At 69.4% G+C, this 201,101-nt stretch carries 164 protein-coding genes, 4 tRNA genes, 1 other RNA gene and 4 pseudogenes (1 of these 173 running past the window's edge); 99 read left to right on the forward strand and 74 right to left on the reverse strand.

The genetic code is table 11. The annotated features are described in order from the left end of the window. The 12 genes from AC06E6_RS06135 to AC06E6_RS06190 all read left to right on the forward strand — a co-directional run. On the forward strand, positions 1 to 620 hold the 3' portion of the coding sequence (locus AC06E6_RS06135) for an FMN-binding negative transcriptional regulator (protein WP_240211959.1). The gene continues 91 nt to the left of window position 1, outside the view; only the last 620 of its 711 coding nucleotides appear in the window; its start codon lies off the left edge, out of view; it ends in the stop codon at positions 618 to 620. Positions 621 to 687: 67 nt separating this feature from the next. Then, positions 688 to 1,350, forward strand: a complete 663-nt coding sequence (gene can / locus AC06E6_RS06140; protein ID WP_104939048.1) for a carbonate dehydratase — start codon at positions 688 to 690, stop codon at positions 1,348 to 1,350. 16 nt (positions 1,351 to 1,366) lie between these two features. Beyond that, on the forward strand, positions 1,367 to 1,885 hold the full coding sequence (locus AC06E6_RS06145) for a 3-hydroxyanthranilate 3,4-dioxygenase (protein ID WP_161614065.1): 519 nt from the start codon (positions 1,367 to 1,369) through the stop codon (positions 1,883 to 1,885). Between the two features lie 115 nt (positions 1,886 to 2,000). Then, on the forward strand, positions 2,001 to 3,275 hold the full coding sequence (kynU, locus tag AC06E6_RS06150) for a kynureninase (protein WP_104939050.1): 1,275 nt from the start codon (positions 2,001 to 2,003) through the stop codon (positions 3,273 to 3,275). Between the two features lie 18 nt (positions 3,276 to 3,293). Then, complete coding sequence (locus AC06E6_RS06155) at positions 3,294 to 4,667, forward strand: FAD-dependent oxidoreductase (protein ID WP_313231148.1); 1,374 nt, start codon at positions 3,294 to 3,296, stop codon at positions 4,665 to 4,667. Between the two features lie 85 nt (positions 4,668 to 4,752). Further along, positions 4,753 to 6,195, forward strand: a complete 1,443-nt coding sequence (sbcB, locus tag AC06E6_RS06160) for an exodeoxyribonuclease I (protein WP_240211957.1) — start codon at positions 4,753 to 4,755, stop codon at positions 6,193 to 6,195. Next, positions 6,192 to 6,878, forward strand: coding sequence for a DUF2461 domain-containing protein (locus tag AC06E6_RS06165; RefSeq protein WP_104939053.1), 687 nt, complete (start codon positions 6,192 to 6,194; stop codon positions 6,876 to 6,878). Before sbcB ends, AC06E6_RS06165 begins: the two co-directional genes overlap by 4 nt. Before the next feature lie 74 nt (positions 6,879 to 6,952). Further along, positions 6,953 to 7,423 carry an SRPBCC family protein gene (locus AC06E6_RS06170; protein WP_240211956.1) on the forward strand — a complete coding sequence of 157 codons (471 nt, stop codon included), beginning with the start codon at positions 6,953 to 6,955 and terminating at the stop codon, positions 7,421 to 7,423. A gap of 16 nt (positions 7,424 to 7,439) precedes the next feature. After that, a complete protein-coding gene (locus AC06E6_RS06175) occupies positions 7,440 to 7,991 on the forward strand; it encodes a DUF2939 domain-containing protein (RefSeq protein ID WP_240211955.1) in 552 nt (183 codons plus the stop codon). Between the two features lie 454 nt (positions 7,992 to 8,445). Then, complete coding sequence (locus AC06E6_RS06180) at positions 8,446 to 8,733, forward strand: YkgJ family cysteine cluster protein (protein ID WP_313231584.1); 288 nt, start codon at positions 8,446 to 8,448, stop codon at positions 8,731 to 8,733. Positions 8,734 to 8,742: 9 nt separating this feature from the next. Beyond that, positions 8,743 to 8,988 carry a hypothetical protein gene (locus AC06E6_RS06185; protein ID WP_161614060.1) on the forward strand — a complete coding sequence of 82 codons (246 nt, stop codon included), beginning with the start codon at positions 8,743 to 8,745 and terminating at the stop codon, positions 8,986 to 8,988. 30 nt (positions 8,989 to 9,018) lie between these two features. Continuing rightward, positions 9,019 to 9,162 carry a hypothetical protein gene (locus AC06E6_RS06190; RefSeq protein WP_199776709.1) on the forward strand — a complete coding sequence of 48 codons (144 nt, stop codon included), beginning with the start codon at positions 9,019 to 9,021 and terminating at the stop codon, positions 9,160 to 9,162. A 302-nt stretch (positions 9,163 to 9,464) separates the two neighbouring features. On the opposite strand, the gene AC06E6_RS06195 is transcribed toward AC06E6_RS06190, so the two are convergent. From AC06E6_RS06195 to AC06E6_RS06215, 5 genes are all read right to left on the reverse strand, one after another. Continuing rightward, entirely contained in the window at positions 9,465 to 9,677 is a 213-nt protein-coding gene (locus tag AC06E6_RS06195) for a cold-shock protein (RefSeq protein ID WP_054666511.1), read from the reverse strand. Positions 9,678 to 9,947: 270 nt separating this feature from the next. Further along, positions 9,948 to 10,628 (reverse strand): spermine/spermidine synthase domain-containing protein, encoded by a 681-nt coding sequence (locus AC06E6_RS06200; protein WP_240211953.1) that lies wholly within the window; start codon positions 10,626 to 10,628, stop codon positions 9,948 to 9,950. 41 nt (positions 10,629 to 10,669) lie between these two features. After that, entirely contained in the window at positions 10,670 to 11,626 is a 957-nt protein-coding gene (locus tag AC06E6_RS06205; RefSeq protein ID WP_104939057.1) for a 5'-nucleotidase, read from the reverse strand. Between the two features lie 50 nt (positions 11,627 to 11,676). Then, positions 11,677 to 12,447 (reverse strand): NAD kinase, encoded by a 771-nt coding sequence (locus tag AC06E6_RS06210; protein ID WP_161614058.1) that lies wholly within the window; start codon positions 12,445 to 12,447, stop codon positions 11,677 to 11,679. Between the two features lie 323 nt (positions 12,448 to 12,770). Then, complete coding sequence (locus AC06E6_RS06215; protein ID WP_478060605.1) at positions 12,771 to 17,750, reverse strand: NAD-glutamate dehydrogenase; 4,980 nt, start codon at positions 17,748 to 17,750, stop codon at positions 12,771 to 12,773. A gap of 236 nt (positions 17,751 to 17,986) precedes the next feature. On the opposite strand from AC06E6_RS06215, the gene AC06E6_RS06220 reads away from it, so the two are divergent. From AC06E6_RS06220 to AC06E6_RS06230, 3 genes and pseudogenes are all read left to right on the forward strand, one after another. Next, entirely contained in the window at positions 17,987 to 18,625 is a 639-nt protein-coding gene (locus tag AC06E6_RS06220; protein ID WP_312347228.1) for a TetR/AcrR family transcriptional regulator, read from the forward strand. 22 nt (positions 18,626 to 18,647) lie between these two features. Next, positions 18,648 to 19,823: pseudogene (locus AC06E6_RS06225) on the forward strand (efflux RND transporter periplasmic adaptor subunit); the annotation flags it as partial. Between the two features lie 24 nt (positions 19,824 to 19,847). Then, positions 19,848 to 23,015, forward strand: coding sequence for a multidrug efflux RND transporter permease subunit (locus AC06E6_RS06230; protein WP_312347226.1), 3,168 nt, complete (start codon positions 19,848 to 19,850; stop codon positions 23,013 to 23,015). A 121-nt stretch (positions 23,016 to 23,136) separates the two neighbouring features. On the opposite strand, the gene AC06E6_RS06235 is transcribed toward AC06E6_RS06230, so the two are convergent. Further along, the gene (locus tag AC06E6_RS06235; RefSeq protein ID WP_104939062.1) at positions 23,137 to 24,285 is read right to left on the reverse strand and encodes an acyl-CoA dehydrogenase family protein; all 1,149 of its coding nucleotides are present in this window, start codon (positions 24,283 to 24,285) and stop codon (positions 23,137 to 23,139) included. Between the two features lie 206 nt (positions 24,286 to 24,491). Here AC06E6_RS06235 and AC06E6_RS06240 point away from each other — a divergent pair, with 206 nt between their 5' ends. The 4 genes from AC06E6_RS06240 (at position 24,492) to AC06E6_RS06255 (ending at position 30,711) form a co-directional block, all read left to right on the forward strand. After that, a complete protein-coding gene (locus AC06E6_RS06240) occupies positions 24,492 to 25,421 on the forward strand; it encodes an ArsR/SmtB family transcription factor (RefSeq protein WP_161614050.1) in 930 nt (309 codons plus the stop codon). Positions 25,422 to 25,467: 46 nt separating this feature from the next. Continuing rightward, on the forward strand, positions 25,468 to 26,601 hold the full coding sequence (locus AC06E6_RS06245) for a homocysteine S-methyltransferase family protein (protein WP_240211950.1): 1,134 nt from the start codon (positions 25,468 to 25,470) through the stop codon (positions 26,599 to 26,601). After that, positions 26,598 to 29,279 (forward strand): methionine synthase, encoded by a 2,682-nt coding sequence (gene metH, locus AC06E6_RS06250; RefSeq protein WP_478060608.1) that lies wholly within the window; start codon positions 26,598 to 26,600, stop codon positions 29,277 to 29,279. The genes AC06E6_RS06245 and metH overlap by 4 nt, the downstream gene beginning before the upstream one ends. Before the next feature lie 262 nt (positions 29,280 to 29,541). Beyond that, the gene (locus AC06E6_RS06255) at positions 29,542 to 30,711 is read left to right on the forward strand and encodes an amidohydrolase family protein (RefSeq protein ID WP_240211948.1); all 1,170 of its coding nucleotides are present in this window, start codon (positions 29,542 to 29,544) and stop codon (positions 30,709 to 30,711) included. Positions 30,712 to 30,824: 113 nt separating this feature from the next. On the opposite strand, the gene AC06E6_RS06260 is transcribed toward AC06E6_RS06255, so the two are convergent. Continuing rightward, positions 30,825 to 31,706 (reverse strand): LysR substrate-binding domain-containing protein, encoded by an 882-nt coding sequence (locus AC06E6_RS06260; RefSeq protein WP_104939066.1) that lies wholly within the window; start codon positions 31,704 to 31,706, stop codon positions 30,825 to 30,827. A 229-nt stretch (positions 31,707 to 31,935) separates the two neighbouring features. Between AC06E6_RS06260 and AC06E6_RS06265 the strand changes: the two genes are divergently transcribed. Further along, complete coding sequence (locus AC06E6_RS06265; RefSeq protein ID WP_313231166.1) at positions 31,936 to 33,387, forward strand: amidohydrolase family protein; 1,452 nt, start codon at positions 31,936 to 31,938, stop codon at positions 33,385 to 33,387. A 150-nt stretch (positions 33,388 to 33,537) separates the two neighbouring features. Beyond that, positions 33,538 to 34,761, forward strand: a complete 1,224-nt coding sequence (locus AC06E6_RS06270) for an MFS transporter (RefSeq protein ID WP_478060611.1) — start codon at positions 33,538 to 33,540, stop codon at positions 34,759 to 34,761. 26 nt (positions 34,762 to 34,787) lie between these two features. Here AC06E6_RS06270 and AC06E6_RS06275 read toward each other — a convergent pair whose 3' ends face one another. The 5 genes from AC06E6_RS06275 to AC06E6_RS06295 all read right to left on the reverse strand — a co-directional run bounded on the left by AC06E6_RS06275 (position 34,788) and on the right by AC06E6_RS06295 (position 38,685). Next, the gene (locus tag AC06E6_RS06275) at positions 34,788 to 35,432 is read right to left on the reverse strand and encodes a DUF2058 domain-containing protein (protein WP_478060613.1); all 645 of its coding nucleotides are present in this window, start codon (positions 35,430 to 35,432) and stop codon (positions 34,788 to 34,790) included. A gap of 17 nt (positions 35,433 to 35,449) precedes the next feature. After that, positions 35,450 to 35,692, reverse strand: a complete 243-nt coding sequence (locus AC06E6_RS06280) for a SlyX family protein (RefSeq protein ID WP_104939070.1) — start codon at positions 35,690 to 35,692, stop codon at positions 35,450 to 35,452. After that, entirely contained in the window at positions 35,685 to 37,034 is a 1,350-nt protein-coding gene (locus tag AC06E6_RS06285) for a UDP-glucose dehydrogenase family protein (RefSeq protein WP_478060616.1), read from the reverse strand. The genes AC06E6_RS06280 and AC06E6_RS06285 overlap by 8 nt, the downstream gene beginning before the upstream one ends. A 21-nt stretch (positions 37,035 to 37,055) precedes the next feature. Continuing rightward, positions 37,056 to 38,015 carry an FKBP-type peptidyl-prolyl cis-trans isomerase N-terminal domain-containing protein gene (locus AC06E6_RS06290; protein ID WP_293758548.1) on the reverse strand — a complete coding sequence of 320 codons (960 nt, stop codon included), beginning with the start codon at positions 38,013 to 38,015 and terminating at the stop codon, positions 37,056 to 37,058. Positions 38,016 to 38,115: 100 nt separating this feature from the next. After that, on the reverse strand, positions 38,116 to 38,685 hold the full coding sequence (locus tag AC06E6_RS06295) for a glutathione peroxidase (protein WP_478060618.1): 570 nt from the start codon (positions 38,683 to 38,685) through the stop codon (positions 38,116 to 38,118). Between the two features lie 132 nt (positions 38,686 to 38,817). Here AC06E6_RS06295 and AC06E6_RS06300 point away from each other — a divergent pair, with 132 nt between their 5' ends. From AC06E6_RS06300 to AC06E6_RS06330, 7 genes are read left to right on the forward strand one after another with little or no spacing between them, the layout of a single operon-like run. Further along, positions 38,818 to 39,060 carry a hypothetical protein gene (locus AC06E6_RS06300; RefSeq protein ID WP_104939074.1) on the forward strand — a complete coding sequence of 81 codons (243 nt, stop codon included), beginning with the start codon at positions 38,818 to 38,820 and terminating at the stop codon, positions 39,058 to 39,060. 2 nt (positions 39,061 to 39,062) lie between these two features. Next, positions 39,063 to 39,425, forward strand: coding sequence for a GntR family transcriptional regulator (locus tag AC06E6_RS06305; RefSeq protein ID WP_054666580.1), 363 nt, complete (start codon positions 39,063 to 39,065; stop codon positions 39,423 to 39,425). After that, on the forward strand, positions 39,422 to 40,294 hold the full coding sequence (locus AC06E6_RS06310) for an ABC transporter ATP-binding protein (protein ID WP_478060621.1): 873 nt from the start codon (positions 39,422 to 39,424) through the stop codon (positions 40,292 to 40,294). The genes AC06E6_RS06305 and AC06E6_RS06310 overlap by 4 nt, the downstream gene beginning before the upstream one ends. Next, positions 40,291 to 41,304 carry a hypothetical protein gene (locus tag AC06E6_RS06315; RefSeq protein WP_161614040.1) on the forward strand — a complete coding sequence of 338 codons (1,014 nt, stop codon included), beginning with the start codon at positions 40,291 to 40,293 and terminating at the stop codon, positions 41,302 to 41,304. Before AC06E6_RS06310 ends, AC06E6_RS06315 begins: the two co-directional genes overlap by 4 nt. A gap of 51 nt (positions 41,305 to 41,355) precedes the next feature. After that, a complete protein-coding gene (locus tag AC06E6_RS06320) occupies positions 41,356 to 42,195 on the forward strand; it encodes a DUF4097 family beta strand repeat-containing protein (protein WP_478060623.1) in 840 nt (279 codons plus the stop codon). Between the two features lie 33 nt (positions 42,196 to 42,228). Continuing rightward, positions 42,229 to 42,816 carry a DUF2884 family protein gene (locus AC06E6_RS06325; RefSeq protein ID WP_161614038.1) on the forward strand — a complete coding sequence of 196 codons (588 nt, stop codon included), beginning with the start codon at positions 42,229 to 42,231 and terminating at the stop codon, positions 42,814 to 42,816. 60 nt (positions 42,817 to 42,876) lie between these two features. Next, positions 42,877 to 43,311 (forward strand): hypothetical protein, encoded by a 435-nt coding sequence (locus AC06E6_RS06330; protein WP_104939078.1) that lies wholly within the window; start codon positions 42,877 to 42,879, stop codon positions 43,309 to 43,311. 308 nt (positions 43,312 to 43,619) lie between these two features. On the opposite strand, the gene AC06E6_RS06335 is transcribed toward AC06E6_RS06330, so the two are convergent. Next, the gene (locus tag AC06E6_RS06335; protein WP_104939079.1) at positions 43,620 to 45,017 is read right to left on the reverse strand and encodes a class II fumarate hydratase; all 1,398 of its coding nucleotides are present in this window, start codon (positions 45,015 to 45,017) and stop codon (positions 43,620 to 43,622) included. Positions 45,018 to 45,160: 143 nt separating this feature from the next. Between AC06E6_RS06335 and purB the strand changes: the two genes are divergently transcribed. From purB to AC06E6_RS06385, 10 genes are all read left to right on the forward strand, one after another. After that, the gene (purB, locus tag AC06E6_RS06340; protein WP_478060625.1) at positions 45,161 to 46,543 is read left to right on the forward strand and encodes an adenylosuccinate lyase; all 1,383 of its coding nucleotides are present in this window, start codon (positions 45,161 to 45,163) and stop codon (positions 46,541 to 46,543) included. 290 nt (positions 46,544 to 46,833) lie between these two features. Beyond that, entirely contained in the window at positions 46,834 to 48,822 is a 1,989-nt protein-coding gene (locus tag AC06E6_RS06345) for a methyl-accepting chemotaxis protein (RefSeq protein ID WP_478060627.1), read from the forward strand. Positions 48,823 to 48,982: 160 nt separating this feature from the next. Continuing rightward, positions 48,983 to 49,270 (forward strand): hypothetical protein, encoded by a 288-nt coding sequence (locus AC06E6_RS06350; protein WP_161615480.1) that lies wholly within the window; start codon positions 48,983 to 48,985, stop codon positions 49,268 to 49,270. 141 nt (positions 49,271 to 49,411) lie between these two features. Continuing rightward, positions 49,412 to 51,667 (forward strand): putative bifunctional diguanylate cyclase/phosphodiesterase, encoded by a 2,256-nt coding sequence (locus tag AC06E6_RS06355; protein WP_478060628.1) that lies wholly within the window; start codon positions 49,412 to 49,414, stop codon positions 51,665 to 51,667. A gap of 58 nt (positions 51,668 to 51,725) precedes the next feature. Then, a complete protein-coding gene (locus AC06E6_RS06360) occupies positions 51,726 to 53,156 on the forward strand; it encodes a ribosomal protein uL16 3-hydroxylase (protein ID WP_478060630.1) in 1,431 nt (476 codons plus the stop codon). Next, positions 53,153 to 54,058 carry a GNAT family N-acetyltransferase gene (locus tag AC06E6_RS06365; protein WP_478060632.1) on the forward strand — a complete coding sequence of 302 codons (906 nt, stop codon included), beginning with the start codon at positions 53,153 to 53,155 and terminating at the stop codon, positions 54,056 to 54,058. The genes AC06E6_RS06360 and AC06E6_RS06365 overlap by 4 nt, the downstream gene beginning before the upstream one ends. A gap of 179 nt (positions 54,059 to 54,237) precedes the next feature. Next, positions 54,238 to 57,069 carry a 2-oxoglutarate dehydrogenase E1 component gene (locus AC06E6_RS06370; protein WP_478060634.1) on the forward strand — a complete coding sequence of 944 codons (2,832 nt, stop codon included), beginning with the start codon at positions 54,238 to 54,240 and terminating at the stop codon, positions 57,067 to 57,069. A 42-nt stretch (positions 57,070 to 57,111) separates the two neighbouring features. After that, positions 57,112 to 58,305, forward strand: coding sequence for a dihydrolipoyllysine-residue succinyltransferase (gene sucB / locus AC06E6_RS06375; RefSeq protein WP_104939086.1), 1,194 nt, complete (start codon positions 57,112 to 57,114; stop codon positions 58,303 to 58,305). Between the two features lie 129 nt (positions 58,306 to 58,434). Further along, entirely contained in the window at positions 58,435 to 59,871 is a 1,437-nt protein-coding gene (gene lpdA / locus AC06E6_RS06380; protein ID WP_240211931.1) for a dihydrolipoyl dehydrogenase, read from the forward strand. 113 nt (positions 59,872 to 59,984) lie between these two features. Beyond that, positions 59,985 to 60,578, forward strand: a complete 594-nt coding sequence (locus AC06E6_RS06385; protein WP_478060637.1) for an LOG family protein — start codon at positions 59,985 to 59,987, stop codon at positions 60,576 to 60,578. Between the two features lie 636 nt (positions 60,579 to 61,214). On the opposite strand, the gene AC06E6_RS06390 is transcribed toward AC06E6_RS06385, so the two are convergent. Further along, entirely contained in the window at positions 61,215 to 64,118 is a 2,904-nt protein-coding gene (locus tag AC06E6_RS06390) for a putative bifunctional diguanylate cyclase/phosphodiesterase (RefSeq protein WP_478060639.1), read from the reverse strand. A 205-nt stretch (positions 64,119 to 64,323) separates the two neighbouring features. Here AC06E6_RS06390 and AC06E6_RS06395 point away from each other — a divergent pair, with 205 nt between their 5' ends. From AC06E6_RS06395 to AC06E6_RS06415, 5 genes are all read left to right on the forward strand, one after another. Next, a complete protein-coding gene (locus tag AC06E6_RS06395; protein ID WP_233996379.1) occupies positions 64,324 to 64,842 on the forward strand; it encodes an RNA polymerase sigma factor in 519 nt (172 codons plus the stop codon). Then, the gene (locus AC06E6_RS06400) at positions 64,839 to 65,759 is read left to right on the forward strand and encodes a hypothetical protein (RefSeq protein WP_478060640.1); all 921 of its coding nucleotides are present in this window, start codon (positions 64,839 to 64,841) and stop codon (positions 65,757 to 65,759) included. Before AC06E6_RS06395 ends, AC06E6_RS06400 begins: the two co-directional genes overlap by 4 nt. Positions 65,760 to 65,839: 80 nt before the next feature. Beyond that, positions 65,840 to 66,430, forward strand: a complete 591-nt coding sequence (locus AC06E6_RS06405; protein WP_240211927.1) for an IMPACT family protein — start codon at positions 65,840 to 65,842, stop codon at positions 66,428 to 66,430. A 37-nt stretch (positions 66,431 to 66,467) separates the two neighbouring features. Continuing rightward, on the forward strand, positions 66,468 to 68,237 hold the full coding sequence (locus AC06E6_RS06410; RefSeq protein ID WP_240211926.1) for an ABC transporter transmembrane domain-containing protein: 1,770 nt from the start codon (positions 66,468 to 66,470) through the stop codon (positions 68,235 to 68,237). Positions 68,238 to 68,311: 74 nt separating this feature from the next. Then, the gene (locus AC06E6_RS06415; protein ID WP_104939092.1) at positions 68,312 to 68,503 is read left to right on the forward strand and encodes a hypothetical protein; all 192 of its coding nucleotides are present in this window, start codon (positions 68,312 to 68,314) and stop codon (positions 68,501 to 68,503) included. Between the two features lie 394 nt (positions 68,504 to 68,897). On the opposite strand, the gene AC06E6_RS06420 is transcribed toward AC06E6_RS06415, so the two are convergent. The 5 genes from AC06E6_RS06420 to grpE form a co-directional block, all read right to left on the reverse strand. Then, positions 68,898 to 70,019, reverse strand: a complete 1,122-nt coding sequence (locus AC06E6_RS06420; RefSeq protein WP_240211925.1) for a prephenate dehydrogenase — start codon at positions 70,017 to 70,019, stop codon at positions 68,898 to 68,900. Next, complete coding sequence (pdxY, locus tag AC06E6_RS06425) at positions 70,016 to 70,924, reverse strand: pyridoxal kinase (RefSeq protein ID WP_240211924.1); 909 nt, start codon at positions 70,922 to 70,924, stop codon at positions 70,016 to 70,018. Before pdxY ends, AC06E6_RS06420 begins: the two co-directional genes overlap by 4 nt. Positions 70,925 to 71,048: 124 nt before the next feature. Next, complete coding sequence (dnaJ, locus tag AC06E6_RS06430) at positions 71,049 to 72,179, reverse strand: molecular chaperone DnaJ (RefSeq protein ID WP_104939095.1); 1,131 nt, start codon at positions 72,177 to 72,179, stop codon at positions 71,049 to 71,051. Between the two features lie 133 nt (positions 72,180 to 72,312). Beyond that, entirely contained in the window at positions 72,313 to 74,235 is a 1,923-nt protein-coding gene (gene dnaK / locus AC06E6_RS06435) for a molecular chaperone DnaK (protein ID WP_240211923.1), read from the reverse strand. 141 nt (positions 74,236 to 74,376) lie between these two features. Beyond that, positions 74,377 to 74,892 (reverse strand): nucleotide exchange factor GrpE, encoded by a 516-nt coding sequence (gene grpE, locus AC06E6_RS06440; protein ID WP_240211922.1) that lies wholly within the window; start codon positions 74,890 to 74,892, stop codon positions 74,377 to 74,379. A gap of 186 nt (positions 74,893 to 75,078) precedes the next feature. Between grpE and recN the strand changes: the two genes are divergently transcribed. Continuing rightward, positions 75,079 to 76,752 carry a DNA repair protein RecN gene (recN, locus tag AC06E6_RS06445; RefSeq protein ID WP_240211921.1) on the forward strand — a complete coding sequence of 558 codons (1,674 nt, stop codon included), beginning with the start codon at positions 75,079 to 75,081 and terminating at the stop codon, positions 76,750 to 76,752. 264 nt (positions 76,753 to 77,016) lie between these two features. On the opposite strand, the gene fur is transcribed toward recN, so the two are convergent. Next, a complete protein-coding gene (gene fur / locus AC06E6_RS06450; RefSeq protein WP_054668708.1) occupies positions 77,017 to 77,424 on the reverse strand; it encodes a ferric iron uptake transcriptional regulator in 408 nt (135 codons plus the stop codon). Positions 77,425 to 77,528: 104 nt separating this feature from the next. Between fur and AC06E6_RS06455 the strand changes: the two genes are divergently transcribed. Beyond that, positions 77,529 to 77,924, forward strand: coding sequence for an outer membrane protein assembly factor BamE (locus AC06E6_RS06455; protein ID WP_104939099.1), 396 nt, complete (start codon positions 77,529 to 77,531; stop codon positions 77,922 to 77,924). A 21-nt stretch (positions 77,925 to 77,945) separates the two neighbouring features. Here AC06E6_RS06455 and AC06E6_RS06460 read toward each other — a convergent pair whose 3' ends face one another. Both AC06E6_RS06460 and AC06E6_RS06465 read right to left on the reverse strand, forming a co-directional pair. Continuing rightward, entirely contained in the window at positions 77,946 to 78,203 is a 258-nt protein-coding gene (locus AC06E6_RS06460) for an RnfH family protein (protein ID WP_161613653.1), read from the reverse strand. Positions 78,204 to 78,206: 3 nt separating this feature from the next. Next, positions 78,207 to 78,635, reverse strand: a complete 429-nt coding sequence (locus tag AC06E6_RS06465) for a type II toxin-antitoxin system RatA family toxin (RefSeq protein WP_161613652.1) — start codon at positions 78,633 to 78,635, stop codon at positions 78,207 to 78,209. A gap of 52 nt (positions 78,636 to 78,687) precedes the next feature. Here AC06E6_RS06465 and smpB point away from each other — a divergent pair, with 52 nt between their 5' ends. Then, a complete protein-coding gene (gene smpB / locus AC06E6_RS06470; protein ID WP_054666626.1) occupies positions 78,688 to 79,191 on the forward strand; it encodes an SsrA-binding protein SmpB in 504 nt (167 codons plus the stop codon). Between the two features lie 649 nt (positions 79,192 to 79,840). Here smpB and ssrA read toward each other — a convergent pair. The 10 genes from ssrA to AC06E6_RS06520 form a co-directional block, all read right to left on the reverse strand. After that, positions 79,841 to 80,194: a transfer-messenger RNA gene (ssrA, locus tag AC06E6_RS06475) on the reverse strand. A 226-nt stretch (positions 80,195 to 80,420) separates the two neighbouring features. Continuing rightward, positions 80,421 to 80,513, reverse strand: a tRNA-Ser gene (locus tag AC06E6_RS06480). A 74-nt stretch (positions 80,514 to 80,587) separates the two neighbouring features. Continuing rightward, entirely contained in the window at positions 80,588 to 80,791 is a 204-nt protein-coding gene (csrA, locus tag AC06E6_RS06485) for a carbon storage regulator CsrA (RefSeq protein WP_054668711.1), read from the reverse strand. A 139-nt stretch (positions 80,792 to 80,930) separates the two neighbouring features. After that, a complete protein-coding gene (gene alaS / locus AC06E6_RS06490; RefSeq protein WP_240211858.1) occupies positions 80,931 to 83,582 on the reverse strand; it encodes an alanine--tRNA ligase in 2,652 nt (883 codons plus the stop codon). A gap of 98 nt (positions 83,583 to 83,680) precedes the next feature. After that, positions 83,681 to 84,172, reverse strand: coding sequence for a recombination regulator RecX (gene recX, locus AC06E6_RS06495; RefSeq protein WP_240211857.1), 492 nt, complete (start codon positions 84,170 to 84,172; stop codon positions 83,681 to 83,683). A gap of 144 nt (positions 84,173 to 84,316) precedes the next feature. Beyond that, positions 84,317 to 85,351, reverse strand: coding sequence for a recombinase RecA (gene recA, locus AC06E6_RS06500; protein WP_104939106.1), 1,035 nt, complete (start codon positions 85,349 to 85,351; stop codon positions 84,317 to 84,319). Between the two features lie 181 nt (positions 85,352 to 85,532). After that, the gene (lexA, locus tag AC06E6_RS06505; protein WP_161613625.1) at positions 85,533 to 86,183 is read right to left on the reverse strand and encodes a transcriptional repressor LexA; all 651 of its coding nucleotides are present in this window, start codon (positions 86,181 to 86,183) and stop codon (positions 85,533 to 85,535) included. Between the two features lie 98 nt (positions 86,184 to 86,281). Then, the gene (ubiB, locus tag AC06E6_RS06510) at positions 86,282 to 87,961 is read right to left on the reverse strand and encodes a 2-polyprenylphenol 6-hydroxylase (protein WP_240211856.1); all 1,680 of its coding nucleotides are present in this window, start codon (positions 87,959 to 87,961) and stop codon (positions 86,282 to 86,284) included. Positions 87,962 to 87,998: 37 nt separating this feature from the next. Then, positions 87,999 to 88,496 (reverse strand): CinA family protein, encoded by a 498-nt coding sequence (locus AC06E6_RS06515; RefSeq protein WP_161613623.1) that lies wholly within the window; start codon positions 88,494 to 88,496, stop codon positions 87,999 to 88,001. A gap of 79 nt (positions 88,497 to 88,575) precedes the next feature. Continuing rightward, the gene (locus AC06E6_RS06520) at positions 88,576 to 90,156 is read right to left on the reverse strand and encodes a transglycosylase SLT domain-containing protein (RefSeq protein ID WP_240211855.1); all 1,581 of its coding nucleotides are present in this window, start codon (positions 90,154 to 90,156) and stop codon (positions 88,576 to 88,578) included. A 122-nt stretch (positions 90,157 to 90,278) separates the two neighbouring features. Between AC06E6_RS06520 and AC06E6_RS06525 the strand changes: the two genes are divergently transcribed. After that, positions 90,279 to 91,784, forward strand: a complete 1,506-nt coding sequence (locus AC06E6_RS06525; protein WP_240211854.1) for a helicase HerA-like domain-containing protein — start codon at positions 90,279 to 90,281, stop codon at positions 91,782 to 91,784. A 228-nt stretch (positions 91,785 to 92,012) separates the two neighbouring features. Then, complete coding sequence (gene greB, locus AC06E6_RS06530) at positions 92,013 to 92,519, forward strand: transcription elongation factor GreB (protein ID WP_104939111.1); 507 nt, start codon at positions 92,013 to 92,015, stop codon at positions 92,517 to 92,519. 136 nt (positions 92,520 to 92,655) lie between these two features. On the opposite strand, the gene AC06E6_RS06535 is transcribed toward greB, so the two are convergent. Both AC06E6_RS06535 and rimO read right to left on the reverse strand, forming a co-directional pair. Beyond that, on the reverse strand, positions 92,656 to 93,360 hold the full coding sequence (locus AC06E6_RS06535; protein WP_478060649.1) for a DUF3025 domain-containing protein: 705 nt from the start codon (positions 93,358 to 93,360) through the stop codon (positions 92,656 to 92,658). A 149-nt stretch (positions 93,361 to 93,509) separates the two neighbouring features. Next, positions 93,510 to 94,871: a 30S ribosomal protein S12 methylthiotransferase RimO gene (gene rimO, locus AC06E6_RS06540; protein ID WP_240211852.1), complete on the reverse strand. Its 1,362-nt coding sequence runs from the start codon at positions 94,869 to 94,871 to the stop codon at positions 93,510 to 93,512. Positions 94,872 to 95,015: 144 nt separating this feature from the next. On the opposite strand from rimO, the gene AC06E6_RS06545 reads away from it, so the two are divergent. The 3 genes from AC06E6_RS06545 to AC06E6_RS06555 are packed head-to-tail and all read left to right on the forward strand — an operon-like array spanning position 95,016 to position 96,292. Beyond that, complete coding sequence (locus AC06E6_RS06545; RefSeq protein WP_240211851.1) at positions 95,016 to 95,675, forward strand: dienelactone hydrolase family protein; 660 nt, start codon at positions 95,016 to 95,018, stop codon at positions 95,673 to 95,675. After that, on the forward strand, positions 95,672 to 96,094 hold the full coding sequence (locus AC06E6_RS06550; protein WP_104939115.1) for an HIT domain-containing protein: 423 nt from the start codon (positions 95,672 to 95,674) through the stop codon (positions 96,092 to 96,094). Before AC06E6_RS06545 ends, AC06E6_RS06550 begins: the two co-directional genes overlap by 4 nt. A 30-nt stretch (positions 96,095 to 96,124) precedes the next feature. Further along, a complete protein-coding gene (locus AC06E6_RS06555; protein WP_162838910.1) occupies positions 96,125 to 96,292 on the forward strand; it encodes a LiaI-LiaF-like domain-containing protein in 168 nt (55 codons plus the stop codon). A gap of 70 nt (positions 96,293 to 96,362) precedes the next feature. Here AC06E6_RS06555 and dcd read toward each other — a convergent pair whose 3' ends face one another. Together dcd and apbC are read right to left on the reverse strand one after the other, a co-directional pair. Then, entirely contained in the window at positions 96,363 to 96,935 is a 573-nt protein-coding gene (gene dcd / locus AC06E6_RS06560) for a dCTP deaminase (RefSeq protein ID WP_054666666.1), read from the reverse strand. Positions 96,936 to 97,043: 108 nt separating this feature from the next. Beyond that, positions 97,044 to 97,895, reverse strand: coding sequence for an iron-sulfur cluster carrier protein ApbC (apbC, locus tag AC06E6_RS06565; protein ID WP_240211850.1), 852 nt, complete (start codon positions 97,893 to 97,895; stop codon positions 97,044 to 97,046). Between the two features lie 386 nt (positions 97,896 to 98,281). On the opposite strand from apbC, the gene AC06E6_RS06570 reads away from it, so the two are divergent. Continuing rightward, the gene (locus tag AC06E6_RS06570; protein WP_478060719.1) at positions 98,282 to 101,002 is read left to right on the forward strand and encodes a TonB-dependent receptor domain-containing protein; all 2,721 of its coding nucleotides are present in this window, start codon (positions 98,282 to 98,284) and stop codon (positions 101,000 to 101,002) included. Between the two features lie 326 nt (positions 101,003 to 101,328). Here the strand turns inward: AC06E6_RS06570 and AC06E6_RS06575 are convergent, their stop codons facing one another. Next, positions 101,329 to 102,900, reverse strand: coding sequence for a tetratricopeptide repeat-containing sulfotransferase family protein (locus AC06E6_RS06575; RefSeq protein WP_240211849.1), 1,572 nt, complete (start codon positions 102,898 to 102,900; stop codon positions 101,329 to 101,331). Positions 102,901 to 102,954: 54 nt separating this feature from the next. Then, the gene (locus tag AC06E6_RS06580; protein ID WP_240211848.1) at positions 102,955 to 104,556 is read right to left on the reverse strand and encodes a phytoene desaturase family protein; all 1,602 of its coding nucleotides are present in this window, start codon (positions 104,554 to 104,556) and stop codon (positions 102,955 to 102,957) included. Between the two features lie 153 nt (positions 104,557 to 104,709). Here AC06E6_RS06580 and AC06E6_RS06585 point away from each other — a divergent pair, with 153 nt between their 5' ends. Both AC06E6_RS06585 and AC06E6_RS06590 read left to right on the forward strand, forming a co-directional pair. Beyond that, entirely contained in the window at positions 104,710 to 106,806 is a 2,097-nt protein-coding gene (locus tag AC06E6_RS06585; RefSeq protein ID WP_240212074.1) for a M13 family metallopeptidase, read from the forward strand. Between the two features lie 210 nt (positions 106,807 to 107,016). Continuing rightward, a complete protein-coding gene (locus AC06E6_RS06590; RefSeq protein WP_240211847.1) occupies positions 107,017 to 109,026 on the forward strand; it encodes a M13 family metallopeptidase in 2,010 nt (669 codons plus the stop codon). Positions 109,027 to 109,185: 159 nt separating this feature from the next. Here AC06E6_RS06590 and AC06E6_RS06595 read toward each other — a convergent pair whose 3' ends face one another. From AC06E6_RS06595 to AC06E6_RS06620, 6 genes are all read right to left on the reverse strand, one after another. Further along, on the reverse strand, positions 109,186 to 109,854 hold the full coding sequence (locus AC06E6_RS06595; RefSeq protein WP_161613609.1) for a rhomboid family intramembrane serine protease: 669 nt from the start codon (positions 109,852 to 109,854) through the stop codon (positions 109,186 to 109,188). Between the two features lie 612 nt (positions 109,855 to 110,466). Then, entirely contained in the window at positions 110,467 to 110,910 is a 444-nt protein-coding gene (locus AC06E6_RS06600) for an MGMT family protein (RefSeq protein ID WP_478060654.1), read from the reverse strand. After that, positions 110,808 to 111,776: a DMT family transporter gene (locus AC06E6_RS06605; RefSeq protein ID WP_478060656.1), complete on the reverse strand. Its 969-nt coding sequence runs from the start codon at positions 111,774 to 111,776 to the stop codon at positions 110,808 to 110,810. Before AC06E6_RS06605 ends, AC06E6_RS06600 begins: the two co-directional genes overlap by 103 nt. 54 nt (positions 111,777 to 111,830) lie before the next feature. Then, positions 111,831 to 113,183, reverse strand: a complete 1,353-nt coding sequence (gorA, locus tag AC06E6_RS06610; protein ID WP_478060658.1) for a glutathione-disulfide reductase — start codon at positions 113,181 to 113,183, stop codon at positions 111,831 to 111,833. 251 nt (positions 113,184 to 113,434) lie between these two features. After that, on the reverse strand, positions 113,435 to 114,655 hold the full coding sequence (locus AC06E6_RS06615; protein ID WP_478060660.1) for a DUF418 domain-containing protein: 1,221 nt from the start codon (positions 114,653 to 114,655) through the stop codon (positions 113,435 to 113,437). A gap of 126 nt (positions 114,656 to 114,781) precedes the next feature. After that, entirely contained in the window at positions 114,782 to 115,264 is a 483-nt protein-coding gene (locus tag AC06E6_RS06620) for an FKBP-type peptidyl-prolyl cis-trans isomerase (protein WP_240211843.1), read from the reverse strand. Positions 115,265 to 115,309: 45 nt separating this feature from the next. Between AC06E6_RS06620 and AC06E6_RS06625 the strand changes: the two are divergent. Next, positions 115,310 to 115,908 (forward strand): annotated as a pseudogene (locus AC06E6_RS06625) (C40 family peptidase). A 105-nt stretch (positions 115,909 to 116,013) separates the two neighbouring features. Further along, positions 116,014 to 116,760: a C40 family peptidase gene (locus tag AC06E6_RS06630; RefSeq protein WP_478060662.1), complete on the forward strand. Its 747-nt coding sequence runs from the start codon at positions 116,014 to 116,016 to the stop codon at positions 116,758 to 116,760. Between the two features lie 131 nt (positions 116,761 to 116,891). On the opposite strand, the gene AC06E6_RS06635 is transcribed toward AC06E6_RS06630, so the two are convergent. The 3 genes from AC06E6_RS06635 to AC06E6_RS06645 all read right to left on the reverse strand — a co-directional run bounded on the left by AC06E6_RS06635 (position 116,892) and on the right by AC06E6_RS06645 (position 121,108). Continuing rightward, positions 116,892 to 118,313 (reverse strand): M16 family metallopeptidase, encoded by a 1,422-nt coding sequence (locus tag AC06E6_RS06635; RefSeq protein ID WP_240211840.1) that lies wholly within the window; start codon positions 118,311 to 118,313, stop codon positions 116,892 to 116,894. Between the two features lie 10 nt (positions 118,314 to 118,323). After that, the gene (locus AC06E6_RS06640; protein WP_240211839.1) at positions 118,324 to 119,691 is read right to left on the reverse strand and encodes a M16 family metallopeptidase; all 1,368 of its coding nucleotides are present in this window, start codon (positions 119,689 to 119,691) and stop codon (positions 118,324 to 118,326) included. A gap of 106 nt (positions 119,692 to 119,797) precedes the next feature. Continuing rightward, positions 119,798 to 121,108 (reverse strand): dicarboxylate/amino acid:cation symporter, encoded by a 1,311-nt coding sequence (locus tag AC06E6_RS06645; RefSeq protein ID WP_240211838.1) that lies wholly within the window; start codon positions 121,106 to 121,108, stop codon positions 119,798 to 119,800. 147 nt (positions 121,109 to 121,255) lie between these two features. Between AC06E6_RS06645 and AC06E6_RS06650 the strand changes: the two genes are divergently transcribed. The 4 genes from AC06E6_RS06650 to AC06E6_RS06665 all read left to right on the forward strand — a co-directional run bounded on the left by AC06E6_RS06650 (position 121,256) and on the right by AC06E6_RS06665 (position 126,035). After that, on the forward strand, positions 121,256 to 122,953 hold the full coding sequence (locus AC06E6_RS06650) for an alkaline phosphatase (protein WP_161613598.1): 1,698 nt from the start codon (positions 121,256 to 121,258) through the stop codon (positions 122,951 to 122,953). A gap of 623 nt (positions 122,954 to 123,576) precedes the next feature. Next, entirely contained in the window at positions 123,577 to 124,875 is a 1,299-nt protein-coding gene (gene tilS / locus AC06E6_RS06655) for a tRNA lysidine(34) synthetase TilS (protein ID WP_240211837.1), read from the forward strand. Between the two features lie 31 nt (positions 124,876 to 124,906). After that, entirely contained in the window at positions 124,907 to 125,167 is a 261-nt protein-coding gene (locus AC06E6_RS06660) for an exodeoxyribonuclease VII small subunit (protein ID WP_104939130.1), read from the forward strand. Then, positions 125,157 to 126,035, forward strand: a complete 879-nt coding sequence (locus tag AC06E6_RS06665) for a polyprenyl synthetase family protein (protein ID WP_240211836.1) — start codon at positions 125,157 to 125,159, stop codon at positions 126,033 to 126,035. The genes AC06E6_RS06660 and AC06E6_RS06665 overlap by 11 nt, the downstream gene beginning before the upstream one ends. Positions 126,036 to 126,138: 103 nt before the next feature. Here the strand turns inward: AC06E6_RS06665 and AC06E6_RS06670 are convergent, their stop codons facing one another. Beyond that, positions 126,139 to 126,498 carry a DUF4870 domain-containing protein gene (locus AC06E6_RS06670; protein ID WP_104939132.1) on the reverse strand — a complete coding sequence of 120 codons (360 nt, stop codon included), beginning with the start codon at positions 126,496 to 126,498 and terminating at the stop codon, positions 126,139 to 126,141. A 95-nt stretch (positions 126,499 to 126,593) separates the two neighbouring features. Then, entirely contained in the window at positions 126,594 to 127,961 is a 1,368-nt protein-coding gene (gene pmbA, locus AC06E6_RS06675; RefSeq protein ID WP_240211835.1) for a metalloprotease PmbA, read from the reverse strand. 195 nt (positions 127,962 to 128,156) lie between these two features. On the opposite strand from pmbA, the gene yjgA reads away from it, so the two are divergent. Next, positions 128,157 to 128,741 carry a ribosome biogenesis factor YjgA gene (gene yjgA, locus AC06E6_RS06680; RefSeq protein ID WP_104939134.1) on the forward strand — a complete coding sequence of 195 codons (585 nt, stop codon included), beginning with the start codon at positions 128,157 to 128,159 and terminating at the stop codon, positions 128,739 to 128,741. Position 128,742: 1 nt separating this feature from the next. Then, positions 128,743 to 129,477, forward strand: a complete 735-nt coding sequence (locus tag AC06E6_RS06685; RefSeq protein WP_240211834.1) for a hypothetical protein — start codon at positions 128,743 to 128,745, stop codon at positions 129,475 to 129,477. A gap of 28 nt (positions 129,478 to 129,505) precedes the next feature. Here AC06E6_RS06685 and tldD read toward each other — a convergent pair whose 3' ends face one another. The 4 genes from tldD to AC06E6_RS06705 form a co-directional block, all read right to left on the reverse strand. Further along, entirely contained in the window at positions 129,506 to 130,966 is a 1,461-nt protein-coding gene (gene tldD, locus AC06E6_RS06690; RefSeq protein ID WP_161613593.1) for a metalloprotease TldD, read from the reverse strand. 52 nt (positions 130,967 to 131,018) lie between these two features. After that, a complete protein-coding gene (locus AC06E6_RS06695) occupies positions 131,019 to 134,846 on the reverse strand; it encodes a YhdP family protein (RefSeq protein ID WP_478060681.1) in 3,828 nt (1,275 codons plus the stop codon). A 130-nt stretch (positions 134,847 to 134,976) separates the two neighbouring features. Further along, positions 134,977 to 136,467 (reverse strand): ribonuclease G, encoded by a 1,491-nt coding sequence (gene rng / locus AC06E6_RS06700; RefSeq protein WP_161613591.1) that lies wholly within the window; start codon positions 136,465 to 136,467, stop codon positions 134,977 to 134,979. A 4-nt stretch (positions 136,468 to 136,471) separates the two neighbouring features. Then, positions 136,472 to 137,047, reverse strand: coding sequence for a Maf family nucleotide pyrophosphatase (locus tag AC06E6_RS06705; protein ID WP_240211832.1), 576 nt, complete (start codon positions 137,045 to 137,047; stop codon positions 136,472 to 136,474). Between the two features lie 208 nt (positions 137,048 to 137,255). Between AC06E6_RS06705 and AC06E6_RS06710 the strand changes: the two genes are divergently transcribed. The 4 genes from AC06E6_RS06710 (at position 137,256) to AC06E6_RS06725 (ending at position 142,711) form a co-directional block, all read left to right on the forward strand. Beyond that, positions 137,256 to 137,990 carry an SIMPL domain-containing protein gene (locus AC06E6_RS06710; protein WP_478060683.1) on the forward strand — a complete coding sequence of 245 codons (735 nt, stop codon included), beginning with the start codon at positions 137,256 to 137,258 and terminating at the stop codon, positions 137,988 to 137,990. 200 nt (positions 137,991 to 138,190) lie between these two features. Then, positions 138,191 to 138,853: an energy transducer TonB gene (locus AC06E6_RS06715; RefSeq protein ID WP_240211831.1), complete on the forward strand. Its 663-nt coding sequence runs from the start codon at positions 138,191 to 138,193 to the stop codon at positions 138,851 to 138,853. A gap of 183 nt (positions 138,854 to 139,036) precedes the next feature. Then, entirely contained in the window at positions 139,037 to 141,868 is a 2,832-nt protein-coding gene (locus tag AC06E6_RS06720; protein WP_478060685.1) for a TonB-dependent receptor, read from the forward strand. A gap of 162 nt (positions 141,869 to 142,030) precedes the next feature. Further along, positions 142,031 to 142,711 carry a hypothetical protein gene (locus AC06E6_RS06725; RefSeq protein ID WP_478060722.1) on the forward strand — a complete coding sequence of 227 codons (681 nt, stop codon included), beginning with the start codon at positions 142,031 to 142,033 and terminating at the stop codon, positions 142,709 to 142,711. 397 nt (positions 142,712 to 143,108) lie between these two features. On the opposite strand, the pseudogene AC06E6_RS06730 reads toward AC06E6_RS06725, so the two are convergent. Then, positions 143,109 to 143,267: pseudogene (locus AC06E6_RS06730) on the reverse strand (DNA-processing protein DprA); the annotation flags it as partial. Between the two features lie 157 nt (positions 143,268 to 143,424). Between AC06E6_RS06730 and AC06E6_RS06735 the strand changes: the two are divergent. The 3 genes and pseudogenes from AC06E6_RS06735 to AC06E6_RS06745 all read left to right on the forward strand — a co-directional run. Then, entirely contained in the window at positions 143,425 to 143,766 is a 342-nt protein-coding gene (locus AC06E6_RS06735) for a PadR family transcriptional regulator (protein ID WP_161613584.1), read from the forward strand. Beyond that, positions 143,763 to 144,221, forward strand: a complete 459-nt coding sequence (locus AC06E6_RS06740; protein ID WP_478060688.1) for a hypothetical protein — start codon at positions 143,763 to 143,765, stop codon at positions 144,219 to 144,221. Before AC06E6_RS06735 ends, AC06E6_RS06740 begins: the two co-directional genes overlap by 4 nt. A 245-nt stretch (positions 144,222 to 144,466) precedes the next feature. Then, positions 144,467 to 144,928, forward strand: a pseudogene (locus AC06E6_RS06745) (alpha/beta fold hydrolase); the annotation flags it as partial. A 265-nt stretch (positions 144,929 to 145,193) separates the two neighbouring features. Here the strand turns inward: AC06E6_RS06745 and AC06E6_RS06750 are convergent. The 7 genes from AC06E6_RS06750 to leuS form a co-directional block, all read right to left on the reverse strand. Then, positions 145,194 to 145,270 (reverse strand) — tRNA-Asn (locus AC06E6_RS06750). Positions 145,271 to 145,294: 24 nt separating this feature from the next. Continuing rightward, positions 145,295 to 145,765 (reverse strand): 23S rRNA (pseudouridine(1915)-N(3))-methyltransferase RlmH, encoded by a 471-nt coding sequence (gene rlmH / locus AC06E6_RS06755; RefSeq protein WP_104939140.1) that lies wholly within the window; start codon positions 145,763 to 145,765, stop codon positions 145,295 to 145,297. A 75-nt stretch (positions 145,766 to 145,840) separates the two neighbouring features. Beyond that, complete coding sequence (gene rsfS / locus AC06E6_RS06760) at positions 145,841 to 146,254, reverse strand: ribosome silencing factor (protein WP_161613581.1); 414 nt, start codon at positions 146,252 to 146,254, stop codon at positions 145,841 to 145,843. A 59-nt stretch (positions 146,255 to 146,313) separates the two neighbouring features. After that, a complete protein-coding gene (gene nadD / locus AC06E6_RS06765) occupies positions 146,314 to 147,009 on the reverse strand; it encodes a nicotinate-nucleotide adenylyltransferase (RefSeq protein WP_478060689.1) in 696 nt (231 codons plus the stop codon). A gap of 11 nt (positions 147,010 to 147,020) precedes the next feature. After that, positions 147,021 to 148,064 (reverse strand): DNA polymerase III subunit delta, encoded by a 1,044-nt coding sequence (gene holA, locus AC06E6_RS06770; RefSeq protein WP_478060691.1) that lies wholly within the window; start codon positions 148,062 to 148,064, stop codon positions 147,021 to 147,023. Between the two features lie 42 nt (positions 148,065 to 148,106). Then, positions 148,107 to 148,652, reverse strand: coding sequence for an LPS-assembly lipoprotein LptE (locus tag AC06E6_RS06775; RefSeq protein WP_161613579.1), 546 nt, complete (start codon positions 148,650 to 148,652; stop codon positions 148,107 to 148,109). Between the two features lie 343 nt (positions 148,653 to 148,995). Beyond that, positions 148,996 to 151,638 carry a leucine--tRNA ligase gene (gene leuS, locus AC06E6_RS06780; RefSeq protein ID WP_161613578.1) on the reverse strand — a complete coding sequence of 881 codons (2,643 nt, stop codon included), beginning with the start codon at positions 151,636 to 151,638 and terminating at the stop codon, positions 148,996 to 148,998. A 218-nt stretch (positions 151,639 to 151,856) separates the two neighbouring features. Here leuS and AC06E6_RS06785 point away from each other — a divergent pair, with 218 nt between their 5' ends. Then, positions 151,857 to 153,140 carry a metal-dependent hydrolase family protein gene (locus tag AC06E6_RS06785; RefSeq protein ID WP_240211825.1) on the forward strand — a complete coding sequence of 428 codons (1,284 nt, stop codon included), beginning with the start codon at positions 151,857 to 151,859 and terminating at the stop codon, positions 153,138 to 153,140. Between the two features lie 41 nt (positions 153,141 to 153,181). Here the strand turns inward: AC06E6_RS06785 and AC06E6_RS06790 are convergent, their stop codons facing one another. From AC06E6_RS06790 to AC06E6_RS06800, 3 genes are all read right to left on the reverse strand, one after another. Further along, the gene (locus AC06E6_RS06790; protein WP_345778720.1) at positions 153,182 to 153,778 is read right to left on the reverse strand and encodes a DUF998 domain-containing protein; all 597 of its coding nucleotides are present in this window, start codon (positions 153,776 to 153,778) and stop codon (positions 153,182 to 153,184) included. 99 nt (positions 153,779 to 153,877) lie between these two features. Continuing rightward, entirely contained in the window at positions 153,878 to 154,090 is a 213-nt protein-coding gene (locus AC06E6_RS06795; RefSeq protein ID WP_161613575.1) for a helix-turn-helix transcriptional regulator, read from the reverse strand. Then, on the reverse strand, positions 154,087 to 154,518 hold the full coding sequence (locus tag AC06E6_RS06800; protein WP_240211823.1) for a hypothetical protein: 432 nt from the start codon (positions 154,516 to 154,518) through the stop codon (positions 154,087 to 154,089). Before AC06E6_RS06800 ends, AC06E6_RS06795 begins: the two co-directional genes overlap by 4 nt. A gap of 165 nt (positions 154,519 to 154,683) precedes the next feature. Between AC06E6_RS06800 and trxA the strand changes: the two genes are divergently transcribed. The 4 genes from trxA (at position 154,684) to AC06E6_RS06820 (ending at position 159,500) form a co-directional block, all read left to right on the forward strand. After that, positions 154,684 to 155,541 (forward strand): thioredoxin, encoded by an 858-nt coding sequence (gene trxA / locus AC06E6_RS06805; RefSeq protein WP_240211822.1) that lies wholly within the window; start codon positions 154,684 to 154,686, stop codon positions 155,539 to 155,541. Positions 155,542 to 155,563: 22 nt separating this feature from the next. Continuing rightward, a complete protein-coding gene (locus AC06E6_RS06810; protein WP_478060695.1) occupies positions 155,564 to 157,348 on the forward strand; it encodes a FecR family protein in 1,785 nt (594 codons plus the stop codon). Then, a complete protein-coding gene (locus tag AC06E6_RS06815) occupies positions 157,345 to 158,970 on the forward strand; it encodes a CHASE2 domain-containing protein (protein ID WP_240211820.1) in 1,626 nt (541 codons plus the stop codon). The genes AC06E6_RS06810 and AC06E6_RS06815 overlap by 4 nt, the downstream gene beginning before the upstream one ends. Positions 158,971 to 159,038: 68 nt before the next feature. Next, positions 159,039 to 159,500: a DUF4442 domain-containing protein gene (locus AC06E6_RS06820; protein WP_240211819.1), complete on the forward strand. Its 462-nt coding sequence runs from the start codon at positions 159,039 to 159,041 to the stop codon at positions 159,498 to 159,500. A 69-nt stretch (positions 159,501 to 159,569) separates the two neighbouring features. On the opposite strand, the gene AC06E6_RS06825 is transcribed toward AC06E6_RS06820, so the two are convergent. After that, positions 159,570 to 160,955, reverse strand: a complete 1,386-nt coding sequence (locus AC06E6_RS06825) for a hypothetical protein (protein ID WP_240211818.1) — start codon at positions 160,953 to 160,955, stop codon at positions 159,570 to 159,572. Between the two features lie 118 nt (positions 160,956 to 161,073). Here AC06E6_RS06825 and AC06E6_RS06830 point away from each other — a divergent pair, with 118 nt between their 5' ends. The 10 genes from AC06E6_RS06830 (at position 161,074) to rnfB (ending at position 173,902) form a co-directional block, all read left to right on the forward strand. Continuing rightward, positions 161,074 to 161,751, forward strand: a complete 678-nt coding sequence (locus tag AC06E6_RS06830; protein WP_161613568.1) for a DUF502 domain-containing protein — start codon at positions 161,074 to 161,076, stop codon at positions 161,749 to 161,751. Positions 161,752 to 161,891: 140 nt separating this feature from the next. Then, positions 161,892 to 163,802 (forward strand): DUF885 domain-containing protein, encoded by a 1,911-nt coding sequence (locus tag AC06E6_RS06835; protein ID WP_240211817.1) that lies wholly within the window; start codon positions 161,892 to 161,894, stop codon positions 163,800 to 163,802. Positions 163,803 to 163,831: 29 nt separating this feature from the next. Continuing rightward, positions 163,832 to 164,890: a serine hydrolase domain-containing protein gene (locus AC06E6_RS06840; RefSeq protein ID WP_240211816.1), complete on the forward strand. Its 1,059-nt coding sequence runs from the start codon at positions 163,832 to 163,834 to the stop codon at positions 164,888 to 164,890. After that, a complete protein-coding gene (gloA2, locus tag AC06E6_RS06845; RefSeq protein ID WP_478060699.1) occupies positions 164,887 to 165,276 on the forward strand; it encodes an SMU1112c/YaeR family gloxylase I-like metalloprotein in 390 nt (129 codons plus the stop codon). The genes AC06E6_RS06840 and gloA2 overlap by 4 nt, the downstream gene beginning before the upstream one ends. Positions 165,277 to 165,466: 190 nt before the next feature. Beyond that, positions 165,467 to 166,360, forward strand: coding sequence for an ABC transporter ATP-binding protein (locus AC06E6_RS06850; protein ID WP_478060700.1), 894 nt, complete (start codon positions 165,467 to 165,469; stop codon positions 166,358 to 166,360). An 11-nt stretch (positions 166,361 to 166,371) separates the two neighbouring features. Beyond that, on the forward strand, positions 166,372 to 169,950 hold the full coding sequence (locus AC06E6_RS06855) for an ABC transporter permease/M1 family aminopeptidase (protein ID WP_240211815.1): 3,579 nt from the start codon (positions 166,372 to 166,374) through the stop codon (positions 169,948 to 169,950). 121 nt (positions 169,951 to 170,071) lie between these two features. Next, a complete protein-coding gene (locus tag AC06E6_RS06860; protein WP_104939157.1) occupies positions 170,072 to 170,518 on the forward strand; it encodes a DUF2147 domain-containing protein in 447 nt (148 codons plus the stop codon). A 147-nt stretch (positions 170,519 to 170,665) separates the two neighbouring features. Beyond that, positions 170,666 to 172,759 carry a methionine--tRNA ligase gene (gene metG / locus AC06E6_RS06865; RefSeq protein WP_240211814.1) on the forward strand — a complete coding sequence of 698 codons (2,094 nt, stop codon included), beginning with the start codon at positions 170,666 to 170,668 and terminating at the stop codon, positions 172,757 to 172,759. 130 nt (positions 172,760 to 172,889) lie between these two features. After that, positions 172,890 to 173,480 carry an HAD family hydrolase gene (locus AC06E6_RS06870; protein WP_104939159.1) on the forward strand — a complete coding sequence of 197 codons (591 nt, stop codon included), beginning with the start codon at positions 172,890 to 172,892 and terminating at the stop codon, positions 173,478 to 173,480. 5 nt (positions 173,481 to 173,485) lie between these two features. Further along, positions 173,486 to 173,902 carry an Rnf electron transport complex subunit RnfB gene (gene rnfB / locus AC06E6_RS06875; protein ID WP_240211813.1) on the forward strand — a complete coding sequence of 139 codons (417 nt, stop codon included), beginning with the start codon at positions 173,486 to 173,488 and terminating at the stop codon, positions 173,900 to 173,902. Between the two features lie 63 nt (positions 173,903 to 173,965). Here rnfB and AC06E6_RS06880 read toward each other — a convergent pair whose 3' ends face one another. From AC06E6_RS06880 to AC06E6_RS06895, 4 genes are all read right to left on the reverse strand, one after another. Next, the gene (locus AC06E6_RS06880; protein WP_240211812.1) at positions 173,966 to 175,261 is read right to left on the reverse strand and encodes an aminotransferase class V-fold PLP-dependent enzyme; all 1,296 of its coding nucleotides are present in this window, start codon (positions 175,259 to 175,261) and stop codon (positions 173,966 to 173,968) included. A gap of 2 nt (positions 175,262 to 175,263) precedes the next feature. Further along, on the reverse strand, positions 175,264 to 177,639 hold the full coding sequence (locus tag AC06E6_RS06885) for a TonB-dependent receptor plug domain-containing protein (RefSeq protein ID WP_275692475.1): 2,376 nt from the start codon (positions 177,637 to 177,639) through the stop codon (positions 175,264 to 175,266). A 177-nt stretch (positions 177,640 to 177,816) separates the two neighbouring features. Beyond that, positions 177,817 to 180,000: a bifunctional 23S rRNA (guanine(2069)-N(7))-methyltransferase RlmK/23S rRNA (guanine(2445)-N(2))-methyltransferase RlmL gene (gene rlmKL, locus AC06E6_RS06890; RefSeq protein WP_478060705.1), complete on the reverse strand. Its 2,184-nt coding sequence runs from the start codon at positions 179,998 to 180,000 to the stop codon at positions 177,817 to 177,819. Positions 180,001 to 180,140: 140 nt separating this feature from the next. Continuing rightward, a complete protein-coding gene (locus tag AC06E6_RS06895) occupies positions 180,141 to 180,668 on the reverse strand; it encodes an alpha/beta hydrolase (protein WP_240211809.1) in 528 nt (175 codons plus the stop codon). Positions 180,669 to 180,727: 59 nt separating this feature from the next. Between AC06E6_RS06895 and AC06E6_RS06900 the strand changes: the two genes are divergently transcribed. Then, positions 180,728 to 181,288: an N-acetylmuramoyl-L-alanine amidase gene (locus AC06E6_RS06900; RefSeq protein WP_104940223.1), complete on the forward strand. Its 561-nt coding sequence runs from the start codon at positions 180,728 to 180,730 to the stop codon at positions 181,286 to 181,288. A 268-nt stretch (positions 181,289 to 181,556) separates the two neighbouring features. On the opposite strand, the gene AC06E6_RS06905 is transcribed toward AC06E6_RS06900, so the two are convergent. From AC06E6_RS06905 to AC06E6_RS06915, 3 genes are all read right to left on the reverse strand, one after another. Next, positions 181,557 to 182,459, reverse strand: a complete 903-nt coding sequence (locus AC06E6_RS06905; protein ID WP_161613556.1) for a sulfurtransferase — start codon at positions 182,457 to 182,459, stop codon at positions 181,557 to 181,559. Next, on the reverse strand, positions 182,456 to 183,259 hold the full coding sequence (locus AC06E6_RS06910; RefSeq protein WP_161613555.1) for a CoA pyrophosphatase: 804 nt from the start codon (positions 183,257 to 183,259) through the stop codon (positions 182,456 to 182,458). The genes AC06E6_RS06905 and AC06E6_RS06910 overlap by 4 nt, the downstream gene beginning before the upstream one ends. A 195-nt stretch (positions 183,260 to 183,454) precedes the next feature. Then, positions 183,455 to 184,153 carry an FKBP-type peptidyl-prolyl cis-trans isomerase N-terminal domain-containing protein gene (locus AC06E6_RS06915; protein WP_104939166.1) on the reverse strand — a complete coding sequence of 233 codons (699 nt, stop codon included), beginning with the start codon at positions 184,151 to 184,153 and terminating at the stop codon, positions 183,455 to 183,457. Between the two features lie 165 nt (positions 184,154 to 184,318). Here AC06E6_RS06915 and AC06E6_RS06920 point away from each other — a divergent pair, with 165 nt between their 5' ends. The 10 genes from AC06E6_RS06920 (at position 184,319) to phoU (ending at position 194,417) form a co-directional block, all read left to right on the forward strand. Next, the gene (locus AC06E6_RS06920; protein WP_104939167.1) at positions 184,319 to 185,101 is read left to right on the forward strand and encodes an enoyl-CoA hydratase/isomerase family protein; all 783 of its coding nucleotides are present in this window, start codon (positions 184,319 to 184,321) and stop codon (positions 185,099 to 185,101) included. Continuing rightward, positions 185,098 to 185,463: a hypothetical protein gene (locus AC06E6_RS06925; protein WP_409476806.1), complete on the forward strand. Its 366-nt coding sequence runs from the start codon at positions 185,098 to 185,100 to the stop codon at positions 185,461 to 185,463. Before AC06E6_RS06920 ends, AC06E6_RS06925 begins: the two co-directional genes overlap by 4 nt. Positions 185,464 to 185,600: 137 nt before the next feature. Beyond that, positions 185,601 to 186,236, forward strand: a complete 636-nt coding sequence (gene nth, locus AC06E6_RS06930; protein WP_478060708.1) for an endonuclease III — start codon at positions 185,601 to 185,603, stop codon at positions 186,234 to 186,236. 379 nt (positions 186,237 to 186,615) lie between these two features. After that, positions 186,616 to 187,827 carry an OprO/OprP family phosphate-selective porin gene (locus tag AC06E6_RS06935; protein ID WP_104939170.1) on the forward strand — a complete coding sequence of 404 codons (1,212 nt, stop codon included), beginning with the start codon at positions 186,616 to 186,618 and terminating at the stop codon, positions 187,825 to 187,827. Positions 187,828 to 188,330: 503 nt separating this feature from the next. Continuing rightward, positions 188,331 to 189,350 carry a phosphate ABC transporter substrate-binding protein PstS gene (gene pstS, locus AC06E6_RS06940; RefSeq protein WP_104939171.1) on the forward strand — a complete coding sequence of 340 codons (1,020 nt, stop codon included), beginning with the start codon at positions 188,331 to 188,333 and terminating at the stop codon, positions 189,348 to 189,350. 294 nt (positions 189,351 to 189,644) lie between these two features. After that, on the forward strand, positions 189,645 to 190,730 hold the full coding sequence (gene pstS / locus AC06E6_RS06945; protein WP_478060711.1) for a phosphate ABC transporter substrate-binding protein PstS: 1,086 nt from the start codon (positions 189,645 to 189,647) through the stop codon (positions 190,728 to 190,730). A gap of 89 nt (positions 190,731 to 190,819) precedes the next feature. Next, entirely contained in the window at positions 190,820 to 191,788 is a 969-nt protein-coding gene (pstC, locus tag AC06E6_RS06950; protein ID WP_104939173.1) for a phosphate ABC transporter permease subunit PstC, read from the forward strand. Beyond that, positions 191,788 to 192,648 carry a phosphate ABC transporter permease PstA gene (pstA, locus tag AC06E6_RS06955; RefSeq protein WP_240211802.1) on the forward strand — a complete coding sequence of 287 codons (861 nt, stop codon included), beginning with the start codon at positions 191,788 to 191,790 and terminating at the stop codon, positions 192,646 to 192,648. The genes pstC and pstA overlap by 1 nt, the downstream gene beginning before the upstream one ends. A 34-nt stretch (positions 192,649 to 192,682) precedes the next feature. After that, positions 192,683 to 193,513 (forward strand): phosphate ABC transporter ATP-binding protein PstB, encoded by an 831-nt coding sequence (pstB, locus tag AC06E6_RS06960; RefSeq protein ID WP_161614639.1) that lies wholly within the window; start codon positions 192,683 to 192,685, stop codon positions 193,511 to 193,513. A 193-nt stretch (positions 193,514 to 193,706) separates the two neighbouring features. Next, positions 193,707 to 194,417: a phosphate signaling complex protein PhoU gene (gene phoU / locus AC06E6_RS06965; RefSeq protein ID WP_104939175.1), complete on the forward strand. Its 711-nt coding sequence runs from the start codon at positions 193,707 to 193,709 to the stop codon at positions 194,415 to 194,417. A gap of 51 nt (positions 194,418 to 194,468) precedes the next feature. Here the strand turns inward: phoU and rlmB are convergent, their stop codons facing one another. Then, positions 194,469 to 195,215 carry a 23S rRNA (guanosine(2251)-2'-O)-methyltransferase RlmB gene (gene rlmB, locus AC06E6_RS06970; protein WP_161614640.1) on the reverse strand — a complete coding sequence of 249 codons (747 nt, stop codon included), beginning with the start codon at positions 195,213 to 195,215 and terminating at the stop codon, positions 194,469 to 194,471. A 240-nt stretch (positions 195,216 to 195,455) separates the two neighbouring features. Here rlmB and AC06E6_RS06975 point away from each other — a divergent pair, with 240 nt between their 5' ends. After that, entirely contained in the window at positions 195,456 to 195,932 is a 477-nt protein-coding gene (locus tag AC06E6_RS06975; RefSeq protein ID WP_240211801.1) for an RcnB family protein, read from the forward strand. Positions 195,933 to 195,995: 63 nt separating this feature from the next. Here AC06E6_RS06975 and rnr read toward each other — a convergent pair whose 3' ends face one another. Then, the gene (gene rnr / locus AC06E6_RS06980; RefSeq protein WP_240211800.1) at positions 195,996 to 198,449 is read right to left on the reverse strand and encodes a ribonuclease R; all 2,454 of its coding nucleotides are present in this window, start codon (positions 198,447 to 198,449) and stop codon (positions 195,996 to 195,998) included. A 114-nt stretch (positions 198,450 to 198,563) separates the two neighbouring features. On the opposite strand from rnr, the gene AC06E6_RS06985 reads away from it, so the two are divergent. From AC06E6_RS06985 to AC06E6_RS06995, 3 genes are all read left to right on the forward strand, one after another. Beyond that, positions 198,564 to 198,648: transfer RNA gene (locus AC06E6_RS06985), tRNA-Leu, on the forward strand. 270 nt (positions 198,649 to 198,918) lie between these two features. Further along, positions 198,919 to 199,003 (forward strand) — tRNA-Leu (locus AC06E6_RS06990). Positions 199,004 to 199,122: 119 nt separating this feature from the next. Further along, on the forward strand, positions 199,123 to 201,096 hold the full coding sequence (locus AC06E6_RS06995; RefSeq protein ID WP_478060713.1) for a DUF6538 domain-containing protein: 1,974 nt from the start codon (positions 199,123 to 199,125) through the stop codon (positions 201,094 to 201,096). Positions 201,097 to 201,101: the final 5 nt, after the last annotated feature.

A 201,101-nucleotide genomic window follows, 5' to 3' on the forward strand; every position in this document is an offset into this window, starting at 1 on the left:
GCGCCGACGGCCTGCCCGAACTGACCCGATTGCCGGTACTGTACCGGCGCGACGGCGAACGCATCGAACTGCTAGGCCACTGGGCCCGGGCGAACCCGCAGGCGCGCCATGCCGGCGCGGCCAAGGTGCTGGTCGATGGCCCGCACGGCTACGTGTCGGCGAGCTGGTATCCGGACAACGCCGTCGGGAACGGCGCTGGACAGCCGCAGGCTGGCCCGGAGGGCGCATCCCTTGGACGGGGTGCGCACCAGGAAGCGGCCGCGCGCGTGCCGACCTGGAACTACGCCAGCGCCGAACTGCGCGGACGCCTGCAACCCTTCGACGGCGAGGACGCGCTGGCCGCACTGGTCGGCGCGCTCAGCGCGCGCTTCGAGGCCGGCGTCGGCCAGGAGTGGCGCTTCGCACCGGAGCGCGACGAACAGCGCCGCCAGCTGCGCGGCATCGTCGGCTTCCGCTTCCAGGTCGAGCAGGTCCAGATCAAGCTGAAACTGAGCCAGAACCAACCGGACGCCAACCAGCAGGCGGTGATCTCCGCGCTGGAACGGCTGCCAGGCCCCGCTTCCCGGGAGCTGGCGCAGTGGATGCGCCGCTACCGCGAACAGGCCGCCGCGGGCCACTGAACGCCCCGTTTCCCGACGACGCGGCCACCGCCGCGCCTTCCACCCCTCAACGTCAGGAACACCCGAAATGAAAGACATCCGCAAGCTGCTGCAGAACAACCGCGAATGGGCCGACCGCATCGCCCGCGAGGATCCCGATTTCTTCCAGCAGCTGTCCAAGCAGCAGCACCCCGAATACCTGTGGATCGGCTGCTCCGACTCGCGCGTGCCGGCCAACCAGATCATCGGCATGGCGCCGGGCGAGGTATTCGTGCACCGCAACGTGGCCAACGTGGTGGCGCACAGCGACCTGAACTGCCTGAGCGTGGTCCAGTACGCGGTGGACCAGCTGAAGGTGAAGCACATCCTGATCGTCGGCCACTACGGCTGCGGCGGCGTGCATGCCTGCCTGCACAACACCCGCGTCGGCTTGGCCGACAACTGGCTGCGCCATGTCGGTGACGTGGTGCAGAAGCACGCGGCGATCCTGGACGCGATCGAGGACGACGAGCTCAGGCATGCGCGCCTGTGCGAGCTGAACGTGATCGAGCAGGTCGCCAACCTGTGCCGCTCGACCATCGTCCAGGATGCCTGGGCCCGCGGCCAGAAGCTGATGGTGCACGGCTGGGTCTACAGCCTGAAGGACGGACGCGTCAGCGAGATGGGCATCGACGTGGGCGCGGCCGAAGACCTCAAGCAGGCCTACGAAAACGCCCTGGCCTTCGTACCGCGCCAGGGCCGGCGCGACTGAGCCACAGGAACCGACCATGCTCGCCGCGCCGATCAACCTGCACGCCTGGATCGAGGACAACCGCCACCTGCTCAAGCCACCGGTGGGCAACCGGATGATCGACAACGGCGACTTCATCGTCATGGTGGTCGGCGGCCCCAACGCGCGCACCGACTTTCACTACGACGAAGGCCCGGAGTGGTTCTACCAGCTCGAGGGCGAGATGGTGCTGAAGGTGCAGGAAGACGGCCGGGTGCGCGACATCCCGATCCGTGCCGGCGAGATCTTCCTGCTGCCGCCACGGGTGCCGCATTCGCCGCGGCGCCCGCCCGGCGGCATCGGCCTGGTGGTCGAGCGCAAGCGCCTGCCGCACGAGCTCGACGGCGTGGCCTGGCACTGCGAGCACTGCAACCACAAGCTGTACGAGGAGTTCTTCCACCTGGGCAACATCGAAACCGACCTGCCCAAGGTGTTCGACCGCTTCCACTCCTCGCTGGCGCATCGCACCTGCGCGGCCTGCGGCACGGTGCATCCGCTGCCGGCCGCGCAGGACTGAGCCGCGCCCGGCAGCCACCACGACCAGGCGCGGGCGCCTGGCCGCGGCCCCGGTGGCAACCGCGTGCCGCGAGCGGGCGGTACACTGCGGGCACGTTTTCAATGCACGCGCCCCGATGAACGAACGCCTGTCCCCGGCCCATGCCACTGCGCTCGATGCCGCCGATCCGCTGCGCCACCTGCGTGGCCAGTTCCTGTTCCCGCAGCACCAGGGCGCCGACCAGGCCTACTTCGTCGGCAATTCGCTCGGCCTGCAGCCGCGCGGCGCACAGGCGATGGTGCAGGAGGTCATGGACCTGTGGGCGCGCATCGCCGTCGAGGGCCACTTCACCGGCCCGACCCACTGGATGAACTACCACCGCCTGGTGCGCGACCAGCTGGCCCGCGTGGTCGGCGCGCAGCCGCTGGAAGTGGTGGCCATGAACACGCTGAGCGTGAACCTGCACCTGATGATGGTCAGCTTCTACCGGCCTACCCGCGAGCGCCCGGCGATCCTGATGGAAGCCGGCGCGTTCCCCACCGACCGCCACGCGGTCGAGGCGCAGATCCGCTTCCACGGTTTCGACCCGGCCACCGACCTGATCGAAGTCCGCCCGGACGAAGCCGATGGCACGCTGTCGATGGCCGCGATCGAGCAGGCGATGGCCGAGCATGGCCGGCGCGTGGCGCTGGTGCTGTGGCCCGGCGTGCAGTACCGCACCGGGCAGGCATTCGACCTGGAGGCGATTACCCGGCTGGCACGCGCGCATGGCGCCAACATCGGCTTCGACCTCGCGCACTCGGTCGGCAACGTGCCGCTGGCGCTGCATGAGGTCGCCCCCGATTTCGCGGTGTGGTGCCACTACAAGTACCTCAATGGCGGCCCGGGCGCGGTCGCCGGCTGCTTCGTGCATGAACGCCACGCCCACGACACCACGCTGCCGCGCTTCGCCGGCTGGTGGGGCCACGAGCAGGCCACGCGCTTCCGCATGGCGCCGGAGTTCGTGCCCGAAGCCGGTGCCGAAGGCTGGCAGCTGAGCAACCCGCCGGTGCTCGGCCTGGCGCCGCTGCGCGCGTCGCTGGAGCTGTTCGACCAGGCCGGCATGCAGGCGCTGCGGGCCAAGTCGCTGCGCCTGACCGGCTACCTGGAGACCCTGGTCCGCGCGCGCCTGCCCAACGTGCTGCAGATCATCACCCCCGCCGAGCCGGCGCGGCGCGGCTGCCAGCTGTCGCTGCGCGTGGCCGGCGGGCGCGAACAGGGACGCTCGCTGTTCGAATACCTGCAGTCGGTCGGCGTGCTCGGCGACTGGCGCGAACCCGACGTGATCCGCATTTCCCCGACCCCGATGTACAACCGCTACCGCGACGTGCTGCGCTTCGTCGAGGAAGTGGAGGCATGGGCCGGCCCCTGATTCCCCGGAAACAATGACTTGAACGCTTCCCCCCCGCGTCACCTGACCCTGATCGGCGCCGGCCTGGCCGGCTCCCTGCTGGCGATCCTGCTCTCGCGCCGCGGCTGGCGCGTCACCGTCTACGAACGCCGCGGCGATCCGCGGGTGGCCGACTATGAAAGTGGCCGGTCGATCAACCTGGCGCTGGCCGAGCGCGGGCGCAACGCGCTGCGCCGCGCCGGCGTGGAGGACGCGGTGATGGCGCGCACGGTGATGATGCGCGGGCGCATGGTGCATCCGCGCGACGGCGCCCCGCCGCAACTGCAGCGCTACGGCCGCGACGACAGCGAAGTGATCTGGTCGGTGCACCGCAAGGACCTCAACGTCACCCTACTGCAGCTGGCCGAGGACGCCGGCGCACGCTTCCATTTCCACCATCGCCTGCACACGGTGGACTTCGATGCCGGCTATGCGCGCTTCATCGACGACCGCGACGACAGCCCGCACGACATCCACTTCGACACTCCGCTGGTCGGTGCCGACGGCGCCGGTTCGGCGCTGCGCGCGGCGATGAACCGCAAGTCGCCGCTGGGCGAACGCACCGAGTTCCTGGACCACTCCTACAAGGAGCTGGAGATCCCGCCCGGGGCCGATGGCAGCTTCCAGATCGAGGCCAACGCCCTGCACATCTGGCCGCGCGGCCGCTACATGTGCATTGCCCTGCCCAACGACGAAGGCACCTTCACCGTCACCCTGTTCCTGCCCAATGAAGGCGACCCCGGGTTTTCCAGCGTGCGCAGCGGCGCCGAGGCCGAGGCGCTGTTCGCGCGCGAGTTCGCCGATGCGCTGCCGCTGATCCCGCACCTGCGCCGCGACTGGGAGCAGCACCCACCGGGCCTGCTCGGCACCCTGTACCTGGAACGCTGGCACCTCGGCGGCAAGGCGGTGCTGCTGGGCGACGCCGCGCACGCGATGGTGCCGTTCCACGGCCAGGGCATGAACTGCGCCTTCGAGGACTGCGTGGCGCTGGCCGAGCTGCTGGAAACGCACCCGGACAGCGCCCGGGCGTTCGCCGCGTTCGAGGCCGAGCGCAAGCCCAACGCCGCGGCGATCCAGCAGATGGCGCTGGACAACTACCTGGAGATGCGCGACCGCGTCGCCGATCCGGCTTTCCTGCTGCAGCGCGAGCTGGAACAGGAACTGCAGCGGCGCTGGCCCACGCGCTTCGTGCCGCATTACACCATGGTGACCTTCCTGCACACGCCCTACGCGCTGGCGCTGGAACGCACCCGGCTGCAGCAGCGGATCCTGGCCGAGGCCACCGCCGGCCATGCCAGCCTGGCCGGCATCGACTGGTCCGCGCTGGAAAAGACCATCCACGCGCAGTTGCCGGTGCTGGAGGGCGCGCACTGATGATCCCTGCCCCGCAGCGCCGCATTCGCCAGGGGACGCCACCGCCGCCACGCCCGGCGGGCGCGGCAGCCCGACGGTAAGCCCCATGCCCGAGACCTTCCTGTTCTACGACCTCGAAACCTTCGGCCAGGACCCGCGCCGCACCCGCATCGCGCAGTTCGCCGCGGTGCGTACCGACGCGCAGCTGCAGGTGGTGGAGGAACCGGCGAGCTTCTTCGTCAGGCCGGCCGACGACCTGCTGCCCTCGCCGGTCGCCACCCTGATCACCGGCATCACCCCGCAGCGTGCATTGGCCGAGGGCGTGAGCGAGGCCGAGGCATTCGCGCGCATCAACGAACTGATGGCGCGCCCGCAGACCTGCACGCTGGGCTACAACACCCTGCGCTTCGACGACGAGTTCGTCCGCCACGGCCTGTTCCGCAACTTCTTCGACCCCTATGAGCGCGAGTGGCGCGGCGGCAATTCGCGCTGGGACCTGCTGGACATGCTGCGGCTGGTACACGCGCTGCGCCCCGACGGCATCCACTGGCCACGGCGCGAGGACGGCGCCACCTCGTTCAAGCTGGAACATCTGGCGCTGGCCAACGGCGTGCGCCAGGGCGATGCGCACGAGGCGCTGTCCGACGTGTACGCCACCATCGGCATGGCCCGCGCGTTCCGCCGCGCGCAGCCGCGCATGTGGGACTACGCGCTGAAGCTGCGCGACAAGCGCTTCGTCGCCGGCCTGCTGGACGTGGTGGCGATGCAGCCGGCGCTGCACATCTCGATGCGCTACCCCGCCAGCCGCCTGTGCGCGGCGCCGGTGCTGCCGCTGGCCACCCACCCGCACATCGGCAACCGGGTGATCGTGTTCGACCTGGACGCCGATCCGCAGATGCTGCTCGACCTGTCGGTGGAGGAGATCACGCAGCGGCTGTACACCCGCACCGCCGACCTGCCCGAGGGCCAGCAGCGCATTCCGCTCAAGGAAGTGCACCTGAACAAGGTGCCGGCACTGGTGGCCTGGAACCACCTGCGCGCGCCCGATTTCGAGCGGCTGGGCATCGACCCGGCGGCGACCGAGGTGCGCGCCGCGCAGCTGCGCGCGCATGGCCCGGCGCTGGCCGAGAAGGTGCGCCGGGTATTCGCCCGCGAGCGCCCGGCCGAGGGCCCGCCCGATCCCGATGGCGCGCTGTACGACGGCTTCCTGGCCGAGGGTGACCGCGCGCAGCTGGCGCGCGTGCGCGCCTGCCCGCCCGAGGCGCTGGCGCAGATGGCCGCCAGCTTCCGCGACCCGCGCCTGCCGGAGCTGTTGTTCCGCTATCGCGCGCGCAACCACCCGCAGACCCTGGACCCCGGCGAGCGCACGCGCTGGAACCGCTATCGCCGCCAGCGCCTGCTGGACAGCCCCGGGCTCGGCGAACAGACCCTGCCCGATTACTTCGCGCAGGTGCTTACCCTGCGCACCGAACACCACGACAACCCCGCCGCGCTGGCCCTGCTCGATGCACTGGACCAGTGGGGCCAGAACCTGCAGCAATCGCTATGAGCCGATACTTCAGCGACGCCAGTTTCACCTTCCTGCGCGGGCTCGCCCGCCACAACGAGAAGCCGTGGTTCGCCGAGCACAAGCACGAGTACGAGGAGCACGTGCGGCAGCCGTTCCTGCGCCTGATCGCCGACCTGCAGCCGGACCTGGCGCAGGTCAGCACGCATTTCCGCGCCGACCCGCGCACCGTCGGCGGCTCGCTGTTCCGCATCTACCGCGACTCGCGCTTCTCCAGCGACAAGACGCCGTACAAGACCTGGCAGGGGGCGCGCCTGTTCCACGAGCGCCGCAAGCAGGTGCCGGCGCCGTCGTATTACATCCACCTGGCACCGGGCGAGAGCTTCGTGGGTGCCGGCATCTGGCACCCGGAGCCGGATACGCAGCGCCGCATCCGCCAGTTCATCTTCGACAACCCCGGCAGCTGGAGCGCCGCCGCGCACGCGCCGGCCACGCGCCGCCGCTATGCATTCGAGACCAGCGAGAAACTGGTGCGCGCGCCGCGTGGCTTTCCCGCCGATTTCGCGTTCATCGACGACCTCAAGCACCGCAACTGGGTGCTGTGGCGCCCGCTGGACGACACGGTGATGACCGGCCCGCGCCTGCGCCAGACCCTCGCCGCCGACCTCGCCGCGCTGGGGCCGTTCGTCGACTACCTGTGCGCGGCGCTGGACCTGGAGTTCTGACCGCGCACCGGGATTCACGCCACGCCGGTGGATTTGCGGCACCCTAGCGGGCAACGCCCGACGGAGCCGCCGCCATGGCCGCCATCCATCACCAGCTCTGGATCGACGCACCACTGGCCACCGTGCATGCCGGCCTGGCCACCGCACGCGGACTGGGGTACTGGTGGGTCGCCCATACCGCCAGCGTGATCGACGGCGATGCCGTGCTCAGCCACAACCCCGGGCCGGCGCATGGCGTGGTCGCCATGAAGGTGCTGGAAACCTCGGCGCACTGCGTGCGCTGGGAGGTGATCAGCCGGCACCCGGCACAGAGCCCCGCCTCGGCCTGGACCGGCACCGAGATCCGCTTCGAGCTGTCGCGCCGCGCCAGCCCCGGCGCGTGGCGCGGCCTGCCGCATGAGGGCGAACCGATGACCGTACTCGAGTTCCGCCATCTGGGCTGGGATCCGGACAGCGAGTTCCTGGGCTTCTGCAGCCAGGCCTGGGCCGAGACCCTGGTGCTGCTGCGGCGCTGGGCCGAGTCCCACCCCGACCTGCCGGCCTGAGCCACGGAGCCCGCTGATGAAGAAGTGGCTGCTGGCAACCCTCGCCCTGCTGCTGGTGCTGCTCGCCGGCTACGTGGCCGCCGGGCCCTGGCTGGCGATCCATGGCATCTCCGAGGCGATCGCACAGCGCGACGCCGCGCGGCTTGCCCGTCATGTCGATTTCCCCGCGCTGCGGATCAACCTCAAGGCGCAACTCGACGACCAGCTGGTGCGGCGCGCCGGCAGCGACATGCAGTCCAGCCTGCTCGGCGCCATGGCGCTGGGCGTCGCCGGTCGCCTGAGCGGCGCCGCGGTGGACGTGATGGTCACCCCCGCCGGGGTTGCCGCCCTGCTGCAGGGACACGGGGTGTGGAAGCGCGCCACCGGCGACACCGCCGACGGCGACACCTGGGGCCCACCGGCGCCGGCGCGTCCGCTGCAGGGCGCACGCGGGCATTACGAATCGCTGTCGCGCTTCACCGCCACCCGGCAGCTGGAGGGCGGCGGCCGCGTGGTCTTCGTGCTGTCCCGCCAGGGGCTGCGCTGGCGCCTGACCGACATCACCCTGCCGCTGGACGCACCTGGCTGAGGACGCTGCCACCGACCCGACAGGTGCCGGCCGGACGTCGCCTCCAGGGCCCCGCAACGGCATCACGGCAGGCCGATATCCGCAGCGCACGGCGTCGGCCGCACTCGCCACCAGAGCGGTGCCTGCCGGAAACGGCATACTCCGTGAAGCCGGCCGGGTCGCCAGGTGATAGCATGGCCATGCAGGCACTGCCTGCCCCGCGCGTTCCGCGCAGCCGCCCAGGCAGTTGCCCGCTCCGCTCCCTTTCCTGCGTCATCCGCCCGGTACCGCCGGACGGCCGCTCAACGGGAGTCTCCATGACCACGCATTCCACTTTCCACACACCGGCACCCGGCCGGCCCGGCAGCGGCGTCGCCGCCGATCCGCGCGGGCAGGCGCCGGCATTGCCCGCGGCGCCTGCCGGCCCCGACGGAGACCGGGTCTGAAGCCCTCAGCCGGTCAAGCGGCTGCCGCGATCCACTGCACGTCCTGCGATGCGGTGTGCTGCCGACAGACCGTGGTACTGGGCGGCGAGGACGACGTGCCGGCCCACCTGACCACCCGGGTCCACGGCCTGCGGGTCATGGCCCGCGACCCCGAAGGCTGGTGCGTGGCGGTGGACGGGCAGCGGATGAACTGCCGGATCCATGCAAGCCGGCCGGCGGTCTGCAGAACCTTCGTCATGGGCGGCGCCTGCTGCCGCTCGCTGCGCGCGGCCTACGCGCACGGCGGAAGCCGCACCATCGAATCCACACTGGCCTGAGGAAAGCTCATGAGCACGCCCCGCAAATCCAGCTCCACCGCGCCGAGGAAAACGACGTCGGCCTTCGCCGGCCCAGCCTCGTCGGGGCCATTGACCCGCGAACGCATCGCCGAGGACCTGGCCGCGTTCGACCGTGCCGGCGGAAAGATAGAAACGCTCGGCAACACCCCGTTGCGCGGCAAGCCAGAAAGCCCGAAGCCGTCCGGCCGCGGCGCCAAGCCAGCGGTTGCCACCCCCGCGCCGGAAAAGGCCTGACCTCCCCTCCCCCAACGGAAGACGACGACCGTGGCCAAGATCAACTACTCATACGAGAAACGCCAGCGCGAGCTGGCCAAGAAAAAGCAGAAAGACGAGAAGCTCGCCAGGAAGCGCGCGTCCAACGCAAACCAGGCGACCGATACGCCCGACCCGCCGACGTCCGCGTCCTGATCGCCCTGGCCACGCCCGTGCAGCGGGCGTGCAGCCGCAACCGCGCATGGCGCCCGGCAGGGAAGCGCCAGATGCCCTGAAACCGCAACGCAGCGGCCGCGCCCCTGCATTGCCACCGCTGCCCGTGCCCGCGCGACCTGCGCCTGCCTGCGGGTCGCCCCGCAGACCATGCACGGCACCCTCGCCCACGCGCCTGCCTTGCGCGAAAGCGCCGGGGCTGCGCGGTATCCGTGGCGCACCGGGGCCCAACGAAAAAGCCCGGCGCGAGGCCGGGCTTCCTGATCAGGGCGATCGCCGATCGGTCAGACCACGCGGACCTGGTCGGCCTGCATGCCCTTCTGGCCCTTCACCGCCACGTAGGTGACCTTCTGGCCTTCCTGCAGCGACTTGAAGCCGGACGATTCGATCGAACGGAAGTGGACGAACAGGTCTTCACCGCCGCCGTCCTGGGTGATGAAGCCAAAACCCTTGGCGTCGTTGAACCACTTCACGGTACCGGTCTGGGACTGGGACATTTCAATACTCCTTGTTGCGGATGGGCGCCGCGGACTGCGGCAGGACGCTGATTCCAAGGAGAATTGAGAAGCGGGTGCAACAATGTAGAAGGCAACCTCTACAGCATCGGGCCACGATTCAAGGTGACCCTTGTCATTCAGCACGGCCACGGTAGAGGCTTGGCGCGCGTAAAGCAAATCCGGCGCCGGCCGCGGTTCAGGCTGCGGCCTGTGGCCGGCGCTGCATGGCCACAGCCGCCGGCACCGGGCAAGGCGCCGGAGACACACGACTCAGTGCTGCGCGACCCGCCCCCATGCCTGCGCAAGGCGCTGGAAACCGGCGTGCAACTGTCGGCGTGCGCCCCACGGCAACGCCGACAGTGCGACGCCCACCGGCGCCGGATGCGGCGCGCCGTTCCAGGCGATCGCGACCTTGTTGCTCATGCCCGGCTCGTCCAGCTTCAGCACGCGGCCGTCGAAACTGCGCCGCAGCCGCGTCAGGTGACCGCGGGTATCGGTGTCGTACAGATTGCTGGCCATGACCCCGTCCGCCCCCAGCGCCGCGTGGCAATCGTCGTAGAACGCCTGGGTGGACAGCGCCGCGGGAATGCCCTGCGCGTCGTAGGCATCGAGCAGCAGCAGGTCGAAGCGGCCGCGATGGCGGCGCAGCCAGCGCGCGCCATCGATGCACTCCACCCGCAGCCGCGCATCGTCGGCCGGAATGCGGAACGCATCGCGCAGGGCGATCACCGTGGCGTCGCTCTCGGCCACCTCGATGCATGCCTGCGGCAAATAGCGGTGGCAGAACTTGGCCTGCGCGCCGCCACCGAGCCCGATGATGCCGATATGCCGCGGCGCCGGGTGCAGCCACAGCGCGGCGAGCATGCTGCGGGTGTAACCCACCTGCAGGCGCTGCGGGAACCAGCGCGACATCCGGGTCTGGGTGACATCGCCCCGGAACTGCAGTTCCACGTGCCGCCAGGTCCGCCGGACGTAAGCGCCTCCGCCGCCGCTCATCCGCCGCGGTCGGCGTTGGCGATGCCGTGCGGCACGTGGCCGGCGGCGACGCTGTGGTGCTGGCGCGCGCTGTCGATGTTGTGCTGCGAGTCGTCGAAGAAGATGTCGGCGCCGAATGCTTCCAGGAACGGCCCCTTGTGGCGGCCACCGAGGAACAACGCCTCGTCCAGGCGCACGCCCCACTCGCGCAGGGTACGGATCACCCGCTCATGCGCCGGCGCCGAGCGCGCGGTGACCAGCGCGGTGCGGATCGGCGCCTCCTCGCCGGCCGGGAACGCGGCCTGCAACGCGTGCAGGGCCGACAGGAAACTGCGGAACGGCCCGCCGCTGAGCGGTGCATGCGCGTGCTCGCGCTCGTGCCGGCCGAAGGCTTCCACCCCGTGCTCGCGGGAAATGCGCTCGCCCTCGTCACCGAAGATCACCGCGTCGCCATCGAAGGCAATGCGCAGCTGCGTCGGCGGCCGCCCGGTATCGGTGGCCGCCGCGGCCGCCGAGACCTCGCCGGGGCCGCGCGGCAGGATGGTGGCGGCGGCGATGCCATGCACCAGCGCACGCCGCACCGATTCCGGGTTGGCCGACAGGAACAGGTCGGTACCGAACGGCTTGACGTACGGCCAGGTCGGCTCGCCGGCGGTGAAGGTCGCGCGCACGATGCCCAGCCCGTAGTGCTGGATGGAATTGAAGATGCGCAGGCCGGTGTCGGCCGAGTTGCGCGAGAGCAGGATCACCTCCACCCGCGGCGTCTCCAGCGGCGCGCCCTCGTTCAGCGCCAGCAGCTTGCGCACCACCGGGAAGGCCACGCCCGGCTTGAGCACGTCGTCCTCGTGCTCGCGCTGGTAAGCGGCGTAGGCCTCCACGCCCTCGCGCTCGAACAGCGCATGCCCTTCCTCCAGGTCGAACAGCGCCCGCGAGGTCACCGCCACCGTCAACAGCCTGGGAGTGTTGTCACCCATGTTCCTGATCCATTGCCTTGCCGTTTCCGGCGTTGTTGCCGCGCACCCGCTCAGAACATGAACTGCTCGCTGAGGATGCGTTCTTCCAGATTGTGCTCGGGGTCGAACAGCAGCGTCACCTGGCGTTCGCGCGACTCGCGGATGGTGACCTCCACCACGTCGCGGGTCTCGTGCGAATCGGCGGTGACGCTGACCGGCCGCTTGTAGGGGTCGAGTACGCGGAAGCGCACTTCGGTCTCGGCCTTGAGGATGGCCCCGCGCCAGCGCCGCGGCCGGTACGGCGCCAGCGGCGTCAACGCGATGGTGTTCGAACCCAGCGGCAGGATCGGCCCGTGCGCCGAGTAATTGTAGGCGGTGCTGCCGGCCGGCGTGGAGACCAGCACGCCGTCGCAGATCAGCTCCTCCACGCGCTGCTGGCCGTTGAGGTCGATGCCGATGTGCGCCGCCTGCCGCGTCTGCCGTAGCATCGACACGTCGTTGTAGGCGAGCGAACCGACCGTGGTGCCGGACTCGGTGCGCGCGATCATCTCCAGCGGACGCAGGTGCGCCGGCTCCGCCTGCGACAGGCGGTGCAGCAGGTCGTCGTCGCGATGGTGGTTCATCAGGAAGCCGACCGTGCCCAGCTTCATGCCGAACACCGGCTTGCCCATGCTGCCGAAGCGGTGCAGCGTCTGCAGCATGAAGCCGTCGCCGCCCAGCGGGCAGAGCACGTCGGCCGCCTCCGGGGCGTGGTCGCCGTAACGCGCGGCCAAGCGTTCACGGGCCTGCTGCGCGGCGTCGGTGGTGCTGGCGAGAAAGGCGATGCGGGGGGACATGGCCATCGTCGGTTGCGGTGGGGATTACCGAGGATAACCCGCAATCGCCAACCCTGCCTTTGCCGGCAGCCGGGAGCCGGAAAGCACCGCGGCCAGGGCCGCTCCTGCCGCAACAGCCGTTGCTTCTGCAGGAGCGACCCTGGCCGCGATGTTCATATCCGGCAGGGGCCGACCAACGGTCGGCACCCCTCTGTCAACGCTCTGGCGCAAAGCCCCCTTTGTCAAGGAGGCACGGCGACAGCCGCGGGGACAGGCAGACCCAGAGCGGTGCCAAAAGTTCGCGCCGCGGACTTCTGGGTCGGGCCGGTAAAACCGGCCCGACCACGGGGTCAGACCCCGTGCGCCGCCAGCTGGCCCAGGCGCTGCACCGCGACCGACACGGTCGGGTAGTCCAGCGTCTTCTGCTCGGCCAGTTCGGCCAGCATCGCCAGGGTGAAGCGCAGGCTGCTGTCGTCGCGGCCCAGCCACGCGGCGACCTTGGCCTCGGCGCTGCCGCCCTTCATCGACAGCACCTGGCCGGCCAGGTTGCGCTGGTGCGCAGCCAGTTCGTCGCGCAGCACGCCACGGGCGACCGCGTGCCAGCGGCCATTGACCTCCAGCGCGTCGATCTGCTCGAACAGCCACGGCATCTGCAGGGCTTCGCCCAGGCGGAAGTGGACCTTGGACACGTCCACCGGCTTGAGCTTGCGGGTGCGGGCCAGTTCGATGATGTCGAACGCCGGCTCCAGGAACTGCAGCTCGGACAGCTGCTGCGCCAGCGCCGCCGGCAGGCCCTTCTCCTTCCACTGCCTGACGCTGGCCTCGTAGGCCGGGCGCTGCGAATCCGGCAGCACGCCCGAGGCGATGCGGATGTCGTTGAACGGCCCCTGGTAGCGCTCGACCGCGGCGGTGATGCCCGGCATCGCGCCCGGACGGTTCAGCAGCCAGCGCACGAACGAACGCTGCAGCTTCCAGATCACTTCCAGGGCATCGACCTGCACGGCCTCGGGCAGGGTGCCGTCGAGCGCGTCGATCTGGGTCCACAGCGCGCGCGCGTCCAGCGTCTCGCGGCTGATGGTGTAGGCCTTGGCGACCTCGGCCACGCTGCGGCCGGTGTCTTCCTGCATGCGCATCAGGAAGGTGGCGCCCATGCGGTTGATGGTCTGGTTGGTCACCGCGGTGGCGATGATCTCGCGCTTCAGGCGGTGGCCGTTCATCGCGTCGGCGTACTTCTTCTGCAGCGGCTGCGGGAAGTAGCGCAGCAGCTCCTTGGACAGGTACGGGTCCTCCGGGATGTCCGATTCCAGCAGTTGCTGGAAGGCGACGATCTTGGAGTAGGACAGCAGCACCGCCAGCTCCGGACGGGTCAGGCCCTGGCCACGCACCTTGCGCGCGGACAGTTCGGCATCGGACGGCAGGAACTCGATCTGGCGATCGAGCAGGCCCTGCTGCTCCAGCGTGCGGATGAAGTGCTGCTTGGAACCCAGGCGCTTGACGCTCATCCGCTCCATCAGGCTGATGGCCTGGTTCTGGCGGTAGTTGTCCATCAGCACCAGCCCGGCGACTTCGTCGGTCATCGACGCCAGCAGCTTGTTGCGCTGTTCGACGGTGAGCTTCTTGGCGCGCACCACGTCGTTGAGCAGGATCTTGATGTTGACCTCGTGGTCGGAGGTATCAACGCCGGCGGAGTTGTCGATGAAGTCGGTGTTGAGCAGCACGCCGTTGTGCGCGGCCTCGATGCGGCCGAGCTGGGTCATGCCCAGGTTGCCGCCCTCGCCCACGATCTTGCAGCGCAGCTCGCCACCGTTGACGCGCAGACCGTTGTTGGCGCGGTCGCCGACATCGGCGTTGCTCTCGCTGGCCGACTTCACGTAGGTGCCGATGCCGCCGTTCCACACCAGGTCCACCGGCGCCTTGAGCGCGGCGTTGATCAGCTCGGTCGGGGTCATCGACTTGATGCCGGCGTCGATGCCCAGCGCCTCGCGCACCTGCGGGGTGATCTCGATCGACTTGAGCGAGCGCGGATACACGCCGCCGCCCTTGCTGATCAGCTTGGCGTCATAGTCCGCCCAGCTCGAACGCGGCACCTTGAACATGCGCGCGCGCTCCTTGAAGGAGGTCGCGGCCACCGGGTTCGGGTCGAGGAAGATGTGGCGGTGGTCGAACGCGCACACCAGGCGGATGTGCTCGGACAGCAGCATGCCGTTGCCGAACACGTCGCCGGACATGTCGCCGATGCCGACCACGGTGAAGTCCTGCTTCTGGCAATCGCGGCCCAGCGCGCGGAAGTGGCGCTTGACCGACTCCCACGCACCACGCGCGGTGATGCCCATGCCCTTGTGGTCGTAACCCACCGAGCCACCCGAGGCGAAGGCGTCGTCCAGCCAGAAGCCATGCGCGCGGGCGATGCCGTTGGCGGTGTCGGAGAACGTCGCGGTGCCCTTGTCGGCGGCGACCACCAGGTACGGGTCGTCCTGGTCGTGGCGCACCACGCCCTGCGGCGGCACGATCTTGTTGCCGACGATGTTGTCGGTGATGTCCAGCAGGCCGTTGATGAAGCGCTTGTAGCAGGCCACGCCCTCGGCGAACCAGGCGTCACGGTCCAGCGCCGGGTCCGGCAGCTGCTTGGCGTAGAAACCGCCCTTGGAGCCGACCGGCACGATCACCGTGTTCTTCACCATCTGCGCCTTGACCAGGCCCAGCACCTCGGTGCGGAAATCCTCGCGGCGGTCGGACCAGCGCAGGCCGCCACGGGCCACCGGGCCGAAGCGCAGGTGGGTGCCCTCCACGCGCGGGCCGCACACGAAGATCTCGCGGTACGGGCGCGGCTTGGGCAGGTCCGGCACCTTGGCGGCGTCGAACTTGAAGCTGATGTAGTCGGCCGGGCCGCCGTCGGCACGCAGGCCGTCCTTGCGCGGCATGTAGTAGCTGGTGCGCAGCGTGGCCTGGATCACGCCGATGAAGCTGCGCAGGATGCGGTCTTCGTCCAGGCTGGACACGCCGTCCAGCAGCTTGACTAGGGTGTCGTGCACCAGCGCCATGCGCGCATCGCGGTTGCCGCCACGCGCCTTGACCACGCCCTCGAGCAGCTTGATGGTGGCGGCATCGCCGCCGGCCAGCGCCTTGAACTGCGCCAGCTGCGCGTCGGCGGTGGCCTTGTCGGCGGCCGGCGCCGGGTCGAAGCGGGCTTCGAACAGCTCCACGATCAGCCGCGCCAGCAGCGGGTAGCGGTTGAAGGTGCCTTCGACGTAGGCCTGCGAGAACGGCACGCCGATCTGCAGCAGGTACTTGCAGTAGCCGCGCAGCATCGACACCTGGCGCCAGTCCAGGCCGGTGGCCAGCACCAGGCGGTTGAAGCCGTCGTTCTCGGCCTCGCCGTGCCACACCCGGGCAAAGGCCTCGGCGAAGGCGGCGCTGGCGGCGGCCGCGTCGATCGCGCCGACGGTCGATTCGACCTCGAAGTCCTGCACGTAGACCGGCGCGTCGTCCACCATCAGCCGGTACGGGCGCTCGGCGATCACGCGCAGGCCCATGTTCTCCATCATCGGCAGCACGTCGGACAGCGGGATGTCCTTGAGCTGGCGGTACAGCTTCATGCGCAGGCCGTCGCCGCCGTCACGGTGGATGGCCTGCAGGCTCAGGCGCAGGTCGTCCGGGCCGGTGAGCGCATCGAGCTGGGCCACGTCGGCGGCGGCGATCTCGGCGCTGGAGTCCTCGATGTAGCCGGCCGGCAGCGCCTTGCCGATGCGCGAGGCGATGCGCAGGCCCTCGCCTTCGCCGTGGCGCGCGACCAGCGCCTCGCGCAGGTCGTCCTGCCAGTTGCGCAGCACGTGGGCCAGGCGCTTCTCCAGGCCCTCGGTGTCCAGATCCAGGCTCTGCCCGGCCTTGGGGCGCACGATCAGGTGCACCTGGGCCAGCGGCGAATCGCCCAGCACCACGCTCGAATCCACGTACTCACCCTGCAGCGCCTCGCGCAGCAGGCCCTCGATGCGCAGGCGCACGTCAGTATTGAAGCGTTCGCGCGGCAGGAACACCAGTGCGGAAATGAAACGACTGAACTTGTCGCGGCGCAGGAACAGGCGGCTGCGCACGCGCTCCTGCAGCCCCAGCACGCCCATCGCGGTACGGAACAGTTCGTCCTCGCTGGACTGGAACAGCTCCTCGCGCGGCAGCGACTCGAGGATGTGGCGCAGCGCCTTGCCACTGTGGCTGGACGGGCTCAGGCCCGAACGCTTCATCACGTTCTCATAGCGCTGGCGCACCAGCGGGATTTCCCACGGACGGCGGTTGTAGGCGCTGGAGGTGAACAGGCCGAGGAAGCGCTGTTCGCCGACGATGCGGCCCTTGGCGTCGAATTCCAGCACGCCGATGTAGTCCATGTAGCCGCCGCGGTGGATCCGCGAGCGGGCGTTGGTCTTGGTCAGGATCAGCGCGTCGGTCAGGCCGCTGGTGGTGTTCAGGCCCTGCGCGGCCAGCCCCTTGACCGGGCGCGCCACCGAGGTGTCCTTGCCGCGCATCAGGCCCAGGCCGGTGCCGTTCTGGGCGGCCAGCACGTCCTCGCGGCCCTGCTTCTCCACCTTGTACTCACGGTAGCCGAAGAAAGTGAAATGGTTGTCCGCGGCCCAGCGCAGGAACTCCTGCGCCTCGTGGCGCGACTCATCGCTCACCGGCAGGGTGCGCTGGCCCAGGTCTTCGGCCAGGGCCAGCGCCTTGTCGCGCATCGGCTCCCAGTCCTTGACGATGGCACGCACGTCCTCCAGCGCTTCGCCCACGCGCTTGGCCACCGCGTCCATGGCCTCGGCCGGCTGGCGGTCGATCTCCAGCAGCATCACCGACTCCAGCGGGCCGTCGCCGACGCTGGTCAGCTTGCCGGACTTGTCGCGGCCCAGCGCGATCACCGGGTGGCCCAGCACGTGCACGCCGACGCCCATGTCGGCCAGCGCCAGCGAAACGGTGTCCACCAGGAACGGCATGTCGTCATTGACGATCTGCAGCACGGTGTGGGCGGTTTCCCAGCCATCGGTCTTCAGGCCCGGATTGAACACGCGGACGTTGGCCTTGCCCGGCTTGCGCACGCGGGCGAACTCCAGCATGCCGGCGGCCAGCGCCGCCCAGTCCTCGGCACGGTGCGCGCCGAACTCATCCGCTTCCATGCGCTTGTAGAAGGCCGAAGCGAAGGCGACCGCCTGGGCCTGGGCCGCGGCGGGGTAACGCTTGCGCAAGGCCGCAAAAACCGGCTCCAGGGACAGGCCGGCCTCGGAAACACTCTCCTTGGCAGCCGGTTGGGATTTCGTTTTTGCGGACTTGGCAGCGTTGTTTTGCGATTTCATGGTTGAGCTTTCAGTGGGCTCCTGGGGAGGCGCGATTGTAGCCCCCGCCATTCAAAGAGCATTGTTGCAGGGCCGCAATCGGCCCCTTCGAATACCCCAAAGAACAAGCGCAAGTCACTGAATTCAAACAATAAAAATGCAACAAAAGCATTTCCCCGCGCGAACCACGGCCGAGCTGGAAAAGCGCATTTCCGCGCTGCTTTACCAATTGTAAACTGGACGGTATAGTCCAAATCGTGCATCCCACCCGTTCCCGATCCAGGCCCGCCGAAGCGCGCGACCAGCGTGTGTTCGACGCCGTGCGCGAGCTGCTGGCGACCCAGGGCATGCACCTGAGCATGGACGCGGTGGCCGCCTACGTCGGCTGTTCCAAGCAGACCCTGTACAGCCGCTATGGCAGCAAGCGCGAGCTGCTCAGCCTGGCGATGCGCCGCCACGCCAGCGTCGCCGCCGCGCCGTTGGCCGCCGGCGACGAACGCCCGCTGCGCGACGTACTGCTGGATTTCGCCGTGCACTACCTGGAGCACCGCAACCAGCCACGCGTGCGCCAGGCCGCGCAGGTGATCGCCAGCAGTACCCTGGAATTCCGCGACGAGGCCCGCGCGCTCTACCATGACAGCGCCGACGTGGTGCGCGACCAGTTGGCTGAATGGATGCGAACCGAGATGGCGCGCGGCCGGATCATCCATGACGATGCGCATTTCATGGCTGAAATGTTAATAAGCATGATCGCTGGTCAGGATTTCGAACGACAACGGTTCCACGCTCCCCACCGCGACGCCCCCGAGTTGCGCCGCCGGTGGGCCGAATTCGCCGTCGATGCCTTCCTGCGCGCCTTCCCGGCGCCGCCGGCCGGCATCCCCGGCACCCGCTGAAAACAACCTCCGGAGTTTCCCGATGACCTCCCCGCTGCGCATCCTCGCCCTGACCGGTGCCCTGGCCCTGGGCCTGACCGCCTGCAAGAAGCCACAGGAACAGGCCGCCCCGCCGCCGCCGGATGTCGGGGTCATCGAAGCCAAGCCACAGACACTTCCGCTGCAGCGCGAACTGGTCGGCCGGCTGTCGCCGTTCCGCTCGGCCGACGTGCGCGCACGGGTGTCCGGGGTACTGCTCAAGCGCGCCTACGAAGAAGGCAGCGCGGTGAAGGAAGGCCAGCTGCTGTTCCAGATCGACCCGGCGCCGCTGCGCGCCACGCTGGCCTCAGCCGAAGCCGCGCTGGCGGCGGCCCGCGCCAGCCACGCCAACGCCCGGACCACCGCCGAACGCGCGCGCTCGCTGGCGCCGCAGAACTACGTATCCAAGTCCGACCTGGACAACGCCGAGGCCGCCGAGCGCACCACCGCGGCGGCCGTGCAGCAGGCGCAGGCCGCCGTGGCCAGCGCCCGCATCAGCCTGGGCTACGCCAATGTCACCGCGCCGATCGCCGGCGTGGCCGGCAAGCAGCAGGTGACCGAAGGCGCGCTGGTCGGCCAGGGCGAGGCGACGCTGCTGACCACGGTCGACCAGATCGACCCGCTGTACGTCAATTTCTCGATGACCGCCGACGAACTGAGCGCGCTGCGCGCCGCCCAGGACAAGGGCGCGGTGGCCCTGGCTGGCGACGGCAAGACCACGGTGCAGGTGAACCTGCCCGACGGCACCCCGTACGCCCACCAGGGCACGCTGGACTTCTCGGCGACCACGGTCGACCCGGCTACCGGCGCGGTCTCGCTGCGGGCGCAGCTGCCCAACCCCGAGCGCAGCCTGCTGCCGGGTTCGTTCGTGAGCTTCAAGGCCAACCTGGGCGAGCGCAACAACGCCTTCCTGATCCCGCAGCAGGCGGTGCTGCGCGACACCCGCGGCGGGTACGTGCTGGTGGTGGGCAAGGACGGCAACGTGGCACGCAAGGACGTGGCGCTGGACGGCCAGCAGAACGGCAGCTGGCTGGTCTCCTCCGGCCTGGCCGCCGGCGACAGGGTGATCGTCTCCGGCGTGCAGAAGGTCAAGGAGGGCGCGCCGGCCAAGCCCTCGCCGTGGCAGCCGGGCCCGGCCCAGCCCGCCGCCAAGCCCGCAGCCGCCGCGCCGGCGCCGGCCAAGTAAGGGAAACGGGAACCCGCCATGCCTAAATTCTTCATCGAACACCCGGTATTCGCCTGGGTGGTGGCCATCCTGATCTCGCTGGGTGGCGTGATCTCGATCCTCAACCTGGGCGTGGAGTCCTACCCCAGCGTCGCCCCGCCGCAGGTCACCGTGAGCGCCACCTACCCGGGCGCCAGCGCCGCCACCGCGGAGAAATCGGTCACCCAGGTGATCGAGCAGCAGCTGACCGGCATCGACAACCTGGTCTACTTCAGCTCGTCCTCGTCCTCGACCGGGCGCGTGTCCATCACCCTGACCTTCGACAGCGGCACCGACCCGGACATCGCCCAGGTGCAGGTGCAGAACAAGGTCGCCCTGGCGACCCCGCGCCTGCCATCGGAAGTCACCAAGCAGGGCGTGGTGGTGGCCAAGGCCAACGCCGGCTTCCTGATGGCCATCGGCGTGCGTTCGGACGATGGCTCGGTGGACCGCGACGCGCTCAACGACATCGTCGGCTCGCGCGTGCTGGACCAGATCTCGCGCGTGCCGGGCGTCGGCAGCACCCAGCAGTTCGGCTCCGAGTACGCCATGCGCATCTGGCTCAACCCGGAGAAGCTGCAGGGCTACCACCTGTCGGCCACCGACGTGTACAACGCCATCGGCACCCAGAACCTGCAGTTCGCCGCCGGTTCAGTGGGCGGCGACCCGGCGCCGAACGGCCAGGCGTTCACCGCCACCGTCGCCGCCGAGGGCCGCTACAGCACGCCGGAGGAATTCGAGAACACCATCCTGCGGGCGAACGCCGACGGCAGCGTGGTGCGGCTCAAGGACGTGGCCAGCGTCGCCTTCGGCGCCTCCAACTACGGCTTCGACACCCGCTACAACGGCAAGCCGGTGGCGGCGTTCGCCATCCAGCTGCTGCCCGGCGCCAACGCCCTGGACGTGTCCAAGGCGGTACGCGCCAAGATGGACGACCTGGCCCCCAGCTTCCCGCCCGGGGTGAGCTGGTTCACCCCGTTCGACAGCACCACCTTCGTCAACATCTCGATCAAGGAAGTGGTGCACACGCTGGTGGAAGCCGTCGTGCTGGTGTTCCTGGTGATGCTGATCTTCCTGCAGAACTTCCGCGCGACGATCATCCCCACCCTGGTCATCCCGGTGGCCCTGCTCGGCACCTTCATGGGCATGCTGGCGATCGGCTTCACCATCAACCAGCTGACCCTGTTCGCGATGGTGCTGGCGATCGGCATCGTGGTCGACGACGCGATCGTGGTGATCGAGAACGTCGAACGCATCATGAGCGAGGACAAGCTCGACCCCAAGCCGGCCACGCAGAAGGCCATGGGCCAGATCACCGGCGCGGTGGTGGCGATCACCGTGGTGCTGGCGGCGGTGTTCATCCCCAGCGCCATGCAGCCCGGTGCCTCGGGCGAGATCTACAAGCAGTTCGCGCTGACCATCGCCATGTCGATGGGCTTCTCGGCGCTGCTGGCGCTGAGCTTCACCCCGGCCCTGTGCGCGGCGTTCCTGAAGCCGACCCACAATGAACGGCCGAACTGGATCTACCGCACCTTCAACACCTATTACGGCAAGCTGGAAAAAAGCTACGTCGGCAGCGTCGGCAGCGTCATCCGCCACAGCCCGCGCTGGCTGATGGTGTTCGCGCTGCTGCTGGTGCTGTGCGGTTTCCTGTTCACCCGCCTGCCCGGCAGTTTCCTGCCGGAAGAGGACCAGGGCTATGCGCTGGCCATCGTGCAGCTGCCGCCGGGCGCGACCAAGAGCCGTACCACGGTGGTGTTCGACCAGCTGTACGGGATGATGAAGGACGACCCGTCGTTCGAGGGCATGATGCAGGTCACCGGCTTCAGCTTCGTCGGTTCCGGCGAGAACGTCGGCATGGCCTTCATCCGCCTCAAGGACTGGGACGCACGCGAGGAGACCGCGCCGGAGTTCATCCAGAAGATGAACGGCAAGGCGTTCGTCGGCATCAAGGACGCGCAGGTGTTCTTCGTCAACCTGCCCACGGTGCAGGGCCTGGGCCAGTTCGGCGGCTTCGACATGTGGCTGCAGGACCGCGCCGGCGCCGGCCAAGATGCCCTGATGGAGGCGCGCAACACCCTCATCGGCGCGGCATCGGCCGACAAGTCACTGGTCGGCGTGCGTCCCAACACCCTCGAGAATTCGCCGCAGCTGCAGCTGAAGGTGGACCGCGTGCAGGCCCAGGCCATGGGCGTGTCGGTCAATGATGTCTACACCGCGATCCAGATGATGCTGGCACCGGTGTACGTCAACGACTTCTTCTATGGCGGCCGCATCAAGCGCGTGAACATGCAGGCCGATGCCGCCTACCGCACCGGCCCCGAATCGCTGCGCAGCTACTACGTGCCCAGCTCGCTGAGCAAGGACGCCGACGGCCAGCGCTCGATGATCCCGCTCAGCACCGTGGTCAAGTCCGAGTGGATCTACGCACCGCCGGCGCTGAGCCGCTACAACGGCTATTCGGCGGTGAACATCGTCGGCTCGCCGGCCCCGGGTGGCAGCTCCGGCCAGGCGATGGCGACCATGGAAAACCTGGTGCGCAACGACCTGCCCAACGGTTTCGGCTACGACTGGAGCGGCATGTCCTACCAGGAAATCCTGGCCGGCAACGCCGCGGCGCTGCTGATGGTGCTGTCGGTGGTGGTGGTGTTCCTGTGCCTGGCCGCGCTGTACGAAAGCTGGTCGATCCCGGTCTCGGTGCTGCTGGTGGTGCCGGTCGGCATCCTCGGCGCGGTGGTGTTCTCGCTGCTGCGCGGCCTGCCCAACGACCTGTACTTCAAGATCGGCATGGTGACGGTGATCGGCCTGGCCGCGAAGAACGCGATCCTGATCGTGGAGTTCGCGGTGGAACAGCGCGCCGCCGGCAAGACGTTGCGCGAGGCCGCGATCGAAGCGGCGCACCTGCGCTTCCGGCCGATCCTGATGACCTCGTTCGCGTTCATCCTGGGCGTGCTGCCGATGGCCATCTCCACCGGCGCCGGCGCCAACGCCCGCCACTCGCTGGGCACCGGCGTCATCGGCGGCATGTTGTTCGCCACCGTCATCGGCGTGCTGCTGATCCCGCTGTTCTTCGTCACCGTGCGCCGCGTGCTGGGCGACAAGCTGGACGAGCCCTCCAGGCAGTTCATCGAGCAGCACAAGGTGCGTACGGTGCAGCAGGATCGTTGATAAGGACGTCGATCCTGAAACTACGAAGAAGCCCCGGCATTGCCGGGGCTTCTCTTTTTCTCAAACGGCGGCTGGACCACCTGCTCCGGCTACACCAGGCCCGCCCGGCGTCCGCTGCCGCTCAGCGCACGCCGGTTTCGTTGCGGGCGATGACCAGGCGCTGGATCTCGCTGGTGCCTTCGTAGATCTCGGTGATCTTGGCGTCGCGGAAGTAGCGCTCCAGCGGCATTTCCTTGGAATAGCCCATGCCGCCGTGGATCTGCACGGCCTGGTGGGCGATCCACATCGCCGCTTCCGAGGCGGTGAGCTTGGCGACCGCGGCTTCGGTGGAGAAGCGCTTGCCCTGGGCCTTGGTCCAGGCCGCGCGCAGGGTCAGCAGCAGCGCCGCGTCCAGCTTGCACTTCATGTCGGCGATCTTGGCCTGGATCATCTGGAAGCTGCCGATCGGCGCGCCGAAGGACTTGCGTTCGCGCACGTAGGCCAGCGACGCCTCGTAAGCGGCGCGGGCGATGCCCACCGCCTGCGCGGCGATGCCGATGCGGCCGGAATCGAGCAGGCTCATGGCGATCTTGAAGCCCTGCCCCTCGGCGCCGATCACATCCTCGGCGCGCGCCACGTAGTCCTGGAACTCGATCTCGCAGGTCGCCGACGCACGCACGCCGAGCTTGGGCTCGGTCTTGCCGCGACCGAAGCCCGGGCGGGTGGTGTCGATCATGAAGGCGGTGATGCCGCGCGCGCCCTGCGACGGGTCGGTCATCGCGAACAGTACGATGTAGCGCGCCACCGGGCCGGAGGTGATCCAGCTCTTCTGGCCGTTGATCACGTAGGAACCGTCGGCCTGCTTCACCGCGCGGCAGCGCATGGCGGTGGCGTCGGAGCCGGACTGCGATTCGGTCAGGGCGAAGGCGCCGATCTCGCGGCCCTCGGCGATCGCGCGCACGTACAGCTGCTTCTGTTCCTCGCTGCCGTGGCTGAGCACGGCGTTGCAGAACAGCGAGTTGTTGACTGACATGATGGTGGCGTGCGCGGCATCGGCGGCGGACACCTCGATGATCGCCAGCACGCTGGACACCGGGTCCATGCCCGCACCGCCGTACTCGACCGGCACTTCGATGCCCATCAGGCCGTTCTCGCCGAGCAGGCGGATGTTCTCCAGCGGGTATTCGCCGGTGGCATCGTGGTGCTCGGCGCTGGGCGCGATCTTCTCTTGGGCGATGCGGCGGGCGACGTCCTGCAGCATCAGTTGTTCGTCGGAAAAGCTGAAATCCACTACACCCCTCCCAGGGCATTACGAAGTTGCGATTGTAACTGTTGCCATGACCGGCAAAGAGGGGGCTGGCCGCGGCAGACGGCGCTGGGTGAACAGCGCCATTCACGTCGACCTGCGCGCCCGTTCGCTTGGCCCACGCGGGCCGCGCCTTGACCCTGCCGCGCCGCAGCAGCAAAATATCTCTCTATCTCGATAGGTAGATATTTATGGATCTGGAAGACTGGTCGACCCGCCTGAAGGTGTTCGCCGACGCCACCCGCGTGCGCCTGCTGACGCTGCTGGAACAGGAAGAGCTGACCGTGGCCGAGCTGTCGGCCATCACCACGCTGGCGCAGCCGCGTGTGTCCACCCACCTGGCCCGACTGAAGGAAGCCGGGCTGGTCCGCGACCGCCGCGCGGGGGTATCGGCCTACTACCGCTTCGACGACGCCGCGCTGGATCCGGCGCAGCGCGCATTGTGGCATGCGCTGAGCAACGGCAGCGACGACCCGCTGCTGCGCCAGGACGCCGAGCGGGTGCCCTCGGTGCTGGCGATGCGCGCGGCCGACCAGAACTGGGCCGACAGCGTGGCCGGCGACATGGAACGCCACTACTCGCCCGGACGCACCTGGGAGGCGCTGGCACGCAGCGCGCTGCCGCTGCTGGAAACCGGCGACGTGCTCGACATCGCCTCCGGCGACGGCGTGCTGGCCGAACTGCTGGCCCCGCATGCGCAGCGCTACGTCTGCATCGACACCAGCGCGCGCGTGGTCGCCGCGGCCAGCGAACGCCTGCGCAAGCTGCCCAACGTGGAAGTGCGCGAGGGCGACATGCACCAGCTGCCGTTCGACGATGGCAGCTTCGACCTGGTGGTGCTGATGCACGCCCTCACCTATGCCAGCCACCCGGCCAAGGCCGTGGCCGAAGGCGCGCGGGTGCTGCGCCCGGGCGGGCGGCTGATGCTGTGCAGCCTGGCCCGCCATGAGCACAAGGTGGCGGTGGAAGCCTACGGCCACGTCAACCTGGGCTTCACCGGCAAGGAGCTGCGCAGGTTCGTCGAGAAGGCCGGGCTGGAGGTATCCAGCCTGGAGACCGTCACCCGCGAGAAGCGCCCGCCGCATTTCGAGGTGATCTCGCTGATCGCCCACCGCCCCTGAGCCGGCATACCCGCCCTCGCCCCCGATTCCAGCCTACGGTCCGCCCATGCACGCCCTCCCCTGGCTCCATCCCGAACGCGTCGCCCTGCTGCTGCAGGCCCTCGCGCAGCGCATCCTGGTCATCGACGGCGCCATGGGCACGATGATCCAGCGCCATGGGCTGGAAGAGGCCGACTACCGCGGGCAGCGCTTCGCCGGCGGTTTCGATTCGCGCCACGACGCCCAGCCACCGGCCGCGCCCGGCACTGCCACGGCAGCGCCGCAGGCGCACGTCCATGGTGCCGGCTGCGGCCATGACCTGAAGGGCAACAACGACCTGCTGCTGCTGACCCGGCCGGACATCATCGCCGGCATCCACAGCGCCTACCTGGAGGCCGGCGCCGACCTGGTCGAGACCAATACCTTCAACGCCACCTCGATCAGCCAGGCCGACTACCACCTGCAGCACCTGGTGTACGAACTGAACAAGGCCGGCGCGCAGGTGGCACGGCAATGCTGCGACGCGATCGAGGCGAAGACCCCGGACAAGCCGCGCTTCGTGATCGGCGTGCTCGGCCCGACCAGCCGCACCGCCTCGATCAGCCCCGACGTCAACGACCCGGGCTTCCGCAACACCAGTTTCGACGAACTGCGCGCGACGTATCGCGAGGCCATCGACGGCCTGATCGACGGCGGCGCCGACACGCTGATGGTGGAAACCATTTTCGACACGCTCAACGCCAAGGCCGCATTGTTCGCCATCGAGGAAGCCTTCGATGCGCGCGGCGGGCGCCTGCCGGTGATGATCTCCGGCACCATCACCGACGCCTCCGGCCGCACCCTGTCCGGGCAGACCGCCGAGGCTTTCCATGCGTCGGTCGCGCACGGCCAACCGCTGTCGATCGGCTTCAACTGCGCGCTGGGCGCCAGCGACATGCGGCCGCACGTGGAAACCCTGGCGCAGGTGTCTGATGGCTACGTCAGCGCCCACCCCAACGCCGGCCTGCCCAACGCCTTCGGCGAGTACGACGAGACCCCGGAGGAAATGGCCGCCACGCTGAAGGAGTTCGCCACCTCCGGGCTGCTGAACCTGGTCGGCGGCTGCTGCGGCACCACCCCGGCGCACATCAAGGCGATCGCCGAGGCCGTGGCCGGGGTGCCGCCGCGGGCGCTGCCGCAGGCCCGGGAGCTGGCCGCATGAACACCCCGTCGTATACCCGCCTGTCCGGCCTGGAGCCGCTGGTCATCACCCCGGACCTGCTGTTCGTCAACGTCGGCGAGCGCACCAACGTCACCGGCAGCGCGCAGTTCCGCAAGCTGATCAAGGAGGAGCGCTACGAGGAAGCGGTGGAGGTGGCGCGTCAGCAGGTCGCCAGCGGCGCGCAGATCCTGGACGTCAACATGGACGAGGGCCTGATCGACTCCGAGAAGGCGATGACCCGCTTCCTCAACCTGATCATGTCCGAGCCGGATATCGCCCGCATCCCGGTGATGGTCGATTCGTCGAAGTGGAGCGTGATCGAGGCCGGGCTGAAATGCCTGCAGGGCAAGAGCGTGGTCAACTCGATCTCGCTCAAGGAGGGCGAAGCGGCGTTCGTCGAGCACGCCAGGCTGGTGCGCCGCTATGGCGCCGCCGCGGTGGTGATGGCCTTCGACGAGGACGGCCAGGCCGACACCTGCGCGCGCAAGGTGGAGATCTGCACCCGCGCCTACCGCATCCTGGTCGAGCAGGTCGGCTTCCCGCCGCAGGACATCATCTTCGATCCGAACATCTTCGCCGTCGCCACCGGCATCGAGGAGCACGACAACTACGCGGTGGACTTCATCGAGGCCACCCGCATCATCAAGCGCACGCTGCCGCATTGCCACGTGTCCGGCGGCGTGTCCAACGTCTCGTTCTCCTTCCGCGGCAACGAGACCGTGCGCCAGGCGATCCATGCGGTGTTCCTGTACCACGCCATCCGCGCCGGCATGGACATGGGCATCGTCAACGCCGGCGCGCTGCCGATCTACGACGACCTGGAACCGGAACTGCGCGAGCGGGTGGAGGACGTGATCCTCAACCGCCGCCGCGACGGTACCGAACGCCTGCTGGAGATCGCCGAGCGCTACAAGGGCAGGAAGGGCGAGAAGAAGGCCGAGGACCTGGGCTGGCGCGACAGACCGGTGCGCGAGCGGCTGGCGCATGCGCTGGTGCATGGGCTGGACAGCTGGGTCGAGGCGGATACCGAGGAGGCGCGGCAGCAGGCCAGCCGGCCGCTGGACGTGATCGAAGGGCCGCTGATGGACGGCATGAACGTGGTCGGCGACCTGTTCGGCGCCGGCAAGATGTTCCTGCCGCAGGTGGTCAAGTCGGCACGGGTGATGAAGAAGGCGGTGGCCTACCTGCTGCCCTTCATCGAGGCCGAGAAGCTGCGCACCGGCGACGTCGGCAAGAGCAACGGCAAGATCGTCATGGCCACGGTCAAGGGCGACGTGCACGACATCGGCAAGAACATCGTCGGCGTGGTCCTGGCCTGCAACAACTTCGAGGTGATCGACCTGGGGGTGATGGTCCCGGCGCAGAAGATCCTGGACACCGCGCGCGCCGAGAACGCCGACCTGATCGGCCTGTCCGGGCTGATCACGCCCTCGCTGGAGGAAATGAGCCACGTCGCCCGCGAGATGCAGCGCCAGGGCTTCAGCACGCCGCTGCTGATCGGCGGCGCCACCACCTCGCGCGCGCACACCGCGCTGAAGATCGACCCGCATTACGCCGCGCCGACAGTGTGGGTGAAGGATGCCTCGCGCGCGGTGGGCGTGGCGCAGTCGCTGATCTCGCCGGAGCTGCGCGGCGCTTTCGTCGCCGCCAACGACGCCGATTACGCCGACATCCGCCAGCGCCACCGCAACCGCGGCGACGCCAAGCGGCTGGTGTCGCTGGAACACGCGCGCGGCCAGCGCTTCCGCTGCGACTGGGCGCAGTACGTTCCGCCAGTGCCGGCCCAGCCCGGCGTGCACGTGTTCGAGGACTGGCCGCTGCAGGACCTGCTGCCGTTCATCGACTGGACCCCGTTCTTCAGCGCCTGGGAACTGGCCGGCAAGTTCCCGGCGATCCTAGACGACGAGATCGTCGGCACCCAGGCCAGCGCGCTGTACCGCGACGCCCGCGCGATGCTGGACACGATCATCAAGGAAAAATGGCTGACCGCCAGTGCCGTGTTCGGGCTGTGGCCGGCCAACAGCCGCGGCGACGACGTGGTGGTATCGCTGCCCGACGGCGAGACCACCCTGCACTTCCTGCGCCAGCAGGTGGACAAGCCGGCCGAGCGCCCGGACTTCTGCCTGGCCGATTTCATCGCCCCCCAGGACAGCGGCCGGCAGGACTGGATCGGCGCCTTCGCGGTCACCGCCGGCATCGGCATCGAGCCGCACGTGGCGCGCTTCGAGGCCGACCACGATGACTACAACGCGATCCTGCTCAAGGCGCTGGCCGACCGCCTGGCCGAGGCGCTGGCCGAGCGCCTGCACCATCGCGTGCGCACCGGCTACTGGGGCTATGCCGCCGGCGAGGCGCTGGACAACGAAGCGCTGATCGCCGAGCAGTACGTCGGCATCCGTCCCGCCCCCGGCTATCCCGCCTGCCCGGAGCACAGCGAGAAGCGCACGCTGTTCGCCATGCTCGGCGCCGAAGGCATCGGCATGTCGCTGACCGAGAGCTTCGCCATGCTGCCCACCGCGGCGGTGTCCGGCTATTACTTCAGCCACCCGCAGAGCCAGTATTTCGTGGTCGGGCGGGTGTCCAAGGAGCAGGTGGCCGACTATGCGCGGCGCAAGGGCGTGGACCGGGCGCAGGCCGAGCGCTGGCTGGCGTCGAACCTGGACTACGACCCGGATTGAGCGCACGCCACGCGGATGCGCCGGCATCCGCGTGCGGGGCCTGCGCCCGGGAATCGCCAGGGCGCCGTGGCGCGGGCGACACCCCACGGCGGCATGCCGCGCACGGCACTGAGCTGCGCGCGCGGGCGTTCCGTGCAAGGGCCGGTGACGCCGGCAGCCCGCCATCACCGTGGCGAATGCCGCCCATCGCGATACTTCATTTCCGCCGCGCCGACGGCGGCCCTATCGTGGCGGCCCCGCTCCCCTGCCCCGCGACACCGCCATGTTCGACCAGCTCTTCATCAACGCCATCGGCCCCGACGGTACGCCGCTGGAACTGGCCGTGGCCGGCGGCCGTTTCGCCGCCATCGGCCCGGCCCTGCCGCGCTGCGACGGCGTGGAACAGATCGACCTGGGCGGGCAGCTGGTGCTGCCGGGCCTGGTCGACGGCCATATCCACCTGGACAAAAGCTTCGTCGGCGACCGCTGGCACCCGCACCGCCCCGCGCACACCCTGCGCGAGCGCCTGTCCATCGAAAAGCAGGAACTGGCGGCCGCGCCCTCCATCGTCGAGCGCGCCGACGCCCTGGTGGCGCAGGCGGCCGCGTTCGGCACCGTGGCGATGCGCAGCCATGTCGACGTCGACGCCACCACCGGCCTGGACCACCTGCATGCGGTGAACGCGGTGCGCGAACGCTGGCGTGGCATCGTCGACATCGAACTGGTCGCGTTCCCACAGGCCGGCGTGCAGTCTTGCCCCGGCACCGCGCAGGTGCTGGACGCGGCGATGCGCGAAGGCGCGCAGGTGGTCGGCGGGATCGACCCGGACACGCTCGACGGCGACAGCACCGGCCAGCTCGACGTGGTGTTCGGCATTGCCGAGCGCCACGGCGCCAAGGTCGACATCCACCTGCACGAACCCGGCCTGGGCGGCATCGAACAGTTGCGGCGCATCGCCGAACGCAGCCGCGCGCTGGGTATGCACGGACGCGTCGCGGTCAGCCATGCCTATGCGCTGGGCGAAGTGGATACCGCGCAGCTGGAGCGCATCGCCACGACGCTTGCCGATGCCGGCGTGGCGATCATGACCAATGCCCCGGGCGACCGCCCGTTCCCGCCGGTGCGGCAGTTGCGCGCGGCCGGCGTGGAGGTGTTCCTGGGCAACGACAACATCCGCGACGCCTGGTGGCCGTATGGCAACGGCGACATGCTGCAGCGGGCGATGCTGCTGGGCTACCGCTCCGGGTTCCATACCGACGAGGAGCTGTGCATGGCGCTGCAGATGGCCACCGGCGCCGGCGCGCGCGTGCTTGGCCTGCAGGACTACGGCCTGGCCGTGGGCAACGAAGCCACCTTCCTGGTGCTGGACGCGCCCAATGCCGCGGCCGCGGTGGCCGGGGTACCGTGCCGCCGCGGCATCGTGCGCCGCGGCCGGCTCGGGCCGGACGCCTGATCGATTGCCCGGGAGCGGCACGCCCGCTCCCGTAGGTGCGGGGCTTGCCCCGCACGAGGCTTCACCGGACGGCTGCGTGCGGGGCAAGCCCCGCACCTACGGCCTCCGCGCGCTTATGCCTGCGGCTGCGCCAGCATCTCCACCAGCATGTCGGCCAGCACCCGCACCTCGGGGTCGGCCGAGGGCCGCATCAGCAGCGCCAGTTCGATGCTGTCGATCTCCGGCAGGCCGCTTTCCACGCCCAGCACCACATGCGCCGGTGTCACCGTGCGCGCCGGCAGCAGGCTGATGCCGAGCCCATCGGCGACCGCCGCCTGGATGCCGCCGAGGCTGGAACTGGTGAAACTGATGCGCCAGCGCCGGCCCAGCGCCTCGATCGCGTCGATCATGTCCTCGCGGTACAGGCCGCGTGGCGGGAAGGCCACCAGCGGCACCGGGTCCAGCGCAAACGCGGGGCTGGCGGCGCTGTCGATCCAGCGCATCGGCTCGGGCCAGCGCGCAAGCGCCTCGCGGCTGCCGCGGCGCTGTTTGACCAGCGCCAGGTCCAGCTCGCCACGGTCGTAGCCCTCGGCCAGCGCGCGGCTCAGGCCACTGCTGACCTCCAGCTTCACCCGTGGGTGGCGCCGGCTGAAATCGGCCAACAGGTGCGTGGTGCGGCCGCCGGCGAAATCCTCCGGCACACCCAGGCGCAGGGTGGTGGCCACCCCCGCGCCGGACAGCGCCTCGCCCAGTTCCTCGTTCAGCGCCAGCAGGCGCCGCGCGTAGCCCAGCACGGTCTCGCCGGTATCGGTGGGGCGCACGTCGCGCACGCCACGGTCGAGCAGCCGGTGCCCGGCCAGTTCCTCCAGCCGCCGCACCTTCTGGCTGATCGTGGACTGGGTGGAATGCAGGCGCGCGGCGGCGGCGGTGAAGCTGCCGCAGTCGGCCACCGTCAACAGGGCGCGCAGCAGATCGAGGTCGAACAGCACCCTATTCGATTTCGGACTGTTTTCCATCGGTACATTTCATTTCTGGATGGACGCACCGGCTTGTAGCATCGCCCCGGAGCGCATGCAAACCCCCGCCCGCCGCGCTGCTCCCGGCGCCGCGCGCAGCGCAGACCCGGACAGGCGGCGACCACCCCGCATCGGCTCGACGTACCGCGATCCGGCGCGTGCCCGGCCGGTACCTGCCGCCCTCTCCTCCCGTCGTGCGGGCAGCCACGCCCGCCCTGGAACGCACCGAATGAACACCACGCTCCGCTTCGCCCTTTCCTCGCTGCTGGCGCTGGCGTCGCCGGCATTGGCCGCACGCCTGGATGCCGATGTGCTGATCCGCCACGCCACCGTCGTCGATGTCGAGCACGCCCGCACCCTGCCCGGCCAGGCCGTTGCGATCCGCGGCGGCGACATCGTCGCGGTCGGCGCGGACGCGACGCTGGCCGGCCAGTGGCGCGCGCGCAGAACGCTCAATGCGCGCGACCGCTACCTGATCCCGGGGTTGTGGGACATGCACGTGCATTTCGGCGGCGGCCCGGCACTGGTCGAGGAAAACAAGGCATTGCTGCCGCTGTACGTCGCCCATGGCATCACCAGCGTGCGCGACGCGTCCGGCGACCTGCCCGGGCAGGTGCTGGCGTGGCGGGCGCAGATCGCCGACGGCCAGCTGTTCGGGCCGCAGCTGTTCACCTCCGGCGCCAAGATCGAAGGCATCGCCCCGGTCTGGAAGGGCACCCTGGAAGCCGGCGACGAGGCCGGCGTGGACGCCGCGCTGGACCGCGAACAGCGCGACCGGGTCGATTTCGTCAAGATCACCGACAGCACGCTCAAGCCGGAGCTGTTCCTGTACGCGGTGTCCGAGGCGAGCAAGCGCGGCCTGCGCACCTCGGGCCACATCCCGATGGCGCTGACCGTCGGCCAGGCCATCGACGCCGGGCTCAGTTCCATCGAGCACCTGGACTACGCGTTCCAGGCCGGCGTTCCGGACGAGGCCCGGATCGCCGCTGATTTCGCCGCTGGCCGCATCGACCGCGCCGAGGCCAGCCGCCGCCTGCACGAGGGCTTCGACCGCGCCACCGCGCTGGCCGCCTATCGCCGCTTCGCCGAACGCGGGGTCGCGGTCACGCCCACGCTCGACGGCAGCCGCATCCTCAGCTTCCTCGACAGCGAAGCGCATGCCGATGACCCGTACCTGGCCTACATCGGCCCGGGCCTGCGCAAGACCTACGCCTGGCGCGTGGAGCGCGCCGCCAGCGCCACGCCGGAACAGGTCCAGGCGCGGCACGCGCGCCATGCCCGGGTCGCCGCGGTGCTGCCGCTGCTGCAGGAGGCCGGCGTGCGCATCATGGCCGGTACCGATGCCGGCTTCCTCAATTCCTACAACTATCCCGGCATCGGCCTACACAACGAGCTGGCGCTGTATGTGCGCCATGGGCTGACGCCGGCGCAGGCACTGGCCACGGCCACCCGCAACGGCCCGGCGTGGTTCGGCAGGCTGGACCGCTATGGCGCCATCGTCGCCGGCAAGGCCGCCGACCTGGTGCTGCTGGAGCGCAACCCGCTGCAGGACATCACCGCGACCAGCAGCATCGACACGGTGGTGTTGCGCGGCACCGTCTACGACCGCGCCGCGCTGGATGCGATGCTCGCCGGAATCCGTGCCCAGGTCGCCACCTGGAACGCCGAAGCCAGCCCCTGATCAGCGGATGCCTGCGGCGCTTTAGCGGCCGCTCCGGCCCCGCCCCCGCGCGGACGGCGCAAGCGCGCCTTCCGCGCGCAATACGGCGGGACGCGGCGCGGCGCAGGGCGCACAATAGGCACCCTGCTTTACGCGCCCGCGCGCCTGTTCATGACCTCCCCGATCCCGCTGCAGCCCACGGTCCCCGTCGCCCGGCTGTCCAGCTTCTATTTCTTCTACTACGCCGCGCTCGGCGCGTTCACTCCGTACTGGAGCCTGTACCTGCAGTCGCGCGGCATGGGCGTCACCGCGATCAGCGTGATGATGAGCCTGTGGTACGCCACCCGGGTGGTCGCGCCCAGCACCTGGACCTCGCTGGCGGCGGTCTCGCCGCGCCCGATCCGCTGGCTGCGCATCGGCTGCGTGTTGACCGTGATCAGCTTCGCCGGCTTCCTGCTGCCGCAGCCGACGTGGACGCTGTACGCGGTGATGGTCGGGTTCTGCTTCTTCTACAACGCGGTGATGCCGCAGTTCGAGTCCATCACCCTCACCCACTTGGGCAGCGACAGCCACCGCTACGGCATGATCCGGGTATGGGGCTCGCTGGGCTTCATCGCCGTGGTCACGCTGTTCGGCTGGGTCATCGAACGCCATGGCGCCGGTCTGCTGCCGTGGCTGATGCTGCCGCTGTTCGTACTGATGACCGGCGCGTCCTTCGCCAACCGCTATGCCCGCCATGTCGGCACCCATGCCGCGCACGTGCAGGGTTTCTGGTCGATCGTGCGGCGGCCGCCGGTGCTGGCGTTCTTCATCGCCGCATTCCTCGAGCAGCTTTCGTTCGGGCCGTACTACACGTTCTTCTCGCTGTACATGGACCAGCATGGCTACAGCACCTCGCTGCTGGGCCTGATGTGGACGGTGGGCGTGGTGTTCGAGGTGGCGGTGTTCTTCCTGATCGCCGGCTTCTTCCGGCGCTGGGACGCCAGCTGGCTGCTGATCATCTCCATGGCCAGCGCCGCACTGCGCTGGTGGGCCACCGCGCTGTGGCCGGAGGACCTGCCGGTGATGCTGGTGGCGCAGGCCACCCACTGCCTGGGCTTCGCCGCGTTCTTCGCCTCGGCGATGCAGCTGCTGGCGCGCTACTTCCCCGGCAACCTCAACGGCCACGGCCAGGGGCTGTTCTACGGGTTCTCGTCGGGCCTGGGCGGCGTGCTCGGCGCGTTGATCGCCGGCCAGCTGTGGCCGTTCGGCGACGGCAAGGTGGCCTTCATCGCCGGCGGCTGCTTCGCGCTGGCCGGCGCGGTGATCGCGTTCTGCTTCGTACCGGAGAGGAACCGCCGTGGACGCGGGGGGGCGTCCCCCGCGTGCTCCGGCGGGCATCGCGACGCGCCCTGAGGCACCGTGCGGGGCAAGCCCCGCACCTACCAGACCAGGTCGTCGGGCACCTGGTACATCGGGTCGGCGTAGGGGTCGTCCCCGGCCGGTGCGTCGGGATCGACCTTCAGTGCCACGGCCGGGGCGAAGATCTTCTCCGCCTCGGCCAGCAGTTCGGCCGTCACCAGCAGGTAGCGCCCGTTCTGCTGCAGCACGCCCAACTGCCCGGCATTGAGCGCCTTGAGCTGGTCGGCGGTGACGTAGATGCGCTTGATCTTGCCGCCATAGGGAAAGTGGCGGGCGATATCGGCGTCGGGGTCGTTCAGCCCCTTGTCCTTGATCAGCTCGTCCAGCCGGGCCTTGGCCTCGCGGCGCAGGCGGGCTTCTTCCTGCTTCCGGCGTTCGGCCTCGATGCGCTCGTCCTTTTCCTTCTGCGCGCGGATCGCATACGCCTTGGCCAGGTCGATGTCTTCCTGCGAACGCGGCTTGCGCGGCCCCGGCGGGCCGCCATGGGCGGGCTTGTTGCCGTGCGCCGGCTTGCCGGCATGGCCGGGCTTGCCAGCGGGCTTGTTGCCGGCCTGCGCCGGCCTGCCCTGCGGGCGGCCGTCGCGGCGGGTGTCGGGCTTGCGCTCCGGCTTGGGCGCGGGCTTGAAGCCCAGCCCGAGGAGCTGGTCGCGGAGAGTGTCGCTCATGCGTGCGGTACGTCGTATCAGTAGTGCGGGGGCGGCGGTTCGCTCGCCGGGTCGGAGGCATTGAGCGCATTGCGCACCTTGCCCAGGTCCTCGAGCAGCACGCGCAGCACGTCGGCGTTGCGGCTGCCCTGCATGCGCGCATCGGCCAGCGCTTCGCTCAGCTCGGCCAGCGCGTGCTCTTGGAAGGACACACGCATTTCAAGTTCCACCAGGCGTTCTTCCAGGGCCTGTTCGCGGGCGCTCGGCAGCAGGTCAGACATGCAGGGAGCGCCCCCGGCCGATGCCGTAATAGGCCAGTCCGGCCGCCTCGATCTCATGCGGGTCGTACAGGTTGCGGCCGTCGAACACCACCGCGTCGCCCAGCGCCTGGCGGATGCGGGCGAAATCCGGGCTGCGGAACTGTTTCCATTCGGTGACCACGATCAGCGCATCGGAGCCTTCCAGCGCTGCGAACGCCGAGTCGCACAGCACCAGGTCGTCGCGTTCGCCGAAGATACGGCGGGCCTCGTGCATCGCCTCCGGGTCGTAGGCGCGCACCCGCGCGCCGGCCTCCCACAGCTGCGCCAGCAGGCGGCGGCTGGAGGCTTCGCGCATGTCGTCGGTATTGGGCTTGAACGCCAGCCCCCACACCGCGAAGGTCTTGCCGCGTACGCCCTCGTCCTCGCCCCGGTCATAGTGACGCTGGACCAGTTCGAACAGGTGCCCCTTCTGCGCCTCGTTCACCGCTTCCACCGCCTCGAGCAGGCGCGGCGCATGGCCGTACTGCAGGGCGGTGCGGGCCAGCGCCTGCACGTCCTTGGGGAAGCACGAGCCGCCGTAGCCGGCGCCGGGATAGATGAAGTGCCAGCCAATGCGCGGGTCCGAGCCGATGCCCTGGCGGACGTGCTCGATGTCGGCGCCGACGCGCTCGGCGATGTTGGCGATTTCGTTCATGAACGAAATCTTGGTCGCCAGCATCGCGTTGGCCGCGTACTTGGTCAGCTCGGCCGAACGCACGTCCATTTCCACCACGCGGTCGTGGTTGCGGTTGAACGGTGCGTACAGGCGGCGCATCACCGCCACCGGCGCGTCGCTGGCGGCGCCGATGATGATGCGGTCCGGGCGCATGCAGTCGGCCACCGCATCGCCCTCTTTCAGGAATTCGGGGTTGGAGACCACGTCGAACGCGATCTCCACGCCGCGCGCGGCCAGTTCCTCGGCGATCGCCGCGCGGACCTTGTCGGCGGTGCCCACCGGCACCGTCGACTTGTTGACCACCACGGTCGGCACCTGCAGGTGCCGGCCGATGGTGCGGGCCACCGCCAGCACGTACTGCAGGTCGGCGCTGCCATCCTCGTCCGGCGGCGTGCCGACCGCGATGAAGACCACCTGGCCATGCGCGATCGCGGAGGCCGCGTCGGTGGTGAAGGCCAGCCGCGACGCGGCATGGTTGGCCTTGACCATCGGTTCCAGTCCCGGTTCGTAGATCGGGATGACGCCCCGGTTCAGGCCGTCGACCTTGGCCTGGTCGATGTCGACACAGACCACGTCATGCCCAACCTCGGCCAGGCAGGTCCCGGTGACGAGTCCGACGTAGCCGGTACCGAAAATCGCAACGCGCATGGGTGCAGGGGCTCCGTGGGGTTACTGCAGGACGCCCAGCAGCTCGACGTCGAAGGTCAGCGTCGCGTCCGGGCCGATCGGGCCGCCCGGGGTGCCGTTGCTGCCATAGGCCAGTTCGGACGGGACCCAGAACCGGTACTTGGAACCGACCGGCATCAGCGACACGCCTTCGGTCCAGCCCTTGATCACCTGGTTCAGGCCGAAATCGGCCGGCTGGCCGCGCTGGTAGCTGCTGTCGAACACGGTACCGTCCAGCAGCTTGCCTTCATAGTTCACACGCACGCGGCTGGTGGCCATCGGGCGCTCGCCGCTGCCCGCGCGCAGCACCTGGTACTGCAGGCCCGAGGCGGTGGTCACCACGCCCGGCTGGGTCTTGTTCTTGGCCAGGAATGCATTGCCTTCCTCGCGGTTCTTGCCGGCGGCGGCGGCCTGCTTGGCGGTGCTGAACGCCTGCAGCGTTGCCTGCGCCTGCTGGCGGTCCATCAGCGGCGTGCCCTTGGCGAAGAGGGTGCCGATGGCCTGGAACACCGCGTCCAGGTCGATGTCGCCGCGGATCGGCGCCAGCGACGGGCCGACGGCGTAGCTGCCCAACATCAGGCCGACCTTTTCGCGGTCCACCGCCGGCGGCTGGCTGCCCGGCGCCATGCCCGGCACCTGCTGGCCGGAACGGATCATCATCGCCATGCGCAGCGCCTGGTCGGTCTTCTGCGCTTCTTCCTGCGACAGCAGCGGCTGGCCGCCGGCGAAGGCGTTTTCCACGGCACGGCGCAGCGCGGCGACGTCGACTTCCGAGGCGATGGGTTCGAACGAACTGGCGACGTCCACGCCGATGGCATAGCCGATCTTTTCACGTTCCGAGGTCAAAACGGACTTCTCCTTGGTGGCCGCCGGGGCGGCAGGTTGTTGCGCGATCACGGCCGCGGGGACCGCCAACGCCAGAATCATCAGCGACGCCACGGCGCCGCGCTTTCCCATCTTCATTCGCTGCTTTCCTGGAAGTGAACAGACGCCGGCATCGGCGCGAAGGGCGCCATTGTCGCACGCACACCGGCGATGTCGAGGCGGTGCACCGCCGCGCGCATCAGCGGCGGCCCGGCACCGGCCGCGCGAGTTCGCGCTCGATCGCCGCGCGCAGTTCCGGGTCGTCCGGCCGCACCTTGCTGGGGAACTGCGCCACCACCCGGCCGTCGCGCGCGATCAGGTACTTGTGGAAGTTCCAGCCCGGCGCCACGCCGGTCAGGCGGGTGAGGTCGCGATAGAGCGGCGTGGCCTCGGCGCCGGTCACGTGCACCTTCTGGAACATCGGGAACTTGACCCCGTAGGTCAGCGTGCAGAACTCTTGGATCTCCGCCTCGCTGCCCGGCTCCTGGCCCTTGAAGTCATTGGAGGGAAAGCCCAGCACCGCGAAACCGCGCCCGGCGAGCGCCTGGTGCAGGGCTTCCAGCCCCTCGTACTGGGGCGTGTAGCCGCATTTGGAGGCGGTGTTCACCACCAGCAGCACCTTGCCGCCGTACTCGCGGTTCAGGTTCACCGGGTCCTTTCCGGCAAGCGGCCGGTAGTCGCGGTCCAGCAAGGCACCGTCGGCGGCGCCCGCCCCCCCGGCCATGGACATGGCAAATACCACTGCAATCAGGTATTTGCGGATAGACATCGGAATTCTCCTGGGTGTGTGCGCGGGTCATGCGCAGACTAGGCCATCAGTTGGGTTACAGGGGAGTTGCATGTCGGCGTGTCGGTGTTATAGTTGCATACAACACCAGCCACCCTACACAGGGGGACCGCCATGAACCGAAGGCACCAGCGACATCTTCTCCCGGCACTGACCGCTGCCGGCACGTTGTTGTTGATCGGTTGCACGCTGTCCCTGCCTGCCGGCCGTGGCGCGGTCCAGGATTATGCCGCCGGGACCACCGGCGAAGAGCAGGAGGCCAACGTGCAGGAGAAGAAGCGCCCCATCCGGCGGATGCGGACCAGCCTTTCCCTGCCCTACTTCTCATTCGCACAGTCGCTGAATCCACGGAGCTGACCATGAGCGATATCCAGTGGAGCGATGGCGCTCCCATCTACCGCCAGCTGAAGGATCGCGTCATCGCGATGATGCTGGACGGGGTCATCAAGCCGGGCGACGCCCTGCCCTCGGTACGCCAGGTGGCGGCCGAGTACCAGTTGAACCCGATCACGGTCTCGCGCGCCTACCAGGAACTGGCCGACGAGAACCTGGTCGAGAAGCGCCGCGGCCTGGGCATGTTCATGACCGAGGAAGCCGCGCGCAAACTGCGCGGCAGCGAGCGCGACCGTTTTCTCAATGAAGAGTGGCCCGGGGTGCTGGAACGCATCCAGCGCCTGGGCCTGACCTTGGAAGATCTGCTGCCACCGGGGACCACACCATGAATGCCGCCGTCGACGCCGTCGTTTCCGCCCAGGGCCTGCGCAAGGCCTACAAGCAGAAGCCGGCACTGGACAACACCAGCTTCACCATCGCCCCGGGCCGCATCGTCGGCCTGATCGGCCCCAATGGCGTCGGCAAGACCACGGCGCTCAAGGCCCTGCTCGGGCTGACCGCGTTCGAGGGCGACCTGCGCGTGCTCGGCATGGACCCGCGCACCCAGCGCAACGCGTTGATGAACGACGTGTGCTTCATCGCCGACGTGGCGGTGCTGCCGCGCTGGATCCGGGTCAAGGAAGCCATCGATTTCGTCGCCGGCGTGCACCCGCGCTTCGACCGCGCCCGCTGCGAGCGCTTCCTCGCCAACACCAAGCTGCAACCGAAGCAGCGCGTGTCCGAGCTGTCCAAGGGCATGGTGGTGCAGCTGCACCTGGCGCTGGTGATGGCCATCGACGCGCGCGTGCTGGTGCTGGACGAGCCGACCCTGGGCCTGGACATCCTCTACCGCAAGGAGTTCTACCAGCGCCTGCTGGAGGACTACTTCGACGAACAGAAGACCATCATCATCACCACCCACCAGGTCGAGGAGATCGAGCACATCCTCACCGACGTGCTGTTCATCCGCGACGGCCGGATCGTGCTCTCGGCCGACATGGAGAACGTGTCCGAGCGCTATACCGAGCTGCTGGCATCGGCCGACACCCTGCAGGCCGCACGCGAGCTGTCGCCCATCGACGAGCGCGCGCTGCCGTTCGGCAAGACCGTGCTGCTCTACGACGGCGCCGACCGCACCCAGCTCGACGCCCTGGGCGAAACCCGCAACCCCGGCCTTGCCGACCTGTTCGTGGCCATCATGAAGGGAACCTACGCATGAACGCCGTCCATCACATCACCCCGCTGGGCAAGTTCAAGTGGCTGCTCAAGCGCGAGTACTGGGAAAACCGCGGCGGCTTCCTGCGCGCGCCGCTGGTGGCCGGCGGCATCTCGCTGCTGCTGTCGCTGATGGCGATCATCGCCGGCCTGATCGCCGCCCGCCGCGCCGCCGAGAACGGCGACCTGCACATCAACGGCATCCAGGTCAACGGCCTGGACCTGGGCATGCTGACCCAGCACATGACCCCCGCGGACATCGCCAAGTTCGGCGAGGGCATGAACATGACCCTGCTGCTCAGCTCGGCCTGGCCGTTCATCACCCTGGCGTTCGTGGTGTTCTTCTACTGCCTGGGCGCGCTGTACGACGACCGCCGCGACCGCAGCGTGCTGTTCTGGAAATCGATGCCGGTCTCGGACACGCAGACGGTCCTGTCCAAGCTGGTCGGGGCGCTGGTCATCGCCCCGCTGCTGGCGGTGGTCGCGGCCATCATCACCATGTTCGGCTTCATGGTCATGATCAGCCTGGTGGTGCTGTTCCACGGCGGCAACCCGGTGACCCTGATCTGGGCCTCGTCCAATCCGTTCTCGATCGCCGCCAGCCACCTGGCCTGGATCCCGGTCTACGCGCTGTGGGCGCTGCCCACCGCCGGCTGGCTGCTGCTGTGCTCGGCCTGGGCGCGCAGCAAGCCGTTCCTGTGGGCGGTGATGCTGCCGGTGTTCGCCGGCGTCATCGTCAGCTGGTTCGACCTGATGAAGCTGTTCGGCCTGAACAGCGGCTGGTTCTGGGGCCACGTGGTCAGCCGCCTGCTGCTCAGCGCCACCCCGGGCATCGAACTGGCCTACCGCAGCCCCACGCCGACCGGCGAGTCGGTCAAGTCGATGCTGCATGGCTTCTCGCCCGGCGTGCAGCTGGCGGGCCTGGCCAACCCCGAGCTGTGGGTCGGCGTCGTGGTCGGCGCCGTGTTCATCGCCGCGGCGATCTGGCTGCGCCAGCGCCGCGACGACACCTGATCCGCCGCTGTCGATCCGCCCCCCCCATCCGCCGTGACCCCGAGGAACCCGATGGACATCAAGCACGCGACGATCAAGCCCCTGCTGTTCGCCCTGGCCCTGCTGCCGGGCGTGGCCCTGGCCGACGAACACTGCAAGTTCAGCCAGCCGCAGGCAATGGACCTGGCGCTGGCCGGGGTCAAGGCCGTGGTGTTCGAGGTCAACAGCCATGACCTGCGGCTGCAGGCATCGCCCGGCGCCCGCGCCGCCCTGTCCGGCCGCGCCTGCGCGTCCAGCCAGGACCTGCTCGGCCAGCTCTCGCTCACCCAGGAAAAGGTCGGCGACAAGCTCGTCGTCCGCCTGCAGCGCGAGAGCCGCGGGCTGAACATCGGCTTCGGTTCCAGCTATGCGTGGCTGGACATCACCGGCACGCTGCCCGACACGCTGCTGGTGCAGCTCAAGGTCGGATCCGGCGATGCCTCGCTCAGCGGCGCCCAGGCGATGAGCGCCGATGTCGGCTCCGGCGACGTGAAGGCCCGCGACATCAAGGCGCTGGCCACCGCCGCGGTCGGCTCCGGCGACATCGAGCTGGACAACGTCGGCGCGCTGCACGTGGTCTCGATCGGCTCGGGCGATGTCCGCGTCGGCGGGGTGCGCGGCGATGCCAGGGTCGGCAGCATCGCCTCGGGCGACCTGGAACTGCGCGACGTGCAGGGCAACGTGGAGATCGACAGCATCGGCTCGGGCGACGCCGACATCGGCGGCGTCCGCGGCACGGTCGGCCTCGGCACCCTGGGCTCGGGCGACCTGCGCGTGCGCGATGCCGGCGGCCTGCGGGTCCGGCACAGCGGCAGCGGTTCGATCGACCACTCCGGCATCCGCGGCACCGTGGAACTGCCGAAAAAGCGGTGACATTCCCTTCTTGCCAGCAACGGAAGCACGCCCATGAAAACCCTCAAAGCCCCCCTGCTCGCGCTGGCGCTGTGCCTGCCGCTGCTTGCCTGCGGCGAACGCCCGCAGGCCGATGATCCGCTCGGCGAAGCCAGCATCGGCCAGAAGGTGCGCGAAGCCACCAACCGCGCGCGCAAGGAAATCACCGAGAAGAACATCAGCATTTCCAGCGACGGCGGCGCCAAGGTGGAGATTTCGCCCGCCGGCGACCTGCTGATCGATGGCCGCAAGATCGCGGTCGACGACGCCCAGCGCAAGCTCCTGCTGGAGTACCGCGCGCAGGTCGTCCAGGTCGCCGAGGCCGGCATCGAGATCGGCGTGCAGGGCGCCAACCTTGGCGTCCGCGCCGCCGGCGAGGCGCTCAAGGGCGTCCTCTCCGGCGACACCGAGCAGATCGAGAAGCGGATCGAGGACGAGGCCAGGAAGCTCGAGCAGAGCGCCACTCGCATCTGCGACCAGCTGCCGGCGATGCTCGCCACCCAGCAGCGGCTGGCCGCGGCCATCCCCGAGTTCAAGCCCTACGCGAAGATGGACCAGAGCGACATCGATGAATGCCGCAACGGCCGGGTGACGGCACGCTGACCGCCAGCGGCGGGGGAGCGGTAGAATCGGCGCTCCCCCGCCGTACCGCTCCACCCCGCCATGAACAAGTTGCTGCTGTCCCTCCTGCTGGCATGCATCGCCGCCGTCGCCGGTTGCGGCGACCGCGAGCAGTACACCGCCCACCGCGCCGAGCGCAGCAAGCCGAAGATGGAGGTGGGCGCCAACATGGTGTCGGTGCGGCGTGCCCCTTACCCGAACCTGGACATCCTGCCCGACGGCAGGCTGCGCGTGGATGACATCGAGATCCCGCTCGACGAGGCGCAGCGCGCGCTGCTGCGGACCAGCTTCGTCAAGCTGCAGATCCTGCGCCAGAACACCCTGACCGAATCCACCGCGCCCGCCGATGCCAGCGGCCGCACCATCCCGCTGGACGTGCCCGCCGGCGAAACGCCGTTCCCGCCGGACCTGGCCGAGCGCATTCCCGAGTTCAAGCAGTACGGCGAAGCGCTGGCCAACCCGCGCGCACTGCGCTGAATCCCGCGCCGCGGCCGCTCATCCGGCCGCGGTGGCATGAACCGCGCGCGGGCCGGCACCGCAGGCCACCGGGTGCCGACGCACCGCCCGGGCCCGCCCGCTCCCGGCGACCCGGCGAACCCGGCATGCAGGCAGGACGCCGGCCTCCAGCAATGCCGGCACCGTCCGCGCGAGCTGCGTGGAAACAGGATGCCGGACAGCGCGCGGCGATCATGGATCCGCGGATGCAGCGGTCCCGTCGGCGCCGATGCCGGCCCACGCGTCGTGCCGCGGACTGCCGCGCCGGCAACCGCCGGGTTCCGGCGCCCTCAATGGTCGTGGATGCCCCCACGCGTCAACGCCGCCGGGTCCAGCAGGCGCTTGAGTTCGGCTTCCGGCAGGCCGCTGTCCTCGCGGGCGATCTCCAGTACCGGGCGCTGTTCCCGGTAGGCGCGCTTGGCGATGGCCGCGGCCTTCTCGTAACCGATGATCGGGTTGAGCGCGGTCACCAGGATCGGGTTGCGCGCCAGCGCCTCGCGTACCCGCTCCTGTTTGACCACCAGCCCGGCGAACACCCTGTCGGCCAGCAGGGTCATCACGCTGGACAGCAGCTGGATGGAGTCGAGCAGGTTGGCCGCGATCAGCGGCAGCGCCACGTTCAACTGGAAGTTGCCGGTCTGCCCGGCCACGGTGATCGCGGTGTGGTGGCCGATCACCTGCGCGGCGGCCATCACCGTCGCTTCCGGGATCACCGGGTTGACCTTGCCCGGCATGATCGAACTGCCGGGCTGCAGCGCCGGCAGCTCGACCTCGCCCAGCCCGGCCAGCGGCCCGGAATTCATCCAGCGCAGGTCGTTGGCGATCTTGATCAATGCCACCGCCAGCGCGTTGAGCTGGCCGGACAGCTCCACCGCGTCGTCCTGCGCGGCCAGGCCTTCGAACTTGTTCTGCGCGCTCTCGAAACGGGTGCCCGTGGCGCTTGAAAGCGCCCGCGCCACCTTGCCGCCGAAGCGCGGATCGGCATTGATCCCGGTGCCGATCGCGGTGCCGCCCAGCGGCAGCCGGCGCAGCCGCTTCAGTGCGTCCTCGATGCGCCCCTGCGCCGATTCCAGCTGCGCCGACCAGGCGCCGAACTCCTGCGCGAAGGTCAGCGGCATCGCGTCCATCAGGTGGGTGCGGCCGGTCTTCACCACCTTGCCCAACGCCCGCCCGCGCCTGTCGATGGCGCGGCGCAGGTGCCGGAGCGCCGGCAGCAGGGTCTGCACCGTTTCCAGCTGCGCCGAGACGCGGATGGCGGTGGGAATCACGTCGTTGGAACTCTGCCCCAGGTTGACGTGGTCGTTGGGATGCACGTGGGCCTTGCCGGCCTTGCCGCCCTGGTTGGCCAGCGTGGCGATGACCTCGTTGGCGTTCATGTTCGACGAGGTACCAGAGCCGGTCTGGTAGACGTCGACCGGGAACTGCGCGTCGTGCGCGCCGGCCGCCACCTCCAGGGCCGCGGCGCGGATCGCCCGGCCCACGCCCTTGGGCAGCAGCCCGAGCCCGGTGTTGACCTCGGCGGCACTGGCCTTGATCAGCCCCAGCGCGCGGATGAAGGCGCGCGGCATGCGCTGCCCCGACACCGGGAAGTTCTGCACGGCACGCTGGGTCTGCGCCCCCCACAGGGCCTCGGCCGGCACCTGCAGTTCGCCCATGCTGTCGTGTTCGATCCGGAATTTCCCGCCCATCGGCATTCTCCCAGCCCTCGTCGAATAAGGCGTCCGAGGATACGCCGCAGCTGCGCATGCCGGCGTGTGCGCGGCGTGCGCGGGCGGCCATTCCGGACAGGCCGTAGAATATGCGCCCCCGCCCCTTGCCCCTGCCTGCCGACATGACCGAACCGTCCCGCCCGGAAGCCGCCCTGCTCGCCCTGTCCCCGCTCGACGGGCGCTACGCGTCCAAGGTCGACGCGCTGCGCCCGATCTTCTCCGAGTACGGCCTGATCCGCGCGCGGGTGAAGGTGGAGATCGAGTGGCTGCTGGCGCTGGCCGCCGAGCCGGGCATCGGCGAACTGGCCGACTTCTCCGCCGCCGGCAGGGCGCGCCTGCGCGCGCTGGCCGATGGCTTCTCGGTGGCCGACGCCGCCCGGGTCAAGGAGATCGAGCGCACCACCAACCATGACGTCAAGGCGGTGGAGTACTTCATCAAGGAGCGGCTCAAGGACGACGCCGAACTGGCGCCGGCGCTGGAATTCGTGCATTTCGCCTGCACCAGTGAGGACATCAACAACCTGTCCTACGGGCTGATGCTGGCCGAGGCGCGCGGCACCGTGCTGCTGCCTGCCCTGCAGGGCATCGCCGCCTCGCTGCGCCAGCTGGCCCACGCCCAGGCCGCGCAGCCGATGCTCTCGCGCACCCACGGCCAGACCGCCTCGCCGACCACGCTGGGCAAGGAAGTGGCCAATGTCGTCGCACGCCTGGAACGGCAGATCCGCCAGATCGGCGCGGTCGAGCTGACCGGCAAGATCAACGGCGCGGTGGGCAACTACAACGCCCACGTGGTGTCCTACCCGGACGTGGACTGGCCGGCCTTCGCCGAACGCTTCGTCACCTCGCTGGGCCTGGTGTTCAACCCCTACACCACCCAGATCGAGCCGCATGACAACGTCGCCGAGATCGGCGATGCCGCGCGCCGCGCCAACACCATCCTGATCGATCTGGCGCGCGACATCTGGGGTTACGTGTCGCTGGGCTACTTCAAGCAGAAGCTCAAGGAGGGCGAAGTCGGCTCCTCGACCATGCCGCACAAGGTCAACCCGATCGACTTCGAGAACGCCGAGGGCAACTTCGGCATCGCCAATGCGCTGTTCGAGCACTTCAGCGCCAAGCTGCCGATCAGCCGCTGGCAGCGCGACCTGACCGACTCCACCGTGCTGCGTGCGCTGGGCACCGCGTTCGGCCACACCCAGGTGGCGCTGGAATCGCTGGCCAAGGGCCTGGGCAAGCTGGAAGTGAACCCCCAGCGGCTGGACGCCGACCTGGACGCGGCCTGGGAAGTGCTGGCCGAGGCGGTGCAGACGGTGATGCGCCGCCACGGCCTGCCCAACCCGTACGAGCAGCTCAAGGCCCTGACCCGCGGCCAGGGCATCACCGCCGAGTCGATGCGTGGGTTCATCGAATCGCTGGACCTGCCGGCCGAGGCCAGGCAGCGCCTGCGCGAGCTCACCCCCGGCGGCTACGCCGGCCTGGCCGCATCGCTGGCCAGGGCAATCTGACCCCGGCCCCGGCCGCTGGTCCCGGGCCGGGCTTCCCGCATGCAACGGCCAGGCACCCGCCTGGCCGTTGCCGCATGTGCCCGCCGGCTGCCGCCGCCGGCGCCCGGCGGACCTCTGGAACAATGACCGCCAATCGTGTAGAAAAGCGCGGTTGAGGTACCGCCAGACGCGGTGACCGGCTTTGCCGGGCAGGACGCACGGGCCTGCAAGACGAAGCGCCATGACAGCCACTCCCCCGGGGTGGCTGTCATGGCGCTTTTTTCATGCCCAGGTTTTCAACAGGGGGATTCATGGGTGCTGTCGAGACATCGCGAACGCGGGATGCGGAGGCCATCGAGGCCGACCGGTTGTTCCTGCCGATGCTGGCGCTGCTGGGGGTGGCGGCGCTGGCGCATGCACTGGATTCGGGTGGCTGGATCCTGTTCGTGGCCGTGTACCTGCCCACCACCGCGTTCGCGGTGCTGCAGGCGCGGCGTGCGCCGGGCACCCGCCGCAGCCGCCTGGCGATCGCCGCGGCGCTGGTCGCGGCGCTGGCTGCCGCCCCGCCCGCGCTCGGCCCCGCCGGCAGCGTGGCCGTGGCCGCCCTGCTGTTGTGCTATCGCGACTGGGTACCGCTGGCGCTGGCGGCAACCGGCCTGCTGCTGTGGTTGACGGCGCTGCAGCCGATGCTGGCCGCGGCACTGCCACAGATGGCCGCGGTCTCGGTGGTAACCGGGATTGCCTGCATATTCGCGGTGCGGCTGCGCGGCTCCGGTACGGAACCACGACCGCACGCGGACCAGGAAGACGCCGCGGCTGCACCGCTGCCCGCCGCCACCAGCGCCGCGCCCGGCTTCCATGTCGAAGCCGCGCTGTGCGCGCTGCGCACCGGCATGATGATCGCCGACCGCGAACACCACATCGTCTATGCCAACCAGGCGGTCATCGCGATCCTGCGCAACCAGCGCGCGGAACTGCTCAAGGCGTTCCCGGACTTCGACCCCGAGCGCCTGATCGGCGCCAGCATCCATTGTTTCCACCGCGACCCGGCGCGCATCCGCGCCCTGCTCGACACCCTCGACGGCGCTCACTCCGGCCGCATCCAGATCGGCGAGGCGCATTTCAGCCTGAACGTCACCCCGATGGTCGACGCCGACGGCCAACGCCACGGCTTCGTCGTCGAATGGCACGACCGCACCGCCGAAGCGCGCATGGAGCACGACATCGCCACGATCATCGACGGCGCCGCGCAGGGCCGGCTGGACCAGCGCCTGCAGGCATCCGGCGAGGCCGGCCTGATGGGGCGGCTGTCCCGGGGCGTGAACCGGCTGCTCGACGCCACCGCCGAAAGCGCCGACGAAATGCGCCAGTTGCTGTCGGCACTGTCGCGCGGCGACCTCGGGCGACGCATCACCCGCGACTTCGACGGGGTGTTCGGGCAGATGAAGACCGACGCCAACGCCACCGCCGAACAACTGGCCGGCATCGTCGCCGGCATCCAGCAGTCCGCCGACCGCATCGCGGCGGCCGCCGGCAGCATCACCGGCGGCAACGACGAGCTGTCCGCGCGCACCGGGCGGCAGGCGGCCACGCTGCGCGAGGCGGCCGCCTCGATGGACCGGCTCACCGCCACCATCGGCGACAATGCCGGGGCCGCGCACCACGCCAGCCAGCTGGCCGAGGGCGCCGCGGCGGTCGCCCGCCAGGGCGGCCAGGTGGTCGACGAGGTGGTGCTGACCATGCGCGCCATCGAAACCGCGTCGCGCAGGATCGGCGAGATCATCGGGGTGATCGACGGCATCGCCTTCCAGACCAACATCCTGGCCCTGAACGCGGCGGTCGAGGCCGCCCGCGCCGGCGACAGCGGGCGTGGCTTCGCCGTGGTCGCCGCCGAGGTGCGCACGCTGGCGCAGCGCTCGGCCGTCGCCGCGCACGAGATCAAGGATCTGATCGGCAACTCGGTGGAGAAGGTTGCCGACGGCTCGGCGCAGGTGGAAAAGGCGCGCCGCACCATGGTCGACATCGTGGCCTCGGTGCAGCACGTCACCGCCCTGACCGCGGAGATAGCGAGCGCCTCGCGCGAGCAGAGCGCGGGCATCGCACAACTCAACCAGACCATCGCGCAGATGGACAGGAGCACGCAGCAGAACGCGCTGCTGGTGCAGGAAACCGGGCGCGCCACCCACGACATGGAGCATGAGGCCGCCCGGCTGGCGCAGGCCGCCGCCCGGTTCCGGCTGGCGCCAGCAGCAGGCACGACCACGGCGCTACCGCGTGCGGTGTCGACGGTGGCATGGTGACGAAAGGCCCGCGTGGCGGGAAACGATGGACGCTTTTCACGCAAACATGGAACAGGAACAGATGTCGAGCATGCCCCCCACCTCCGCCGGTGCCGCAGGCGGTCCGGAACCGGACGCCGCGCCCACCGCGCCGCCCCCGCGCCCCGCACGGGACAGCGGCGTGGCCCGGATCATCTGCACCGACCCGGCCCTGGCCGCGCGGCTGCGCGCGCTCATGGCCGCGACCGGTGACGCCGAGGTCATCCAGCAGAGCTGCGATTGCGACCGCGCGCCACTGTGCCGGTGGCTCGATCCGGACCCGCTGGGCCCCACCGGGCAGGTCCAGGCCACCCTGTACGAGGCCATCGAAACCCTGGAGCGCAGCCGGCATGCCTTCCGCTCGCGCGAGATGGGGCAACTGCGGCAACGCCTTACCCGCCTGCTGGAGGATCTGGCAGGCGCCGCTTGACCCGGGTGCCGCGCCACGCGCGGACCCGCTTTGCCGGGCAGGACGCACGGGCCTGCAAGACGAGGCGCTGCGGGGGCCGTTCCGGACGGAACCGCCGCCGTGGCGCTTTTTCCATGCTGGTCTTCAACGCAAGAGGGAACCATGGGTGCCGTCGACACACTGCAGGAGCTGATGCGGCGAATCGGGCTGGAGCAGGCGGAAATCAGCGAACGCGGCCGCCTGCTGGAATGGGGCCAGGACGACGCGCGGCGCCTGAACGAAAACGCCGCGCGCATGGCCGCCGCGCAGGCCGCATTCATCGAGCGGCTGTACCGCCACCTCGATGATTTCCCCGCCCCGGCCGCGCTGCTCGGCGACGCGGGCACCGTGCACCGGTTGAAGCAACGGCAACTGGAGTACTACCAGCGGCTGTGGCAGGGGCCCTACGACCGCGACTACATCGACAACCGCCTGCGCATCGGCCTGATCCACCACATCAACGGCGTCGAGCTGAAGTGGTACCTGGCCGCCTACAGGCTGTACCTGGAGCAGATGCTGGCGCCGCTGTGCGGCCAGGGCGCCGACGTGCAGCTTTTCTCCAGCCTGCTCAAGGCCGTGTTCTTCGACATGACCCTGGCCATCGACACCTACAGCGCCGCCCAGCGCAAGGCGCTGGAGGACAGCGAGGCGCGCTTCGCGCGGGCCCTGCGTGGCGCCCATGACGGGATCTGGGACTGGCATCCCGGGGCGGACACCCTGTACGTGTCCGAGCGCTGGGCGGACATGATCGGGCTGGAGCGGCAGGCCCTGGGCCAGACCAGCGACGCCTGGTTTTCCCGGGTCCATCCCGATGACCTGCCCGGCCTGCACCAGGCCATCAACGCGCACCTGCACGGGGAATCGGACTGGATCCACCACGAATACCGCGTCCGCTGCCGCAATGGCGACTGGCTGTGGGTGCTCAGCCGCGGCGTGGCCGAGGCCGACCGTGACGGACAGCTGCGCATCACCGGCTCGCAGAGCGACATCAGCCGGCGCAAGGCCGTCGAACACCAGCTGCACCACGCCGCCCGCCACGACCCGCTGACCGGGCTGGCCAACCGCCTGCGGCTGGACGAGCTGCTCCTGCATACCCAGCGCCAGCTGCACGACACCGGCAGCGGCCAGGCAGCGGTGCTGTTCATCGACCTGGACCGCTTCAAGCTCATCAACGACAGCTTCGGCCACCTGTTCGGCGACGGCGTGCTGGTCGAGGTCGGCCGCCGGCTCGCGCAGTGCCTGCGCGCCGCTGACCACTTGTTCCGCTTCGGCGGCGACGAATTCGTGGTGCTGCTGGTCGACCCCGGCAGCGCCGGGTGCGCCGAACAGGTCGCCCAGCGCATCCTCGGCCACCTGCACCAGCCGATGCGCGTGGACGACCGCACCCTGGTGGTCAACGCCAGCATCGGCATCGCCACCCTGCATGCCAGCGCCGACCTCAACGATGCGCTGCAGGCCGCCGACCTTGCCCTGCACCAGGCGAAGCAGGCCGGCAAGGCCCAGTTCGCCCACTATAGCGTCGGGCTTCAGGCCAGCGCGCAGCGCCAGCTGGAGCTGGAGAGCGCATTGGGCCAGGCGCTGGCGCGTGGCGAGTTCGTGCTGCACTACCAGCCGATCCACCGCCTGGACGCGCACGACCCGCCGATGGCCGGGGTCGAGGCGCTGCTGCGCTGGCGCCACGATGGCCGCCTGGTGCCGCCGCTGGAGTTCATCCCCTCGCTGGAGGAATCCGGGGAAATCGTCCAGGTGGGGGACTGGGTGCTGCGCGAGGCCTGCCGGCAGACCCGGGCCTGGCAGCTGGCCGGGCACCGGCACCTGTACTGCTCGGTCAACCTCTCGCGGCGCCAACTGCAGCAGGACGACTTCGTCGCGCGCGTGGTGGCCATCCTCGACGACACCGGCCTGCCCGCGGCCAGCCTGGTGCTGGAAATCACCGAAACCCACCTGATGCAGGACAGCAACGCCACCCTGGGCGCAGCACTGCGGCGCCTGGCCGCGCTCGGCGTGCGGCTGGCGCTGGACGACTTCGGCACCGGCTACTCGTCGCTGGGTTACCTCAAGCGGTTCCCGCTGCACATGCTGAAGATCGACAAGAGCTTCATCGCCGGCCTGCCCGGCGACGCCGAGCTGGGGGTGATCAGCCGCGCCATCATCGGCCTCGGCCACAGCCTGGGCCTGGAGGTCGTGGCCGAGGGCGTCGAGCACGCCCGCCACCTGGAGTTCCTGCGCGCCGAAGGCTGCCCGCTGGCCCAGGGCTACGGCTTCAGCCCGCCCTGCCCGGCCGCGGTGCTGGAGCGCCTGCTCGAGGGCGGCGCCGCGCCGCTCCCGCCGCTGGCCCCGCCCGCGGCGGTGCTAGGCGCGTCGGCGGCGGCTGGGTGACAATGCGATTTCCGTCGGCGGACTCCGCCGCCCCCGTTTTCCAATGGTATTGCGCGCGATGAAAAAGACTTCCTCCTCCCTGCCGCTCGAGATCAGGGCCAGCGCCCGCCATCCGCTCGGCATGCCCGCCGAGCGCTTCCTGCGCGACTACTGGCAGAAGCGCCCGTTGCTGATCCGTGGCGCATTCCCGGATTTCCAGACCCCGGTGATGCCCGAAGACCTGGCCGGGCTGGCCTGCGAGGAAGGCGCATTGGCGCGCCTGGTCACCCATGACCGCGCCACCGACGGCTGGACCCTGCGCAACGGCCCGTTCCGCGAGGAGGATTTCCCGGGCATGCCCGACCACGACTGGACCCTGCTGGTACAGGACGTGGACAAGTGGGACCCGGACGTGCGCGCGCTGATCGAGCACTTCAACTTCCTGCCGCGCTGGCGCATGGATGACGTGATGATCAGCTTCGCCGCCACCGGCGGCTCGGTCGGCGCCCATGTCGACCAGTACGACGTGTTCCTGCTGCAGGCCCACGGCCACCGCCGCTGGCAGATCGACGCCAGCGAATCGACCCGGGGCAAGCGCCCGCCGCTGGATTTCCGCCCCGACGTCGAACTGAAGCTGCTGCGCAGGTTCAAGCCGAGCCACGACTGGGTGCTGGAACCGGGCGACATGCTGTACCTGCCGCCGAACGTACCGCACCACGGCGTGGCCGAGGACCCGTGCCTGACGTTCTCCTTCGGCATGCGCGCGCCGTCCTCGGCCGAGCTGATCAGCGACTGGCTGGATGACCTGGTGGCCGACGCCGACGAGGCCATCCGCTACCAGGACCCGGACCTGAAGCTGCCGGAGGACCCCAACGAGATCGACGCGGCGGCGATGAAGCGCGTGGTCACCGCGCTCAATGCGCTGCGCATGAACGACCCCGACCGCCTGGGCGACTGGTTCGGCCGCTTCATCACCACTTACCGCGCCGCCGGCGACATCCTGCCCTCGCAGGCCCCGCCCGCCCCCGCCGACGTGGACGCGGTGCTGGACGAGGGCGGGCTGCTCGAGCGCCACCCGTGGGCGCGGCTGGCCTGGCGTCGCGCCACCCGCGGCGCGGTGCTGTACAGCAGCGGCCATGCCTTCCCGTTGCCGGTCAAGGACGCGCAGGGCCTGGCCGCGGCCGAACGGATCGACGCAGCGCTGTTCCGCAAGCTGTCGGCCAAGGGCCGCAGCGCGGTGATGGAACTGCTGGCCGGCGGCCACTACCAGTTGCTGGACGCCGAGACCCTGGCGGCGATGCAGGCCGAGCAGGATGCGCTCGATGTCATGGAAGACGCGTTCGACGACGAAGCCGACGCACCGGAGCTGGAAATCGAGGTGTTCGAGTACGCCCAGGCCGGCGAAGGCGAGCCGGCCAGTGGCGCCATCGACACCGTGCAGGTGAACGAGGAAGGGGTCGAGGTGGTGGTGATCTGCGACGACGGCGACGAGGACGGCCCGGCGGCATGACCCCGGCGGCGTTCCACGTCGAGGCAGCCGACTACGCCGCCCGGCAGGCGCTGCTGCACGGCGTGCGCCAGGCCGTGTTCGTCGGCGAGCAGCAGGTCCCGGCGGCGCTGGAAAGCGATGACCTGGACCCGCTCAGCCACCACGTCCTCGCGCTGGATGCCGATGGCCACGCCATCGGCACCGGCCGGCTGACGCCGCAGCGCCGCATCGGCCGCATGGCGGTGCTGCCCGGCTGGCGCGGCCACGGTGTCGGCGAGGCGCTGCTGCAGGCGCTGGTGGCCGAAGCGGCGCACCGCGGCTGGGACGAGGTGACCCTGCATGCCCAGCTCCACGCCCGCGATTTCTATGCCCGCAACGGCTTCCTGCCCGAAGGCGCGGCGTTCACCGAGGCCGGCATCGTCCACCAGACCATGCGCCGCCGCATGGGCGGCGCCATGCGCGTGCAGGATGCCGCCCAGGCCGAGGCGGCCCTGGCGGCGGTGATCCACCGCGCCCGCCGCAGGCTCCTGCTCGGCTGCCGCGGCGGCGACACCGCGCTGCTCGCGCAGCCGGTGGTGCTGCAGGCGCTGCGCCGCTTCGCCACCCGCCGCCACGACAAACAGGCGCTGGTGCTGCTGCACGATGCCGAGCCCGCGGCCATGCCGGCCGCGCTGCTGGCACTGCTGCAGCGCCTGCCCAGCGTGTTCGCGCTGCGCCTGCCGGTGGACCCGGGCGACTCGGCGCTGGCGCCGGCCAGCGCCAGCAACGACAACGGCGACTGCTACTTTCGTCCAATGAGCGACCGCTTCGAAGGCGAGCTGTGCCTGGACATGCCGGCGACGGCCCGCCAGCAGGACGCGCTGTTCCAGCGCGCGTGGGACGCCGCAGCGCTCTGCGAAGGGCTGCGGACACTCGGCATGTGAGCGCTGTCGGGGTGCGGACAAGGCATGGCCCGGCATTAACCCGGGGGACAGCGTGTGTGCCCCTTCCTGTCCCCGCGAGGGTATAATTCAGCGGTTTCATCACGCCCGCGCGGCGCCCTGCTGCAAGGTCCCCGCCGGTTCCAGAAGCCATACCCCACAAGCGAATCCGACCCTCCATCGTGGACAATCTCCTGAAGCAGTTTGCGCAGTCATCGCAACTCGCCGGCGGCAACGCCTCCTATATCGAGGACCTGTACGAGCAGTACCTCGTCTCCCCGGACAGTGTGGACCCCAAATGGAAGTCCTACTTCGACGGTTTCAAGGGCCGCGAGGCAGGTGATGTCCCGCATTCGGCCATCATCGCCCACATCGCCGAGGCCGGCCGCAACGCGTCCAGCGCCGTGGCCAGTGCCGGCGGCGGCGACGAGCGCGAGCGCAACGTCGGACGCCTGATCACCGCCTACCGCTCGCGCGGCCACCTCGGCGCGCAGCTCGACCCGCTGGGCCTGACCCCGCCGGTCAACCCGCCCGACCTGGGCCTGGCTTTCCACCACCTGTCCGATGCCGACCTCAACGACGAGTTCAGCACCGGCGGCGTCGGCGGCCAGCCGCGCATGAAGCTGCGCGACCTGCTGGCGCGCCTGAAGGCGACCTACACCGGCTCCATCGGCGCCGAGTTCATGTACATCGCCGAAGTCGACCAGCGCCAGTGGCTGTACCAGCGCCTGGAAAGCGCCGGCGGCAACTACAACCTCGACGCGGACACCCAGCGCCGCACCCTGGAGCGGCTGACCGCGGCCGAGGGCCTCGAGCGCTACCTGCACACCAAGTACGTCGGCCAGAAGCGCTTCTCGCTGGAAGGCGGTGATTCGCTGATCCCGATGATGGACACGGTGATCCGCAGCGCCGGCAAGGACGGGGTCAAGGACGTGGTGATCGGCATGGCCCACCGCGGCCGCCTGAACGTGCTGGTCAACACCCTGGGCAAGAACCCGCGCAAGCTGTTTGACGAGTTCGAAGGCCGCTTCGAGCACGACGACCGTGCCGTGGCCGGCGACGTGAAGTACCACATGGGCTTCTCGGCCGACGTCGCCACCGCCGGCGGCCCGGTGCACCTGGCGCTGGCGTTCAACCCGTCGCACCTGGAGATCGTCGACCCGGTGGTCGCCGGTTCGGTGCGTTCGCGCCAGGAACGCCGTGGCGACACCGCGCGCAAGCAGGTCATGCCGATCCTGATCCACGGCGACGCCGCGTTCGCCGGCCAGGGCGTGGTGATGGAGCTGTTCCAGATGTCGCAGGCGCGCGGCTTCGCGGTCGGCGGCACCGTGCACATCGTCATCAACAACCAGGTCGGCTTCACCACCTCGAACCGCGACGACTCGCGCTCGACCCTGTACTGCACCGACATCGCCAAGATGGTCGGCGCGCCGGTCCTGCACGTGAACGGCGACGATCCGGAGGCGGTGGTGTTCGCCGCGAAGCTGGCCTACGACTTCCGCCAGCAGTTCCACAAGGACGTGGTGATCGACCTGGTCTGCTACCGCCGCTGGGGCCACAACGAGGCCGACGAGCCGGCGATCACCCAGCCGCTGATGTACCAGGTGATCCGCAAGCACAAGACCACCCGCGAACTGTACGCGGAGAAGCTCGAGGCCGCGGGCGTGATCCCGGCCAATGGCGGCAAGGCGCTGGTCGATGCCTACCGCGAGAAGCTCGATTCGGGCGAAGTCACCACCGAGCTGGCACAGGTCGAGAAGACTCCGCCGACCAGCAAGCTGTACGTGGACTGGCCGAAGCTGCTGGCCGGCAAGCTGTCCGACCCGGTCAGCACCCGGGTGCCGATGGCCGAACTGACCCGCCTGGCCAAGCTGATCAACACCATCCCCGAGGGCGTGGAACTGCACTCGCGCGTGGCCAAGGTCTATGACGACCGCCGCAAGATGGCGGCCGGCGAGATCCCGGGCGACTGGGGCTTCGCCGAGAACCTGGCCTACGCCACCCTGCTCGACCAGGGCCATGGCCTGCGCCTGGTCGGCCAGGACGTCGGCCGCGGCACGTTCACCCACCGCCACGCGATCCTGCACGACCAGAAGACCGACGCCTATTACCTGCCGCTGCGCCAGCTGGTGCAGTCGCCGGAACAGGCCACCGTCATCGACTCGCTGCTCAGCGAGGAGGCGGTGATGGCCTACGAGTACGGCTTCTCCACCACCGATCCCAACACCCTGTGCATCTGGGAAGGCCAGTTCGGCGACTTCGCCAACGGCGCCCAGGTGGTGATCGACCAGTTCATCGCCTCCGGCGAGGCCAAGTGGGGCCGCATCTCCGGCCTGACCCTGCTGCTGCCGCACGGCTACGAAGGCCAGGGCCCGGAACACAGCTCGGCGCGCCTGGAGCGCTTCCTGCAGCTGTGCGCGCTGGAGAACATGCTGGTCTGCGTGCCGTCGACCCCGGCCCAGGCGTTCCACATGCTGCGCCGCCAGCTGTGCATGACCACCCGCAAGCCGCTGGTGGTGATGTCGCCCAAGTCGCTGCTGCGCCACAAGCTGGCCGTTTCGACCCTGGACGAACTGGCCAACGGCGAGTTCCAGCACCTGATCGGCGACGCCAGCGCCGACGCCAAGAAGGTCCAGCGCGTGGTGCTGTGCTCGGGCAAGGTCTACTACGACCTGCTGGAAGACCAGACCAAGCGTGGCCAGGACGACGTGGCGATCATCCGCGTGGAGCAGCTGTACCCGTTCCCGCGCCCGCAGCTGGCCGCCGAACTGAAGAAGTACGGCAAGGCCGCCGACGTGGTGTGGTGCCAGGAAGAGCCGATGAACCAGGGCGCGTGGTACCAGATCCGCCACCACCTGCAGGCCTGCCTGGCCGATGGCCAGAACCTGCACTACGCTGGCCGCCCGCGTTCGCCGTCGCCGGCCGTCGGCCACATGGCCGACCACCTGCGCGAACTGCAGCAGCTGCTCGCCGATGCGCTGGTCAACCCCTTCAACGACCAGTTCGCTGAATAACTCTCCCCCTTTCACCAAGAATACGAACCAGGAAGCCCCTGCATGGCCACCGAAGTCAAAGCCCCGGTACTGCCCGAATCCGTCGCTGACGGCACCATTGCCACCTGGCACAAGAAGGTCGGCGACGCGGTCAAGCGTGACGAAAACCTGCTTGACCTGGAAACCGACAAGGTCGTGCTCGAGGTCCCGTCGCCGGTCGATGGCGTGATCAAGGAGATCAAGTTCCCCGAAGGCGCCACCGTGACCAGCAGCCAGGTCGTGGCGATCATCGAGGAAGGCGCCGTTGCCGCCGCGCCGGCCCCGGCTGCCGCCGAGGCACCGAAGGCCGCGGCCCCGGCACCGGCCGCTGCGGCCGCCGCGCCGGCCCCGGCCGCCAAGTCCGCCGCCGACAACCTGCCCCCGGGCGCCCGCTTCTCGGCCATCACCGAAGGCGTGAACCCGGCCGACGTGGCCGGCACCGGCCGCCATGGCGCGGTGACCAAGGAAGACATCGTCAACTTCGCCCGCAACGGCGGCGTCGGCAAGGCCGGCGGCGCGCGTCCGGAAGAACGCGTGCCGATGACCCGCATGCGCAAGCGCATCGCCGAGCGGCTGATGCAGTCCAAGGAATCCATCGCCATGCTGACTTCGTTCAACGAAGTCAACCTGGCCAAGGTTTCGGCCGCGCGCAAGGAACTGCAGGACGAGTTCCAGAAGGCCCACGGCATCAAGCTCGGCTTCATGAGCTTCTTCGTGAAGGCCGCGGCCAACGCGCTGCAGCGCTTCCCGCTGGTCAACGCCTCGGTCGACGGCGACGACATCATCTACCACGGCTACTCGGACATCTCCATCGCCGTGTCCACCGACAAGGGCCTGGTGACGCCGGTGCTGCGCAACGTCGAGCGCATGTCCTTCGCCGACATCGAGCAGGGCATCGCCGATTACGCCAAGAAGGCGCGCGACGGCAAGCTGGCGCTGGACGACCTGCAGGGCGGCACCTTCACCGTCACCAACGGCGGCACCTTCGGCTCGCTGATGTCGACCCCGATCGTCAACCCGCCGCAGAGCGCCATCCTCGGCATGCACACGATCAAGGAGCGCCCGATCGCCGAGAACGGCCAGGTCGTGATCGCGCCGATGATGTACATCGCGCTGTCCTACGACCACCGCATCATCGACGGCAAGGACGCGGTGCAGTTCCTGGTGGACATCAAGAACCAGCTGGAAAACCCGGGCCGCATGCTGTTCGGTCTGTAACACCCGCCGACCCCTCCCCCCGCGGAGGGGTCGGTCGCTCCGGGGCCGGCCCAGCGCCCGCCCCTTCCCCGGCGCCCCGCGCCACCGGCTTCGTCCCCGAAGCCGAAGGAAAGCACCAAGGAACCTCAAATGGCTGAACAATTCGACGTCGTCGTCATCGGTGCCGGCCCGGCCGGCTACCACGCCGCCATCCGCGCCGCCCAGCTGGGCCTGAAGACCGCCTGCATCGACGCGGCGCTGGGCAAGGACGGCAAGCCGGCACTGGGCGGTACCTGCCTGCGCGTGGGCTGCATCCCGTCCAAGGCACTGCTGGACTCCTCGCGCCAGTACTGGAACATGGGCCACATCTTTGGCGACCACGGCATCAGCTTCAAGGACGCCAAGATGGACGTCGAGAAGATGGTCGGCCGCAAGGACGCCATCGTGAAGCAGTTCACCGGTGGCATCGCCCAGCTGTTCAAGGCCAACAAGGTCGCCGCCTACTACGGCTTCGGCCAGCTGCAGGCCGGCAACGTCGTCAAGGTCAAGCAGCATGACGGCAGCGAGGTCGAGCTGAAGGGCACCAACGTCATCATCGCGGCCGGCTCGGATTCGATCGAACTGCCGTTCGCCAAGTTCGACGGCGAGACCATCGTCGACAACGTCGGCGCGCTGGACTTCACCGAAGTACCGGGCCGTCTGGCGGTGATCGGCGCCGGCGTGATCGGCCTGGAACTGGGCAGCGTGTGGAAGCGCCTGGGCGCCGAAGTGACCATTCTCGAGGCGATGCCGGAGTTCCTGGCCGCCGCCGACGCCGAAGTGGCCAAGGTCGCCGCCCGCGAATTCAAGAAGCAGGGCCTGGACATCAAGCTCGGCGCCAAGGTCAGCAAGACCGAAGTGACCGGCAAGGGCAAGAAGAAGGAAGTGGTGGTCACCTACACCGATGGTGAAGGCGAGAAGACCCTGACCGTCGACAAGCTGTTGGTGGCCGTCGGCCGCCGCGCCGCCACCCAGGGCCTGCTGGCCGAGGGCACCGGCGTGCAGGTCAACGAGCGCGGCCAGATCGTGGTCGACGACCATTGCCACACCGGCGTCGACGGCGTATGGGCGGTGGGCGACTGCGTGCGCGGCCCGATGCTGGCGCACAAGGGCTTCGAGGAAGGCATCGCGGTGGCCGAACTGATCGCCGGCCTGCCGGGCCACGTCAACTTCGACACCATCCCGTGGGTGATCTACACCGAGCCGGAACTGGCCTGGGTCGGCAAGACCGAAGCCCAGCTCAAGGCCGAGGGCATCCCATACAAGGCCGGCAGCTTCCCGTTCGCCGCCAACGGCCGTGCCGTGGCGATGGTCGAGCCGGCCGGCTTCGTCAAGGTGCTGGCGCACGCCGAAACCGACCGCGTGCTGGGCATGCACCTGGTCGGCGCCAATGTCTCCGAACTGGTGCACGAAGGCGTGCTGACCATGGAGTTCAGCGGCTCGGCCGACGACCTGGCCCGCATCTGCCACGCCCACCCGTCGCTGTCGGAAGTGATCCACGACGCGGCCATGGCGGTCGGCAAGCGCGCCATCCACAAGGCCAACTGAGCGCCACCGGCCTGACCCAGAAGGCTCCGCCCCGGCGGAGCCTTCTTGCTTTTGCATTTCTCCGATCGCGCCCTGTTCATCGACGCGATCCGCACACCTCCCCAGGACCTCCCATGAAATCGATCTGCGTCTACTGCGGCTCCAACCCCGGTGCCAATCCCCTGTACATCGAGCGCGCCACCGAACTGGGCACGCGCATCGCCCACGAAGGCCTGCGCCTGATCTACGGCGGCGGCCGCACCGGGCTGATGGGCGCGGTAGCCGACGGCGTACTGGCCGCCGGCGGCCAGGTCACCGGGGTGATTCCGCAGCACCTGGTGGACCTGGAAGTGGCGCACCAGAGCGTGACCACGCTGGAGGTCGTCGGCTCCATGCACGAGCGCAAATCGCGCATGTTCGACCTGTCCGACGCCTTCGTCGCCCTGCCCGGCGGTTTCGGTACCGCCGAAGAGATCTTCGAGATGCTGACCTGGCGCCAGCTCGGCATCGGCAACAAGCCCTGCGCCTTCCTCGACGTCAACGGCTTCTACGCCAGGTTGATCGGCATGATCGACCACATGGTGGAAGAACGCTTCCTGCACCCGGAACAACGCCACGACCTGTGGTACGGCGACGACGCCGGGCAGATGCTGGCGTGGATGCGGGCTTATTCGCCGGCGCAGGCGGACAAGTGGGTCGACGAGAAGCTGCGCGCGGCGTTGCGGTAAGGCCATTGGCGCGGGATTGCGGCAAATCCCCTGGCGCGTGGCGACGCGGCAGGCTTCGCCGGCGCCTCCTTCCCTGCCTGGCGCGGTTCGACGAGAAGCTGCGCGCGGCGTTGCGGTAAGGCCATTGGCGCGTGGCGACGCGGCAGGTATCAACGGCGCCTCACTTCCAGCAGGGCGCGGTTCGACGAAAAGCTGCGCGCTGCGTTGCGGTAAGGCCATTGGCGCGAGGCGACGCGGCGGGCATCAACGGCGCCTCACTTCCAGCAGGACGCGGTTCGACGAGAAGCTGCGCGCCGCGTTGCGCTAAGTCCACTGGCACGGCGTTGCGGCAGGCACACAGGCGCGTGACGACGCGGCGGGCTTCGTTGGCGCCGCCCTCCCTGCCCTGGCGCGGAATAAACGCGCCCTGCGTTGGACAGCCCACCGGCCGTGCCGCGGCGGCAGGCATCAGCGCGACCGTGGTCCAGCACGGTGCGGTTTGACGGAGCACCCCGCGCCGCGTTTCCGCACGGCGCCTGGGGACGCGATCGCTGTCGCCGCGTGGCCGTTCCTGCCTGGCGCGGCTCGACGAACGCCGCACGGCATTGCGGTGGGCGCCGGCAGGTGCCGGCATCGACCACGCGGCGGTGCGGCGGTTCAGGCCATCCGGTACAGCGTCGCTTCGCGTGGCAGCGGGTGGCCCAGCAGATAACCCTGGCCGAAATTGCAGCCCATGTCGAACAGCGTGCGCAGCTGGCGCTCGTCTTCCACGCCTTCGCCGATGGTCTCGATGCCCAGGGTACGCGCCAGCGACACCACGCCCTCGACCAGCGCCTGCGTGCTCTTGCCGTTGTCGGCGTGCAGCCCGGCCACGAAACTGCGGTCGATCTTCAGCGCGCTGATCGGGAAGCGGTGCAGGTAGGACAGCGCCGAATAGCCGGTGCCGAAATCGTCCAGCTGCACCACGATCCCACGCTCGCGCAGCTGGTACAGGGTACGCAGCGTGCGCGGGGCGTCCTCCAGCAATGCCATCTCGGTGATCTCCACCCGCAGCCGCCCCGGGTCGGCGCCGGCCGCTTCCAGCAGCCCCAGCAGGCGCGCGGCGAACTCGGACGAGCGGAAATGCCGTGGCGAGACATTCACCGAAACGTAGCCCGAACCGGTGCCTGCCAGGTCGCGCACCACCTGCTCGTAGATCAGCCAGTCCACCTGCTCGATCAGGCCGCTTTCCTCGCCCAGCGAGATGAACTCGCCCGGCAGCAGCAGGCCCCTGCCCTCGTGCTGCCAGCGCAGCAGCGCCTCGTGGCCGACCACGGCGCCATCGGCCAGCGACACGATGGGCTGGTAGAACGGCAGGAAATCATTGTTGATGATCGCCCGGCGCAGGTCCGCCTCGAGTTCCAGGCTCTGCAGCGACTGCTCGCGCATGGCCTCGTCGAACAGCATGCAGCGATCCTGGCCCATGCCCTTGGCGCGGTACATCGCCGCATCGGCGTCGCGCAGCAGTTCGGCGCCGGAGGTGTAGCGCGGGCTCCACAGGGCGATGCCGATGCTGCCCGACGGGAACAGCTCACGCCCGTCGACCCACATCGAGTGCTCCAGCGAACGCAGCAGGCGCCGGCCGACGTCCATGGCCTCCTTGGCGCCGTCGCAGCGCACCAGCAGCGCGAACTCGTCGCCGCCCAGGCGCGCCACCACGTCGTCGCTGCGCAGCATGCCCACCAGGCGCTGCGCCACTTCCACCAGCATGCGGTCGCCGGCGGCATGGCCGATGCTGTCGTTGACCCACTTGAAGCGGTCCAGGTCGAGGAACAGCAGCGCGAACATCGGGCCCATGCCCAGTTGCGCGTGTTCGATCGCCTCTTCCAGCTTCTCCAGCAACTGCAGGCGGTTGGGCAGGCCGGTCAGCACGTCGTGCATCGCCAGGTGGGTCAGGCGCTGCTCCACGCGCATGCGCTCGCCGATCTGCGCCAGCAGTTTCTGGTTGACCTCGCCCAGCTCGCGGGTGCGCTCGGCCACGCGCTGCTCCAGCTCGGCATGCGCCTGCAGCAGGCGATTGCGGTCGCGCTGGCGCGCCAGGCTGTTGCCGATGTTGCGCGCCACGAACGCCAGCAGCCGCTGGTCGTGGGCGGTGAAGCTGACCTGCGGGTTGTAGCTCTGCACCGCGATCACGCCCACCACTTCGTCGTCGCTGAACAGCGGCACGCCCAGCCAGCACTGCGACTTGGCGCCGAATTCGCGCACCTCGCCGCGCGCGATCAGCTGGTCGATCTCGGCCCGGGTCGCGAGCAGCGGCTGGCCGCTGCGGAGGGTGTACTCGGTCAGGCCGCCACTGAAGGCGCGCGACGCGCGCACCCGGTTGAACTCGTCCACCGAATAGACGAAATCCAGCCCGTCGCCCTGCTCGTTGACCAGCGCGATGTAGAAATTGCTTGCGTCCAGCAGGCCACCGATCACCCGGTGCACCTCGGCATGGAACACCGCCTGGCTGCCTCCGCTCATCGCCAGTTCCGAGACATTGAACAGCGCCGCCTGCAGGGCCTCGGCGCGCCGCCGCTCCTGTATTTCCTCCTGCAGGCTGGCGTTGGCCCGCTCCAGCTCCAGCGTGCGCCGCTGCACGTGCTGCTCCAGCTGCACGTGCGCCTGGCGCCGGTCCATGGCGGTCAGGATGTGCTTGGCCACGAAATTGAGCACGTCGCGGTCCTCGTCGCCGTACTGCACGCCGCTCTCGTAGCTCTGCACCACGATGGCGCCGCAGACGGTACCGTCGCGCCACATCGGCACCCCCAGCCAATCGGCGCTGTCCGGGCCGCTGTGCACGGAATGCTGGTGGTCCAGCACCTGCAGCAGCTCGCGCGAAGGGCCATGCATGGTCCTGCCCAGGCGCAGCGCCGCGAAGGTCAGGCTGTCCTGCATTTCCTCGAAGCGGAAACGCCGCTCCGGATGCGGCGCGAAGTTGTCCAGTTCGTCGGCGAAATACAGGAAGCGCAGGCTGCTCTGGTGCTCGTCGCATTCGACGATGTAGCAGTTGTCCGCGTACATCAGGGTGCACAGGATGCGGTGGAAATGGGCCAGCATCTGCGACATTTCCAGGTCGCTGCCGGCCAGGTCGGCGATCTCGAACAGGGCCCGCTGCAGGCGCTTGGCGCGTTCGAGCTGCTCGATCTGCACGCCCTGGCGCAGCGACACCAGCACCGCGGCGACGAGCGCGTGCGCGGTGCCCAGCCAGGCCTGCCGCTGCGCGTCGGAGAAACTGGCATCGATCTCGGCCAGCACCACGATGCGGGCACCACCTTCCGCGTCGGTCCAGCGTTCCACCACGGCCTGGCGCAGGCCGTCCGGCAGCGGCTCGCCCGCCAGCAATGCGTGCACCGGTCCGCGCAATCCATCGGCACCCGGGCTGACGCAGTCGCCCTGCCCGAGCACCGCATCGTCCCAGGCGAGCGCCACGGCGCTGCCCTGGGGCAGCAGGCCGTGCAGCGTCGCCACCACGCGGTTGGTCGGCGAATCGGTGTCCACGCGGCCGCTGCCGGCATGCAGGTCGAGTTGGCGGTGGGACATGATCTCCATGCGTGTTCCGGGTTCCGGCACTCCGGAACTCCCCTGTCGCAGCATAATGCCGCAACCACCGCCTGCGGTGCGCCCGCGCCGGGGCTGGCTGAACCGGCGCCGGCCCGCGCCCGGCGGCGACTAGGCAGTGGCGCGGCCAGCGCTTAGGCTGGGCCGCGTGGATACCGCCCTCCAAGCCCCGACCGACGAAGCGCTGATGCTGGCCTACGCCGAAGGCGACGGCGAAGCCTTCGCCGAGCTGTATGCGCGGCATCGCGCGCGGCTGTTCCACTACCTGCTGGGCCAGCTGCGCGACCGCGCGTTGGCCGAGGAGCTGTTCCAGGATGTGTGGCAGCGGATGATCCTGGCCCGCTCGCGCTGGAAGCCGGAGGCGAGCTTCGCCACCTGGCTGTTCCGCATCGCCCACAACCGCCTGAACGACCACTGGCGCGCGGCGCGGCACCGGCCCGCCGCCCCGGACGATGCCGAACAGCGCACCGCGCGCCTGGCCGATGCCTGCACCCCGGAACTGCTGGCCCACGAACAGGACGAACGGCTGCGGCTGCGCCAGGCCATGGCCGAGTTGCCGCAGGAGCAGCAGGAAGTCCTGATCCTGCGCCTGGAGCAGGAACTGAGCCTGGAGGAGATCGGGCAGATCACCGGCGTGGGCCGGGAAACCGTCAAGTCGCGGCTGCGCTATGCGATGGACAAGCTGCGCGCGAGGTTGAGCGAATGAACAGGTCCGAACCCCTGACTCCCGAAGAGCGCGAACTGGCAAGGCTGCTGGGTCGTCCCGCCGCGGGCATCGCGCCGTCGGCGCGGATCGACGCAGCCATCGCCGCGCTCGCGCGCGAACCGGCCGGGTCGGAACCGGCGCCGCAGCCGTCCGCGCCCCCGGCCACTTTCACTACCGGCGCGCGCCCGGCACGACGCGGCTGGCGCCGCGGCCTGGTGTCCTCGCTCGCCGCCGCCGCGTCGCTGGTGCTGGTTGTCGGCCTGGCCTGGCAGCTGCGGCCCACCCCACCACCGCTGCCCGCGGCGGTGGCACCGGTGCCGATGACCGCCACGGAGGCGCGCGACGCGGCGGTATCGCCCCCGCCGCCGTCCGTTCCCGCCCCCATGGCAGCGCCACCGCCAAGCCAGGCCCCTGTCGACAGCCAGGCACGGAAAGCAGCAGCGCCCGCGCGGGCCGCACCGGCAGCGGCGCGCGCGCCGGTCGCCTCCGTGCCGCCTCCGCCGCCTTCGCCGCCGCCGGCACCCGCCGCGCCTGCGCCTGCCCCTGCCACTGCCACGGCATCGCGGGTTGGCCCCACGGCGTCCAGCTACGCGCTGGAACCCGCCGCCGCGGCGGAGCAGGCCGCGGTGCAAGCCGAACTGCGTCTGCATTCGCCCCCCCAGGACGCACGCGCGGCTGCGCCGGTCCAGGCGTCCGCCGCCAGGCGGCCCGAACCGACCGCAGCGGAGGTCGTGCCCGCCGCGTCGGCCGCCATCGACGGGGACGCGCGCCTGCCGCGTCGGCAATGGCTGCAGCGCATCCGCGCGCGGCGTGCCGACGGTGACCTGGACAACGCACGTGCCAGCCTGGAGCGTTTCATGCAGGTCTATCCGGAAGCCCGTATCCCGCGCGACCTGCGGCCGTTGCTGGGCGACTGAGCGGCATCCCGCCGGCGGTTGCCGCGCGCGGGCCCGGTCCCGTCCGGCAAATGATTGCCCGGCGGCCTAGAATGTGGGCGATGCCCGACACCCTCGCCGCACCCGCCAGCCACCTGCTGGAGATCAAGCACAGCCGTTTTCTTGCCCAGGCCATGCCGATCGGCAATGCGGCCGATGCACTGTCCTTCGTCAGCACGGTCTCGGTGGCCGACGCCACCCACAACTGCTGGGCCTACCGCTGCGGCAACGAATACCGTTCCAGCGACGACGGCGAGCCCGCCGGTACCGCCGGTCGCCCGATCCTGGCGGCGATCGATGGCCAGGGCTACGACCGTGTCGTGGTGGTGGTGACCCGCTGGTACGGCGGCATCAAGCTCGGCGCCGGTGGGCTGGTGCGCGCCTACGGCGGCACCGCCGCCGAATGCCTGCGGCTGGCGCCGCGCCTGCCGCTGGTGGCGATGCGCAGGCTGCGGCTGGCGTGCCCGTTCGCCGAGCTGGGCACCGTGCATGCGCAGTTGGCCGCGCATGCGGCGGACAAGCTCGGCGAGGAATTCGACGAGCATGGCGCGCAACTGGCCATCGAACTGCCCGCCGAGCGGGTGGACGGCTTGAAAACCCATCTGCGCGACGCCACCCGTGACAGGGTGCGCTGGCTCGACGCCGGCGGCTGACGCCGGCACCGCCCTTCCTTTTTCCACTGCCACGCCCATGACCGATACCGCCACCGCTCCCTCTTCTTCCGCCAAGGCACGGCTGGGCACGCTGCGGGCGCTGTGGCCGTTCGTGCGCCGCCACATGGCGCTGTTCACCGCCTGGCTGGCGGCGCTGGCGGTGGCTTCGGTGGCCACGCTGAGCTTCCCGGTCGCGTTCCGGCGCATGATCGACGACGGCTTCAGCAACGGCAGCAACATCGACCAGGTATTCCTGCTGGTGTTCGCGGTGGTGGTGGTGCTGGCGGTGGCGAGCGCCGCGCGCTTCTTCTTCGTGTCGCTGCTGGGCGAAAAAGTGGTGGCCGACCTCCGGCGCCAGCTCTACGCGCACCTGATCGCGCTGGACGCGCAGTTCCATGACCGCAACCGCAGCGGCGAACTGGTCTCGCGGTTGTCCGCCGACAGCGAACTGCTGCGCAGCGTGGTCGGCAGCAGCATGTCGGTGGCGCTGCGCAGCACCGTGACGGTGGTCGGCAGCGTGGCCATGCTGTTCGTCACCAGCCCGCGGCTGGCGGCGTTCACCCTGGTCGGCATCCCGCTGGCGGTCCTGCCGATCATCCTCGGCGCACGCCGGCTGGAAAAGGCCTCGCGCGCCAGCCAGGACCGCGTCGCCGATGCCAACAACCTCGCCAGCGAAACCCTGGGCGCGGTCCGCACGGTGCAGGCGCATGCGCGCGAAGGCTACGAAACCGGCCGCTTCGCCGACGCGGTGGCGGTAGCGGTGGCCACCGCGCGCGGACGCATCCGCACCCAGTCGCTGGTCACCGCCATCGTCATCACCCTGGTGTTCGGCGCGGTGGTGCTGGTGCTGTGGTCGGGCGCGCATGACGTGATCGCCGGGCGCATCAGCAAGGGCGAGCTGGGCCAGTTCGTGTTCTACGCGCTGATCGGCGGCGGCTCGGTAGGCGCACTGGCCGAGGTGTGGAATGAACTGCAGCGTGCCGCCGGCGGCATGGGCCGCATCGCCGAACTGCTGCAGGAACGCCCGGGCGTCAGCGCGCCGCCCGCGCCGCTGGCGCTGCCCACGCCGCTGCGCGGCGATATCCGCTTCCAGGACGTGGTCTTCCACTACCCGCAGCGCCCCGGGCAGCCGGCGCTGGACGGCTTCACCCTGCACGTGCGGCCGGGCGAGACCGTGGCGCTGGTCGGCCCCTCCGGGGCCGGCAAGAGCACGGTGCTGTCGCTGCTGCTGCGTTTCCACGATCCCGAGGCGGGAACCATCAGCGTCGATGGCATCGACCTGCGCCAGGCCGAACCGACCGCGCTGCGCGAACGGATCGCGCTGGTGCCGCAGCAACCGGCGCTGTTCGCCTCCAGTGCCGCCGACAACATCCGCTACGGACGCCTGCAGGCCAGCGACGAGGAAGTGCATGCCGCCGCCCGCGCCGCCGAGGCCGACGATTTCATCCGTGCCCTGCCCGAGGGCTACGCCAGCGAGCTCGGCGAGCGCGGCGCGCGCCTGTCCGGCGGCCAGCAGCAGCGCATCGCCATCGCCCGCGCCCTGCTCAAGGACGCGCCGATCCTGCTGCTGGACGAAGCCACCAGCGCGCTGGACGCGCAGAGCGAACGCGCGGTGCAGCAGGCGCTGGAACGGCTGATGGCCGGCCGCACCACGCTAGTGATCGCGCACCGCCTGGCCACCGTGCTCAAGGCCGACCGCATCGTGGTGATGGACCACGGCCGCATCGTGGCGCAGGGTACCCACGCGCAGTTGCTGCGTGAGGGCGGCCTGTACGCGGAACTGGCGCGGCTGCAGTTCATCGACTGACGACGCCACGCTAACGCGCGCCGATGCAGGCTGGCCCGGACGTACCGGGTTGCATGCCACGCAGGAGGTTGCCGATGTCGTTCCGTCAGTTCCCCGCCACCGACAGCAACGGCGAGAGCCGCATCATCATCGAGTTCGTTCCCGAGCCCGGCAGCGCCGGCAACGGCGATACCACGCCGCGCTATGAACTGGACGATGGCCGCCACCTGCGGCGCAACGCGCGCGAATTCGTCACGCTCGACGGACAGGTGCGGCTGCACATCTGAACAACCGGCGGGCACCCGCGCGCACGATTTCCGTGCGTGCGCCGGCCTTGTCGCCACACGCGCCGGCATCACCGCCGGTGCGCGCATCCAGCTGGCGAATAATTGACCAGCCATCTTGACAGCCTTGCGCCGCAACGGCTGCCGGCGTTCATCCACAGGCTTGTGCGCAGGTCATCCACACCCGCTGTGGATGAATGCGCGGGACACCGCCGACAACGCCTGGCGGAGCGGTGCTGCCGGCGATGCGACCGCAACCGGTGCTTTCCCCGGATCGCCGATGCGCGCCGGCCAAAAATTCGCCATCCATCTTGACAGCCTTGCGCCACAACGGCTGCCGGCATTCATCCACAGGCTTGTGCGCAGGTCATCCACACCCGCTGTGGATGACGCACGTTCAGTGCTGCAGTACCCGGCCGATGCCGGTGTGGTCGATCTCGCGCGCGGCCGCGTCCAGCAGGTCCGGCGCATAGCGCTGGGCGAAGCCGATGCGGAAATGCACCTCGCCCGCAGGCGTACGCGAGGAATGGATCGAGGACAGGCTGATGCCGTGCCGTTCGAAAATGTGCAGCAGCTCGCGCAGCGAACCGGCACGATCCTCGGGCAGGTGCACGCTCATCGCGCGCGTGTCGGTGAGGTCGGCCAGCAGGTAGCCCAGGCGCTCGAAGCTGTAATTGCCATCGCGCAGCACCTGCTCGCCCACCGCCTGGCGGTTGTCGTCCAGGAACTGGCTGCGGAAGGCCGCCCGCGCCGCATCGCTGCCGTCGGCCAGCTGCGCGCGCAGCTGCCGCAGCTGCTCCAGCATGCGGTCCAGCACCTCGCCCGCGTGCGGGTTGCCGAACTGGATGTCCTCGTAGATCGCCGGGTTGAGCGACAGGATGCGCGAGATCACCGCCGCATCCAGTTCGAATGCGGTCGAGCGGTACGGCATCAGCGCCTGCAGTTCGCCAAGCAGCGGCGCGTAGCTGCGCAGCACGCCGGCCTGGGCCAGGTGGCTGGCATGTACCAGCGCCTGCACCAGCGCCATCACCCGGTCGTGGTGCTCGGGCGTGGCCGGCACGCACTCGGCCTCCAGCGCGGCATACAGCCGTTCCAGCCAGGGCTGCCAGCACGCGGCCACGCGCGCCTCGCACACCACCATCACCCGGCCCTTGAGCGTGGGCGCCTTGGGCGGCGCGGTCATCGGATGCAGCCCGGCCACGGAGGCCTGCGAGCGCAGCATCGCCGCCATCGGTGCGCTCTTGATCGAGGTCACGTCCAGCCACAGCCTGCCGCGTTCGCGCCCGCCCGAGCGCCGTACGTACTCGTCGATCAGGGCCGGCGTATGCCGGATCGGCGCCGAGAACAACAGCACGTCGGCGCGCTCGAGCAGCTGTTCGGGCGTCTGCGAGGCGGCGTCGACCGGATCGTGGCCGATCACCTCCAGCCCCATGCGTGCCTGGAAAAACCCGCGCAGCCAGCGGCCATAGGCGCCGCCGCTGCCGACGATGCCGACGACCGGCGCCTGCGCCGCGCTCACGCCAGCCGCTCGGCGCGGAACCGGTGCGGCGTACCCAGTGCCGCCGGCGCCGCCGCCAATACGTCGAATTCCTCCACGCCGTGCGCCAGCGTCGCTTCCAGCGCGGCATGTACGCCGGCGATGGCGCGCCCCACCGCGTCGTCGAAGCGATGGCCCTTGAGCAGGAACGCCACCAGCAGCGACATCAGCACATCGCCGGTGCCGGCCACGTCCACCGGCAGGTGCGGCGAGGCCCAGCGCCAGACCTCGTCGCGGCCGATCGCCAGGGTCACCAGTTCGCCCGGCACGCCGGACACCGAATGCGCGATCACCCACTGCGGGCCGCGTTCAAGCAGCACGCGCGAAGCGGCGATGGCGTCGTCCTGGCGTAGCGCCGGCATGCCGGTCAGGCGGCCCAGTTCGAAGGCATTGGGGGTGACCAGCCAGGCATGCGGCAGCAACCGCTCGGCGAAGATGCGCTCCAGCCCCGGCTCGACATAGGGACCGGTGTGGGTATCGCCGATCACCGGGTCCAGGCAGTAGCGCAGGTCCGGGCAGGCGGGCAGCACCGTGTCCAGCCAGTCGGCGAACGCCGCGCCGTTGGCCACGCTGCCGAAATAACCGGACACCAGCGCGCCGGCGCGCTGCGGCAGGCCGCGCTCGCTGGCTCCCTGCAGCAGTTCGGCGAACCAGTCCGCCGGCAGCACGCGGCCGCGCAGCGTCGCGTAGAACGGCGCGTTGCTGAGCAGGGTGGTGGGAATCTCCGCCACGCGCAGGCCCAGCGCGCGCAGCGGCGGCACCGCTGCGCTGTTGCCGGCATGGCCGTAGACCAGCTGCGACTGTACGGAAATCACGTCCACCGGCGAAGGCCCGTCCGGGCGTTGCCGGCGACCGTGCACGAGATGGCTGTGGTCGACGTCGTTCATCGCCGCATTCTACGCCTGCACAAACGGTGGCCGGCGGCATGGATGCGCACGCAACCAAATGCCGGAAACGACGAAGCCGCAGCGGACTGCGGCCTGGTCATGGCATTGCAGCGATCGCGCCGGGTCAGGACGAGGTCATACGGTCCCAGAAGCCCTTGACGCCGTCCAGGAAAGTGGCCGACTTGGGCGAGTGCTTGCGCGCCTCCTCGCCACTGAAGGTGGCCTCGAACTGCTCCAGCAGCCGGCGCTGCTCGGCGGTCAGGTTGACCGGCGTCTCCACCACGATGCGGCAGTATAGGTCGCCCTCGGTACGGCTGCGCACCGAGCGCACGCCCTTGCCGCGCAGGCGGAACAGTTTGCCGGTCTGGGTCTCGGCGGGAATGCGGATCTCCGCCTCGCCGCCCAGCGTGGCCACGCGCACGGCGTCGCCCAGCGCCGCCTGCGAAATGCGGATCGGCACTTCGCAGTGCAGGTCGTCGCCGTCGCGGGTGAAGATCGGGTGCTCGCGCACGCGCACTTCCACGTAGAGGTCGCCCGGCGGGGTACCGGCCGGACCGGCCTCGCCCTCGCCCTGCAGGCGGATGCGGTCGCCGGTATCGACGCCAGCCGGCACTTTGACCGACAGCACCTTGTCTTCCTCGACGCGGCCATTGCCATGGCAGGTCCTGCACGGGCGGGCGACGATCTGGCCGCGGCCGCCGCAGTTGTGGCAGGCCTGCTGCATGGCGAAGATGCCGCGCTGCATGCGCACCTGGCCACGACCGCCGCAGACGTTGCAGGTCTCGACCTTGCCGTCCTCCGAACCGCTGCCGTCGCAGTCGCCGCACTCGACCAAGGTCGGGATTTCGATGCGCCGTTCCACGCCGGCCACCGCTTCCTCCAGGTCCAGCTCCATCACGTAGCCGATGTCGGCGCCGCGACGCGCCTGGCGGGCGCCGCCGCCCCCGCCGAAGATGTTGCCGAAGATGTCGCCGAAGATGTCGCCCATGTCCGGGCCACCGGGACCGCCGCCCATGCCGCCCATGCCGTGTTCGAACGCGGCGTGGCCGTGGGCGTCGTACATGCGCCGCTTGTTGCCGTCGGACAGGACCTCGTAGGCCTCCTTGCACTCCTTGAAGGCGGCTTCGGCCGCGGCATCGCCCGGGTTGCGGTCCGGGTGGTGCTTCATCGCGCAGCGACGGTAGGCCTTCTTCAGTTCCTCGTCGCCGGCGTCGCGGGAGACACCCAGTACTTCGTAGTAATCGCGCTTGCTCATGCTCTACCTCTCCCTCCCCCTCCAGGGGAGGGCTGGGGCGGGGGTTCGTGGATGCGACAAGGGCCCGGGACCGCGATGCGGTCCCGAACCCTCACCCCGGCCCCTCTCCGCGCAGGGAGAGGGGCACCGGACGTCAGGACTTCTTGTCGTCCTTGACCTCGGTGAACTCGGCATCGACCACGTCGTCGTTCGACGGGCCGGCCGCACCGGCACCCGGGGCCGGGCCACCCTGCTCGCCGGCCGAAGCGGCGGCGTACAGCGACTGGCCGGCTTCCTCCAGCGCCTTGGAACGCGCCTCGATCTGCGCCTTGTCGTCGCCCTTCATCGCGGTTTCCAGGTCGGCCAGGGCCGCCTCCACCTTGCCGATGACATCGCCGCCGACCTTGCTGCCGTGCTCGGTGATGGCGCTGCGGGTGGCGTGGATCAGGCCGTCGGCCTGGTTGCGCGCCTGCACCAGCTCCTGGAACTTCTTGTCTTCCTCGCGGTGCGCCTCGGCGTCGGCGACCATCCGGTTGATCTCGTCCTCGGACAGGCCCGAGCCGGCCTTGATCTCGACCTTCTGCTCCTTGTTGGTCTTCTTGTCCTTGGCCGAGACGTGCAGGATGCCGTTGGCGTCGATGTCGAAGGACACCTCGACCTGCGGCAGGCCGCGCGGCGCCGGTTCGATGCCGGTCAGGTCGAACTTGGCCAGCGACTTGTTGTAGCGGGCCTGTTCGCGCTCGCCCTGCAGCACGTGCACGGTCACCGCCGACTGGTTGTCCTCGGCGGTGGAGAACACCTGCGAGGCCTTGGTCGGGATGGTGGTGTTCTTCTCGATGATCTTGGTGAACACGCCACCCAGGGTCTCGATGCCCAGCGACAGCGGGGTCACGTCCAGCAGCAGCACGTCCTTGACGTCGCCGGCCAGCACGCCGCCCTGGATCGCGGCGCCCAGCGCCACGGCCTCGTCCGGGTTGACGTCCTTGCGCGGCTCCTTGCCGAAGAACTCGGCCACGGCCTGCTGCACCTTCGGCATGCGGGTCTGGCCGCCGACCAGGATCACCTCGTGGATATCGCTCGAACGCAGGCCGGCATCGTTCAGCGCGGTGCGGCACGGCTCGATCGACTTCTTGATCAGGTCTTCCACCAGCGCTTCCAGCTTGGCGCGGGTCAGCTTGATGTTCAGGTGCTTCGGACCGGACGCGTCGGCGGTGACGTACGGCAGGTTCACCTCGGTCTGCTGCGCGCTGGACAGCTCGATCTTGGCGCGCTCGGCCGCGTCCTTCAGGCGCTGCAGGGCCAGCGGGTCCTTGCGCAGGTCGATGCCCTGGTCCTTGTTGAACTCGTCGACCAGGTACTCGATGACGCGGTTGTCGAAGTCCTCGCCGCCGAGGAAGGTGTCACCGTTGGTGGCCAGCACTTCGAACTGCTTCTCGCCGTCGACGTTGGCGATCTCGATGATCGACACGTCGAAGGTGCCGCCGCCCAGGTCGTAGACGACGATCTTGCGGTCCTTGTTGTCGCCCTTGTCCAGGCCATAGGCCAGCGCAGCCGCGGTCGGCTCGTTGATGATGCGCTTGACGTCCAGGCCGGCGATGCGGCCGGCGTCCTTGGTCGCCTGGCGCTGGCTGTCGTTGAAGTACGCCGGCACGGTGATGACCGCCTCGGTGACCTTCTCGCCGAGGAAGTCCTCGGCGGTCTTCTTCATCTTTTCCAGCACCTTGGCGGAGATTTCCTGCGGCGCCATCTTGCGGCCGTCGCTGGTCTGCACCCAGGCGTCGCCGTTGTCATGGGCCAGGATGCCGTACGGCACGTGGGCGATGTCCTTCTGCACCTCGCCGTCGGTGAACTTGCGGCCGATCAGGCGCTTCACCGCGTAGAAGGTGTTCTTCGGATTGGTGACGGCCTGGCGCTTGGCCGAGGCGCCCACCAGCACTTCGCCGTCCTTGGTGTAGGCGACGATGGAAGGCGTGGTGCGGTCGCCTTCCGAGTTCTCGATGACGCGGGCCTTGCCGCCGTCCATGATCGCCACGCACGAGTTGGTGGTGCCGAGGTCGATACCAATGATCTTGCCCATGGGGGACTCCTGAGGATTCGTGTGCCGGCAGCCGCCGGGTATGAACGGGATGTGGGGGATGGCCGGATGACATTCAAGCCACCCCCGGAACGCTGTTTGCCGCTGGCCGCCGGCGTTAAGGCGGCGGCCAGCCGGCCGGGGTCAGTCGACCCGGGCCACCACCACCAGCGCCGGCCGCAGCAGGCGCTCGTTGAGCAGGTAGCCCTTCTGGAACACGGTCACCACCGCGCCCGGGGCCATCCCGGCCGGCGCGTCGACCTGGCTGATGGCCTGGTGATGCTCGGGATTGAAGGCCTGGCCCACCGGGTCGAGCAGGGTCAGGCCGTTGTCGGCAGCGACCTTGAGCAGTTGCTTGTAGGTCAGCTCCAGCCCTTCGCGCAGCGGGCTGGGCTCGCTGCCGGCGGCGGCCAGCCCCGCGTCCAGGCTGTCGAACACCGGCAGCAGCTCGCCCAGCAGCTTCTCGTTGGCGAACTTGCGCGCCTGTTCGATGTCGCGCGCCACGCGCTTGCGCTGGTTTTCCAGGTCGGCGCGCTCGCGCAGCGACTCGCCCTTGAGCTGCTCGATCTCGGCGCGCAGCGCCTGGACCTGCGCGTCCTGCGCCGCGGCCATGCCGTCGGCGCTGTTGTCGGTCTCGAATTCGGGGTGGTCTTGGTTCATTTCCGGTTCCCTGGCGGTCGTTCTGCCGCCTGCCTGCTCCCCCGTATGTGGGCTGCCCCCCGGGTTTCAAGGTTCCGGCTCATCCGGTGCGACGGCCGCGCATTAATGTGGCGCCCGGAGCGCCCTTCCCGGATTGACCCGCCGCATGCACATGCTAGTTTTGCGCGGCCCCATCTTCTGCCGACCATGCTCAGACATCTTTCGATCAAGGATTTCGCCGTCGTCCGCGCCACCGAACTGGAGTTCGGGCCAGGCATGACCGTGGTTTCCGGCGAGACCGGCGCCGGCAAGTCGCTGATGGTCGACGCCCTGGGCTTCCTGTCCGGGCTGCGCGCCGACAGCGGCGTCGTCCGCCACGGCGCCAGCCGGGCCGAGCTTTCGGCCGAATTCGACCTGGACGACGGCGCCCCGGCCCGCCGCTGGCTGCAGGACAACGAACTGGACGACGAGGACCAGTGCCAGCTGCGCCGGGTGATCCGCGCCGACGGCGGCTCGCGCGCCTTCATCAACGGTCGCCCGGTACCGGTGTCACAGCTGGCCGAACTGGCCGCCTTCCTGGTCGAGATCCATGGCCAGCACGAACAGCAGGCGCTGCTGTCGCGCCCCAGCCAGCTGGCGCTGCTCGACGCCTATGCCCGCAACGACGCCGAGCGCGCCGCGGTACGCGCCGCCAGCAGCCGCTGGCAGGCGCTGGTCGACGAGCGCGACGCGCTGTCGCAGCAGGGCGACGTCTCCGACCGCATCGCCTTCCTGGAGCACCAGTTGGGCGAACTGCAGCGCGAGGAACTGGAACCGGCCGCGGTGGCGGCGCTGGCCGCCAGCCACCGCCGCCAGGCGCATTCCACCGCGCTGATCGAAGCCTGCCAGTACGCCGGCGGCGCGCTCAACGGCGACGATGGCCCGTCCCTGCTCGGCCTGCTGCAACAGGTGCGGCACGAACTGTCGCGGGTCAGCCAGCACGACCCGCGGCTGGGCGAGATCGACGGCATGCTCGACGCCGCCGGCATCCAGCTGCACGAGGCGCTGGCCCAGCTGGACCGGGTGCAGGACGATCTGGACAGCGACCCGGAGGCGTTCGAGGACATCGAGCGCCGGCTCGGCCGCCTGCACGACCTGGCACGCAAGCACCGGGTGTCGATGGAGGAGCTGGCGGCCACCCGCGAGCGCATCGCCGCGGAGCTGGAACAACTGCGCGGCGCCGACGCGCGGCTGTCGCAACTGGCGGGCGAGATCGACAAGGCGGCCGCGCACTGGCAGGCGCAGGCCGCCGTGCTCACCGCCAGCCGCGCCACCGCGGCCAGCGCGCTGTCGGACACCACCACCGCGCTGATCGGCGAGCTCGGCATGGGCGGCGGCCAGTTCCTGATCGAGCTGGAACCGCAGCCGCAGCCGCGCCCGGACCCGAATGGCGCCGAACGGGTCGAATTCCTGGTCGCCGCCAACGCCGGGCAGCCGCCCAGGGCGCTGCGCAAAGTCGCCTCCGGCGGCGAACTGTCGCGCATCTCGCTGGCCATCGAAGTGGCGGCACTGGGCCTGGATGCGGTACCGACCATGGTGTTCGACGAGGTTGATTCGGGGATCGGCGGTGCCGTGGCCGATATCGTCGGCAAGAAGCTGCGCGCCCTGGGCGAGCGCCGCCAGGTGTTGTGCGTGACCCACCTGCCGCAGGTCGCTTCCAAGGGCCATGCCCATTACCGGGTCAGCAAGGCGCCGGTGGAAGGCATGACCCAGAGCGCGGTGGAACTGCTCGATGCCAAGGGCCGCGAGGAAGAGCTGGCACGCATGCTCGGCGGCGCCGAAGTCAGCAAGGAAGCCCGCGCCGCGGCCCGCAAACTGCTCGCCGAGGCCTCCGAGGCCTGAGCCGGCCCGGCACGGCACTGCCGGGCCAGGGCCGGGACCCGCCGCACGGGCCCCATCCGCGCCGCCGGGCCTGACCCACCTGACAGCGGCCGCCTCGCTGCCGCTACCGGGCCGGTGCAGGCCAGCGCAGCCGCCGGGCGTCACGCCCCGGCGCTGCCCCTGCATGCCCTTCCCCGCCCCGGGTGCGGGAGGAGGCGCAGACCCGCTGAAACGACGACACCGGCACAAGGCCGGTGTCGTCAGGTACGGGCGCCCAATGGCTGCTCAGCGGCGCTTCTTGCGCACGTAGAGCACGAGCGAATGCTCTTCCAGTTCGTAGCCGTGCTCGGCCGCGATCCGTTTCTGCAGTTCCTCGATCTCGCGGCTCTCGAACTCGATGATCTTGCCGGTATCCACGTCCACCATATGGTCGTGATGGCCACCCCGGTCCAGCTCGTAGACCGCCTGCCCGCCCTCGAAATTGTGCTTGAGCACCAGGCCGGCCGCCTCGAACTGGGTCAGCACGCGATAGACCGTCGCCAGGCCGATCTCGTCGCCGCAGTCGAGCAGCTGCCGGTAGATGTCCTCGGCGGTCAGGTGGTGGTGGGGGGTGTTCTGCTCGAGCAGCGCCAGGATGCGCATCCGCGGATGCGTCACCTTGAGGCCGACTTTGCGCAGGTCGTTGGATTCCATGGCCATCGTGTTCATTGGCGGTTTGACGCCAGTTGCCTCCGGTCAGATCGCGCTGGGTGCCGGGGAGTGTATCATCGCCGGGATTTCCTCATTCGCCCGTCCCAATGCGCAACCTCCTGCTGATCGCCGTTGTCGCCCTGTCCACCACCGGGTGCGGCATCATCTACAAGCAGCCCATCTACCAGGGCAACCTGCTGCAAGAAAAGTCCGTCGCACAGCTGCAGGTGGGCCAGAGCAAGCAGCAGGTCAACGCGCTGCTTGGAACGCCGTCCATCCCCGACCCGTTCCACGCCCAGCGTTGGGATTACACCTCCAGCCAGCGCGTCAACCGCCTGGGCAGGACCGAGGTGAAGAACTTCACCGTGTTCTTCGAGAACGACCGGGTCACCCGCTGGGAAGGCGACTACTTCCCCAACGAGGACGGCGAACTGGCCAAGCGCAGCGTGCGCCAGTTCGGCCCCAACCTGGCCAAGGACAAGAAGAAGCGCGGCGGCCGCTGACGCCCGCCACCGCGCACCGGATCAATCGCCGCCGCGCGCCCGCCGGCGGCGATTTTCTTTGGGGTCGGCCAACAACGGCCTGAGCAGCTCGACGCGGTCACCGTCCTGCAGCAACTGCTGCGGCCGCGCCAGCACGCCATGCACGGCCACCGCCCGGGATTGACCACCGGGATCGAGCGCCGCCGCCGCCACCGCGTCGGCCACCGTCGCCCCCTCGGGCAATACCAGCTCGCGCCGCAGGTAGCGCTCCGGCCAGGCCAGCACCACCTCCACCCGCACGCCTCAGCCCCCCTGCTCGGCCACGCGCACGAAATCGTTGACCATGCGGTCGGCCAGGCCCTGGAAGCCCAGCGCCAGCGCCGGCCCGAGCAGGCGCGAGGTCGGCTCGAACTCGAGCTCCAGGCTCACCTTGCAGGCGGCGTCGGACAATGGCTGGAACTGCCAGCGGCCATGCAGGCGCTTGAACGGGCCGTCCTTCAGCTGCATGTCGATGCTGCCCGGGCGCTGCAGGGTGTTCTCGGTCATGAACCAGGTGCGGAAGGAGCCCAGCCCCAGGTCGAGGCGGGCCACCAGCCGCTCCGGGCCCGCTTCCAGGATCTGCGCCGCCTCGCACCAGCGGAAACGCCGCGGATAGGCGGCAACGTCGTTGACCAGGTCGAACATGCGCTCGGCCGGCTGTTCGACCAGGGCGCTGCGGCGGATGATAGGCATGCGGGATACGGACGGATGTTCGGAAAGCCTCCGAATCGGAGACAATACGGAAATGAGCAAGAAACCCGGTAAGGATAAAGCAAAGAACGCGCAGGCCGACAAAACCATCGCGCTCAACAAGCGCGCGCGCCACGAGTACCACCTGGAAGAACGCTTCGAGGCCGGGCTGGTGCTGCAGGGGTGGGAGATCAAGGCCATCCGCGCCGGGCGCGGCAACATGACCGACGCCTACGCCTACGTGAAGGACGGCGAGATCTTCCTGATCGGCGCGCAGATCACACCGTTGATCCAGGCATCGACCCATACCGTCCCGGAGGACCGGCGCCAGCGCAAGCTGCTGTTGCACCGGCGCGAGATCGACAAGCTCATCGGCCGGGTGGAGCGCGACGGCTACACCCTGGTGCCGACCGCGATGTACTGGAGCAAGAACCGCATCAAGCTGGAAATCGCACTGGCCAAGGGCAAGCAGGCGCATGACAAGCGCGATGCGGCCAAGGACCGCGACTGGGCCCGCGAGAAGCAGCGCGCCCTGCGCGCCCACAACCGCAACGCCTGAGCACGGCGGCGGCCCAGCCGCCCGCCGCATTGCCCACGCAGACGGCCCTGCCCGCCCTGCTGGGCCCGGCATCGCGCGGGTATGACAGCACCGCGCGCCGGGCGACGCCCGCATGCGTCAGCGCCCTGTGCGGCACGCCGCGCGTGATCTGACCACCAGCGATGGAAGCGCCCCCGCTTTCCGGCATTGCCGCCAGCGACGCGGGGCCGCTGGCATCGCATGCCGCTGCCGGCCGCGAACCGTGCCTGCTGGCACCACCGACTTGCGCATCAGCGCAGCCGGCACACCTGCAAGGCTAGGAGAACGGCGTGCATGCCGCACAGCTGGCGCAGGCGGCGTCAGCACAAGCACCCCTGCGCGGGCGTATCTCCTGATAGATGCCCTCCAGTGGCTCCTGGGCAGTCGCGGAAGATGGCGATCACCCCAGCCGCGGATACCGGGTGCCAGCCGCCTTGATTGGCGATGCGACGACGCGGGAACCGCGCCCGATCACGCCCGTCGCGCGATTGGGCCTCACGGCATCACGGCCACACGCGACGGACTGCAGGCTGCACGCAGCGCCCTTGCGCAGGCCTGCGACGCACGCTCCGGGAGCGCGTCGGCGGGCGCAAAAAGAAAAGCCCAGCCGATGAAGGCTGGGCTCTACAGATGGTGGAGGTGGGCGGAATTGAACCGCCGTCCGAAGGCACTCCATCCCCGGCACTACATGCTTAGCTCGCCGTTGTATCTCGCCCCGGAACAGCACGGCGCGCAAAGCGCATCCCAGAACCAGCCCGCTTTATCTAGCTTGGGGCTGACGGGCAGCCACCCCATGCGATTCCGTGATGATGACCCTACGCAGCGAGCACGGACACAAGCTGTTTCGGGGCTTAGGCCTTAAGCGGCCAGAGCGTAGTTGTCGTCGTTGGCAACTATGAGTTGTGCAGCTGGATTTACGAGGAAAGCTACCCCCTCGGCATGCGCCAAGCGACTTCACAACCCCCGTCGAAACCAGTGCACCCCCGATTTCTTCAAGAATTCTTCCGTACTGATCGCCCGCATCCGCGATGCGGCGTGGACGATGCTCGACAGCGGCCATGGTACGCGATGTGGCGCGATGCGTCACCTGCGCGTGCTCCGGCGGACATCTTCCAGTCATGCCTGGCCCGTGGCTTGCATCGCGGCCCGCTCAGGCATGCCCCGGAAACGAAAAACGTCCGCAAACCCGGGGCTTGCAGACGTTCTTCAACTGGCGGAGTGAGAGGGATTCGAACCCTCGATAGAGCTTTTGACCCTATACTCCCTTAGCAGGGGAGCCCCTTCGGCCTCTCGGGCATCACTCCGTTTTCTTTCGCCCTGCCGCGTGTTCCGTGGCAGGGCGCGAAGAATACCGTTTAACGGGGTGAAAGGTAAACCCTTATTCGGAAGTTTCTTCACTTCCCTGTGCAGCCGGCTCGTCGCCGCGCTGGATACGCTGGAAAATTTCCTCACGGTGCACCGCCACGTCCTTGGGCGCGGTGATACCGATACGTACCTGGTTGCCCTTGACGCCGAGCACGGTCACGCTGACCGAGTCACCAATCATCAGGGTTTCGCCTACACGGCGAGTCAGGATCAACATTGTGCGAGTCTCCATGGAACCGGTGGGGGTTTCCCACCGGCATTGGCGCGCCAAGAACCTGCGCCCCACGACAAAGGGAAAAGACTCCCAATGTTAATGGCAGGCAGCAGGCGCCTTCAAGGCGCGCGGCTGCCTACGTTCATGCCAAGTGTGGCTTGATCCATTCCAGCACGCCGTCGAGCGCGGCAACCAGCCTGGGACCGTCTTCACCGCCACCCTGTGCCAGATCGGGACGACCACCGCCCTTGCCCCCGATCTGACCGGCGACATGGGACAACAGTTCCCCGGCCTTGACTCTGCCCATTGCCGAGCCATTCACGCCCGCGACCAGGGAGGCCTTGCCGTCCTGGGCGCCCGCCAGCAGGATCACCGCGTCGCCCAGCTGCTGCTTGAGCCGGTCCATCGCCTCGCGCAGCGCCTTGGCGTCGAAGCCCTCCAGGCGCGCGGCCAGCACCTTCACGCCGCCGATCTCGACCGCCGAGGCCCCGAGGTCGGCGGTCGCGCCGGAGGCCAGCTTGGCCTTGAGGGCCTCCAGCTCGCGCTCGAGCTTCTTCTGCCGTTCGCCGAGCTGGCGGATCTTGTCCACCACATCGGCCGCCGCCCCGCCCAGCAGGCTCGCGGCCTCGGCCAGGCGCGCCTCCTCGGCGTCCACGTGGTCCAGCGCCCCCTGCCCGGTCACCGCCTCGATGCGGCGCACGCCGGACGAGACACCGCCCTCGGCGGTGATCTTGAACAGGCCGATGTCGCCGGTGCGCGACACGTGGGTGCCGCCGCACAATTCGGTCGAGTAGTCGCCCATCTTCAACACGCGCACGTTCTCGCCGTACTTCTCGCCGAACAGCGCCATCGCCCCGAAATCCAGCGCTTCCTGCATGCCCATGTGGTGCACTTCGGCCGCGTTGTTGGCACGGACCTGCTCGTTGACCTTGCGCTCGATGAGCGCCAGCTCGTCGCTGCTGATCGGCTGGAAGTGGGAGAAGTCGAAGCGCAGGCGGTCCGGCGCCACCAGCGAGCCCTTCTGCTGCACATGGCTGCCCAGCACTTCGCGCAGCGCGGCATGCAGCAGGTGGGTGGCGGAGTGGTTGAGGATGGTGGCACTGCGACGGGCGGCATCGATTGCGCCGGCGAGGACGTCGCCGAGCTTGATCGTGCCCTGCTCCACGGTACCGACGTGGCCGTGGAACTGGCCGGCGAATTTCTGCGTATCGGAAACCGCGAGCGCTACGCCATTGCCGGACAGCATGCCGGTATCGCCAACCTGGCCGCCGGATTCGGCATAGAACGGCGTCCTGTCGGTGAACACTATCACCTCGTCGCCAGCCTGCACCTCCTCCACCGGGCGCCCCCCCTTGAGCAGGGCGACGACCTTGAGGCCCTCCGCCTGCTGCTGGTCGTAACCCAGGAACACGGTGGGCGACAGCGTCGCGACCAGTTCGGCGGGCAGGGTCACGCCACCGCCGAACTTGCCGGCGGCACGCGCCATCTCGCGCTGGTGCTCCATGGCACTGTCAAAGCCGGCCATGTCCACCGTCATGCCGCGTTCGCGGGCGATGTCGGCGGTCAGGTCGACCGGGAAACCGTAGGTGTCGTACAGGCGGAAGGCGTCGACACCGGGAATGACGCCATCGCCGACCCGGGCGGCGACGTCGTCGAAGATCTTCATGCCCGCGTCCAGCGTCTCGGCGAAACGCTCTTCCTCGGCCAGCAGTGCCTTGTGCACCGTGGTGGCGGCGGCCGGCAGCTCGGGGTAGGCCTCGCCCATCTGCTCGACCAGAGTCGGCACCAGCTTGTGGAAGAAAGGCTGGCGCACACCCAGCATCCAGCCATGGCGCAGGGCGCGGCGGATGATCCGGCGCAGCACATAGCCGCGGCCTTCGTTGGACGGCAGCACGCCATCGACGATCAGGTACGAACAGGCACGGATGTGGTCGGCGATCACGCGCAGCGACTTGTTCTCCAGGTCCGCGGTGCCGGTCAGCTCGGCGGCCTTGCGGATCAGCGCCTGGAACAGGTCGATCTCGTAGTTGGTGTGCACGTGCTGCAGGATCGCCGCCAGGCGCTCCAGGCCCATGCCGGTGTCGACGCACGGCGCCGGCAGCGGCACCAGGGTGCCGTCCGGCTGGCGGTCGAACTGCATGAACACCAGGTTCCAGATCTCGATGAAACGGTCGCCGTCCTCGTCCGGCGAGCCCGGCGGGCCACCGGCGATGTGCTCGCCATGGTCGAAGAAGATCTCGGTGCACGGGCCGCACGGGCCGGTATCGGCCATCTGCCAGAAATTGTCGGAGGCGTACGGCGCGCCCTTGTTGTCGCCGATGCGCACGATGCGGTCTTCCGGCACGCCGATCATGTCGCGCCACAGCGCGTAGGCCTCGTCGTCGTTGTGGTAGACGGTGACCAGCAGGCGCTCGGCCGGCAGCTTCCAGACCTGGGTCAGCAGTTCCCACGCCCACGCAATCGCGTCCTTCTTGAAGTAGTCACCGAAGGACCAGTTGCCCAGCATCTCGAAGAAGGTGTGGTGGCGGGCGGTGTAACCGACCGAGTCGAGGTCGTTGTGTTTGCCGCCGGCACGCAGGCAGCGCTGCACATCGGCCGCACGGACATAGCTGCGCTTTTCGGCGCCCAGGAACACATCCTTGAACTGCACCATGCCGGAGTTGGTGAACAGCAGGGTCGGGTCGTTGCCCGGCACCAGCGGCGCCGACGGCACGATGGTGTGGCCCTTCCCCTTGAAGAAGTCGAGGAAGTCGGCGCGGATCTGAGAGGTAGTGAACTTGACGGGTGTATTCATGAGGACTGGCGATAGGCGGGCTGGCGGCAGCCGGCACCCCACGCGGTGCGTGGACCCGGGACAGCCGAAACCCTGAAAGGGTATCAGGCCCGGTCGCGTCAGTCCTCAGGATCGTAGCGGGTAGCGGCGCGGATGCAGCCGCCGTCGAAGCCGCGCCGGGCCAGCATGTCCGCGGCCTTGCGCCGCTGGGCCAGGTCCAGCGGCCCGTCCGGACCAAAACGGCGGCAGACCAGGTCCCTGGCCAGCGCTGCCCAATCGCCCTCGAAGGTAGCCAGTGCGGCCTCGATCGCCTCGCTGTCCAGGCCGTGGGTGCCCAGCTCGGCACGGATGTGCAGGGGGCCGTAGCCGCTGCCGGTGCGGTTGCGCACCAGGGCCTCCGCGAACCGGGTGTCGTCCTGCCAGCCTTCCTCGGCCAGCCGCGCCACCGCGGCGTCCACCGCGTCGGCGTCCACCCCGCGGGCCTTGAGCTTGCGCCCCAACTCCTTGCGCGAATGTTCCCGCCGCACCAGCAGCCCAAGTGCGCGCTGCAGCGGCGTCTGTTCACGTGGCCGCCGGCTGCGGCGGCCAGGCCGATCTTCGCTGTCGTTCATTGCGTTACCTGCCATCGCGCGCGTACGGGGCATGCCCCGTACCTACCTGCTGGCAACCCTGCTGCGGAGCATCCCTTTACCTCCATGAAACCGCGGGGACGGGTCGACGTCACTGACGATGCGCCGCCCGTCCCCGCGGGAAAATCATTCCTCGTCCGCGTCGTCGCCGGCATCGCGCGCGGCGTCGGCGGGCTGGAACTTCTCGCGCAGCTCGGCCTCCAGCCTGGCTGCCACCTGCGGGTTGTCGCGCAGGTAACCACGGGCGTTGTCCTTGCCCTGGCCGATGCGTTCGTCGCCGTAGCTGTACCAGGCGCCGGCCTTCTCCACGAGCTTGGCGTCCACGCCCATGTCGATCAGCTCGCCCTCGCGGCTGATGCCTTCGCCGTACAGGATCTCGGTGACCACCTGCTTGAACGGGGGCGCCAGCTTGTTCTTGACCACCTTGATCTTGGTCTGGTTGCCGATGATCTCGTCGCCCTTCTTGATCGAGCCGATGCGGCGGATGTCCAGGCGCACCGAGGCGTAGAACTTCAGCGCGTTGCCACCGGTGGTGGTTTCCGGGCTCTGGCCGGGCATCATCACGCCGATCTTCATGCGCAGCTGGTTGATGAAGATCACCAGGGTGTTGGAGCGCTTGATGTTGCCGGTGAGCTTGCGCAGCGCCTGGCTCATCAGTCGCGCCTGCAGGCCGGGCAGCTGGTCGCCCATCTCGCCTTCGATTTCAGCCTTGGGGGTGAGCGCGGCGACCGAGTCGATCACCAAGATGTCCACCGAGCCCGAACGCACCAGCATGTCGGCGATCTCCAGCGCCTGCTCGCCGGTATCCGGCTGCGACAGCAGCAGGTCATCCACGTTCACGCCCAGCTTGGCGGCGTAGATCGGGTCCAGCGCATGCTCGGCGTCGATGAAGGCGGCGGTACCGCCCTGCTTCTGGCATTCGGCGATGGCCTGCAGGGTCAGGGTGGTCTTGCCCGAGGACTCCGGGCCGTAGATCTCGACCACGCGGCCCTTGGGCAGGCCGCCGATGCCCAGCGCGATGTCCAGCATCAGCGAACCGGTGGGAATCGCCTCGACAGGCTCGACCACGCGGTCGCCCATGCGCATCACCGACCCCTTGCCGAACTGCTTTTCGATCTGGCCCAGGGCGGCAGCGAGCGCGCGCTTCTTGTTATCGTCCATCGGGGTCTTCCTCGTCGTTGATGTCATGGATTTCGTCATGGGTCCACTGTAGCGGGGGCGTATCGCACAGGCTGAGACGAGTGCGGGCGGCCAGATTATCGGGACGGGAAGGATACCGGCAGCCGCGCCGGCACCTGCCGCCCGTAGGAAAACCATCGCCCCTGCGATGGGAGAAATGCGGTCACCGGTTCGGCCTCAACAGCCCGCAATACAGGCCTTCGATGGCGAAGTCCTGGTCCGGCAGCACCTCGATGGGCGCATAGTCCGGATTACGCGGCAGCAGGCGGATGCGGTCCTTGCCGACCTTGAGCAGCTTGACCGTGATCTCGTCGTCGATGCGCGCCACCACGATCTGCCCGGACCGCGCGTCACGGGTACGGTGCACGCCGATCAGGTCGCCATCGAAGATGCCTTCGTCGATCATCGAATCGCCCTGAACCTTCAGCAGGTAGTCCGGCGCCGGCGAGAAGAACACCTTGTCGAGCACCACGAAATCGTCCGCCCCCGAGCCGATGTCCGCGCCGATCGGCAGGCCGGCGGCGACCCGCCCCAGTACCGGCAGGCGCAGCACCGGGTCCTCGGCCATCGCCGCGACCGTCACCGCCGGTTCGTCGTCACCGGCGGGCCGCACCAGGCGGATGCCCCGTGCCCGGCCCGGTACCCGCTCGATGGCGCCGGCCGCTTCCAGTGCATCCAGGTGATATTGCGCCGAGCGCACCCCCTTGAAGCCGAAAGCGCGGGCGATCTCGGTCTGCGAGGGCGGCATGCCCTCGCTGTCGATGCGCTCGGCGATCATCTGCAGGATCGCCTGCTGGGTCTGGGTCAGGTCCATGGTTAGTAGTATTACTACTAACGAAAGCCATCGCAAGTGCCTGGCGGCCAGGCCACCAGGCCGGCTCCCGGCCCTTGCCGTACGCGGTCGTCGGCCCGCTAGGAGCGCCTGCCGCTGCGCCAGATCGAGAACAGGATCCACACTCCGCACAGCCCGGCGCCGAGGAAACCGGCCACGCCCAGCGCCAGCAGCCAGCGGTTGCTGCCGCTGCCGATGCTGTTCATGACGATGGACGAGCCGATGATCAGCGCGGCGGTGACGATGCCCACGGTGAGGCGGTTGGCGGCGCGGTTGACCTGGTCGCCGAAGCCCTTCAGTCCCGGCGTGTCCACCATCAGGCGCATGCGCCCGCGGCGTGCGGCCTGCAGCAGGCGGCGCATGTCGCGCGGCAGGTCGCCGGCCAGGTCCAGCGCGCCGAGCAGGCTGCGACGGCCACGCCGCAGCACCGCGCGCGGCGCGTAACGGCGGCGCATGATCCGCTCCAGGAACGGGCGCGCGGCGCCGGCCATGTCGAAATCCGGGTCCAGTTGCCGGCCCATGCCTTCCAGGGTCAGGAAGGTCTTGATCATCAGCGCCAGGTCGGCCGGCAGGGTCAGCCCGTACTGGCGCAGCAGTGCGGTCACGTCACCCAGCATCAGGCCGATGCGCAGGTCCTTGAGCGGCACCCCGCGGTACTGGTCGACGAAACTGCCCAGGTCCTGCTGCAGGCGCGATTCGTCGACTTCCACGCCACCGGCCCACTCCAGCAGCACGTCGGTCACCGCCTCGGGATCCTGGGTCACCAGCCCGTGCAGCAGCCTCGCGACCTGGAAGCGGCGCTGCTCGGACAGCCGCCCGACCATGCCGAAATCGATGATGCCGATGCGCCCATCGCGCAGGTAGAAGATGTTGCCCGGGTGCGGGTCGGCGTGGAAGCAGCCGTCGTCCAGCACCATCTTGAGGATGATCGCCGCGCCGGTATGCGCCAGCGCCACGCGGTCCAGGCCGGCGGCATCGACGGCCTGCAGGTCGCGTCCGGGAATACCGTCGACGAAGTCCTGCACGTTCAGGCTTTCGCAGGTCCATTGCCAGTGCACGCGCGGGATCAGCACTTCCGGATGGCCGGCGAAGTTGCCGGCGATGCGCTCGGCATTGCGGCATTCGGCGGCGAAGTCCAACTCGCGCCGCAGCGACCGGGTGAACTGCTGCACCACTTCCGAAGGCCGGTAGCGGCGCAGGTCAGGCAGGCGCGCCTCGATGATCTCGGCCAGCCGCGCCAGCAGGCGCAGGTCGGCCTCGACCACGTCGCGCATGCCGGGCCGGCGCACCTTCAACACCACCGGGGTGCCGTCGTGCAGCCAGGCCCGGTGTGCCTGCGCCAGCGACGCGGCGGCCATCGGCCGCTGCTCCAGGCGGGCGAAGGCCTGCTCCGGTGGCTCGCCAAGGTCGGCCTCGAGCTGCCCGCGCACCTGGTCGTACGGCAGCGCCGGCACCGCGTTCTGCAGCTCGCTGAACTGGTCGATCCATTCCGGCGGGAACAGGTCCACGCGCGTGGCCAGTACCTGCCCCAGCTTGACGAAGGTCGGGCCGAGTTCCTCCATCGCCCGCCGCACCCGCACCGGCGCGGACATCTGCAGCATCTGGCCGGAATCGTTCCAGTGCAGCAGGCGCCCGGCGCGCTGCAGGACGTCGGCCAGGCCGACGCGGCGGACCACGTCGCCGAAGCCATAACGGATCAGGACCGCGGCGATCTCCTGCAGCCGCCCCAGGTCGCGCACGGTGCCCAGCGCCTCCCACATCAGCCGCGCCCTCCACAGGGGAGCCGCCGGCCAGCCATCACAGCAGGGCCTCCAGCCCCTCCAGCGCGCGCGCCACGGTCTGCCGCCGCACCGCCTCGCGGTCGCCGTCGAAGTGGAAGCGCTCGGCATGGGTGTAACCGCCACGCCGCTTCCAGCCGATCCATACCGTGCCGACCGGCTTGTCGGCGCTGCCGCCGCCGGGCCCGGCGATGCCGGTGACGGCCACGGCGACGCTGGCGCCGGAATGCACCAGCGCACCCGAAACCATCTCGATCACCGTCTCGCGGCTCACCGCGCCCTGGCTTTCCAGCGTCTGCGGACGCACGCCCAGCAGCGCCTGCTTGGCTTCGTAGCTGTAGGCCACCATGCCGCTGTCGAACCAGTCCGAGGAGCCGGCCACGCCGGTCATGGCCTTGGCGATCCAGCCGCCGGTGCAGCTCTCGGCGGTGACCACGCGGTCGCGCGCGGCGCGCAGGCGCTCACCGATGCGGGCGGCGAGGCGCTCCAGTTCCAGATCGTCGGGCGTGGTGGCCATGTCGTCGCCTGCGTAAAGGGTTGCCCCGTTGTAACGAAAAACCCGCGGCGGCGAAACCGCCGCCGTGCGCCCGCCGCGTTCAGCGGTCGCAGCCTTCCAGCTTCAGCGCCTGCCCGGGCTTGATCGCATAGGCCGGGGCGCGCAGCCCGTTGGCGCGCGCCAGCGCCGGCAGCTCGCACTGGAAGCGCGCGGCGATGCGGCCCAGGGTGTCGCCCTTGGCGACCTTGTAACTGCGCGCGGCGGGCCGCCGTGCCGGGCGTGCCGGGGCGACCGGCGCGGTGGCGGCAGGCGCGGCCGCCTGCATCGCCTGCACGTCGCCCACCGCCACGTTGCCGGTGTAGCTGGCGGCCTGCGGCCGCTTGATCGCGGCATTCACGTCGGCGGTGATCAATGCCCGCGCCAGGTCCGCGCGCGGCCCGTTCACGCAATGCCGGTTGTACAGCCCGGCGATGCGGGTGGTGGCGTTGATGGTGGTGCCGGCGGGAATCCAGCCATCGGCCTCGTAGCGCGGGTTGAGGTTGCGCAGCACGCGCATGTAGCCGTCGCGGGTACCGGCGCTGCCCAGGCAGATGGTCAGCTCGTAGATCGTGGTGGACCTGGCCAGGCGGATCGTCGCCGGCTGCGCGTTGACCTTGGGGAACTCGACGCCGTACTGCTGCGGGTGCAGGAAGATCCACGCCGCGGCGATCACCATCGGCACGTAGTCCTTGGTCTCGCCCGGGAACTGGTTGTAGATCGAATCGGTCCAGAAGCCCTGCCCGCCGCCCTGGTTGAACACCCGCTGCGCGCGGCCCTCGCCGCCGTTGTAGGCAGCCAGCGCCAGCTCGATGTTGCGGTTGAGCTGGCCCATGCGCTCGTTCATGTAGGAGGCGCTGGCCTCGGCGGCGCTGCGCGCGTCGAACCGGGTATCGAAACCGCTGCCGTCCGGGCCGAGGCCGAAGCGGCGGCCGGTGGCCGGCATGAACTGCATCAGCCCCGCCGCGCCGGCGCGCGAGGAGGCGTGCACGCGGCCGTTGGACTCCTTGGCCATGATGCCGAACAGCAGCGCCTCGGGCAGGCCGCGCTTTTCCCACTCCGGCCACATCACCGCGCGCAGGTTCATGTAGTTCTCGTAGCTGGTCAGCAGCGCCGGGCGCATGTCGGTCAGCCAGCGGCGGATGCCGGCCTGGATGGCCGGGTTGTATTCGACCATCTCATCGAAGGCGTGGCGGTGGTCGTTGAGCAGTGCCGCCGCGCGCGCGGCCTCGGGCACGTCGGCGACCAGCGGACCGACGTGGTCGGGATCGGCCTCGAGCGTATCGCCGGCCTCGTCGGCGCTGTCGCCGGCGCTGTCGTCGGCCTGCTTCTTCAGCAGCCGCTTGTAGGTGGACAGCAGGTTGCCCACCTGGCAGCCCTTCTGGCCGATGCAGGCATTGATGACGTCCTCCATGTCCTCCAGCGCGGCATTGCCCTCGGCGGTGCCCTTGGGGTCGGCGTTGGCAACCAGCAGCAGGGCATCCGCATAACGCTTCTCAGCCGCGGCCATGCGCTGTTCGATCGCCTCGACCCGGGCCTTGTCGCGGGCGGACACGCGCTGCGCGTGCGCGGTGGGAATGGCGATCAGCAGCGAGGCGGCGACCAGCAGCGAGCAACGACGGAAGGACGGAACGGAAGCAGGCATCAGCGGCTTTACGGGCGGAAAGGCTGGCAGGGTAGCCGCCGGCCTCGCTGCCCGGCAACCGGAACGGCCAGGCGATACAGTCGGCAGCTAGAATCACCCCCACGAACACCCGGGAGCACTGCATGGACCCCATCCTGATCGGCAAGGGCATCACCGACGACATCGCCGTCACCCTGCTTCCGCGCTTCGGCAACCGCCATGGCCTGGTGGCCGGCGCCACCGGCACCGGCAAGACAGTGACGCTGATGACCCTGGCCGAGGGCTTCTCGCGGCTGGGCGTGCCGGTGTTCCTGGCCGACGTGAAGGGCGACGTGGCCGGCCTGGCCGTGCCCGGCGACGGCGGCGAGAAGCTGGCCCAGCGCGCCGCCGACATCGGCGTGCCCGGCTACGCCCCGGCCGCCAGCCCGGTGGTGTTCTGGGACCTGTACGGCCAGCTCGGCCACCCGGTGCGGACCACGGTCAGCGAGATGGGCCCGACCCTGCTGGCGCGCATCCTGGAGCTCAACGACACCCAGGCCGGGGTGCTCGACATCGTGTTCAAGCTGGCCGACGACCGCGGCCTGCTGCTGCTCGACCTGGACGACCTGCGCGCCCTGCTCAACCTGGTGGCCGAGGAGCGCAAGGACGTGTCCACCGAGTACGGGCTGGTCAGCGCACAGTCGGTGGCGGCGATCCAGCGTGCGCTGCTGCGCCTGTCGCAGGACGGCGGCGAAGGGTTCTTCGGCGAACCGGCGCTGGAACTGGCCGACATCATGCGCGTCAACCACGACGGCCGCGGCGTGATCGGCATCCTCGCCGCGGCGCAGCTGATCCTCAAGCCGCGCCTGTATTCGACCTTCCTGCTGTGGCTGCTGTCCGAACTGTTCGAGAAACTGCCGGAAGTGGGCGACCTGGAGAAGCCGAAGCTGGTCTTCATCTTCGACGAGGCGCACCTGCTGTTCGACGATGCCCCGCCCGCCCTGGTGCAGCGCATCGAGCAGGTGGTGCGGCTGATCCGCTCCAAGGGCGTGGGCGTGTATTTCTGCTCGCAGTTCCCCGATGACGTGCCGGCCAACATCCTTGGCCAGCTCGGCAACCGCGTGCAGCACGCGCTGCGCGCCTTCACTCCACGCGACCAGAAGGCGGTCAAGACCGCGGCGGAGACCTTCGTCCCGAACCCGAAGCTGGACGTGGTCGCCACGCTGTCGCAGCTGGGCACCGGCGAGGCGCTGGTGTCCACCCTGCAGGACAAGGGGGTGCCCGCGCCGGTGCAGAAGACCCTGGTGGCGCCGCCACGCTGCCGCATGGGCGCGATCACCGACGCCGAGCGCGCCCAGGTCCGCGCCGGCAGCCCGGTCGGCAGCCGCTATGACACCGCGGTCAACCGCGAATCGGCGGCCGAGATCCTGGCGCGTCGCGCGCAACAGGCCGCCGACCAGGCCAAGGCGCCGGCGGCGCGCACCCGCGAGCAGGACGACAGCCAGGAAGGCGGCTTCGGCCAGGCCATCAAGGACGCCATCTTCGGTACCAAGCGCCGCCAGGGCATGATCGAGACCATGGCCAAACAGACCACGCGCACGGTCGGCACCAAGCTGGGCAACCAGATCGTGCGCGGCATCCTCGGCGGGATTTTCGGCGGCAAGCGCTGACCGGTATCCGCGACCGCCACGGCGCCCGCTGGCGGACGTCGCCGGATGCCTGTGCCACCGCGGGTCACGCCGCGCTCGGCAAGCGCCCCAACCCGGCGGCGTGGCCGCCGTGGGCAGCTTGCACGGCGTGCCCGCGCTCCATCGAAGTGCCGCGACGTCAGCCATCGATTGGCCTGGCGCAAGCGTGCGCGGCTACCATGCGCCCGGTCTTCCCGATGTTCCATCGCAATGAGCCGCTGGCGCCCCCCTGCAGAAAAAAGTACCGCCCTGATCACCGCCCAGGGGCATGCGCGGCTGAAGGCCGAGCTGGATGAGCTGTGGCGGCAGCGGCGACCCGAGGTGGTCAAGGCGCTGGCGGCCGCGGCGGCCGAGGGCGACCGCTCGGAGAACGCCGAGTACACCTACCGCAAGAAGCAGCTGGGCGAGATCGACCGCCGCGTGCGTTATTTGAGCAAGCGCCTGCAAGCGCTGCGCGTGGTCGACACCCGCCCCAGCGACCCCGACGCGGTGTTCTTCGGCGCCACGGTGGAACTGGAGAACGTCCAGTCCGGCCAGGTCCACGTCTACCGCATCGTCGGCCCGGATGAAACCGATGCGACCGCCGGCTGGATCAGCATCGATTCGCCGCTGGCCCGTGCGCTGCTGAAAAAGCGCATCGACGACGAATTCGAAGTGGAACTGCCGGGCGGGCGGCAGGGGTTCGCCATCATCGGCATCGACTACGCCGCCGGGTGATGCCCCACAGCGGCGGGTGCGAGCCGCCCATCCCCGCCTGCGGCTTCGCGCCGGCCAGGCCGCCGGGCCGGCACGTCGGCACGGCATCCCGCGCAAAGCGGGGCGCACCGGTCATGGCCGGCGAACCCGGATCGCTTCAGCGCAGCGGCGCGGGGTATGTGCGCCCTTCGCGCAACGGCCGGAAATAGCCGGCTTCGGCGTAGAGGGCATCGTCCTGCCGCAGCTGCCAGCCGGGCACACCGGCCAGCGGCAGCGGACGCAGCTGCAGCGGATCGCCGAGGATCTCGCCAGCTGCCAGCGCCCCGGCCACGCGCGCCACGCAGGCCGCATCGTCCGCGCCGTGCACCACCACGCAGCGCCCGACCAGGCGCCGCCCGGGCACCAGTGCCTGCTCCATCAGCGCGTGCCCGATCACCGCGGCCACGCCGATGCCACCGTCCTGCCAGCGCGCGGCCTGCGCGGCGAACAGCGCATGCCAGTGATGGCCATCCCACAGCGGCAGCAGCCCCGGATCGGCAATGCGCACGATCACCCCGCATTCGTCGAACTGGGTCAGCGCCTGCTGCGCGCGGTTGCGCCGCTGCGGCCCCATCGCGGCGACATGCAGGCACTGGCGCGCGTTGAGCGCCGACTTGATCGCCGGGTAACGTGCCCAGACCAGTGCGTTGAACAGGTCGTGCCAGTTCTCCGGGCGGGTGGCGATGCGCCCCTGCGTGGCGATGCGCGTTTCGTAGTGCAGGCCATCGGCCAGCAGCGCCTCGTCCTGCACGACGAAGCGCGGCCCGTGCGCCGGCAGCAAAGCGTTGAGTGCGTCGATCCCGGGCCACTCTGCGGCGGTCATCCATCCGCGATGGGCGGCATATCCATCGAACAGCGGATGCCGGAAGCACGCCGGATCGACCTGCACACGCGACGGCGCGATGAAACGGCGCCGCCCGGGTGCCGCGCCGGTGCCGTCCGCGCCACCGCCCCCGCCTCCCGGCTGGCCGGTCACAGTACCTTGAGATCGAACGGCGTCGTGGCGGGTTTGATCCGGGCGTCGCCGAACAGGTCATGCTCGTCGCTGTCGGTGATCTCCACGTCGACGAAATCGCCCACGCGCAGCCCCGCTGCATCGGCATTCTGGATATGCACCAGACCGTCGATCTCCGGCGCGTCCGCCCGGGAGCGCGCCACCGCGATGCCGTCCTCGATGGCGTCCACCAGGCATTGCTGCACGCTGCCGACCTTCGCTTCCAGCCTGGCCGCGGAGATGGCGGCCTGCTTTTCCATGAAGCGGGCCAGGCGCTCCTGCTTGACGTCTTCCGGCACCGGGTCGGGCAGCTCGTTGGCGGTGGCGCCTTCCACCGGCGAATAGGCGAATGCACCGACGCGGTCGAGCTGGGCGGCGTCGAGGAACTCGAGCAGCTGCTCGAACTCGGCTTCCGTCTCGCCCGGGAAACCGACGATGAAGGTCGAACGCACGGTGATGTCCGGGCAGATCTGGCGCCAGCGCAGTACCCGCTCCAGGGTCTTGTCGACCGCGCCCGGGCGCTTCATCAGCTTGAGGATGCGCGGGCTGGCGTGCTGGAACGGGATGTCCAGGTACGGCAGGATGCGGCCCTCGGCCATCAGCGGCACGACATCGTCCACGTGCGGATACGGGTAGACGTAGTGCAGGCGGGTCCAGGCGTCCAGCTCGGACAGCCCCTCGCACAGCGCCTTCATGCGCGTGGCGTATTCCCTGCCGCGCCAGGTGCCCGGCGCGTACTTGCGGTCCACGCCGTAGGCCGAGGTGTCCTGCGACACCACCAGCAGTTCGCGCACGCCGCCCTTCACCAGCCGCTCGGCCTCGCGCAGCACGTCCTCCACCGGGCGCGAGACCAGGTCGCCGCGCATCGACGGGATGATGCAGAAGCTGCAGCGGTGGTTGCAGCCTTCGGAAATCTTCAGGTACGCATAGTGGCGCGGGGTCAGCTTGATGCCGTAGTCCGGCACCAGGTCCACGAACGGGTCGTGCCTGGGCGGCAGCGCGGCATGCACCGCGTCCATCACGCTGGCGTAATCCTGCGGCCCGGACACCGACAGCACGTCCGGGTACTGCTCGCGGATCATCTCCGACTTCTTGCCCAGGCAGCCGGTGACGATGACCTTGCCGTTCTCGTTCATCGCCTCGCCGATGGCGTCCAGCGATTCGGCCACGGCCGAATCGATGAAGCCGCAGGTGTTGACCACCACCACGTCGGCCGAGTCGTAGGACGGCACGATGTCGTAGCCCTCCACCCGCAACTGGGTGAGGATGCGCTCGGAATCGACGAGGGCCTTCGGGCAGCCAAGGCTGACGAAGCCGACTTTGGGGTTCAGCTGGGACATGGGGTCTGGCGGTTCTGGAAGGCCGGGGCCGGAATGGCCGCGGGGCCGTGAGGGCGGCGATTATACCGGCCGGGTGCCGGCACTACCCGGCAGTGGCCTTAACATCGGCGGGAATCATTCCCGCGTGCGCCACGGAGCCCTCCCATGAACCACTGGATCACCCTCACAACCGCCCATGGCCCGGTACGCGCCTGGCAGGCCCTGCCCGACGCCCCCGCGCGCGCCGGGCTGGTGGTGATCCAGGAGATCTTCGGCGCCAACGCCCATATCCGCCATGTCGCCGAGCAGTACGCAGCCGAGGGCTACGCGGTGCTGGCCCCCTCCTTCTTCGACCCGATCGAACCGGGGCTCGAGCTGGACTACGACGCCGCCGGCACCGCCCGCGGCAGGGCGCTGGTGGACGCGCTGGGCGTGGACCGCGCCGTCGATATCGTGGATGCCGCCGCGCACGCCCTGGCCGGGCACGGCAAGGTCGGGACCGTGGGCTACTGCTGGGGCGGCACTATCGCCCTGCTCGCCGCGCAGCGGCTGGGCCTGCCCTCGGCCAGCTATTACGGCGCACGCAACGTGCCGTTCCTGGATGCGCCGTTCAAGGCCCCGGCGATCTTCCATTTCGGCGCGCAGGACCCCTCGATCCCGGCGGCCGCCGTTGCAGCGCACCGTGAAAAGCAACCGTCGATGCAGGTATACGTGTACCCGGCCGGCCACGCCTTCAACCGCGAGGTCGGCGCGCACTACCACGCTCCGAGCGCCGCGCTGGCGCGCGAACGCACCCTGGCCTTCCTCAGCGAGAACCTGCGATGACCGACGTTGTGACGTCCGATTTCGAGCTTGACACCCGCCTTGCCGCCGACAGCGTGCTGATCGCCGACGGCCCGCTGTCCCAGATCCGGCTGATGAACGACGACCGCTTCCCCTGGGTCGTGCTGGTGCCGCGCGTCGCCGGCGCCAGCGAGTGGATCGACCTGGACGGCAACCAGCAGCGGCTGCTGCTGGCCGAGATCAACCAGGTCTCCCGCCACCTGAAGCAGAAGCCCAACGTCACCAAGCTCAACATCGGCGCGCTCGGCAACATCGTGCCGCAGCTGCACATCCACCTGGTCGGCCGCCATGAGGGCGATGCCGCCTGGCCCGGACCGGTCTGGGGCAGCGGCCCGGCACAGCGCTTCGACCCGGGGGTACTGGCCGAGCGTGTCGAAATCTGGCGCCAGCGGCTACGATAGCCACCACTTCAACCAAGGACCCGCAAGTCGATGCGCTCCAACCTGATCGCCGCCCTGATCCTGATCGTCGTCGGCCTGTTCTTCCTGGCCAAGAACCTGGGCTGGATCAACGGCAACATCGGCTCGATGCTGGCCACCTGGTGGCCGGCCATCCTGGTGGCCGTGGGCATCGGCATGCTGTTCGGGCGCGGCAAGTAGGCCCGGGCCGCCGACGCAAACACGAAGGGCGCGGAATTCCGCGCCCTTTTCGTCTGCCGCAGTCCCCCGCTCAGGTACGCGGCAGGGTCACCCCGGTCTGGCCCTGGTACTTGCCGCCGCGATCGCGGTAGGACGTCTCGCAGACATCGTCCTTGTCGGCCTGGAAGAACAGCATCTGCGCCACGCCCTCGTTGGCATAGATGCGTGCCGGCAGCGGCGTGGTGTTGGAGAACTCCAGGGTCACGTGACCTTCCCACTCCGGCTCCAGCGGGGTCACGTTGACGATGATCCCGCAGCGCGCATAGGTGCTCTTGCCCAGGCACACCACCAGCGTGTCGCGCGGGATGCGGAAATACTCCACCGTGCGCGCCAGCGCGAACGAGTTCGGCGGGATGATGCACTCGTCGGCCTCGATGTCGACGAAGCTCTTCGGGTCGAAGTGCTTGGGGTCGACGATGGTCGAGTTGATGTTGGTGAACACCTTGAATTCGCGCGAACAGCGCACGTCATAGCCGTAGCTGGAGGTGCCGTAGCTGACGATGCGCTGGCCATCAAGCTGCTTGACCTGCCCGGCTTCGTACGGCTCGATCATGCCGTGCTGCTCGGACATGCGGCGGATCCAGCGGTCACTCTTGATGCTCATTCGACGTTCCTGGTGGCGATGGAACCCGGCCCGCGGGCCGGAGGGAGGGCGATTCTAGCCCAAGCCCGGCGCCTGGCATGGCGCCCGGGGGTGGTAGCGGCCGCCGGCTCAGACCAGCGAGGAAACGATGGGAATGCCCGCCCGCGGGCGCTTGCCCAGCTCCTCGACCATGCGCCGCGCCGCGGCCACATAGGCTTTGGCGGCCGCCGAATCAGGCGCCGCCGCCACGATCGGCGTGCCGGCGTCGCCCTGCTCGCGGATGCCGATCTCCAGCGGCAGCGAGCCCAGCAGCGGCACCCCGTACTGGGCGGCCATGCGCTGGCCGCCGCCTGCGCCGAACAGGTGCTCGACGTGGCCGCAGCTGGAGCAGGTATGCACCGCCATGTTCTCGATGATGCCCAGCACCGGCACTTCGACCTTCTCGAACATCTTCAGCGCCTTGCGCGCGTCCAGGGTGGCGATGTCCTGCGGCGTGGTCACGATCACCGCGCCGGCCACCGGGATCTTCTGCGCCAGGGTCAGCTGGATGTCGCCGGTGCCCGGCGGCAGGTCGACCAGCAGGTAGTCCAGGTCGTCCCAGCGGGTGTCGTTGAACAGCTGGGTCAGTGCCGACGTGGCCATTGGCCCGCGCCAGATCATCGGCGAGTCCTGATCGACCAGGAACCCGATCGACATGGTCTCCACCCCGAATGCCCGCATCGGCTCGATCGACTTGTTGTCCGGGCTCTCCGGACGCCCGCTGAGCCCCAGCATCGCCGGCATGCTGGGCCCGTAGATGTCGGCATCCAGCACCCCCACCCGCGCGCCCAGTTGCTGCAGCGCCACAGCCAGGTTAACCGCCGTCGTCGACTTGCCGACCCCGCCCTTGCCGGAACCCACGGCGATGACGTTGCGGATGCGGGGATGGGGCGAAAGGCCCTTCTGGACGCGGTGGGCACCTGCACGAATGGACTGACTCACCAGCAAACCTCTACGCTGAAAAATGCGTCAACTATAGCGCGCCGGCTGCCCTCGCCCCTCTGTCGCCCAGCAGGTCCACCCACACAATATTGCGCAAAAATTAAAAAAATCAATAACTTAAGAAGAACGCATGACCCACCAACAGGGCCAGCACTGAAACATTGAGACATAGAGTGCAATTGCACCAACTCTTCGTTAAAGTCCGGTTACGCTCAGCTTCGTCGGGCTCGAGGGTCTGGATATGACCCTCACCGGGCCCCCCAAGCCAGGCAGTCACTTTCAGCCACGCAGGGGATACATAAGTGAAGACCCGTAACACGAACTCCTTCAAGCGCAGCACGCTGACCAGCGCTTTGCTGACCGCGCTTCTTGTTCCAGCCGCAGCAATGGCCCAGGACGACACGCCTGCCGCTAAAACGCTCGATAAGGTCACGGTAACGGGCTCGCTGATCCCACAGACCCAGATTGAGACCGCCACCCCGGTGACCGTCATCAGTGCCGAGGACATCAAGGCGCGTGGCTTCAGCTCGGTCACTGAGGTGCTGCAGAAGAACTCCATGTCGACGGGTGGCGTTCAGGGCGCCCAGACCTCCGCATCTTTTACCCAGGGCGCTGAAACCGTCAGCCTCTTCGGCCTGCCGCCGGGCTACGTCAAATACCTGATTGACGGCCGCCCCATGTCCAACTACCCGGCGCTGTACAACGGCAGCGACACCTTCAACAACATCAGCGGCATTCCGGTCGACCTGATCGAGCGCATCGAGATCCTGCCGGGCGGCCAGTCTTCGCTCTATGGTTCAGACGCTATCGCCGGCGTTATCAATGTCATCCTGAAAAAGTCTATGGATGGTGCGGTATTCACGATCCGTGGCGGCGGCTACTCAGAAGGCGGCGGCGGCAGCTTCCGTGCCAGCATCGCCGATGGCTGGACTTCGGCCGACGGCCGGGTCAGCGTCCTTGGCGGCATCCAGCATGAGGAGCGCGACCCGATCTGGGGGTATCAGCGCGATCTGACCAAGCAGTTCAATCCGAATGGTTATTCGCCCGCGCTGGCGAGCCGTGATTTTCTCGTCTACAGCCCCTTCACCAGCTACAAATTCCTTGACCCGAACAACTGCCAGAACGTGACGGGCCTGTTCGGTGGAACCGAGGGCCTGCAGAACCGCCCTGGATTCGGCGATGGCAAGTATTGCGGCTCGTTTAACACCGCTGGCTACCGCACGATCATGAACGAGAAGACTTCGACGCAGGCCTATATCCATGGCACGTTCGACGTCAATGACAACATGCAGTTGTACGCCGATGCGCTCTACAGCTACGACCAGGTCAAGTACCACTCCGGTTCGGGCTATCTCTGGTGGGGCACTGGTGCCGATTTCGGCTATTTCTACGACCCGAACCTGGACGATCTGCTGAATTTGCAGCGCGCCTTCGCTCCGGAAGAAATGGGCCCAGGTGGATTCAACAACACCATGTCCCGCGACAAGAGCAAGTCGTTGCGCGTGACGTTCGGCGCCAAGGGCGTGTTCGGCGGCTCGAACTGGGATTACGACCTCGGCGGCACCTACACCGAGTACAAGCTGGATGAAAACAGCTTCGTTCGTTATGCCGAGGCAGCGGACAACTTCTTCATCAACCGTGTACTTGGCCCGCAGCAGGGCCTGGACCCGTACTACGATGCATATCCGGTCTTCACTCCGAACTACGCGGCGTTCTACCGGCCCATTACTGCCGAGGAATTCGCCAGCTTCACCGGCCGCGCCATTACCAAGAGCAAAACCTCGGATAGCATGATCCGCGCCCAGGTGACCAACGGTACGCTTTTCACCCTGCCGGGTGGCGATGCCGGACTGGCCGTTGTTGCGGAATTCGGCAAGCAGAAGTGGGACTACAACCCGGACCCCGGCTACCTGGATGGTTCCATCTGGGGCCAGACGTCCGTTGCTGGCGGCGGTGACCGTGACCGCTATGCCGTGACATCCGAGCTGCGCCTGCCGATCTGGGAGCCCCTGACCATCTCGCTGTCGGGCCGCTATGATGCATTCAAGGCCGGAAGCCGCACCATCGACAAGCCGACCTACGCCGTGAGCTTCGAGTATCGCCCGTTCGATTCGCTGCTGGTTCGCGGCAAGTACGGCACTGCCTTCCGTGCCCCGACACTCTCCGATCTGTACCAGGGCAATAGCGGCTATTACAGCTCCGTCCCTGACTACTATCAGTGCTCGAAGATCGGTTTCGGCCCGGACAATATCGATGCCTGCCCCGCGGCCCTTTCCAATCGCCAGTTCTTTGGCACCCAGTCTGGCAACGTGGGCCTGAAGCCGATCAATGCTGATGTGTGGAGTGCCGGCGTGGTCTGGTCGCCGGTCGACCGCATGGCCCTGACCGTTGACTACTTCAACTGGGACATCAGCGATGAAGTCACCCAGCAGAGCGCCAACGGCCTGTCCCTGCAGGATTATCGCTGCCGTACCGGCATCGATGACATCAACTCGCCGCTGTGCCAGAGCACCCTGTCGCAGGTTACTCGCAACGCCGCGGGTATGATTACGTCGATCTATACGCCCAAGATCAACGTCTCCAACCAGCAGTTGGAAGCCATCAACGCATCGTTCAATTACGGCTACGATTTCGGCAATTGGGGCGACCTGAACTTGCGTACCAGCTTCACCCAGAAGCTGCGCCACAAGTACCAGCAGTATGCCGAAGACAGCTACGCCGACCTGCTCAACGATCCCTACTGGAGTGCGGATCCGAAGCGCAAGGCGGACGGCTCGCTGACCTGGCAGAAGGGCGACTTCTCCGCGACGTGGTATGTCAACTGGTTCGATGCGACGCCGAACTACGCGGCAACCATCAGCGACAAGGGTTACGCCGGCAACAGGGCGCAGAAGTTCGGCTCATACAGCCGCCACAACGCCAGCGTCTCCTACCGTCTGTTCGACGGCATGGACCTGTCGCTCATGGTCAACAACGTATTCAACAAGATGCCGCCGTATGACTTCTCGTACCCTGGCACCTCGAGTGCGCCGTACAACTCGTACAACTTCGACGTATATGGCCGTGCCTATTACATCGAAATGCGTTATGCATTCGGCAACAAGTAATTAACTGCACCACCTTCAAAAAGGCCCCGTCCGCGTGACGGGGCCTTTTTCATTCCAGCCCTAACGAGATTTGATTTGGCGCTTTTTGCAGGAAAGCGCGTACCCAATGGATCAACCTGCCACAGGCAACGGAACTGCTCGATGACAACGCAGGATCATCGCCCAACACATACTCGGCACCTTGCAGGACGAACTGCCACCCGGCTTGCATGGGAATAACTAGCCACCGCCTACGGGGGAGGCCAATCCATGGAAGAAGCAGCACTGACAAATAATTCCCACCATGTTTGGTGCTGCAAGTCATTCCAGCAAAAGCAGGAAGCGACTTACGTCACATCCGCCATCTCCAGCAGCTGCCGCAATGGATCAATGGCCTCACCATAACGCTGCCAACGCCCCATGTACTCCCTGGTCAATTTGGAGCGCACCTGCACGACGCTGGCAGTTGCCACTGGCGCGCTGTTCTCCTCGAAGCGCAAGCAGGCATCCGTCCATTCCAAGCCACAGAATCCGATGATCCTGCGCGTCTCACTCTCCTGCTGCTCGACCAGCTTCTCATAGCGGACGACCAGTACGCGCTCCCCAAGCCGTTGGCACCAGTAGTCCATCAACCGATCAAACATCAAGTAGTAGCGCCCGGTGTCCAGCAGATCAAAAGAATAGTCATAGACGGAAGAACTCAGGGAGAAAAGCTGCCTGAAATTACTCAGGCATGTATCGACAGGGTCACGCCGCAACAGGATTATCCGCGCCTTGGGCAAGGCCTTCGCAATGTGCCCGACATATAGAAAATTATGGGGCAGCTTGTCGACGAATCGACGCGCCCCAGCCGTCCCGGGCAGCGTCGATTTGACATAGCCCTCTCCCAAGGCCTTCCAGTCCATACTGTCAATCGCTGTCAGCGTCGCTACATCAGTGACCGCATTGGTCCTAGTGCCCGAAAGGCGCTTGACCATCATCGGGAAATTCTGCAACTCACCAGCCGAGTAGACATCAGGATGACTGGAAATAATCCGCTCTACCAGCGTGGTTCCGCTGCGTGGCATACCCAGCACAAAGATCGGCTCATCACAATCCGCCCCGCCCTCGAAATCGTCAACGCCGTCAAATGCTTTTTGCAACCCCTCGAACAATTTCAGATCGGCTTCAGAAACATAGTTACGGAGCGCTTTCTGTGAGCTCTTTGCCCGAACATAACTGGCAAAGGCAGCGGGATAATCACCGACATCCTCCTGCTCCTTAGCCAATGCAAGATTTACATACAAACATCCTTCCGCACTCCGCTCTGCGGCCTTGGCTACCCGCTCGTACAGAGAGATATTATTGCAACCACTCCCCCAACGTTTGACATTCGCCAGCGAGGTATAGGCACGCCAATAACCCGGCGCCAACTCAAGGCACTCCCTGTACTCGGCCTCCGCCTCTTCGGCTCGACCGGAAAAGAGCAGTGACGTTCCATAGTTGTAACGAAACGTGGCCTCATCCGGCACCATGAGCACCGCTTTTTCAAACAACGCCAACGCACGTGCATGCTCGTTGATACGAGTAAAGACGACGCCCAACGTATCCAGCGTATAGGCATCATCTGGTTCAAGTCGTGCCGCATGGTCCGCGTAGCTGTGCGCCTCCTGGAAAGCACGCAACGAGACCAATAGCCGCGCCATCTGTGTCGCATAGTCAGCACGCCCAGGACTGAGCTGGGTCGCACGCCGCAAGTGAACAACAGCAGCCGGCATCTGCCCCAGTTCCATTGCCGCCACACCAGCAACAAAATGTACCCCGCCATGCTCTCCAGACATTTCAAGAACACGCTGTGCTATCGCCCATGCCTGCCGCCATTCTTTCCTGTTCAGCGCCGCCACGGCCTGCCGGTAAAGCTCTACCACCTGCTGGTTCATCAAATCACCTGAAAAAATCCATCGCCATATAACGTGGCCTACATGCGCATATCATCAGCGCCCCCGAAGTATCTCCCGCGCCGCATTATGCCCCGGCGCCCCGGTCACGCCGCCGCCGGGATGGGTGCCGGAACCGCACAGGTACAGCCCGGGGATCGCGCCGCGGTAGTTGGCCTGGCCCAGCATCGGCCTCGCGCTGAACAGCTGGTTGAGGCTCAGCGCGCCGTGGAAGATGTCGCCACCCACCAGGCCGAAGGTGCGTTCCAGGTCCAGCGGGCTGAGGATCTGCCGGCCCAGCACCGAGGCGGCGAAGCCGGGGGCGTGGCGCTCGACGGTGGCGATCATCAGGTCGGCCACCTCCTCGCGGTGGTCGTCCCAGCTGCGCCCGTCCGGCAGCTGCGGTGCCACGTGCTGGCAGAACAGGCTGGCGACGTGCTGGCCCGGTGGCGCCAGCGAATCGTCCAGCGTGCTGGGAATGAGCATCTCCACCACCGGCTCGCGCGACCAGCCGTGGCGGCGCGCGTCCTGCCAGGCACGGTCCATGTAGTCCAGGCTCGGGGCGATGATGATGCCGGCGGTGAGATGGTCGCCCTGCCCCGGCAGCACGCTGAAATCGGGCAGCCGCGACAGCGCCACGTTCATGCGGAACGTGCCCGAACCGCAGCGCCAGTTCGCCATCCGCTCGCGGGTGGCCGGGGGCACGTCCGCCGGTTCCAGCAACCGCTCGTACAGCAGTTTTGGATTCACGTTGGCGACCACCGCGCGGGCGGGGATCACCTCGCCGCTCCCCATCACCACGCCGGTCGCCCGCCCTCCTTCCACCAGCACCCGCTCCACGCCGGCGCCGGTGCGGATCACGGCGCCGGCCTCGATCGCCGAACGCGCCATCGCCTGGGTGATGGCGCCCATGCCGCCGATGGCATGGCCCCAGGCGCCCTTGACCCCGTTGCTCTGCCCGAACACGTGGTGCAGCAGCACGTAGGCGGTGCCCGGCGCATACGGGCTGGCGTAGTTGCCGACGATGCCGTCGAAGCCGAACAGCGCCTTGATCGGTTCGCTTTCGAACCAGCGGTCCAGGTATTCGGCCGCGGACAGGGTGAACAGGTCCAGCAATTCCTGTTTCAAGGCGATGTCCAGGCCCTGCAGGCGCCGCCCCAGCTGGCCGGCCTTCCACAGTTCCGGCAGCGCATGCAGCCAGCCGCCGCCGGTCACGTTCGGCGGCGGCTGCAGCGCCACCGCGCGCAGCACGTCGGCGAAGATCTCCAGGCGCTGCTCGTAGGCCGGCAGGCGTTCGGCATCGCGGGCGGAGAACTTCGCCACTTCCAGGCCGGTGCGCCCGCCGCCGGCCAGCAGGTAGCGGCCGCCGGGCAGCGGCAGGAAATTGTTGATCCGCCGCGGCACCACGCGCAGGCCATGGCGCTCGAGCTGCAGGTCCTCGATCACCCGCGGCTGCAGCAGCGACACCGTGTAGGACGCCACCGAATTGCGGAAGCCGGGGTGGAATTCCTCGGTGACCGCGGCGCCGCCGACCACCTCGCGCCGCTCCAGCACCAGTACCCGTTTGCCGGCCCTGGCCAGGTAGGCCGCGCACACCAGTCCGTTGTGGCCGCCGCCGACCAGGACCGCATCCCACTGCCGCGAAGCGTTGTCTGTCATCCACCCTGTATATCACTCCGCGGCAGCCGCCGGACCCGGCGACCGGCATGACCTTCGACACCCTTTCGGCAACGGTTACAGGCGTATCTTCTGCGCACGCCCCGTGATCGGGGTCTCACCCATGCACCGAATCCGGCCCGGAGGCCTCCTGTGATCGTTCGCAAACCCCAGATTCTCCTGCTGACCCTGGCCGTCTCGGCCGCGCTGGTCGGCTGCAAGAAAGAAGAAGCCCCGGCCGCGGCCGCCACCGCGCCGGCCCCCGAGGCCGCCGCCGAACTGAAGCTGGACGAGTCCAAGCTGCCGGCCTACAACGCCTTCAGCGTGGCCGACCTGGATCCCAGCAAGGACGCCTGCACCGACTTCGGCGGCTACGTCAACGACAAGTGGCTCAGCGCCAACGAGATCCCGGGCGACCGCACCAGCTGGGGCGCCTTCACCATCCTCGACGAGCGCTCGGTCGCCGTGCAGCACCAGCTGGCCGAACAGGCCGCGGCGATGAAGAACGCGACCGGCGTGGAGAAGATCGTCGGCGACTTCTGGGCCTCGGGCATGGACGAAGCCAAGATCAACGCGCTGGGCATCACCCCGCTGAAGGCCGACCTGGAGGCCATCGACGCGCTGGCCGACAAGGACGCCATCGCCAACTACCTGCGCACCAGCGCCGCCAAGGGCGAGAACGTGCTGTTCGGCTTCGGCCCCGAAGCGGACTTCAAGAACTCGTCGATGAACATGGCCTACGCCAGCCAGGGCGGCCTGGGCCTGCCGGACAGCACCTACTACACCGACGCGAAGAAGGCCGACAAGCTCAAGGCCTACCAGGCGCACGTGGCCAAGGTGCTGGAACTGTCGGGCGTGGCCGCGGCCGACGCCGCCAAGCAGGCCGAGGACGTGGTCAAGTTCGAGACCCGCCTGGCCAAGGCCTCCAAGTCCAGCGTCGAGCTGTCGCGCGATGTCTCGCTGTACTACAACCCGGTCACCGTGGCCGACGCCGACAAGCTGACCCCGAACTTCAGCTGGAGCAAGTTCTTCGAGGCGCAGGGCATCGCCGCGCCGGAGAAGTTCTCGCTGGCCATCCCCGGCTTCCACCAGGAAGTGAGCAAGATGCTGGGCGACACCGACCCGGCCGCATGGCGCGCCTACCTGCGCTTCCACACCGTCGATGGCGCCTCGCCGTACCTGAGCGATGCGTTCGTGCAGGAGAACTACGCGTTCTACGGCAAGGAACTCAACGGCCAGAAGGAAATCAAGCCGCGCTGGAAGCGCGTGCTGGGGACCATCGAGAACGACGCCGGCGAAGCCTTCGGCCAGATGTACGTCAAGGTCGCCTTCTCGCCGGAAGCCAAGGCCAAGATGGAAGAACTGGTGAAGAACCTGGCCGCGGCGCTGAAGGACCGCATCCAGAACCTGCCGTGGATGAGCGCCGAGACCAAAGCCAAGGCCATCGCCAAGTGGGAGACCTTCACCCCGAAGATCGGCTACCCGGACAAGTGGCGCGACTGGAGCGGCCTGCAGACCAGGCACGACGACTACCTGGGCAACATCCGCGCCGCCAACGCCTTCAACTACAAGTTCGCGTTGTCCAAGATCGGCCAGCCCGTCGACAAGACCGAGTGGGGCATGACCCCGCAGACGGTCAATGCCTACTACAACCCGCTGCAGAACGAGATCGTGTTCCCGGCCGCCATCCTGCAGCCGCCGTTCTTCGACCCGAAGGCCGACGACGCGCTCAACTACGGCGGCATCGGCGCGGTGATCGGCCATGAGATGACCCACGGCTACGACGACCAGGGCAGCCGCTTCGGGCCGACCGGCAACTTCGAGAACTGGTGGACCGAGGCCGACGCCAAGGGCTTCTCCAGCCTGACCGGCAAGCTGGTCAAGCAGTTCGACGAGTACAAGGTGGGCGACCAGAACGTCAACGGCTCGCTGACCCTGGGCGAGAACATCGCCGACCTCGGCGGCCTGGCCACTGCCTACGACGCCCTGCAGAAGGCCAGCGCCGGCAAGGAAGACCCGAAGATCGACGGTTTCACCCGCGACCAGCGCTTCTTCTTCAACTGGGCCACCGTGTGGCGCACCAAGTACACCCCGGAGAACGCCAAGGTCCGCCTGGCCACCGACCCGCACGCCCCGGCGCAGTTCCGCGCCATGGGTGCGCCGTCGAACCTGCCGACCTTCGCCGCCGCGTTCCAGTGCAAGGCCGGCTCGCCGATGGTCCGCACCGGCGACAAGCAGGTGGTGATCTGGTAATCGGCCAGCGCACCACGCGCCAGCCAACGAAGGCCCGGGATTTCCCGGGCCTTTCGTTTTTCCACGCGCCGCGCACGCACGAAGGCGCCACGCGCGCGGCGCCGACGCAACCGCGGCGCCTGCCTGCACTGGTGGCGTGGCACGCTCCTCCGTCTGCGCCGCCCGCTGCTAAACTCCGCCCACTTTCAGTCCTCGACGGATCCGCTGCACATGCCCACCCTCCGCCCGCTTTCCCTGGCACTGGCCTTTGGCGTGGCCGCCGCGCTGTCGGCGCCTGGCGCCGATGCCGCGCGCAAGAAGGCTGCCCCGCGCGCGCCCGCGGTCAGCCCCGCCTGCACCGACTTCTACGAGCAGGCCAACGCAGACTGGCTCAAGGCCAATCCGGTCCCGCAGGTCGGCGCCGTCACCGCGCTGGGGCAACTGGCCGACAACGCCCGCACCCAGCAGCGCCAACTGCTGGAACGCGCGATGACCGCGCCGCAGGGCAACGTGCAGAAGCTGCTGGGCGATTTCTGGGCCAGCGGCCTGGACGAAGCCGCGGTGGAAGCCGACGGCTCCAAGCCGATCGCGCCGCTGCTGGGCCGCATCAATGCGATCAAGAAAGCGAAGGACATCCCCGCCTCGATCGCCGCGCTGCACCAGGTCGGCATCCCGGTGGCGTTCAACTTCGCCCCGGACGTCGACCTCAAGGCGCTGGACCGCCACATCGGCTACTTCATGCAGGGCGGTATGGGCCTGCCCGACCCGGCCTTCTACACCCGCACCGACGCCGACACGGTGGCGCTGATGGGTCGCTACCGCGCCTACGTGAAGCAGATCCTGGCGCTGACCGGTACCCCGGCCAACAGGCTCGACGCCGAGTCGGCGCTGGTGATCCAGCTGGAGACCGAACTGGCGCGCAACGCGCAGCCGCTGGCCGGCATCAACAACCCGTTCAACAACTACGCGCCGGTCTCCACCAAGGACCTGAACAGGCGCTACCGCAACCTGCAACTGGACGCGTTCCTCAAGGCGCAGGGCGTCAACGACGACCTGGTGTCGCTGTCCGATCCGGCGCTGTTCCAGCAGCTCAACGGCATGATCACCCGGCTGCCGGCCGAGCAGTGGAAGGCCTACCTGCGCTGGCGCGTGGGCGATGCCATGGCGCCGTACCTGTCCAAGGCCTACCGCGACGCGGAATTCGAGTTCCGCGGCCGCGTGCTGCGCGGCCAGGCCATCGCGCCGGCGCGCTGGGAACAGGTGCTCGACGCGATCAACGTCGCCGCCGGCCCGATGCTGGGCCATGAATACGCCGCCGCCCATGTCAGCCGCGACGCGCTGCGCCAGGCCGGGCTGATGGTCGACCAGATCCGTGAAGCGCAGATCGCCGCGGTCAAGCGCAGCACCTGGATGAGCGCCGAGGCCAGGAGCGAGGCCGAGGCCAAGCTGGCCGCGCTGAAGATCGAGATCGGCAAGCCGCTGCGCGACCTCGACTACACCGTGCAGCCGATGGGCCGTGGCAGCTTCGGCGGCAACATGCTGATCGCCTCAACCTGGCGCCATGCCCAGGAAATGAAGCGCATCGGCAAGGGCAACGCCGACCGCCGCTGGGACGTGCTGCCGCAGCAGCCAGCGCTGTCCTATGACCTGGCGCAGAACCGCCTGATCGTCACCGCCGCCGCGCTGCAGGGGCCGATCTTCACCGATGCCGACGGCCTGCCGGGCAAGTTCGGCGCCTACGGCGGCCTGGTCGCGCATGAGATCAGCCGCGCGATCGACGCCAAGGGCGCGCTGGTCGACGCGAAAGGCGAGCTGCGCAGCTGGTGGACGCCGGCGGACAAGAGCGCCTGGACCCTGATCGGCAACCGCGTCGCCACGCAATACGGCGCTTACCCGTTCCCGGGGGTGAAGGACGCCAAGGTCAACGGCGAACTGACCCGCGACGAGAACATGGCCGACATCTCCGGCGTGGAGATCGCCTGGGAGGCGTTCGCCGCCGCGCAGCCGGACGCCAGCCCGGCCGACCGCCAGGCCTTCTTCCGCGCCTGGGCATCGCTGTGGCCGCAGCAGCTCTCGCCCAACGAGGCGGTGCAGCGGCTGGGCGCCGAACCGCGTGCGCCGGGCCGCTGGCGTACCAACGGCCCGCTGGCCAACCTGCCGGCCTTCGGCGCGGCGTTCCAGTGCAAGCCCGGCCAGCCGATGCAGCGCACCGACGCGGAGCAGATCCGGATCTGGCGCTGACGCCCTCCTCGACCCACGAAAAAGGCGCGGATTTCCGCGCCTTTTTTGTTTCCTGCCCGGTAGAGGCGGGGCTCGCCGCGCATGACCCCTGGATGACGCCTCGCCTGGACAGCCCTGTGCCGGGCAAGCCCGGCACCTACGCGTGACGCGCGCCGCGCGTCACTTCACCCGGCGCAGGTGGTTGGGACGGCCGCCACCACCGCGGCGGTTGAACGGCGGCTGCCCACGCCAGTAGCGGATCAGCAGCCAGCCGAACAGCATGCCGCCCAGGTGCGCGAAATGCGCCACCCCCGGCTGCCAGCCGGTGAACCCCAGCATCAGTTCGATGGCGCCGAACACGATGACGAAGGTGCGCGCCTTCATCGGAATCGGCGGGAACAGCAGCATCACCCGCTGGTTCGGGAACAGCATGCCGAACGCCAGCAGCAGGCCGAACACGCCACCGGACGCGCCCAGCACCGGGCCGCCCTCGCCGATCAGCGCCGCCACCAGCAGCTGGCACAGGCCGGCGCCGGCCACGCACACCAGGTAATACGTGGCAAAGCGCTTCTCGCCCCAGGTCAGCTCCAGCGGTGCGCCGAACATGTACAGCGCCAGCATGTTGAACAACAAGTGGGTGAAACCGCCATGCAGGAAGCCATAGGTCAGCAGTTGCCAGGGCTGGAAGTTCTGCCCGGGCGAGAACGGGTCGAAGCCACCGGTATTGAGCGGCCACAACATGAACGGCTCGAACGTTTCCATCCCCAGCAGGAACGGCTGCTGCAGGATGAACAGCACGACGTTGGCGATCAGCAGCGCCTTGGTGACGGTGGGCAATCGGGGAAACATGGCGGCATCCTTGGGAACTTCCGCCATGATAGCCGGGGACGCGCCGCCACCTTCGCTGATGCGCCATCGCCTTCGCGCTGACGCCCCACGGTTTGCGACGCAAACCGCGGGCCCCATTTCGTGCTTCCAGACCCCCGCCGCTTCGCGGCCGCCCCCTGACTCAGGGGGAATGCGTCATCGCCTTTGCGCTGACGCCCCACGGTTTGCAACGCAAACCGCGGGCCCCAGCTCGCGCTTCCAGACCCCCGCTGCTTCGCGGCCGCCCGCTGACTCAGGGGGAATGCGTCATCGCCTTCGCGCTGACGCCCCACGGTTTGCAACGCAAACCGCGGACCCCAGCTCGTGCTTCCAGACCCCCGCCGCTTCGCGGCCGCCCCCTGACTCAGGGGGAATGCGTCATCGCCTTCGCGCTGACGCCCCACGGCTTGCAACGCAAACCGTGGGCCCCATCTCGTGCTTCCAGACCCCCGCCGCTTCGCGGCCGCCCCCTGACTCAGGGGGCTTTGTTCCAGATATATAGGCGGGTGCCGGCTGTCGGCTGCGCGCTTGATCCGCTCACTTGAAACCGGCCGCGGTGTCCTGGTTCCCCGCGCTTCTTTACCCGTTCCTGCTTCAGGCAGGCCCCCAGATCCGGGCATCCAGGTCGGGCGGCGGCCGTGCGCGCCGGACCCGGCCGTTCTCGACCACCACGCCCTCGGCGCGCAGGCGTTGGGCCTGCTCGCGCCAGCCGGCCGACCCCTCGGGCAGGGCGATGCGCCCATCCGAACGCAGTACCCGGTGCCACGGCAGGGTCCGGTCGCCGTTGCCGCCGAGCAGCCGCGCCACCAGCCGCGCGCGGCCCGGCAGCCCGGCCTTGGCCGCGACCTCGCCGTAGCCCATCACCTGCCCGCGCGGGATGGCGCGGATCACCGCCAGGATGCGTGCCTGTGCCGCCGCCGCATCGGTCGCCGCGCTCACCGCCTGCGGGCCACGCCGCTGCCCACCAGCAGCACGCCCAGCAGCACCAGCACGGTGCCGGCGCCCTGCCACGGGCCCATCGGTTCGTCCAGCAGCCATACGCTCAGCACAATGGTGGAGACCGGGCCCAGCATACTCACCTGCGCGGCCAGCGAGGAACCGATGCGCTTGACCCCGAGCATGATCGCCAGCACCGGCAGCACCGTGCACACAGTGCCGTTGAGCAGCGACAGCCAGTACACCGGCGGCGGCTGCCTGCCGAGCGCCGCCAGTGGCTGCAACAACAGGTACTGGCCGATGCACAGCACGCAGGCCACGGTGCTGGCGTAGGCGGTCAGGCGCACCGCACCGATCCGCGCCACCGCCTGGCCGCTGCCGAACAGGTAGACCGCGTAGCTGAGCGCGCTGGCGAACACCAGCGCCGCGCCGAGCAGCGTGCGCCGGCCATCGAGCTGGATGTCGTGGCCGAAGGCCAGCAGCACGCCCAGGTAACTGACCAGCAACGCCAGCACCTGCAGCCGCGTCGGCCGCTGCCGCAGCACCAGCAGCGCGATCAGCACCACCAGGGTCGGGCTCAGGTACAGGATCAGCCGCTCCAGCGTGGCGCTGATGTACTGCAGCCCCAAGAAATCCAGGTAGCTGGACAGGTAATAGCCGCTGAAGCCCAGCAGCGCCACCCGCCCCAGGTCGCCGCGCGACAGCGCCGGCGCCCGGCGCGCGGCCCACGCACCCATGGTCACGAAGAACGGCAGCGCGACCAGCATGCGCAGCGCCAGCAGCGTGGTCGCATCGGCACCGTGGCGGTAGGCCAGCTTGACGATCACCGCCTTGCCGGATGCGGCGATGGCGCCCACGCCGGCCAGCAGCAGGCCGCTGGCAAGCAGGCGCCGCGACGTGGTCGGCAGCGACGAAGCGACCGGCGCCGGCGGCGGCGCCGCAGCGGCGCCGCTGGGGGGAGCATTCACGGGATGACCGCATCCGGGGGAGATGAGCCCGGCATTATCCCGCCTGCGGCGCGCTCAGCGCATCAGCACCACTTCCTCGGCCGAGGTCGGGTGGATCGCCACGGTGTCGGCCATCTGCCGGCGGGTCACCCCGGCCTTGAGCGCCACCGCGAAGCCCTGCAGGATCTCGTCGGCGCCCTCGCCCAGCAGGTGGATGCCGACGACCTTCTCGTCCGCGCCGACGCAGACCATCTTGAACAGCGAACGGGTCTGGCCCTCGCCGAGCGCCTGCAGCATCGGCCGGAAGCGGCTGTGGTACGTGGTGACGGTGTCGAAGCGCCCGCGTGCCTGCGCCTCGCTCAAGCCGACGCTGCCCAGCGGCGGGTGCGAGAACACCACGCTGGGGATGTTGTCGTAGTCCAGCCGCGCCTCCGGCTGGCCGCCGTACAGGCGGTCCATCAGCCGGCGCGCGGCGGCGACCGCCACCGGCGTCAGCATCGCCTGCGCGGTGACGTCGCCGATCGCGCTGATGCCGGGCACGGAGGTGTCCTGGAACGCATCGACCACGATGGCGCCGTTGTCGTCCAGCGCCACCCCGGCGGTCTCCAGCCCCAGCCCGCGGGTGCTCGGGGCACGGCCGGTGGCGAACAGGACGGTGTCGAACAGCGCGTCTGCGGCACCGTCCCGCAGGCGCGCGTGGATGCCGCCCGCGCGCCGCTCCAGGGCCTGCAACTGGCACCCGAACCGCACCGTGATGCCCTGCTGGCGCAGGTTCTGCACCAACTGCGCCGTCATCTCGGCGTCGAACTGCGACAGCAGCTCCTTGCCGCGCACCAGCAGCGTCACCTCGCTGCCCAGGCCATGCAGCACGCCGGCCAGTTCTACCGCGATGTAGCCGCCACCGACGATGGCCACCCGCGCCGGTGCCGCCCGCAGGGCGAAGAAATCGTCCGAGATCCCGCCCAGCCCGGCACCGGGCAGGTCCGGCTTCAACGCATGCGAGCCGGTGGCGATGACGATATGTCCGGCGTGCAGCCGGGTGCCGTCCTCGCATTCCACGGTGCGGGCGTCGCGCAGGCGGCCGCGCTGCGCGATGTGCACCACGCCGCTGTCCTGCAGCCGCTGCCGGTAGCTGGCATGGATGCCATCGATGTACTGCTGCCGGCGCTGCAGCAGCCGCGGCCATGACAGGCGCGGCGCCGCTGGCACGTCGAAGCCCAGCGCCAAGGCCAGCGCGATGCGCTCGGCGAGGTCGGCCGCCAGCCACATGGCCTTCTTCGGCACGCAACCGACATTGACGCAGGTACCGCCCAGCAACGCCGGTTCCAGCATCGCCACCTTCGCGCCGTGCGACGCGGCACGGAACGACGCGGCCAGCCCGCCGGAGCCACCGCCGAGCACGACCAGATCGAATGACTGCCCGCTCACCGCGCCGCTCCCATGCGCCGGGATGCGGTTTCGATCACCGCCACATGCCCGCTGATGAGGTCGGTCATTGCGCGTCCACTCCTGTTGTCCATGCGGGCCCCGAGCATGCCATGCCGTGCCGTTGCCGGCCTGTAAATGCCCCGGCGAAACCGATCCACGCGGCCGGGACCATGCGCCACCGACGCCGCCGGGCGGGCATCAGGCAACGCGCGGGCAGCGGGCGCAGCCGGGCGTGGTCGCCCGCGGCGCGGCTACCGCGGACGCGCGTCGGCCGGATCGCGGCGCAGGGGCGGCAACCGCCAGTAGGTGATCGCACGCCACAGCCATTCCATCGGCCCGAAACGGAAATGGCGCAACCAGACCCGGCTCAGCAGCAGCTGCACCGCGAACAGCGCCACCGCGAACAGCAGTTGCCACGCGCGTCCCATCTGCTCGAAACCGCCCAGCCCATAGCCGTAGAACAGCAGCGTGCATACCAGCGACTGCCCCAGGTAATTGCTCAGCGCCATGCGCCCGGCCGGGGCCAGCCCGCGCAGCGCGTGGCTCCAGCGCACGCCCCAGGCCAGGTAGCCTAGGCACATCAGCAGGCCGGCCACCGCGGTGCCGCCGTAGGCCGCGGCCGAACGCAGGTCGAAACGCCCCGGCGCCAGCCACGGCTGGTACCAGGCACAGGCCAGCATCAGCGCAAGGCCCAGCGGCAGCGCGCCCCAGCGCAGCCACGCGAACAGCCGCCGGTGCGCCTCGGGATCGGCGATGGCGCCGCTGCGCGCGAACCAGCTGCCGATCAGGAACATGCCCAGCACCTGCGGCCCCACCACCAGCAGCGCGCCCAGCGATGCGCCGAAATCGCGCAGCCGTTGCAGCACCGCCTGGCCATAGGTGCCGTGCCCGTAGGCCTGTCGCTGGGCCTCGATCGCGGCCTGCGCGTGGGTCGCCTGCGCGGCCGTGGTGTCGGCCGGCACCAGCAGCATCAGCGCGCCCAGCAGCAGCATCAGCCCGACCGCCGCCAGGTAGGCCAGCACGCCCATTGCCGGCAGCCAGGCACGCGGCGCGTCGCGGAAGGCCAGCAACAGGAACGACAACAGCGCGTAGGCGACCAGGATGTCGCCGGACCACAGCAGCAGCGCATGCACCAGGCCGATGCCCAGCAGGCCGAGGCTGCGGCGCAGGTAGAAGCGGGTGAAATCGCGCCCGGCAACCTCGGCGCGCTGCGCCATCACCGCGAAGCCGGCGCCGAACAGCAGCGAGAACAGGGTGAAGAACTTGCCCTGCACGAAGATGTAGACGAAGGCGTCCGCCCAGCGGTCCACGCCCTGCCAGTGCGGGTCGATGCCACTGGTGGACAGGTCCAGCGGGCCGACGAAGGCCTCCATGTTCATCAGCAGGATGCCCAGCAGCGCCAAGCCACGCAGGACATCGAGCGTGGCGATGCGCTCGTCCGGCGCGATCGGCTGGAAAGTGGCGTTGGACACGTCCGTGGTTCCCCCGTGGATGGACCGGCGATTAGAGCATGCGGCCACGGCCACCGTCCGCGGCGCCGGAAAACGAAACGGCCCGCACAGGGCGGGCCGTTCGCTGCGGAATCGCCGGTCGGACGATCAGTGGTGGTGGCCACCGTCGCCATGCACGTGGCCGTGCTGCACTTCTTCTTCGTTGGCCTCGCGGACTTCGACGATCTCCACGTCGAAGTGCAGGTCCTTGCCGGCCATCGGGTGGTTCAGGTCGACGTCGACCACGGTCATGCCGACCTTCTCGACGGTGACCGCGCGCGGGCCGAAGTTGGTCTGCAGGATCACCTGCTGGCCCGGCACCAGGCGGGTGTTGCCGAAGTGCTTTTTCGGCACGCGCTGGGTCAGGCCCTCGCGGCGTTCGCCGTAGGCGTCGGCCGACTTCACGTCCACGCCGAAGCTCTCGCCGGCCTCCTTGTCCATCATCGCCGCCTCCAGGCCCGGGATGATGTTGCCGTGGCCGATCAGGATCGCCAGCGGCTCACCACGCTCGCGGGAGCTTTCGATCGGCGCCTGGCCGACTTCGGAAACGGTGTAGTGGAAACGGACGACGCGGTCTTTTTCGATCTTCATGCGCAACTCTTCAGTGGCTGCCCGCTGGCAGACGTTGGGACGGCCTTGCCGGCCGACGGGGAGGCGGCCATCATGGCAGCCGTCTTGAGGTGGCGCATTATCCGGGCTCCATGCACATCACGCCAGTTTTCCGGTACCGCCGCTGGCGGCTGCCGGCCCTGCTCGCCGCGGCCTCGGTTCTCGCCGCCTGCGGCCATGCGCCCGCCAGGCGCCCCGCCCCGCCCCCGGCCAGCCATGCCTGGCCACAGGTGACCCCGGCCGATCCGGCCGCGGCCTCGTCGGTGCTGATGCGGGCGCTGGGGCTGGTCGGTACGCCGTACCGTTATGGCGGCAACACGCCCGAATCGGGTTTCGACTGCAGCGGGCTGGTCAGCTATGTCTACCGCGACATGCTGGCGCTGAACCTGCCGCGCACCTCGCGCGAGCTGGCCGCCGTGCAGGGGCCCCGCATCGAGCCGCGGCAGCTGGCGGCCGGCGACCTGGTGTTCTTCGGCGACAAGGGCAACGTCTGGCACGTCGGCATCTATGTCGGCGAGGGGCGTTTCGTGCATGCGCCGAGCACCGGTGGCACGGTGCGGCTGGACCATCTGGAAGGCCCGTACTGGCGCGACCACTACACCGGCGCCAAGCGCGTGCTGCATTGAAGTGTGAAAAAAGTCATAGGAAATAATGAAAATTTAACGAAATTTGTACCTACGCACACTTTTCACAGGGCATGATCGCCCATCGCTTTTTCCCGTGACTGCCGCGTGACGAACGAAAATCCGTCCCATCCGGGTCAACCCGGTCACCGAATCCCCGCCTTCCGCCGGCTGCTGTGCGCCGCGGTCCTGGCCATCACCGCCATGCCGGCGCTCGCCCAGAGCGCTACCGATGCCGAGCCCGCCGCCCGCCCGGCCGCGGCCAAGCCCGACACCCAGCGCAGCAAGGCCGACGCCGCCGCCACCGCGACCCTGGCCGCCCTGCTCCCGCACCTGGCCGCCAACGACACCATTCCGCTGATGGACCGCTCGGCGATGTTCGCCGGCGACCTCGGCCGCCTGCTCTCGGCCTACGACGCATCCAAGAGCGTGGCCGGCGCCACCGACACGGCGCTGGCCAACGACAGCGACGGCAAGGTGCAGTCGATCCTGCGCCGCGCCATGACCCTGCTGGGCACCCCGTACCGCTGGGGCGGCACCTCGCCGGACGCCGGTTTCGACTGCAGCGGCCTGGTCGGCTACGTGTTCCGCACCGCGCTGGGCATCGAGCTGCCGCGGGTGTCGCGCGAGATGGCCAGCCAGGCCAGCAACGAGCTGATCAAGGACCGTTCGGCGCTGGTCGCCGGCGACCTGGTGTTCTTCGGCCGCAAGGGCCGCGTCGATCATGTCGGCATCTACGTCGGCGAAGGCCGCTTCCTGCATGCGCCGAGCACCGGCAAGGACGTGCGCACCGACACCCTGCTCAGCGGTTACTGGGGCGACAAGTTCATGCAGGCGCGCCGCCTGGACCTGTAACCGGCGCGCCGCGCTGGCTCATGGAAAGCCGCGGCTCCGCCGCGGCTTTTTTCATGCCTGTCCCCGGATGGCGCCAGCCACCTGGCCGCCGTGTCTCCGGGCCGGAGTCGCTCCGGCCCGGATGGGGTGCCTCAGCGCTGCTCGACGCCGAACGGGCCGAACGGCTCCAGCTGCGGTGCGACCGCGTCGCGGTCACCGACCACGATCACCGATAGCGTGTCCGGTGCGTAGTAACGCGCGGCCACCGCCTGCAGTGCCGCCGCGTCCACCGCACGGATCCTGCCCACGTACTGGCCCAGGAACTCCGGCGGCAGCCCGGCGAGCCAGTTGCTGGCCAGGGTGCCGGCCACCGCGGCCTGCAACTGGTTGCTGATCAGGTAGCCGCCGGCGACATAGCGCTTGGTCGATTCCAGTTCGGCGGCCGGTACCGGCTCCTTGCCCAGCCGGTCGAACTCCTTCATGAACTCGTGCAGGGACGCGCCGGTGACCTCGTTGCGCACGTCGGCCGACGCCACCAGGTTGCCGCCGGCGCGCAGCGCCGCCAGGCCCGCGCCGGCACCGTAGGTGTAGCCCTTTTCCTCGCGCAGGTTCTGGTTGAGGCGGCTGCTGATGCCACTGCCCAGCACGGTGCTGGCCAGTTGCAGCGGCACGTAGTCCGGGTCGGTGGCGGCGATGGCCGGGCGCCCGATCCGGAATGTCGACTGCACGCTGCCCGGGCGCGGCAGTATCGTGCGTTGCGCCGGGGCCTGGCGCGGCGCGGGCGCGGTGTCGGCGACCGCATCGCCCTGCCCCCGCCAGTCGCCGAAGGCACGCTCGGCCTCGGCGAACGCGGTCGCAGCGTCGATCCGGCCGGTGATCACCAGCAGGCCATGCCCGGGGTGGAAGCGACGCGCGTGTTCGTGCTTGAGCGCGGCCGGGGTCAGGGCCGGCAAGGTGGCGTGGTCGAGCTGCCTGCGCGCATACGGGTGGTCGCCGTAGACCGCCTGCAACAGCGCGCGCGAGGCACGGAAGCCCGGCTGCGCCTCGGCCGCCTTCAGCTCCTGGGCGGCATTGGCCCGGGCCAGTTCCACTTCGTTGTCGGCGAAGGCCGGGGTACGGGCGACTTCGGCGAGCAGCGCCAGCATCGGCTTGGCCTGCGAGGCCAGTGCAGAGCCGCTCAGCAGCAGGCCGTCGACGCTGGCGACGGCGCTGACGCTGCCGCCCATGCCCTGGGCCAGCTCGGCGATCTGGCGCGCGTCGTGCGCCTGGGTGCCGGCGCTCAACAGCCGCGCCAGCACGGTGGCGAAGCCGGGCGTGGCGGCGGCATCGGCGGCCAGCCCGGCACCGCGCATGGCCAGCACGTAGTCCACGCGCGGCAGCCCGTTGCGGGGCACGACCCACACTTCCAGGCCATTGGCCAGGGTCCTGCGCGATATTTCGGGCACCGGCAGCGGTTTGTCGGCGGCATAGTCCGGCAGGCCGGCGGGCAGCGCCGCGGGGGCGGCGCCCGCGCCGGTCGGGGCGAGCGACAGGGCCAGGCCCATCGCGAGCAGGCAGGGTATCGGCTTGATCATGGCGGTGTCCTCACTTCTGCGCGGCGGGGGCCAGCATCGCCGCCGGCTTGCGGTCGATGACGGTGCGGTTGGCGGTGGTCAGGTAGGTGCGCGCGGCGCGCTGTACGTCGGCGGCGTCCACCGCTTCGATCCATCCCGGGATCCGGTTGACCACCTGGGCATCGCCCCACAGCGCCTGCAGCTTGGCCAGCGCGTCGGCGCGGTCCAGGAACATTTCCAGGCCGTCGTACCACTGCGCCAGCAACTGGGTCTTGACCCGCGCCAGCGTGGCTGCGTCCACGCCCTCGCTGGCGACCCGGGCGATCTCCGCGTCGATCCCGGATAACACCGCGTCGGCATCGTGGTCGGGCTTGTACATGGCGAACACCACGAACAGGGTGGGACCGTCGTACTCCCAGGCACTGGTCAGGCCATAGAGCGAGTCGACGTTCAACGCCAGCTGGCGCTCCTTGACCAGGCCCTGGTGCAGGCGCGAAGCCTCGCCATTGGCCAGCAGCGCGCCCAGCACCGCCATCGGCGCCTGGTCGCGGCTGCCGCGGTCGGGCATCTTCCAGCCCACCGCCAGCGCCGGCACCTGCGCCAGCGCATCGGACTGCTGCAGGCGGACCTCGCGGGTATTGAGGCCTTCGGTGTAATCCGGCCGCGGCGGCGTCGGCCGCGCCGGGATGTCGCCGAAGTAGCGTTTGGCCAGGGCGAAGCCCTGTTCCGGGGTGACGTCGCCGGCGATGGACAGCACCGCGTTGTTGGGGCCGTAGTAATCGCGGTGGAAGGCGCGCACGTCATCGAGGCTGGCGTTCTCCAGGTCGTGGAAGCTGCCGTAGCCGTCATGGTTGTTCTCCCACTTGGAGAACGCGTGCTGGCCGATGTCGATCCACATGAAGCCGCCATAGGGCTGGTTCTGGACGTTGTTGCGGATCTCCTCCTTGACCACGTCCTGCTGGTTCTTCAGCGTTTCCGGGTTGAAGTCCAGCGTGCGCATGCGGTCCGCTTCCAGCCACAGCATCGGCTCCAGCGCCGAGACCGGCGCGGTCTCGATGTAGTTGGTGAAATCGGCGCGGGTGGAGCCGTTGTTGCGGCCGCCGCCGCCGGTGATCACGCTGTCGAACACGCCCTTGCGCGCCTGCGGCGTGCCCTGGAACATCAGGTGCTCGAACAGGTGCGCGAAGCCGGTGCGGTTGCGCGGTTCCAGGCGCATGCCGACGCGGTAGACCACGCTGATCCCGACCACCGGCGCGCTGTGGTCCTCGGACACCAGCACGGTCAGGCCGTTGTCGAGTTTCTCGACCGCCACCGGCACCCGCCACTGGTCGGCGTCGGCGGCAGCGGCCGTGCCGGCCAGCGCGCAGCCGGCCAGCAGGAGCATTCGTTGCAGCATCATGGAGCGACTCCTTTCGTTGTCATGGACGGGCCGGATGGCCGCCGCCCCCATGATGCACCCGCCTCGCGCGGATGGCCGTCCCCGGGCAGGCCCCGGCGACGGGCGGTCAGTCCACCCCGACGCCGGGACGGACCGGGGCGTCGTAGACCTGCCGGTCCAGCAGCCCGGTTTCCTTGGCCACGATCACCGGCACCACCATCTGCCCGGTGACGTTGGTCATGGTGCGCATCATGTCCAGCACGCGGTCGATGGCGTACAGGTAGCCGATGGTCTCCAGCGGCAGGTTGGCCGCGCTCAGCACCACGGTGGCCATGACCACCGCCGTACCCGGCACGCCGGCGGTGCCGAAGCTGCCCAGCACCGAAGCGATCAGCACCACCACGTACTGCTCCGGGGTCAGCGGCACCCCGGTGTACTGGGCGATGAACACCGCGCACAGCGCCGGGTAGATCGCCCCGCAGCCGTCCATCTTGATGCTCGCGCCCAGCGGCACCGCGAACGACGCGTAGTCCTTGTTGACGCCCAGGTTGGCGGTGATCGAGCGCATCGCCGCCGGCATCGCCGCAAAGCTCGACGAGGCCACGAACGCCACCTGCATGCCCGGCGCGGCACCGCGGAAGAACTTGATCGGGTTCAGCCCGTGGACGAGCAGCAGGCCGCTGTAGACCACCAGGATGTGCAACGCGCAGGCCACGTACAGCGCCAGCACGAAACTGCCCAGCGGCAGCAGCTTCTCGAAGCCATAACTGCCGACCAGGCCGGCGATCAGGCCGAAGGTGCCCAGCGGGGTCATCTCCAGCACGAAGCGGGTGACCTGGATCATGACCTCGCTCAGCTGCCCGGTGAGCCTGCGCGCCTCGCCGACCTTGTCGCCGAGCTTGACCATGGCGAAGCCGAGCAGGCCGGCGAAGAAGATCACCGGCAGGATCGAGCCACGCCCGGCGGCCAGCACGGTCTCGCCGGCGGCATTGACCTTGGTGCCGATGCCCGACAGCGCATAGAACACGTTGGACGGCACCACGTCCATCAGCACCTTGGCCACCGACGGCACGTCGCGCGGGGTATAGGCGCTGTCCATGGCCAGGCTCAGGCCGCCGGTGCCCGGCTGCATCAGCGTGCCAACGCCCAGCCCGACGCATACCGCCAGCGCCGCGGTGATGATGAACCACAGGAAGGTGCGCCCGCCCAGCGCCACCACCGATTTCTGCCCGTGCAGCGAGCCGATGGCGCTGATCACCGCGAAGAACACCAGCGGCACGGCGATCATCTTGATCAGGGTGACGTACAGCTCGCCCAGCGGGCCGAACCAGAGCTCGGCGGCCGGGCCCAGCGCCCAGCCGGCCAGCGCGCCAAGCACGAAGCCGCCTGCCACGCGCTGCCAGAACGGAATCCGCAACCAGGCAGAAACCAGCTTCATAGGGGAATCCGGGGACTTTTTCAGGAACCGGCACGATAGCGCAAGCCCGCGGGCGGCACGACGCCAGCGCGGAAAAGCTGCGTGTCATCGGCATGCCTTTTCAGGATCGTCATAATGGCGGCCTGTTCCGGATTCATGGTCGATCGCATGCGCCACGCCCCTTCCCTGCTCGCCGCCCTGTCCACCCTGCTGCTCGGCGCCTGCGCCAGCACCGCCGCGCCCCGCGCGCCGCAGGCCCTCGCCGTCGAGGTGCCGGCGGTCAGCCACCCGCAGGGCGAGACGCCGCAATGGTGGTACCGCGCCGGCGCCGCGCAGGCGGCCGGCAATGGCGCCATGGCCGGCAAGGCGAAGAACGTGATCCTGTTCCTGGGCGACGGCATGAGCCTGACCACCGTGGCAGCCGCGCGCATCCTCGAGGGCCAGCGCCACGGCAACCCGGGCGAGGAGAACCTGCTGTCCTGGGAGCGCTTCCCGGCGACCGCCTTCAGCAAGACCTACAACACCGACTCGCAGACGCCGGACTCGGCCGGCACCATGACCGCCATCACCACGGGCGTGAAGACCCACATGGGCGCCATTGGCGTCAGCGCCGGCAGCCGCAGCGACTGCGCCGACAGCCTGGGCAAGCATGCGCTGACCTGGCTGCAGCTGGCCGACAGCGCCGGCATGGCCACCGGCGTGGTGTCCACCGCGCGCCTGACCCACGCCACCCCGGCGGCGACCTACGCGCATTCGCCCGACCGCAACTGGGAGAACGACACCGACGTGCCCGAAGCGGCCCGCGCCGCCGGCTGCGTGGACATCGCCCAGCAGTTGCTGTCGACCACGCGCTACGGCCGTGGCCCGCTGGTCGCGCTGGGCGGCGGCCGCGGCCAGTTCACCACCGTCAACGAGCAGGATCCGGAGTATGCCGACAAGGTCGGCCTGCGCCTGGACGGCCGCAACCTGGTGGCCGAATGGCAGGCCGCGCACCCGCAGGGCGCCTACGTGTGGAATGCCGCGCAGCTCAAGGCCGCGGCCGATGCCCCGGCGCTGCTGGGCCTGTTCGAGCCGGACCACATGCAGTACGAGCACGACCGCGCCCGCGACCCCGCCGGCGAGCCGTCGCTGGCCGAGCTGACCCGCGCGGCCATCGCCAACCTGTCCCGGCATCCGGAAGGCTATGTGCTGATGGTGGAGGGCGCGCGCATCGACCACGCCAACCACAGCGGCAATGCGGCGCGCGCACTGGGCGACACCATCGCCCTGTCCGACGCGGTGCGCGCGGCGGCCGAAGCGACCTCGGCCGATGACACCCTGATCATCGTCACCGCCGACCATTCGCACACGCTCAACTTCGTCGGCTACCCGGCGCGCGGCAACCCGATCCTGGGCAAGGTCAAGGATAAGGGCGGCGAGGACGGTGCCGGCGGCCTCGACCTGGCGCGCGACGCCACCGGCCTGCCCTACACCACGCTCAGCTATGCCAACGGTCCCGGCTACACCGGCGCCAGCAACCGCCAGCCGGCAGGCCCCAAGACCTTCCCGCACGCGCCCAGCAGCTACGAGCCGGCGCGCGGCCGCCCCGACCTGACCCACGTCGACACCGAGCACCCGGACTACATGCAGGAAGCGCTGGTCCCGGCCAAGGCCGAATCGCACGGCGGCGAGGACGTCGGCATCTGGGCGCGCGGCCCCGGCAGCACCGCGGTGCGCGGCACGCTGGAGCAGAACGCCATCTACCACCTGATCGTGCAGGCCACCCCGCGCCTGCGCGAGCGCCTGTGTGAACAGGGTACCTGCGACGCGCAGGGCGTGCCGGTGGAACTGCCGCAGCCGGCGAAGTTCGAACGCAAGGCGCCGTAAACCACGCGCGACGGCACGTGTCGGGGCCAGCGGCGGCACTGCTGTCGCTGGCCCTGCTGCCCGCCCTGGCCTGCGCGGGGGAGGCCTGCCATCGTCGCGACACCCAGCGCCTGGAGGTACTGCCCGGCTGCACGCAGACGGCGCCGGGCGCGCTCGCGCCCAGTGCCGGCGCACGGGCACGGCTACGCTTCGACGAAAGCGGACTGGCCGCGCTGCAGGCCGGCAGCCAATGCTATTACGTGCGCCGCGACGGCGCCCACCTGCCGGTCATCACCTGCGACAACGGCCCGGACTACTTCGCCCAAGGCCTGGTCCGCGCGCGTGGACGGCCGGATCGACTACTACGCCCCCCCTGCAGCCGGCCTTCGCCGCGCGTTTCGACGGGGGCTTCCCCTTCCGGAACCGCAGCGTCGAGGTCTGCGACGGCTGCCGCGAAGGCGCGGCAGACGCCGGCGGCCACACGGACATCGTCGGCGGCACGCGCTTGCGCATCGACCGGCAGGGCAACGCGCTGCCCGATTCCCCGTAGCGGACGGCGCCCGCCCGCGCGTCCGTCGCCCGACGTGCATGGCAGCGGGATGGACCTGCGCCCCCTCATCGGTGCGCCTCCTACAATGGCGCCGATGGAATCCGCCCTGCCACCGCTACCGGACCTCACCACGCCCGTGCTGGTCGGTTTCAGCGGCGGGCTGGACTCGACCGTGCTGCTGCACCTGCTGGCGCACGCCCCGGCGGCGCGCGCGCTTGGCCTGCGCGCCGTGCACGTGCACCACGGGCTGCAGCCCGCCGCCGACGCCTGGGCCGCACACTGCCAGCGCGTCTGCGATCAATGGCAGGTGCCGCTGCGGGTGGTGCACGTGCAGGTGGACGTGGCGGCCGGCGAAGGCCTGGAAGCCGCCGCGCGCCGCGCCCGCCACGCGGCGTTCGCCGGCCTGCTGCAGGCGGGCGAACGGCTGGCGCTGGCGCACCACCGCGACGACCAGGCCGAGACCTTCCTGCTGCGCGCCCTGCGCGGCTCGGGGGTGGAGGGACTGGCGGCGATGCGCGAATACCGCGAGTTCGGCGCCGGCCAGCTGTGGCGGCCGCTATTGCGCGTTCCGCGTGCCGCACTGGAAGCGCATGCGCGCCGGCACGGCCTGCCGTGGATCGACGACCCCAGCAACGGCGAGGACGCCTTCGACCGCAACTTCCTTCGCAACGCGGTGATGCCGCTGCTGGCCACGCGCTGGCCCGACGCGGCCGCCGTGTTCGCGCGCAGCGCAGCGCTCGCCGGCGAGGCCACGACCCTGCTGCAGGCGCAGGACGAACGATGGCTGCACGCCTGCCGTGATGGCGATGACGGCCACGCGCTGTCGGTCGCCGCGCTGGCGGCGCTGCCGGCGCCCGCCTGCGCCCGCGTGCTGCGCCTGTGGGCGCGGCAATGCGGTCTGCCACCGCTGCCGGGCCATGGCGTGGCCCGCATCCAGCACGACCTGCTCGGCGCCGGCCATGACCGGCAGGCGGAGTTCCGCTGGCAGCAGGCGCGCATCGTGCGCTGGCGCGACCGCCTGCAGGTCGCCGCCGTGTACCCGCCCTGGCCCGACGGCTGGCAGGCCGATTGGGACGGCCGCACACCGCTGCCGCTGCCCGATGGCGGGGTACTGGCGCTGCATGGCGCGCCCGGCTTCGACGCGCCGCTGCAGGTGCGCCAGCGCCGGGGCGGCGAGCGCATCCGCCTGCCCGGCCGCGCCCATTCGCACCTGCTCAAGCACCGCCTGCAGGCGTCGGACATCCCGCCGTGGCTGCGCCCGCAGCTGCCGCTGCTGTGCGACGGCACGCAGGTGCTCGCCGCCGGCGACGGCATCGTCGCCGCACCGTTGCGGGACTGGCTGCAGTCCCGCCGCGCGCAGCTGCGCTGGCAGCCCCCGGGCAGCGCGAATTGACCCGTCAGCGCCCGCCGCTCACACTTCCCCCATGCCCAAGAAGTCCCCCAACGAGACCTCGCCGGTCGCCCACTTCGAGCAGTCGCTGGAAGAGCTGGAGCAGCTGGTGCAGAAGATGGAAACCGGCGAGTTGAGCCTGGAACAGTCGCTGGCCGCCTACGAGCGCGGCGTCGGCCTGTACCGCCAGTGCCAGCAGGCGCTGGAGCAGGCGGAACTGCGCGTACGCCTGCTCACCGATCCGGCGCAGCCGGAGAAGGCCGAACCGTTCGAACAGGCCGGCGATGTCGACTGAGGCCCTGTTCGCCGGCTGGATCGAACGTACCGAACAGCACCTGCACGCCGCCCTGCCCGACCCCGACGCCGCGCCGCAGCGCCTGCACCAGGCCATGCGCTACGCCGTGCTGGGCGGCGGCAAGCGCATGCGGCCGCTGCTGGTGCGCGCCGCCGGCCACCTGTTCGCCGCCGACCCGGCGCTGCTCGACGCACCGGCCAGCGCGGTCGAGCTGATCCATGCCTATTCGCTGGTGCACGACGACCTGCCGGCGATGGACGACGACGCGCTGCGCCGTGGCCGTCCCACCACCCACGTCGCGTTCGACGAGGCCACCGCGATCCTGGCCGGCGATGCGCTGCAGACCCGCGCCTTCGAGCTGCTTGCCGACGCTCCGCTGCCACCGGCGCTGGCGGTGGCCTGCCTGCGCACCCTGGCCACCGCGTCCGGCGCGGCCGGCATGTGCGGTGGGCAGGCACTGGACATCGACGCCACCGGCCGCCGGCAGCCATTGTCCGGCCTGGAACGCATGCACGCGCTCAAGACCGGCGCGCTGATCCGCGCCGCGGTGCGCATGGGCGCACTGTGCGGTGGCGCCGGCGATGCCGAGCTGGCACGGCTGGACGGCTTCGCCGACGCGCTGGGCCTGGCCTTCCAGGTGCGCGACGACATCCTCGACGTCGAGGCCAGCTCCGAGCAGCTGGGCAAGACGGCCGGCAAGGACGCGGCGCAGGACAAGTCCACCTTCCCGGCACTGCTGGGCATGGACGGCACCAAGGCACGGCTGGAAGCGCTGGCGGTCGACATGCATGACGCGCTGGCACCGTTCGGTGCAGGTGCCAACGCACTGTCGGCCCTGGCCGAGCTGGCGATCCGGCGCTCGCATTGAGGCCCCAGCGGGCACGCGCCGCACGCGTCCGGCCACATGCACCCCCGCAACGGAAAAGGCCCGGGAATCCCGGGCCTTTTCGCTGCCGCATGCTGCCGCCGGATTACTTGATCAGGCGGATCGCGAACGGATAGCGGTACGCCTGGCCCTTGTTGGCCGCCAGACCCGCGACGATGCTCAGCACGATGCAGGCGATCCAGGCGGCCAGGTTGATCAGCGCGCCGATCAGGATGATCGACAGGATGGTGCCGACGATGTAGATGCCCAGCAGCGTAAGCTGGAAGTTCAGCGCTTCCTTGGACTGGTCGGTGAGGAACGACTTCTGCGGGTTGTCCTTGTTCACCAGCCACATGATCAGCGGCACGATGAAGCCCAGGATGATGCCCGACAGGTGCACCAGCATGGCCATGGTGTTGTCGTCGGAACCTGCCGCCGGCGGAGTGCTGTTCTCGTAATCGCTCATGGTGTTTCCCTTTACCTTGGTCTGTGGAATGTGTGGGGTGCTGTCATCCGCGGTCCCCCGAAGTGCCCCGCAGCGGCGGCAGCCGAAGAATTACGTCACTCGTCGCCCGCGACCGTCATTGTCCCGACTAGGATCGATCCTGTCGAGATATGTGAACGCGGGTCGACGTCATTGCCCACCGCCTCGATGCTGGCGAACATCTGTTTCAGATTGCCTGCGATGGTGATGCCGTCGACCGGCCAGGCGATCTGGCCACTCTCGATCCAGAAACCGCTGGCGCCGCGCGAGTAGTCGCCGGTCACGCCGTTGACCCCCTGGCCCATCAGCTCGGTGACCAGCAGGCCGCTGCCCATACCCGAGAGCATGGAGCGCAGGTCGCCGGCATTGGCCGCGACCGCCAGGTTGTGCACGCCGCCGGCGTTGGCCGTGGTCTGCAGGCCCAGCCGGCGCGCCGAATAGCTGCCCAGGATGTAACGCTGCAGCACGCCGCCGCTGACCAGCGCCGAATCGCGCGTGGCCACGCCCTCGCCGTCGAACGCGCTCGAGCGCAGGCCACGGCGCAGCCGCGGCCGCTCGTCGATGGCGAACCACTCCGGGAACAACCGCGTCCCGGCACTGTCGAGCAGGAAGCTGGCGCGCCGGTACAGCGCGCCGCCGGAAACGGCCGACAATAGATGGCCGATCAGCGAGCGCGCCACTTCCGCGGCGAACAGCACCGGCACCTGCCCGGTCGCCAGCGAGCGCGGCTGCAGCCGTGCCAGGGTGCGCTCGGCCGCGCGGCGGCCGATGGCCTCCGGGTCCTGCAGGTCGGCACGGGCGATGGCGCTGCTGTACCAGCCGTCGCGCTGCATGCCGTCGCCCTGCCCGGCGATCAGCGCACAGCCGATGGAATGGTGGCTGCTGCGTTCGCGGCCGATGAAGCCATGCGAGTTGGCGTAGACCGACAGGCTCTGCGCGGTGGCCACCGAGGCGCCGTCGGAATTGGCGATGCGCGGATCGGCACCACGCCCGGCCGCTTCGCAGGCCAGGGCAAGTTCCACCGCGTCATGCGCGTCCAGCGCCCACGGGTGCCAGGTGTCCAGGTCGGGGAAGTCGCGCGCCATCAGCGCCGCGTCGGCCAGGCCCGCGGCCGCATCGTCCTCGGTGTGGCGGGCGATGGCGCAGGCCTGGGCCACGGTCGCCTCCAGGCTGCCGTCCTGCAGGTCGGCGGTGCTGGCGCTGCCCTTGCGCTGGCCAAAATACACGGTGACGGCGATACCGCGGTCGTGGGTGGACTCGACCGTTTCCACTTCGCCCAGGCGGACATTCACGTCCAGCCCGCGGTCCTCGCTGCAGCTGACCTCGGCCTGGCTGGCGCCCAGCGCGCGGGCCTTGTCCAGCAGCCGCTGCGAGATGCCGGCCAGGTGTTCGAGCCGCTGCAGGCTGTCGTCGGCGGCGAAGGTTCCGGTGGTGATGGTGTTCAATGCTTTATCCTTTCAACGAATCAGGCCGGAGCCGGCCGTTTCCTTCCCCGGCCGGGGAAGGTGGCGTGAAGCGCCGGATGCGGGTACGGGCCAGGCCCCATGCCACCCGGCATCGCGGGACTTTGCCCATGCCCTCCCCCCTCTCCCCGGTGGCAGAGGGGCACAACGGATCAACTTTAATCGAGTAACAAGGCAATGCGCGGACGCGACGAAGAGACCGGCGAATTTTTCAGCGAGAGCCGCAGCCAGAACCGGCGCGAGGCGCTGGAAGTACTGGCGCTGGGCGAGAAGCTGGTGGAACTGACGGCCGCGCAACTGGCGCGCCTGCCGATCCCCGCCGACCTGCTGGAGCACATCGAATACAGCAAGCGCATCACCTCGCATGGCGCGCGCAAGCGCCAGCTGGCGTTCCTGGCCAAGCAGATGCGCCGCGAGGATGACGCCACCCTGGACGCCATCCGCGACGCGATGGAAGCCAACAGCGAGACTTCCAAGCGCGCGGTGGCGCTGATGCACCGCATCGAGCGCTGGCGCGAGCGGCTGCTGGCCGAGGGCGACGCCGCCCTGGCCGAGCTGCTGGACGAGTACCCGGATGCCGACCGCCAGGCCCTGCGCACCCTGGTCCGCAATGCGCTGGCGGAGAAGGCCCGCAACAAGCCGCCGCGCGCGTACCGCGAGATCTACCAGGCGCTGCGCGAGCTGATGCTGCCGGCCCTGGCCGGCGCCGATGCCGAGCCGGCCGCGGACGAGGCCGACGACACGGACCAGCCGACCGCCTGACATGCGCCGCGAATGGGCCCTGGCCATGCTGCTGGCGGCGATGCTGCTGGCCGGCCTCGGGCTACTGCTGCGGTCCGCGCTGGCGGGGTTCTACGGCAGCGTGCTCGGCGGGCTGTGCCTGGGCACGGCCGCGCTGCTGGGCACCACCGGGGTCGCCATTGCCGGCCTGTCGGCCATCCACCGCCGCTGCTCGCGGCGCACCTTCGCGCTGGCGCTGGCCTGCGCGCTGCTGCTGCCGCCGCTGGCGCTGGCCGCCGGCGTCCAGCTCAAGCTGCGCAGCGCCTATCTGGCCGTGGTGCCCTGGCAGCTGGACGTGCACGACATCGCCTACCGCAAGGAACAGCGCTGGGGGCTGCCGCTGCTCGCCCTGCCCGGCGACAACGAGACCGGCATCCGCGTCTTCCCGCTGCCACCGCGTGCGGCGCAGGCGCTGCGGCAGCACGGCATCGGCTACCTGCGCGGGTTGCCGGACATGCCGCTGCGCCTCGACGACCCGCGTACCCGCGGCCGCTACGGACCGTGGCATGAGACGCCGCTCGACGAAGACGCGCGCCGCCATGTCACCCGCCATTGCGCGCAGGACGAGGGCGGCTTCTGCATCACCATCGACGCCCGGGTCTGGGGCGCGGTGCAGCAGGCCATCTCCACCCCCGGCAGCTACTACGCCATCGGCCGCAGCGGGGTGATCGTCATCGACCCGGCGCGGCAACGGGTGATCTACATGTACAACGGCTAGGGCGGCGCGGTAGCCACCACGCCACGGCTCAGGCCTGGGTGCCGCCCACGGTGAGCCCGTCGATCAGCAGCGACGGCTGGCCGACGCCGACCGGTACGCTCTGGCCGTCCTTGCCGCAGATGCCCACGCCTTCGTCCAGCGCCAGGTCGTTGCCGACCATACGCACCTTCTGCATGGTTTCCGGGCCATTGCCGATCAATGTCGCGCCCTTGACCGGGGCGGTGATCCGGCCGTCCTCGATCAGGTAGGCCTCGGTCGCCGAGAACACGTACTTGCCGCTGGTGATGTCGACCTGGCCGCCACCGAAGTTGACCGCGTACAGGCCCTTCTTCACCGAGCGGATCATTTCCTGCGGGTCGTGGCTGCCGGCGCGCATGTAGGTGTTGGTCATGCGCGGCATGGTCAGGTGCGCGAACGATTCGCGGCGGCCGTTGCCGGTGGGCGCCACGCCCATCAGGCGCGCATTGAGCGTGTCCTGCATGTAGCCGACCAGGATGCCGTCCTCGATCAGCGTCGTGCACCGGGTCGGGGTGCCTTCGTCGTCGATGGTGAGCGAGCCGCGGCGGCCTTCCAGGGTGCCGTCGTCGACGATGGTCACGCCCGGGGCGGCGACGCGCTCGCCGATGCGGCCGGCGTACACGCTGGTGCCCTTGCGGTTGAAGTCGCCTTCCAGGCCGTGGCCGACCGCCTCGTGCAGCAGCACGCCCGGCCAGCCCGGCCCCAGCACCACCGGCATCACCCCGGCCGGCGCCGGGATCGCCTCCAGGTTGACCAGCGCCTGCCGCAGCGCTTCGCGGGCGAAGGCCTCGGGGCGGCCATCGGCGAACAGTTCCTGGTAGCCATGGCGGCCACCGCCACCGGCATAGCCGGACTCGCGGCGGCCGTCCTGTTCGACGATCACCTGCACGTTCAAGCGCACCAGCGGGCGCACGTCGGCGCCGAGCACGCCATCGCTGCGCGCGATCAGCACGGTATCGACGCCGCCGGACAGGCTCACCATCACCTGCTGCACGCGCGGGTCGGCCGCACGCAGGTAACGGTCCAGGCGCTTGAGCACCTCGACCTTGGCCTCGTTGCCGAGGCTGTCCACCGGATCCAGCGCCGGGTACAGCGGCCGGGTGGCCGGCGCGCGGGCCTGGCCGTGTGCCAGTGCGCGCGCGTCGCAGCTGCCGCCGTCGCGCGAGATCGCGCGTGCCGACTGCGCGGCGGCCAGCAGCGCCGCCGGCTGGATGTCGTCGGAATAGGCGAAACCGGTCTTCTCGCCGGCAATGGCGCGCACGCCCACGCCCTGCTCGATCGAATGGGCGCCGTCCTTGACGATGCCGTCCTCCACGCTCCAGCTTTCGCGCCGCGAGTGCTGGAAATACAGGTCGCCGAAATCCACCCCCGGGCCCAGCAGGGTGCCGAAGGTGCGGTCGAGGCGGGTGGCATCCAGCCCGGCCGGCAGCAGCAGGCGGGATTCGGCGAGCATCAGGGCGTTGTCGGTCATGGCTTTCCAGATGGGGGCAGGCCACGGGTTCGCAAGCCTGCGGCAGCGTCGGTCAGGGGCTACCGGCGCCGGCCGGTTGCTGCGCCGGCGGCGGCAGGCGCGGGGCGTCGCGGTCGACCACTTCCACCTTCGGGTCGGACCACGGACCGGTGACACGATAGGTCCTGGCGCCGATCTCGCCCAGTGGCTTGCCCAGCACCGCATTGGCGGCCGCTCCGACCGCCGCGCCCACCGGGCCGCCGGCGACCGCGCCGACCACGGTGAGCAGGTTGCCCGAGCGCGGGTTGACCTCGACGGTCTGGTCGAACCGTTGCGCGCGCAGGTCGGCCTGGCCGCGGATGGTGATGTCCGCCGCCGGCCCCTGCATGCCGATGCGGTCGGTGCGGGCCAGGCCGTCGCCGAACGCGACGCGGCCCTCGGCATGGTTGAACGCCAGGCCCTTGGAGAAGAAGTCGCGGAAATCCAGCAGCAGCCGGCGCGGCAGCTGGGCGACGCTGAGCAGGCCCAGCACCCGTCCCGCCCCCGGTTCGACCTCCAGGATCTGACCGTTGCGGATATCGATGTCCAGCGTGCCTTCCAGCCCGGCCAGGTTGAACGCGGCCGGCGCGCCATCCCAGCCGGCGTTGAACTGCAACTGTCCCTGGCCACCGCGCAACTGCCCGCCATAGCCGAGGTTGTCCAGCAGCCCGCCGAGGTTCTCGCTGCGCACGGCCGCCTCGAACCGGGTCCGCGCCTGGGCACCGGTGCCGCGCCATTGCCCGGTCACGTCGATGGCCTGCTTCGGCGAGCGGAACTGCAGCTGCGACACCTGCAGGCCGTCGGCCAGCGGGCGGGTGCGCAGCGTGGTCTGTCCCAGTTCGGCCTTGCCGAAGGACAGGTCGCCGATGTCCAGCGCCAGCGGCGGCACCTTGGCCGGGTCCACCGGGTCCGCGGGACGGTCGCCGGCCTCGCCGGCCACGGCCGTGGCCGCCTGCCAGTGCACCCGCGCCAGGGTACCGCTGACGGTGCCGCCCTCGGCCGCGGGGAACGACAGGTCGCCGGCCAGCGACGGCCCTTCCAGCTGCACCGCCACCGCGTCCTTGCCCGGGCGCAGGCGCAGCCGTGTCTGCTCGAAGCGGCCACCGACCAGCAGCAACTGGTCGGCCAGCACGTCCACCTGCTTCAGCGCCACGCCGTCGGCATCGGCGCCGCCCGCGCCGCCCTGCCCGCGCGCCAGGCCGATCCACTCCAGCGCGTCCAGCGACGGCGTGCGCCCGTCCACCACCAGGCCGTCGGCCGGCGGCTCGCGGCTGACCCGGTCGCTGCCCAGGGTCACCTGTACGCCGGTACGGCCGTTGTGCGTGCGCGCGGCCAGCGCCAGGCGCCGGCCGAAGGCGACTTCGGTGGTGCCGCTGCCCAGCGGCAGGCTGGCGGTGACCCGGGTCGGCAGGGTGTCGGCGGCCGGCTTGTCCAGCGGCGCCGGCAACTGCAGCCGCGTGCCCTGCAGGTCCGAGCGCAGGCTGAGCGTGGTCGGCGGCGCGACACGGCTGCCGGCCGCTGCCTTGGGCAGGGCCACGCCGATGGTCCAGCGCGAGGTGCCGTGCACGTAGGGCTGCAGCCATTTCAGCTCCGGCGCGCGGTCCAGCAGGTCGCTGGCGGCCAGCGAAGACGTCAGCTCGGCCTCGAACGCATTGCCGGGATCGCCCACCGGGCTGCCGGCGCTGAGCGACAGCACGCCGTCGTGCTCGCGGTGCCTGACCTGCAGCGCGGTCGCGCGGAAGCCGTCACTGGCGTACTCGGCCTTGCCGCGCACGTTGTCGAAACGCAGGTCCCAGCGGCGGTCGGCCAGGGTCGCGCCGCGCAGCTCCACGGTACCGCTGACCTGGCCCTCGCCGCCGCGCAGCGGCAGCGACAGGCCGAAATCGACCGCGGCCGGGCCGTTGGCACTGAGCGCATCCAGGGTTTCGCCGTAGCTGCCCTGCAGCGGGCTCTGCCGCAGCAGGGCCAGCAGGTGCCCGCTGTCGTCGAGCGTGCGCGCGTCCACTTTCAGGCGCGATTCGTGGAAATCGGCGATGCCGGCACGGAAGGCATCGACCTTGACCCCGCCGAGGCTGCCCTTGCCCTGCAGCGCGAAGCCATTGGCGATGAAGGTGATGTCGGCATCCACGCCGCTCATCGCCGGCCAGCCGTGCGAGAAGCGCAGGGTGCCGTTGTCGATGCGGCCGCCGGCCTCGAAGCGGCCATCGTTGCCGTCGAACGGCCAGTCGTCGAGGTCGCCCACGGCCAGGCCGACGCCACCGCGCAGCTGCCCGTCGACCAGCGCGCCGTCCAGCCAGTCCACCGCGGCCTGGCTCATGTGCGAGCGCACCCAGAACCCCTTGGCCGCGGTGATCGGCACGTCGTCCAGCTGCGCGGCCAGGCTGATCCACGGCCGCGTGCCGTCGCCCTGGAACCACAGGCCACCGCGCACGTTGGCCGCGTAATCGTTGCCCTGCACGCGCATGGCCGGCGTGGCGACGTGCCAGCCGGCGCCTTCGCGCCAGACCACTGCCTGGCCGTCCAGCTTCAGGGTGTGGACGACCCCGAACCCGGTCGGCCAGTCGAAGCGCAGCGGATGCGCCGGCTGCAGCCGCAGCGCCACCGCCTGGCCATCACCCTCGAAGCGCCCGCGCAGGCCGCTCAGCCCCGGGCTGCCGGCGACCGCCGCGAACGCGGCTTCCTCCAGCTCGCCGGCGCCGTGTATGGCCCCGCCCGCCTGCCCGGCGATATCCACGTCGGCGAAGCGCAGCACCGGCGCGGCGCGGTACAGCCAGTGGCGCAGTCCCGGTTCCACGGCGTCGCTGAGCGCGGCCACGCGCAGCAATGGCGTCACGTCGATGCGCCGCCCGCGCAGCGCGAATTCGCGCCCACCGCCCAGGTGCAGGCCGTCGAGCACCTGGCTGCCGGCCGTGCCGGTGGCCACCCGCAACTGCGGCGCATCCACGTACCAGCGGTCACCGTCCTGGCGCCAGCGCGCGCGCAGCCGCAGGCTGTCGAAGCCGGTGACCGGCGGCTTGCCGCCGGCGGCGAAGGGCGCGCCGGCCAGTTCCAGCCGCTCCAGCGTGGCATCGGCGATGACCGACGCCACGCGGTGGTCGTTCAGCGCCACCCAGGTGCGGATCGTGCCGGTGCCGCGGCGCACGTCCAGGCCACCGACGTGCAGCAGCGCACGCCAGGCAGACAGGTCGGCCGGTGCCGCCGCGATCCAGGCGGTGCCATCGCCACGCTGGCGCTGGAAATCGACCACCGCGGTCACCGGCGCGGCATCGTGGGCGATCCAGGCCCGCGCACCCGCGCGGATGCGATCGCCGTCCACGCGCAGGCGCAGGTCGATGCGCGGCAGTTCGGTGTCCAGCCCGAGCGACGGCGCGTCGAGCCGCAGGCGGCCGCCGATCACCTGCAGCTCGCCCAGCCGGCGCACGGTTTCCATCGGATCGCCGGCGGCGGCGGCAGTGGGCAGGCCGCGCACCGACCAGCGGCCATCGTCGGCCCGCTGCAGGGTCAGCGCCAGCCCGCGCAGGCGCAGTTCGGTCAGCGGCGCGCCGGGCAGCAGCCCGGAATACAGCGATACCAGCACCTCGGCCTGGCCGATGCGCACGCCTTCGCCCTGGCCGATGCGCAGGCCATCGAGCCGCAACAGCGGGCCGCGGCGGGTCCAGGCGGTGTCCAGGTGGTCGAACGCCACCGGCTGGCCGGCGCGCGCGCTCAGCCAGGCCGCCACTTTGTCCGGGTGCCGCTCCACCAGCGGCAACAACTGGTTGAGGCTGCCCACCAGCACGGCCACGACCACCAGCAGCACGGCCAGCGCATAGATCGCATGGCGGCGCAGGTGGCGGAGACGGTAGCGCGACAGCACGGGCATCGGGTTCGGGGCCGGGGATCAGGGGCCAGGGGTCAGCAGGCAGCCGGGGCGGTCACCTGCGGCACGCAGCGGGCCACATTGCCACACGGGCAATGAACGCGGCCCGTTCCGCCGCGGCGCCGGCGCCTGCTCACAGCAGGACCACGTCGAACTGTTCCTGCAGGTACTGGTCGTCGGCCTGGAAGCGGATGCTCTTGCCCAGGAATTCCTCCAGCTCGGCCACCGCCGCCGATTCCTCGTCGGTGATGCGCGCCACCACCTTGGTCGAGGCGATCACCAGCAGCCGCGCGGCGTCGAACTGGCGCACGGCGCGGGTGATCTCGCGGAAGATCTCGTAGGTGACCGTCTCGGTGGTCTTGATGCTGCCGCGCCCGCCGCATTCCGGGCACGGTTCGGACAGCTGCCGCTCCAGGCTCTCGACCGTGCGCTTGCGGGTCATCTCCACCAGCCCCAGCGGCGAGAAATCGTAGACGGTGGTCTTGGCATGGTCGCGCGCCAGCGATTTCTCCAGCGTGCGCAGGACCTGGCGGCGGTGCTCCGGATCGACCATGTCGATGAAGTCGATGATGATGATGCCGCCCAGGTTGCGCAGCCGCAGCTGCCGCGCCACCGACTGCGCCGCCTCCAGGTTGGTGCGGAACACCGTCTCCTCCAGGTTGCGCTGGCCGAGGAAGGAGCCGGTGTTGACGTCGATGGTGGTCATCGCCTCGGTCTGGTCGATGACCAGGTAACCGCCGGACTTGAGCGGCACCTGTTTGTCCAGCGCGCGTCCGATCTCGTCCTCCACCCCGTACAGGTCGAAGATCGGGCGATCACCGGTGTACAGCTCCAGCTTCTCGGCCAGCACCGGCATGTACTTGGCGACGAACGCCTGCAGCTGGCCGAAGGTTTCCTTCGAGTCCACCTTCACCTTTTCCACGTCCTTGCGGATCAGGTCGCGCACCGAGCGCAGCGGCAGGCTCAGGTCCTCGTAGATGATGCTGCGCGGCGGCGCCTCGCGGCCGCGGCGCTCGACCACGTTCCACACCCGCGACAGGTAGGAGATGTCCTCGGCCAGCGCCTCGGCCGGCTGGCCTTCGGCGTTGGTGCGCACGATGTAGCCATAGCCGCCGTGCTGGGCGGATATCTCGGTGACCAGCGCCTTGAGCCGCGCACGCTCGGCCTCGTCCTCGATCCGCGCCGACACCCCGACCATCTTCGACTGCGGCAGCAGCACCAGGTAGCGCGAGGGAATGCTGACCTGGGTGGTCAGGCGCGCGCCCTTGCTGCCGATCGGGTCCTTGACCACCTGCACCACCACGTCCTGGCCGTCGCGCAGCAGCTCGACGATCGGCACCGAGGACGGCAGCGGCAGGCTGGGCGCGGTTTCCTCGGTGTCGGCGGCCACCGGTGCCGGCCGCACCACGTCGTTGGCATGCAGGAACGCGGCGCGCTCCAGCCCGACCTCGACGAATGCCGCCTGCATGCCCGGCATCACCCGCTGCACCCGGCCCTTGTAGATGTTGCCGACCACGCCGCGGCGCCAGCCACGCTCGATGTGCAGCTCCTGCAGCATGCCGTTCTCGATCACCGCCACCCGGGTCTCGCGCGGGGTGACGTTCACCAGTATTTCCTCGGACATCGGTTCAATCCTTCCCGGTCACGCCAAACCCGCGCAGCAGCGCGGCGGTCTGCTGCAGCGGCAGCCCCATCACGCCCGAATAGCTCCCCGCCAGCCGGCTGATCCAGCGTTCGGCGCCCCCCTGTATGGCATAGGCGCCGGCCTTGCCCATCGGCTCGCCACTGGCGACATAGGCGGCGATCTCGTCCTCGGTCATCGCCGCGAACGTCACCTCCGATTCGACCACCACCTGTGTCTCGCGGGTGGGCGCCGCCAGGGCCACCGCGGTGATCACCCGGTGGGTGCGCCCGGCCAGCGAGCGCAGCATCGCCGCGGCGTCGGCGGCATCGACGGGCTTGCCGTAGACGCGGTCGCCCAGCACCACTTCGGTGTCGGAACCGAGTACCACCGGCTGCGGGTCGCCGGCGACCTGCGCCAGCCCGGCGCGCGCCTTGTCCAGGGCGACCCGGCGCACATAGGCCAGCGGCGATTCGTCGGCGCCCCGGCATTCCGGGACCTCCAGGTCGAGCGCGCGGAACGGGATGTCCAGCCGCGCGAGCAGTTCGTTGCGACGGGGGGAGCGGGAAGCAAGATAGAGCATCGGCGAAGCATAACCTGCGCCCGTTGCGGCCGCGCCTGTCATCGGCGGCGCATGACCATGCTCGCCATGGCGGGGCGTTAGCGCCTACGCTGGGACCATCGCCCCCTGAACGACCGGCAACACCCCCGCCGCGGCCCCGACCCCGCGTGGCCTCACCGCCCGTTCATCGCCACCGCACCACCCTCGCATCCGTCCAAGGAGGATCCACATGCGCCATTCCACCCTCGCCCCGCTGCTGCTCGCCCTGTCCTTGGCTTCGGGAGCCCCGATGACCGCCCACGCCCAGAACGCCCCGGCCGTCGTGGCCAGCGACGCGACCCTGCTGAACATCTCCGCCCAGGCCGAAGCCCGGCGCGTCCCCGACGTGGCCACGCTGTCGGCCGGCGTGGTCACCCAGGCCGCCGACGGCAACACCGCCATGCGCGAGAACGCGGTGCAGATGGACAAGGTGATGGCCGCGATCAGGGCCGCCGGCATCGCCGAGCGCGACATCCAGACCAGCGGCGTCAACCTCAACCCGCAGTACCGCTACGCCGACAACGAGGCGCCGAAGATCACCGGCTACCAGGCCAGCAACACCGTCAGCCTGAAAGTGCGCGACATCACCAAGCTGGGCAAGGTGCTCGACAGCCTGGCCGCGCAGGGCGCCAACCAGATCAACGGCCCCAGCTTCGAGATCGACCAGCCCGAGCCGGTCTATGACGAGGCCCGCCTGGCCGCGCTGAAGAAGGCCCAGGCCCGCGCCGAGACCTACGCCAAGTCGCTGGGCCTGCGCGTGCGCCGCATCGTCAGCATCTCCGAAGGCAGCAGCGGCGGCTTCCGCCCGCCGATGCCGATGATGGCGATGGCGCGTGCCGGCAAGGCCGAAATGGATACCGCGGTGGCCCCGGGCGAGACCACGCTGTCGGTCAACCTGGACGTGGTGTTCGAACTGGGCCGCTGAACCCCAGGGGCACCCGGATTTCCGGAAAACGGCGCCTGCGGGCGCCGTTTTGCTGTCTGCTGGCTGACCGGAAAACCCGGCCCCGCTTGCCGGATCGTGGATTTGCGGGCGCACTGGGGCTGCGCGGGCCGGGTCGATGCAACCCCGTCCCGCGCCACCGAGCGTTGTATCCGGCACACGCCCCTGCATGGAGGTGGTACATGGTCCGCACGCATTCCGGCACTTCCCCGATCCGTTTCGACACCTCCCGCATCCTCGCCTACAGCACGGCCATCGCGCTGCATGCGCTGGCGGCGGGACTACTGCTGATTCCGCTGTCGCAGGCCCCCATCCGCAACGACGCCGTCCGCCAGGAGCCACGCTGGCAATTGCCGGAAATCGTCCCGGTGGTGCCAGTGCCACCGCCGACGGAAGTCCCGGTGGTCAGCCACACCCCGCCGCCGACCCGCCACGCCCTGCCGGCCCCGGTGGAGGACGCGCCGATGCCGGTGTTCGCCACCGAGGCGGTCATCGCGCCACCGGCCGCGGCCGTCGCGCCCACCGATATCGCCGCGGTGGCCGATTCGGTCGCCCCGCCGGCGCCGCTGGCGGGCGTGCAGCTGCGCTACCTGCATGCGCCGGCCCCGGCCTACCCGCGTGACGCGCTGCGCGTCGGCGCGCAGGGCACGGTGACCCTGCGCGTGCTGGTCGACGTCGACGGCTCGCCGCTGGAAGTGCGGGTGGAGCGCAGCAGCGGCAACCGCAGCCTGGACAACGCCGCGCGCACCCAGGTACTGCGGCAGTGGAAGTTCCAGCCGGCCATCGACAACGGCCGGCCGGTGCAGGCCTATGGCCTGGTGCCGGTGGATTTCAAGCTGAATTGAGCCCGTCCCCGGACCGCCGGGAAGCGCCCCGCCGCGCTTCCCGGCGGGCACCGGCGTGAAGGCGCGCGTATTAATCCATTTTTCACGATCACCTCACCTGGGGAAAACATAGATTCGCGGCCGTCGATGTCCCTGGCCGCCGGTCCGGCGGTCGCCTGCCGCAGTTCCCTTGGAGAGAAGACTGTGAAACATCCGACCCATCGGCAGCCCGCCTGCCGCCCGAACCGTCTCTGCGCCGGCATTGCCACCAGCCTCGCGCGCCTGTTGTTGGTCCCGGCCACGCTGGCCGTCGCCGCCCCGGCCGCACTCGCGCAGAGCGCTGCGAATGAGAAGCCTACCAACCTCGACCGCATTACCGTCACCGGTTCCAACATCCCACGGGTCACCACCGAGACCGCTTCGCCGGTGCAGGTGATCACCCGCCAGGAGATCGACCGCACCGGCAAGGCCACCATCGGCGAGTACCTGCAGACCCTGACCAGCGACGGCGCCGGCTCCATCCCCAAGAGCTTCGGCACCGGCTTCGCCGGCGGCGGCTCCGGCATCTCGCTGCGCGGCCTCGGCGCGGCATCGACCCTGGTGCTGCTCAATGGCCGCCGCATGGCGCCCTACGGCCTGGCCGACGATGGCCAGAAGGTGTTCACCGACCTCAGCGTGATCCCGATGGACGCGGTCGAGCGGGTGGAGGTGCTGAAGGACGGCGCCTCGGCCATCTATGGCTCGGATGCCATCGCCGGCGTGGTCAACATCATCCTGCGCAACGACTTCACCGGCGCCATCGCCAAGGCGTCCTATGGCATGTCCGGCGACAGCGACGGCAATGCCCGCCGCGGTTCGCTGACCGCGGGCATCGGCAGCCTCGCCGAGGACGGCTTCAACGCCTTCATCAGCCTCGACGTCAGCAAGACCGACGGCATCCGCATCTCCGACCGCCGCAACCGCAAGTGGATCGGCAACGGCGACCTCAGCCCCTACGGCTACGACCGCGTCGCCGGCGGCCAGAACTTCCCGCTCAACGGCGCCATCACCGCCGGCGGCACCGTGGCCGGCAATTCCCCGGCGGGCAGCATCCGCGATCCGTTGACCGGGCTGTACCAGTCGCTGCCGGGCTGCGCGCAATTCTCCAGCATCACCCCGGCCGACCCCGGTGGCGGCTGCCTGTGGGAAACCCAGGACTTCCGCAGCCTGAGCCCGAGCGAGGAGTTCGGCAACCTGTTCGCGCGCGGCACGTTCGCGCTGTCGGACAACTTCGAGCTGTACGGCGAGTTCGGCTACTCGAAGAAGAAAACCGAGTTCTACAACACTCCCAGCGGCGTCTCCGGCTCGTGGGGCTATCCGGGCGGGCCGGTCAACGCCAGCAGCGGCGCCGGCGCCACCGTGCTCGGTGCCGGGCACCCGGACAACCCGCTGGGCGCCAACGCGCGGCTGCGCTACGCCGCGTTCGACGTGGGCCCGCGCGTGACCCGCAACACCAATGAGTTCACCCGCTTCCTGGTCGGCATGAAGGGCACCGTGGGCGACTGGGACATCGACACCGCCTACCTGCACTCGGCCACGCAGCTGGTCAACGAGCGCACCGGATTCCTGCGCTACAGCCACGTGCGCACCGCGCTGTCCGACCCGAACAGCCCGGTCGGCTGGTGGCGCCTGGGGGCCAACGCCGGGCTCAACTCGCAGGCCCTGTACGACTACATTTCGCCCACGATCCATGCCAACGCCAACACCAGCCTGGACATGATCGACTTCAAGGCGTCGCGCACCCTCACCGAGCTGCGCGGCGGCCCGTTGGGGCTGGCCTTCGGCGCCGAGTACCGGCGGCAGAAGGCGCAGCTCGATCCGCAGACCTACACCGATATCGGCGACATCATCGGCCTGGGTTATTCGGCCTACAAGGGCACCCAGAAAGTAACCGTCGGCTACGTGGAAATGGTGGCGCCGGTGCTGCCGTCGCTGGAACTTTCCGGCGCCTTCCGCGTGGACAAGTACCAGGGTGGCGACACCGCGAGCACGCCCAAGCTGGGCGTGAAGTGGACCCCGGCCGAATGGATCGCGCTGCGCGCCACCTACGCCGAGGGCTTCCGCGCCCCGGGCGCGGCCGAAGCCGGCGATGGCGGGCTGGCGGCGTTCAGCACCGCACGCGACCCGGTGCGCTGCCCCGGCGGCACCCCGGCGCCCGGCGCCACCGCGGCGGACTGCGCGGTCAACCTGGCGATCATCACCTCGGCCAACCCCAACCTGAAGCCGGAGAAGTCCAAGAGCTACACCGCCGGCCTGGTGCTGGACCCGACCTCGACCACCACGCTGACCTTCGACGCCTGGCAGATCAAGCGCACCAACGAGATCAACCAGGGCGATACCGACCAGGCCCTGGCCGCCGGCCGCGGCGTGCGCTCGGACAACGACCTGCCGGGCATCCCCAACAGCGGCAGCCTGCTGGCGGTGAGCGTGGACTACATCAACTCGGCGCAGACCACGGTGCGTGGTTTCGACTTCGACATCCGCCAGCGCGTGCCGCTGGGCGACTACGGCAAGCTGGTGGCGGACCTGCAGTGGACCCGGATCAACTCGTTCAAGCGCGATGACGGCGCCGGCGCGGTGTACGAGTACGCCGGCACCCACGGCAACTGCGACGTGACCAACTGCATCGGCACGCCCAAGGACCGCCTCAACCTCGGCCTGACCTGGGACATGGACCGCTTCAGCGTCAGCGCCATCGCCAACTACATCGGCAGCCTCGACAACGTCGCGTTCAAGGGCGACAGCTGCGCCAACCACTTCACCGACGGCAGCGATGCCCCGGACGGCTGCAAGCTGCCGTCGTTCTACAGCATCGACCTGTCCGGGCGCTGGCGCGTCACCGATGCGTTCGAGGTGTTCGGCTCGGTGCAGAACCTGACCGACCGCATCGCCCCGCTCGATCCGCTGACCTATGGCGCGGTCAACTACAACCCGCTGCACTACAGCGGCGCCATCGGCCGTTACTACACCCTGGGCGCGAAGTACACGTTCAACTGATCGGCCACGGATCGCCGGCTGCACAGGCCCGGGCATGCCCGGGCCTGTGCATTTCCGGCCGGCAGCGCGCGCGCAACGAAAAAGGCCTGCATCTTGCGATGCAGGCCTTCGAATCTGGCGCCCGAAGTTGGAAGTTTCAGATTCTGCTGGGCGCCTACTTCCTTGTTTCCGGCAGAAGTCCTGCGCCAAGAGCACTTGATTCTCGGTGTTTCTGTCAGCAGCGTGCTGGTACCTTCGTCGAAATGCAACGTTAAGTATCCACCGGATTCTGGATGCATAGAGCGGAAGGCACTGGCCCGTCGTTGCCAGAACATCCGGCGCACCCTGGATCATGCGATCAGCCGTAACCTGGCGGCCTCGATGGTTCATGGAAAGAGGCGTTCGCAGCAACGGTTCGCGTGCTTGCAGAGATCAGGCGCAGATGCCGCCTCCTACCGGCTCTCGGTCAACCGCATGCTCACCGAGCGTGGCATGGTCGGCACCGAGCATCTCGAGGAAACCATCGCAGCGGCAACCACGCGTTCGATCAGCGACCAACGGGTGTGCCACATGGCGATGCCACTCACCCATGCGTGGTTGGTGGCCATGATCGATCAGGAGCGAGCATGTGCGTCCGACCCGGATGATGCACTCGAACGCATCTGCAGCGCGGCTCAAGACCACGCGCTCGCGTTGTATGGGTTGCAGAAGAAACACTGGGCGCGAACCGCGCGCCAATGTCATGCCGCTGGCATCGGCGTTTCCGGCCTGCACCTGGTATCCGATCCCTTCGGGGCCTATGGCGAACCCCGCTGGCACCTGATGCCAGTGGTCGTTGGTGCGGACGGACAACGCAACGCCTGACGCTGCTGAGCATGTCGAGATTGCGGCTATCGCAGATCGCATCTGGCTTGACGACCGAGGGTGCAGCAAGAACGCACGTGGCGGCAGCATTTGCATCAATGCGTTGCGACAGAAGGAAGCCAACGCGACCGATGTCCAAAACTTCGTAGTGCCATGCGCCCGATGGCGGATCAGTGCGGTAGACGACGTCGCGCCTGGTGTTACGGACAAGCTGATTCGCCGGGGTGGACTCGGCGAAGCACCGGACTTCGTCGTCTTTGCTTGGATGGTAGTGGTCGCCGACCATCAACCGATCATCCTTCGATAACTTGTTCAGCACGTCCAAGTACTTTTCGAATCTCGTCGAAATTCTTAACTCGATGCGCGCCCTCTTTCTCGTACACGTAGGACCAAGTGATCGACGAGTTTGGTAGCAGCTTTCGAGGATGAACAGTTTGCGGCCCTGCTCAAGTGCGGCGCGCGCTTGAATGAGGGTGCCTGACGTATCGCCGGCCTGGACGATAGTCGTGGCCTTCGTGATTGCAGACATGGTGACGTTCCGCTCGGTGAAAGCCATGCGGTTGCCCTCTGGCCCTTGCTGACCGCAGGCGTCGAATCCCTGGCGTCACCGCAGTTGGAGCGCGAGGTTGGCCTCCAGAAGCAGGTCAACCAAGAGATTGACACATTGACTGTGCGATACACAGTGTGCGACGCTATGTGAAAAGGAGATCCACATGACCGGCCATGCCGAAGAAGCCAACCTGATCCAGGAGTTACGCCGCGGCACTCTGGTGCTGGCTGTGTTGAGTGCACTGCAGAGTCGTGAATATTGTGGTGCCGACCTCCGGGTCTGGCTGGCGGAAGCCGAGCTCCCTATTGAAGAAGGCGCGCTCTATCCGATGTTGCGTCGCCTGGAGGCACAGGGATTCCTGAGCAGTGAGCGAAGACCAGAAGACTCGCGCCTGAAACGATTCTATAGGTTGTCAAATGCAGGAAAGTCCGCACATCGCAAAATGCTTGGCCAATGGCATGCGCTTTCTGGAAGTTTGGCCTTGCTCAATGGAGAACAGCCATGAACGCCGTTGACAGATATTTGAAGCACGTGGGTTGTTGGATGCTGCCAAATCAGCGTTCGCGTGTACTTCAGAGGGTCCGAGAAGATATTGAAGAGATCATCGGCGATGAGTGCGAGGAGACCGAGATCGAGCAGCGTCTACGTCAGTTCGGTCCGCCGCCTGTCGTGGCCGCACGCTATGCCGACTACCCCCACGTGATTCCGGGCATGCTCGCGCCTGCGTACTTTATGGTCATCCTGATCACGCTGGCTGCGTTGTTCCTCGTCAATCTGACCTTGCTGATTCCCCGGGCCATCCACGGAGAAAGCTGGCTGAGCAACCTGGGTCTGGTTCTCGCCACCTCGTTCTCTGCCGCCCCTTGGGCATTCACGGTCATCACCATCGTGTTCGCAGTGCTGGGCTATTGGGCGCAGCGGCGAGCACACCACCCCCGCTCCCAAGGAGTATCACCATGAATCGTTCTTGCTTTGCCAGTGCGCTGGCGTTGGCAGTCTCCTGCTGCTTTTTTCCAGGATAAACCGTTGCCCAGCAACCAGATCCCATCTGCGCCGGCAAAATCATCGCTGCTCATGGCGAGGTCAAGATCGCCTACACGTCTGAAGAATCCAAACAGGGAGAAGTCGTCGTGTTGGTACCCGGCGCCGGGGAACATGCCGAAGACTGGCCGACGGCCTTGACCCAATGACTACTTGAGCATGGCTATCGCGTTCTGAAGCTGGAACCACGCGATGTGGGATGTTCGACACGTCTCGACGCGAAGGGTCCAGTGGATTCGGCCGCCCTGTTCGCGCAGCTTGGCAAGGGTGAGAAGCCGTCGACTGCCCACACTGCCCAAGGCATGGCCGGGGACGTGATCGCGGTGATGGATCATGCCAAGATCAGGAAAGCCCATCTCATCGGCGCCTCGGCTGGCGCGACGGTTTCCGGATGGCTTGCGTCCAAACGACCCGAACGCGTGTCGTCCCTGGCCTTGCTGATGGCGAACTCGGGGACTCCACTCAATCCGATGCCTGCTGACCCGCTAACAATGGCCAGTGTAGGCATGCCGCCCGCAACGGGCGCTAGCATCGAAGCTCGGCGCACCTTGCTCGCGGCCATGAACAAGGCCCCGGAAGCGGACGAGCCGACACGTTCGCCTGAAGTCCGTCAGCAAGTGGCTTGATGCCACGTCAGCCAGCCGTATTGACGGAGACGGACCGGCACGGCAGGCCGTCGCGGAAATACACCTGCCGGATCTTGACCAACATGACCATGTTGATCACTCCTGAGATCCCCTGAGCCGAAAGGCTCGGGATGCGGGCTGCAGGCGGGTCAGTTTTGCGTGCGCACCACCACGGAAAGTGGGTCGGTTCTGGATGCGCGCCAACAGGCATTTTTTCCGGGACAGCAAAAAGGGCCGCTTGCGCGGCCCTAAGTGCTTGAATCTATGGCGCCCGAAGTTGGACTCGAACCAACGACCCCCTGATTAACAGTCAAGTGCTCTAACCGGCTGAGCTATTCGGGCGGGGACGCGCATTCTATACGCATGTCAGGCGCGATGGTAGGGGTGATTGGCGAGCATCGCCGCGGCGCGGTACAACTGCTCGGCCACTACCAGCCGCACCAGCATGTGCGGCAGGGTCAGCGGCCCGATCGACCATTTCTCGTCGGCGCTCGCCGACACCTCCGGCGAATGCCCTTCCGGGCCACCGATCAGGAACGCCAGGTCGCGCCCCTGTGCGCGCCAGTGCTCCAGCCGCTGCGCGAGCTGCTCGGAACTGAGCTGGCGCCCGGGCACGTCCAGCGCCACCACGTATGGATTCTTCGGCAGCGCCGCCAGCACCCGCCGGCCTTCGTCCTCGATCGCGCGCCTGGGGTCGCGCCCCTTGCCACGCAGGCCCGGCTCGATCTCCACCAGCTCCAGCGGCAACCAGTGCGACAGGCGCTTCTGGTACTCGGCGAATCCCTGCGCCACCCACGATGGCGCGCGTTCCCCGGTGGCGATCAGTCTGGCTTTCATGGCGCGGCTCCCGGCACGGCGTCGAAACGAAGACGGCGCCCTGCGGCGCCGTCGCGTGGCATGTGGCCGGGCAGGTCAGCCGGCCTGCTGCTCGTCGTCGGCCGACGACGGCGGCTGGTCGCCCACCGTCCACAGGCGCTCGAGCGCGTAGAACTCGCGCACGCGCGGCAGCATCACGTGCACGATCACGTCGCCCAGGTCCACCAGCACCCACTCGGCCTCGCGCTCGCCCTCAACGCCCAGCGGCATCACCCCGAGGTCCTTGGCGAAGCGCACCACTTCGTCACCGATCGACTTGACGTGGCGCGTCGACGTGCCCGAAGCGATGACCAGGTAATCCGCCACGCTGGACTTGCCGCGGACGTCGATCTCCACGGCGTCCTTGGCCTTGAGCTCCTCCAGCGCCGCGTGCACGGAGGCCAGCAGGGCGGGAACGGACGGCGGCGGATTGGGCAACTGGGTCTTGATGACTTGGGCTTCGGTGGTCAAAGCGGCAGAACTCGATGAATTGAAGCGGCGATTATAGAGAACCCGGACCGGCCCGGCATTCACGCCGTGGCGCATCCATACAGGCGGTGGGCGGCGATGTAGGCGGCGACGGCGGGCGGCACCAGCCCGCGCCAGGCGCCGCCAGCGGCGATCAGGCCGCGCACGGCGGTGGCCGATTCGGCCTGCAGCGGCTGGCGCAGGCGCCATACCCGCCCGGCCGGCCGTGCGCGCAGCGATGCGGCATCGTCCGCCCAGGCGTCGCGCAGGCGCGCGGCCAGTACGGCGGGCAGCTGCCCGTCCAGCGCATTGCCGGGACGCTCGGCGACGACGATATGCGCCAGTTCCAGCAGGTGCTCCCATTCATGCCAGGTCGGCAGGCCCAGCAGGCTGTCCGCGCCCATCAACAGGGCCACCGGAGCCGCGGCACCGGTTTCGGCGCGCAGTTCCCGCAGGGTGTCCACGGTCCATGACGGTACCCCGGGCTGGCGCGCGGCGCGGCGCAGTTCGCGGGGGTCGACGCACAGGCCGTCCTCGCCGGCAACCGCCAGTTCCAGCATGCGCATGCGCTGCGCGGCATCGGCACCGGGCGGCGGCCGGTGCGGTGGATCGGCGGCCGGCATCAGCCGCACCGGCGCCTGCAGTTCGTCACGGGCGCGGCGGGCAATGGCCAGGTGGCCGTTGTGCACCGGGTCGAAGGTGCCACCGTAGAGCAGCAGCAGGCCGTCACCGGACCGGTCCGGGCCTGGCCCCGGCATGACCATCACGGTCAGCGCGTCCCGCGGGCCAGCAGGCGCACCGCCTGCGCCTCGGCTACCGCCAGCAGCAGGCGTTCCAGCGCCAGCCACGGATCACCCTCGGCGCGCCCCTTGGCCATGCGGTCGACCTGTCCGGCCTCGGCCACGAACCGCTCCCAGCGCTGCGTCGCCGGGTGCCGCTGCAGCGCGCGCTTGAACGGCGCCTGCCGCGACTCCCAGATGCCGCGCGCCTTCATTTCGCCGGCCAGGTTGCCGCCGCTGGCCTGGACCCGCGCCAGCCCGGCCGTGAGCAGCAGCTCGCGGATCAGGATCGGGGTGAGCGCGGCCACCGCCTCGCCCTCGGCGCGCAGCCCGGCGAGCATGCGCAGCACCGCCTGCGGCTGCCCGGAGAATGCCGCCTCGACCAGCCGGAACACGTCGTAGCGCGCGGCGTCGGCGACCAGCGACTCCATCTTCGCCACGTCCAGCGTCTGGCCTTCGGCCAGCAGCGCCAGTTTGTCGATTTCCTGCGCGGCCGCCAGCAGGTTGCCCTCCACGCGTTCGCTCAGGCGCTGCACCGCGGCCGGCTCGGCGCGCAACCCGCGGGCACGCAGGCGGCGCTCGATCCAGTCGCCCAGTTCATGCGGCTTGATCGCCCACGCCACCGACAGCACGCCGGCCCGCGCCACCGCGTCGGCCCACTTGCCCTGGTGCGACTTGCTCCACTCGCCGGCGGTGATCAGCAGCACCACGTCGGCCGGCGGCTGCGCGCAGAATTCGCTGATGACCTCAGCGCCCTCCTTGCCCGGCTTGCCACTGGGCAGGCGCAGCTCCACCAGCCGGCGCGCACTGAACAGGCTCGGCGCGTTGAAGCTGGACGCCAGCTGGCCCCAGTCGAAGTCACGGCCGTCGGCATCGAACACCTCGCGCTCGCCGATGCCTTCGGCGCGCGCCCGCGCGCGCACCGCATCGGCCGCTTCCAGCACGCGCAGCAGTTCCGGCCCGGCGATCAGGTAGACCGGCGCCAGCGGCTGCGTGCCGGCCTGGGTGGCGAGCTGCTCGGGACGCAGTTCCATCGCTCAGCGCCCGCGCGCCGGAGCCGCCATCGTCGGCATCGCTCAGCCGTCCTTGCCGGTGGCCGGAGCGGCGCCGCGCTCCTTTTCCATCTGCGCGCGCACCACGCTGTCGATGCGCCGCAGGATCGAGGCGGACATCTCACGGCGCAGTTCGTCGGCGAGGATCTCGCGCTCGGTGGTGGTACCGGTGGCGTCGGTCGGCTCGGACACATAGTCGCGCGACAGTTCGATCACCTGCTCGGGCACCAGCACGCTGCCGTCGGGGTGCTGGAACACGAACACCACCGCGTAGCGCATGCTGTATTCCTGGGTGCGGCCCTGGGCGTCGATGGCGATGGGCAGGTCGCCCCAGCGCTCGGAGCGGATCTGCAGCCGGGCCGCGCCCTTGCCGGGCGCATCCTCGCCGACCACGACCGCACCGGAGGCGTGCAGCCCGCGCTCGAGCAGCTTGACCAGTTCGCTGTAGCGCACGTTCGATTCGACCTTCACCGCCGGGGTGTCCTCCGGCAGGGTGAGCCTGTTGCGCAGGTGGAAGCCGCAACCGGTCAGGCTCACGGCAAGGACGAGGGCGGTCAGGTATCGGGTCATGGGCACAGTCTGGCGGAGCCGGCCGGGAGCGGCAACAGAAAACGGCACGCATCATCGCCCATCGGGTGTGAGCGGGGATGAAACCGGGATCGCTGATCCACTGTTCGCAAACGCACTCCGGGCGTGCGGGGGCAAAACGAAGCCGGAGCCGGCGCTCACACGCTCCTGGTAGGAAAGCATTCGCGAAAAAGCCGGTTGCCAAGCCCCAGCCCCCCAGGTTGGGGGGCGATCCGCGCGCAAGCGCGGATGGGGGGGCGCCGCGACAGACCACAAGCCGCAGCGAATGACAAACGCGCCGCCGCGCGCCCGGATGGCGAACCATCGGGGGCGCGCCGCAGGCGGATCAACCCGCCACGATGTTGACGATCTTGCCCGGCACGATGATGACCTTGCGCACGGCCAGGCCTTCCAGGAACTTGGCCGCGTTCGGCTCTTCCCTGGCGGCGGCCTCGATCAGCTCGCGGCTGGCGTCGGCGGCCACCTCGATGGTGCCGCGCAGCTTGCCGTTGACCTGCACCGCCAGGGTCAGCGCATCCTTGACCAGCGCGCCGGCGTCGACCTGCGGGAACGGCTGGTCTTCCAGCAGGGTCTCGCCATGGCCCAGCGCCTGCCACATCGCATGGCAGGCATGCGGGGTGATCGGGTTGAGCAGCAGCACCGCCGCCTGCAGGGCCTCCTGGCGCACCGCCCGGCCCTGGTCGCTGGCGTCGTCGAACTTGGCCAGCACGTTGAGCAGCTCCATCACCGCGGCGATGGCGGTGTTGAAGGCATGGCGGCGGCCGTAGTCGTCGCCGACCTTGCCGATGGTCTCGTGGGTCTTGCGGCGCAGGGCCTTCTGCCCGGCGTCCAGCGCGGCGACATCCAGCGCCGGCGCGCCGCCATCGGCGGCATGCCGGTGCACCATGGTCCACAGCCGGCGCAGGAAGCGCGCCATGCCGTCCACGCCGGCCTCGTTCCATTCCAGCGACTGTTCCGGCGGGGCCGCGAACATCGAGAACAGGCGCACGGTGTCGGCGCCGTACTTGGCCACCATCGCCTGCGGATCGACGCCGTTGTTCTTGGACTTGGACATCTTCTCGGTGCCGCCGATCACCACCGGCTGGCCGTCGCTGCGCAGGGTGGCGCCGGTGATGCGGCCGCGCTCGTCGCGCACCACGTCCACGTCGGCCGGGTTGAACCAGTCCCTGGAGCCATCGGCGTTGAGCCGGTAGAAGGTCTCGGCGATCACCATGCCCTGGCACAGCAGGTTGCGCGCCGGCTCGTTGCTGTCGACCATGCGCGCGTCGCGCAGCAGCTTGTGGAAGAAGCGGAAGTACATCAGGTGCAGGATCGCGTGCTCGATGCCGCCGATGTACTGGTCGACCGGCAGCCAGTAGTTGCCGCGCTTGTCCACCGCCTCGCGCGCACCCGGCGAGGTGTAGCGGGCGTAGTACCAGCTCGACTCCATGAAGGTGTCGAAGGTGTCGGTCTCGCGTTCGGCCGCGCCGCCGCATTCCGGGCAGGTGGTCCGGCGCCATTCCGGGTCGGCCTTGATCGGCGAGCCGGTGCCGGTGAACTGCACGTCCTCGGGCAGCACCACCGGCAGCTGGTCTTCCGGCACCGGTACCGCGCCGCACTTGTCGCAGTAGATCACCGGGATCGGGCAGCCCCAGTAGCGCTGGCGGCTCACGCCCCAGTCGCGCAGGCGGTAGTTGACCCGGCGCTGGCCCTGGGCCTTGCGCTCGAAGCGCTCGGCCAGCGCCTCGAAGGCGCCCTGGAAATCCAGCCCGTCGAACTCGGCCGAGTTGACCAGCTCGGTCTCGCGGGTCTTGTCGCCGTACCAGTCCTGCCAGCGGTCCGGGTCGTAGCTGCGCTCGTCGTCGTTCTTGGGGTGCTTCAGCGCGATGACCTGCTTCTTCGGCAGGCCGTACTTGCTGGCGAACTCGAAATCGCGCTGGTCGTGGCCGGGAACGGCCATCACCGCGCCGGTGCCGTAGCCCATCAGCACGAAGTTGGCGACCCAGATCGGCACCTGCTCGCCGCTGACCGGGTGCACCGCCTTCAGGCCGGTGTCCATGCCGCGCTTTTCCTGGGTTTCCAGCTCGGCCTCGGAGACGCCGCCCTGCTTCAGCTCGGCCAGCAGCGCGGCCAGTGCCGGGTTGTTCTTCGCCGCATGCACCGCCAGCGGGTGTTCGCCGGCGATGGACACGAAGCTCACGCCCATCACCGTGTCCGGGCGGGTGGTGAACACGCGCAGCGGGTCCAGCACGCTGCCGTCCACGTCACGCACGTCGAACTGGATCTCCAGGCCTTCGGAACGGCCGATCCAGTTGCGCTGCATGGTCTTGACCGATTCCGGCCAGCCGTCCAGCTCGTCCAGGCCGTCCAGCAGCTCCTGGGCGTAGTCGGTGATGCGCAGGAACCACTGCGGGATCTCGCGCTTTTCCACCAGCGCGCCCGAGCGCCAGCCGCGGCCATCGATGACCTGCTCGTTGGCCAGCACGGTCTGGTCCACCGGGTCCCAGTTCACCACCGCGTTGCGGCGGTAGGCCAGGCCCTTGCGCATCAGCCGGGTGAACATGCGCTGCTCGTGCACGTAGTAGTCCGGCGTGCAGGTGGCGAACTCGCGCGACCAGTCGATGGCATAGCCCAGCGACTTGAGCTGGCCGCGCATGTGGTCGATGTTGGCGTAGGTCCACTTGGCCGGCGCGGTGTTGTTCTTGATCGCCGCGTTCTCGGCCGGCAGGCCGAACGCGTCCCACCCCATCGGCTGCAGCACGTTGTGCCCGGTCATGCGCTTGTAGCGGCTGATGACGTCGCCGATGGTGTAGTTGCGCACGTGGCCCATGTGCAGCGCGCCGGACGGATACGGCAGCATCGACAGGCAGTAGTACTTGGGCTTGTCCGAGGTTTCGTCGACCTCGAAGGCACGGGTGGTTTCCCAGTACTTCTGGGCAGCGGTTTCGACCTGCTGGGGATCGTAGATGTGGGTTTCGACGCTGGACATGAAAGCGTTGGGGCTGCGGCAAAGCGGGACAGCGTACCGCAGTGCACCAGAGGGCTCCAATCCGGCCCACCCCGCCGCCCCCGGGAAAAACCCGTTTCCTGCAATATCAATCGCTTGCGCGCTTTCGCCCGGCGGCGGCCACGAGCGCCCCGGGCGCCCGGCCGGTTTCCCGCGCCGGCCCGCTATGCTGGCGGCTCCATCCCTGGGGAATGAGACCGATGCCGATCCGCCGCCACCTCGCCACCGTCCTGCTGCTGGCCTGCGCCCCGGCTTGGGCCGAACCCGTCGCCGTGCAGTGCGGTCGCCTGTTCGACGCCCGCAGCGGCCAGCTCAAGGGGCCGCACACGCTGCTGGTGGCCGACGGTCGCATCCAGCAGGTGCTGGCCGGCGCCGATGCGGCAACCGGCGGTGCGCGCGCGGTCGATCTGCGCGACAAGGTGTGCCTGCCCGGCTGGACCGACCTGCACGTGCACCTGGGCAGCCAGTCCAGCCCGCAGAGCTACTCCGAAGGCTTCCGCCTGGATCCGGTGGACTACGCCTTCCGCGCGGTCGGCTACGCCGAAAAGACCCTGATGGCCGGCTTCACCAGCGTGCGCGACCTCGGCGGCGAGGTCGGCCCGCACCTGCGCGACGCGATCAACCAGGGGCTGGTGAAGGGGCCGCGGATCTTCGCCGCCGGCAAGTCCATCGCCACCACCGGCGGCCACGCCGACCCGACCAACGGCTGGAACGACCAGCTTGCGCACCTGATCGGCGCCCCCGGCCCCACCGAGGGCGTGATCAACTCGGTGGACGAGGCGCGCCAGGCGGTGCGCCAGCGCTACAAGGACGGCAGCGACGTGATCAAGATCACCGCCACCGGCGGCGTGCTCAGCTACGCGCGCTCCGGCGACGCGCCGCAGTTCACCGTGGACGAGGTCAAGGCCATCGTCGATACCGCGCGCGACTACGGCTTCCGCGTGGCCGCCCATGCCCACGGCACCGAGGGCATGAAGCGCGCGGTGCTCGGCGGCGTCACCAGCATCGAGCACGGCACCTACATGGACGATGAGGTCATGCGGCTGATGAAGCAGCACGGCACCTGGTACGTGCCCACCTTCTACGCCGGGCGCTTCGTCACCGAGAAGGCGGCCATCGACGGTTACTTCCCCGAGGTGGTGCGGCCCAAGGCCGCGCGCATCGGCGCGCTGATCAGCCAGACCGCGGCCAGGGCCTACCGCAACGGGGTCAGGATCGCCTTCGGCACCGACCAGGGCGTGGGCCCGCACGGCGACAACGCGCGCGAGTTCGTCTACATGGTCGAAGCCGGCATCCCCGCCGCGTACGCGCTGCAGGCCGCCACCGTGCATGCCGCGCAGGTGCTGGGCGTGGACGACCAGGGTGTGCTGGAAGCCGGCAAGCGCGCCGACGTGATCGCCCTGGCCGGCGACCCGCTGCAGGACATCAACGCCGTGCTGGACGTGCGCTTCGTGATGAAGGACGGGGTGATCTACAAGCAGTGACGGCTACGCGCGCTTCCCATGGTGGGAGCGCGCCGCCCTGCTCAGCGCGGCGCCATCCGCGCCAGCAGCGCCAGCCACAGCGCCCAGCCCAGGAAGGCCAGCCGCTGCGCCATCGCCACCGGCATGACGCTGCCGAACACGAACGCGCTGCACAGCATCCACACCGCGCAGGCCACCGCCAGGGTGGCGACCGGGCGCCATGCCGCATCGCGCGCGGCGCCCACGCGCAGCATCGCCGCGCCGGCGCCGAACGCCACCAGCCACAGCAGCCAGACGCTGGCGTGGGCCTGGCTGGCGCGGTTCTCGATGTCCTGCGCGTCCAGCGGGAACACGCCCATGGCGGCGAAGGCCAGCCCGGCCAGCAGCAGCATCTGCCCGGCCACCCGCAGCGGCCGCGAGGCCGTAGCCGGCATGCGCAGCACCAGGCCTAGCGCGGCCAGCGCCGCCAACAGCCCCGGCAGCACGAAGCCCAGCGCATTGAACGAGCCCGCGCCGGGAACGCCGGTGGCGCCCAGCAGCGAAACCGGGTGGCGCATCTGGTCGTAGAACGGCAGCCGCGCGCCGAACACCGCCAGCGCCACCAGCCATATCACCACCGACGCCGGCCCGGCCCAGCGCACCCATTCTTTCCACACCATCGCCATTTCGATCCCGTGCTTGCCGGCGCAGGAGCGCGCCAGCCGATGCCGGCGATTGTGAAGGCTGCGCCGCTGGCGCGCACGCCACCGCCTGCCGGCTCAGCCGCGCCAGTGGAAGACATCCTCGACGCCGGCGCCGAACGCGCGGGCGATGCGGAACGCCAGTTCCAGCGACGGCGCATAGCGTCCGGCCTCGAGCGCGATGATGGTCTGCCGGGTCACGCCGCAGGCGTCCGCCAGTGCCTGCTGGGTCATCTCGCCGTGTTCGACCCGCAGCCGGCGGATGTCGTTGCCGACCGGCGTGCCGCTCACCGGCAGCCGTACCGGTAATGCCACAGCATGACCGCGGCGTGCACGCTGAGCGAGAGGCCGACCAGCCACACCAGGAAACTCCCCAGCCAGGCACCGCCGCGCGCCGCGACGAAATCCGCATGCTCCTCGGCCAGCACCGAAGCCACCATCAGCATCAACGCCAGCGCGGCGTAGCCGGCACGCGCGCCCTGCGCCTGGATCGCCCGGTCGCGCTCGTCGGCCACGACGCCGCCGTCGCGGCGCAGGAACAGGAACGCGCCGACCAGGAACAGCCACCAGGCGGGGCCCAGCACATCCGCGCGCGCGCCCGCGCCGCCAAGGAGCAGCCAGCGCCCCAACAGGACCGAGGCCAGGCCGGCGCTGGCCAGCAGCAGCCAGGCCAGCTTCTGTTGCCGGTTGATCGCCACGCGCGTGCCGGTGCGTTCCATGGACTCTCCCCTTCTCTCCCGCGCGCGCCACCCCCTTGGCAGCACCGGCGCGATGCGATGCGACGTTGGCATCCGCCCGCCACCATGTCAAATATATTTTACATCGACTTGCATCCACGCGCTCTGCCACCATCTCCGACGAAACCTCCCACTGCGAGTCCCGCGATGTCCGACCTGCCCCACGTTTTCGACGCCACGACCGAGACCTTCGAAACCGACGTCCTGCAGAAATCGCTGCAGACGCCGGTGCTGGTGGATTTCTGGGCGACCTGGTGCGGGCCGTGCAAGACGTTGGGGCCGATCCTGGAGAAGCTGGCCGGCGAGTACCACGGCGCGTTCGAACTGGCCAAGGTCGACGTGGACAAGGAGCAGCAGATCGCCGCGGCGTTCCAGATCCGTTCGGTGCCCACCGTGTTCCTGGTCAAGGACGGGCAGATCGTGGACGGTTTCCCCGGCGCGCTGCCGGAAGGCCAGCTGCGCGAGTTCCTGTCCCAGCACGGCATCACCCCGGCCGAGGCGCCGGTCGAGCTCGAGGCCGAGCCGGCGCCGCTGGATCCGCTGTCGCAGGTCGCCGCGCTGCGCGAGGCCATTGCCGCCGAGCCGGACAAGGCCGAACTGAGGCTCGACCTGGCGCTGGCGCTGATCCGCACCGGCGAGGTCGCCGAGGCCGGGCAACTGCTCGACGCCCTGCCCGCCAACCTGGCCACCGACGACCGCACCATCCGCGCCCGCGCACGCCTGGACTTCCACGCCGCGGCCGCCGACGCGCCGCCGGCCGACGCCCTGGCCGCGCGGGTGCAGGCCGACGGCAACGACCTGGAGGCGCGCTACCTGCTCGGCATCCGCCAGCTGCTGGGCGGCAGCGAGGAAGCGGCGCTGGAGCAGTTCCTGGAAATGCTGCGGATCGACCGCGGTTACCGCGACGGCCTGCCGCGCAAGGCGTTGATCGATGCGTTCCGCGTCGTCGAGGACGACGACCTCGTCGGCCGTTACCGGCGCCGGATGTCCTCGCTCCTGTTCTGAGTGTCATTGCACGTTCAGGCAGGTGAAGCGCGGCCTGCCGGATAATGCGCTGTTCATCGTGGTGATGACGTACGGCGACACCGCCGTGCCACATGGGGAGGGAGGCGCGAGCAATGCCGGGCGCCGGTTCCCGCGACGCAAGGACCTATTGCCGATGATGTCGTTCAACCGGGGTGGGCTGCGCCTGACCGTGCTGCTGCAGATCGCGCTGGCGACGCTGCCGCTGTCGTGCTCGGCCGCGGCCAGCGCCCAGGACTGGAACTATCGCGTGCGCCCCGGCGACACCCTGTGGGACCTGGGCACGCGCTATCTCAAGCCCACCGTGTCCTGGGAAGAGCTGCGGAACCACAACGCGGTGGCCAACCCCTACCGCCTGCCACCGGGCCAGGTGCTGCGGTTTCCCATCGCCTGGCTGCGGGTGGAGCCCGCGCCGGCGCGCGTCGTGGCGGTGCGCGGCCAGGTCGATGTCGGCACCGATGGCCAGCCGTCCGCGGCAGCGCGCGAGGGCATGCGCCTGCCCATCGGCAGCCACATCCGCACCGGTGCCGACGCCAGCATCACCCTGGCGTTCGCCGACGATTCGCGGCTGCTGCTGCGCGAGCACTCGGAGCTGCGCCTGGACCAGCTCAGCAGCTATGGCGCCACCGGCATGGTGGATACGCGCCTGCGGCTGCAGCGCGGCCGCAGTGGCAGCCGGGTGACCCCGGCGCAGGGGCCGGCATCGCGCTATATGATCACCGCGCCCACGGCCACCAGCAGCGTGCGCGGTACCGTGTTCCGGGTCAGCGCCGGACAGGACGGCGACCCGGCCGCCACCGAAGTGGTCGAAGGCCGGGTGCAGGTGGGCAACCGCCATGGCCAGCGGATGGTCGCCCCCGGCCAGGCCAGCCTCAGCGCCTCGGCCGGGCACGCGCCGGCGGCGGTGCAGCCGCTGCCCCCCGCACCGGAGCTCGACGCCGCGCGGCTGCGGCTGGCGCCGCTGCCGCTGCTGGCGGCCTGGCAGCCGGTGCCACAGGCGCGCGGCTACCGCGTCGAGGTGGTGCGCGCCGATGCGCCCGAGGTCCTGCTGTTCGCGCGCGACACCACCGATTCCAGCATCCATATCGACGACCTGCCAGGCGGGCAGCTGCGCCTGCTGGTGCGCGCGGTGGCCGCCGACGGTGTCGAAGGCCACGACAGCGCCCATGATTTCGAGGTACCCGACGGCCTGCCGCCGCCGCTGACCACCGCCCCGGTGCATGGCCAGACCCTGGCCCAGGCGCAGCCGCGCTTCGCCTGGGCGCAGGTGCCCGGCGCCACCGCCAGCGTGCTGCAGATCGCGCGCGAGCCGGCGTTCCGCCAACCACTGGTCGAACGCCGCACCGACGCCACCCGGCTGCGTTCGCCGGTTGCCCTGGCGCCCGGCGACTACTACTGGCGGGTCGCCTCGGTGGATGCGCAGGGACGCAGCGGCCGCTTCGGGCAGGCCCTGCCCCTGCGGGTCAGCGACGCGCCGCCGGATTCCGGCCTGCAACCGGCGCAGGCCGGCAGGGGCCAGTTGACCCTGCGCTGGCAGCCCGGCGCCGACGGCCAGCGCTATCGCGTGCAGGTGGACCGCCGCGGCGACTTCAGCGCCCCGCTGCTCGACCGCGAAACCCGCGTGCCGGAGGTGGTGATGAAACAGCCTTGGCGCGGCGGCACCCTGCACGTGCGCGTGCAGTACATCGACGACGACGGCTATGCGGGCCCGTTCTCCAGCGCCCAGCAGATCCGGCTGCCGTGCAAGCTCTGCTACGGCGCCGGCGCCCTGATGCTGCTCGCCCTGTGAGACTGTTCCTGCTGCCCTGGCCGTGGCGGCTGCTGCTGGCCGTGGCCGTGGGCGCGCTGGCCGGGTGGGCCAGCCAGACGCACCTGCTCTGGCAGCAGGACGAATACGTGTATGACCGCCTGGTGGGCAACTGGCACTACCCGCCCGACGAGCGCCTGGCGATCGTCGCCATCGACGAGCGCAGCCTGCAGCAGCTGGGGCAGTGGCCGTGGCCGCGCGGCACCCATGCGCGGCTGCTCGAGCGCCTGCGCGAAGCCGGCGCGCGCCGCGTCGCGCTGGACCTGATGTTCCCCGAGCCCGACCGCAAGGACGCGCGCCAGGACGCGGAGCTGGCGGCGGCGATCAAGCGCGGCGGCAACGTCGTGCTGCCGGTGCTGGCGGCCGCGGCCAGCGACGAGGCCGTCCCCGAGGAACTGCTGCCGGTACCGGTGCTGGCCGCGGTGGCCGACGGGCTGGCGCATACCGACATCGAGGTCGATGGCGACGGCGTCGCCCGTGGCCTGTACCTGCGCGCCGGCGTCGGTTCGGCGTACTGGCCGGCACTGGGCCTGGCGCTGAGCGGCCTCGACGGCCCCATCCCCGGACTGGCCGATCCGGCCCCGGACACGCTCTCGCCGTACCAGTGGCGGCGCGACAACTACGTGCGGCTGCGCTACGCCGGGCCGCCGGGCAGCTTCCCGCAGGTGTCCTACATCGACGTGCTGGAAGGGCGGCTGCCGCCCGGGCTGCTGCGCGACCGGCTGGTGATCGTCGGCATGACCGCCAGCGGCATCGCCCCGCGCCTGCTCACCCCGACCTCGCGCGAGTACTGGATGAGCGGCACCGAGTACCAGGCCAACGTCGCCTCGATGCTGCTCGGCGGGCACGTGATCCTGCCGCTGCGCCCGCCGCTGCAGCTGGCCGCGGTGTTCGTGCTGGTGGCGCTGTGCGCACTGGGCATGACCCAGCGCCGGCTGTCGCCGTGGCTGGTCGCGGTGCTGTCGCTGCTGCTCCCGCTGCTGCTCAGCACGGTGCTGCTGCGCGGCTTCAACCTGTGGTTCGCACCGGCGGCGGCGGTCGGCGGCGCGTTGCTGATGTGGGTGGCCTGGGGCCTGTGGCAGCTGCGCTACTGGCGCCGCCAGGCCAACCGCGACCCGCTGACCGGGCTGGCCAACCGCATGCGTTTCGAAGAAGCGCTGCAGCAGGAATACGAAGCGGCGCGACGCGGCGGCCGGCCGTTGAGCCTGGCCCTGATCGACCTGGACAACTTCAAGCACTACAACGACACCTTCGGCCACCACGTCGGCGACCTGGTGCTGCAGCAGACCGCGCGGATGATCGGCGAGCTGGCGCGGCGGCCGCGCGACCTGGCTGCGCGCTTCGGCGGCGACGAGTTCGCCCTGGTGTTGCCGGACACCGCCAGCGAGGGCGCGGTCCTGCTGGTCGAAACCCTCATCGGCCGCGTCCGCCAGGCGGGAGTGGCGGTCGGCAAGGGCCGCCAGGCCAGGATCAGCGTCACCGTCGGCGTGGCGACCATCGTGCCGGGCGCCGACAGCCTGCCCGGGGAACTGTTCCGCGACGCCGACGCCTCGCTGTACCAGGCCAAGGCCGCCGGCCGCGACGGCTACCGGGTGGCCGACTGAGGCGCCAGCCGCCTCACCATACGGCAGCGAATGCTAGACTCCCGGTCCCGCGTACGCTCCAGTCCGTCATGAAAGCCAGCACGTTCCGCCTCGGCATCAATCTGTGGCCGCCGTTCCTGTTCACCGGCATCCACGTCACCGAGCTCCACGCCGATTACCGCTATGTACGCGTGGAACTGCGCGAGCGCCCGTGGAACGTCAACTACGTACGTACCCATTTCGGCGGCAGCCTGTTCGCCATGACCGATCCGTTCTGGATGCTGTGCCTGCTGCACAACCTCGGGCGCGACTACTACGTGTGGGACAAGGCCGGGGAGATCGAGTTCATCAGGCCCGGCAAGGGCACGGTCAGTACCGAATTCCGGCTCGACACGGCCACGCTCGAACAGGTGCGCGCGGCCACCGCCGGTGGCGCCAAGCACCTGCGCTGGTTCAGCAATGACGTGCTCGACGCGCACGGCGAAGTGGTCGCGCGCGTCCGCAAGCAGGTCTACGTACGCCCCAAGCCGGAAGCACGCCAGCGCGGGTAGCCACGGCAGTGACCGCGGAGACGCGCGGCAGACGCTGCACGCCCGCGGCGCAGGCCCGGCGGCCGCGCTTCAGCGGCTGGAGGCGGTTAGCGGCAACGGCATCCGCAGCACCTGCCCCTGCCTGGCATAGGCCGGCGTTTCCAGCGCGGTGCCATCGGCGGACACGGTGATGGGCCGCTGCGCACCACGCAGCCCGGCCGGAAGTGCGTCCAGGCGTTCGGCCAGCGGCCTGTCCGCCCGCTGTGCCGCATGCCCGCGCAGCCACAGCGCCGCATTCAACAACCGCAACCGGGCGGCGGTGTCCTGCTGCTGCGCTCCATACCGGGCATACGCCGGCCCGGCAATGCCGCTCAGGATGCAGCCGACGGCGTTGGCGGCGCATTCCAGCCGCCACACCGACGGCACCGGCGCCGGTGGCAACGGGCGGTCCCCGGCGATCGCCTGCAGGGTTTCAGGCAGGCAGGCCTGGCCCATCGTTTCAGCCACGCGGGCCACGCTCCTGTCGCGGTCGTACAGCAGCTTCGCCGTCTGCGGCGTCACCCACCAAGGCGCATCCTGCGCCAGCTGCGCCACCCTGGGATAGCCGCCGCGCACCATGGCGAATTCTCCCTGCATGCCCGCGCAGTTGCTGGCTTCCTGCGGCGTCAGCGGCGCGAGCGCGGTGGTGCACCCCTCCGGTATCGGCGCATCCACCGGCAATTCGGCCAGCACGTCCGCGAACAGCTCCGCGCTGGCGGCCAGCAGCGCGCCGCCGACCATGCTGGTGAGCAGGCTGTCACCATGGCCCAGCAGCATGCGCCCGATACCGGCATCGCGGCACAGCCCGGCCAGTGAGCGCTGGCTGTCGCCCTGCACGTGGGCCAGCGCGTGCGCCGCCAACGGCACGAACAACGGTCGCATGTTCGGCACCGGCGTGGCCGCATCCAGCGGCAGCGGCGATTGGTAATGGCCATGCGCGGCCAGTTCGTCCATCTGCGCCAGCACGGCCGCCTGCGGCAGCAGGGCCTCGGCCACGGCCTGCGGTTGCCCACGCACCCGCGCCAGGCAGCCGGTGGCATGCCTGCACAACACCGGATCGAACGGCTCGGTGTTCCCGCCGGCGCCAAGCCGCGGCTTGACTTCCAGCATTCCCTCTTCCCGCTGGCCACCGCTTTCGAGGGTGTGGTCGACGAAACCGGCATGCCAACGTAGGTACTCGGCCACATAGGCGTCCACCCGTGCCTGGCGCTGCCCGGGCGTCCCCGCCATGCCCAGCGTGGCGAGCGTGGCGTAGCCGTTGCTGCCCGGCAGGTCGCGCGGCGCTTGCAGTACCGCCAACGCACGCTTCTGCGTCGCCGACAACGGCCACAGCGACGACAGCAGCAGGACCGCCGCCACCAGCAACAATAGCCCGGCCAGGCCTGCGGCCATCCGTCGCAACACCTTGCCCATGGTCCTGCCCTCCCGATGTTTCATGGCATCTCCTTCCCTGGCCGATCGACACGCCGGATTGATGAACGATATCCGACGTCGCCCTGCATCGCCCACCTGCAACCGCCATCCCGGCCATGCCGCTCACCGCTACAATCCCCATATGTCGCCCGAAGCTCCCGCCGCACCCCACCGCCCCTCCCTGCAGCGCCTGTTCCTGACCGGATTGCTCACCCTGCTGCCGATCTGGCTGACCTGGGTGGTGATCAAGTTCGTGTTCGTGCTGCTGTCCGGCATCAGCAGCCCGCTGGTGGTGCCGCTGTCCGAACGCATCGCCGCGTCCTTCCCGCATTACCTGGGCTGGGTACGGGTGGAATGGATGCAGGACATCTTCGCCCTGCTCGCCACGCTGCTGGTGATCCTGCTGGTGGGCGTGCTCAGCCGCCGAGTCATCGGCCAGCGCCTGCTGCGCTGGTTCGGCGCGGTGATCCGCCGCATCCCGCTGGCCAGCATCATCTACGACAGCGCCAAGAAGCTGCTGGACATCCTCCAGACCCAGCCGGGCAGCACCCAGCGGGTGGTGCTGATCGACTTCCCGCACCGCGAGATGAAATCGGTGGGCCTGGTGACCCGCGTCATCCGCGAACATGGCACCGGCCGCGAACTGGCCGCGGTGTACGTGCCGACCACGCCGAACCCGACCTCCGGCTATCTGGAGATCGTGCCGGTGGAGTTGCTGACGCCGACCGACTGGACCGTGGACCAGGCCATGAGTTTCATCATCTCCGGTGGCGCGGTGGCCCCGGACAGCGTGCCGTTCACCCGCGCCGGCGAGCGCTGAAACGCCGCTCGCCAGGGCAGGAACAGGCTGCGCCGGGCGGGCACCGGGGGTGACTGCCGCCTTTATCCGTTGCCGGTTGCTCTTCACTAGCGCCGGCCGCTAAGGCAAGCTCCCGGGCCTGTGCGTTTCCGGAACCACCGATGACCTCCAGCCCGCTTCGCCTTCTCGCGCTTGCCATGGCCTCCGTCCTGATGTTCTCCGCCGCCGCGCCCGTCGAGGCGGCGAAGAAGAAGAGCCAGCGCCCGACCGCGACGCAATCGCGCACCGCCAAGCCCAAGGCGCGCGGCAGCAGGCCCCCGGCGCGTCCGGCGCCCCGCCCGGCGCGCGCGCCGCTGCCGGTCACCCAGGACAAGGCCACCCGCCTGAACCGGCTCTACGACGAGTACTGGGATGCGTCGATGCGGCTGAACCCGCTGCAGGCCACGTTCCAGGGCGACCCGCGCTTCAACGACCAGCTGCCCAACTTCCTGTCGCCGGCCTCGCGCCGCCAGGCGCACGACTTCATGGTCGAGTGGCAGGGCAAGGCCGAGGCGCTGGGCAAGGACGGCCTGCAGGGCCAGGACCTGCTCAGTTACGAGATCTTCATGCGCGACGCGCGCATCTCGCTGGCCGCCGAGCAGTACCCGTCGTGGATGCTGCCGATCAACCCCTACAACAACCTCGCCAGCATCATCGCGGTGCTCGGTTCGGGAGCCGGCGCGCAGCCGTTCCGCACGGTGAAGGACTACGAGAACTGGTCGCGGCGCTCGCTCGGGGTGCCGGCGCTGTTCGACCAGGCCATCGCCAACATGCGCGAAGGCATGGCCGCCGGCGTGGTGCAGCCGCGCGCGCTGATGGAGAAGGTGCTGCCGCAGCTGGACGCGGTGATCACCCCGACCGCCGAGGAAAGCATCTTCTGGGCGCCGATCCGCAACATGCCGGAGGACTTCCCGGCCGCGGACCGGGAACGGTTGGCCGCCGAATACAAGCGCATGATCGAGTACCGGCTGCTGCCGGCCTACCGCGCGCTGCGCGGCTTCATCGCCACCCAGTACCTGCCGGCCACGCGCGCCAGCGACGGCCTCGGCGCCCTGCCCGGCGGCCAGGCCTGGTACGCGCACACCATCGCCGGCCTGACCAGCGCCTCGCGCACGCCGGCCGAGATCCACGCGCTCGGCGAGCAGGAGGTCAAGGACCTGCAGGAGCGCATCGCCCGGGTCATGAAGGAAGCCCGGATCCGCGGCTCGATGCAGAAGACGTTCAACGCCATGCGCAACGACCGCCAGTTCACCTTCCGCGACGAGGCCGCGCTGCTGGCGCGCTACCGCGAGGTGGGGCAACAGGTGGACGCGGCGCTGCCGGCGCTGTTCGCCACCCGTCCCAGGGCCGCGCTGCAGGTACAACCGGTGCCGGCCGAGCATGCATTGACCGCCAGCGCCGCCAGCTACCAGCCGCCGACCGCGGCCGACGGCGGCCAGCACGGGCGGCTGCAGGTCAACACCCGCGACCTGCCGTCGCGCAAGCGCTGGGCGGTGCCGATGCAGTACCTGCACGAGGGCATCCCCGGCCATCACCTGCAGCTTGGGCTGCAGCAGGAACTGTCGACGCTGCCGCGCTTCCGGCGGCTCGGCGGCGACGTCGCCTTCATCGAGGGCTGGGGCCTGTACGCCGAGTCGCTGGGCGACGAACTGGGCCTGTACCGCGACCCATACGACCGCCTCGGCTACCTGCAGGCCACCCTGCTGCGCACCGTGCGGCTGGTCGCCGACACCGGCCTGCACGCGGCCGGCTGGAGCCGCCAACAGGCGATCGACTACATGGTGAAGAACGCCGACATCAGCGCCGCCGATGCCGCCGCGGAAGTCGAGCGCTTCATGGCCCTGCCCGGGCAGACGCTGGCCTACCGGGTGGGCGAGATCAAGATCCGGCGCCTGCGCGAGAAGGCGCAGGCGGCACTGGGCGAGCGCTTCGATCCACGCGAGTTCCACGATGAAGTGTTGAAGGACGGCTCGATGCCGTTGGATATTCTGGAAGCCAAGATCGACCGCTGGATTGCCAGCAAGACCCCCTGACCCTGCAAGGAGCCGCCATGCTGCCGTGGATGTCCCGACTCGCCCCGCTGTGCCTGTTCGCGTTCTCCACGGTGGCCGGCGCCGCGCCGCCGGCAGCGCCGGACGCCGGCATCGACGGCCTGATGCAACGCTATGACGGCCGCGTGCCCGGTGCCGCGGTGCTGGTGCTCAAGGACGGGCAACCGGTGTTCCGCCGCGGCTATGGGCTGGCGGTGCTGGAGGACGGCACGCCGGTATCGCCGGCCACCAACTTCCGGCTGGCGTCGGTGAGCAAGCAGTTCACTGCCGCCGCGATCCTGCTGCTGGCCGAGGACGGCGCGCTGTCGATCGACGACCCGCTAAAAAGGTGGCTGCCCGAGCTGCCGGCGGTGGCCGACGCGATGACCCTGCGCCAGCTGCTCAGCCACAGCAGCGGCCTGCTCGACTACGAAGACCTGATGGACCCGGCCGACACGCGCCAGGTGCATGACATCGACGTGCTGCACCTGCTGCAGAAGGAGAACCGCACCTACTTCGCGCCGGGCAGCAGCTACCGCTACAGCAACAGCGGCTACGCGTTGCTGGCGCTGGTGGTCGGCAAGGCCTCCGGCAGCGACTTCGCCAGCTTCCTGCGCCAGCGCATCTTCCTGCCGCTGGGCATGACCGCCACCTTCGCCCACCAGGACGGCGTCGACGAGGTGCCCGAGCGCGCCTACGGCTACAGCCAGATCGATGGCCACTGGCAGCGCACCGACCAGAGCACCACCAGCGCGGTGCTCGGCGACGGCGGCATCTATTCCTCGATCGACGACCTGGCCAAGTGGGACGCCGCGCTGTACGACGAGCGCCTGCTGCGCCGCGCCTCGCTGCAGCAGGCCTTCAGCGCGGCCACGGCGACGCCGGAACCGGACGTGCCGCACTACGGCTTCGGCTGGCGCATCAACGGCGATGCGCTGTGGCACAGCGGCGAGAGCATCGGCTTCCGCAACGTGATCGTGCGCTACCCGAAGCAGAAGCTGACGGTGGTCGTGCTGAGCAACCGCAACGATCCCGAGCCCTATGCGCTGGCGCTGCAGATCGCCCGCCGCTGGCAGGCCCCGCAGCGGTGAAGCTGCAGGGCATCCACCACGTCGCGCTGATCGCGTCGGACTACGCGCGCTCGCGCGACTTTTACACCCGCATCCTCGGGCTGGAGGTGGTGGCCGAGAATTTCCGCGCCGAACGCCAGTCGTGGAAGCTGGACCTGCGCCTGCCCGACGGCACCGGGCTGGAGCTGTTCTCGTTCCCGGCCCCGCCGCCGCGCCCCAGTCGCCCGGAAGCGCGGGGCCTGCGCCACCTCGCCTTCCGCGTCGCCGCGCTGGACGCGGCCATCGCCCACCTGCAGGCCGAGGGCGTGGCCTGCGAGCCGGTGCGGGTGGATGAGTACACCGGCCGCCGCTTCACCTTCTTCGCCGACCCCGACGCGCTGCCGCTGGAGCTGTACGAACTGCCCTGACGGCGACCGGCCGCGACGGGCACGGCGCGCGGGTTGCCGCCCGGCCGCGCCCGCACGGGCGGCCGTGGCCGCGCCGCCGGTCACATCCGCCGCCCTCCCACGTCCCTGGTCCCAATGACTTCCGGCGCATTGCCGGCAGCCCGGCCGCGGCGGCATGTTGCGGCCATCATCCAAGGAGAGGTCCGGCCCCATGCTGCAGATCCGCGGTCTGTCGAAAACCTACGCCAATGGCGTGCATGCATTGAACAATGTCGATCTCGACATTCCGCGCGGCATGTTCGGGCTGCTCGGGCCCAATGGCGCCGGCAAGTCCTCGCTGATGCGCACGCTCGCCACGCTGCAGGAGGCCGATGCCGGCAGCGCCACCCTGACCACCGCCGATGGCACCCGCATCGACGTGCTCAGGGACAAGGACGCGCTGCGCCGCCGGCTGGGCTACCTGCCGCAGGATTTCGGCGTCTACCCGAAAGTCAGCGCGCTGGACCTGCTCGACCATTTCGCCGTGCTCAAGGGCCTGACCGCGCGCGCGCAGCGCCGGGAAGTGGTCGAGGGCCTGCTGCAGCAGGTGAACCTGTGGGATGCCCGCAAGCGCAAGCTCGGCACCTATTCCGGCGGCATGCGCCAGCGCTTCGGCATTGCCCAGGCGCTGTTGGGCGACCCGCAGCTGGTGATCGTCGACGAGCCGACCGCGGGCCTGGACCCGGAAGAGCGCAACCGCTTCCTCAACCTGCTCGCCGAAATCGGCGAGAACGTGGTGGTGATCCTGTCCACCCACATCGTCGAGGACGTCACCGACCTGTGCCCGGCCATGGCCATCATGAACAAGGGCCAGGTGCTGCTGTCCGGCAAGCCGGTCGATGCGATCGCCGCGCTGCAGGCGCAGGTCTGGCGCAAACAGGTGGCCAAGGCCGCGCTGGCGGACTATGAAAGCCGCTTCACCGTGCTGTCGACGCGGCTGGTGGGCGGCCATCCGGTGATCCATGTGTTCGCCGACACCTGCCCGGAAGCCGGCTTCGAGCCGGTCGCGCCGGGGCTCGAGGACGTCTACTTCCAGCGCCTGCGCCTGCAGGCGCAGGCCGCCTGACGGAGACGACCATGACCCTGGCCTTCCTGCGCTTCGAGCTGCGCGAGCAGCTGCGTTCCCCGTTGCTGTGGCTGCTGGCGGCGCTGTTCGCGCTGCTCGCCTTCGGCGCGGCCTCCAGCGATGCCGTGCAGATCGGCGGCGGCATCGGCAACGTGCACCGCAATGCACCGTCGGTGATCGCCACCTTCATGACCGCCTTCACCCTGATCGGGCTGCTGGTGGTCAGCCTGTTCGTCAGCAATGCGCTGCTGCGCGACTTCGAGCTGGGCACCTCGGAACTGGTGTTCTCCAGCCCGATCCGGCGCCGCGACTACCTGCTCGGCCGGCTTGGCGCCGCGCTGCTGGCCAGCCTGCTGATGTACGCCATCATCGGCGCCGGCCTGTTCGTGGCGCAGTTCATGCCCTGGATCGACGCCGCGCGGCTCGGGCCGGTGTCGCTGCGCCCGTACCTGTGGTCGTTCGCGTTCATGGTGCTGCCGAACGTGCTGTTCACCACCGCGCTGCTGTCGCTGCTGGCGGTGACCACCCGCAACATCCTGTGGGTCTACATCGGCGTCATCGTGTTCTTCGTGCTGTACGGCGTCAGCCGCGCCCTGCTGGCCGACATCGACAACCTGCGCGTCGCTTCGCTGCTCGACCCGCTGGGCATGCGCGCGATGGGCCAGGCGATGCGCTACTGGTCGGCCGAGGAGCGCAACACCGGCCTGCCCGCCTTCAGCGGCTACCTGCTGGAGAACCGGCTGCTGTGGCTGGCGGTCACCGCCGCCCTGTTCGCCGCCACCTTCGCCCTGTTCCGCACCGAACGCAGCGGCACCGGCCGCAGGCGCGGCAGGAAGACCGCCAGCGTCGCCACCACCGACGGCAAGCGCAGCCAGGTGGTCGCCCCCCGGGTCACCCCGGCATTCACTGCCGCCACCGGCTGGCGGCAGCTGCTGCGCCAGGTCGGCTTCGATGCGCTGGGCGTGTTCCGCAGTGCGCCGTTCCTGGTGCTGCTGGTGCTGGGCATGGCCAACTTCATTCCCAGCGCCCTGCACCGCCGCACCCTGTACGGCACGCCCAGCTGGCCGGTGACCTCGCAGATGCTGGAGGCCCTGCAGGGCAGCTACAGCTTCCTGCTGATCATCATCGTGCTGTTCTACGCGGGCGAGCTGGTGTGGCGCGAGCGCAGCGCGCGCATCGCTGGCATCAGCGATGCGATGCCGGTGCCCAACTGGGTGCCGCTGCTGGGCAAGTTCCTCACCCTGGTCACGGTGGTCGCCGCGTTCCAGGCCGTGGGCGGGCTTACCGCCATCGCCATCCAGCTGGCCAAGGGCTACACCCAGCTCGAACCGCTGCTGTACATCAAGACGCTGGCGCTGAACTCGGTGGTCTACATCCTGATGGGCGGCATGGCGCTGGTGCTGCAGGTACTGAGCAACAACAAGTTCCTGGGGTACGCGCTGCTGATCCTGCTGCTGATCGGGCAGTCGGTGCTGGGCATGCTCGACTACACCCAGAACCTGTACAACTTCGGCAGCTGGCCGAACGCGCCGTACTCGGACATGAACGGTTACGGCCATTTCCTGACAGGGCAGCTGGCCTTCCAGGGCTACTGGACGCTGTTCCTGCTGGTCCTGCTGCTGCTGTGCGCGGCGCTGTGGGTGCGCGGCGTCGATCCGGCCTGGCGCCAGCGCCTGCGCCTGGCCCGGCAACGCCTGCGCGGCCCGCTGGGCGCGGGCCTGGCCGCCGCCGTGCTGGCGTTCATCGGCTGCGGCGGCTGGCTGTACTGGAACACCAACATCCGCAACGAGTTCGTCTCGCCGGACCAGGTGCTGGACCGCCAGGCCCGCTACGAGCGCGAGTACCGCAAGTACAAGGACCTGCCGCAGCCGCGCATCGTCGCCGTGGACAACCACGTCGACCTGCATCCGGAAACCCAGAGCGTGCGCATCGACGGCCGCTACCGGGTGCGCAACACCCATGCCACGGCCATCCCGGCGATCCATGTGGCGATGGCCGACGACCGCACGCTGGCCGGCATCGAGCTGGGCGGCGCCCGGCTGACCACCCACGACGCGCAGCTGGGGTACCGCATCTATACGCTGGATGCGCCGATGCAGCCCGGCGAGGAGCGCGACATCACCTTCACCGTGGACATCCACCCCGACGGCATCACCGCCGGCCAGGCGCAGACCGAGATCGTCGACAACGGCAGTTTCTTCAACAGCCGCGTGCTGCCGACGTTCGGCTACGACACCGGGGTGGAGATCAGCGACCGCAACGAACGCCGCAAGCGCGGTCTCGGCGAGCCCACGCGCATGCCGCGGCTGGAGGATGCGGCCGCGCGCGCCAACAACTACATCTCCAACGACGCCGATTGGCTGGATTTCCGCAGCACCATCTGCACCGCACCGGACCAGATCGCGCTGGCGCCGGGCTACCTGCAGAAGGCGTTCGAACGCGATGGCCGCCGCTGCTTCAGCTACGCCATGGACCGGCCGATGCTGAACTTCTACGCCTACCTGTCGGCACGCTGGGAAGTGAAGAAAGCGGCCTACAACGGCATCCCGATCGAGATCTACCACGACCCCAAACATCCGTACAACGTGGACCGGATGATCGAAGGCGTGCAGAAATCGCTGGCCTACTACGAGGCCAACTTCAGCCCGTACCAGCACAAGCAGGTGCGCATCATCGAGTTCCCGGGCTACCGCTCGTTCGCGCAGAGTTTCGCCAACACCATTCCGTATTCCGAATCGATCGGCTTCATCGCCGACCTGCGCGACAAGGATGACGTGGACTACGTGTTCTACGTCACCGCGCACGAGGTGGCGCACCAGTGGTGGGCGCACCAGGTGATCGGCGCCAACATGCAGGGCGCGACCGTGCTGTCCGAGTCGCTGTCGCAGTACTCGGCGCTGATGGTGATGGAGAAGGAGTACGGGCGCGGCCACATGCGCCAGTTCCTCAAGGACGAACTGGACAAGTACCTGTCCGGGCGTGGTGGCGAGGACGTCGAGGAGCTGCCCCTGTACCGGGTGGAGAACCAGCAGTACATCCACTACCAGAAGGGCTCGCTGGTGTTCTACCGGCTGCGCGAGGAGATGGGCGAGCAGGCCCTGAACCGGGCGCTGTCACGCTTCCTCCAGGCCAAGGCCTTCCAGCAGCCGCCGTACACCACCTCGGTCGAGCTGCTGGAGTTCATCCGCGCCGAGGCCGGCCCGGCGCACCAGGCGCTGATCACCGACCTGTTCGAGAAGATCGGCTTCTACGACAACCGCGTGGTCGAAGCCACCGCGACCCGGCGTGCCGACGGCCGCTACGACGTGACCATGAACCTGCATGCCGACAAGCGCTATGCCGACGGCCTGGGCAAGGAAACGCCGGGGACGCTGGACGACTGGATCGAGGTCGGCGTGTTCGCCAAGGGGCCCTCGGGCAAGGAGCGCGACGAGAAGGTGCTGTACCTGCAGCGCCACCACGTCACCACGGCCGCGCCGGCGTTCACCGTGACCGTCGACGGGCGCCCGGACGAGGTCGGCTTCGACCCCTACAACAAGCTGATCGACCGCGTGTCGGCCGACAACCGCAAGCGGGTCGGCTACCGCTGAGGCGGCTGATCCGGCCCTGACCGGGCGTGCTGCGGTGCGGATTCCGTACCGCAGCGAATGGGTATACATTCGCCTGCACCCGGTCGCTCCTGACCACGCCATCCGCCCTGGGAGGGGACACATGCGCAAGACCTTCAAGACCCTGTTGCTGGCCCTGCCGCTGGCCATGGCCGGCATCACCGCGGCCCAGGCCGACAACACCAGCGCCGAAGGCCGCTGGCGGCAGATCGACCCGGACACCCACCGGGCCAAGTCGATCGTCGAGATCAGCCGCACCAGCAACGGCGCGCTGCATGGCCGCATCGTCGAGCTGCTCAACCCCAGCCGCCCCAACCCGACCTGCGACAAGTGCAGCGACGACCGCAAGGGCAAGCCGATCACCGGCATGGAGATCATCCGCGGCATGCGCGCCGACGGCGCCAACAAGTGGAGCGGCGGCAGCATCCTCAAGCCCGACGAGGGCAAGGTCTACAAGTCCAAGATGGAGCTGATCGAAGGCGGCCGCAAACTGCAGGTCTCCGGCTGCATCGCCTTCATCTGCAAGTCGCAGGTGTGGGAACGGATGTAACCCGCCCGCCGGCGTACCCCGGCACGCCACCGGCAGCCCCCCGCGAAACCCGGCCCAGGCCGGGTTTCGCGCGTACGGGGCGGGTTTACCGGTCGCCGCGGCGCGGCATGCGATAATCGGCGGTCCCCTCTGTTCCTGCCAACGGCCATGACCCGTACCGCGCTCGTCACCAATGCCCTGCCCTATGCCAACGGCCCGCTGCACCTGGGCCACCTGGTCGGCTACATCCAGGCCGACATCTGGGTGCGCGCGCGCCGGCTGATGGGCGGCAAGGTCTGGTACGTGTGCGCCGACGACACCCACGGCACGCCGATCATGCTGGCCGCGGAGAAGGCCGGGGTCAGCCCGGAAACCTTCATCGCCAACATCCAAGCCAGCCACGAGCGCGATTTCCTTGCCTTCGGGGTCGAATTCGACCACTACGACTCGACCAACTCGGCCGCCAACCGCGAGCTGACCGAGGCGCTGTACCAGCGGCTCGACGCCGCCGGCCATATCAGCCGCCGCTCGGTGGCGCAGTTCTACGACCCGGCCAAGGGCATGTTCCTGCCCGACCGCTACATCAAGGGCACTTGCCCGAAGTGCAAGTCGCCGGACCAGTACGGCGACAACTGCGAGGTCTGCGGCGCCACCTATGGCCCGACCGACCTGATCGACCCGAAGTCGGTGGTGTCCGGCGCGACGCCCGAGATCCGCGATTCGGAGCATTACTTCTTCGAGGTCGGCCGCTTCCAGGACTTCCTGCGCGACTGGCTGGCCGGCGACGTCGCCCTGCCGGGGGTGAAGGCCAAGCTGGCCGAGTGGCTGGACGCCGAGGGCGGGCTGCGCGCCTGGGACATCTCCCGCGACGCCCCCTATTTCGGCTTCGAGATCCCGGGCGCGCCGGGCAAGTACTTCTACGTGTGGCTGGACGCGCCGATCGGCTACCTGTCCAGCTTCCGCAACCTGTGCGCGAAGACCGGCGACGACTTCGACGCGGTGCTGGCCGCCGACAGCAGCACCGAACTGCACCACTTCATCGGCAAGGACATCGTCAACTTCCACGGCCTGTTCTGGCCGTCGGTGCTGCACGGCGCCGGCCTGCGCGCGCCGACCAGGCTGCACGTCAACGGCTACCTGACCGTGGACGGCGCCAAGATGAGCAAGTCGCGCGGCACCTTCGTCATGGCCCGCACCTACCTGGACGTTGGCCTGGCGCCGGAAGCGCTGCGCTACTACTTCGCCGCCAAGTCCTCCGGCGGCGTCGACGACCTGGACCTGAACCTGGCCGACTTCAGCGCCCGCGTGAATGCCGACCTGGTCGGCAAGTTCGTCAACCTGGCCAGCCGCTGCGCCGGCTTCATCTCCAAGCGTTTCGACGGGCGCCTGGCCGACGCACTGCCGGACCCGGCCCAGTACGACCGCTTCGTCGCCGCGCTGGCGCCGGTGCGCGAGGCCTACGAGCGCAACGACCCGGCCGCCGCGATCCGCCTGACCATGGCGCTGGCCGACGAGGCCAACAAGTACATCGACGACGCCAAGCCGTGGGTGATCGCCAAGGAGCTTGATAACGGCCGGTCAGGCGCCGGGGCCGAACTGCAGGCGGTCTGCACCCAGGGCCTGAACCTGTTCCGCGTGCTGGTGGCCGCGCTCAAGCCGGTGCTGCCGGCCACCGCGCTGCAGGCCGAGGGCTTCCTCAATGCGCCGATGCACGGTTGGGCCGACATCGCCGTCCCGCTCACCGCCCACACCATCGCGCCCTACGTGGCGCTGTTCACCCGTATCGACCCCAAGATGATCGACGCCATGACCGACGCCTCCAGGGACACCCTGACTTCCCCGCCCGCCGCCGAGGCCAAGCCGGCCAAGGCCGAAAAGCCCGCCAAGGTGGAAGCGAAGACCGAGCCCAAGGCCGACGGTGAGACGCCCGCGTATATCGGCATCGACGACTTCGCCAAGCTCGACCTGCGCATCGGCAAGGTGCTCGAGTGCGGCTTCGTCGAGGGCTCGGACAAGCTGCTGCGCTTCCTGCTCGACGCCGGCGACCTCGGCCAGCGGCAGATCTTCTCCGGCATCCGCGGCAGCTACGGCGAGCCGGAAACGCTGGTGGGCCGCAACGTGGTGTTCATCGCCAACCTGGCGCCGCGCAAGATGCGTTTCGGCCTCAGCGAAGGCATGATCCTGTCAGCCGGCTTCGACGGCGGCGCGCTGGCCCTGCTCGACGCCGATGCCGGCGCGCAGCCGGGCATGCCGGTACGCTGACCCCGGCAGCGGTACGGCCGGCGGTCGCGGGCCTGCGCATGCGGGCCCGGGGCCACGCTCCGCGCCTGCCCTTTCCCCGGCCGCATCGCGTCCCCTTTGCCAGAGAACGCCCCGCATCGGCACTGGAACCATGGAACTGGCCCTGTTCGATTTCGACCACACCATCACCGTCTGCGACACCTACAGCCGGTTCCTGCGTCGCGTGGCCACGCCCGAGCAGCGCGCGCAGGCATGGTGGCGGGTCGGGCCGTGGCTGCTGGCCTATCGGCTGAAGCTGATTTCGGCCACGCGCATCCGCCGCCGCGTCACCGCGCAGGTGTTCAGCGGCCGCCACGCCGGCGAGATCGCGCAGATGGCCAGCGACTATGCCCGCGACCACCTGCCCGGCATGGTCCGCGCGGAGATGCTGGAGCAGATCCAGTGGCACCGGGCGCAGGGCCACACGGTGGCGGTGGTCTCGGCCTCCATCGACCTGTACCTGCAGTCGTGGTGCGACCAGCTGGGCCTGCAGCTGATCTGCAACCGGCTGGAAGTGCAGGACAACCGCCTCACCGGCCGCTACGCCGATGGCGACTGCGGGCCACGCAAGGTGGCGCATATCCGCCGGCGGTTCGACCTGGGCGCGTTCCAGCGCATCCACGCCTATGGCGACAGCCGCGAGGACAGGCCGATGCTGGCCCTGGCGCACGAACGCTGGTACCGCGGCAGGCCGGTTTCCTGATCCCCATGCACGACACCCACGACACCCTGATCGAACGCCTGGACCGGGTGCTGCCGCAGACCCAGTGCGGGCAGTGCGGCTACGACGGCTGCCGCCCGTATGCCGCGGCGATGGCGCGCGGCGAAGCCGGCATCGACCACTGCCCGCCCGGCGGCGACGCCGGCGCCCGCACGCTGGCGCACATCCTGGGCGTGCCGGCGCGGCCCTACGACCGCAGCCGCGGCACGCACGCGCCGGCACAGGTCGCGGTGATCGTCGAGGCCGACTGCATCGGCTGCACCAAGTGCATCCAGGCCTGTCCGGTGGATGCCATCGTCGGCGGCGCCAAGTTCATGCACACCGTGCTGGCCGACCTGTGCACCGGCTGCGAACTGTGCCTCCCGCCCTGCCCGGTGGACTGCATCGTGCTGCAGCCGGCATGAACGCCGCGCGGCCGTGGGGCCCTGTCCCCGCCCCACGGCCGTCCCGCATCCCCATGCATGCCGTCAGGCGGCACCGGCAAGCCTGCGCAGCCCCGCCACCAGCCGGTCGATCTGCGCCGGCGAGGTGAAGATGCCCGGCGTGACCCGCACGCAGGCGCCGTGCGCCAGGCCGTCGCGGTGCACGGTGAACACCCCGTGCTCCTCGAGCAGGCGCCGGGCCACGCCGATGTTCTGCTGCAGCGTGACCTGCCCCACCAGCCGGAACGAGGCGATCGCGCTGCTCAGCCGCGGCTCGTCCGACCCCAGCAGCTGCAGCCCCGGCAGCGCGCGTGCCGCGTCGCGCCACTGGTCGCGCAGGCGCAGCAGGCGCGCGCGCTTGGCTGCGGTGCCGATGCGCTGGTGGAACGCCAGCGCCGCCGGCAGCGCCAGGAACGCGGCGAAATTGGCGGTGCCGGTATGCACGCGGCTGGCGATGCCGCGATCCGGATCGCCCATGTACGGGTCGATGTCGGCCACCCGTCCGCGGCGCACGTACATCGCGCCCACGCCGACCGGCGCGCCGATCCACTTGTGCAGGTTGATGCCGACGAAGTCCGCGCCCAGGCCGTCGATGCGGGTCTCGACCTGGCCGATGGCATGGGCCGCATCGACGATCACGTCCACGCCGCGGGCGCGGGCCATGGCCGCGATCTCCGCCACCGGCAGCAGCATGCCGTTGCGGTGGTTCACCTGGGTCAGCAGCATCAGTTTCAGGCGCGGGTTGCGCTGCAGCGCCTGCGTATAGGCCTCCAGCACCTGCGCATGGCCGCAGGGCTCGGGCAGGGCGATCGCCACCGGCTCGACGCCGCGTCGCGCGCGCAGCCACTGCATCGCGGTGATGGTGCTGTCGTAGTCGATGTCCGCATACAGCACCTGGTCGCCCGGGCGCAGCCGGTTGTAGCCGCCGATCAGTGCCTGCAGCGCTTCGGTCGCGCCGCGGGTGAGCACCACCTCGTCCTCGCCCACGCCGAGGAAGTCGGCCAGCTGCCGCTGCACCACGCGCATGCGCTGCGGAAACGCGACCCGCCCGAACCAGGCATTGCCGCGGTTCACCTCGACGGTGGCCTGCGCGTACGCCTGCAGCACCGGCCGCGCCATCGCCCCCCAGTAGCCGTTGTCGAGCATGACCACTTCGTCGCCGAGGTCGTACTGGGCCGCCACCGCCGCCCAGTAGGTTTCATCGCCGGCCAGCTGCGCCGGCGACACCCCCGCCGGCGGCTCCGGCAGCGCCGGCGCGGCAGCCGTCGCCATCGCCGGCGCGCCCGCGGCCAATGGCATCAGCGCGGCACCGCGCAGCAGGCGTCGTCGTGCGCCGTCCATGCTCAGAACGCCACCCGGTACTCGGCATAGACATTGCGCCCGTCGGTGTCGTACGGCGCATTGCGCGAGTACACCAGGCCGCGGCTGGCCTGGAACACCGCCTCGTCCGGGTAGCGGTCGAACAGGTTGTCGGCACCGATGCGCAGGCTGTTGCCCGCATTGAAGCGGTAGGCCACCGCCAGGTCGAAGAACTGCATGTCGCCGAAGCGCTGGAAGATGTCGCCGGTGGCATTGCCGGTGGCATCGGTCCAGGCGCCGTAATGGCGCAGCTTGCCCAGCACGGTCCAGTTGCCGATGTCGTAGTTGGCGCTGAAAGTGCCCTTCTGCCGCGGCAGCCGTTCCTCGAAGATCACCCGCTGGGTCTGGCTGGTGGCGACGCTGGTCGCGCCCTTGTCCACCTGCGTGCGGTTGTAGTTCCAGCCCAGCGTCAGGTTGAGCTGGCCCGGGCCGGCGTCGCCCACCCAGCTGCCCACCAGGTCCACGCCGCGCGTGGTGGTATCGAAGTCATTGGTGAAGTAGCTGACCGAGGTGTAGCCCATCGGGTTGGGCACCCCGGCCGGGATCTGGAACGACGCCGACTGGCTGAAGCGGTCGGTGACCTTGATGTCGTACAGGTCCACCGAGCCGGACAGACCGGCCTCGTTGCGCCAGGCCAGCCCCAGGGACGCGGTGCGCGACTGTTCCGGCTTGAGCGCGCGGGCGCCCAGCAGGCGCGCCAGCGGATCGTTCGGCGACAGCCGGCCCGAGGTGAAGACCTGCAGCGTCACCGTGTCCAGCCCCTGCACGGTGCTGGTGGTGTACAGCTGGCCCGGGGTCGGTGCGCGGAAGCCGGTGGACACCGAGCCGCGCAGCGCGAATGCCGGGGTGATCTCGAAGCGGCTGGAGAGCTTGCCGTCGAGGGTGCCGCCGAAACTGGAGAAGCGCTCGTAGCGCGCGGCTGCGCCGACATTCCAGCGCGCGCTCACCGGCGCCTCCACGTCCACGTAGGCGGCATGGCTGCGCTGGCTCCAGCGCCCGGCGTTGTCCGGGCCGAAGCCCGGCGCGCCGTTGGAGTTGCCGGCCAGCCCGGCCGCCGCGCCCGGGCCGATCGCGTACGACGCCGGGTCGCCGGCATCCACGCCGTAGGTTTCCTCGCGGAACTCCGCGCCGAAGGCAATGTTCAGCGGTGCCGGCAGCGCCGCCAGCGGCAGTGCGTAGACGAAATCGGCGTTGAGGTTCTTCTCCACCTGCGACAGCCGCCCCAGGTAGAACGCGGTCGGGCTGGCCGGGCCCAGCGAGGCGTTGATCGACTCGTCCAGGGTGTACTCGATGCGGTTGCGGCCATAGGCGCCGCTGACGTCCCAGCTCAGATCGGGGGTGAACTGGCCGCGTACGCCGGCCACCAGCTGCAGGTCGTCGTAGTCGCTGCCGTACTTGGGCGAAAAGCCGGTCGGGTACAGGCTGCGCACGTCCCAGCCGGGGAACACCGCGGTCGGCCTGTACACCGAGGCGGTGCCGTCGGGATTGCGCCAGTTGAAATCGCTGACCCCCTCGCCGCTGTTGTACAGGCCATGGGCGTAGGCCTCGGCGGTCTGCCCGAACGGCAGTTTCAGGTTGAAGCCCAGCCGCCGGTTTTCCAGGTCGGGCTGGCCCCAGCGCTGCACCGGATCGGGCACCTGCAGCTCGGGGTGTGCGTTCTGGAAGGCGATCGCGTCGGGGCGCTGGCGGCTGCGCGAGGTGGCATCGGCGGTGTCGTAGTCGAGGAACAGCGACAGCACGCCGGCCTGCCCCAGGCCGACGCCGGTGCGGGCACCGAAGCGGCGGGCGCTGCCGTCGCCCTCGGCGTACTCGGACGCGCCCAGGGTGAACTCGCTGCCGATGCTGTCGTCGAGGATGATGTTGATGACGCCGGCGATGGCATCGGAACCGTACTGTGCCGAGGCACCGTCGCGCAGCACCTCGATGCGCTTGATCGCGCTGGTCGGGATCTGCGAAAGATCCGGCCCCTGCGCACCGCGCGAGCCGAGCAGCGCCGAGCGATGGAAGCGGCGGCCGTTGACCAGCACCAGGGTCTGGTCCGGCGACAGGCCGCGCAGCGTGGCCGGGCGCACGAACACCTGGCCATCGGCCATCGGCAGGCGCTGCACCACGAACGACGGCACCAGCTGCGCCAGCACGTCGGACAGGTCGGTGGACTCGACGGCCTGGATTTCCTCCTGCGAGAACACGTCCACCGGTGCCAGCGTGTCGAACTGGGTGCGGTTGGAACCACGCGTGCCGGTGACGATCATCGCGTCCAGGGTGGTCGGCTGGGCGGCCACGTCAGCGCCAGCGGCGGTAGCGGTGGCGGCGCGCGCGTCGGTGCAGGCAAGGGGAAGCAGGACGGCGCCAACGGCCATCGTCAACAGGCAACGCTTCACTTCGGACTCCGGTAGGCAGGGAACCGGGCCGGCAATGCCGACCCGCGGCGCGCATGGTCGGCGCCGCGCGTTTCCCGCCGATGACAGAAGCCCTGCATCTGCTTCATGCAGAAAGTGGCTTTGGCATGTTGCCGGCTGGCGATGCCGGCGCGTGCGTCACTCCAGCCGCTGCAGCTCCCACGCGCGGTGGATGCGGGCGTTGCGTTCGAAATCCGGACCGATGGTCCTGGCGCTGATCTCGCGGCAGCGCGCGAACCCGGCGATGGCGTTCTCTTCGAGTTTGAAGCGGCGGAAGTTGTTGGAGAAGTACAGCACGCCGCCCGGCGCCAGCCGCGCCACCGCCGCGCGCAACAGGCGCAGCTGCTCGCGCTGCACGTCGAAGTCCTCGGCGCGCGCGGAGTTGGAGAAGGTCGGCGGGTCGCAGAAAATCACGTCGTACTGGCGCTGCTCGGCCTCCAGCCACTGGATCGCATCAGCCTGCACAAGTTGGTGGCGGCTGCCGCCCATGCCGTTCAGGGCCAGGTTGTCGGCGCACCACTGCAGGTAAGTACCGGACAGGTCGACGCTGGTGGTCGCGGCCGCGCCGGCCACCGCCGCTTCCACGCTGGCCACGCCGGTGTAGCAGAACAGGTTGAGGAAACGCTTGCCGCGCGCCTGCGCGGCCATGTGCCGGCGCAGCGGGCGGTGATCGAGGAACAGGCCGGTGTCCAGGTAGTCGAACAGGTTCACCCGCAGCAGCGTCTCGTTCTCGCGCACCAGGATGAACTCGCCGCGCTGCTCGAAGCGGCCGTACTTGCTGCCGCCCTTGCCGCGCTCGCGCGATTTCAGCGCCACCTGCTCGGCCGGCACCTCGAACACCTCGCGCGCCGCGGCCAGCAGCTCGTTGCGGCGGCGGCGCACGTCGGCGTCGGGGATGGTGGCCGGTGCGGCGTATTCCTGCACGTGCAGGAAGATGCGGCGCTTGCCGCCGTCCTCCTGGTAGACGTCGATGGCCGCCGCGTACTCCGGCAGGTCGGCGTCGTAGGCACGGAAGCAGCTCACGTTCTCGCGCGCACGCCAGCTCTTGAACTTCTTCAGGTTCTTGCGCAGACGGTTGGCCACCATCTGCGCGCCCTCGCTGAGTTCCCGCGGCTGGCCGTCGTCCGCGCGCCCGGCCACCGCGATGGGGTCGCAGACGATCAGCGTGCACTCGATGGCGCCGTTGAACAGCTGGTAGGTCCTGCGCGCGCGCAGGCCGGTGGCGAAGGCCAGCTCGGCGTTGCCGCACAGCAGGCTGGCGCGCCACTGCGGCACCGTGCGCTTGAGCGCCTCGCCCAGGCGGCGGTACAGCGCGGCGTCGGCGGCCAGGCGCTCGTCATAGGGCGGGTTGCAGACCACGCAGCCGGTTTCCTGCGGCGGCACCTGCAGGTCGGCCACGTCGCGCACGCCGAACCAGATGGCCTGGCCGACACCGGCTTCCTCGGCGTTCTGCCTGGCCGCACGGATCGCCTGCGGGTCGAGGTCGCTGCCGTGGATGACCTGTTTCAACGCGGCGCGGCCGACGCGCTCGCGCTCGCGCGCCTCGGCCACCAGTTCGCGCCACTGCGCCTGGTCGAAACCGCGCCAGCGGCTCGGCGGCCTGGTGGAAAGTCCGGCCATGGATGGCCGGGCCGTTGCGGAGGGATCCGCATAACGCTGCAGCCCGGGCGCGACGTCGGCGGCCATCAGCGCGCCTTCGATCAGCAGCGTACCGCCGCCGCACATCGGGTCGAGCAGGCCGCCGCCTTCGGCGTGGATCTTCGGCCAGCCGGCGCGCAGCAGCACCGCGGCGGCCAGGTTTTCCTTGAGCGGTGCATCGTTCTGCGCCAGGCGCCAGCCGCGCCGGTGCAGCGAACCGCCGCCGAGGTCGATGGAGATCGTGGCCCGGCCCTTGCGCAGCGACAGGTTGATGCGCACGTCCGGCAACTCGACGTTCACCGACGGCCGCTCCAGTCCCTGCCCGCGCAGCCGGTCCACCACGGCGTCCTTGATCCGCTGCGCGGCGAAACGCGCGTGGGTGATGGCGTCACCGGAGACATGCGCATCGACCGCCAGGGTCAATTCGGCGTCCAGATGCGTTTCCCACGGCATCGCCAGCACGCCCTGGTACAGCGAGCCCTCGTCCGGGCAGTCGAACTCGGCCAGCGGCCACAGCACGCGGCTGGCCAGGCGCGACCACAGCACCACGCGCTGGGCGTCGCGCAGTTCCCCTTCGGCATTGACCCCGGCGATGGTCGCGGTGGCGCGGGGCAGGCCGAGCGCCAGCAGTTCGTCGGCCAGGAGGTACTCCAGGCCCTTGGCGCAGGAAACGAAGAATTTCACGGGGGGCATCACGGGGGAACGGCAATGGGCCGGGGGCGCCATTGTACGGGGCCCATGTAGATGCGGGGCTTGCCGCGCATGAAGCGTTCCCGGTGAAGCCACATGCGGGGCAAGCCCCGCATCCAAGGGATCGGCAGCCGTTACAAGACCTGCAGCAGGGCTTCGAATTCGCGTGCCGAGGCGTCGACGTGGTGTTCCAGGCGGTGGCCGTCGTCGACCAGCAGCAGCCGCGCGGCACGGGCCTGCGCCCAGGCGATCACCGCGGCCGGCGGGATCAGTTCGTCGCCCCAGGCATGGACCACGCTGGTCGGCACCGGTGCCGCGTCCAGCGCCGGCATCGGCCCCATCCGGGTCGGCGGCACCATCAGGAACAGCCCGCGCACCGGTACCTGCAGCGAGGCGATGGCGGAGATATAGGCGCCAAGGCTGGACCCGGCCAGCACCACCGGGCCGCGCGCGGCGGCCTCGCCGGCCAGGCGGATCAGGCGCTGCAGGCGCCCCGGCACGTCGCCCACTTCGCTGATCTCGCGGCGGGCATCGAGGTCGGTGTAGTCCGGGCGCTCATGGGTCCAGCCCAGGCGCTGCGCCACCTCGGCCAGCGCGGTGACCTTGGTCGCGTCGGGACCGCTCTCGAAACCATGGGACAGGATGCAGTGGCCGCGACTCATGGGGCACCGTGGGGGGAAGCATGACGGGGCGGCAATGCTAGCATCGGCCAATGCACGCCATGCCCGCGATCCATATCGATCCCCTGCCCTACGAGCCGCTGCTGGCGCTGCGTGAACCGGGCGCGATCGACCTGGTGGTGATCCACTGCACCGAACTGCCGGACCTGGCGATGGCACGCGCGTACGGCGAACGCGTGCTGTACGCCAGCGGCACCGGCAACAGCGGCCACTACTACATCGACCGCGACGGCAGCATCCACCAGTACGTCGCGCCGGAACGCAGCGCCCACCACGTGCGCGGCATCAACCCGCGCGCGCTCGGCATCGAACTGGTCAACAGCGGCCGCTACCCGCACTGGCTGGACTCGCGCCACCAGGCGATGGACGAGGCGTACCCGCAGGCCCAGATCGACGCCCTGGTGGCGCTGCTGCGCTGGCTGCCGCAGCGGCTGCCGGCATTGCGCTGGATCGCCGGCCACGAGGATCTGGACACCGAGCAGGTGGCGGCCAGCGACGACCCGGCGCGCACGGTGCCACGCAAGCGCGATCCGGGGCCGCGGTTCCCGTGGGACCCGGTGCTGGCGGCGATCACGCTGCAACGCCTGCCGGCAGCCGCGTAGGCGCGGCTTCAGCCGCGACCGGGCGGATGCATCGGACGCCGGCGATGGCGGCAGGCGCTGCGGTGGAGCGCCATTCCGGGCAGGCCCCGTCGCGGCGGGCGCCGTTGCCGTGGACGCCAGCGGGCGGGCCGGGCAGACCTGCACAGCCGTGGGTGCCGGCGGACAGCCGTTCATTGGCTGGCCGCGGCAGTCGCGCCGGAATCCGCCAGGGCGCAGGCACCGCCACGCCCGCCGTCGCCGGCGGGCACGTTCGCCGCCCAGGCCGCTGCTACGCGCGCGCCACCGGGCGCGAGGGATCGGATGACCAGCCACTCCACGAATCGGCGAACACCCGCGCCCCGCCCAGGCCGGCGACCTCGAAGGCCAGCAGCAGGTGGCAGGCGGTGACGCCGGAGCCGCACATCATCACCGCCTCGCCCGGCGCGTAGGTGCCCAGCAACGGTTCCAGTTCGGCGCGCAGCTCCGCCGCCGGGCGGAAGCGGCCATCGCGCAGGTTGAGCGCGAACGGGCGGTTGCGCGCGCCCGGCACATGCCCGGCGACCCGGTCCAGCGGCTCGACCTCGCCGCGGTAGCGTTCGCCGGCACGGGCGTCGATCAGCCAGCCCGGCGCCTGCGACAGGCGCGCGGCGATTTCGTCGGCAGCGGCAACCTGTGACAGGTCGAAGCGCCCGGGATACGGCGGCAACGCCGGCACCTCCGCCGGGTCGGTCGACAGCGGCTGCGCGGCGGCCTGCCAGGCCGCCAGCCCACCATCGAGCACCGCGACCCGGCGGTGGCCGATCAACCGCAGCAGCCACCACAGCCGCGCCGCGGCCATGCTGCCGTCGCCGGCGTCGTAGACCACCACCTGGGTATCCGGGCCGATGCCCCAGCGCCCCACGGTGGCGGCGAAGGCATCACTTTCCGGCAGCGGGTGACGGCCGTGGCCCTGCCGCGACAGGTCGGACAGGTCGCGGTTGAGATCGGCATACACCGCGCCCGGCAGGTGCCCCGCCGCATACTGCGCGGCGCCGGACTGCGGGTCGGCCAGCGAGAAGCGCGCGTCCACCAGCCGCAGCGCGGTGCTGGCGGTGGCGCGGGCGTCGAGCAGGCGCGGAGCTTGCGCGGCAAGGGCGGCGGCAAGCGAAGCGACGTCCACCAGCGTGGTCCATGGCGGGGCGATGGCATTCATGGGGTCTGCTCCAGTCGGCGACGCAGGTTGTAGAGGATGGCCGCGGTGGCGCCCCAGATGCGCTGCCCCGGCCAGGTGTACTCGAGCACGTGGCGGACGCGGCCGCGGTGGTCGATCTCGACCTGGCGCAGGTTGCCCGGGTCCATCAGGAAATCCAGCGGCACTTCGAACACTTCGGCCACTTCCGCAGGCTGCGGCACCGGCACGAACGCCGGGTCGATCACCGCCACCACCGGGGTCACCCGGAAGCTGGAGATGGTGACGAACGGATCCAGGTAGCCCAGCGCCTGCACCCGCTCATGCGGCAGCGCGATCTCCTCGCTGCTCTCGCGCAGCGCCGCCGCCACCGGGTTGCGGTCGCCCGGTTCGATGCGGCCGCCGGGAAAGCCGACCTGGCCGCCGTGGTTGCGCAGGGTCTCGGTGCGGCGGGTCAGCAGCACCTGCACGCCCTGCGGCCGCGGCACCAGCCCGGCCAGCACCGCGGCCTCGGCCGGGGGCCCCGGGGGCAGCAGGTCGGCCAGCTCGTCGTGGTTCCAGCCTTTGCCGGCAGGCGCGGCGGCCAGCGGGTTCAACGCGCGCAGCAGCCGTTCGTGCCCGGGCAGCGCCGCCGCCAGCGAACCGGCGGCGCGCGCGCGCAGCGGCAGCACGTCCTGCATCAGCTGCCGGCGCTGGTGTTCGCTCATGCCCATCCAGCCGGCGATCTCCGCGCGCGTGCGCAGGCAGCCACGGCAGTGGCCGGCCGGGTCCAGCGAGCAGATTCCGATGCAGGGACTGGAAACGGCACGGCGCGTGGCATCCATCGAGTGCGACATCCTGCAAGCCTAGCGCGAACGCGGGCACCGGGGCGTACCGCGCGACAGCCACCGCGTCGCGGCCGTCATCGCGGCGTGCCGCCGCGCGCGGATGCCCGGCGCAGGCAACGCCGGGAAGCCCAATGAAAAATGCGCCGGCGTACTGGCCGCCGGCGCATTCGTCCTGCCCACTGCGGGCAGTGGTTACTTGACGCTGACCAGCTTGACTTCGTACTGGACGGCCACGTTCGGCGGGAAGCCGGTACGCGGATCGGCACCGAAGGCCTTGTCCGGCGACAGCGAGATTTCCCACTTGGAGCCGGCCGGCATCTGCAGCAGCGCTTCGCGCATGGCCTGCATCTCCACGTCGCTCAGCTTCAGCGCCGGCACGTCGTGGGCCTGCACGTTCTCCGGGCGCTGGCCGTAGGGGAACGGACCGGCGACCTGCAGCTGCACGGTGCTGGCCTGGGTCGGCTTGGCGCCGTTGCCGGTCTCGATCACGCGGTACTGGACGCCGCTGGGCAGGGTCTGCACGCCGGCCTTGGCCTTGTTGGCGGCCATGAACTGGTCGCTGCGGGTCTTGTTTTCCGCGGCCACCTTCTCGTACTCGGCCTTGGCCGCCGCGGCACGGCCCTGCTCGCGCTTCTGGAACGCTTCGACGGCCGGCTTCAGCTGCTCGGCGGTGATCGCCGGCTGCTTCTTCGCGTACGCGTCCTGCAGGCCCTTCACCACCGAGGCGATGTCCAGCTGTTCGCCGCGGCCGGTGAGCTCGGCCAGGTTGTTGCCGTAGTCGTATCCGAAGTAGTAGCTCAGCTTGCCCTTCTCGGACGAGACGTCCTGGGCCATTGCAGTGCCGGTGAGGGCCAGGGCGGCCACGGCGACCGCGATAGAACGCAACTTCATCAAACAGTTCTCCAGGAAAGATGTCTCAGGGCAACCATGCCGCTAGAGGCGACGGGTTAGGATAGCCGCCACAACGGCGGACCGCCACTGACGACAAGGGCTTCTGACCAACGGTCGTGGCGGGAGTTCCCCAATCACTTTTTCTTAACTTTTCGTGGAGTCCGCATGTCCGACGCACCGGTTTCGATCAACACCCGCGACGGCGTCCGCACCATCACCGTGCAGCGCCCGGAGAAGCTCAACGCGCTCAACCGCCAGACCCTGGAGGCGCTGGACGCCGCGTTCGCGGACGCCGCCACGGCCGCGGACGTGCGCGTGGTGGTGCTGACCGGCGCCGGCCCCAAGGCGTTCGTGGCCGGGGCCGACATCGCCGAGATGAACGGCCTCAGCGCGGTCCAGGGGCGCGACTTCTCGCTGCTCGGGCAGCGCCTGATGCGGCGCATCGAGCGCCTGCCCAGGCCGGTGATCGCCATGGTGAACGGGTTCGCACTGGGCGGCGGGCTGGAACTGGCCATGGCCTGCCACCTGCGCATCGCCGCCGACAGCGCCCGGCTCGGCCAGCCGGAAATCAACCTCGGCCTGATCCCGGGCTTCGGCGGCACCCAGCGCCTGCTGCGCCTGGCCGGCCGCGCCGCCACCCTGGAACTGTGTTTGCTCGGCGCGCCGATCGACGCCGCCCGCGCCCAGCAGCTGGGCATCGTCAACCGCGTGGTCGCCGCCGCCGAGCTGGAAGCGGAAACCCTGAAAATCGCCACGCAGCTGGCCAAGGCCGCGCCGCTGGCGCTGCGCGGCATGCTCGACGCGGTCAATATCGGCGGCGAATGCGGCATCGAGGAAGGGCTGGAGTACGAAAGCGCGCAGTTCGGGCTGATGTTCTCCACCGAGGACATGCGCGAAGGCACCCGCGCGTTCCTGGAACGCCGCGCCCCGGAATTCCGCAACTGCTGACCCGCACCGCGATGCCCGCTGCTTCCGCATCCCCCCGCCAGCTGCTGCAGTACGTGCTGGACGACAACCTCGACGCCGCGATCGACGCCGGCCTGATGGACTACGCGCCGCAGCCCGGCGACGCGACGCTGGACCCGCAGCACCCGGACCTGCCGCAACGGCTGGCCCAGGCCCAGCAGCGGCTGCAGGGCGCCTGGGCGGCGCGTGAGCGGTACCGTGCCCGCGCCGTGCGCCTGGCGCGGCGCGCCGCCGAGCGCGAGGCCCGGCGCGCACCGCCGCCGGCGCCGGACCGCAGACCCGCCCTGCCCGCGGCCGCGGCGGCCATCCTGGCCCGCGCCCAGGCAAAGGCGAAGCAGCCATGAAGAAACCGACGAGCCCGCGCACCGCGGCCAAGGCAGCAACCGGCACCGGTGCCGGCATGACGACGGCGGCGAAGCCCGGACGCGCGCGCCCCGCTGCCGGCGCCGCTGCGGGCGCGCGCGCGTCACGCAGCAGGCGCATGAACGGCGCGGAAGTGCGTGAGATGTTCACCCGCCTGCGCGAACTGAATCCGCACCCGACCACCGAGCTGGAATACCGCACGCCGTTCGAGCTGCTGGTGGCGGTGACGCTGTCGGCGCAGGCCACCGATGTCGGGGTGAACAAGGCCACCCGCAAGTTGTTTCCGGTGGCCAACACCGCGCAGGCGATCCTCGCACTGGGCGAGGAAGGACTGAAGTCCTACATCTCCACCATCGGCCTGTACAACGCCAAGGCCAAGAACGTGATCGCCGCCTGCACGATCCTGGTGGAGAAGTACGGCGGCGAAGTACCCGCCGACCGCGCCGCGCTGGAAGCGCTGCCCGGGGTTGGCCGCAAGACCGCCAACGTGGTGCTCAACACCGCTTTCGGTGAACCGACGATGGCGGTGGACACGCATATCTTCCGCGTGTCCAACCGCACCGGGCTGGCGCCGGGCAAGGACGTGCGCGCGGTGGAGGACGGGTTGCTGAAGGTGATCCCGGCGGAGTTCCTGCAGGATGCGCATCATTGGCTGATCCTGCATGGACGCTATGTGTGCAAGGCGCGCAAACCGGACTGCCCGCAGTGCGTGATCCGCGACCTGTGCCACTGCAAGGACAAGACCGTCGCCTGAGGCGGCGGCAGGGCCAGCCGCGGGCGCGGCATCGCCCCAATGGCGCCGATCCGTCGCTGCGGCCCGGCGCGCAGGCTCCACTGCGCGCATTGCGTCATCCGCGACCTGTTCCACTGCAAGGACAAAACCGTCGCCTGATGCCGCCGCGCGTGGCCGCCGCGCGAGGCGCCCATGCAGGGGCCGACAGCCCCCTCGCGGGCCGCCCGCCGGCGCACGCGACTGCCATCTGCGCGACACCTGCCGGTAACAGCCGGTCCGTCCACTACGCCGGGATGGGCGCAGCGGCAGCCGGCGCAGGTCGCGGGACTGTCACATTTACGCAATCTTTACGCCCTAGCCTGCACACCATCCTCAACCTGCCTGCAAGGCTACCCATCCCATGAAACTGCATCGCCAACTCCTCACGGCGGCCGTCGCCGCGGCACTGTTCGCGCCGGCTGCCCATGCCGAAGTCGCCATCGACGTCATTGGCGGTTCCGAGATCACGTTTGAAGGCCTGGTACAGGCTGACGGCAACTGGTTCAGCAACGACCGCGCCGACCTCAACGGCACCACTGGGATGAACGGCAAGGACAGCGAGTTCGAGCTGCGCCGCGCCGAGCTGGTGCTGAAGGGCAAGGGCCCGGGCAACGTCGAGTGGGTGGTCGGCTACGACGCCAAGGCCGACAAGTTCCTGGACACCAACCTCAAGTACAAGCTGGGCGGCAACGCCAACCACTTCCTGCAGGCCGGCCAGTTCAAGCAGCCCAACAGCCTGGAAGAACTGTCCAGCACCAAGAACAACGACTTCATTTCCAAGGCCACCGTGACCAACACCTACGCCGTCGCCCGCCGCCTCGGCGTGGGCTACGGCATCGGCGACGCCAACTGGTCGCTCACCGCGTCGGCCTTCGGCCGCGAGCTGACCCGCAACCTGGCCCACGGCAGCGGTTACGGCGTGCGCGGCACCTTCGCCCCGATCAACGAGAAGGGCAACATCCTGCACTTCGGCCTGAGCTACGCCGACTACGACACCGACGCCGACACCCTGCGCCTGCGCGCACGCCCGAACGCCGACCTGGCCACCGTGCGCCTGGTCGACAGCGGCGACCTGAAGGACACCGACCGCATCGGCACGCTCGGCGCCGAAGCGATGTACGTGCACGGCCCGTTCAAGGCCCAGGGCGAGTACTACAGCGCCAAGGTCAAGCGTTACGACCACGGCAACTACACCACCGACGGCTACTACGTCAGCGGCGTGTGGAACGTCACCGGCGAGACCTGGGGCTACAAGGGCGGCACCCCGAGCCTGGGCCTGCCGGACGAGCCGGGCCGTGGCATGTGGCAGCTGGGCGCGCGCTTCGACCACATCGACCTGAACGACGGCGGCCTGCGCGCGCCGGCCGTCGCCGGCGGCGCCCCGCTGGTGGACGGCGTGCTGGGCGGCAAGATGGACATCTGGACCGTCGGCGCCAACTGGTACTGGCGCTCCAACTTCAAGGCCTCGCTGAACTACGTGATGGTCGACAGCAAGAAGTACTCCTCCAGCGCGCGCGGCTTCGTCGCTGACAAGCCGAACATCCTGGAAGCCCGCCTGCAGTTCTTCTGGTAAGCGGCTCCCGCTCCACGCTGCACCACGGACGCCCCGCAAGGGGCGTTCGTCGTTTCAGCCTGTGCCGCGCTGCGGCCCGTGCAGGCCACCGGCCGGGCGTGCGGGTTGCCCGTTGCCGCGGCGTGGCCGTTGCCGGCCGGCGCCCCCCCCCCCCTCGCCCTTGCGCATCGCGCACGGCGCTCGCAACGGTCCCCGACACGCCACGCGCGGGAAGCCCTCCCCCCTCCGCTCCTGCCGTGCGCGGGGCCACGTGGCAGCCCATCGCCGGCGGCGTTGCGGCGTCTTCCAGCTCCCCCACGCTACCGGCGTCGCGCCCGGCGACGGCGCCCGCCACCTGAAGGCCACGGGCTCACCGCCCTCCGCTGGCCGCCGCCGCAACACCGGTCCGGCTCCGCGGCGCCTGTCATGTCCGCGTCACATGACAGACGCGGCGTTGTCATCGAATGGTTATGGAATAGGCGCCGGGCGGAACTGACCGCACATTCACCTGCCAGGAGCCATTCGTGATCCACGCCATCAAATCGCGCGCCGTCGTCGCCATCCTCGCCGCGTCGTCCGTGTTCGCCGCCAATGCCGCCGACGTCACCGGCGCCGGCGCTTCCTTCATCTACCCGGTCATGTCCAAGTGGTCGGCCGACTACAGCGCCGCCACCGGCAAGAAGGTGAACTACCAGTCCATCGGCTCGGGCGGCGGCATTGCCCAGATCAAGGCCAATACGGTGGATTTCGGCTCGTCCGATGCCCCGCTCAAGCCCGAGGAACTGGCCGCCGCGGGCCTGGTGCAGTTCCCGTCGGTGATCGGCGGCGTGGTCCCGGTGATCAACGTGGCCGGCGTGGAAGCCGGTGCGATGAAGCTGGACGGGCCGACGCTTGCCAACATCTTCCTGGGCAAGATCACCAAGTGGAACGATCCGGCCATCGTCGCCCTCAACGCCGGCCTGACCCTGCCGGACGCCAAGATCACCGTCGTGCACCGCTCCGACGGCTCGGGCACCAGCTTCAACTACACCAACTACCTGTCCAAGGTCAGCGCCGACTGGAAGAAGCAGGTCGGCGAAGGCACCACCGTGCAGTGGCCGGTGGGCATTGGCGGCAAGGGCAATGAAGGCGTAGCCGCCTACGTCAAGCAGATCCGCGGCGCGATCGGTTACGTCGAGTTCTCCTATGCGCTGCAGAACCGCCTGACCTTCTCGCGCCTGAAGAACGCCGCCGGCAACTTCGTGCAGCCGCGCGACGAGACCTTCTCGGCCGCCGCCGCCAGCGCCGACTGGGCCAACGCCAAGGACTTCTACCTGGTGATGACCAACGCCCCGGGCGAGCAGTCCTGGCCGATCACCGCCACCAACTTCATCCTGATGCGCAAGCAGCCCAAGACCGTGGAAGGCGCCAAGGCCACCGTCGAGTACTTCCGCTGGATCTATGCCAACGGCAGCGCCCAGGCCCGCCAGCTGGACTACGTGCCGCTGCCGGCCCCGCTGGTCCGCCAGATCGAGACCTACTGGCAGCAGAACATGCGTTATTGAGTAAAGAGCCGGCGGGCCCTCTCCCTCGTCGCCTCGGGCGCGGATCAAGTGATCCGCGCTTTTTTTTTTGCGTGGGCGGCGGCGGACAGGAAGCAGGGGAACCGGGGCGCGATGCCGAGCGCGGGGACCGCCCCGGCAGGCGCCCGCTTTGCCGGCGCGACACCGCTACCGGGCGCCCGCCCCCATGGCCGCCGCCCCGTTTTCCAGCCCATGTAATCAGGCTGTAACAAAAACATCATTTCATAGCCGCATCCGCCGGCAGCGCCGGCCTTTCTGCCGCCATGGAGCTCCCGCATGAAACTGCACACGACCGGCCTTGCCGCCCTTTCCCTGGCCATCGCGCTGGGCCTGTCGGGCTGCGGCGGCAAGAGCGACTCCGCCCCCGGCGCGGGGTCCGCCCCCGCAACGCCCGCCGCCGCCGGCGACAAGGTCGCTGCCGAGATTTCCGGCGCCGGCGCCTCGTTCATCTTCCCGCTGGTCTCCAAGTGGTCGGCCGACTACAACGCCGCCACCGGTGCGCGGATCAACTACCAGTCCATCGGCTCGGGCGGCGGCATCGCCCAGATCAAGGCCGGGACCGTGGATTTCGGCTCGTCCGACAAGCCGCTGTCCTCCGAGGAACTGGCCCAGGCCGGCCTCGGCCAGTTCCCGTCGGCGATCGGCGGCGTGGTGCCGGTGGTCAACCTGGAAGGCCTGCAGCCGGGCCAGCTGCGCCTGAGCGGCACGCTGCTGGCCGACATCTTCCTGGGCAAGATCAAGACCTGGAACGACAAGGCCATCGCCGCCGCCAACCCGGGCGTGGCGCTGCCGGACACCAAGATCACCCTGGTGCACCGCTCCGACGGCTCGGGCACCACCTTCAACTTCTCCAACTACCTGTCCAAGGTCAGCGGCGAATGGAAGGACAAGGTCGGCGAAGGCACCTCGGTGCAGTGGCCCGACGGCGTCGGCGGCAAGGGCAACGAGGGCGTGGCCTCCTACGTGCAGCAGATCAAGGGCTCGCTGGGCTACGTTGAACTGGCCTACGCGCTGCAGAACAACATGCCATACGCGTCGATGCAGAACGCCGCCGGCAACTGGGTGCAGCCGACCGCCGAGAGCTTCGCCGCCGCGGCCGCCAGCGCCGACTGGGCCAACGCCAGGGACTTCAACCTGGTCATCACCAACGCCCCGGGCGAGCAGGCGTGGCCGATCACCGCCACCAACTTCATGCTGATGCGCAAGCAGCCCAAGGATGCCAAGCGCAACCAGGACACGCTGGCCTTCTTCAAGTGGGCATTCGAGAACGGCCAGCAGCAGGCCAACGAACTGCACTACGTGCCGCTGCCGGCCGAACTGGTGACCCAGATCGAGGGCTACTGGGCCAGCGAGTTCAAGTGACCGGGACCTAGCGAGCCACCGCCGCGCCCAGCGGGCGCGGCGCTCCGCACCGCCTCCCGCCGTCCTTCCCCACAGGCCTTGCCGCTGCCATGAACGCCACTGCCGCCTCCCTCGCACCGCCCACCTCGCGCGACCTGCGCGACGCCCGCAACGACCGCCTGTTCCGCGGGTTCCTGATCGTCACCGTGGTGCTGGTGCTCACCGCCCTGGCCTGCGCCGCGCTGTCCATGCTGTGGGGCGGCCGCCACGCCCTGCAGGAGCAGGGGCTGAGCTTCTTCTACACCGCCGACTGGAACCCGGTCGAAAACCGCTTCGGCGCGTTGGCGCCGATCTACGGCACCATCGTCACCGCGCTGATCGCCATGCTGATCGCGGTGCCGGTGAGCTTCGGCATCGCCTTCTTCCTGACCGAAGTCGCGCCGCGCTGGCTGCGTGGCCCGGTCGGCACCGCCATCGAACTGCTGGCCGGCATCCCGTCGATCATCTACGGCATGTGGGGCCTGTTCGTGCTGGTGCCGGTGATGACCGAATACGTCACCCCGTTCCTCAACGACCACCTGGGCGGACTGCCGCTGATCGGCCCGCTGTTCCAGGGCCCGCCACTGGGCATCGGCATGCTCACCGCCGGCTTCGTGCTGGCGATCATGGTGATCCCGTTCATCTCCTCGGTGATGCGCGAGGTGTTCCTGACCGTGCCGACCCGCCTGAAGGAATCGGCCTACGCGCTGGGTTCGACCAAGTGGGAAGTGAGCTGGGACATCGTGCTGCCCTACACCCGCTCGGCGGTGATCGGCGGCATCTTCCTCGGCCTCGGCCGCGCCCTCGGCGAGACCATGGCGGTGGCGTTCGTGATCGGCAACAGCGTGCGCCTGACGCCGTCGCTGCTGGAGCCGGGCACCACCATCGCCGCGCTGATCGCCAACGACTTCGGCGAGGCCACCGAAACCTACCGGTCGGCACTGCTGCTGCTGGGCTTCGTGCTGTTCATCGTCACCTTCGTGGTGCTCGCCATCGCCCGCCTGATGCTGATGCGCCTGGCCCGCAAGGAGGGCAACTGATGTCCACCGCCGACTCGCTGTACCTGCGCCGCCGCCTGGTCAATGGCGCGGCACTGCTGATGGCCTGCGCCACCGCCGCGTTCGGCCTGCTGTTCCTGGGCTGGATCCTGTGGACCCTGCTGGCCAAGGGCCTGCCGGGCATCAACCTGGACCTGTTCACCAAGATGACGCCGCCGCCGATGCAGGAAGGCGGCCTGCTCAACGCCTTCTTCGGCAGCGCGGTGATGTGCGCGCTGGCCATCGCCATCGGCACCCCGCTGGGCGTGGCCGCCGGCACCTGGCTGGCCGAGTACGGCAATGCGCGCAAGGCCGGCACGGTGGTGCGCTTCGTCAACGACATCCTGCTGTCGGCGCCGTCGATCGTGCTGGGCCTGTTCGTCTACACCCTGTACGTGATGCAGACCGGCGGCAACTTCTCCGCCTTCGCCGGCGCGCTGTCGCTGGCCTTCATCGTGCTGCCGGTGGTGATCCGCACCACCGACGAAATGCTGCGGCTGGTGCCGGTGCAGATGCGCGAGGCGGCGCTGGCGCTGGGCGTGCCGCAGTGGAAGGTGATCGTGCAGGTGCTTTACCGCAGCGCCATGGCCGGCATCGTCACCGGCATCCTGCTGGCGCTGGCCCGCATTTCCGGCGAGACCGCGCCGCTGCTGTTCACCGCCTTCGGCAACCAGTACTGGAACAGCAACGTGTTCCAGCCGATGGCCTCGGTGCCGGTGGTGATGAACCAGTTCGCCGGCAGCCCCTATGAATCCTGGCAGGTGCTGGCCTGGGCCGGCGCCCTGGTGCTGACCGTGTTCGTGCTGCTGGTCAGCCTGTCCGCGCGTGGCCTGCTGCTGCGCAACCGCATTTCGAACGATTGATCCGAACGACCGACCTACTTCCATGGACCTGCCCATGAACGACCTCAGCAATGCCGTGCCGATGCAGCGCATCGCCGTGCCCTCCGCGCACCAGGACCTGCAGACGCCGGCACCGGTCAAGCTCGCCGCGCGCGGCCTGGACTTCTATTACGGCCAGTTCCATGCGCTGAAGAACATCAACCTGGAAATCCCGGAAAAGCGCGTCACCGCGCTGATCGGCCCGTCCGGCTGCGGCAAGTCCACCCTGCTGCGCATCTTCAACCGCATCTATGCGCTGTACCCCAAGCTCGAAGCCCGCGGCGAGGTGCTGCTGGACGGCGAGAACATCCTCTCGCCGAAGTACCCGATGAACCGCCTGCGCTCCAAGGTGGGCATGGTGTTCCAGAAGCCGGTGCCGTTCCCGATGACCATTTTCGAGAACGTGGCCTACGGCATCCGCCACCACGAGAAGCTGTCCAAGGCCGAGATGGCCGACCGCGTCGAGCACGCGCTGCGCCAGGGCGCGCTGTGGGACGAGGTCAAGGACAAGCTGGGCCAGAGCGCGCTAGGCCTGTCCGGCGGCCAGCAGCAGCGCCTGTGCATCGCCCGCGCGGTGGCGCTCAAGCCGGACGTGCTGCTGCTGGACGAGCCGACCTCGGCGCTGGACCCGATCTCCACCAGCCGCATCGAACAGCTGGTCGAAGAGCTGAAGAACGACTACACCATCGCCATCGTCACCCACAACATGCAGCAGGCCGCGCGCGTGTCCGACTACACCGCCTTCATGTACCTGGGCGACCTGATCGAACACGACCGCACCGACGTGATCTTCTCCAACCCGTCCAGGCAGCAGACCGAGGACTACATCACCGGCAGGTTCGGCTGAAGCGGCGCGCCTGGCCGATGCCGCCACGGCATCGGCCGCACCCGCACGGCCGCACCGCGCGCTGCGCCGGCCACGCGCCCGGGCGCTGCCGCCGCCACGGCCGCAGCGAATCACGGGCCGGTGCGGCAGCGGCGATCCGCCTCGAACAAGCCCCCTTCCGCACTCCCGCTTCCGTCATCGCCCAGAGACGCCCATGAACACCCATCCCAACGACCACATCGTGAAAAGCTACGACGAAGAACAGCACCGCCTGGTGGCCGAGATCGTGCGCATGGGCGAGATGTCCGTCGCCCAGCTCGAAGCCGCGCTGGACGTGATCGAGCGCCGCGACGAAAGCGCCGCGCGCCGGATCATCGCCAACGACGAGGCCATTGACGCGCTGGAGCAGCAGATCAGCCACGACGTCATGCGCCTGGCCCTGCGCGGCCCGATGGCGCGCGACCTGCGCGAGATCCTCGCCGGGCTGCGCATCCCGGCCGACATCGAACGCATCGGCGACTATGCCGCCAACGTCGCCAAGCGCTCCATCGCGCTGGCCGCGGTGCCGCCGCTGCCGCAGATCCAGGGGCTGCGCGCCCTCGGCCGGCTCGCCGCGCAGCAGGTACGGCGCGCGCTCGATGCCTATCGCAACGGCGATGCCGACGCCGCGCAGGCGCTGCGCCAGGACGATGCCCGGCTGGACGCGCAGTACACCGCGCTGTTCCGCGAGCTGCTCACCTACATGATGGAAGACCCGCGCAACATCACCCCGTGCACGCACCTGCTGTTCATGGCCAAGAATCTGGAGCGGATCGGCGACCACGCCACCAACATCGCCGAGAACGTCTGGTTCCTCGTGCATGGCGACGCACCGCTGCCGCCGCGCGAGAAGCGCGACGAAACCAGCACGGTCGACCACACCTGAAAACGAAGACGCCGGGCAGCGCCCGGCGTCATTCCAGGTACCGACAGCGCCTTACCCCAGCCGCTGCCGCACCGCCTCGAACAGCGCCACGCCGGTGGCCACCGACACGTTGAGGCTTTCCACGTCGCCCGGCATCGGGATCCGCACCAGGCCGTCGCAGGTCTCGCGGGTCAGCCGGCGCAGGCCGTCGGACTCACCGCCCATCACCAGCGCCACGTTGCCGCGCAGGTCCAGCTGGTGGATGGTCTGCTCCGCCTCGCCGGCCAGCCCGTACAGCCACACGCCCTGCTTCTGCAGGTCCTTCAGGCAGCGCACCAGGTTGGTCACCGCCACCACCGGAATGCGGTCGGCCGCGCCGGCGCTGGTCTTGCGCACGGTGGCATTGACCGGCGCGCTCTTGTCCTTGGGGATCACCACCGCGGTGACGCCGGCGGCGGCGGCGCTGCGCAGGCAGGCGCCGAGGTTGTGCGGGTCCTGCACCTCGTCCAGCACCAGCAGCAGCGCCTTGCCCCCGGCGGCCTCGACCAGCCCTTCCAGCTCGTTCTCGCCCCACAGTTTGGCCGCGGCATAGCGCGCGACCACGCCCTGGTGGCGCACCTGCCCGGCCACGCCGCCCAGCGCCTGCGCGGCCACGCGGCGCACGTCGATGCCCTTGCGCCGCGCGTTCTCCTCGATCTCCACCAGCCGCGGGTTCTTGCTGCCGGCCTCGATCAGCACCTCGCGGACATTGTCCGGGTCCTTCTCGATCGACGAAGCCACGGCGTTGACGCCGACGATCCACTGGTTCTGCTTGCTCATTGCGACCGCGCGAGGGGGAGTTGGGCGCGTAATGGTAGTGCATCGGCCCGGCCGGCACCGCGGCGGCTGAACGGATGCCCGCTGGCCACCCTGGATCAACGATGGTCAATGCGCCCCTGCGACGCACCCAACAGGGCCGCTTCCATCATTGGAACGCCTGGCGCGACCCTGCCGGCAGACACCGCCGCCCGGCGCCGTCGACACCACAGGAGCACGCGCATGACCGGCAACCGGAAACCCATGACCAGGGCCTGGACCTTGCTGCTACTGGCCGGCGCACTGTCCGCCGCCGCGGCCGTCGCCGCCCAGGAGCACGAACACGCGCGCGGCGGCCACCCGCCGGTGGCCGGCCGCGAACACGCGCCGGAGCCCTTCCACGGCCCCCGCGGCTACCGCCCGGTCACCCCGCCCCCGGGCTGGGACCGCCGCCCGGCGCGGATCGACCGGGATCACTTCAACCACAATTTCCGCGCCCACCGCCGTTACGGCATCGGCCCCTACCTGCCGCCACCCGGCTGGGTGGAACGCACCTGGTACGTCGGCGAGCTGCTGCCGGAGGCGTTCTTCGCGCCCGAATACCGGCTTGGCGACTACTGGCTGTTCAACCTGGAAACACCGCCGGTCGGCTGCGAATGGGTGCGCTACGGCCATGACGCGCTGCTGGTGGACCTGGCCACCGGGCGCGTGGAACAGGCCGTCCACGGCCTGTTCTTCTGAGCGTCACGCCGCCCCGCGAGCGCAACGGAAACGGCCGGTGCGGGGCACCGGCCGTTGCGTGCCTCAGTACTTCTGCTTGGCGCGCTTGGCCGGCTTGCCGCGCGGCGGCAGCGGTGGCAGGCCCTGGTCCGCCGCGCTGGCGTCGCCATCGAGCCGCTCGACCAGGCGGAAGTCGATCTTGCGGTCTTCCATGCTGGCCTTGAGCACCAGGATGCGTACCCGGTCGCCAAGCCGGAACTGGACGCCACGGCGGTCGCCGGTGAGCGTCTTGCGCAGCGGGTCGAACTGGTAGTAATCGTGCGGCAGCTGGGTGACGTGCACCAGCCCGTTGACCTTGGAGTCGTCCAGTTCCACGAACAGGCCGAAGCTGGTCACGCCGCTGATCACGCCGTCGAACTGGCCGCCGACGTGCTTTTCCATCCATGCCGCGCGGAAGCGCTCGTCCACCTCGCGCTCGGCCTCGTCGGCCCGGCGCTCGCGTTCGGAACACTGCAGCGCCAGCGCCGCCATCTCGCGCGGGGTGTAGGTGTACTTGTCGCGCGGGCCGCCGGTGAGCGCGTACTTGATGGCCCGGTGCACCAGCAGGTCCGGATAGCGGCGGATCGGCGAGGTGAAGTGCGCGTAGGCCTCCAGCGCCAGGCCGAAGTGGCCGTTGTTGTCCGGCGAGTACACCGCCAGCGACTGGCTGCGCAGCAGCACCGATTCCAGCAGCGCCGCGTCCGGGCGCTCGCGCACCTTCTTCAGCAACCGGGTGTAGTCGCCCGGCTGCACCTTGCTCCACGCCGGCAGGCTCAGCTTGAACTCCTTGAGGAACTCCAGCAGGTCGGCGAACTTGGATTCCGGCGGCCGCTCGTGCACCCGGAACGGCGCCGGGATGTGGGTGGCCAGCAGGTAGCGCGCGGCCTCGACGTTGGCCGCGATCATGCATTCCTCGATCAGCTTGTGCGCGTCGTTGCGTACCAGCATCCCGGCCTGGGTGACCTCGCCGCGGTTGTCCAGGACGAAGCGCACTTCCGAGGATTCGAACTCGATGGCGCCACGGCGTTCGCGGGCCTTGGCCAGGATGCGGTACAGCTGGTGCAGGCTCTGGATCTGCGGCAGCAGCGGGCCGATGAAGGCCTTGGCGTCGGCGTCGTCCTCGCCCACCGCGTTCCACACCTGGGTGTAGGTCAGGCGCGCGTGCGAGTTCATCACCGCCTCGTAGAAACGCGACTGCACCACCTCGCCCTTGCGGTCCACCTGCATGTCGCAGACGAAGCACATGCGGTCTTCCTTCGGCCGCAGCGAGCAGATGCCGTTGGACAGCGTCTCCGGCAGCATCGGCACCACGTAACCGGGGAAGTACACCGAGGTGGCACGCTTGAGCGCCTCCTCGTCCAGCGGGGTGCCGGGGCGCACGTAGTGCGAGACGTCGGCGATGGCCACCACCAGCCGGAAGCCGTCGCGGTTCGGCTCGCAGAACACCGCGTCGTCGAAGTCCTTGGCATCCTCGCCGTCGATGGTCACCAGCGGCAGCGCGCGCAGGTCCACGCGGGTGCCGATCATCGCCGGGTCCACGGTCATCGGGATCGCCGTCGCCTCGTCCAGCACTTCCGGCGGGAACTCATGCGGCAGGTCGTGGCCGTGGATGGCGGTTTCCACCACCAGCGACGGGGTCAGCTTGTCGCCGAGCACCGCGATGATCTTGCCGATCGGCGGGCGCCGCGTATCCGGGGCCTGGGTCAGCTCGCACACCACCAGCTGGCCGTCCTTGGCCCCGCCGGTGGCGTCGGCCGGGATCTGGATGCTGCGCTGGATGCGCTTGTCGTCGGGCACCACGTAGTTGATGCCCAGCTCCACGCTGAAGTTGCCGATCAGGCGGTTGACGCCACGCTCGAGCACGCGCGCGATGCTGCCTTCGCGGCGGCCGCGGCGGTCGATGCCGGTGACATTGGCCAGCGCGCGGTCGCCATGCATGACCTTGCGCATTTCGTACGGCGGCAGGAACAGGTCGTCGCCGCCCTCGTCCGGGCGCAGGAAACCGAAGCCTTCGGGGTTGGCGATGACCACGCCGGGAATCAGGTTGGTGACCAGCACCGGGGCGAAGCCGCCGCGGCGGTTCTGCACCAGTTGCCCGTCGCGCACCATCGCGCCCAGGCGCTTGGCCAGCGCGTCGGCCCGATCCGGCTCGGTCAGGCCGAGCCGGGCGCCGATCTCCTCGGCGTTCTGCGGCCCGTCGCAGCGGTCCAGCAGTTGCAGGATCGCCTCGCGGCTGGCAATGGGCTGGGCGTAGCGTTCGGCTTCGCGCGCGGCATAGGGGTCGTCGAGGACCGCGGCCGGTGCCGGCCGCGAGCGACCACGCACGAAACTCTTCGGTGGCGCGGTGTCGCGGGATTTGCCGCGGCCGCCCTTGGCGGGCGTGGCCAGGCTCTCCGGCATCCACGGCGGCAGCTTGGCCGACTTGCGCGGCTTGCCCGGCGTTGCGCCGGGGGCGGACTTGGGGGCCTTGCCGGCCCCGGTGGTCTTTTTGTTTTTCATCAACCCCCATGGTACCCGGTGCGACGTGCATGAAGTGCGTACGACAGGCGCCGCCGCCACGCCGGAACCCGTTGACAAACCCGGCAGCGATCACCAGAATTGCCGGCTCGCATCGCCCAGGTGGCGGAATTGGTAGACGCACTAGTTTCAGGTACTAGCGGGTAAAACCGTGGAGGTTCGAGTCCTCTCCTGGGCACCACGATGCGAAACGACGAAACCCGCGCAGGCGGGTTTTTTTGTGCCCGCCATCCGCGCCGCCCTTCCCGCCGGGCCATCGACGGTGCTGCCGGAAACCGCCACCGCGGGTTCTCCCGTGGCATGCGCGGCGCGCGTGCCCGTGACCGCGCACGCTGGCATGCGTCGCGCACCGGCACCCTTCCCGCCGCAGGCGGGCGCCTGCCGGCCGCCAGCGCATGCATTGAGTGGTTGACGCCGGCGCGGACGCCCTGCATAATTCCGCTCCTGAGTCGCCCAGGTGGCGGAATTGGTAGACGCACTAGTTTCAGGTACTAGCGGGTAAAACCGTGGAGGTTCGAGTCCTCTCCTGGGCACCAACGATTCAGGGTAACACCTCCGAAAGCCCCGCTCTAGCGGGGTTTTCGCGTTTTGGAGCACCCTGTCGGGACAAGTGGTTCCCAGAGAGTGACAAGTTGCTGTGCCGGTCAGCACGCACATGACCGCCCGCAATTACCTGTACCGCCGCAACGGCATCTACTACTTCCGTTGGCCTATCCCAATCGCCTGCCGGCAACGAATGCCTCCCGGCAGCCCTGTCGAACTGCGCGCCTCCCTGCGAACCTCCCATCCCGGTACCGCCCGTCACCTCGCCGCACGGCACTGGCTGGCCGCACTGGACGTTGCGCAACGCATCCTTGTCTCCCCCTCAGCCATCCGCTACAACGACCTCCTGAACGCAATCAGGGAGCATGCTGGGATGGATGGGAACACCACGCCTGCGCAAGCTGCTGGCGACTCGCTGGTGACCTTGGGAGAGGTAGCAGGCACGGTTGAGGTGCAAAAGCTCAAGGACTCTCTGGCCGCCTTGGACCGGGCTGGCGCAACGTTCTACATCGCGGTGTCCAATCAGCCCGTGGAAGTCTGGGGACATGGCTACGACGACGAAGGTGTGCTTCAACCTCAAATCATTGAGGCGCTTAACGACTTCGCCGATGACCATGCCCACCTCACCAGAGACGGCATCCGTGCTTCCTTGGTTGCCGAAAAGAACGCTTTGCTAGTCGAGCAGGTCCACTCAGACCAGCCCGGTCTGCGCAATGGCGGTGGGCATGGCAATTACTACGATGTTGTTCTTACCTCGCCCATCACATGCAACCTAAGCGAATTGAAGGTCGCAAGTACCTACGCACGCCAAACGGCCATCAAGGCAACGCCAGCGACTGCCTTGCCATCTGCCGCCACAGACTGTGAGCCAATTGCCCTTAGCGAAGCAAAGGAGATGTGGGTCAAGGAGAACCGCATTGAGAACGGCGGCACTTGGAAGAAAGCAACCGTCAGCAACTACGACTCCTATGTCCAACAATTCATCACCCTTGTCGGCAACAAGCTCACTACCCAGCTACAAGCAAGAGATTTCGCCGATTACGAAAAGATGATGCGGACCCTGCCCGCCGACTGGTACGCCACTCACAAGAGGACAGAGCTATCCCCAGCACAGATTGCGCTAAGCAAGTCCGACACCAAACTCTCGCCAAAAACTCTGAAGGACAAGGGAAGCGCCATCTCCCTCTTCTTCTCCTATCTGGAGCAGAAGGGATTTTGGCATGGTCGTTACGGCGCCGCACTGTTCAGCACCGTGAAACCGTCCAAAGCAAAGAAGCCACGGCACGTCTTCTCCAATGACGAGCTGAAGATACTCTACGCCGGAGCCGGGATTGAAACCTTTAGGAAGGCCAGGTTTCCGCTATACGCATGGGGAAGCATCCTCCTCTTATTCACTGGTGCCCGGCCAGCCGAAGTCAGCCAGTTGCAGTACCAAGATGTTGCCCAAGACGAGAACGGGACTTGGTATCTGCGCCTTATGCCGAATGACGAAGGGGAAGAAGGGATTGTAGATGACGATGAGCAGGACACTCAGAAGCAGTTCAAGACAGCCTCCAGCATTCGCTCAATCCCTCTCCATCCCCAAGTCATCCAACTTGGCTTCTTGAGCTTCATCCAGCGGTTCCAGTCCGGGCAAAAGCTGTTCCCTGAAGCATTCCGCCACGAACAGAAGGTAAGCAGGGAAATCGGCGACTGGTTCAACGGCAGGCTACTGAAGAATGCGGAACTGAAGAAAAAGGGAGTGGTCCTGTACAGCCTCCGCCACACAGTTATCAACCGCTTCAAAGCTGACGCCACAATGGACCACTACGCCTGTGCCTACACGGGCCACAGTACCGCAGATGACAAGGCAATCTCGAACCGAATCTATCGGGACAAGTACGGCCGCGCCTTCACTCCAACCCTTCTAGCCGAGAAGCTACACCCCCTACTCGACTTCGATATCGACTGGAGTCCCTTGAAGAGGGTCATAGACGAAAAGGGCTGGGCGAGCCCCACGCTCGCCCAGCCCTCGTCTAAGTCGCGCAAGGAAGTACCTAGAAAAGCAACTCCTCGCAGAGCCAAACTTGTAGCGTCGAAAACTTAGCCCTC

The organism is Stenotrophomonas sp. Steno-Z10-HUANG, assembly GCF_056393075.1.

Bases quoted from the DNA above. Each gene is read 5' to 3' on its own strand.
- AC06E6_RS06455 (WP_104939099.1), top strand. From the start codon at position 77,529: ATGCGCAACCTCCTGCTGATCGCCGTTGTCGCCCTGTCCACCACCGGG.
- AC06E6_RS06345 (WP_478060627.1), top strand. From the start codon at position 46,834: ATGGGTGCTGTCGAGACATCGCGAACGCGGGATGCGGAGGCCATCGAG.
- AC06E6_RS06270 (WP_478060611.1), top strand. From the start codon at position 33,538: ATGACCTCCCCGATCCCGCTGCAGCCCACGGTCCCCGTCGCCCGGCTG.
- rlmH (WP_104939140.1), bottom strand. From the start codon at position 145,765: ATGAAAGCCAGACTGATCGCCACCGGGGAACGCGCGCCATCGTGGGTG.
- AC06E6_RS06210 (WP_161614058.1), bottom strand. From the start codon at position 12,447: ATGGCCATGTCCCCCCGCATCGCCTTTCTCGCCAGCACCACCGACGCC.
- AC06E6_RS06590 (WP_240211847.1), top strand. From the start codon at position 107,017: ATGCCCACCCTCCGCCCGCTTTCCCTGGCACTGGCCTTTGGCGTGGCC.
- grpE (WP_240211922.1), bottom strand. From the start codon at position 74,892: ATGAACCAAGACCACCCCGAATTCGAGACCGACAACAGCGCCGACGGC.
- AC06E6_RS06885 (WP_275692475.1), bottom strand. From the start codon at position 177,639: ATGGCCGTTGGCGCCGTCCTGCTTCCCCTTGCCTGCACCGACGCGCGC.
- kynU (WP_104939050.1), top strand. From the start codon at position 2,001: ATGAACGAACGCCTGTCCCCGGCCCATGCCACTGCGCTCGATGCCGCC.
- AC06E6_RS06290 (WP_293758548.1), bottom strand. From the start codon at position 38,015: ATGAAGATGGGAAAGCGCGGCGCCGTGGCGTCGCTGATGATTCTGGCG.
- AC06E6_RS06785 (WP_240211825.1), top strand. From the start codon at position 151,857: ATGCCGATCCGCCGCCACCTCGCCACCGTCCTGCTGCTGGCCTGCGCC.
- AC06E6_RS06285 (WP_478060616.1), bottom strand. From the start codon at position 37,034: ATGCGCGTTGCGATTTTCGGTACCGGCTACGTCGGACTCGTCACCGGG.
- sbcB (WP_240211957.1), top strand. From the start codon at position 4,753: ATGCCCGAGACCTTCCTGTTCTACGACCTCGAAACCTTCGGCCAGGAC.
- AC06E6_RS06855 (WP_240211815.1), top strand. From the start codon at position 166,372: ATGACCCTGGCCTTCCTGCGCTTCGAGCTGCGCGAGCAGCTGCGTTCC.
- AC06E6_RS06205 (WP_104939057.1), bottom strand. From the start codon at position 11,626: ATGGGTGACAACACTCCCAGGCTGTTGACGGTGGCGGTGACCTCGCGG.
- pstB (WP_161614639.1), top strand. From the start codon at position 192,683: ATGAACGACCTCAGCAATGCCGTGCCGATGCAGCGCATCGCCGTGCCC.
- lexA (WP_161613625.1), bottom strand. From the start codon at position 86,183: ATGGACCTGACCCAGACCCAGCAGGCGATCCTGCAGATGATCGCCGAG.
- AC06E6_RS06170 (WP_240211956.1), top strand. From the start codon at position 6,953: ATGGCCGCCATCCATCACCAGCTCTGGATCGACGCACCACTGGCCACC.
- AC06E6_RS06385 (WP_478060637.1), top strand. From the start codon at position 59,985: ATGAAATCGATCTGCGTCTACTGCGGCTCCAACCCCGGTGCCAATCCC.
- AC06E6_RS06215 (WP_478060605.1), bottom strand. From the start codon at position 17,750: ATGAAATCGCAAAACAACGCTGCCAAGTCCGCAAAAACGAAATCCCAA.
- AC06E6_RS06995 (WP_478060713.1), top strand. From the start codon at position 199,123: ATGACCGCCCGCAATTACCTGTACCGCCGCAACGGCATCTACTACTTC.
- fur (WP_054668708.1), bottom strand. From the start codon at position 77,424: ATGGAATCCAACGACCTGCGCAAAGTCGGCCTCAAGGTGACGCATCCG.
- tilS (WP_240211837.1), top strand. From the start codon at position 123,577: ATGGAATCCGCCCTGCCACCGCTACCGGACCTCACCACGCCCGTGCTG.
- AC06E6_RS06545 (WP_240211851.1), top strand. From the start codon at position 95,016: ATGAACCACTGGATCACCCTCACAACCGCCCATGGCCCGGTACGCGCC.
- AC06E6_RS06255 (WP_240211948.1), top strand. From the start codon at position 29,542: ATGTTCGACCAGCTCTTCATCAACGCCATCGGCCCCGACGGTACGCCG.
- AC06E6_RS06390 (WP_478060639.1), bottom strand. From the start codon at position 64,118: ATGTCCCACCGCCAACTCGACCTGCATGCCGGCAGCGGCCGCGTGGAC.
- AC06E6_RS06640 (WP_240211839.1), bottom strand. From the start codon at position 119,691: ATGATGCTGCAACGAATGCTCCTGCTGGCCGGCTGCGCGCTGGCCGGC.
- pstS (WP_478060711.1), top strand. From the start codon at position 189,645: ATGAAACTGCACACGACCGGCCTTGCCGCCCTTTCCCTGGCCATCGCG.
- AC06E6_RS06535 (WP_478060649.1), bottom strand. From the start codon at position 93,360: ATGACCGCCGCAGAGTGGCCCGGGATCGACGCACTCAACGCTTTGCTG.
- AC06E6_RS06175 (WP_240211955.1), top strand. From the start codon at position 7,440: ATGAAGAAGTGGCTGCTGGCAACCCTCGCCCTGCTGCTGGTGCTGCTC.
- AC06E6_RS06595 (WP_161613609.1), bottom strand. From the start codon at position 109,854: ATGTTTCCCCGATTGCCCACCGTCACCAAGGCGCTGCTGATCGCCAAC.
- AC06E6_RS06620 (WP_240211843.1), bottom strand. From the start codon at position 115,264: ATGAAGATCGAAAAAGACCGCGTCGTCCGTTTCCACTACACCGTTTCC.
- AC06E6_RS06240 (WP_161614050.1), top strand. From the start codon at position 24,492: ATGGATCTGGAAGACTGGTCGACCCGCCTGAAGGTGTTCGCCGACGCC.
- recN (WP_240211921.1), top strand. From the start codon at position 75,079: ATGCTCAGACATCTTTCGATCAAGGATTTCGCCGTCGTCCGCGCCACC.
- AC06E6_RS06305 (WP_054666580.1), top strand. From the start codon at position 39,063: ATGAGCGATATCCAGTGGAGCGATGGCGCTCCCATCTACCGCCAGCTG.
- AC06E6_RS06315 (WP_161614040.1), top strand. From the start codon at position 40,291: ATGAACGCCGTCCATCACATCACCCCGCTGGGCAAGTTCAAGTGGCTG.
- AC06E6_RS06525 (WP_240211854.1), top strand. From the start codon at position 90,279: ATGGACCCCATCCTGATCGGCAAGGGCATCACCGACGACATCGCCGTC.
- AC06E6_RS06860 (WP_104939157.1), top strand. From the start codon at position 170,072: ATGCGCAAGACCTTCAAGACCCTGTTGCTGGCCCTGCCGCTGGCCATG.
- AC06E6_RS06975 (WP_240211801.1), top strand. From the start codon at position 195,456: ATGACCAGGGCCTGGACCTTGCTGCTACTGGCCGGCGCACTGTCCGCC.
- AC06E6_RS06410 (WP_240211926.1), top strand. From the start codon at position 66,468: ATGACCGATACCGCCACCGCTCCCTCTTCTTCCGCCAAGGCACGGCTG.
- recX (WP_240211857.1), bottom strand. From the start codon at position 84,172: ATGAACGACAGCGAAGATCGGCCTGGCCGCCGCAGCCGGCGGCCACGT.
- AC06E6_RS06830 (WP_161613568.1), top strand. From the start codon at position 161,074: ATGTCGCCCGAAGCTCCCGCCGCACCCCACCGCCCCTCCCTGCAGCGC.
- csrA (WP_054668711.1), bottom strand. From the start codon at position 80,791: ATGTTGATCCTGACTCGCCGTGTAGGCGAAACCCTGATGATTGGTGAC.
- rnfB (WP_240211813.1), top strand. From the start codon at position 173,486: ATGCACGACACCCACGACACCCTGATCGAACGCCTGGACCGGGTGCTG.
- AC06E6_RS06295 (WP_478060618.1), bottom strand. From the start codon at position 38,685: ATGTCTATCCGCAAATACCTGATTGCAGTGGTATTTGCCATGTCCATG.
- AC06E6_RS06915 (WP_104939166.1), bottom strand. From the start codon at position 184,153: ATGAAGTTGCGTTCTATCGCGGTCGCCGTGGCCGCCCTGGCCCTCACC.
- AC06E6_RS06660 (WP_104939130.1), top strand. From the start codon at position 124,907: ATGCCCAAGAAGTCCCCCAACGAGACCTCGCCGGTCGCCCACTTCGAG.
- greB (WP_104939111.1), top strand. From the start codon at position 92,013: ATGAGCCGCTGGCGCCCCCCTGCAGAAAAAAGTACCGCCCTGATCACC.
- AC06E6_RS06185 (WP_161614060.1), top strand. From the start codon at position 8,743: ATGAGCACGCCCCGCAAATCCAGCTCCACCGCGCCGAGGAAAACGACG.
- smpB (WP_054666626.1), top strand. From the start codon at position 78,688: ATGAGCAAGAAACCCGGTAAGGATAAAGCAAAGAACGCGCAGGCCGAC.
- trxA (WP_240211822.1), top strand. From the start codon at position 154,684: ATGTCCGACCTGCCCCACGTTTTCGACGCCACGACCGAGACCTTCGAA.
- AC06E6_RS06820 (WP_240211819.1), top strand. From the start codon at position 159,039: ATGAAAGCCAGCACGTTCCGCCTCGGCATCAATCTGTGGCCGCCGTTC.
- AC06E6_RS06400 (WP_478060640.1), top strand. From the start codon at position 64,839: ATGAACAGGTCCGAACCCCTGACTCCCGAAGAGCGCGAACTGGCAAGG.
- AC06E6_RS06870 (WP_104939159.1), top strand. From the start codon at position 172,890: ATGGAACTGGCCCTGTTCGATTTCGACCACACCATCACCGTCTGCGAC.
- rlmB (WP_161614640.1), bottom strand. From the start codon at position 195,215: ATGAGCAAGCAGAACCAGTGGATCGTCGGCGTCAACGCCGTGGCTTCG.
- AC06E6_RS06575 (WP_240211849.1), bottom strand. From the start codon at position 102,900: ATGAACCAGCAGGTGGTAGAGCTTTACCGGCAGGCCGTGGCGGCGCTG.
- tldD (WP_161613593.1), bottom strand. From the start codon at position 130,966: ATGACCGACAACGCCCTGATGCTCGCCGAATCCCGCCTGCTGCTGCCG.
- AC06E6_RS06600 (WP_478060654.1), bottom strand. From the start codon at position 110,910: ATGGCTGCTGGACGAACCGATGGGCCCGTGGCAGGGCGCCGGCACCGT.
- metH (WP_478060608.1), top strand. From the start codon at position 26,598: ATGAACACCCCGTCGTATACCCGCCTGTCCGGCCTGGAGCCGCTGGTC.
- dcd (WP_054666666.1), bottom strand. From the start codon at position 96,935: ATGAGCATCAAGAGTGACCGCTGGATCCGCCGCATGTCCGAGCAGCAC.
- AC06E6_RS06145 (WP_161614065.1), top strand. From the start codon at position 1,367: ATGCTCGCCGCGCCGATCAACCTGCACGCCTGGATCGAGGACAACCGC.
- nadD (WP_478060689.1), bottom strand. From the start codon at position 147,009: ATGCCGGGGCCAGGCCCGGACCGGTCCGGTGACGGCCTGCTGCTGCTC.
- AC06E6_RS06800 (WP_240211823.1), bottom strand. From the start codon at position 154,518: ATGGAACGCACCGGCACGCGCGTGGCGATCAACCGGCAACAGAAGCTG.
- AC06E6_RS06825 (WP_240211818.1), bottom strand. From the start codon at position 160,955: ATGAAACATCGGGAGGGCAGGACCATGGGCAAGGTGTTGCGACGGATG.
- purB (WP_478060625.1), top strand. From the start codon at position 45,161: ATGACCGAACCGTCCCGCCCGGAAGCCGCCCTGCTCGCCCTGTCCCCG.
- AC06E6_RS06835 (WP_240211817.1), top strand. From the start codon at position 161,892: ATGACCTCCAGCCCGCTTCGCCTTCTCGCGCTTGCCATGGCCTCCGTC.
- AC06E6_RS06685 (WP_240211834.1), top strand. From the start codon at position 128,743: ATGCGCCGCGAATGGGCCCTGGCCATGCTGCTGGCGGCGATGCTGCTG.
- AC06E6_RS06920 (WP_104939167.1), top strand. From the start codon at position 184,319: ATGTCCGACGCACCGGTTTCGATCAACACCCGCGACGGCGTCCGCACC.
- metG (WP_240211814.1), top strand. From the start codon at position 170,666: ATGACCCGTACCGCGCTCGTCACCAATGCCCTGCCCTATGCCAACGGC.
- AC06E6_RS06735 (WP_161613584.1), top strand. From the start codon at position 143,425: ATGACCGGCCATGCCGAAGAAGCCAACCTGATCCAGGAGTTACGCCGC.
- AC06E6_RS06840 (WP_240211816.1), top strand. From the start codon at position 163,832: ATGTCCCGACTCGCCCCGCTGTGCCTGTTCGCGTTCTCCACGGTGGCC.
- AC06E6_RS06895 (WP_240211809.1), bottom strand. From the start codon at position 180,668: ATGAGTCGCGGCCACTGCATCCTGTCCCATGGTTTCGAGAGCGGTCCC.
- pdxY (WP_240211924.1), bottom strand. From the start codon at position 70,924: ATGAACGACGTCGACCACAGCCATCTCGTGCACGGTCGCCGGCAACGC.
- AC06E6_RS06905 (WP_161613556.1), bottom strand. From the start codon at position 182,459: ATGAATGCCATCGCCCCGCCATGGACCACGCTGGTGGACGTCGCTTCG.
- pstC (WP_104939173.1), top strand. From the start codon at position 190,820: ATGAACGCCACTGCCGCCTCCCTCGCACCGCCCACCTCGCGCGACCTG.
- AC06E6_RS06260 (WP_104939066.1), bottom strand. From the start codon at position 31,706: ATGGAAAACAGTCCGAAATCGAATAGGGTGCTGTTCGACCTCGATCTG.
- AC06E6_RS06465 (WP_161613652.1), bottom strand. From the start codon at position 78,635: ATGCCTATCATCCGCCGCAGCGCCCTGGTCGAACAGCCGGCCGAGCGC.
- AC06E6_RS06335 (WP_104939079.1), bottom strand. From the start codon at position 45,017: ATGGGCGGGAAATTCCGGATCGAACACGACAGCATGGGCGAACTGCAG.
- AC06E6_RS06790 (WP_345778720.1), bottom strand. From the start codon at position 153,778: ATGGTGTGGAAAGAATGGGTGCGCTGGGCCGGGCCGGCGTCGGTGGTG.
- AC06E6_RS06300 (WP_104939074.1), top strand. From the start codon at position 38,818: ATGAACCGAAGGCACCAGCGACATCTTCTCCCGGCACTGACCGCTGCC.
- AC06E6_RS06555 (WP_162838910.1), top strand. From the start codon at position 96,125: ATGCGCTCCAACCTGATCGCCGCCCTGATCCTGATCGTCGTCGGCCTG.
- AC06E6_RS06935 (WP_104939170.1), top strand. From the start codon at position 186,616: ATGAAACTGCATCGCCAACTCCTCACGGCGGCCGTCGCCGCGGCACTG.
- AC06E6_RS06910 (WP_161613555.1), bottom strand. From the start codon at position 183,259: ATGGATGCCACGCGCCGTGCCGTTTCCAGTCCCTGCATCGGAATCTGC.
- dnaJ (WP_104939095.1), bottom strand. From the start codon at position 72,179: ATGAGCAAGCGCGATTACTACGAAGTACTGGGTGTCTCCCGCGACGCC.
- lpdA (WP_240211931.1), top strand. From the start codon at position 58,435: ATGGCTGAACAATTCGACGTCGTCGTCATCGGTGCCGGCCCGGCCGGC.
- AC06E6_RS06245 (WP_240211950.1), top strand. From the start codon at position 25,468: ATGCACGCCCTCCCCTGGCTCCATCCCGAACGCGTCGCCCTGCTGCTG.
- ubiB (WP_240211856.1), bottom strand. From the start codon at position 87,961: ATGTGGGAGGCGCTGGGCACCGTGCGCGACCTGGGGCGGCTGCAGGAG.
- AC06E6_RS06775 (WP_161613579.1), bottom strand. From the start codon at position 148,652: ATGACCCGATACCTGACCGCCCTCGTCCTTGCCGTGAGCCTGACCGGT.
- dnaK (WP_240211923.1), bottom strand. From the start codon at position 74,235: ATGGGCAAGATCATTGGTATCGACCTCGGCACCACCAACTCGTGCGTG.
- AC06E6_RS06710 (WP_478060683.1), top strand. From the start codon at position 137,256: ATGCGCCATTCCACCCTCGCCCCGCTGCTGCTCGCCCTGTCCTTGGCT.
- AC06E6_RS06360 (WP_478060630.1), top strand. From the start codon at position 51,726: ATGAAAAAGACTTCCTCCTCCCTGCCGCTCGAGATCAGGGCCAGCGCC.
- AC06E6_RS06275 (WP_478060613.1), bottom strand. From the start codon at position 35,432: ATGAGCGACACTCTCCGCGACCAGCTCCTCGGGCTGGGCTTCAAGCCC.
- AC06E6_RS06165 (WP_104939053.1), top strand. From the start codon at position 6,192: ATGAGCCGATACTTCAGCGACGCCAGTTTCACCTTCCTGCGCGGGCTC.
- rnr (WP_240211800.1), bottom strand. From the start codon at position 198,449: ATGAAAAACAAAAAGACCACCGGGGCCGGCAAGGCCCCCAAGTCCGCC.
- rimO (WP_240211852.1), bottom strand. From the start codon at position 94,871: ATGTCCCAGCTGAACCCCAAAGTCGGCTTCGTCAGCCTTGGCTGCCCG.
- yjgA (WP_104939134.1), top strand. From the start codon at position 128,157: ATGCGCGGACGCGACGAAGAGACCGGCGAATTTTTCAGCGAGAGCCGC.
- AC06E6_RS06265 (WP_313231166.1), top strand. From the start codon at position 31,936: ATGAACACCACGCTCCGCTTCGCCCTTTCCTCGCTGCTGGCGCTGGCG.
- nth (WP_478060708.1), top strand. From the start codon at position 185,601: ATGAACGGCGCGGAAGTGCGTGAGATGTTCACCCGCCTGCGCGAACTG.
- AC06E6_RS06395 (WP_233996379.1), top strand. From the start codon at position 64,324: ATGCTGGCCTACGCCGAAGGCGACGGCGAAGCCTTCGCCGAGCTGTAT.
- AC06E6_RS06650 (WP_161613598.1), top strand. From the start codon at position 121,256: ATGCGCCACGCCCCTTCCCTGCTCGCCGCCCTGTCCACCCTGCTGCTC.
- AC06E6_RS06570 (WP_478060719.1), top strand. From the start codon at position 98,282: ATGGCCCAGGACGACACGCCTGCCGCTAAAACGCTCGATAAGGTCACG.
- AC06E6_RS06325 (WP_161614038.1), top strand. From the start codon at position 42,229: ATGAAAACCCTCAAAGCCCCCCTGCTCGCGCTGGCGCTGTGCCTGCCG.
- AC06E6_RS06355 (WP_478060628.1), top strand. From the start codon at position 49,412: ATGGGTGCCGTCGACACACTGCAGGAGCTGATGCGGCGAATCGGGCTG.
- AC06E6_RS06405 (WP_240211927.1), top strand. From the start codon at position 65,840: ATGCCCGACACCCTCGCCGCACCCGCCAGCCACCTGCTGGAGATCAAG.
- AC06E6_RS06705 (WP_240211832.1), bottom strand. From the start codon at position 137,047: ATGCTCTATCTTGCTTCCCGCTCCCCCCGTCGCAACGAACTGCTCGCG.
- AC06E6_RS06330 (WP_104939078.1), top strand. From the start codon at position 42,877: ATGAACAAGTTGCTGCTGTCCCTCCTGCTGGCATGCATCGCCGCCGTC.
- phoU (WP_104939175.1), top strand. From the start codon at position 193,707: ATGAACACCCATCCCAACGACCACATCGTGAAAAGCTACGACGAAGAA.
- AC06E6_RS06695 (WP_478060681.1), bottom strand. From the start codon at position 134,846: ATGCCCGTGCTGTCGCGCTACCGTCTCCGCCACCTGCGCCGCCATGCG.
- AC06E6_RS06520 (WP_240211855.1), bottom strand. From the start codon at position 90,156: ATGCCTGCTTCCGTTCCGTCCTTCCGTCGTTGCTCGCTGCTGGTCGCC.
- holA (WP_478060691.1), bottom strand. From the start codon at position 148,064: ATGGAACTGCGTCCCGAGCAGCTCGCCACCCAGGCCGGCACGCAGCCG.
- rng (WP_161613591.1), bottom strand. From the start codon at position 136,467: ATGTCCGAGGAAATACTGGTGAACGTCACCCCGCGCGAGACCCGGGTG.
- AC06E6_RS06715 (WP_240211831.1), top strand. From the start codon at position 138,191: ATGGTCCGCACGCATTCCGGCACTTCCCCGATCCGTTTCGACACCTCC.
- AC06E6_RS06635 (WP_240211840.1), bottom strand. From the start codon at position 118,313: ATGATCAAGCCGATACCCTGCCTGCTCGCGATGGGCCTGGCCCTGTCG.
- AC06E6_RS06515 (WP_161613623.1), bottom strand. From the start codon at position 88,496: ATGGCCACCACGCCCGACGATCTGGAACTGGAGCGCCTCGCCGCCCGC.
- AC06E6_RS06900 (WP_104940223.1), top strand. From the start codon at position 180,728: ATGCCCGCGATCCATATCGATCCCCTGCCCTACGAGCCGCTGCTGGCG.
- AC06E6_RS06195 (WP_054666511.1), bottom strand. From the start codon at position 9,677: ATGTCCCAGTCCCAGACCGGTACCGTGAAGTGGTTCAACGACGCCAAG.
- AC06E6_RS06310 (WP_478060621.1), top strand. From the start codon at position 39,422: ATGAATGCCGCCGTCGACGCCGTCGTTTCCGCCCAGGGCCTGCGCAAG.
- AC06E6_RS06230 (WP_312347226.1), top strand. From the start codon at position 19,848: ATGCCTAAATTCTTCATCGAACACCCGGTATTCGCCTGGGTGGTGGCC.
- sucB (WP_104939086.1), top strand. From the start codon at position 57,112: ATGGCCACCGAAGTCAAAGCCCCGGTACTGCCCGAATCCGTCGCTGAC.
- AC06E6_RS06665 (WP_240211836.1), top strand. From the start codon at position 125,157: ATGTCGACTGAGGCCCTGTTCGCCGGCTGGATCGAACGTACCGAACAG.
- AC06E6_RS06850 (WP_478060700.1), top strand. From the start codon at position 165,467: ATGCTGCAGATCCGCGGTCTGTCGAAAACCTACGCCAATGGCGTGCAT.
- AC06E6_RS06280 (WP_104939070.1), bottom strand. From the start codon at position 35,692: ATGTCTGACCTGCTGCCGAGCGCCCGCGAACAGGCCCTGGAAGAACGC.
- recA (WP_104939106.1), bottom strand. From the start codon at position 85,351: ATGGACGATAACAAGAAGCGCGCGCTCGCTGCCGCCCTGGGCCAGATC.
- AC06E6_RS06320 (WP_478060623.1), top strand. From the start codon at position 41,356: ATGGACATCAAGCACGCGACGATCAAGCCCCTGCTGTTCGCCCTGGCC.
- alaS (WP_240211858.1), bottom strand. From the start codon at position 83,582: ATGAATACACCCGTCAAGTTCACTACCTCTCAGATCCGCGCCGACTTC.
- pstA (WP_240211802.1), top strand. From the start codon at position 191,788: ATGTCCACCGCCGACTCGCTGTACCTGCGCCGCCGCCTGGTCAATGGC.
- can (WP_104939048.1), top strand. From the start codon at position 688: ATGAAAGACATCCGCAAGCTGCTGCAGAACAACCGCGAATGGGCCGAC.
- AC06E6_RS06580 (WP_240211848.1), bottom strand. From the start codon at position 104,556: ATGACAGACAACGCTTCGCGGCAGTGGGATGCGGTCCTGGTCGGCGGC.
- leuS (WP_161613578.1), bottom strand. From the start codon at position 151,638: ATGTCCAGCGTCGAAACCCACATCTACGATCCCCAGCAGGTCGAAACC.
- AC06E6_RS06365 (WP_478060632.1), top strand. From the start codon at position 53,153: ATGACCCCGGCGGCGTTCCACGTCGAGGCAGCCGACTACGCCGCCCGG.
- AC06E6_RS06645 (WP_240211838.1), bottom strand. From the start codon at position 121,108: ATGAAGCTGGTTTCTGCCTGGTTGCGGATTCCGTTCTGGCAGCGCGTG.
- AC06E6_RS06880 (WP_240211812.1), bottom strand. From the start codon at position 175,261: ATGGACGGCGCACGACGACGCCTGCTGCGCGGTGCCGCGCTGATGCCA.
- AC06E6_RS06415 (WP_104939092.1), top strand. From the start codon at position 68,312: ATGTCGTTCCGTCAGTTCCCCGCCACCGACAGCAACGGCGAGAGCCGC.
- AC06E6_RS06550 (WP_104939115.1), top strand. From the start codon at position 95,672: ATGACCGACGTTGTGACGTCCGATTTCGAGCTTGACACCCGCCTTGCC.
- AC06E6_RS06740 (WP_478060688.1), top strand. From the start codon at position 143,763: ATGAACGCCGTTGACAGATATTTGAAGCACGTGGGTTGTTGGATGCTG.
- AC06E6_RS06670 (WP_104939132.1), bottom strand. From the start codon at position 126,498: ATGAGCGATTACGAGAACAGCACTCCGCCGGCGGCAGGTTCCGACGAC.